We start from the raw sequence: 230,686 nt of genomic DNA, 5'->3' as shown, positions 1-230,686 counted from the left end.
ATTAAAAATGAAGACATTAATTTTTTTATTATTGATTTGTGTTACTTCGTTTTCACAAAGTAAAAATGAAAAAGATACTTTTACTTTTTTGGTAACAAAAGTCATTGGAGATTTAAACAAAGATAATTTAGATGATAAAGTAATAGTTACTCAAGATACTATTAATCAGGAATCCCCATATAAACTTCAAATATTTTTTGCTCAGCCAAACAGACAATTTAAATTAATTGCTGCTTCAACTAAGATAATCTCACCGCAATATCCAAACGGAAGAGATGGATACCGAACAGGAGATGGATTTGTAGATGTTACAATTAATAAAGGAATAGTTAGTGTGAATTTTGGTTTATTACGAGGACACTTTGAACATAAATTCAGGTTTCAGAACGGAAATTTTGAATTAATTGGTTTCTCTTACATATCATCGGATGGGTACGGAACAATTTACACTACTGACTTTAATCTTTCAACAGGAATAAGACTTGAGAAAACAGAAAGTTATGGTTAAGAAGAGGACAGGGTTTTGAGTAATACAAAAAAGAAAATACTCATAAGACCTTTGCCAAAAATCCAGGACGTTGAACCATTTGAAAACGAATTATACTAAAAAAAACAAATGTCTAACAGTTGGAATAATGAATTTGAGTAATGGATTTAATTGAAAGATGATTTATATTTGGATGATTTACTTCGTATGCTCGCTATCGTTTGGGTAGTAAATCCGAAGAATGGGCTTGATTTAGTATAAAACCAGTTGTAGTTCCGGAACTTTTGGAGCAGTATTTCGGCAACTAAAAAAAACACCTAAAAAAATGGCTGAAATAAAATTATATAAATCAAGCTGGAAAGGAGCAAGACTTATAGCATTGTCTTTGCCTTTTGTTATAATTGGTATTTGGATGATTTTGGAAGAACAAATAGGAACATTTGACTATATTATGGGATGGCTTTGTGTTTCGTTTTTTGGTTTAGGAATTCCATTAGGATTTTTTGTTTTATTTGATAAAAGACCACAAATAATAATTAATGAAAATGGAATTTCAGATAGAACTTTAAAACAAGGAGAGATAAAATGGGAGCAAATTATTGAAACCTATCCTATTGATATTCATAATCAAAAAATTATTTCAATAGTTGTTTGCGAAACATTTGAGTTTAAGAAAAAACAATATAAGTGGGCTGAAAAATTAAACGAATTTGTTGGTTCTCAAAAATTAAATTTAAACTTAAGTCAAATAAAAATTGATGAAATTGAACTTACCGAATTATTAAATAAAATTATAAATTCAGAAAAAAACGAAAGACAAAATCATATTAGAGTATTTTCATCAAACCAAAAAACTATTCCAAATTTTGAACTTCAAAATTATTTAGTTTATTTCATCATTTTAATTGTTTTGGTTTTGGCATCATTAAGCAATTTCAAAGCTTTTATGACTATTATAATTTTAATGGGAATAGCGGCAATAATTGCAAGATGGCATCGAGGAACAAATAATAAATCAATTTTATATAAATATGCCCGAATAATGACTTTTTTAGGCTTTATCAATATAGTTGTACTATTACTTGTGTTTAAAATTTATGATTTTACTTCTAACAAAATTGGAATTGAAATACACAACGAAATAGAAACATATAAAAGCAAATTTGGAAATTATCCAAATGACATTAAAAATATTCGTGAAAAACTAAATTTAAATCTAATTCAAAATTATATTGTTGACAAAATAGAATACGAAAAGAACGGAAATGAATATAAATTGAAATTAGAAACTTTAAATCATAATCAAAAAGAATTTGATACTGAATTAAATGAGTGGAATTAATACTGCTACAAACAGCTAATGCAACAGATTTGGGCAATTGCCTTAATGAAAAGTTGGATTTATATATGATTTGGCAAATCCGAAAAAAGGGTTTAATTTAGTCTCAAATCGCTTAAATTGGGCTAAGATTTAGTTCCTAAAGAGGATTGATTTAAGAGTCCATAAATTAATGAATTAGAATAAATAAGTAATATAATGAATATTGATAATTCACAATTAACAAGATATGAAGACAACAATAATGTGTGGTTGTCTAAAAATAACAATCAGGAATTTAATTTTATTGATTACGGGATAGTACCCACAGTTCTTAGCAGTGAAGCTGAGGTTGGCCAGGCAATGTTAAATGAACTTTACAGCACTGCAGCATCAAAAGAAGGGGATATTAATATTGCACTACTGGGTGGGATAGGTGCGCAGGAGTTACACCGTTTGCTTGGTGCGTTAGCAAAATCAACAGAACAGGATCAGCTGCTTGCCAGACTAAATGTTTTTACTCAGGATGCACTTGCTCCTTTGAGCATGAATAATGGTTTTAGCTTTGTTAGGGATTTTGAGCGTATTTTAGGTGATGCCTTTTTCAAAAAAATAAAAAGCTTTACACCAATGCGAACAGATACAGAAGATTTAGAGTTAGCGCTTATAGCATATTTGACTAAATTGGAAGATTTAGGTGGTTTGGATATTTTTTTTATTGGTCATGGTCCGGAAGAGAATCAGGCATCACACCTTGCCTATATAAAACCTTTCTCTGGAGCGCAGCCTCATCATTTCGTAGGTATAATTCCAATATCCGGAAGTATTTTGGAGCATCACATTAGCAAGTTTAAAGCTGGTGGAAGCCTTGTAAATGAAAGCGATGAAAAAGAATGTCGATCTGCTGAATATATTCTCACATTAGGTCCAGCAGTGATATTACAAGCCAAAAAGATTGTTCAGTCTGTAGTAGATGCCGATTCTGCTCCTGCTAAAATTCAAACTTATGCAAACGTGCTTAATACAGACCTGAGTTCAGATAAAGAGGAAGCTTTACTACAATTAAATACAAATCCGGGGTTATGGATAAGGTTACATCCTAATACTAAGTCTTTTGTGTTGCCTAATTTAGGTTTGTAATATAGAATGAACTTAATCTAAAAGTTTGTGAAAAGCCAATTTTAATTTGGACTCTCATTATTTTGATTCTAAAATATACAAAATTGATTATGATTTCAAACAGCTTATAATAAAGCTTTAAAATCCGAAAATAAAGTTAACAGAATTTGTCACTTATAAAATATCAAAAGAATTGACAAAAAGAATAAGGTAAATATTTGTATTACAATAATTTACCTGTCCTTAATTGAAAGTTCGGAGGTGAAATTTTCCTAATTTCATGAAATAGGGAGGTTACAGGAAATATTGATAAAATCTGTTTATGAAGAAAATTGTAAAAATTCTTAACCATAATTCTATTTTTAGCTCAACCAAATTTAACAACAAATAAAATATGAGCGAACTAATATATTTAAATGAAAAGACTTTAACGCAAAGAATTTTTACATTCGCATTATTAACTATTGGGTTTGGCTTAATCGTTGGAAATTATATATTTTATGGTTCTATTTTTATTTTTATTGGATTGTTTGTTTTCTCATCAAGAGGTTTAGAATTTAAAGTTGAAAACAATTCTTATAGAAAATTCTTAAAAATATTTGGAGTTCACATTGGAAAATGGATAAATTATCCAGAAGTAAAATTTATCACAGTTATTAAGACTAGAATATTAGACGATGATTATCCACAAAACAGAACATATTCTGAACTTATAAATGTCCGTTTATTTTTTAATCAACATCAATATTTTACAGTTTATCAGAATGGTAACAAAACTGAATGTTTGCATATAGCAGAAAAATTAAAATCAATATTAAAAATTGAAATTTTTGATGCAGCATGAATTATGATTGTTGTAACAAATTCCTTTTACAGAGATTTATCAAATTATTACGTTCAGGATCGAACTCAAAACAGTAAAGGTGAGACGTAGAAATTATTGCTAATCCTATTCCCGGTTTAAATATAGTTAATGAAAACAAATATACAAACGCTTCTATAGCATTAGAAGGAAAGTCTCTTACAGCTAGTCCAAAAAATGCAGCAAATATCTGGGCGAGTTATACAATTACCGAAGGAAAGAGCAAAGGACTTGGTTTAGGTGTCGGAGGAAATTACGTAAGCGATTCTTGGTTTGAAACATCAAATACATTTGTTCTTCCTTCTTATACGTTGTTAAACGCTGCATTGTTTTATGATCAGCCTAAATACAGAATCTCTTTGAAAGGAAATAATCTCCTAAATGAAAGATATTGGAATGCAACTGGAATGCCTCAAAAACCTGTAAACATATTAGCAGGTATTACATTTAAATTTTAATTCTAAAATAATAATTAGTATAAAAAAAAAACAGTAGCGAAATCAGATTTGCTACTGTTTTTTTATTTGAATAGATTTTAAACCAACTCTTTTTTCAAAAACTTAGCCGTATAGCTTTTTTTGTTCTGAGCGACTTCTTCAGGAGTTCCTTTTGCAACCAATTGTCCGCCGCCTTTTCCGCCTTCAGGACCAATATCGATAATATAATCAGCTAGTTTGATGACATCCATGTTATGTTCGATTACCAGAATTGTATTTCCTTTGTCAACGAGTTTATTAATCACATCCATTAAAACACGAATATCTTCAAAGTGCAATCCAGTTGTAGGTTCGTCTAAGATATAAAACGTGTTTCCGGTATCTTTTTTAGACAATTCTCCGGCTAGTTTAATACGTTGTGCTTCACCACCAGAAAGTGTTGTACTTTGCTGACCAAGTGTAATATAACCTAAACCAACATCCTGAATCGTTTTCACCTTGCGATAAATCTTCGGAATGTTTTCAAAAAACGGAACTGCTTCGTCAACCGTCATATTTAATACATCCGAAATTGATTTTCCTTTGTACCGAATCTCTAAAGTTTCTCTGTTAAAACGTTTTCCCTGACAAGTTTCGCATTCTACATATACATCCGGTAGAAAGTTCATTTCGATGGTTCGTACGCCTGAGCCTTCACAGGTTTCACAGCGCCCACCTTTTACATTGAAACTAAAACGTCCGGCTTTATAACCACGAATCATACTTTCTGAAGTCATTGTAAACAGATTTCTGATTTCGGTAAAAACTTCAGTATAAGTCGCCGGATTTGAACGCGGTGTTCTTCCAATTGGACTTTGGTCAATATCAATTACTTTGTCGATATATTCTAATCCTTCTATTTTTTTATAAGGTTGTGGTTTTTTTACACCGTTAAAGTAATAAGCATTTAGAATCGGGTAGAGGGTTTCGTTAATTAAAGTCGATTTACCACTTCCCGAAACTCCGGTTACACAAATTAATTGACCTAAAGGTATTTCTATAGAAACATTTTTAAGATTATTTCCGGTTGCTCCGGTTAGTTTTAAAAACTTTCCATTTCCTTTTCTTCGTTCTTTAGGAATCTCAAGTTTCATCGTACCGTTCAAATATTGAGCAGTAATAGTATTCGATTTCAAAGTTTCAGCAGGTGTACCAATACTGATAATTTCTCCTCCGTATTTTCCTGCTTTCGGACCAATATCAATTACATAATCGGCGGTTTCGATCATGTCTTTATCGTGTTCTACCACAATTACCGAATTACCGATATCACGTAATTGCTCCAGTGATTTAATCAACTTTTCATTATCTCTTTGGTGTAAACCAATACTTGGCTCATCCAAAATATACAAAACACCAACCAATTGCGAACCAATTTGTGTTGCCAGACGAATGCGTTGTGCTTCTCCGCCAGAAAGTGATTTTGAGCTTCGGCTTAAAGCCAGATAATTCAAACCTACATTCATCAAAAAATTCAAACGGTCTTTGATTTCTTTTACCACTTCAGATGCAATCAAAAGCTGTTTGTCTGATAAATGAATATTTAAATCCTGAAACCAGGCCGTTAAATCAGATATGTCCATATCACACAATTCAGTGATGTTTTTTCCATTTACTCTAAAAAACTGAGCCTCTTTTTTTAATCGTGAACCATCACAAACAGGGCAGTTTACTTCGTCCATGAAATCTTTTGCCCAGCGTTTTATCGTTGTAGAGGCACTTTCGTCATATTGATTTTTGATGAAATGAGAAATTCCTTCAAAATCAATTTTATAATCGCGAGTAACACCCAAATCTTTTGAGTTTACAATGAATTTATCTTTTCCGCCATGCAAAATCATAGTCATGGCTTCTTCCGGAATTTTTTCGATTGGATCAGTTATTTTAAAACCGAACTTCTCACCAATAACTTCTAATTGTTTAAAAATCCAGGACGATTTATATTCACCAAGTGGAGCAAAACCGCCACTTTTAATTGATAATTTCGGATTAGGGATAATCTTTTTAATATTGATTTCATGAACTGTTCCTAATCCGTTACAATGCGGGCAAGCACCTTTAGGCGAGTTAAATGAAAATAAATTCGGTTCAGGATTTTGATAAGATATTCCTGTTGAAGGACACATCAAATTCCTACTGAAATAACGTACTTCATTAGAGTCCTGATCTAAAATCATCAATACATTTTCACCGTGATGCATGGCTGTATTGATACTTTCAGATAAACGCTTTTGATTATCCTCAGTATTTTCAATCAACATTCTGTCAACTACAATTTCAATATCGTGGGTTTTATAACGATCTAGTTTCATTCCGGATACCAAATCCTGAATTTCACCATTTACACGAACTTTTAGAAAGCCTTGTTTAGTGATTTGCTGGAATAACTCGGCATAATGTCCTTTTCTGGCACGAATGATTGGGGCGAGAATATTAATACGTTTTCCGCTAAAATCCTGCATAATCAAATCCTTAATTTGTTCATCAGAATAAGAAACCATTTTTTCGCCTGTGTTGTAACTGTAAGCATCAGCACCTCGCGCATATAAAAGTCTAAGAAAATCATATATTTCAGTAATAGTTCCAACAGTCGAACGCGGACTTTTACTGGTTGTTTTTTGTTCTATAGCAATAACTGGTGAAAGCCCATCAATTTTATCTACATCAGGGCGCTCTAAACCACCAAGGAATTGTCTGGCATACGCCGAAAAAGTTTCTACATAACGACGTTGTCCTTCGGCATAAATAGTATCAAATGCCAAAGATGATTTTCCCGAACCAGAAAGCCCTGTAATTACTACAAGTTTTTCTCTGGGAATTGAAATGTCTATATTTTTTAGATTATGAACTCTTGCACCAAGAACTTCAATAGTATTGTCTTTATCTAGCATAAATTTGAGCAAAACGCAAAGTTACCACTTTGATTTGTTCTTTTGTAGCTAGAGTATAGAAGTTTATGTTAAAAATTGTAACAAAAAAACGCCAGTTTTAGCTAGCGTTTTCTTTTTCTGGTAGACATATATTCTTCAATAGCTTCTTTGGTTGTATACCAATTTCTACCTTCTTTATAAGCATCTATTTTTCCGGTTCGGGCTAATAAACTAACATATTCCTGGCCGTAAGGAGTTTCTGGTTCACTTACAATATCAGAGATTTTTTGATAATCATAATCACTGCCGGGCATTGCACTCAAATAAATATTCAAAGTTCGTTCTAAAGCCTGACACATCAAAAGCGTTAATTTTTGATAATTACCATTATTAGCTTGATTGAGAGCTTCATAATATTTTTTTCTGTCATTTTTAAGAATAATGGCTGGAGGGAAACCACAACGCATTAATAACAAATTCATACTCAAACGAACAGTTCGGCCATTTCCATCAAAGAAAGGATGAATCCAAACTAATTTGTGATGGTAAATTGTAGCCAGTTCAATATCGTTTAAGTTTAATGGATTTGTATTGATAAAATCAATTAATTCATCCAGATAATCTGAAACTTTATTAGCATTTGGAGGCATAAAATTAGCACCTGAAATTCGAACACCTCCATTACGTAATCGTCCTGCGAAATCATCTTCAATAGAGCGCAAAACTAATCCGTGAATGGAAAGAATATCGATGCTTCGAAGTTTGTAACTGTCATCTACAATCGAATATAAATAGTCAATTGCTTTATCATGATTGTGAGTTTCAAAATGTTCCTGAAGCGATTTACCTTTTATAGTGATTCCTTCCTGAATTACCATTTGGGTTTCCCTTAAACTCATTGTATTTCCTTCTATGCTATTCGAATTGTAAGTCCATTCTAAGGATAAGCTTTCACGAATCTTATTTAAGGCAATATTTGGCAGTGGCCTGCTATTTTGCAAATCCAGCCTTTTTTGATACAATCGATCAAATGTTGATTGAAATTCAGTTCTATATGTTAAGTCTATATTCCACATTACACAACAAATGTACTTCTTAATATCGGATAAAAAAAAATATAAGCATATCCGATACTACTTACTCAATTGTCATAGACCGAAGTTTTGTTCTATAGGCCTCAAGTGCTATAGATTTAGAAATAAAGCCGTAGTATTTATTATTTCGTATTACGGGAAGAAATGCGGATTTGGATTTTTCAAATTTGCTCATTACAATTTCCATACTGTCAAACGAATAAATGATAGCAAAAGGTGTTTTCATTACATCTTTTATTTGAGTGTATTTTACCCTGTAAGAGTTAAATATAATCTCTCGGATATCATTAAAATGTACAATACCAAGGAGATCTTTTTCATTATTTACAACAGCAAAAACAACCTGATTGGAATGTGAGATAAGATCAACCAGCTTACTTAAGTTATCATCAGGGTGAACGGTTAAATAATCGCACTGAATTATCGTTTCAATATCTAAAGTTGAAAGGATATTAGAGTCTTTATTACTTGTAAAAGCGTGACCTTTTTTGGCAAGATTTTTTACATCAAGGGAATATCTTTCAAAACGTTTCGAAATCGCGAAACTTATAGATGAGACAATCATTAGTGGAATCATTAAACTGTAACCACCTGTTATTTCTGCAATTAAAAAAATTGCTGTCAGAGGAGCATGAAACAGTCCACTCAAAATACCTGCCATTCCAACCATGGTAAAATTAGTAATAGGCAGTTTTGATAAACCAATAAGAGTAATAAATTTTGAAAAGAAATAACCTAAATATGAACCTAAAAACAAAGACGGTGCAAAATTTCCTCCATTCCCGCCACTTCCAATTGTAAGACCCGAAGCAAATACTTTGATCATCATCGTGCATCCTACAAAAAGAAGCAAAATCCATTGGTTGTTTCTAAAATCTCCAAACAAAGTATTGTCTAATAGTTTACCCGGATCAGTTTCTGATAAAGTCCTGATACTTTCGTAACCTTCTCCAAAAAGGGTAGGGAAAACAAAAATCAGTAATGCCAAAAGCGATGAGCCAAATAAAGCCTTTTTATAAGGATTCATTTTTAATTTTGAAAAATAATGTTCGACTCTTTGAAAATTTCTTGCGTAATAAACCGCCATAAACCCAGTCAATACGCCTAAAAGCACATAAAAAGGAATATTATGATAATTAAAAACTTCTTGTTTTTTAAAAGATAATAAGATGGTTTCATCTAATACAATTGCAGAAACCAAAGCACCTGTAGCCGCAGAAATCATAATAGGAGTGAAGGCAGAAATACTTACATCAACCAGTAAAACTTCAATAGCAAAAAGAACACCGGCAATAGGAGCGTTAAAAGCTGCTGAAATTCCTGCTGCTACGCCACAGCCAATAAGTAAAGTTCTGTCTTTATAAGGTAATTTATAGTTTTGTGCGAAATTCGATCCAAACGCTGCTCCTGTAATTACAATTGGACTTTCAAGACCGGCAGAACCTCCTAAACCAACAGTTAATGAGCTCGTAACGATTTGAGCATACATTTGTTTCTTAGGAATGATACTCGCTTTTTTAGCAACAGCATATAATATTTGAGAAGTTCCTTTTTCAATGCTTCCGTTTAATATTCTATTTACAACGAACACGGTTAGTACAATACCAATAATTGGCAAAATACTGGTTATAAAACTCCATTTTAAAATTCCGGTGATATAATTGGCAAAAGAAAAAACACTATGGGCAAAAGTTTTTAAAACGATTACTGCCAATGAACAAGATATGCCTATTAAAACGCTTGATAAAAAAATAAACTGCTTTGGTGTCATTAAAGATTGCGCCAAAGCAATAATGCTTTCTAGTCTTCTGAAATATTTTTTTAGCATTTGGGTTTGAAAAAAAAAATTAGGGGGATATTGCAAATTTAGCCTTTAACATTCAAATTTGTATAATTTTTACTAAAAATCTATTCAATTTAAAAACCAACCGCTGTATCGTCTCCACGAAAATCTGCTCCTGCTTCCAAACTTTTGTTTGGCAGGACCAAAATAGCGTCAACTTTACCAATTACAGGAGTTGTTTTTTCGCTGATTAAATATCCTTTTGCCTTAAGTGTGTCAATTGTGCTATTATCAAAAGTATTGGGCTCAAAAGTAACGAGATCGGGTAACCATTGATGGTGAAAACGAGGTGCATTTACAGCATCCTGCATACTAAATTTATATTCGTAGACATTTAGAATAGTTTGCAAAACAGATGTTATTATTGTTGAACCGCCGGGAGTTCCTACTACCATAAAAAGTTTTCCGTCTTTTTCTACAATTGTTGGTGTCATCGAACTTAACATACGTTTTTGTGGTGCAATACTATTAGCTTCGTTTCCAATTAATCCAAACATATTTGGAGATCCCGGTTTGGCACTAAAATCATCCATTTCATTGTTTAAAAAGAAACCTAACTCATCACAATAATATTTGGATCCATAACCATCATTTAAGGTTGTGGTCGCCGCAATTGCATTTCCAAATTTATCTACAATAGAATAATGTGTAGTTTCGGTACTTTCATTATACGTTACATTTCCTTCTTTTATTTCTGAGGATAAACTGGCTTTGTCGACATTAAAAGTTGACATTCTATCTTTTAAATAATCTTCAGAAAGTAATGCTTTTACAGGAATTTTTACAAAATCCGGATCACCTAAAAACTGGCTTCTGTCTGCGTAAGCTCTTCTTTCAGCCTCAACAATTACCTGAATAGCTTCTGCCGAATTATGTCCCATTTTTGCTAAATCATAAGGAGTAATCATCTTCATGATTTGTGCCAGACAGATTCCGCCGCTGCTTGGCGGAGACATGGATGTGATTTTTAAATCTTTATAAGTAAATTGAAGTGGTTTTCTCCATTTAGCTTCATATTTTTCTAAATCTTCAAGCGTAATGATTCCGCCATTTTTCTGAAGATAATCAACTAAAATTTTTGCTGTTTCTCCTTTGTAAAATTCATTTCTTCCGTTCTTTGCAATTCGTTTTAAAGTATTGGCGAGAGCAGGATATTTAATAGTGTCTTTTTCTTTAAAATTAGCAGCTAAAAGTGTGGTTTCGCCATTTACTTTTACAATGGCATCGCGATAATCGTTCAGGTTTTTTTCTTGTTTTTGAGTTACTACAACTCCTCTTTCGGCTAAAGCAATAACAGGTTTTAAAATTTCAGACATTCGCATTGAACCGTATTTTTTATGAACAGCAAAAACTCCGGCTACTGTTCCGGGAATACCAATTGACAAAGCAGTTTCGGTACTTTTTCCTTTTATGACATTTCCATCTTTATCTAAAAACATATCTTTTGAAGCTGCCAAAGGGGCTTTTTCGCGATAATCTAACGATCCAACTTCGCCATTCGCTTTTCGGTATACCATGAAACCTCCACCACCAATATTGCCTGCAAACGGAAAAGACACTGCTAGAGCTAATTCAGTTCCAACCATTGCATCAAAAGCATTTCCGCCTTTTTTCATAATTTCAACGCCTATTTTTGAGGCTTCTTCTCTTGCCGAAACCACCATAGCTTTTGAAGCGACTAATCCAGTTTGATTAACGTTTTCTTGTGCAAAACTAATAGAGAAAATGAAATAGCATAAAAATGTAATTTTTTTCATAAAGTAAAAATTTTTGATTTTTATAACGAAAGTAATTTTTGTTTGGCCTGATTTTGAATGTCCTCAAAGAAAGTAGTGAATTCTTTTTCAAATTCAGTGTAAAATTCGTTTAGTTCTTCGCTTGCAAACTGCATTTTTGATAAATTTTTTGATCGCCGGTCCATTTGAGTTAAAATCTGGTGAATTCCTTCGACTGTTCTGTAACTTAAAAGCCAATTTCTTTCAATCATATAGGGCATTAAACCCTTTGTCTTTTCAGTAAGAATAGAATAATTATCATGTAATGAATTATAAAAACGATTGATAAAATCTTCTAGTTTTTCATCGGAATATTTTGACCAGTTTTTAGCTAAAAAATGATCGTAAACAATATCCACAATTACACCAGCATAATGATGGTATTTTTCGTGTAATCGTTTAGTACTTTGCCTGAAAACATGGTGAGAATCAGTGTATGTGTCTATAAAACGATGTAAAATAATTCCTTTTTGTACATCATCGGGAAAATGCTCAAATTGTTTTCCGCGTATACCATCAGCCATAAAATTACCAATTTTGATTAGATCATTTTCACCTGAAAGGTATATATGTGCAAGGAAGTTCATCGTTTGAATATATTAAGATTCTGGTGCTGTAACATGCTAAAAATTGCTATTGTAAATGTATTAAAAACTTTTTAAAACATTTTTGTTAAAAAAGCTAGCTGTTTATCTATAAATATTTAACGATTATTTTAAAATCTTAGTGTTTGAACATCTCAGTAACTCAGCAACTTTTTTATATTTGTAATAAATAACTATAACTCAAAAAAATGACTTTAATAAAATCGATTTCAGGAATAAGAGGAACAATCGGTGGAAAGGTAGGAGATAACCTTACTCCTGTGGATGCTGTGAAATTTGCATCGGCTTACGGAACCTTTCTGAAAAATAATAGTCCAAAAGAAAAATTAACGGTGGTAATTGGTCGTGATGCCAGAATTTCCGGTCCAATGATTCATAATCTGGTGGTAAATACATTGATAGGATTAGGAATTGATGTAATTGATCTTGGACTTTCTACAACGCCAACTGTAGAAATTGCTGTGCCATTAGAAAAGGCTGATGGTGGAATTATCCTAACAGCTTCTCATAACCCAAAACAATGGAACGCATTGAAATTATTAAATGAAAAAGGAGAGTTTTTAAGTGGTGCTGAAGGTGCAAAAATCCTTGAAATTGCAGATGCTGAAGCTTTCGATTTTTCTGATGTGGATAGTTTAGGTGAAATTACAATAAATGATGCTTACATGGATATTCATATTGATGAAGTACTGAATTTGCCATTGGTGGATGTTGAAGTTGTTAAAGCTGCTAAATTTAAAGTTGTTGTTGATGGGGTAAATTCCTCCGGAGGAATCATTATTCCAAAACTATTAGAATTAATGGGGGTTGAAGTCGTAAAATTATATTGCGAACCAAACGGACATTTCCCTCATAATCCGGAACCATTAAAAGAACATTTGACCGATATCTCTGAATTAGTTGTAAAAGAAAATGCTCATTTAGGAATTGTAGTAGACCCCGACGTTGATCGATTAGCTTTTATTAGTGAAGACGGGGAAATGTTTGGAGAAGAATATACTTTAGTAGCTTGTGCAGATTATGTTTTAAGTAAAACTCCTGGAAATACGGTTTCAAATATGTCATCCTCTCGTGCGTTAAGAGATGTAACCGTTGGGCATAATGGAAATTATGAAGCTAGTGCAGTAGGTGAGGTGAATGTTGTAGAATTGATGAAGAAAAATAATGCTATTATTGGCGGAGAAGGAAATGGTGGAATTATTTATCCGGAATCACATTATGGAAGAGACAGTTTGGTTGGAGTAGCTTTATTTTTAACACATTTGGCAAATAAAAATATGTCAGTTTCTGCATTGCGTGCTTCATATCCGGAATATTATATGAGCAAAAATAAAATTGAACTGACACCACAAATTGATGTCGATGCAATTTTAGTAGCTATGACTGATAAATATAAAAACGAAGATATTTCAACGATTGACGGTGTGAAAATTGATTTCGCAACAGAATGGGTTCATTTAAGAAAATCAAATACAGAACCTATTATTCGTATATATACAGAAGCCCCTTCTCAGGAAAAAGCAGATGTTTTAGCACTTCGAATTATAGATGAAATAAAAGCAATTGCTGGTATTTAAAAATTAATATTACTTGTATAAAACAAAAAAGTTTGATGAGATAATCATCAAACTTTTTTTTTATTTTAAAATTGAATTTTTTTAATATTTTTTAACCTTGCTCAGAGCGGTTTTGTAATTTTCGTTTACTTTTTCCCAATTGATTAATTTGTAAAAAGCATCGATATAACTTCCTTTTCTGTTCTGATAATCCAGATAATACGAATGTTCCCATAAGTCTATCCCTAAAATTGGGGTCCCTGGTATCAACGCATTCCTCATTAAAGGATTATCCTGATTTTCTGTAGTTGTAATTTGTAATTTTCCGGCCTTATCAACAACCAGCCAAACCCATCCTGAACCGAATTGTTTAGTAGCCTCATGTTTAAATTGAGTTGTAAGGTTGTTAAAAGATCCAAATTCTTTATTAATTGAACCTGCCAAAGTATCTTTGGGAGTTTGCTCTTTTGGTGTTAAAATATCAAAATAAAGAGTATGATTGTAATAACCGCCTGCATTTTGACGAAGTTTTGCATTGTTCATATCCATTTTTTTCAGAATATCTTCAATGGAAGCATTTTCAAATTCGGTAGAGGCAATTTCTTTATTTAAATTATTGGTATACGTTAAATAATGTTTGGAATAATGAGTTTCTAAAGTTAATGATCGTATAGCAGGGGCCAAGGCATCATAGCCAAAAGGTAATTTTGTCAAAGCAAAAGAACCTTCATCAGCTTTTACATCTGCAGGGGTTCCAATTGTAATTTTTTCTTCCTTTGTTGGTAAAGGAACTTCAACAACTTCGGTTAGCTTATTGTCATTACAGGAAAATAACATCAGTAATGAAGCTGTGAAAGTAAAACAGATTATGTTTTTCTTCATAATTTAATTATTTTGATGTTAGCGAATTGATTATGTCAATATAATTCTCTTTTGCTTCTTCAATTGAAATATGACTAATTTGCATCCATGCATTTGTTTTGAATGCATCTCGCAAATCAAAATTTTCAGTTTGATTGTAAATAGCAGTTCCAAATGTAGCCTGTTTATAAAAGGCATATAGTCTTAACTGCACATCTTGAGGCAGGGAGGCTTGAGTCATTTTCATAGCGATTTCTACAGCCTCAGAAAAACGGGTATCTAAATCTTTTTTAGTCATTTAAGCTTTTGTAGCTATAATAGTTTTACCTCCAATAGCTTTCTGGTTCAATACTACGTTAATTGGTGTGCCTAAAGGTAAAAATAAATCTACTCTTGAACCAAATTTAATAAAGCCTGCATCTGTTCCCTGTATAACCTGAGTTCCTTCCTTAGCATAATTTACAATTCTGCGTGCCAATGCACCGGCAATTTGCCGGTAAAGTATTTGTCCAAATGTGTCGTTTTCAATTACAACAGTGGTTCTTTCGTTCTCTTCGCTTGCTTTTGGATGCCAGGCAACTAAAAACTTTCCAGGATGATACTTACTGAATTTTATGATACCATCCATTGCATAACGTGTAACGTGTACGTTGATAGGTGACATAAAAATAGAAACCTGTAGACGTTTATCTTTAAAAAACTCACCTTCATAAACTTCTTCAATAACCACAACTTTTCCGTCTACCGGAGCAAGAATGTGATCACTATTTCTAATTGCAATTCTTTTAGGATTTCTAAAAAACTGCAAGATAATAATCAAAACTATCACACCAGCAATTTGTACAAGCATTCTTAGCCATGTAATATCAATGAATTTGTCAGCAATTAAAAGTACGGCAACTGCGAAAACAGTACCTAATAAAATGGATGGGCCACCTTCTTTATGAAACATAATATAAAATTTGATAAAATAAAAATATAACTGGTGCTACAAATATAACACTATCTAATCGATCTAGAACACCTCCGTGCCCGGGCATTATTGCTCCACTGTCTTTTACGCCTGCAATTCTTTTAAATTTTGATTCAATCAAATCTCCTGTTGTACCAAAGATACTAACAATTAAGGCAATAATCATCCAGATTAAAATAGATTTATTACTGAATTCTGGATTGGGCTGAATATAAAATTTTGAAATTAAAAAACCTGCAAAAGATGCAAAAAGAGTTCCTCCAAGAAATCCTTCTATGGTCTTTTTAGGAGAAATACGTTCAAAAAGTTTGTGTTTCCCAATAGATTTTCCAACTAAATAGGCAAATGTGTCATTGGTCCAGATTAGAATAAATAAACCTATAATAATTTTGGGGTTATAATCATTAGCACCAAAAGAAATTTTAACGATGAATACAAAAGGAAGCGTAATATATCCCAACAAGTATAAATATTTTGAAGAAATACTTATTTTTTGTACACTATCATAAAATAAAAATAAAATGCATTTAATTGATATAACAATAGTTACAGCAAGAAGTATTAAATCTAATTGCTGAATATTGGTATTTAAATTTAATGTGTCATTAAAAAATGCAGTAGTCTGTTTGTTATAATGACTAACCAATATAATAACTGTGTATAATAAAATTCCAAAAATAATTGAAAACACTTTACCAAGGTTAACTAAATTGCAAAATTCGTAAATAGCAATAATTAAAAAAATGCCAAAAAGAATAATAAAGCTTTCGGTAGAAAACAGAATTGAAGTTAGTAATAAAGCGATATAAACAGCACCAGAAATGGTTCTCTTGAGTGTTTCATTCATCTTAAAGATCTTCTAAGAGCAATAAGTATAAATTTTTGGCAACACTCCCGTATTGTGTAAAATCTTCCTCTTTTGCTTTTTCGAAATATTTTATTGTGGTAATATTAGTAGGATAATCTCTTTCGTATTTTCTTTTAATAGCACTTAAGCCATCGCTTTTCATGGGCAGGATTTGGCTGGTAGTTGCTATAATAACAATATTTGCCGGAAGCTCATTTGGTTTGTTTTGTCTAATTTGTTTTGATGAAAATAAAATCGAACCTTCATCAGCAATAAGGTTTTCACAAGAAGCCAGTAAGAATTTTGGATTTTTAGGTGAAATATAAAGTAGTTTATTTTCTTCCAACAAATGAAAGAGACTTGGTTCATAACATAAAGCTTCACTTTCAAACCAGTCATTTTCTTCTAATATATTTTCAAGTTGCTCTTCAATTTCTTGTTTGTTTTCACAATATAAAAATTTCCCGCCATTTTTTTTAAAATTAAAAATAAATTGTTCATCTATTGATAAATGACTGTTTGGAGTTGGGTTGTTTCCATACTCACTCTCATTTTCTTCATCAGATGCAGCATTGGAAGAGCCAAATATTTTTTTGAAAAAACTCATTTTATATGAAATACTTTACATGTTAATTGAAAACGTTCAAAGATAAAAAAATCTTAATTCAAAAGAGGTTTTTGAATTAAGATTTTGAAAAATATTAAATATTTCGTTGAAATTTATGAAACTACTTCGCCTAAATTTTTATCAAAAGTACGTTTTCCAAAAATAGTTTCTAAGTCATCCTTAAAAATCACTTCTTTTTCAATCAATATATCTGCAAGTTGGTTTAGCTTATCTTTGTTATCCTCTAAAATTTGAATAGCTCTTTGGTATTGCCCTTCAATTAATTCTGAAATTTCAGCATCAATAATTTTTGCAGTTTCATCAGAATATGGTTTAGAGAAGTTGTATTCACTCTGTCCGGTTGAATCGTAATAAGTAACGTTACCAATTTTGTCATTCAAACCATAAATTGTTACCATAGCACGCGCCTGACGTGTAACTTTTTCTAAATCGCTTAATGCTCCGGTAGAAATTCTGTCAAAAGTTACTTTTTCAGCCGCTCTTCCTCCCATGGTAGCACACATTTCGTCTAACATTTGGTCAGTTCTAACGATTTGTCTTTCTTCAGGTAAGTACCATGCAGCTCCTAAACTTTGTCCACGAGGAACGATAGTTACTTTGATTAATGGAGCAGCGTGTTCTAACATCCAGCTAACAGTAGCGTGACCTGCTTCATGAATTGCAATTGCTCTTTTTTCTTCAGGAGTAATAATTTTATTTTTCTTTTCAAGACCGCCTATGATTCTGTCGACAGCATCTAAGAAATCTTGTCTGTCTACTGCTGCTTTGTTATTACGGGCAGCAATTAAGGCTGCTTCGTTACAAACATTTGCAATGTCAGCACCTGAGAATCCTGGAGTTTGTTTGGCTAAGAAATCTAGATCAAGACCTTCAACTTTTTTTATAGGTTTTAAGTGTACCTGAAAAATTTCAGCTCTTTCGCGGATGTCTGGTAAGTCAACAAAAATTTGTCTGTCAAAGCGACCTGCACGCATTAATGCTTTGTCTAATACGTCTGCTCTATTGGTTGCTGCCAAAACGATTACGTTAGAGTTTGTTCCAAAACCATCCATTTCTGTTAGTAATTGGTTCAATGTATTTTCTCTTTCGTCATTTCCTCCAGACATATTACTTTTTCCTCTTGCTCTACCAACAGCATCAATTTCGTCAATAAAAATGATAGCAGGAGATTTTTCCTTTGCTTGTTTGAATAAGTCACGAACACGTGAAGCACCAACTCCAACGAACATTTCCACAAAATCAGAACCTGATAATGAGAAAAATGGTACCTGAGCTTCACCAGCAACAGCTTTTGCAAGCAATGTTTTACCAGTTCCCGGAGGTCCTACAAGTAAAGCTCCTTTTGGAATCTTGCCTCCAAGATTAGTGTATTTTTCAGGGTTTTTAAGAAATTCTACAATTTCCTGAATTTCTTCTTTTGCCCCTTCTAAACCGGCAACATCTTTAAATGTTGTTTTGATGTCTGTTTTTTCGTCAAACAGTTTAGCTTTCGATTTTCCTATGTTGAAAATTTGTCCACCACCACCACTAGCTCCGCCTGACATTTTACGCATAATAAAAATCCAAACACCAATGATGATAATGATAGGAAGTAAGCTAACTAAGATGTCACTCCAGTTGCTTGCCTCTTTAAAATCATAGTCAACTAATTTTTTTTCTGATTTAGCTTTATCAAGTTTCTCCTGAAAAGATTTCAGATCACCAAATTTCGTAGTGTAGTGAGGACCTTTATTAGGTCTGTTAAACATATCTTTGGCTACTTTTTTATTTGCAGGATCTTTTAATGCCGCATCAGAAAGATAAATTTCAGCATCTTTATTATTGAAAATGATAACATTTTTAATTTGCCCTTTAGACAGCATATTATCAATATCAGACGATTTTAATTGAGCTGGTTCGCTTATATTAGAACCTCCTGTTGCAAAACTTATAAATAAAAAAACCAGAAGTATTGCGGTGTATATTAACCAGGGACTTATTTTAAATTTACTCGGATTTGGATTATTATCTTTAGCCATTAGAGAAAGTTTCTTTTAGTATTTATTTTCGATTGTAGTTATTTTGGCGTCACCCCAAAGGCTTTCGATGTTGTAATATTCGCGAATATGCTTCTGGAAAACATGTACTACGATATGTACATAATCCATAAGAACCCATTCGGCATTATCGGTTCCTTCTACATGCCAGGGTTTATCTTTTAAATCTTTAGATACTGTTTTTTGGATTGAGTTTACTATGGCATTAACCTGAGTGTTTGAACTTCCGTTGCAAATTACAAAATAGTCACAAACTGCCGTATCTATTTCCCTTAAGTCAAGAATATCGATATCATTTCCTTTTACTTCTTCAATCCCTTTGATTATGTTCGCCAACAGAACATCATTATTAATAGTCTTTTTCGCCATGAATTATTTATATGAATTTGTAAAGTTACCAAAATTTGTGATTATTTTTGAACCTTAACAAAATATTAAATTAAGTTATTAAATTATTTAGATGAAACTAATCAAACTCGATGCCATAGATTCTACGAATGACTTTCTTAAGGCATTATCAAGCCACGACGAACTGGATAATTTTACAGTGGTAACAGCTGAAAATCAGACAAAAGGAAAGGGGCAGATGGGCTCTAAATGGGAGTCGGAATCAGGTAAAAACTTAATTATGAGTGTTTTGGTAAAGGATTTTTTGTATGACAACGAACAGGTTTTTAATATAAGTATTATAGTTTCATTAGCTGTAATTAAAACGTTAAAAGAACTTGATATTCCTGATTTAAGTATAAAATGGCCTAACGACATTATGTCATACAACAAGAAAATAGGTGGCATACTTATCGAAAATACAATCAAAAGTGATGGCAGAATCGTGTCAGTAGTTGGATTAGGTTTAAATGTTAATCAGGTAAATTTTGAATTTTTACCAAACGCTTCATCCATGGCAGTTATTTCTGGAAAATCATACGATAAAGATGTTTTGCCGGAACTAATTGTTGAAAAAATCCAGCAAAAGATAGAATCCTGGCAAACAAAATCCACTGATTTTTGGAAAAAATATTACAATACGTTATTCAGAAAAGGTGTTCCGATGCCTTTTAAAAACCTTCAAAATCAAAACTTCATGGGAATTATTCAGGGAGTTTCATCTGTTGGTAAGTTACAGGTTTTACTTGAAGATGATTCGGTTTCAGAATTTGATATTAAGGAAATACAGATGCTTTATTAGAGAAAGTAATCATATAAAGCATACCCTTTTTTAGGTAGTTTTTTTATAGCAAAAGCCTGATTTACAATCAGGCTTTTTAATTTTATAATATTACAGAATAGCCTAATAATTCATAATTTAGTCATATTATTTGCTAAAGTTTCAATAAACTTACTTATAGGTCCTTTAATCATCATTGCCATCATAGCATTAAATTCTCCTTCAAAAAATAACTGAACAGCACTTTCTGAATCAGAAATACTATCAATATTTGAAACTAAAGTAAAAGGAAGTTTATCGCTTGCAGCCCCTAAAACAATTTTGTTTGGTGCCACTTTTTCTTTCATTTTAAGTTTTATCTCCGGCATTCCTTTTAGTCCAAAAATAAAAGCGTCTTCGCCAATTACTTCAAATTTAGCAATATTATCCGGCATTAATTTTTCAAAATTCTTTACATCAGACAGCAAATCAAATAATTCCTGAGCTGATTTCTGTACATTAACTTTTGGACTTTCTAAGTTCATATATTTTTATTTAAATAAAATTCTAATTATAAATCTAAATCAATAATCTAAATTTATTGTTGCCCCCAGGTTGACGGAATTTCATTCCACTCCAGCAAAGCAGATTGTTGGTCTTCGGTAATATATTGTTTTTCTACGGCTAAGTTTAGTAAATTTTCATAATTACTTAGCGTATATAAGTCAATGTTTGCATTCTTGAAGTTTTCCTGGGCAACACCAAAGCCGTAGGTGAAAATTGCTGCCATGCCTTTAATATTAGCACCTTCATTGCGTAAAGCCTCTACAGCCATAAGACTGCTGTTTCCTGTGCTGATTAAATCTTCAACAACAACAACATTCTGACCTTTTTGTAAAAATCCTTCAACCTGATTTTGTCTTCCGTGTTTTTTGGGTTCCGGGCGTACATATACAAACGGTAATCCAAGGCTTTCGGCAACAAGAATTCCAATTCCAATAGCTCCGGTTGCAACTCCGGCAATAACATCTGGCTTACCAAATTGTTTCTCTATATTCTTTGCAAATTCATCGCGAACATAATTTCGGATGATAGGAAATGAAAGAATTAACCTATTATCGCAATAAATAGGTGATTTCCATCCTGAAGCCCATGTAAAAGGATTTTCTGGATTCAATTTAATTGCATTTATTTGCAAAAGCAATTCTGCTGTTTTTTCGGCGGTATCTTTATTAAAAATCATAGTACAAATGTATAAAGTTTTTGTGAACGACAAACCACTTTTTTTGACAAATGAAATCTCAAGAGAGACTAATTTTCAATTATTCTTGTTAGAAAGTATTGATATCGAGCAGCTTATTGTGAAAATATTTCAAAATAAAATTCAGAAAGCTTATTTGTATCATCCTGATGAAAAGGAAATAATGAAAACTTTGAAAGCTAAAATACCGGTTAATAAAGCTGGTGGTGGATTAGTCTATAATAAAAAAGGAGAAGTTTTATTTATTTTTAGAAACGGGAAATGGGATTTGCCAAAGGGCGGAACTGAAAAAGGAGAGGAAATTGAAGATACTGCCATGCGCGAAGTTGAAGAAGAGACAGGTGTTGGCAAACTCAGAATTACAAATAAACTCCAAAAAACCTATCATGTTTTTAAACGTAACGGAAAATACAAACTAAAAATAACGCATTGGTTCGAAATGCACACTGATTTTGAGGGGACTCCACAAGGACAGCTTGAAGAAGGTATCGAAAAAGTAGCCTGGCTAAATCCAGAGCAAATCAAAGAAGCACTTGCCAACTCCTACGAAAACATTAAATTGTTGTTTGAAGAGGAGCAAAATCCAATATTTAAAATTCCAAATTCCAATTAATTGGGAGATTTTATTTTTTTTAAGTCGGAATTTAGATTTTAAAAGAAATTTAATTATCAGGGCGTGCCACCATTTAGCAAAAGACCCAATCAACTTTGCGTTCATTGGGTCTTTTGCTAAATGCTGTCGGGCTATCCGCGCTACTTCGGTAGCTTGCTTCTATCCCTCACGCAAAAAACGAAACGCGAACTCATATCGAAAATAACCTTAGTACCTAAGTATCTTAGCATCTTAGAACCTTAAATTTTATTCAGCTCCGCTACATTAATCCATCCTTTTGAAGTCTTTTTTCCAAAATATGTACAAAAAGCTTTTCCGTTTTCAATTTTATCAATGCAGACCGCATCGCCTTTTACAAGATATATTTTTGACGGATTTTGGTCTGATTTATTCTTATAAAAATAAGCTTTTACTTTATCTACATATCGAATCTGAATCCAATTGGATTTCTTTTCTAAATCAAACTTCGGATTCTCTACAAAATGCATTACGTTCCAACAACCGCCATGTTCTTCCGGAAGTTTTATTTTGATGGTTTTGTTGTTTACAATTTCAACTGTTCCTAAAATCAAATCTTCTTTTTTGTCTTCGGGATAATAGGTTTTAACGTTGAATTTATTTCCTGTTACTTTTCCTTCGATATAAAAAATACAAGAGAATTGAGAATTCTGTGTTTGTTCATCCCAGCCTGTATAACTTTCAAAATAACCTGTCAGCAGGTTTTTAGAGGCGTCATACGAAAGTTTCAAACCCATTTCGTATTCGCCAGAAATTACTTTTTGTCCGAAGAATAAGTTTGATGATGTTAATAAGAGAATTAAAAAAAGATTTTTCATGCTGTTTTTTTACTAAGATTTATGATTCTTCAAATGTTTAATATAATTATCGAGTAGACTTTGTATTTGCTGACTTGCCACAGGATTTGCAGAATGTACGTAAAAGTTTAAATCTCTTAAGTCTATCCCGGAATCGTAAACCAGCCATTTCGCACAAGCATAACCATCTTCGGCAATGAGATCGTTTTCATCAAGTCCTAAATCATTATCAAAACTTATATATTTAGGAAGCCCTTTTTCGAGAATTACTTTTTTAAAATCATGAAAATTTCTAACGATTACAAAATCGTCATCTGTGAGGTCTTTGTAAACCATTTTGACATCTCGTAAATCGTCTAGAAAAAGTTTGTAAGACATAGTTTTGCGGTTTAAGAAGACTCAAATATAAAAATACAAATCAATATTTTTCATGCTGATTATTTTATATCTCAAAAATCGTACTTTTGTGAGATAAGCCATAAGTAAAATAGAATAAATGATTCTAATTATTTTGCTTATATTGTATTTATAAAAATTGTTTTTACAGATTGCTTTTTATTACTCTTACACTTATCTTTGAATTATGAGCACACTAACAAAACCAAATCACATAGGACGAAAAATAAGCCGAATTCGTGAACTTAGAGACATGAAGCAAGAAGCTTTGGCGCAAGCTTTAGGAACAAACCAACAAGCTATATCTGCTTTGGAAAATAGTGAAACTATAGATGATGAAAAACTTGCTCCAATTGCAAAAGCTTTGGGAGTAACTGTAGAAGCTATAAAGAATTTTTCAGATGAAGCTGCTATTAATTATTTTAATAGTTTCACAGATAATAGTGCTGGAACTTTTAACAACCACTGTACTTTCAATCCATTAGACAAATTGATTGAATCTTACGAAGAAAATAAAAAGCTTTATGAACGTTTAGTTCAGGCTGAAAAAGAGAAAGTTGAGTTTTTAGAGAAAATATTGAAAGATAAATAATCATTTATACAACACGTTATAGTTTAAAAAAGCCTAATGAATATATTATTAGGCTTTTTTTAATTCCTGTTTGGTTTTATGTTTTTTGTTGATGTGAGTGCCTAACTCTTGATTATCGATAATATTAATTGAGTTGTTTTAAAGATTTTATTGTGGATTGGTAGTCTTTGAAGGCCTTGCCAAACTCTTCTGTAAATTCATAATTACTAAATTCGTATTCTTCATTTAATCCAGTATTTGTTCTAAGCTTAATTTCTCCGTATTTGACAACAGGAATTTGATAATTACCTTTAAATCTTTTATCTGGAGTTCCATTTTTATTCACTTTCGCCCAGGTTCGATCAATTATTTTTGAATCTTTTGGGATAGCTCCAGTTTCAGTAAACCTGACATAACTTTGATTAAAAGTAATTTCATCTATCCCGATTAAAGCAAAATTCGAGTTGTTTGAATACATAACTATAAAACTCGGATAAAAATACAGATCCGCACCATTTGCATTCTCAAAATACAAAGCATTGTAATCTGATTTTATATCAGGAAGTGATTTGATAGAAAATCTCACCTCTCTTTTTTTGACTATTGTACTGGCTGATGATCTGGTCGCAACTCTATCCTGAAAATGAGCACTTGTAACATCCCAAATTTTTTGCGAGGTTGTAAGCTTTTTAAATGCTCCTACAAGAGCTCTGTATTGTTCTCTAATTTCAGGTTCAAATTCTATATCAAGTTTGACAAAGCAGTTTTCTATTTGCTCTTTAGCTTGTTTTATCGCTTCTTTTTTTGCTTTAATATCAATTCTAATATTGTCTGGAATATTTTTTTTAATTAATCCATACACTAAGAAATAACTTAAGCTTAGTTTTAATTTTGAAGAACTCAAAGAAGTTTGAATTTTTAACAAATCCTTTTTTAAATCTTTTCTTTGTCGATTAGCTAAAAGAATTGCTTCTTTAACTCCTTGCATATTCTGACTTGTTATTTCATGAATATCTGAACTAAAAATATTGTCAGAAAGATCTAAAGGTTCTTGAATTTCGGGTCTCATGTTATTGACTGGATTAGATAATCTATGTCGATTACTAATTCCTAAAACAGGAATGTTTGTATTTAAATAATTTCCCGAACTTCCCAAAGTAATGCTGGCTCCTTTAACTCCAATGGAAGTACTGATGCCACTTTTACTTAAATTCAGGTGAACTCCTGGTATAATTTTAATACGTTTACGAAAACTCCAAGCCATAATTTTTTTATTTTTGAATTAATGAATATTCAAAAATAAAGACATATAAAATTTAAAAATTACGGAAATCCATAATAGCTTGAATTTCAATAATTATATCAATTTTACTAGAACTTTACATATAAAAAAAATCGTTCGCGAAACTGGATTTTTTATTCGCATTTCAACCTGAAACCTGAAACAAAAAAACCTGAAACAAATTTTCCCTACTTTTGCAAAATGAATAAAAAACACCATTCCAACAACATACTTTCGAATTTAGGAATTCAGAGCCTAAACGAAATGCAGGAAATGGCACAAGATGCTATTTTAAACGAAAACAATGTTTTATTGCTTTCTCCAACCGGTTCCGGGAAGACACTGGCTTTCTTGCTTCCTGTTTTAGAACTATTACAGCCTGAAATTTTATCAGTACAGTGTCTGATTTTGGTGCCGTCCCGAGAGCTTGGATTACAGATTGAACAAGTTTGGAAAAAGATGGGGACGCAATACAAAGTTAATATTTGCTATGGCGGACATTCAATCGATACTGAAATTAAAAATTTAAGTAATCCGCCGGCGGTTTTGATTGGAACTCCCGGAAGAATTGCAGATCATATTGACAGGCAAACTTTTAGGACAGATAAAATTCAGACTTTAATTTTAGATGAATTTGATAAGTCACTTCAATTGGGATTTCATGAGCAAATGTCATATATAATTGGAAAACTTACGAAACTGAACAAACGTGTTTTAGTTTCCGCTACTTCAGATATTGAGATTCCAAAGTATACAAGAGTAGTTGATCCCACCGTTTTGGATTTCATTCCGGAAGAAGAAGAAAAAGCGAATCTTTCGATAAAGATGGTAGTTTCGCCTATAAAAGATAAACTGGAAAGCTTATTCAAGCTGATTTGCTCCTTAAAATCGGAGTCTGCTATTATATTTTGCAATCATCGTGATGCGGCAGAACGTATCAGTGATACTTTAAACGAAAAAGGAATTTATTCGGTTTATTATCACGGCGGAATGGATCAGGATGAGCGTGAGCGTGCTCTCATTCAGTTTAGAAACGGAAGCATGAGTTACTTAATTACAACTGATCTGGCAGCCCGTGGTTTAGATATTCCGGAGATGAAACATGTAATTCATTATCATTTGCCATTAAAAGAAGATGAGTTTACGCATCGAAATGGTCGTACAGCGCGTATGCAGGCTCCTGGAACAGCATATATTATTGTACATGAAAGTGAAAAACAATTAGATTACATTGACTATGAAATGGAAATTCTAAGAGTTGAAGATGAAATCAATTTGCCAAAACCTCCACAATTTCAAACCATTTACATTAGTGGCGGAAAAAAAACGAAATTGAATAAAATTGACATTGTAGGATTCTTTTCTCAAAAAGGTAAACTCGAGAAAGACGATTTGGGTTTGATTGAAGTGAAAGATTTTATTTCGTTTGCAGCAGTAAAATACAATAAAGTGAAAGACTTGCTTAAAAATGTAAAAGAGGAGAAGATGAAAGGGAAGAAATTTAAGATTGAAGTTGCCAGAAAAGTAGTAAAAAAAGAGGAGGAAAGATGATTTTATGAGAATTTTTTAGACCTTGATTAAAAAAAATGTCGAATAAAAGAATTTTATTTTTTATGTAATTTATTGATTATTAAATATTTGTGATTTTTTTGTTTTTGATTTAAATAGTTTTGCATAAAATTCACAATTTAATGTTAACCAATGCTTAGATTTAGAAGTAATTTTTCATAATTTCGGCGATTATTAATAGTAGTAAAAATTAACCCCAAATTCATTATGAAAAAGATTATTACCCTTGCCATTTTATTCTTTAGTTTTGTTTCAGTTGCACAGATCAAAGTTCTTGAAACTGTACCGGTTGAAAAATTAGGAAAAGTAAATAACAATTATATTCAAAAAATTGGAGATGAATACACTGTTTACTATACTAGTATTGTGAGTGATGATGATGATTCTTCAAGCTTAAGAAAATTCTCTTTCAAAAACGTTAATAACGATTATACAAGTCTTTACAATATTATTATGAATGGTTTTAATGCTACTCCATTATATGATATTAAATTAGAGTTGCCTAATAATTACATTTGGTTGCATTATACAGGAAGTACTCTTCCGGAAAAATCTACTGTTCAGTTTATGGTTTCAAGCAAAGATGCTTCTTCAGGTTCAAGCAATGTTTCTGAGCCTTTAGTGAAAGATCAGATCAATAAATTATTTCAAAAATAATTTATTAAAAATATAGAACAAAAACGGCTATTCAGACTTTGAATAGCCGTTTTTGTATTTAGAGCTTATTTTCTAAAATTCTTATGATTATGTTTTCGCTTGTAATGAGTTTGTTTTAAGAGCTTTTTGTCTTCAGAAATAACACTTATCGTACCATCCATTTCTAACATACAAAGTTTTACATCTGTAAAATGCTCCAAACCATGTTCTCGCATAGCTTCTTTCAACTCGTTGTTAGAAATATCTAATTTGCTTAAAGTTTTAAAATCTAACTTTCCATCATGAATTAAGACTTCTGGTTTGTCTAAAAGTAAATCATTAAGAATTTTGTATTTGTGTGTCAGTTTTTTGATTATAAAATTAATTACAAATAAAACCAAAGCAGCAACCAAACCTCCCCAGAGACTTGTATCCGGACCAACCATTGCATTTTGAACCGAATTGCTAATTAGTAAAATCAGGATAATGTCAGCGGTATTTAGCTGAGAAAGTTCTTTTTTGCCGAATATTCGCAAAGCAATTGTCATAAAAAAATAGACGGCTGCACTTCTTAAAATGATATCTAAATAAGGGAAAAGCATATTTTTTATTTTAAAGTTTAAAAAAAGCTCCATCAATATTTTGATGAAGCTTTAAATATAAGATATTAATTAAAATTAGTAATTTGGAAAAACTGATTTAACGCTATAACTTAAAATTCTTTTCAATCGCCTTTATCATTTCTCCGGCAACATCCTTGTTTGTAGCGCCTTCGATTCCTTCGAGGCCAGGAGATGAATTTACTTCAAGTAATAAAGGACCTTTAGACGAACGAATAATGTCAACACCTGCTACTTTCAAATCCATTGCTTTTGCTGCTTTAATGGCGATCTTTTTTTCTTCTGATGTTACTTTTATTACAGAGGCAGTTCCTCCAAGGTGAATATTGGCTCTGAATTCGCCTGGCATGGCTTCTCGCTGAATGGCAGCAACCACTTTACCATCGATGACAAAACAACGAATATCTTTTCCGTTTGCTTCTTTAATGAATTCCTGGACTAAAATATTTGCATTTAGGCTTTTGAAGGCATTGATAACGCTTTCTGCTGCTTTTTTTGTTTCGGCCAATACAACGCCTTTTCCTTGTGTTCCTTCAAGTAATTTTACAATTAAAGGCGAACCTCCAACCATTTTAATTAAGTTGTCAGTATCTAAAGGCGAATTTGCAAAACCGGTTGTTGGAATATCAATACCACTGTTTAAAAGTAGTTGCAAAGAGTATAATTTATCTCGTGACTGCGTTATGGCGGTAGCCGAATTTAAAACAAAAACTTTCAGTGCTTCAAACTGACGTGTTAACGCACAGCCATAAAAAGTAATACTTGGTCTAATCCTGGGAATTATAGCATCAAATTGATTTAATATTTTTCCGCCTCTGTAATGAATCTCCGGAGTCTTTGCATCCAGTTTCATGTAACATTCTTTGATGTTCAAAAAATGCATTTCATGACCGCGCATTTCGCCTGCCTCCATAATTCTTTTATTGCTGTATAATTCAGGATTACTGGCAAGAAGTCCAATTCGTAAGCCTGAAGTTGCTTTTTCAGAGTTCTGGTATAGTTCTTTTAATGTTTCAGTAGAAGGCTGCCCCAACATATATTTTTCTTCAGGATCTACCAAGACACGCCCGCTCATAGCTTCTCTGCCTAAAAGCATACGGAAACCCATTGAATCGCGATTGGTCAATGTCATTTCGATTGGCCATTTTATTTCACCAAGTTTAATGCTGGTCTGAATTACATAACGATGTTCTCTGAAGCCGCTTGAACTTTTTACAATTCTTTTGTCGACCAAAGGAGCTTCACAATGAATTACGGTTTTAATATTATTCTGAATTGGATTAATGTCGAATTTTACCCAATTGGCATCATTTTTTATAAAAGGGGCTATGTTTATAGCGTGCATTGCAGAAGTTTTTGCACCGGAATCCACACGGGCCTTGATTGTAGGGATTCCCAAATCAGGAAATGCACACCATTCTTCACTACCTAAAATGACTTTGTTTTGAAGCATATATTGTTTTTTATTGTAGAAATTTAATATTCAAAAATAGCTATTTGCATTTATTAAAGATAGTGATTTACCTAAAAAAAACACCCGTTATGTTATGAAAACGTAACGGGTGTGTTATTTCTGTTATAAATTTAAACTACTTTATTGATTAGTCGGCTCTTCTGCTTTGTGAATTTCTACTGAAAGTTCCTGAGAGTCATCTTTTAAATCCATTACGATTTCATCACCTGAATGTATTTTTGAAGTGATAATTTCTTCAGCTAATAAATCTTCAACATATTTTTGAATTGCTCTTTTTAGAGGTCTTGCGCCAAATTGTCTGTCAAAACCTTTTTCAGCAATAAATGCTTTAGCTTTGTCAGTTAAGTTTAAATTGTAGCCAAGTTCTGAAATACGAGCGTATAATTTTTTAAGCTCAATTTCAATAATAAGATCAATGTCAGCTTTTTCTAATGCGTTAAATACGATTACGTCATCAATTCTGTTTAAAAATTCCGGAGCAAAAGTTTTCTTCAAAGCATTTTCGATAATGCTTTTCGAATTTTCATCAGCCTGAGCTACTTTTGCAGCAGTTCCAAATCCGACACCCTGTCCAAAATCTTTTAACTGGCGTGCACCAACGTTAGATGTCATGATGATAATCGTATTTTTAAAATCGATTTTTCGACCTAAACTATCAGTCAAATAACCGTCATCCAAAACCTGAAGCATCATATTGAATACATCCGGATGTGCTTTTTCGATTTCGTCTAAAAGTACAACACAGTATGGTTTTCTACGAACTTTTTCAGTCAATTGACCTCCTTCTTCGTAACCAACATATCCCGGAGGCGCTCCAACTAAACGTGAGATCGCAAATTTTTCCATGTATTCGCTCATGTCGATACGAACTAACGCATCCTCAGAATCGAATAATTCCTTAGCTAAAACTTTTGCCAATTGTGTTTTACCAACTCCTGTCTGACCTAAGAAAATAAACGAACCAATTGGTTTGTTAGGATCTTTAAGTCCGGCTCTGTTACGTTGTATGGAACGTGCAATTTTTAAAACAGCATCATTTTGACCAATTACTTTGTTTTGAATCAATTCAGGTAATTTGGCTAGTTTGTTGCTTTCTGTTTGTGCAATTCGGTTTACTGGAATTCCGGTCATCATAGAAACAACATCAGCTACATTATCTTCTGTAACTTCAATTCTGTTGCTTTTAGAATCTTCTTCCCATTGTTCCTGTGCAAGAGCTAAATCTTTTTCAATACGTTTTTCATCATCACGAAGTTTGGCAGCTTCTTCATATTTTTGTTTTTTAACTACCATATTTTTGTTTTCACGAACTTCTTCCAGTTGACGTTCCAAATCAAGAATTTGTTTTGGAACATCAATGTTAGTAATGTGTACGCGAGAACCTGCTTCGTCAAGTGCATCAATAGCTTTGTCTGGTAAAAAACGTTCAGACATATATCTGTTTGTTAATTTAACACAGGCTTCAATGGCTTCTTGTGTGTAAGTTACATTATGATGATCTTCGTATTTGTCTTTTACGTTATTCAAAATTGCAATTGTTTCTTCAACAGAAGTTGGTTCTACAATTACTTTTTGGAAACGTCTTTCTAAAGCACCGTCTTTTTCAATATATTGTCTGTACTCATCAAGAGTTGTAGCGCCAATACATTGAATTTCTCCTCTTGCTAAAGCGGGTTTGAACATGTTTGAAGCATCAAGAGAACCAGTTGCTCCACCTGCGCCTACAATTGTGTGAATTTCATCAATAAAAAGAATGATATCATCATTTTTCTCAAGTTCATTCATTACAGCCTTCATTCTTTCTTCAAATTGACCGCGGTACTTTGTTCCGGCGACTAAGCTTGCAAGATCTAAAGTAACCACGCGTTTGTTGAAAAGTATACGAGATACTTTTTTCTGGATAATGCGCAAGGCTAATCCTTCTGCAATAGCAGATTTACCAACGCCAGGTTCTCCAATAAGGAGTGGGTTGTTCTTTTTTCTGCGGCTTAAAATTTGAGAAACACGTTCAATTTCTTTTTCGCGACCTACAACAGGATCAAGTTTTCCTTCCTCGGCCATTTCTGTTAAATCTCTCCCAAAATTATCTAATACAGGAGTTTTAGATTTTTTGTTTGACTTATTGGCTGGATTGTTGAAACTACTTTCTTTTAGACTGTCATCTTGTCCTGAATCATCATTATATGATTCGTTTTTTGGCAAGTTTTCTAAGAATTCTTCTTCGTTTGGAGTCATATTTAAATATTGTTCTTTAGCTATATCATAATCTATTTTCAGCTTATTCAATAACTTGGTTGTTGGATCATTTTCGTTTCGTAAGATACATAAAAGCAGGTGCGCCGTGCTTATTGATGAACTTTGAAATACTTTAGCTTCTAAGAAAGTTGTCTTCAGGGCTCTTTCGGCCTGTCGGGTAAGATGAAGATTCTTCTTTTCTGTATTTACTTCAACGCTCTGGTTGGCTGGACTCAGTATTTCTACCTTCCTGCGTAAATGATCTAAATCGACTGCCAGGTTATTAAGAATATGAATAGCTTTTCCGTTACCATCTCTTAAAATGCCCAGCATTAGATGTTCAGTACCAATAAAGTCATGTCCTAGACGTAGGGCTTCTTCTTTACTGTATGTAATAACATCTTTTACTCTTGGTGAAAAATTATCATCCATAATATATAATTGGTATTGTAAATTTAATGATTTAGTTTTTGAAAAACAAAAACCATACCCTTTGAAATCTCGTGTCAGCTAATAGACAAAAAAAATAACAATAAAAACGTTAAAAAACGCTTAATTTATTAACTAAAGCATAAAATAAAGTTGTTAATAAATCATTGAAATAAGTGTGTGAAAATAGTTATAAAAATTTCAAAAAAACGTATCTTGGCACGCTTTGAAACTAAAATAATTATTTAATATAACAACTTATGTCTGAAGGAGAAAAGTTAATTCCTATTAACATCGAAGATGAAATGAAATCAGCTTACATCGATTATTCGATGTCAGTAATCGTATCAAGAGCACTTCCAGATGTTAGAGATGGCTTGAAACCAGTGCATCGAAGAGTTCTTTACGGAATGTATGACTTAGGAGTAACATCAAGATCAGCCCACAAAAAATCTGCGAGAATCGTAGGAGAGGTTTTGGGTAAGTATCACCCACACGGAGATACATCTGTTTATGATGCCATGGTACGTATGGCTCAGGAATGGAGTTTGCGTTATCTTTTGGTAGATGGTCAGGGTAACTTTGGTTCTGTAGATGGAGACAGTCCGGCTGCAATGCGTTATACCGAGGCCAGAATGAAAAAGATTTCGGAAGAAATTATGGCAGATATCGAAAAAGAAACAGTTGATTTTCAATTGAACTTTGACGATACATTATATGAGCCAAAAGTTATGCCTACCAGGGTTCCTACTTTATTAGTGAACGGGGCAACGGGTATTGCTGTTGGTATGGCGACAAATATGCCTCCACATAATTTAACTGAAGTTATTAATGGTACTTTAGCATACCTAGACAATAACGATATTGAGGTAGACGAATTAATGACACATATTAAAGCTCCGGATTTTCCAACAGGAGGTATAATATATGGTTATGAAGGCGTTCGTGAAGCATTTAAAACCGGTAGAGGTCGTATCGTAATGCGTGCTAAAGTTGGTTTTGAAGAAGTTGATGGAAGAGAATCGATTATTGTTACTGAAATTCCGTATCAGGTTAATAAAGCTGATATGATCAAACGTACAGCAGACCTCGTTAACGAAAAGAAAATCGATGGTATAGCTAATATTCGTGACGAATCAGACAGAAACGGTATGCGTATCGTTTATATCCTAAAGCGTGATGCAACTCCAAATGTAGTTTTAAACACCTTATATAAGTTTACACAATTGCAGTCTTCTTTCAGTGTAAACAATATTGCATTAGTAAAAGGCCGCCCACAAATGCTGAATCTGAAAGATATGATTCATTATTTTATTGAGCACCGTCATGATGTTGTAGTTAGAAGAACTCAGTTTGAATTACGTAAAGCTGAAGAAAGAGCACATATTTTAGAAGGATTAATTATTGCTTCAGACAATATTGATGAAGTAATTGCGTTAATCAGAGGTTCGAAAAATACAGAAGAAGCCCGTGAAAAATTAATTGAAAGATTTAAATTATCAGATATTCAGGCTCGTGCAATTGTTGAAATGCGTCTACGCCAATTAACTGGACTGGAGCAGGATAAATTAAGAGCTGAATATGAAGAATTGATGAAATTAATCGATCATTTGAAAGCTTTATTAGCAGATGTAAATTTAAGAACCAATTTAATTAAGGAAGAACTTGTTGAAATCCGTGATAAGTATGGTGACGAACGTCGTTCCCAAATTGAATATTCGGGTGGTGATGTAAGTATTGAAGATTTGATTGCCGATGAAAATGTTGTTATTACAATTTCTCATGCAGGTTACATAAAACGTACAAATCTTACAGAATACAAAACTCAAAATAGAGGAGGAGTTGGTCAAAAAAGTGCAGGAACAAGAGATCAGGATTTCCTTGAACACATGTTTGTTGCTACCAATCACCAATATATGATGTTCTTTACGCAAAAAGGAAAATGTTTTTGGATGCGTGTTTACGAAATTCCGGAAGGAAGTAAAACGGCAAAAGGTAGAGCAATTCAAAACTTAGTGAACATTGAAAGTGATGATAAGGTAAAAGCTTTCATTTGTACACAAGATTTGAAGGACAAAGATTATATCAACAGTCATAACCTTGTAATGGTTACTAAGCAAGGTCAGGTTAAGAAAACATCTTTAGAGAAATATTCTAAACCTAGGGTAAATGGTGTTGCTGCTATTACTATTAAAGAAGGTGATGAGTTAATGGGAGCACAATTAACTAATGGTGAAAGCCAGATTATCTTAGCAGTAAAATCAGGTAAACTGGTTCGTTTTGAAGAAACAAAAACGCGTCCAATGGGAAGAACAGCTTCCGGAGTTCGCGGGATTACTTTAAAAGATGATACTGATGAAGTAATTGGTATGGTTACTGTCGATAAAAACGATATTCATGATTCACAAATTTTAGTTGTTACAGAAAACGGTTATGGAAAACGTACAAAATTAGTTGATGACGATGGAGAAGATGTGTACAGAATTACAAACCGAGGTGGTAAAGGAGTTAAAACTCTTAATATTACTGAGAAAACTGGTAAATTAATATCGATTAATGCTGTGACCGACTCTGATGATTTAATGATTATCAATAAATCAGGATTAACTATCAGAATGGCTATTGAAGACTTACGTGTCATGGGACGTGCAACTCAGGGTGTAAGATTGATTAACCTAAAAGGTAAAGATTCAATTGCAGCGGTTACGAAAGTAATGAAAGATGATGCGGAAGAAGTTGTAGTAGATGAAGATGGAAATGTAATAGAATCAGTAATCGAAAGAGTTAAACCAGATTTAGAAGTTCTTGAAGATGATGGTGTTGTAGAAGATGATGAAGATGATGATTCTGAGGAAGAAATTGAAGACGAGGATGATTCTGAAGAAGAAGAATCTGAAGAATAGAAAATTTATCCACACAAATTAAAATTAAATACACAAATTGAATATTATGAAAAGTAAATATGTAATACTTGCATCAGCATTATTGATTTCAGTAGCTACTTTTGCTCAAAAAGATCAAATAAAAAGTGCTGAAAAAGCATTAAAAGGTGGTGATGCTCAAGGAGCAATTTCAATATTGAAAGATGCTGAAAATATGGTAGTAAATGCAAAAGATGTTGAGCAGGCTCAATACTATTTTGTACAAGGTAATGCTTATTTAGAGCTTGCAAACAAAAGTGTAGAAACTGGTAAAAACCTGTCTTTATCAGCAGAAAGTTATAAAAAACTAATTGATTTGGAAAAAGCATCAGGTAAGCAAAAGTATTCAACTCAGGCAGCTACATCAATTACGCAAATTAAGGGTAAATTGATTAATGCTGCTATTGCCGATACTCAGTCAAATAAAGCAGCAGAGGGTGCAAAAAAATTGTATGATGCTTATTTATTAGATCAAAAAGACACAATCAATTTATATTATGCAGCATCAACATATGTAAACGCTCAGGATTATGATGCAGCTTTGCCATTGTATGAACAATTGAAAAAACTAAATTATTCAGGAAAAGGAACTAGCTATACTGCCCTAAATAAAATTTCCGGTAATGAGGATGGCTTCAATACGGCAAATGAAAGAGATATGGCAGTGAAATTAGGTACCCACGAGAAACCTAAAACTGAAACAATTCCTTCTAAAAGAGGTGAAGTTTATAAAAATTATGCTTTAATTTTGCTTCAAAAAGGACGTACTGAAGATGCAAAAAAAGCAATTTCAGATGCAAGAAAAGCAAATCCAGACGATAGTTCTTTAATTCTGTCTGAGGCTAACTTGTATTTAGAAACTAAAGATTTTGATACATATAAAAAATTAGTTGGAGAAGCTTTACAAAAAGATCCAAATAATAAAGAATTAATTTTCAATCTTGGCGTACTTAGTGCAAATGCAAAAAACGCTGTAGATGCTGAGAAGTACTATTTAAAGGTTATTGAAATCGATCCTAACTATGCAAATGCTTATCTTAATCTTGCAGCATTGAAATTAGAGGCAGAGAAACCAATTATTGATGAAATGAATAAATTAGGTACTTCTGCAAAGGATATGAAACGTTACGATGTACTTAAAGGACAGAGAGAAGCTGTATTTAAGAGTGTTATTCCTTATCTTAAAAAAGCAAATGAGCTAGATCCTAAAAACCAAGATGTTTCTAAAACATTGTTAGGTGTATATAAAGCACTTGAAATGACTGCTGAAGCTAAAGCATTAAAAGCTACAATGTAGTATTTGAAATGAGTTAACAATAAAGTAAAACCGTCTAAATATTTAGACGGTTTTTTTTTATACCGTAATTTAAATATTAAAGATAATTATTTTAATTTATTGAAACGACTGTATATCTTATGAATTTGTTTACTAGATATTTAATTTGTTTCGTTATTATTTTCAAATTTAATATCAAAAGTGATTTAATTACTTTTGATAATTAGCTAATGAAAATAAGATGTTATAAGTGTAGTTATCATTCATCTCTAGAATGATCGCTTTTTTTCATTACTGTCGGATAAATTTATTTCGATATCTATAAAAAAAAGAGTATCAATTTTTTTGATACTCTTTTGTGTTGTAAATTAATACTTATCTTCTTCCGTGACCATGATGATCATCGTGTCTGTCATTTCTATCGTCTTGGTCATGTCTATCATGTTTCTCGTGTCTATCATGTTTGTCATAATGTTTGTAATTTTTACGATTATCATGACGACGGTCATTGTAACTGTAAGCAGCTCTCGGTTTGTAACATCTTTGAGGAGCGCCATGGTATCCTTTATAGTATTTTACTTTATGGCGATCAAAGTATTTATAGGGAGTTCTTCCGTGGTAATCTGTTAGTACCACCTTGTAGCCTCCATATAAATCATAATTTCTGTATGCTCTTGGTAAATATGTTGTTCTAACCCATCTTCCTCCTCCGAAATAAATAAATTGTGAAGCACGTACATCATAATAAGCTTCGATATCAGGAAGATAATAATATTCCATTTCTGAATATCCTGCAGGTCCCCATGCAGGCGGAGTTCCTATATTAACGTTTATTGATACCTGAGCTTGTGTCGTATTTGCAACTATTAGAAATAATCCAGCGATTGCTAATTTTATAGTTTTCATTTTTAATAAAATTTAATTGTTAATCTGTGTATGGATATCCATATACTGTGCCAAAAATAATATTCTAGAATGAATTATGTCTGTAAAAATATTTTTTTTGAAAAGTAAAATATGCTGTAATGCTTGATTTTGCTGATTTTTAGAATCTTATGAAATTAAAACAACAGAATCAAAAATTAGATAATTTTTGATTAGATTATTTATATTCTACAATTTTCGGTTTTCCTAATTCAAATGAGTGAAGGCCTATATCTGAAGTTTGAAAAGTATTTGTTTTGAAAATATTTTCGCCCTGAAAAGGTATAGTTGGATAATATGAAACAGAAAGCTGAAATGAACTGAAGACGAGATAATCATTACTTATTAAAACACCCATACTAACTTTTGAATAATATTTGTTTTGAAGTAAACCTGACGTACTGTTTCCCAGAACGGCAATTGAATAATTTAGGTAGGGATTTAATCTAAAACCTAAAATTTCTTTCGGAGCATATGTTTGCGTTTGCAATGTTAATACCATTTTGCTTTTGCCGTAATGAGCTGCATTAAATCCCTGAATTCCGTAATTTTCGTTTATGGTGAGCTGATCACCTATAGAATTAGCCCTGTTAATTCCGATCATTACTTCGGGTTTAATAAATTGCCTTAATTTCCAGTCCCCAAATGTCAATAAATTTGTAAAATAATTGGCTTGAAAGGAAATAGAAGTCTGATAGGTTTTTGCTTGATGAAAAAAAGTGCCAATCTCGAAATTAGTACTCAAAAATCCCCATTTATAATAGTCGCCAAAAGAGGCTTGTGCTCCTATATATGGTCTCCATATTTTATTTTTATACTGATAACCGGCCGTTATTCCGTAAATTCTTCCAATAGGAATGTCTTCAGTATTTCCATTTCTAAAAATATAATTGTCTTTGACGAATTCCCGTGTATTTATTCCAAGACCCAGTAAAACCATTTTTTCGTCTGAAAAAAAATTGATTGTATCAAATGCCAGGCTAGGTTTTTCAGTGTAATCGATATTTAAAAAACGGCCCGAAACAATAAGGTTAGTTGTTCTTTCTTTTTTTGGACTTACACCTGTAATATTAAAAGCTTTACCAACCCAAAAATCATGAGTGTTGTATTTGAAGGGCTGAAATTCATATTTTAAATTTGCATCTTGTAAAGTGTCCCGTTTAAATTGCTGTCCTAAAATAAAACCGCCCGCCCATTTAGTTAAAGGTGAATAAAAAGGACGCTCCATAGAGATACTTTTTATATAGTTATCATCTAAATCATTGTAATATCTTAATTTAGTAGTGATAAAAGTATTTTTGATATTCGGAATAGTGTATAAGGCATCATGTGCATTATGTCCATCGTCAAATCTATTGGTAAATTTATATTCGAGTTGTTGTCCTGAACCTAAAATATTGCGGTCGTTAAATCCAACACCAACTCTTGAACTCGATATTGAGAATTTTGGAAGTAAGCTCCACGAATCTAAAACCCGGACAGTAATATCAATAGAATCATTGCTTGTTGAAACTAGTTCTCCTGAAATTGTAACTTTGCTGACATATCTTTGAGATCTGATAATACGTTCTGTTTCTTTTATTTTATAGGTATCATACGGTGAATTACGTCTAAAGAGTAATAAATTTTGTATAGCGAATTTTTTAGTTTTAAGGTGTAATTTATTTCCTGTTCTCTCTCCCCAATTCTTTGGTGCCATTGTAGAGTCAGTATCTGATCGACCAAAAGGATCTAAGGTAATAATTCTGATTTTTCGAATAATTTTTCCATCAACATTCGGAAGAGATTCTTTTTTGACCAAAGTTTCATTTTTCTTTTTTATTTTGGAAGGTTTGAAAATGATTCTCTTTAAAAAAGTTGTGAATTTTCTTTTTTCTGAAAGTTTTTTTATTTTATCATATTTCTCAATACTATCTTTTTTAGTCTGTTTTTCTTGTGAAGAAGCGCTTTGGGAAAAATTCCAAAGGAAAAGAAAAAGCAAAAAGATTTTGATAAAGTTTCGAGACATGCAAATAAAGTTAGCGTAAATTATTGGTGATTATATAATTTAAAATAATATGCAGAAGATAAAAAAAACAATTTTAATTTTCAGTTTTTAATTTTCTGATTCGCCATGTAAATTTTTTCGGCATATGATTACCCATAACGTAGCCCCAAGGTTCTAAGGGTTCGATTCTGTCAAAAATAATTTTTAAAATAGCCAAAAGCGGAATTGCCAAAAACATTCCTGAAATTCCTGCAATACCCCCGCCTATGATAATTCCAATTATTGAAACTAAAGCATTAATTTCAACTTTTGAATTTATAATTAGGGGAACAAGTATATTGTTATCTATGAGTTGTACAATAATATTTACAATAAGAATACTTATAATTATAGACAAATCAGGAGTTCCGGTAAGTGAAGATAGAATAGTTAGAATGCCCGCAATCATAATTCCGATGTATGGGATTAAATTTAAAATTCCTGTCATAAGTCCAAGCAGAATAAAATATTTGGCTCCTATAATCCATAGGCCCAGACCTGTTAAAATAGAAACTACAAACATTTCGAAAATAAGTCCCAGGATATAATTGTTTATAGAAATTTTTATTTGAGTAATGATCTCTTTCAATTTTGCATGATCTTCCTTGTTAAATAATTTAGCCAAAAAGAGAATAAAGTGAGTTTTGTATAAAAGAAACAAAAATGTAAAAACGACCACAAGCATGGCATTAAATAATATATCGCTTAGTGAACCAATTGCAGTTCCTATAGTTCCAGAGCCATTTTGTACAGAATCGTTCGTTACTTTTTCAATATATTTTTTTTGCTCCCAAATACTTATTTGAAACTTTTCATGAATATAGGATTGCGCATTATTAAAAAAAGCTATTGCATTTTTTTTAATAATATCAAAATCATTAGCAATATCTGTTACCTGATAAGATATGAAAGCTAAAATTGCTGCTATACAAAGAACAAAAATCACTACAGTGATAAATGAAGCAAAATATATAGGAATATGTATTTTGTGATGTAATAAAGTGTGCAGAGGCAATAACAAAACTGTAAATAAAAAGGCTAACATTACAGGAGTGATTATATTACTCCCAATGTAAGTTATGATACCAATACAAATTACAGATAATAATATAAAGGTTAATTTGGCATAAAAAGGCAGTGTGACAGGTTGATTCATTTTATTGGAATTTAAAACTAAAATTAGGCTAATCAAATATTAAACTTTATTTACTTTATATTGTTTTAGCTTTTAAAAAATAGTTTATAAAATTTCCATTAATTGCTAATCAAAAAATTCTTTCTCTTCATACGTGCTGGTCATTATAGAGATTCCTTTCTGTAGTAAGAGATTATTAGGGAAGATGATTTTTTCGCCTTCTTTTGTTCTTAAATTCACATGAAAAGCACTTATGTCTTCAATTTCTGCTTCAATCGGGAAATCTTTGTCATGAATTTTTATAGTGTCTCCAATTCGGAAAGGAAATGAAAAAAACAAAATCATTCCGGAAGTGATATTGCTTAAAATTGACCATTGTGCAAACATAGCAACGCCAATTACAGTTGTAATTGATGAAACGGTTATAAATATATCCTTAGTATCGACTCCCCAAATGATGATTAAACTAATAATCACCAGTGTATTCATTAGTAAATGAATGTATTTAATAATAAGGTTTGTTCTGTGTTCAAGTCTTTCACTGGTTTTTGCAAATTTTCGAATTAGTTTAGCTACTATTATTCTAAGCAACATTAATACTATAAAGAGGACTATTGTTGCTAATATTTCTTTTGAATATTCCTTGAAAGAAAACATAATTAAATTTTTACTCTAATATACTTAAATAATTATAAACTTTTGATGTTGGTAATCCCATAACATTGGTATATGAACCTTCGACTTTAGCAACAGCCATAAAACCAAACCATTCCTGTATGCCATAAGCGCCGGCTTTATCATAAGGTTTATAGTTTTCTATATAGTATAAAATAGCTTCATCAGATAAATTATTGAAAGTAACTTTTGTAATATCATTTAAAATTGTAGAAGAAGAGCTGGTTTTAAAACAAACCGATGTTATAACTTCATGAGTAGTACCGGACATAGATTTTATCATTTCAAAAGCTTCTTTAGCATCTTTAGGTTTGCCTAATGCTTTATTTTGGTGCCATACAATAGTATCGCTGGTAACTAAAATTTCGTTTTCTTTCAATTCTCCTTCAAATGCATTTGCTTTCAAAAGTGCTAAAAAGTCTGTAATTTCTATAGCCTTTAATTCTGGAGGATATATTTCTTCAATATCTTTTAAACGAATTTCAAACTCCAAATCCAAATCCTTAAAAAATTGCTGTCTTCTAGGCGAACCCGAAGCCAGAATTAAGGTATATTTTTTTAGTTTTTCTTTAAGCATTATAATGAATGTTTAAGGTAATTACCACAATTGATAAAATTCCGAAAAGTAAAATTAATTTTAAAACAATACTCAAATGATGAAACTCTTTTTGTGATTTAGCAGTAAATGCTTTAATTATAAAATAAAGGAGCGGCGCCAAAACGAATATAAATGAATATAAGGTAGCTATCAAAAGACCATTTTCAACAAAATAGTTTTTAATGTAAAAAAGCAATAGAACAAAAGGAATAATGGAAATAATTGAAGCAATTTTTGTCGTCCGGCTAACACCAATAGCAATAGGAAGCGTATTCATCCCCTGGTTGTAATCTCCATTAACATCTTCTATGTCTTTGATTATTTCCCGGATAAAATTAATCATGAAAGCAAATAGAGCATAATCGGTTAAAATGGAAAACAAACTGGTCATTTGTGCTTTGTTTTCGGGTATTATTGCAGGAAAAATATCGAAAATCCCAATAATAATTACACTCAGTGCCAATACCAAAGCCACAATAATGTTTCCTAAAATCATAATTTGTTTCAGGGTTGTGGAATAAAAATAAAGCATTGAAGCAATTAATATAAAAATAGTAGAAAAACCCGGTCTCTGAATAACATTTGATAAATAAAATCCAATTGCAACACCCGTAATATTCAGGGCAATATAAATGTTATAACCCCTGGCTTCAGAAATTCCTTTACCAATTATAACATCGTTTGGTTTATTGATTCTATCAGTTTCAGTATCAAAAATATTATTAATTACATAACCTGCAGCAGCAATTAAAACGGTACTTAAAACCAATAAACCATATTGCCAGTCTGATAAGGCCAAAGGAATATTCTGTCCTTTTAAAAAGGCATAACGGAATAAAAACTGCATAAATGCAAGCATTAATAGGTTTTGATAGCGAATGAGTTTAAGATATTTCATTTTATAATATTCTAAGTAGGTAATTGTTAGGGATTTTGTTAAATTAAACTAATCGTGTTGACCATTAAAATATTCCATCCATTTTCCCTGTACTTTCATGACTTGTTCGATTACATCACGAACAGCACCTCTTCCGCCTTTAACATGTGAAACATAACGGCAAATATTTTTAATTTCAGGACTTGCATCCTGAGGGCAGGTTGGTAAACCAACAAGTTTCATAACATGAAAATCAGGAATATCATCCCCCATATATAATACATTTTCAGGTTTAATGCTATTATTTTCAGTATATTCCTTAAAAGTTTGTACTTTATCAGGAGTTCCTAAATATATATCCGTTACTCCTAAATTACGCAATCTGATGCGAACGCCTTCATTGCTTCCGCCGGAAATAATACATACTTTAAAACCACTTTCTACAGCTGCTTTCATAGCATATCCGTCACGGATGTTCATTGTACGAAGCATTTCGCCTTCGTTGGTTACAAAAACAGAACTGTCTGTAAGTACGCCATCGACATCAAAAACAAACGTTGTGATGTCATTCATTATTTCTTTAAAGTGTTTTGCCATTATTTTGTATAGATTGTGTTAGGATTTTATAGATGTTTCTCTGATTTTCATTAGTTAAATAATTCAGATGCGCCTCAATTGTGACAGAATCATTGCGTTTTGCCGGACCTGTTTGGGCGTCAACGGGTGTAAGGGTTTTTATTTTTTCTGCAGTTTCGAGAATGAGGGGTTTTAAAATTTCGAAAGGAACCTGGTGTTCTTCACAAATTTCTTGTCCAATTTGATACAAATGATTTGTGAAATTGTTGACAAAAACAGCTGAAACATGTAATGCTTTTCTTTGTTCTGAACTGATTGAAAAAACAGTATTCGAAATGCTTTTAGCAACCGTTTCCAAAATACTGTAATCCGCTTCATTTTCTGCTTCCAGACAAATCGGAATAATTGAAAAATCAACAGGCTTGGTTTTGGAAAAAGTTTGTAACGGATAAAAAACGCTTCTTCGGTTTTTCAAATTTAAAAGATTAATTGAAGAAGTTCCTGATGTATGAGCTACTAATTTATTTTGAAAAGGTAATTGTTCTGATACTTCAGAAATGGCATCATCTGTAATCGAAATAATATACAAATCGGCTTCTTTTAAATCTGAAAAATCAGTTACAATTTTTTCAGAATCAACCAGATGTAATAAGGCTTCTTTTTTTCTGCAAAATACTTGTCCAATTTTGACTGATTCACTTTTAGTGAAAGCTTTTATCAAATGCTGAGCGACATTTCCTGAACCGATTATTGTTGTTTCAATCATGTCGCAAAATTAGCATTTTTTTAAAGATATAGAAATGTTAGAGTTTTGAATTCATTATGTGAAATTTGTACTTGAATGGTATAAGGAGTCATTAAAATTGAATTGTAATAGAAAACCTGTTTAATTAAGATTTAACTAAGTTTAAATGAACTCTTTTTGGTTTTTATTAACAAAAGACAAATACTGCAACTCAACATTTTTAAGTACTTTTGTGCCACTTTTATACACAGTAATTCCTTCAAAAATGGATAAAAAAATATTCTCTTTTTTGTTTTCTACACGATTAATGGCCGTTCTTTTTTTAACATTTGCAGTCGCAATGGGTATTGGGACTTTTATCGAAAGTAAATACAATACGGATACCGCCCGAATTTTGATTTATAACACATGGTGGTTCGAGGCTATAATGGTCTTTTTTATGATAAATTTCTTTGGAAATATTAAACGTTATCAATTATTGAAAAAAGAAAAATGGGCAACTTTATTACTTCACGTTGCTTTTATTTTTATTCTTTTAGGAGCTTTTATTACTCGTTATATCAGTTATGAAGGTGTAATGCCAATCCGTGAAGGTGCTGCAGAAAACCAAATTCTTTCAGAAAAAACATTTTTAACCGTTTTTGCAGACGGAGAATATAAAGGAGAAATGAAACGCAGAACTTTTGAGGAAAGCTATTTGTTTTCGCCTGTTACCAATAATGATTTTACACTTTCGGGTAAATTTGACCAAACTCCTTTCGAAGTAAGTTACGTTAAATACATCATGGGAGCAAAAGAAACTATAAAGCCGGATACAAAAGGAGTCTTATACATTAAATTAGTTGAAGCAGGAGCCGGTGGACGTGAGGAACATTTTCTGAAAGAAGGTGAAGTTCAAAATATTCACAACGTTTTATTCGCCTTGAATAAACCAACCGATGGTGCAATTAATATAAATACAACTGGAGATAAATATACTATTCAGACTCCTTTTGAAGGGGACTTTATGCGAATGGCTGACAAATTTCAGGGAAAAGTAACCAAAGATAATGTACAGCCTTTAATGATGCGTTCTTTGTACAGTATTGGTGATATACGAATTGTATTTCCGGATCCTGCAGTAAGAGGAACTGTTGATTATGAATCAAATAATGATTTTAAAGCTAAAAATCATAATGATGCCTTAATTGTGAAATTGAGGGCAGAGGGGCAGGAAAAAGAAGTTACACTTTTAGGATCAAAAGGTAAACAAGGAGAGCCAAAATCAATAAAAATTGGAAACATTGATTATACCTTATTCTACGGAAGTAAAGCTTATACAACACCTTTCAAAATCAAACTAAATGATTTTATAGCTACTAAATATCCTGGGACAGAGAAGAGTTATTCCTCTTTTGAAAGTAAAGTAACTGTTCAGGATTCATCTGAAACTTTTGATGCCCGAATTTATATGAACCACGTTTTAGATCATAAAGGATATCGTTTTTTTCAAGCAGGATTTGATCCGGATGAAAAAGGAACAATTTTATCTGTAAATCATGATTTTTGGGGAACTTCAATTACTTATTTAGGATATTTTATGTTGTATTTTGGTTTAATGGCTATTATGTTTACCAAAGGTTCCCGTTTTGCAGATCTAAAACGCAAACTTGAAAAAGTAAAAAATAAGAAGGCAAAATTAATTACGATTTTGATTTTAATGCTAAGTTTTAATGGTTTTGCCCAGGAACCTCATGTTCATACTCCTGGTCATAATCACGATCACAATCATACCGAAGACCCTAACGATCATGCAAATCATGTTACACGTCCGCCAAGTCAAAAACAAATGGATTCATTGCTGAATATTTACAAAGCACCAAAAGAACATGCCGCTAAATTTGGACGTTTGATTATTCAGGATGCAGGAGGAAGAATGAAGCCTATCAATACTTTCTCTTCTGAATTATTACGAAAAGTAAGCCATAAAGATACTTACAACGGAATGAATTCTGATCAGGTATTTTTATCAATGACACAATATGCACAGGTTTGGATTCAGGTTCCGCTAATTTATATTAAGAGTGGAAACGACAGTATCCGTAAAATCATAGGAGTTGACAAAGACGCAGAATTTGCTCCATTTGTGAAGTTTTTTGATGAAAACGGAAATTACAAATTATCTCCTTATTTAGATGATGCTTATAAAGCTGCAAATCCGAATAATTTTGAGAAAGATTTTGTAGAAACAGATAAGAAAGTAAACCTGATGGAATCTGCTTTAAGCGGCAGTATATTAAGGATTTTTCCAATTCCGAATGATCCAAATAATAAATGGATTTCTTATTTAGAAATTGGCAACGCTGGTTTAAAAGGAATGGATGAAACTTATGTAAAGCAAATAATCCCATTGTATTTTAATGCTTTAAATAACGGTTCAATTTCTAAAGATTTTAAAACTGCAGATGATTTGGTAGAAAGTATCAATGGTTTTCAAAAGAAATTTGGAGCAAAAGTTCGTCCAAGCGAGCAAAAAATTGATGCCGAAATCGCCTATAATAAATATGATGTTTTCAAAGTACTGCCATATTGGTATATAACGGCTTCAATTTTGATGTTGTTTTTTACCATCTTAAATATCTTTTTTGAGAAAAAATGGATTCGCATAACGGTAAATGGTTTCCATATAATTGTAGCATTATTATTTTTGCTTCACACATTGGGATTGATTGCACGCTGGTATATTTCAGGTCACGCTCCGTGGAGTAATGCTTACGAATCTATAGTTTATGTGGCTTGGGCAGCGATGTTCTTCGGATTAGCTTTTGATTTCGGAATTATTTTTCCTAATATGTCTATATTATGGCTTTTATTCCATTTGTCTGCTATTAAAACGGAAAGTAAATCAAAACTGACCGTTGCATCATGTGCCTTTGTAAGTGCAATGATTTTAATGGCGGCCTACATGAACTGGATTGATCCGGAAATTGCCAATTTACAGCCTGTTCTTAATTCCTATTGGTTAATGATTCACGTTGCGGTAATCGTAGCGAGTTACGGCCCATTTGCATTAGGATTTATACTTGGTTTTGTGTCTTTGGTGCTGATTTTCTTTACCAACAAAAACAACAAAGCCAAAATGGATTTGAACATCAAAGAGATCACATACATCAACGAAATGGCATTGACAATTGGTTTAATCATGTTGTCGATAGGAAACTTCCTTGGAGGCCAATGGGCCAACGAAAGCTGGGGACGTTACTGGGGATGGGATCCAAAAGAAACTTGGGCTTTAATCTCGATTATGGTCTACGCATTTGTAATTCACGCTCGTTTTGTACCAGCTTTACGCGGAAAATGGTTTTTTAATTTAATGAGTATGTTTGCTTTTTTATCTATTTTGTTTACTTATTATGGTGTAAATTTCCACTTGGTAGGTCTTCACTCATACGCAAGCGGAGAGGCACATTCGTTAAACTGGATCTGGTATTCATTAGGGACGATTTCAATAATTGGAGCCATAACATATCCTAAATATCGAAAATATTATAAAAAATAATAGTTATTAATTCACATAGAAGGTTCAGCTTTACGGTTGAACCTTTTTTTCTTTAGAAGAATTGGTTTGTAATTTAGTAAGTTTAAATTTAGAAGCTGTTCCTGCTGTCCACTATATCTTTTGTGGCGAACCCCGCCACAAAAGGATGCCGTTTCCATCAGGGCTAGGGCTTTTAGTTTTCATTATAAAATTTAAGGCATAAAAAAAGGATAGCTTTTACTATCCTTTTTTTATAAATATATTTTATTAGATTATTTTTTAATGATTTCCTCTAGAACAGCTTTGTTTTCGTAGTTGGTCACTTTAAGAATAATCTCTTGGTTTTTAATCGTTTTTCCTTCTATAATATATAATTTTCCTTTTTTGTACGGAACATTACTCTGATCAAAATCGACATCACCAAACTGCAATGTATTTTTAATATCACTGGTGTCTACCCATTTTTGATTAAGCGTTTGAATTGCTTTTTCTGAATACTGAAAAGGTTTGGTTCTCAAACTATTTAAAACCCGGGCATTCGGAAAGTAATTGCAGCGAGTATCTTTTCCACTAAAAACGAGCGCTACAAAAAAGCATCCCATAACTAAACCAACCAAATAATAAGCAAAACGATGTACGAACTTCATGAATTAATTTTTTTTGCAAAGGTAAGTTAAAGTTGTTTTAGAAAACAAGTAAATTAATATCGTTGTCAGGTAAATCAAACCATTCTCCAATAGCTTTGTTAGTCAGGATTCCGTGGTATAAATAAATTCCGTTTTTTAAGCCTTTATTACATCTGATAGCACTTTCTAAACCACCATCTTCAGCTATCTGAAGCAGATAAGGAGTAATGATATTACTTATTGAAAGAGAAGCTGTTTTAGAATATCTGGAAGGAATATTGGGTACGCAATAATGTAAGACATTGCTTTTTATAAATGTTGGTTTTTCGTGGGTTGTTACCTCAGAAGTCTCAAAACAACCTCCGGTATCAATACTTACATCAACAATTACAGCACCTTTTTTCATATGTTCTACCATAGTTTCAGTAACAACAATCGGACAGCGTTCTTTTCCTCGCATAGCACCTATGGCAACATCACAACGTCTTAAGGCTTTAAGTAGTGCTTTCTGTTGAATTGTTGAAGTAAAAACACGTTGATTAAGATTATTTTGTAAACGACGCAATTTAGTAATAGAATTGTCAAAAACTTTTACATTTGCGCCTAACCCAATAGCGGTTTTTGCAGCAAATTCACCTACGGTTCCAGCACCTAAAATAACGACATCAGTAGGAGGGACACCAGTAATGTTTCCAAATAAAAGTCCTTTTCCAAATTCATTTGTAATCATGAGCTCTGCAGCAACCAGAATAGAAGCTGTTCCGGCAATTTCGCTTAATGATTTTACGGCAGGATAGGAGCCGTCTTCGTCTTTAATATATTCAAAAGCAAGTGCAGTGATTTTTTTTTGAGCTAAAGCTTCGAAATAAGCTTTCTTTTTTGTTTTCAACTGAATCGCAGATATGATTGTCGTTTCAGGATTAATCATTTTGATTTCTGCCAAAGTAGGCGGCTCAACTTTTAGCAATAACGGACAACCAAAAACTTTTTTAGTGTCTTTTGTGACTTCTGCTCCGGCATCACTGTATTCCTTGTCAGAGTAACTGGAACTTTCTCCTGCCCCGGATTCAATCATAACACGATGTCCCGCATATGTTAAGGAATTTACTGCATCGGGAGTTAAACAAATACGGCGTTCCTGATAACTTGTCTCTTTGGGGATACCGATAAAAAGTTCTCTTTTTTTGCGGCCAATTTCAAGTTTTTCTTCTTGTGGCAACAATTGTTGTTTCGTAAATGGAGTTAAGGTTATTGACATGGGGTATGCAAAATAATTAAGAGTACAAATTACGTAAAAAGTTTTAAAATCATATAAAAATTCTGCTAATACTGCTGTAATAATTAAGGTATTATTTTTTCCATTTTTATGTCTGCTCTTTCATAAAGTCCTTCTTCCAGAACAATTTCAGTAAAGCCGAATTTTTTATATAAATGAATTGCTGGAAGTAAAATTCGATTTGAATAAAGAATAAGTCTTTTAATATTATTTTCCTGAGCAACAGCCAAACAATGATCCAGTAATTTATTTCCAATTCCAGATCCTTGAGCTTTATCTGAAACTGCCATTTTACTCAATTCATAGGTGAGATCATCAATTTTCATTAAAGAAGCAGTTCCTAAAATTTCATTATTATTTTTAGCATAAAAAATAAATCCGCCCTTATTAATTATTTCTTCCTGCGGATTTGAAAGCACGAGATCATCTTTTTCTTCTACTTTGAAATATTTTGTAAGCCATGCAAGATTTAAAATTTTAATGTGATCTTTCAAATCTGATGAAAAAGGGATAATTTCTACGTTATTTTGGGTTTTCATAGTAAATAAAAAAATATAAGTTCACAGAGATTCAGGAAGATTTTAGAAATGTTCCAATCGTTTTTTTTTGCTTCTATGTTTGGTTTTTGTGACATCTTTTATATTTTTTTTAAACCAGCTCTAAATTTCTTTTTCCATCAGCCTGTAATTCAATTGTAACTGCAGAATGTTCTTCAGGAATCAGATTGGCAATTTTCTCAGACCATTCGATAAAACACCAATTTCCCGAATATAGATAATCGTCAACGCCCATATCGAGTGCTTCGGTTTCTTTATTTAATCGGTAAAAATCAAAATGATAAACGGTTTGATTGTTAGAAGTATAATATTCGTTTACTAAAGAAAAAGTAGGGCTGCTTGTAGCATCTTCAACTCCTAAAGTTTTGCATAATTGTTTAATAAGAGTAGTTTTTCCAACACCCATTTCTCCGTTAAAAAGGATTATTTTTTTTGGATTTTGAGCAATAATTTTTTCTGCTACTTCCTGAATCTGATCTAATGAAAAAACGATATTCATTGGTTTGTTTCTTTAATTTAAATCAGTCCCGGAATGTAATTATAAAACCGGGACTAAAATTGTTTATTTTGGGTTGAATACCAAAAGCGGAATAATCATTTCTTCGAGCGAAATTCCGCCATGCTGGTAGGTGTTTTTATAATAACTTACATAATGATTGTAGTTGTTTACATAAGCTAAAAACAAATCATTTTTCGCAAAAATAAATGAACTGCTCATGTTTATGGCTGGCAGACCAATAGTTTTTGGTTCTTTTACTACATATACATCTTTTTGTTCGTACGTTAAGCTGCGACCGGTTTTGTATCGTAAATTCAGACTTGTGTTTTTGTCTCCAACCACTTTCGATGGGTTTTTTACGTTTATGGTTCCGTGATCTGTTGTCAGGATTAATTTGAAGCCTAAAAGTTGTGCCTGCTGAATGATTTCCAGCAAAGGCGAATTTTTAAACCAGCTCAAAGTTAGTGAACGATAGGCTTTATCGTCTGAAGCTAATTCTTTTACAACCTCCATTTCGGTTTTGGCATGAGACAACATGTCAACAAAATTATAGACTACTGTTACCAGATCGTTACCTTTTAAAGCTTTGAAATTTTCTGCCAGCTTTTTCCCCCCGGAATAATTAGTGATTTTAAAATAATCTTCCTTAATATTTAACCCCAGGCGTTTCAATTGAGCACTTAAAAATTCAGCTTCATAAAGGTTTTTTCCACCGTCTTCGACATCATTTTTCCAATATTCAGGAAACTGTTTTTCCATTTCCACGGGCAGTAAACCTGAGAAAATTGCATTTCTGGCATATTGTGTAGCGGTTGGAAGTATTGAAAAATAAGGAACTTCTTTTTCTAATTTATAATAATTTGAGACTACGGTTTCAAAAGATTTCCATTGGTCATAACGCAGATTGTCAATAACAACAAACAAAATAGGTTTGTCTTTCTTTTTAATTTCCGGAACAACCAATTCCTTGAATAAATTATGTGACTGAATAGGTTTGTCTGCTTTTGGAGCAAACCAGTCTTCGTAATTCCGTTCGATATATTTTCCAAACTGTGAGTTGGCTTCGACTTTTTGTGATTCTAAAATTTCGATCATGGCCTGATCGTTGATATTTTCTAATTCTAATTCCCAGAAAATTAACTTTTTGTATAATTCAATCCAGTCTTCAAAAGAATTGACCATGGCTAATTCCATTGAAATTTTTCTAAATTCCTTTTGGTAATCTAAAGTAGTTTTTTCAGAAATTAATCTGGAATGATCCAGATTTTTCTTTAAGCTCAACAGAATTTGATTAGGATTTACGGGTTTTATCAGATAATCGGCAATTTTAGAACCAATCGCTTCTTCCATTATATATTCCTCTTCACTTTTGGTAATCATAATCATAGGGATGGCTGATTTTTTTTCTTTCATTTCAGAAAGAGTTTCTAAACCACTCATTCCAGGCATATTTTCATCTAAAAAAACAATGTCGAAATTTTCTTCTTCAAAAAGACCAATGGCATCCAGACCGTTGTTGCAGGTTGTAACTGAATAGTTTTTTTTCTCCAGAAATAATATATGAGGTTTTAAAAGATCGATTTCATCATCGACCCAGAGTATTTTTATCTTATCCATAATCATAATTGACTTTAATTTTACTGCAATTTAAAAGTCTAGAACTTAAAAACTATTAAAAATAGTATAAAATTAAAGGTTCAGTTGTAATTATCGCGTTTGAAAACAGGAGAGGGGAAAACTATCCGTGAATTGTTTCACCTTTGCCATAATTCGTAATAATAGATTCTTCAAAAGCCAACCATTCTCTCCAGCGTTTTTCAACATCAATTCCTACGCCGTATTTTCTTGCGTATGTGATGAAAGTAGTATAATGTCCTGCTTCGCTTTCCATTAATTCTCTGTAAAAAACAGCTAATTCTTCATCCTGAATGTTTTCAGATAAAACTTTGAAACGCTCACAGCTTCTGGCTTCAATCATTGCTGAAAATAATAATCTTTCAACCAGACCAGAGACACGGCTTCCATCACCGCTTTTTTTCATGTATAAGTAAAGTTCGTTTACATAATCATCTTTGCGCTCACGGCCAAGTTTTAATCCTCTCTTGATAATAATATTATGAACTTGCTCGAAATGATCAATTTCTTCTTTGGCTAAAGCCAATAAATCTTTCACTAAATCCTGATGCTCAGAATTATTGGTTATAATTGTAATTGCATTTGTAGCGGCTTTTTGTTCGCACCACGCATGGTCAGTCAGGATTTCTTCGATATTTTTTTCAACAATATTTACCCATCTTGGGTCAGTTGGCAATTGTAATCTTAATACGCCCATGGTCTTTTTGTTTATTTTGTTTCAGGTTTCAACTTTCAGGTTCTTAGGAACGAAAAAAGTTTAAAGTTCTGTTCTGCGTTTTTCTCCGCATTACAAAACTTTAAACTTGAAACTTTAGACTTGAAACTATATTAATATACGAAAATCGGTTTTTCGCTCATCATTTCGTCCACTTCATTAGCAACTTCTTCGATAACAGCTTCATTTGTGTGATCTGTCAATACTTTATCAATTAATGCTACAATAGTTTCCATGTCAGCCTCAACCAAACCACGAGTAGTGATAGCAGCTGTACCAACACGAATTCCAGAAGTTACAAACGGTGATTTATCATCGAAAGGAACCATGTTTTTATTTACAGTAATTTCGGCTTTTACTAATGCATTTTCAGCATCTTTTCCTGAGATATTTTTATTTCTTAAGTCAATCAGCATCATGTGGTTATCAGTCCCGCCGGAGATAATGTTGTATCCTCTTTTTACGAAAGCATCTGCCATTGCATTTGCATTTTTTTGCAATTGCATCGCATATGTAAAGAATTCATCTTTTAACGCTTCACCAAAAGCAACCGCTTTAGCAGCGATAATGTGCATTAAAGGTCCGCCTTGATTTCCAGGGAAAACAGCTAAATCTAATAATGACGACATCATTCTGATTTCTCCTTTTGGAGTAGTTAAACCCATAGGATTTGGGAAATCTTTCCCCATCAAAATCAAACCTCCACGTGGTCCGCGTAGTGTTTTATGAGTTGTTGTTGAAACAATATGGCAATGTGGAATTGGGTCGTTCAATAATCCTTTGGCAATAAGACCTGCTGGGTGTGAAATATCAGCAAATAAAATTGCTCCAACGCTATCAGCAATTTGTCTGAAACGTGCAAAATCCATATCGCGAGAGTAAGCAGAAGCTCCTGCGATGATTAATTTTGGCTGTTCTTTAGTTGCAATTTCCTGAATTTTATCATAATCCAATCTTCCAGTTTCCTTATCTACACCATAAAAAACCGGATTGTAAACACGTCCTGAAAAGTTTACAGGAGAACCGTGAGTAAGGTGACCACCATGTGATAAATCGAAGCCTAATATTTTGTCACCTGGCTGTAAACAAGCATGAAAAACAGAAGCATTTGCCTGAGAACCTGAGTGAGGCTGTACGTTAGCATATTCAGCTCCAAATAATTCCTTTGCTCTGTCAATAGCAATCTGCTCAATAACGTCAACTACTTCACAACCGCCGTAGTATCTTTTGCCAGGATATCCCTCTGCATATTTATTAGTTAAAACAGAACCAGCTGCTTCCATTACTTCATCACTTACGAAGTTTTCTGAAGCAATAAGTTCTAATCCGTGAATTTGTCTGTCTTGTTCCTCTAGTATAAGGTCAAAAATTTGTTCGTCGCGTTGCATTTTTTCGTTTTTCGTTAATTTCCTGCAAAAATACAAAAAAACGTTTGTGATACTGTTAGATTATGATATATTTGACATAGAATTTTTCAACAAATAATTAACATTCACATGCCAATAACCGCCAACGATACCAAAAGAAAATCATGGTTAGAAGTACCAGAGAATAGTGATTTTCCTATTCAGAATATCCCTTTCGGTGTATTTCTTACCAAAGAAAATGTCGTTACAGTAGGAACCAGAATTGGCGATTTCGCTATAGATTTAGGAGCTTTACAACAATTGAACTATTTTTCAGGGATAGAATTGACTGATGATATGTTTATGCAGGACACGCTTAATGATTTTATTTCTGATGGAAAAAAAACATGGCGGTTAGTTCGCAATCGTATCGCTGATATTTTCGATGCAGAAAACCCACAACTTCGGGATTCAACAAAAGACAGAGATATTGTTATTTTCAAGATTGATGATGTAGAGATGCAATTACCCGTATTGATAGGGGATTATACCGATTTTTATTCCAGTAAAGAACATGCTACCAATGTTGGTAAAATGTTTCGTGATCCAGAAAATGCATTATTACCAAACTGGCTTCACATTCCGGTAGGATATCATGGTAGAAGTTCTACGATCGTTCCCTCAGGGATTCCTGTACACAGGCCAATGGGGCAAACTCTGCCGGCTGGTGAGAAATACCCGGTTTTTGGTCCTTCACGATTAGTGGATTTTGAATTAGAAACCGCTTTTATTACTACTGATGTGAATGTTATGGGCGAAAATATTTCGACTTATGAAGCAGAAGATTATATTTTCGGAATGGTTTTGCTGAATGACTGGAGTGCACGTGATATTCAAAAATGGGAATATGTACCGCTTGGGCCTTTTTTAGCTAAAAACTTTGCCACATCAATTTCTCCGTGGATTGTAACTATGGATGCTTTAGAACCTTTTAGAACAAAGGGACCAAAGCAGGATCCAACTCCACTTCCATATTTACAGACAAAAGGAAAAAAAGCATTTGATATTCATCTGGAAGTTGCCATTAAACCAGAAGAGCAAGAAGAAACTATTGTTTCCAGATCTAATTTTAAATATTTATACTGGTCAATGACTCAGCAATTGGCACATCATACTTCAAACGGATGTCGTGTAAATTCTGGTGATATGATGGGTTCCGGCACTATTTCAGGACCAACTCCTGATAGTTTTGGATCGATGTTAGAATTGACATGGGGAGGGAAAAATCCTTTAAAATTAAAAGACGGAAGCGAACGTAAATTCATTGAAGATAATGACACGGTTATTATGAGAGGATTCTGTGAAAATGCTGAAGTTCGAATTGGTTTTGGAGAAGTTGCTAATCAGCTTCTGCCACCATTCATCAGACAATGAAGAACAGATAGATTATCTGAAAGAATATAAAAAAGAAAAACCTTGGTGATAGCGAGGGCACTGAAAAAGTCTTTTCATAAATAAATTGTTAATTAAAAGGAGCAGAGGCTAAAAGTTTTCTGCTCCTTTTTTTTTGTATCTTTTCAGTGCAATAATAAGTTTTTTTAGATGTTAATTCAACAGCAACAAATTCAGTTTAGTCCCTACTCTTCATTATATGATTTAATTGTTGCTCAGGATAATCTCCTTAGAAAAATCAACGAACTTATAGATTTTTCATTCATCTATGATGAGTTGCTAAATAAATATTGTACAAATAATGGTCGCACAGCAGAAAGTCCGGTGGGTATGTTTAAGTATTTGCTTCTAAAGACAATTTATGACGTATCGGATGTTGATGTAGTAGAACGTTCACTTTTTGATATGTCTTTTAAGTATTTCTTAGAAATGACGCCAGAAGAGGACGTTATTAATCCAAGTTCTTTAACTAAATTTCGTAAACTTCGTCTTAAAGATACAGACTTATTAAATCTACTCATTGGTAAAACAGTGAATATTGCTGTTGAAAAGGGAATCATTAAATCCAGGTGTATTATAGTGGATGCGACACATACTTTATCGAGATCTAATCCATTTTCAGCAATTGAAGTATTAAGAGAGCATTCTAAACTACTTCGAAAATCGGTATATCTATTTGATGATCAATTCAAAGAACATATGCCAAAGAAGAGTCACACCAATGAAGTAGAAAAAGAACTAGTCTATTGTAGAGAACTTGAGCAGCGTATAGAAAAAGAAGAATCTTTGAGTTCTATACCTGCTGTAAAAGAAAAGCTTAACCTGCTTAAAGAAACTATAGAAGACATCCAAGAAAACTTTAACTTCTCAAAGGATACAGATGCTAAAATAGATCATAAATCTGCTGAGAGTTCTTTCTTTGGATATAAGACTCATTTAGCGATGACAGAAGAGCGTATTATTACCGCAGCTGTAATAACCTCCGCAGAGAAAGGAGATGGGCCGGAATTACCTAAACTTTTGGAGATTAGTCAGGAAAACGGAATTAATGTAACTGCCATTATTGGCGATGCGGCTTATGCAGGAAAAGAAAATCTAAAGCTCACAAATGAACAAAACATTAAAATAGTAGCCAAACTAAATACTACAATAACACAAGGTATTAGAAAAGAAGAAGATAAATTTGATTACAATAAATATGCCGACAGGTTTGTTTGTCCTGCAGGCCACATGGCTATAAGAAAAGCTCATCAAGGCAAAAAGAATGTTGGAAATAATCAAGTAGATACATACTATTTTGATGTTGAAAAATGCAAGTCTTGTCCTTTAAAAGAAGGATGTTACAAAGAAGGATCAAAGACAAAAACATATTCGGTATCGATAAAATCAGAATTACACCAAGAACAAATTGCTTTCCAAGAAACCGACTATTATAAAGAAAAGGCCAAACACCGGTACAAAATAGAAGCCAAAAACAGTGAATTAAAAAACGTACATGGTTATGATAGAGCACTATCGTATGGCATCACCAATATGCAAATGCAAGGAGCAATGGCTATTTTTACAGTCAACTTAAAAAGAATACTGAAATTAATGTAAGAAATTATAAAAATAAGTATGCTTATACAAAATACCCTTCTATAAATCAAAAATCGACTCATATAACCGCAAAAAAAAACAGTTATAAAAAGAAAAACGCTTATAACGGATATTTTTAAATCCTGTTATAAGCGTTTTTTATTGTCTAAAAAATATGCCTGATCAAAATAAGGGATGTTTTTCAGTGCCCTCGTGATAGCCAAGGTTTTTTTGTACTATTATTTCATGCTTGAATTTCGCAAAAAAACGTTGCGATTTGTGCCTTTTTAAAGAGAAAAATCATTCAGTAATCTGCTGACTCAAACAATGTAGTGTACCGAATCCCCAGATGAAATCGATACAGCTTATTCCGATTACTTCTCTGTCTGGGAAACATTCTGATAATATATTTAAAGCAACACGATCGTTACTGTCGTTAAATGTTGGTACTAAAACACAATTATTCAGAATTAAGAAATTGGCATAACTTGCCGGTAATCTTAAATCTTCAAAATCAACTCGTTTTGGCATTGGAAGCGCAACAATAGTTGGCGATTTTCCATCTTCTAATTTTGCGTTTTGCAAACGTTTAAAATTATCCTGTAAAGGCTTGTAGTTTGAATCGTTTTTATCTGTTTCAACTATCGTTACAATAGTATCTTCATTTACAAATCGGCATAAATCGTCAATGTGTCCGTGTGTGTCATCACCTTCGATTCCGTCTCCAAGCCAGATAACATTTGTAACCCCAAGATATTCTTTAAAAACGGCTTCATAATCTTCTTTGGTAAAACCTTGATTTCTAACCTGAATTGTTGGATGCATCAGGCATTCTTCAGAAGTTAGTAAAGTGCCTTTTCCGTTAACATCAATTGCGCCTCCTTCAACAATTACAGGTTTTCCTTTATATAGTACCTGGGTCAAAGGAACATCAATAAAATTAGCTATTTTGCCAGGAACAAACTTATCTAACTGATAGTTTTTATATTTTGCCCAGCCATTAAAATTGAAGTTTAGAGCCTCTCTTTTTGAACCATTTTTCACAATAATTGGCCCGGAATCACGCATCCAGCTTCTGTTTGTTTTGTGAATGATAAAAGAAATATTAGCAATGTTAACACGTGCTCTTTCTAACATTTCGGCAACTTTTTCTTTTAATTTTTCATCGGCTACGACCAAGAATACAGTTTCATAGGTTGCTACCTTTTTAATGAATTCAATAAATGCCCACTGAACTGCTTCATATTTTCCCGGCCAATCATTTCCATTATGAGGAAAACATAATACGATTCCTTGTTGTTTCTCCCATTCTGCAGGAAATCTTCTATTATTTGCTGTCATAAAAAGTTTCTAATTAAAGACTGCAAAGATAAGCATTCATTAGGATTTATAAACATAAAGAGTAGTCCTGTTATAAAAATAAATAAGAGTTGCGGAGATAATTTTATTGAATGAAAGAGAGATTAAATGTGAGATATTTCTAATTATTTTTTTAAAAAAAGTAAAATTTTATTAAATAATTCTTACAAAAAAACATAATATATGGAAATTATATAAAATTCAAATGTATGTATAGAACAGCTTTTTATTACTCTTAGTATAAGTTTGTTGTGAGTTTACAATAAAAACAACCTAATAAAACATAAATTTTAAAACACGTAGATATTATGAAAAAGAAATTAACTTCCTTAACATTTTTTGTGCTGTCATTTGTAGCAAGCGCACAAAATGTAACTACTCCTTCAAACGAACCGTCTATTGATGAGTCCGCTTATAATAAATGGTCTATAGAATTAAATGGTGGTTTAAATAAGCCAGCAAGAACAATGACAGCGGGCTATTATACCCAAGTTTTTAATTCTCTTCATGCTGATTTGGGTGTAAGGTATATGTTTAATCCAAAATTTGGTCTAAAATTAGATTTTGGGTATGATAAATTTTATGAAGGAGACAACTCTCTTAAATTCGATAGCAAGTATTTGAGAACTAGTTTACAAGGTGTTGTAAATCTTAGTAGAGCCCTGAACTTTGAGACCTGGACAAATACCATTGGGATATTGGTTCATGGTGGATTTGGTGCTTCTCAAATTACAAGTAAAACTGGTTTTGACGATGAAGATTATATGGTTAATGGAATTTTGGGTTTAACAGGTCAGGTGAAATTAAGTAATAGAGTTGTATTGACAGGTGATTTAACAGGAATTGTTAATGCTCAACAGAATTGGAATTTTGATGGAATGGAGAAAGTTCAAACTGGTGCTTTTGACGGTGTTTTGATAAATGCTTCCGTAGGTTTGACAGTGTACTTAGGTAAAAATCAAAAACATGCTGACTGGGTTGGAGAAGTGGATAAATATGATAAATTAGAACGAAGAGTTGAATTGATTGAAAGTGGTCTTCTAGATACTGATAAGGATGGTGTAGCTGATTTGTATGATTTAGAGCCAAATTCTATTACTGGTGTTGCTGTAAATACAAAAGGACAATCAATTGATAATAACCAAAATGGAGTTCCGGATGAATTAGAAAGTTACTTAGAAAAAACGTATGGTCAAAAAAGCGATAAAATTGCTACAAATAGTACGGTTGAGCAACTAATTAACGATGGATATGTAAATGTATACTTTGAGTTTAATTCTTCTAAACCAACAAATGCATCTTTATCTGGTATTGACTTCCTGGTTAAATATTTGAAAAATAATCCGGATAAAACTGCAGATGTAGTAGGGTATGCTGACGAAATTGGAAGTTCAAGTTATAATATTGAATTGTCAAGAAAAAGAGCTGAAGCTGTTAAGCAAGTGGCAATAAATGCAGGAATTGATGCTTCAAGATTAAATGTAATTGCCAACGGAGAAGATACTTCAGTAAATAAAAACTCAAAAGAAGCACGTCAAATTGTGCGAAGAGTTTCTTTTCAGGTGAAATAAATATTTTAAAAAATTATACTAAAAAGGCCGTTTCAAATATTTGAAACGGCCTTTTTTTATAACAAACTAAATTAATCAATTGCTCTTTTTGTAATATCCCCAAATGCATCAATTCTTCTGTCTCTAAAAAATGGCCAATTCTGACGTACATTTTCCTGTAAATCCAAATCTACTTCGGCAATTAAAATTTCTTCCTGATCATGTGAAGCCTGCGCTAAAATTTCGCCCTGAGGACCTGCAATAAATGATGCTCCCCAAAACTGAATTCCTTCAGTTCCTTCAATATATTGTTCTAGACCAATTCGGTTTGCTGCAGCAACGAAAACACCATTTGCAACAGCATGTCCTTTCATAACATTCATCCAGGCGCCATATTGATTTTCTCCGTATTGTTCTTTTTCTTTTGGATGCCATCCGATTGCTGTAGGGTAGAATAATACTTCTGCACCTTTTAAAGCTGTAATACGGGCTGCTTCAGGATACCATTGATCCCAGCAGATAAGCGTTCCGATAGTTCCTTTTTTAGTTTCGATTGCCTGAAAACCTAAATCACCCGGAGTGAAATAGAATTTTTCATAAAAGTGCGGATCATCAGGAATATGCATTTTGCGGTATAAACCGGCTTCAGTTCCATCAGTATCAATAATGTAGGCACTATTATGGTAAATTCCTGCCATTCTTTTTTCGAAGAAAGGAACAATTATAACAACTCCTAATTCTTTTGCTAATTCACTAAAAGCAATAAATGATGTACTGTAAAGTGGTTCTGCTAATGCAAAATTATCTACATCTTCGCTTTGACAAAAATAGTGACTGCTATATAATTCAGGAAGCAGGATAACTTCTGCACCTTTACCTGCAGCATCTTTCACCCAGCTAATGCATTTTTTAAGATTATTTTCGGCAACGTCATTAAGGTTTAACTGAATAACGGCTATTTTATATTTTCTTTTCGGCATGACATAAAATTTAGAGTGCAAAAATAGTAATTTTTTAAGCGAAAGGCAAAGGCTGTTCATTGTTCCTGTTAAAACTTCATTTCATGATTATATATAAAAAAAACACCTGTACTGATATAATGGTGTTTTAGTGATTGAAAACTGTTCTTAAAGTATTTATTGTTTTTTGATTAAGCTTACATTTCCGTAATTCGAGTTTACGGTGACTTTATTTTGGCCTTTTCTTTTGTTATAACCACTTATTTTTTTTGAAGCAGATTTGTTTTCGGTTAAGGAAATATCTAATGAATTGTCTTTTTTAATATTTCCGTATTTGGTGTTTATATTAAAATCAAATGTATAATTGGTGTCATACCCCAGATATATATCAGAGTAACCGGAATTAATATTAATGTTATTGGCTTGTTCTGTTATGTTTCCAATATTTATTTTGCTGTAATTGGCATCAATATTTATATTGTTTGAAATTTCGGCAACATTGATTGTTAGATAATTACCGGACCCTGAAAGTGAATTTATTTTCTGAAATTTAAAATTTCCGTAATTACAGTCATATTTAACGTTTTGGCCATCAGAAATAACTAAATCTGTGTAATTTGTATCTAAAATCAGATTTCCGGAGTCATTTATTTTTAAACCTGAATAGCGTGCTTCAATTATTCCGTTTTTAATATAATCAATAGCTGAGTTTTGGCAATATTCTATCTGAATGCGATTGCTTTGTCCGTTTAATTTCCCAAGCATAACTTTTCCATATTTACAGGAAATATCAGTAGTTGACTCTAAAGCAAGAGCAGTGATATTGCCATATTTATTATTTAATTTTACTGTTCCGCTTTTTGGGATTTTAATTACATAATTGATTTCGAAACTGTTGCTGCTTCCTTTGCCTTTTAAGGACGAGCTCCCAATTTTGGTATTTGCTGTAACCATTGATTTAAGAGCTGTAATATCAACATCAATACTATTCAGTTTTTCGTTGACCCAATTTTCGTTTCCTCCGGTAACTTTTATAGTAATGTCGAGGTCGATTTTATCTTCATCCCAAGTCGATACTGTGATGTTTCCGTATTTGTTGTCGATATCTATTCCTGCATTCGAATTAACGATATAGGTTTTTTTGATGCTTTTTTGTTTTGAAATAAAAGTATCATCATTTGAAAAACCTAAAAAAGGAATTAAAATAAATAAAATCAGTATGTTATAGTGTTTCTTCATTTGTGGTATTTTTTAAGTTTTCATTTTCTTCAATACGCTGCAAAACCGTTTGTAAAAAGGATATTCGGGTCTGCAGGTTGCTGATCATTGCGTAAATAATTTGTTTGTTTTCACCGTTTTTCTGAACCTCTTTTATAATTTTTTCATAATCGGCATCAAAAACTTTCATTTGTTTTAAAGCATCGTTTATGATTTGCTCATTTTCCGGAGAACTTTTTTCTTTCAGTTTAACCAGTTCATTTTCAATTAAAATACTGAAAATAGAATCCGTTCGTTTGGTTTCTTTTGATGCAAATTTAAGTTCCTGAGGTTTTGCATTACTATTGTAGAAAACGGATATGCCTAATAATAGGACTATTGAAGCAGCAATGGCCCAAAAAGAATAATTCTTTTTCTTTGGCTGTTTTTTGTTCAGTTTATTTAAGAAATCTAATTGATGGTTTGTATTCATTTCCTCAACATCCCATTGTTTTTCAAATTTTTTAAATAACTCGTCTAATTTGTCATTTTCCTTTTTCATAAATCTTCTTCTAATTTTTTTCGTAAACTTTCTTTAGCTCTGCTTAATGTTGTCCTGCAATTGGCATAACTGATATTTAAGATTTCGCTAATTTCTTCCTGATCATAACCTTCAATGTAAAAGAGCGTCAACACCATTCGGTAATTATCTTTTAAGCCTGATATGGCATCGATTACCTGTTTTACCTTAAGTGAATTCAGATCGATATTGTCAGAAAGAATAGTGTCGTTTTCTTCAATTTTATAAAGTGTTTTGTTTAGGTCTTCCATCTGAAAAGCATTATTCTTTTTATAAAAATCAATGCTGTAATTCACAATAATTTTCTTTAGCCACGCACCAAAAGCAACTTCTTGCCTGTAGTCGTTTATTTTTGTAAAAGCTCTCAAAAAACCTTCCTGCATGACGTCTTGTGCAAAATGTTCATCTTTTACAATTCTGTAAGCCACATTATACATAGCTTTGCAGTAACGATTGTAAACTTCAAATTGTGCTTTTTGATTATTTTCTTTACAAAGTTTGATTAACTCTTCGATATTTTGATTGGTTGTATTCAAGTAATGATTGCTTGTTTCTTATAAGGACTTCGCTTTTTTCGGTTTGTTACACTTTTGATAAAAATAATTGTATTTTTTTTGAAATGCCTGTCATACTTATATAAAATAGTTTTGGACATTAAAATTTCAATTGCAATGTCTTTGTTTTTGGCATAATGATTGTCTATTTTTATGGCCTAACTTTCAAAGATAATTTTTAGCCTGATTTTATTAAAACACAGCTTTCGTAGTTAGTATTTGAGATTAGAACAAACCTTTTAATGACAAAACGACTTATATATTATTATGGCAAACCATAAAATACTTACTATTGACAATCTGTCACTTCAGGAATTTGACTCGGAGGCAGAATTAATTCCATTATTAACTCCCGAAGATGAAGAGGAAATGAACAATGAAGAGCTTCCACTTTCGTTACCCATTTTACCTTTACGTAATACTGTTTTATTTCCCGGAGTTGTGATTCCAATTTCGGCAGGAAGGGATAAATCAATAAAATTAATCAACGATGCCAATGCCGGTGAAAAAATCATTGGTGTAGTTTCGCAAATTAATGAAGAAGATGAAGATCCTTCTAAAGATGATATTCATAAAATAGGAACAGTAGCCAGGATTCTGCGTGTTTTGAAAATGCCGGACGGAAATGTTACTGTAATTCTGCAAGGAAAAAAACGTTTTGAAATAGAGGACGTAGTTTCTGAAGAGCCTTATATTACAGCAACTATTAAAGAAGTTAACGAAGAGCGTCCTGCAGAAAACGATAGTGAATTTACTGCCATTTTAGATTCTGTAAAAGAATTGGCGATTCAGATTATTAAGGAAAGTCCAAACATTCCATCAGAAGCAACTTTCGCAATCAAAAATATTGAAAGCCAATCGTTTCTAATCAATTTTGTTTCTTCTAATATGAATTTGTCTGTAAAAGAAAAACAAGATCTTTTATCGATAAATGGATTGAAAGAGCGTGCTTTAGAAACGCTGCGTTATATGAATATTGAGCTTCAGAAATTAGAACTGAAAAATGACATTCAGTCAAAAGTTCGTTTTGATTTAGATCAGCAACAACGTGAGTATTTCCTTCATCAGCAAATGAAAACCATTCAGGAAGAATTGGGAGGTGTTTCGCAGGAAGAAGAAATGGACGAAATGGGACAGAAAGCGAAAACCAAAAAATGGGACGAAAAAACGCAGAAACATTTCGAAAAAGAGTTGTCAAAAATGCGCAGAATGAATCCACAATCGCCTGATTTTGGAATTCAGCGTAACTATTTAGAGTTGTTTTTGGAATTGCCTTGGGGGGAATATTCTAAAGATAAATTTGATTTAAAATTTGCTCAGAAAGTTTTAGATAAAGATCATTTTGGACTTGAAGAAGTTAAGAAAAGAATGATTGAACATTTGGCGGTACTGAAACTTCGTAACGATATGAAATCTCCAATTATTTGTTTAACAGGGCCTCCGGGTGTTGGTAAAACTTCTATTGGACGTTCTGTTGCCGAAGCTCTTGGACGTGAATATGTACGTATTTCTTTAGGAGGCTTGCGTGATGAAGCAGAAATTCGAGGACACAGAAAAACGTATATTGGAGCCATGCCGGGACGAATTATTCAGAGTTTGAAAAAAGCCGGAACTTCAAATCCTGTTTTTATTTTAGATGAAATTGATAAATTATCAAACGGAAATAGTGGTGATCCTTCTTCAGCTTTATTAGAAGTTTTAGACCCAGAGCAAAACAGTGCTTTTTATGATAATTTCCTTGAAATGGGGTATGATTTATCTAAAGTAATGTTCATTGCAACATCAAATAATATGGCTGCTATTCAGCCAGCTTTGCGTGACAGGATGGAAGTAATCAAAATGTCAGGTTATACAATTGAAGAAAAGGTAGAAATTGCAAAACGACACCTTTTTCCAAAACAATTAGAAGCTCACGGATTAACGGCTAAAGATTTGATAATTGGCAAAAAACAATTAGAAAAAATTGTTGAAGGTTATACACGGGAATCCGGTGTCCGTAATTTAGAAACTAAAATTGCTCAGGTAATTCGTAACGCTGCAAAAGCAGTTGCGATGGAAGAGGAGTACAACAAAAAAGTTACTGACGAGGATATTGTAAAAGTTTTAGGTGTTCCAAGATTGGAGCGTGATAAATATGAAAATAATGATGTTGCCGGAGTAGTTACAGGTCTTGCCTGGACGAGTGTAGGTGGAGATATTTTGTTTATAGAATCGTTGATTTCTGAAGGAAAAGGAGCCTTGAGTATTACAGGAAATCTTGGTACTGTAATGAAAGAATCGGCTACGATTGCTTTAGAATATATTAAAGCAAATGCTAAAAAGCTTGGACTTGATTCAACTTTGTTTCAAAAATACAATATTCACCTGCATGTTCCTGAGGGGGCTACACCAAAAGACGGACCAAGTGCCGGTATTGCAATGCTGACTTCTTTGGTTTCTTTATTGACTCAAAAGAAAGTGAAGAAAAGTTTAGCCATGACAGGCGAAATTACCCTTCGTGGAAAAGTTTTACCAGTTGGTGGCATTAAAGAAAAAATCTTAGCGGCAAAGAGAGCTGGTATTAAAGAAATCATCTTATGTCACGAAAATAAATCTGATATTGATGAAATCAAAGCAGAATATTTAGAAGGTCTGAGTTTTCATTATGTGAAAGAAATGAGTGAAGTTCTGGCTCTTGCATTGACAGATCAAAATGCAAAGAATGCAAAACAATTGAAGTAAAATATTTTTTATTATTTAAAAAAAGCATTTTTGCATGCTGAAATATAAATTCCAAATTTCAATCTGAATTCTCAGTTTTGGAGTTTGGAATTTTAAATTATAAGAAAATGAAAGTAGTTCCTTAGCTTTTATACCACCATAAAGATGTTAGAAAAATTATGGTTAACGGTTTGTCTTGTATCGTCCATAAAACCATGGATACAATAGATGTTAATACAGACCATTATGTTTCTTAACATGTTTTGTCTGTAGTTTTAAAAGGAACGTTTAATATTGAAACTTATTACGAGGAAGAAAGGTTTTGTGTTAATCAGAATCAATTGGTTTTTATACCAAAATGGAGGTATATGATTTCGGATGTTCTGTCTGAAAATGGAGAATTCGAGGCTTTTTTTTATTTTTTTGAAGAAAATATTATCAATGAATTTTTGACAAAAATTAATCCGGTCAAAACTTTAGGACCAACCCCTTCCTTGCTTTTGGAATATGCCGAAAATATTAGAATTTTTACAGAATCAATATTGAAAGTATATACAGAGAAAGCAAATAAGGAAGTTGTAAAACTTAAACTTTTAGAATTATTATATTTAATTTATCATTCACCACAACAGAATCATTTAATTCAAATTTTACTTTCCTTAAATACCAGAAAAAAAAGAAATCTCGAAGGTTTAATGCTCGAAAACTTTGATAAACCTCTATCTGTTGAGGATTATGCATTTTTAGCAGGAAGAAGTATTTCTTTATTTAACAGAGATTTTCAAAGAAAATTTGAAATACCTCCTAAAAAGTGGATTATTCAGAAACGGCTTGAAAAGGCTGTTGAACTTTTGACCGATACAAATTTAAACATTGCGCAAATTTCGTTAGAAGTGGGTTACGAAAATGTCTCTTGTTTTATCAATTTGTTTGGGAAACAGTTTGGTGTTTCTCCGAAACAGTTTCTTTTAAAAAAAAGAGCTGATAAACTTTTGAATCAATGTTGATACTTTTGAGAAAAATCTAAATTTTACTTTTTCCTGTCGTTTTATTTTTGAAGAGAATTTAAAAATATTAAAATGAGTAAAGTAAAAGTTAGTCAGACATCAGAAGCGATTGTAAGTCTTGATGCCGATAAAGTTTGGGAAAAATTAGTTGATTTTGGAGGAACAGAAAAATTTGTACCCGATCTTATTGAAAAAGTAATTTTAGAAGGAAATGGGGTAGGTGCTGTCAGGACAATTTATATAAAAGGCGGAGGTGAGATTTTAGAAAAGTTAACATCAATTAATCGAAACAAATTAGAAATGAAATTTATTATTTTATCGCCGCCAATGCCTGTGTATAATTATGAAGGTATCTTTCAAATGGATCCTAAAGAAGGTGATAAATGTAGTGTGAAGTTCGAATCAATATATGACATTGCAATTCAGGATAGAGAAGAAATTAATACAATAATTAAAAATTTTCAGGAAACCTTGTTGTAAAATTTAGATAAATAGTTATGGTGAAAAATCTAAATTCCGATCTGTAAATCACAGTATCGGAATTTGTTTTTTTATTGCTTCTTTTTTTCTAAAACAGCAAGACCAAACCTAATTTTATCATATCCCATTTTTTCTTCAAAATGGTCAAAATAAGGTTTTAAAGCATTTGGATTTTCAAGTTCAGTCCTGGCTTTTTCTAATTGTAAGACTTCTTCATCCGAAATAAATTGGCTGACATCAATATCAACTCCGTCTAAATATAATTTAGCCAGATGAGAAATAACTGTCGATAGCCCTAATTTTCTTGTTTTCGCAATTTCTTCTACAGAATTTCCGTTTTCAAACATTTCTAAGGTTGTTTTATAAGTAGCGCTTTCCTTTTTTATTTTAGTATTTGAAACTTTACTCTTTTGAAATTCAATAATCGCATTTATAAATTCAGAACCATATTTTTCGAGTTTCGTTTTTCCAACACCATCAATTGCCAGAAATTCTTCATCACTCATTGGTCGTAAAGTTTCCATTTGCCTTAATGCTGCATCACTGAAAATGACATACGCAGGAACTTCATCTTGCTTGGCAATTTCATAACGCAATTTTCTGAGGGTTTCAAAAAGTGAGTTTGTGGCAGGTTTCGGTTTAGTTTTTGCTTCCTTAATTTCGTTTTTATCGATTACTTTTTTAACAACCGTAGTTAATTTTACTTTTTCGCCTTCAAACAATACTTTTTTGGCAAAAGGAGTCAGTAAAATTTTGTTGTGCTGATGAAAAGCAATTTCGCAATATCCTAAATTAATTAACTGAATTAGATATTGATTCCAGTCGTACCAGGAAATGTCAGCACCAATTCCGTAGGTTTTTAAGTCCTGATAATTTTTTTCGTAGATATATGCATTTTTTGAACCTCTTAAAAAATCGACAATTACTGCTAAAGGCTCAGATTCTTTTAAACGGGTAATTGCAGATAATGCCTTTTGTGCTAAAATTGTTCCATCGAAAAATGTTGGCGGATTTTTGCATATATCACAATTGCCGCAATTTTCAGTAACCAACTCCCCAAAATAAGAAAGTAGAATTTTCCTTCTGCAGCTCAATGCATCGGCATATTGTTTCATTCGGTCTAATTTTGCCAGCTGTACATCAGAGTTCAAACCTTCTGAAGCAAATTTCTGTAGTTGAATCACATCGGCATAACTTTCAAACAAAACAGTTTCTGCCGGTAATCCATCACGACCTGCCCTGCCAATTTCCTGATAATAACCTTCAATGTTTTTTGGTAAATTATAATGAATGACCCAACGCACATTCGATTTGTCAATCCCCATTCCAAAAGCAATCGTAGCACAAACTACCTGACAGTCATCATTTATAAATTCATCCTGTGTTTTAGCGCGAATAGTATTATCCAGTCCGGCATGATATGCTTTTGCAGTGATTCCGCTTTTTTGAAGTTTTTGAGCAAGTTCTTCAGTGGTTTTCCTGCTTAGACAATAAATGATACCTGATTCATTCGGTTTGTTTTCTACAAAATCAATAATTTGTTTGACACGGTCAAGTGCCGGACGAACTTCGAGGCTCAAATTTATTCTATCGAAAGAAGCAATGAAAGTCTTTGAGTTTTTTAAATTTAATTGCTGTGTAATATCGGTACGTGTTGCTTTGTCTGCTGTTGCGGTCAAAGCAAGAATAGGAGTAGAGGGGAAGCGGTTTTTTAAATATCCCAGATTAGTATAAGCTGGTCGAAAATCATGTCCCCATGACGAAATACAATGTGCTTCATCAATTGCAATTAGACTGATTGTTAGATCATTAAATACAATGTCCAGGTAAGACAAACTTTCAGGAGCGATGTAGACAAGTTTAAAATTATTCGATTTTAAATTCTCAATATAAAATTGCTGTTCATCACTTGATTGACTGCTATTGATATAACAAGCAGAAATTCCGTTGGTTTTTAAGCTATCAACCTGATCCTTCATCAAAGCTATTAATGGAGAAATAACAACAGTAATTCCCGGCAGAATTAAAGCAGGTAACTGAAAGCATATAGATTTTCCTCCTCCTGTTGGCATTATAGCCAGCGTATCCTGGCCTGAAAGAATCGTATTTATTATATTCTCCTGATTAGGTCTGAATTTTTCAAAACCAAAATTTTCTTTTAGTTTGGCGTGTAGAATTTCTGAGTTCATGGCTTATATTTTTTTCAAATATAATAAAAAATAATATTTTTCTTATAAAATAAAAATAATTTCATATTTGAATATTTTGTTTTAGCTAATAAAAAAAGGAACCCGAATAGAGTTCCTTAAATTTATTTTTGAAATGAATTAATCTTCATCATCTTCATCGTCATCTTCGTCAGCAATATCATTTTTATCTTCGTCATCATCGTCATCATCTCCACCGTCAACATCTGGTTTGTCCAGATTCTCGTCTTCATCATCATCATCACTATCATCATCAATATCAAGACCTTTTACTGGTTCGATTGTATCAACATCAAGATCGATATCATCATCTTCATCGTAATTTTCAATTCTGTCAGCAAGTTTGGTACTAATTTTTACTAAATAAATAGTGTCTTCAGTACGAACTTCTACAGCTTCGATCAATTCGTTTTTAGCATTTCTAAAACGGATAACATCCGAATCATCATAACCATCAGGAAATTTTTCTACCAAAAGGTTTAAAATTTCGTTGGTAAGTTTGGCGTAGTCTACTATAACTCTTTTCATAAATATCCTATAAATCTAATAAGTAAGCAAAAATTAATGGAGCAACAATTGTGGCATCCGACTCAATAATAAATTTAGGGGTTTTAATGTCTAATTTACCCCAAGTGATTTTCTCGTTTGGAACAGCTCCGGAATACGAACCATAACTGGTTGTAGAATCCGAAATCTGGCAGAAATAACTCCAAAACGGAATATCATGCATTTCCATATCCTGATACAGCATTGGTACCACACAAATAGGGAAATCTCCTGCAATACCACCACCAATTTGGAAAAATCCAATTCCGTTAGTGCTATTTTTTGGATACCAATCAGCAAGAAATGTCATATATTCAATTCCTGATTTCATGGTAGAGGCTTTCAATTCACCTTTGATTACGTATGATGCAAAAATATTACCCATCGTACTATCTTCCCATCCCGGAACAATAATAGGTAAGTTTTTCTCAGCAGCAGCATACATCCAGCTGTCTTTTAAATCAATTTCGTAATATTCTTCTAAAACACCGGATAACAACATTTTATACATGAATTCATGTGGAAAATAACGTTCTCCTTTATCATCTGCATCTTTCCAGATTTTATAGATGTGTTTTTGTAAACGACGGAAGGCTTCATGTTCAGGAATACAAGTGTCTGTAACACGATTTAATCCTCTTTCAAGCAAAGCCCATTCGTCTTCCGGGGTTAAATCACGATAGTTTGGCACTCTTTCATAATGAGAGTGTGCAACTAAATTCATGATGTCTTCTTCTAAATTTGCTCCGGTACATGAAATAATCTGTACTTTATCCTGTCTGATTATTTCGGCAAAAATTTTACCAATTTCTGCTGTACTCATTGCGCCAGCCATACTTACCATCATTTTAGCTCCATTTGCCAATTGCTGTTCGTATGCTTTTGCAGCATCAACAAGAGAGGCAGAATTAAAGTGTAAATAATGCTTTTCAATAAACTGACTGATTGGTCCTTTCATTACGTTGTTTTTTTGTTTTTTTGTTTTTTTTTGAATTAAAAAGATTTTACCTTTTTAGATGTTACTGCAAATTAAGAATTTTATAAATATTAATTTGCCTTATTTGAAGCTTTTTTTATATTTTTTTTGTGTACCCTAAAATCTTTAATACATCGTCTGAAGTTTGTTGTTCTGAGAAAACCTCAGTAGCCAAAATCCCGTTTTCGTCACGATCAATCAAAATATGTTTAGGCTGTGGAATCAAACAGTGGTGTAAACCTCCGTAGCCTCCTATAGTTTCCTGATACGCACCTGTGTTAAAAAAACCAATGTATAACGGCTTCTCCTTGTTGTATTTAGGTAAATAAATGGCGTTCATATTTTGTTCTGAATTGTAATAGTCGTCACTATCGCATGTCAGTCCTCCTAATAAAACCCGCTCATATGTATCATTCCAGCGGTTCACCGCGAGCATAATAAAACGTTTATTTATAGCCCATGTATCCGGCAAAGTGGTAATGAAAGAGGAGTCAATCATATTCCATTTTTCTCTGTCGTTTTGTTGTTTTTGATATAAAATCTGATAGATAGCACCGCCACTTTCTCCAACTGTAAAGGATCCAAATTCTGTAAAAATGTTTGGGACATCCACTTCTGCTTCATCACATGCAATTTTAATCTGATTGATAATTTCATCAATCATATATTGGTAATCATATTCAAATGCAAGTGAGTTTTTAATAGGGAAACCACCTCCAATGTTTAATCCATCAAGACTAGGGCATTCCTTTTTAAGTGCAATGTATACTTTAATACATTTTACCAATTCATTCCAGTAATAAGCGGTATCATTAATTCCGGTATTGATGAAAAAGTGAAGCATTTTTAGCTCTAACTTATCATTTTCCTGAATTTGTTTTTTATAAAAAGAAACTATGTTTTTGTATCCAATACCTAATCTTGAGGTATAAAACTCAAATTTAGGTTCTTCCTCAGCAGCAATACGGATTCCGATTTTGAATTTTCCTTTAATTTCTGCCTGAAGCAAATCCAACTCCTCATAATTGTCAATAATCGGAATAGTATTTTTATGTCCGTTATTGATTAATCTTGCGATATTTGTAATGTATTCGTCTCTTTTGAAACCATTACAAATAACATAAGTACTCTTGTTGATTTTACCGTTTTCCAGTAAATTTTCAACAATATTAATGTCAAAAGCAGATGAAGTTTCAACGTGAATGTTATTTTTGAAAGCTTCATTCATTATGTATTCAAAATGAGAGCTTTTTGTGCAATAACAATAATAGTATTTTGCTTCGTATTTGTTTTTTTCCATTGATTTTCTGAACCAGGCCTTTGCCTTATTAATATTTTCAGAAATCTGTGGTAAATAAGTGAATTTTAATGGAGTACCATATTGTTCAACCAATTTCATTAAATCGATATTATGAAATTGTAAGTTGTCTTTGTTCAGTTTGAACTCTTCCTGAGGAAAATAATAGGTTTGATTGATTAGGTCAGAATATTTTGTATTCATTTAGCAATATTTTAGCATGTATTTTTAAATTTAGTAAACGTTTCTAAATCTTAAATTCAAACCCTGATATTGGCAAATACAATTTCCAGTTTTTCGTGTTCTGCCTTTGAACATAAAAAAACGTCTAAACAAAACGGACTTTTACTATTGTAAAAACGATTCAATATCCTTAATAAAGAACTATTGAGACGGTTTCTATAAGAGCTAAAGTGTTTTTGTTTATTGTTTGTTTTCATTGTGGCAAATGTAAAAAATAATATATACCTAATGCAACGCTTTTTATTAAAAAAAGTTTAAGATTTATAATCCTCAAACGCATTTAGAATGAGTTTATTTTCAACAGATTGGTTAATTTTTATTTTCCCGATGCCTTCAATCAGTGCAAACTGAATTGAACCATACTCATTTTTTTTGTCGTGAATAAGCAATTCTAATATCGGATCTATGTCGTTTTCTTCAATTTGTACATCGTCATAAATGCTTTTAAGAGCCGTTTTAATTTCAGTATATTCTTCTGCAGAAATTAAGTTTTTATGCAATGAGATATAACTTTCCAGAATCATTCCAATGGCAATTGCCTCGCCGTGTAATAAAGTTGTTTTAGTCTCGCTTTCTAAAAAGTAACTTTCGATAGCATGACCTAAAGTATGTCCAAAATTTAAAGCTTTACGGATGTTTTTCTCAGTTGGATCCTGAATTACAATATCATTTTTAATCTCAACTGAACGGTAAATCAATTCATCAAAATCCGCATAATCAATAGATTGTAAATTTAAAAACTGTCTCCAATATGAAGCATCATAAATTAATCCGTGTTTCAGCATTTCTGCAAGACCGGAACGCATTTCGCTTTGTGGCAAAGTTTCTAAATATTGCGTATCGATCAAAACCATTTGCGGTACATTAATCACACCAATTTGGTTTTTAAGATTTCCTAAATCGACACCAGTTTTTCCTCCCACAGAAGCATCCACCATAGACAATAAAGTAGTTGGTATATTAATGAAATCTACTCCACGTTTGAATGTAGAAGCCACAAAACCTCCTAAATCCGTAACAACGCCACCGCCTAAATTGATTATAAGCGATTTTCTGTCAGCACCTAATTCCGTAAGGACATTCCATATTTGAATACAGGTTTCTATGTTTTTATTGGCTTCACCAGATTCGAATTCTATAATTTCAATAGTTAAATCGGTTTCTAATAAAGGTAAAAATTTAGGCAAACAATGCTCATTTGTTTTATCATCCACTATAATGAACACATTAGAGTATTTATTTTCTTTTAAATGATTGTTTAAGGCTTCGTATGCATTTTGGTTAAAATGTACTAAATAATTATTTGCTTGAATAGATTCCATAATTCTTCGGTTAATTGAATCGGCAAAATAAGGCATTTTTAACTAAATAATATTCAAATACCAATTCTAATTTGTTTTAAAAATGAGTTTTTATAATCATTAAAAATAAATTTCTATCCTTAACTTTTGAGGAATTTAGAGTTTTTTTAAGTTGTGAATCTTCTTTATAATAATTTTCAGACTGAGAATTAGTTTGATTAATTTGAATTGGCACTGTAATGTTATGAATTTCTAAAAATATCTTCGTTTTGTTAAATAATATTCTAAACACTCTTTATCTTTGCCCAAAAAACTAAACTTAATGGAAAAAATATTCGATAACACTAAGGTCGCATTTTCGTTAAAAAGCGATACGGAACTCGACAGAGCTTATTTTCTTTTTAAAATGATTGACAGCGAACCCTTGGTAAGGATTGGTACAGCTGTTACCAATTTTGCCATAAAGGCACATCTTCCTGTTGAAGGGCTTATTCGTGCCACTGTATTTGACCATTTTTGTGGTGGTATTAATGAAGACGATTGTATTACAGTTGTTGACAAAATGTTTACCAAAGGAGTTTCGTCTGTTTTGGATTATTCTGTTGAAGGAAAAGAAGAGGAAGAGCAGTTTAATGCTGCACTGGAAATGACTTTAAAAACTATTGAATTCGCCAAAGAGCGTCTGGCAATTCCGTTTGCAGTTTTTAAACCAACTGGTTTGGGACGTTTTGAATTGTATGAAAAATTAGGAGAAAAACAAGTTTTAACCCCATCAGAACAAGAAGAATGGAGTAGAGTTGTAGCTCGTTTTGATCATGTTTGCAGTGAAGCACATAAGAAAGATGTGGCATTACTAATTGATGGAGAAGAAAGCTGGATGCAGGATGCCGCCGATGATCTGGTAACTGAGATGATGCGCAAATATAATAAAGAAAAAGCCATAGTTTTTAATACTTTACAAATGTATCGTTGGGATCGTTTGGATTATCTGAAAAGGCTTCATGAAATTGCTAAAAAAGAAGGTTTCTTTATTGGAATAAAATTAGTTCGCGGCGCTTATATGGAGAAAGAGAATAAAAGAGCAGAAGAAAAAGGATATATTTCTCCAATATGTGTTTCTAAAGAAGCGACTGATGAGAATTATGATGCTGCTGTACTTTATATGCTGGATCATTTAGACACGATGTCAATTTTTGCAGGAACCCACAATGAATTGAGCTCTTATAAACTCATGGAGCTGATGGAACAAAAAGCAATCGCCAAAAATGACAACAGAATCTGGTTTGGGCAATTATACGGAATGAGCGATAACATCAGTTATAATCTTGCAGAGAATGGATATAATGTTGCAAAATATTTGCCTTTCGGACCTGTAAAAGACGTGATGCCGTACCTGATTCGACGTGCAGAAGAAAATACCTCTGTGGCTGGGCAAACGAGCCGTGAATTGTCAATGATTAAAGCAGAACGTAAAAGAAGAAAAGGGAAATAAAATTTTTCAATATACTACTATCTTAAACAAAACCGTCTCATAACCTGAGGCGGTTTTTTTTTGAGTTTATTTTTTCTCATAACATTCACTAAACAATAAAAACAAAGAGTTAATCATAAAGTAACTATTACATTAATTACAAAATTTTGCTGTTAAATAGATTTGTACCAAATTAAAATTTACCAATATGATAAAATCTTTACTATTAAATCCACACAACGCTACAATCAATTTTAAGTCAGAATTATTTAATCTAAGAACAGGATTATTATCAATTATGGCAATACTAGGTTTTAGTCAAAATAATGTGGCTCAGACTGTAGATCTTTCGACTTATGTCAGATTAGGACGATACGATTTGCCGGAGCCAACAAGAACCGCACATCCTTTGAATAATTTACTGGCTCAGGAAGCTTCGGGAGTAACTTACAACTGGGATACCAATACGCTTTTTATTGTGGGTGACGGAACTACTTCAGTCACTCAGGTATCACTGACAGGACAGTTTATCGATACGATGACATTAGCTCAGGGAAGCAGCCCACAAGGAACTGATTTTTATGACTCCGAGGGGATTACTTACATTGGTAATGGTCAGTTTGTAATGACTGAAGAGCGTGACAGACAAGTCGTTTTGTTTACGTATGCTGCGGGAACAACACTTACGAGAAGTAATACAAAAACGGTAAAACTAGGAGCATTCGTTAATAATACAGGAACAGAAGGACTTTCTTATGATCCGCTTACGAATGGTTATATTGTTTTAAAAGAGATATCTCCAATGGGAATTTTCCAGACAGGAATTGATTTTGATGCAGGAACAGCAACTAATGGTTCGCCTACAACAGATAACTCTGTTAATCTTTTCGATCCTGCATTGCTAGGTTTTTCAGATGTTGCTGATGTTTTTGCTTTATCTAATTTGCCGGCACTAAATGGTCAGCCTTTGTATAACAATTTATTGATATTGAGCCAAGAAAATGCCAAAGTAGTAAATATAGACCGAAATGGAGTAATTTCAAGTACTTTAACTATCGTGTCAGATCCAGGAAATCCTTTAGATGCTGCTAATCAGCAACACGAAGGAATGACTATGGATCGTAATGGTAATTTATATATCGTCAACGAAAATGGAGGTGGTGATATCGATCACCCGCAGCTTTGGGTGTATGCTCCTTCAGCTTTACCAAATCAGGCTCCAACAGCTGTTGCTTTGGCAAATACAATAAATTCCGTTTTAGAAAATACAACGACTACACCTGCAGTTAAAATTTCAGATATTTTGGTTACAGATGATGGATTAGGTACAAACACCTTATCATTATCAGGTGCAGATGCAGGTTCTTTTCAAATCATTGGTTCAACTTTATATATCAAAGCAGGAAAGGTATTGGATTATGAAACTAAAACGAGTTACAGTGTGACTATAAATGTAGATGACACAACTGTTGGTTCTACTCCTGATGCTTCTGTTAACTTTACCTTGTCAATTACAGATGTAACTAATGAAGTAGCACCAATTGCAACAGTAAGCATTACAGAAGTAGCACCCTGGTCCAGCAGTGTTGATCCAATTAAAGCTGATTGGTTTGAAGTAACAAACAACGGAACTACTGATCTTGATATTACAGGCTGGAAAGTAGATGATGATTCTAAGACATTTTCTTCAGCTTTAACTTTGAATGGAATCACCACTATTAAGGCTGGAGAATCTGTAATTTTCTTAGAAACAACGGCTGCAAATAATGCAACTGTTATCGCTAACTTTAAGTCTACCTGGTTTGGAAATACTATACCGGCAGGTTTACAAGTTGGAAGTTATAGTGGCGGTTCAATAGGTCTAAGTTCAGGAGGTGATCAGGTAAACTTATTTGATGCGAGTGGAAATCTAAAAGCAAATGTCATTTTTGGAACATCAACTACTAATGTAACATTTAATAACGCAGCCAGTCTTAACAATGCGACTATTTCAACATTAAGTCAGGTTGGTGTTAACGATGCCTTTGCAGCTAAAAATGATGCGAATCAAATAGGCTCTCCTGGAACTACAGGAAAATTATTTATCTCTGAAGTGGCTCCATGGTCAAGCGGTGACAGTCCTTTAGCAGCTGACTGGTTTGAAATTACGAATACTAAAGGAGTAGCGGTTGATATTACAGGCTGGAAAGTTGATGATAATTCACAATCACCTGCAGCAGCCGTAGCTTTAAACGGAATTACAAGCATTAATCCGGGAGAATCTGTAATCTTTATTGAAACTAATGATTTAGCTGGAAAAACTACGACATTTTTAAATAACTGGTTTGGAGCAAATCCTCAGGCAGGTTTGAGAATTGGGAATTATACTGGTTCCGGAATTGGTTTAGGGACAAGTGGTGATCAGGTGAATCTATATAATGCTACAAGCAGCACACCAGTAACTTCTGTATTGTTCGGGGCTTCATCTACAGGAACTTTCAAAACATTTGATAATACTGAAGGGGTAACTACTATAACTACACCAATTACGCAATTGAGTGCAGTAGGTACTAATGGTGCATTTTTTGCCGCTAACAGCAGTACTGAAATTGGTTCTCCGGGTGTTTTTGTTAAAACAAGCCCTAATTTAGGTATTGAGAATCCTTCAGAAATAAATACTTTTAAAGTAGTAGCTTATCCGGTTCCTTACAGTTCAGTTTTTCAGTTAGATTTAGGAACACTTAGTAATGATAGCGTTGTAATAAATGTATATGACATGAACGGAAAACAGGTAGATGCTTTTGAGTTCAGTAATGCTGATGAAGCGCAAAGCCAAAGAATAGGAAATGATTACGCAACTGGTGTTTACAATGTTGTTGTAATTCAGGGAGGAAACAGAAAAACAATCCGTGTGATTAAGAAATAATATTAGAATATTTTCTAAAAGAAGAAGCCGTTTCAAAATAACTTGAAACGGCTTCTTTAATTTTATAATTCTTGATCTTTTAAGAAAAAACAACTGTTTTATTGCTGTAAACCATTGTCTTACGCTCAGCATGTAATTTTATGGCTCTTGCCAGAACAATACGTTCCAAATCACGACCTTTCATTATAAAATCTTCTACCGAATGTATATGTGAAACACGTGCAATGTCCTGTTCAATAATTGGGCCTTCATCTAACTCTTCTGTTACGTAATGGCTCGTTGCACCAATAATTTTCACTCCTCTTTTAAATGCTGAATGATACGGTTTTGCACCAGGAAAAGCAGGTAAAAAAGAGTGATGGATGTTTATAATCTTATTTTCGTAAAACGAAATCAATCCAGGCGTAATAATTTGCATATAACGCGCCAGAACAATAAAATTAATTTGATATCTTTTTAATAATTCGATTTGCTTAGCTTCACCTTCTTCCTTATTGTCTTTTGTAAAAGGAACACAATGAAACGGAATATCAAAGCGCTCTGCTATAGAACGCAGATCATTGTGATTACTAATGATTAACGGAATTTCAACATTCAACTCACCCGCACTGTATCTTCCTAAAATATCAAATAAACAATGATCATATTTAGATACAAACAAAGCCATTTTAGGCTTTTGCTCCTGATTATACAAGTCCCAGGACATATCAAAATCAGCGGCAATGGTCTGGTTAAAATCATCTTTTAGATTTTCAATTGTAATGTGATGGTTGGTTAATTCACATTCTAATCGCATAAAAAATACATTTTGTTCTGTATCAACATGCTGATCGATATAAATAATGTTTCCTTCAACTTTAGCGATAAAAGTAGTCACTGCTGCAATAATTCCTTTTTGGTCTTTACAGTGAATCAGAATGGTGATTTTTTGCATTATAATTTTTTGGTTAATCGGTTATTTGCTTATTTGTTATCCTGCATGGCAAAAACACTTTTTAACAACGGAGTTGTTCTTGCACTGATATTATTTCGGATTTCTTTTTCTTCTACAGCAATCATTTTAAAAACGCCTGCCAAAGCCTGATTCGTAGTGTAATCAGTTAAATCAGGATTTACTTTTTTTACCAGCGGAATAGTGTTGTATTTGTTAATAATTTTTGTCCAGATAACATCAGCACCCACTTTTTCAAACGAACTTTTAATTACAGGATTAAATTTTGCGTACAAAGGAGTTGTGGTGCTTCCTTGTAAATAACTTGTTGCAGCACTGTCATTTCCTAACAAAATGTTTTTAGCATCAGTAAAAGACATGTTTTTAACAGCTGAGACAAATATTGGCGTTGCCTCCTTTACGGCATCTTCAGCCGCACGGTTCAATACTTTTATTCCTTCATCTGCAAGAGAACCAAGTCCCACTTTTCTCAAAGTTGCATCTACTTTTTGAAGCTCTGCAGGCATAAGTATTTTTACCGCTTCATTTTTATAGAAACCATCGACAGCAGTCAATTTGCTTACCTGTTGCGTTATTCCTTTATTTAAAGCTTCTTTTAGACCAGCAGAGATATCAACACCCAGATTTGGAATTTGTGAAGATAATTGTGGTAACTGATTTAGTGTTTGTTGTACCTGCGCACAGGAGTTAAGAGAAAATGCCAATGACAGAAGTATAATCTTTTTCATTAAAATGGGGTTTTTATAAGTTTCAAAAATACTACTTATTCAAAAACAAAGCCACAATTTTATTTCAGGAGCACAAACATTTTGTTTCATAATTAACTTTTGTCCTGCTGTCCGCTAAATTCCGCACAGAAAAAGTGCGGGATACCGCTTCCATCAGGGCTATTTTAGAAATTTAGACTTTATAAGACCTAAAAACAAAAGAGCTACCCAAAACCGGATAGCTCTTCTGTAAAAACAATTTTTTAAATTTAGAATGACCCGCATGTATTACCTGCAAATGTAGCACCGGCACCGGCAGAGATGTCTGCTTTAACTGCAGATGCTGCAAGAGTCGGGATAGTATAAGGAGGAGTAAATGAAGTGTTTTTTCCTGCAATATTACCAGTTGTATTAGTGAAAACATTTCCTGATGTAACAGTTACTGCTGTAAGACCTGTCATTAAGTCAATTGGTGTTTTTACATTTTCAAAAAGGTTGTTTTCTACTTTTATATCAGCTTCAAAACCGGCAGCAATACATTTGTTGCTGGCAGAACTATTGAAATAACTGTTTATGATGTGGATTTTTCCAAATCTAACTCTTGGCATTCTTTCTTTACATCCGCTTGCCCACCAGCAACGTGCAAATGTAATTCTAAATGTTCCGCGGTCTCCTGTAGCGCTATCGCTTGAACCAATTAAATTTGAGTATCTGTGATCGTCAGAACCTCCTGATCCTCCTGCTTTAGGGGCTTTTAAATAAGTGAATTTTGTATAAGAAACAGTTACATAATCAGATTTGTTTTTGATATCAAAGTTTCCATCAACTCCATCTCTGAATTCGCAGTGGTCAACCCATACATTCTGGCAGTTGTCTAAAGTTGCATTGTCCCAGCCATCTGTATCATAAGCTCCCGGACCTTCAAAAATCAGGTTTCTGATAATGATGTTTTTACAACCTTTAAAGTAAATGATACCAGAACCATCTTTAGTCTGATCTGTTGAAACAATTTTTGCACCGCTGGTACCGTAAATTGTTTTTCCGGTTTGGTTTTGAAATGATAATCTTGCAGAAACAGTAATAGTTCCGGACACTTTTATCACTTTTACAGAAGTATTCTCAATCGCCGACTTTAATTGGGCATAAGTAGTTACAGGAGTTTCGGCAGATGTACCTCCTCCGGTTGTGCCTCCGTTTTGAGATGCCCATCCGGGAACTTCTGAGCAAACTCCAACTTTTGAGGTTGAAACATTTTGACTCGCAGCGGCACTTGCATTTTCAGTACTGTCTGAAGCGTCTTCTGTATTACAGCTTGTAAAAGCCAAAGCAATTGTAAATAATGAAATAGTTAGTTTGGTTTTAAATTTCATAATGGTTTTTGTTTGGTTAAAAACTAATTTTTATAGCGATGCAAATATGTTTATTAAATCCTGCAGTAATATTGAACTTGTTCAATAAATTTGTAATTAATTTGAATATTTAATTTTTTTTAGATATTTAATTTGAATATAATATAATTTTAGTATTTTTGCGTAATCGATTACATTATTTAAATTCACTCCCCAATGTTATGAAATTTAGAAATTTTAATTAAGAAATAATTAAAAATTATGTACGAAGCACTAAGACAAAATATAGAAAGAAAAATCACTCTTACAGATCAGGAGTGGGCTTTCATACTAGATAAAACAGAGTTTATTAAATTGAAAAAAAATGAATTTTTACAGATTCAGGATTCTAACAATTCTTATGAAGGTTTTATACTCAAAGGTGCTTTTAAAACCTATATTTTGAATGAAAATGGCACAGAAACTGTTATTTTCTTTTCATTTGAAAATGAATGGATGTGTGATCTGGAGAGTTTTTATTACCAAAAACTGACAAAATACAATATAAAAGCCATTGAAGACAGTGAGATATTAGTAATTAATAAATTAAACAAAGCATTGTTATTCAAACAGGTGCCTAAACTTATACAGTTTCATATCTTAATGGTAGAAAGAGCCAATATTGCTATACAGGAAAGGCTTTTGGATGTTTTGAACAAGACTTCAAAACAGCGATATATTGAGTTTGTAGAAAAGTATCCTCATAAAACAAAAAAAATAAATAATAAAAATTTGTCTTCTTATTTAGGTGTTACTCACGAATTTTTATCAAAAATCAAAAAGAGCTTTTAACTCAAATTAAATCTCTTTTTTAGGTTATTAAATTCCCTTAAAGCATTGCATCATTTTATTATCTGAATATATAATTTAAGATGATAGAAGTTTGTATGTCTGCGAACTAATTATTTTTTGTTAACATAAAGCTATCTGTTCATTGAATTGTTGAAATATTTTGTAAATTGCGCTATAAAATTATCATATTCGCAAAATGGAACAACAAAAAATATATATTCCTAAAAATAAAGTGAGAATTGTCACAGCCGCTTCGCTTTTTGACGGACACGATGCAGCCATTAATATTATGCGCCGTATTATTCAGTCAACCGGTGTTGAAGTGATTCATTTAGGACATGACCGAAGTGTTGAAGAGGTGGTAAATACTGCTATTCAGGAAGATGCAAATGCTATTGCAATGACTTCTTATCAGGGCGGACACAATGAATACTTTAAATATATGTATGATTTGCTTCATGAAAAAGGAGCGGGGCATATTAAAATTTTTGGTGGCGGAGGCGGAGTAATTCTGCCTAGCGAAATTTCAGAATTGCATGAATATGGAATTACCAGAATTTATTCTCCTGATGATGGACGTTCTTTAGGACTTCAGGGAATGATTAATGATTTGGTGGAACGTGCCGATTTTCCTGTTGGAGACCAATTAAACGGAGAAATCGATCATATCGAAAACAAAACGCCAACTGCAATTGCACGTTTAATTTCCGCTGCAGAGAATTTCCCTGAAATTGCAAAATCGGCTTTTGATACAATTCACAAAATAAATTCCAATTCTAAAATTCCGGTTTTGGGGATTACAGGAACTGGCGGAGCAGGAAAATCGTCTTTGGTGGATGAATTGGTTCGTCGTTTTTTAATTGATTTTCCAGAAAAAACAATCGGATTAATTTCTGTCGATCCTTCGAAAAGAAAAACCGGAGGAGCGCTTTTAGGCGACAGAATCCGTATGAATGCGATTAATAATCCTCGTGTATATATGCGTTCGCTGGCAACGCGTCAGTCGAATTTGGCTTTGTCTAAATATGTAGCCGAAGCCATTCAGGTTTTAAAAGCCGCGAAATACGATTTGATTATTCTGGAAACTTCGGGAATTGGGCAGTCGGATACCGAAATTATGGATCATTCTGATGTTTCTTTATATGTAATGACACCTGAGTTTGGAGCTGCAACGCAATTGGAGAAAATCGACATGCTTGATTTTGCCGATTTAGTGGCTTTAAACAAATTTGACAAACGTGGTGCGCTTGATGCGTTGCGCGATGTAAAAAAACAATATCAAAGAAATCATAATCTTTGGGATAAAAATCCGGACGAAATGCCGGTCTTCGGAACCATTGCTTCGCAGTTTAACGATCCGGGAATGAACACGCTGTACAAAGCGATTATGGATAAAGTGGCAGAAAAAACAGACTCGGACTTGAAATCGACTTTTGAAATCACAAAAGAAATGAGCGAAAAAATCTTCGTGATTCCGCCACACAGAACACGTTATTTATCTGAAATTGCCGAGAATAACAGATCTTATGATGAAACGGCAATTTCGCAGCAAAAAGTAGCGCAGAAATTATACGGAATTTATAAAACCATAGAATCGGTTTCGGGAAAAGTGCCTCAAATTATAAAAGGAGGAATTGACGACTCTACTGTTTTGCCAATTGGCATCACAGAACATGACGAAAACCGAATCTTTTTAAACCTTTTACTAAATCAGTTTGATAAAGTAAAAATGGATTTAGATCCCTACAATTGGGAAATTATCCTGAATTGGGCTGATAAGGTTGCGAAATATAAAAATCCGGTTTACTCGTTTAAAGTTCGTGATAAAGAAATTAAAATTGCGACACATTCTGAAAGTTTATCGCATTTACAAATCCCAAAAATTGCTTTGCCTAAATACGAAGGCTGGGGTGATATCCTGCGATGGAATTTACAGGAAAATGTTCCCGGCGAATTTCCTTTTGCTTCAGGATTATATCCGTTCAAACGTGAAGGCGAAGATCCGTCGAGAATGTTTGCGGGCGAGGGTGGACCGGAAAGAACCAACAAACGTTTTCATTACGTAAGTGCAGGACTGCCGGCAAAACGACTTTCGACCGCTTTTGACAGTGTAACTTTGTATGGAAACGATCCCGATATTCGCCCTGATATTTACGGTAAAATCGGTAATGCAGGCGTTTCAATCTGCTGTTTAGACGATGCCAAAAAATTGTATTCAGGTTTCGATTTGGTTCATGCATTAACTTCGGTAAGTATGACGATTAATGGGCCTGCGCCAATGTTGTTAGGTTTCTTTATGAACGCTGCAATCGATCAGCAATGCGAATTGTACATTAAAGCCAATGAATTAGAAAAAGAAGTTGAAGCCAAAATCAACAAAATTTACAAAGAAAAAGGAGTAAAGCGCCCGCATTATCAAGGCGATTTGCCTGAAGGAAACAATGGTTTAGGATTAATGCTTTTGGGTGTTACCGGCGATCAGGTTTTACCTTTGCATATTTATAACGAAATCAAAAGCAGAACTTTATCTCAGGTTCGTGGAACAGTTCAGGCAGATATTTTAAAAGAAGACCAGGCGCAGAATACCTGTATTTTCTCAACTGAATTTGCTTTGCGATTAATGGGCGACGTTCAGGAATATTTTATTACTAAAAACGTTCGTAATTTCTATTCGGTTTCGATTTCAGGATACCATATTGCAGAGGCGGGAGCGAATCCAATTACGCAATTGGCGTTTACGCTTTCAAATGGTTTCACTTACGTAGAATATTATTTGAGCCGCGGCATGAACATCAACGATTTTGGACCTAACTTATCGTTCTTCTTCTCCAACGGAGTAGATCCGGAATATTCGGTTATTGGTCGTGTAGCACGTAAAATTTGGGCGAAAGCCATGAAAAACAAATACGGCGCCAACGAAAGAGCACAAATGCTGAAATATCATATTCAAACTTCCGGACGTTCGTTACACGCACAGGAAATTGATTTTAACGATATCAGAACAACGTTGCAGGCTTTGTATGCTATTTATGATAACTGTAATTCGTTGCATACCAATGCGTATGACGAAGCGATTACAACACCAACAGAAGAATCTGTACGTCGTGCCATGGCGATTCAGCTGATTATCAATAAAGAATTAGGTCTGGCTAAAAACGAAAACCCAATTCAGGGATCCTTCATCATCGAAGAATTAACCGATTTAGTTGAAGCTGCCGTTTTACAAGAATTCGACAGAATCACAGAAAGAGGCGGAGTTCTGGGTGCAATGGAAACAATGTACCAACGTTCTAAAATTCAGGAAGAAAGTTTGTATTACGAAACCTTAAAACACAACGGCGATTTTCCAATTGTGGGTGTAAATACGTTCCTGAGTTCAAAAGGTTCGCCAACGGTAATTCCGGCAGAAGTAATTCGCGCCACCGAAGAAGAAAAACAATATCAGATTACGATGCTGGATAATTTGCATCAATTTCACGAAGCAAAGGTTAATGAGCATTTAAATAATCTGCAGCAGGCTGCTATTAAAAATGAAAATTTATTCGATCATTTAATGGAAGTTACAAAGGTTTGTTCTTTGGGTCAGATTACTTCGGCGTTGTTTGAGGTTGGTGGGCAGTATAGAAGGAATATGTAGAGAATCTTTATTGGTGAAATATAAGACGCATTTAATTACTTCTAAAGTTAATTAAGTGCGTTTTTCTTTATTAATTATTTATAATTAATTAATGTATATTTATATTTTTTAGAATATAGCTTTAACAAAATTTTCTGTTTAAATATTAACATACAATAATGGACCTATCAAAAATTAAAATTGAAAATATTTCTCAAATTATTGAACCTATCTTAATCAGTAAATTTTATTTATATGATATTCAAAATCTAGATCAAGTCTCAAAAATTGTTCCTGATGAATTTAGTAAGTTGAATAAAATTGGAAAAAGAGTAGTCGAAGAATTAATTAAATTTCAAAAAAGAATTATTGAAAATCCTGAAGATATTTATGATCTTTATGATAAAAATACTAAAGTATATGAACTTCCTGTGGATTTTAGTGTTTTACAAGCTAGCTCTTTGATTGAATTGTTAAATGAAGTCATAATTGATTATCTAAATTTTCGAAAAGAAATAGATAAAGGTATCATTACTCATTATTATGGGTTGAATAAAAGTGATATATTTACTTTAGAAGATTTAAGTAGTTTTTATAATAAAACAAGAGAGAGAATTAGACAACTTAAAGAAGAAATTCTTAATGATTTACGTTTGTTTTTGCAAGGTAAAGAATCTGAAATAAAACGTATCTTTTGTAATTCTTCTGTAATAGAAAAATATGAGTATTTAAGAAAATTTGTTGTTGATAAAAGAGTTTTAACAGTAGAGTTGTTAGAAGATTTATTAATTAATAATTTCTCATATGATAAGAGATTTCCTGAAACTATAAATTTATTAATTGACCTATTTTCATTACACGTTTGTGGTAAAGTAAAAACTAGATTTACTAATGCAGAAATAATAATTTGTAATCCGGAAGAAGAGGAAAATTTTATTAAATCCTCTGAGATACTTGTTAAAGTTCTAAAAAAGGAAATTTATCCGTTAAACGAGATGCAGCTTATCGTATTTTGTAAAAAAAAGAATAAAAATTTAATAAATATTGATATACTAAAAGCTGCTGAAATTCTTCCCGAAGTTGAAATTATAGTGTCAAATGAGTCAACATTTTATCAGGCAAAATTTGAATTTCTTTCTCGAGCTAGTGACAGAGCTTTTAGAGTTTTGCTAGAAAATGGTGAGCCAATGTATATTGATAATATTGTGTCTGAAATAAATAAGCGATTATTTCATTCTAGTACTGAAAAAATATATGATCGTTATAGTTTATCCCTAGCAACTGATAAGAAATTTATTTCTTTAGGAAAAACAGGAAATTGGAGTTTGAAAGCATGGAATTCAAATTCTGGAAAAATTGATATGTTGATAAAAAAAGCATTACTAAGTTTAGATAAACCTAGTTCGTATAATGAAATTTTTGAAGAAATTTCTAAAGATAGAAAAGGACTTAAATTTAAATCTGTCTGTGCTTTAATTGGAAGGGATTGTTTAAAGGTTGAAAATGATAATTGGATTTTGCCAGAATGGAAACAACGCTACTCTGAATTAGCATTTACAACACGTAAACGCAGAGAATCAAATGGTGAACCAGAATATAAAATTGAACAAAGAAGTAAAATTTTTGAATATTTACAAAGGAAAGATGGTCATTCAGCCTTGGCATCAGATATAATTAAAGCTCTTAGAGATTATGATAAAAGATTTACTAAAATTTCATTTTATAAAATATTTGACCAAGAAGAATTTTTTAAGAAAAGTACTTTAGGAAATAAAAACATTATAACATTAAAAAAACATGAATTGAATGTCACTTTGGCAATTGATAAATACAATTGGTCAGGCATAAAAGAAAAACTTTATCGTGATTTGTACTCTTATTTTTCTGATGAATTGTCACCTCTATATTCATTTACACTTGAAGAAGGGATTAATTTATTTAAATTAATACTTGATAAAACATGTCCATTAATTGAATTTTCTGGAATAAACGATCGAATTTTGGGGAATCTTAATAAATACTATTTTGAAGCTTCGGATAGAACAGATAAGTTAAATTTTTTAAAGCAGTTTTTAACTTGTTTGGATCCTTTTTGTAAGAAAATTTTATACTACGTAGATAATACCTCATATAACTTTATTGCAACAAATAAAAAAGGATTGGGCGAAATTTTTAATAAATTATCTAGAGTTGACCCAACAAAAGAACGTAATAAGGCAAATAATAGATTAGCGAGAAGCATAAACTTTGGGAAACAGATTCAAACAACATACTTTTATAGAAATAATGATGTCCATTCAGCTAATGATTGGACAGAATTAGAAGTTGCCAATGCAATTACTAGTTGCTTAGTTGTTTATATATTTGTTGGTAATCAGTATTATTCAGAAATAAAATTTCATATAGAAAATAATTAATGTATAATTAGGTGTCTCGCTCGTGAATGCCCTGCTCGTGCAAGCACAGTTAATTTATACCAATTTCTAAAACTTTTTTCAGGACCAGACAATTTGTCATTTCGACGTAAGGAGAAATCTCCGCAAGTAGATTCGTACAGAATGTCGCCCATCTTTGTAGAGTTTCTCGTGAAGATTTCTCCTCCGTCGAAATGACAATATTGGGGTTATCTTTAAAGAACTCAATCTTACCAACAAGCTTTCAAACATTACTGAAAAACTCTATTTTCCTTGCTGCGGGAGCGTTACATTCGTGAACCCAAAGTTTCTCCTCTCCAATTTGTCATTTCGACGTAGGAGAAATCTCCGTAAGTAGCTCCGTACAGAATTTCGCCAATCTTTGTAGAGTTTCTCGTGTAGATTTCTCCTCCGTCGAAATGACAATATTGGGGTTATTTTAAAAGAACTCAATCTTTACCAATAATCTTTCCAACATTACTCAAAAACTCCATTTTTTTTGCTGCGGGATCGTTCCACCCATGAACCCAAAGTTTCCCCTCTCCAATTTGTCATTTCGACGTAAGGAGAAATCTCCGCAAGTAGCTCCGTAAAGAATGTCGCCAATCTTTGTAGAGTTTCTCGTGTAGATTTCTCCTCCGTCGAAATGACAATATTGTGGTTATTTTAAAAGAACTCAATCTTTACCAATAATCTTTCCAACATTACTCAAAAACTCCATTTTTTTTGCTGCGGGATCGTTCCACCCATGAACCCAAAGTTTCCCCTCTCCAATTTGTCATTTCGACGTAAGGAGAAATCTCCGCAAGTAGCTCCGTACAGAATGTTGCCCATCTTTGTAGAGTTTCTCGTGTAGATTTCTCCTCCGTCGAAATGACAATATTGGGGTTATTTTTAAAGAACTCAATCTTTACCAACAAGCTTTTAACATTACTCAAAAACTCCATTTTCCTTGCTGCGGGAGCGTTACATTCGTGAACCCAAAGTTTTTCCACTGCAATTTGTCATTTCGACGTAAGGAAAAATCTCCGTAAGTAGCTCCGTACAGAATGTCGCCCATCTTTGTAGAGTTTCTCGTGAAGATTTCTCCTCCGTCGAAATGACAATATTGGGGTTATCTTTAAAGAACTCAATCTTTACCAACAACCTTTTAACATTACTCAAAAACTCCATTTTCCTTGCTGCGGGAGCGTTACATTCGTGAACCCAAAGTTTCTCCTCTCCAATTTGTCATTTCGACGTAGGAGAAATCTCCGTAAGTAGCTCCGTACAGAATTTCGCCAATCTTTGTAGAGTTTCTCGTGTAGATTTCTCCTCCGTCGAAATGACAATATTGGGGTTATTTTAAAAGAACTCAATCTTTACCAATAATCTTTCCAACATTACTCAAAAACTCCATTTTTTTTGCTGCGGGATCGTTCCACCCATGAACCCAAAGTTTCCCCTCTCCAATTTGTCATTTCGACGTAAGGAGAAATCTCCGCAAGTAGCTCCGTAAAGAATGTCGCCAATCTTTGTAGAGTTTCTCGTGTAGATTTCTCCTCCGTCGAAATGACAATATTGGGGTTATTTTAAAAGAACTCAATCTTTACCAATAATCTTTCCAACATTACTCAAAAACTCCATTTTTTTTGCTGCGGGATCGTTCCACCCATGAACCCAAAGTTTCCCCTCTCCAATTTGTCATTTCGACGTAAGGAGAAATCTCCGCAAGTAGCTCCGTACAGAATGTTGCCCATCTTTGTAGAGTTTCTCGTGTAGATTTCTCCTCCGTCGAAATGACAATATTGGGGTTATTTTTAAAGAACTCAATCTTTACCAACAAGCTTTTAACATTACTCAAAAACTCCATTTTCCTTGCTGCGGGAGCGTTACATTCGTGAACCCAAAGTTTTTCCACTGCAATTTGTCATTTCGACGTAAGGAAAAATCTCCGTAAGTAGCTCCGTACAGAATGTCGCCCATCTTTGTAGAGTTTCTCGTGAAGATTTCTCCTACGTCGAAATGACAATATTGGGGTTATCTTTAAAGAACTCAATCTTTACCAACAAGCTTTCAAACATTACTGAAAAACTCTATTTTCCTTGCTGCGGGAGCGTTTTACCCATGAACCCAAAGTTTCCCCTCTCCAATTTGTCATTTCGACGTAAGGAAAAATCTCCGTAAGTAGCTCCGTACAGAATGTCGCCCATCTTTGTAGAGTTTCTCGTGAAGATTTCTCCTACGTCGAAATGACAATATTGGGGTTATCTTTAAAGAACTCAATCTTTACCAACAAGCTTTCAAACATTACTGAAAAACTCTATTTTCCTTGCTGCGGGAGCGTTTTACCCATGAACCCAAAGTTTCCCCTCTCCAATTTGTCATTTCGACGTAAGGAAAAATCTCCGTAAGTAGCTCCGTACAGAATGTCGCCCATCTTTGTAGAGTTTCTCGTGAAGATTTCTCCTCCGTCGAAATGACAATATTGGGGTTATCTTTAAAGAACTCAATCTTTACCAACAACCTTTTAACATTACTCAAAAACTCCATTTTCCTTGCTGCGGGAGCGTTAAATTCGTGAACCTAAAGTTTCCACTCCCCAATTTGTCATTTCGACGTAAGGAGAAATCTCCGCAAGTAGCTCCGTACAGAATGTCGCCAATCTTTGTAGAGTTTCTCGTGAAGATTTCTTCTCCGTCGAAATGACAATATTGTGGTTATTTTAAAAGAACTCAATCTTTACCAATAATCTTTCCAACATTACTCAAAAACTCCATTTCCTCCAAAGGAAACAGCTGAAGCACAGTTTCTAAAATAAGTCCCACATTAATAGGTTCATTGTTTTTCTCAGCAATTTTAGGTGTTTCCGGATCCAGCCCCAATATGCACAATTTAAGCAGGTCGGTAATTAAGCCGCCGAGTTCGACATAATTAGAAACCTTAATTTGAGCGATGTAGGCTTTTGAATTGTCAGGAGCCGGTTTTAGTGTTTGAAAAGACCGGGTGGCTAATTTTTTGAGAACTTCTAAATTTCTAATTTCAGTAGTTTCCATTTCGTTGGTTTTTGAGTGTGAATTGTTTTAGAATTTGACTTTTAGAATTTGTTATTATCAGAAAAAATGTATTTTTGTTTAACACTGCAAGAAAGAAATAGATTACACGGTATCAAATCATTTTTTGCAGTATGGTACGGCACTAAATATGTTTTTTACATATTTCTTGTTAATGAACTTAATTGTTATCTTTGAATTATGAGCACACTTACAAAACCAAATCATATAGGGCGAAAAATAAGCCGCATTCGTGAACTTCGTGATATGAAACAGGAAGCTTTGGCGCAGGCTTTAGGAACAAACCAGCAAGCTGTTTCGGCTTTAGAAAACAGTGAAACCATAGATGAGCAAAAGCTTATTGAAGTTGCAAAAGCGCTTGGTGTAACGGTTGAAGCCATTAAGAATTTTTCTGAAGAAAGTGTAATCAATTATTTTAATAGTTTTAATGAAGTTGTAAATAATAGCCATTTTGGAAATAATAATAATTGCACTTTCAATCCATTAGATAAATTAATGGAAACTGTAGAAGAAAATAAAAACCTTTACGAACGTTTGCTTCAGGCAGAAAAAGATAAGATCGAATATTTAGAAAAATTACTTAAAGGGAAATAATATTCCTAAAAAGGTATTGATAAACAACAAAAGACAGCTCCAAAAAGCTGTCTTTTTAATTTCAAAATAAAAATGACGCATCAGCAAATACTGGATAAATTAGCATCAAAAGCATTAGTACAAAATATCGATGATGATTTTGCAAGGCTCACTGCAAAAGCGATGGCGTATGCCAAACATGACACAAAAATTGCTGAAAATCTTACAGGTTATATTCTTCCTAAAATCTTATTGCGCTGGAATTGTGTTCTAAATGCGGATCATACAGAAGTTACAGATAATTATAAACGTACAACATTTGTGGCGTTAGCGGTAATTCTTCATAAATACGGACTCAAAGATTCTGAAATTACAGAAAAAGCAATAGACGCAATTGATGCTTTAAACCGCGATGTTGTTTTAAGCGATGACTTTTTTAGAAAATCAGATCAGATAAAAAAACTAATTTGTTCAGAACCCGTTCCGCTCAGGCGCAAACCATCATTGCCTGATAATATTACTTTCTACAGACCAAAGGATGTAATTGCTATTCAGCTCGATAAACATTTTTATTGTGCTTATGTACACAAGCTTTCACGCCCCAACGAAAGTCCGATTATAGAGTTTTACGATACAATATTTGATATAGTTCCTGAAATTCAGGAATTAGAAAAATGGCCGGCAAAAGGAAAATTGTACAATGATGGCATTAAACGTGTTTCTAAATATGCCGTTTCAGGAATCAAGTTTTTGCCCGATTTGGCAAATCAAATCAAACTTATACATTCAAATGTTGAAACTTCGCCTTCTAATGCTCATCTGGAAGAATCTGTAGGGCTGTATGCCGTTATGGATATATTTGAGATACAAAATGAAATTGAGCGACTTTTTTAGCTAATAGTTTTTATTAAAAAAGATGTTTCTTTATACTTATTTTTGCCTATCTAAAATTAGAAATTAAGTTATGACTGAAAAATTTACGCTTACCGGCGGAGCAAGAATCGGAATGGCAAATGCCAGTTTTCCATTTGCCGATTTATATGTTGACAAAGACGTTTTAAAAATTAATGCATCAATTGTTGGTAATTTGGTATTTCAGCCAAAAGACATTATTTCTATAGAAGCGTACAGTTCGATTCCGATAATTGGAAACGGAATTAAAATAAACCACAGAATAGAAAAATACAATTCAAAAGTTATATTCTGGACTTTTAAGAATCCGACCACAGTTATAAATGAAATTAAAAAGACGGGATTTTTAGAAAATACAAATTCAGAAATAAGTACAGAAGATTTGAAAATTCTGGAAAGGCAAAATCAAGGAGGATTTCCAATTAAAAAACCGGTTGCTGTGTTTTTTACAATAGCATGGAACTTGCTTTTTTTGTCTGATATAATTCCCTTTATGCTGCAGGATAAAAAAGAAGGACTTCCGATTGGAATTGGTGTGAAACTCGCTCTTGGCCTGGTTTTTATAAGCTCAATTTTAGCATTAGTTTCAGAGAAATTCAGAGGCCTGATTCTAAAAGAAGGAAGAGAATTTGATGATATTAAGAAATTGATATATTTAACTGCTTTTATAACCGGAATGTTATTTATTCAGTTTACAGTTATGAATATTTAATTGCAATAAATAGATTACGCAATTTGTGGTAAAGCGATTGCCAAAAAATAATATAGTTTTATCAATCATTAATCTATGCGAAAAATAATTCTTTTTCTTTTATTATTTACAATAGTGCTTTTGGGTACGATAATCCTATTAGAAAATTCTAAAGAAAACGTTTTTAAAGCTTCTGAATTCAATAAAAAAACACCACACAAACTGACCAAAAGAGTAGATGCAGTAAAACAGCTTATAGGCAATAACTCCAAATACAATAATAAGATAGCCTTTTTTATAGACATGAAAATCAAGTCTGGGAAAAACAGATTTTTTATATACGATTTAAAAAAGAATAAAATAATTGATCAGGGATTGGTTGCACATGGCTCCGGATCTGAAACCGGAATAAAGGATAAACTGCGATTCAGCAATGTCAATAATTCACTTTGTACAGCATTAGGGAAATATTATATCGGATACAGTTATAATGGAGATTTTGGAAAAGCATATAAACTTTATGGCTTAGACAAAACCAATGATAATGCTTTTTTAAGGAATATTGTTTTGCATAAATACAGCAAAGTTCCGTACGAAGAACAAGACAATCCAATTTGCAACAGCTATGGCTGTCCGATGGTAAATGAAAAATACTATGCGAGGATAGAGAAACTGATTGACAGTTCTGATAAAAAAATTGTTTTGGATATTTATTATTGAATGTTACCGGTTGCAGTATCGAAGAAATTTGTTAAAAAATCAAACCTTCTTTTTTACCGTTCCTTTTGTTTTCAGCTTTTCAAGAATAGCATCGGCTTTTTCGTTTTCGCAGATGAATCGTAGGGATTCTGCATAACGGTAATAATATACAGGTTCTAAATCGGCAGTCATGGCAAATAGTTTATCGTACCATTCGGCTGCTTTTTCGAGTTTAAAATGTGAATAAGACGAATCTCCTAATTTTTGAAATAAATCTACAGACTTAGCCTTTTGCAGCAACTCTTTCATAGGTTTTCATTACATCAACATAAGCATAAGTGTCGCTTACTTTGTCAGTGATAAAGACTTTTACATTTTGGGCAGCAGCACTGAATGAAAAAATAGTCCCTAATATTAAAATAACAAGTCTGTTTTGCATACACATTGGTTTAAGAGAATATCTGGATTTTTTGTTTTTTTTGTTTCGCAAATATATCTAAGTCAGTGATATAAGGTGTGTTTGGGTGGTTTTTTATGAATTTTAACTATTTCAAGCGTGTTATCTAAAAGTTTTCAGACATTTTTAATGGAGAAAAATGTTCAATGAAAACTATATGGTCTAATTTTATGGATTCAACCAGTATCATTATGACTATCCAGGAGTATTGTAATTTAAAAGCAGATGAAAATATTTCTCCGCTATTTGATGGTATAGATTTAGAAAACAGTGTTTTAAAAATTTTACAAAATACTACGCAAACTTATTTTACTACTGAAGCCATTTGTAATCAATCTGTTCCTGAAACTGTTATTCTAAATAACGAAATTGTAAAACTATTTGCAGATCATTTGGGCTTGCTGTTTCTGAGTGAAAAAGAAGCCGGAAATGTTTGTTTTGCCAATAGCAGCGAATTACGTCCTGAATTCAGGCAAAGTTTCATGGCCATAGAGTTGTTAGATTATATTTATGCATTTGTACATTCTTCTTTTTATAAAGAATTTCAAAAAATAGCTATTACATCAGAAGCTGATATTTTTTGGGAACTGGTAAAAATTGGAGCCGGTTTAAGGAAAGAAATTAAATAAAAAACAGCTCATATGGAGCTGTTCTTAAATAGGGGGCAATATGATTAACGACGAAAAGCCGGGCTTTCGTTTACTGATTGGTCTAACGCAATTGTTTTTGATTTTTTATTAGAAACAGTAATTTTATGATTTACTATTTTGTTGTTTTCCAAAACTTTTAGATAATAAGTTCCGGCAGGATAACTTTCAAGGTTTAGGGTTTTTGAAACTTCTAATTCGTTTGTAGAAAATTCTCCTGTGTAAAGTAAGTTTTGTTTTTCGTCAAGAATTGAAAAATTTGATTTTTCGTCAGCGTTTAATGTAAAGCTTACTACTTTTCCATTTCCGGTTTTGATATACGTACATAATCACTTTTTTCATTACTTGCATACGTACTTAATGCTGTTAATAATACAGCTACAACAAAGCTCAGTCTTAAAATTTGTTTCATCTCTTTTTCTAATTTTAATTTTAATTTCTAATTCGTGGTATTGGCGAAACTACAAATAGTTCTCTTATTTCAAAATTTTTACTGTTTTATTTTTTCAATAGTAAGTTGTTGAATTCAAAGGTTTTCCATTATTTTACTAAGATACTTACGTGTTTATTGATGTTTTGAATTTTTTTTTTTTAAATTATTTTTAAAGTTTTAACATTCAGTTACTTGTGTTTTTTAAGTAATATTTTGTTGAATTTTTTTTGCTTTTTGCATTTATTTCTGAGATGTGAGAAATATATAACAAAAAAAACAGCTCAAGAACCACCAAGAGCTGTTTTAAAAACCGTAAGGTTTTAAACTTTACTAACTATCTAACCTCATTTTTATACTTATGAAAAGCATAAACTTTTTTAGCGTACTGCTACGCTTGTATTGTTTGCAGAAGAACCTGCTTTATATATTGATGTAACTGCTTGTCTTGATATCACAGCAACATTGTCTTTTATAGTAATTTGGTGTCTTGTAGTTTTTACACTGTCTTCTACCTCTAAGAAATAAGTTCCTGTTGGAAATTCTTCGAAGCTGAATGTTCTTAGGATTCCGCTTTTGCCAGAAGCACTTTCAGAATAGATAAGATTACCATCTATATCGTATATTGATAAGTGTGCTTTTTTTACATTGTTTAATGCAAAAGTTACTTCACTACCGTTTCCTTTAATTACATGAAGAGCAAAATCTCCATTTCCGTCGATTGCATAAGTACTTGTTCCAAAAAGTACTGCACATACTAAACTTAATTTTAATGTCTTTTTCATGATATATTTTTTTAAATTATTTCGTCTATTTCTATACTGCTAAATTACTGCAGATGTAAGGTAAAGTACACAACCCTATTTGCTGATATATATGCTATATTCTCATTTACGAAACCGTTATATGTTAAATTTTAAATTATTGTTGGAGTTTTGATCGATTTGATTATAATTTTTTAAAATTTCACCTCAAATTACGAATATAAAAATCATTGCATTGTTTTTGTTAGGATGTGGTAATTTTAAGTAGGAAAAAATTAGGTTATAATAATTTTTGCCTACTTTGAAATTGCAGAAAGTATAATTTAGGAGTAAGATTTGTTGCTTTCTGTTGTTAAAAAGTATGTAAAAAGACGAAAATAGGATATAAATCGGTAGAAATGAATTTTGCCAGAAATTACAAATTTGTGGAAATTTATCAATGCTGTCATTTAATTTATTTTCAAAAAGTATTTAGAGATCTGATAGATTTTCTAAAAAAAAGAAATAAAAAAAACAGCTCCATAACCACAAAGAGCTGTTTCTGAAAACAATTAAGTTTTAATCTTTTACTATCTAACCATTTTTATACAATTATTAAAATTGTAAACAGTTTTAACGAGCGGCTACAGTTGCATTTTTAGCATTATTTGTTTTGTAAACTGATGAAATTGCTTTTGCAGACAAAACTGTTTTGTTATCTGTAATTGTAATTTCATGTCTTACTATTTTTATGCTGTCTTCTGCTTCAAGGAAATAAGTTCCTTCAGGAAATTCTTCCAGGCTAAATGTTCTCAAAATTCCATCTTTACCTGAAGCACTTTCAGAATAAATCAGAGTACCGTCCTGGTCGTAGATTGTTAATTTTGCTTTTTTTACATTGTTTAAAGCAAAAGTGATCAGTTTTCCGTTCGCTTTTAATACATGAAGATTGAAGTCTTCATTACCATCGATTGCATAAGTACTTGTTCCAAAAAGTACTGCTAATACTAAACTTAATTTTGAAATCTTTTTCATGACAATAGTTTTTAAATTGTTAGTTCTAATTATCTGATGCTAAATTACTTACGAAATATGTTATTTTGCATAACCCTATTTGCCGATATATGTGCTGTATTCTCATTTACGAAACCGTTATAGGTTAAAATTTAAATTATTATCACTGTTGACGTTAATTTGATTGTGATTTGATAATTTATTTAAATAATTGACAGGTATAAAAAAAGGGGTTTATCTCGCTATTGATCAAAATTATGGAATAAAAAAAACAGCTCAAGAACCACCAGGAGCTGTTTTGAAAACCGTTAAGTTTTAAACTTTACTAACTATCTAACCTCATTTTATACTTATGAAAGTATAAACTTTTTTAGCGTACTGCTACACTTGTATTGTTGGCAGAATAACCTGCTTTGTAAACTGATGAAATTGCTTTTGATGATAATGTTGCAACACCGGCTGTAATCGTAATTTCATGTTTTGTAGTTTTTACACTATCTTCTACTTCTAAGAAATAAGTTCCTTCCGGGAATTCTTCAAAGCTGAATGTTCTTAGGATTCCGCTTTTGCCTGAAGCACTTTCAGAATAGATAAGGTTGCCATCTGTATCGTAGATTGATAAGTGTGCTTTTTTTACATTGTTTAATGCAAAAGTTACCTGGTTCCCGTTTCCTTTAATTACATGAAGAGCAAAATCTCCATTTCCATCAATTGCATAAGTACTTGTTCCAAAAAGTACTGCACATACTAAACTTAATTTTAATGTCTTTTTCATGATGTATATTTTTAAATTATTTCTTCTTATTTGATACTGCTAAATTACTTCAACTATACGGTAATGTGTACAACTCTGTTTGCTGATATATATGCTGTATTCTCATTTACGAAACCGTTATAGGTTAAAATTTGAATTATAATTATTGTTAACGTTAATTTGATTGTTATTTGATAATTTGTTTAAATGAATGACAGTATTGAAAAAGATGCTGATTTATGCTATTTATAAAAAATATTGAACTGAAAAAAAGCAAAAAAAAACAGCTCAAGAACCACCAAGAGCTGTTTTGAAAACCGTAAGGTTTTAAACTTTACTAACTATCTAACCTCATTTTTATACTTATGAAAGCATAAACTTTTTAGCGTACTGCTACGCCTGTATTATTACCAGAAATTTCTGTTTTATAAACTGATGATATTGCTTTAGATGATAAAACTATCTTGTTATAAGTAACAGTGATTTGATGTTTTGTTGTTTTTTCTTTATCTTCTATCTTTAATATGTAAGTTCCTTCCGGAAAATCTTCAAAAGTGATTTTTTTTAGGATTCCATCTTTTCCTGAAGCTTTTTCAGAATAAAGTACAGTACCATCCTGATCGTATATCATTAATTTTGCTTCAGTTACATTTAATCCAAAAGTAACTTCATTACCTTTTTCTTTAATTACATGAAGAGAAGAATCTTCATTTCCGTCGATTGCATAAGTACTTGTTCCAAAAAGTACTGCACATACTAAACTTAATTTTAATGTCTTTTTCATGATATATTTTATTAAATTATTTCTTCTAATTCTATACTGCTAAATTACTTCAACTGTAGGGCAAAGAGCACAACTCTATTTGCTATTATATATGCTGTATTCTCATTTACGAAACCGTTATATGTTAAAATTTGAATTATTCTTGGAGTTTTGGCGAATTTGGTTATTATTTTTCAAAATATATCTTTCAATTATGAATATGATGCTCTTTGGTTTGTTTTTGTTTTAATTGTGTAATTTTTGTAGGAAAAAAATAGGATTATTATAATTTTCGGGTAGTTGATAATTCCTAAAAGTTTAATTTTGGACCTTCTAAAACATGTTTTATTGAAAATAAATAGTAAAAACAAGGAAAACGAGGGTAAAATGACCAAAAATGGATTCTTCCGGATTTACTGTATCGATGCTGAATTAACAACTCTATCGGTTTAAAAATGGAATTTTATTTGTGGCTTCAAATTTGCATGATTCCAATTCCGAAAGAAGACATAAAAATAGATCAGGAATCGGTGAGAGGTTGTTGTGAAACGATTTGATAATTTTATAAAGTATTTAGTTTCTTTTTTTGAAATAATATTCAATGGTTTACATATAAAACACGAATATTATATCTCTCTTATTTAATAGTGAAAGATTTTTTTAGTAATTTTTTAAACTCCTTTTTCAAATATTCCTTTTCACTTTTATTGTTTAAGAGAGTCAAATTCATTACTTTAATTTTACCTTTTTAATAACATTGATTTTTAAAATTAATGTCTAATTTTATTCTGTTAAAAACAATTCGGTTTTTTATTGAATACTATGTGTTATTCTTAGTTACGAAAGCGTTGTAGGTTAAAATTTAAATTTTTTTAGGTATTTTTGTTAAATTTGCTCTTATTATTTAATCATTACGAAATGAAACCAATTGCCCCAGCTCTTGAAATAATATCAAACTCATACGGAAGCTCGTTTACTTACACTAAGCATGCTCAAAAGACTAATAGTAAATCCCATTTATTACATTACCATCCTGAAATTGAAATTGTTTTTGTTAATGGAGGAGCGGGAAAGAGACAAATAGGGAGTCATATTTCGTATTATACGAACGGTTCCCTGATTTTGATAGGTTCTAATTTGCCGCATTGCGGATTCACAAACGAAAAAACGGGTAATACAGATGAAACCGTAATTCATTTTAAACCTGATTTTCTGGGAGGAGATTTTTTTGGAATTCCTGAAATGAAAAAAATTCAACAACTTCTTGATCAGGCAAAAGCGGGTATAGCATTTGGAGGTGAAACTAAAAAAAGAATTGGAACTAAAATGGAATTGATGGAGAACAAATCTCCGTTTGAGCGTTTCCTGACTCTTTTGAGTATTTTAAAGGATTTAGCGACTTCAGAAGAGTATACTGTTTTAAATGCAGATGGGTTTATACTCGAAATGCAGGTACCGGATAATGACAGGATTAATGTTGTGTTTAGTTATGTAAAAGATCATTTTCAGGAGCCAATTTCAATAGACGAAGTCTCTAAATTGGTCAGTATGACCACGCCGTCTTTCTGTCGTTATTTTAAAAAAATATCAAATAAAACATTCACTGAATTCGTCAATGAGTACCGTTTGGTACATGCTTCCAAACTTCTGGCAGAGAAACCTATTAGTATAAATGAAGTATGTTATGAAAGCGGATTTAATAATTTCAGTCATTTCAGCAAGTCATTTAAACAATATACCGGCAAAAGTGCTTCAGAATACAGACAAGAGCATCGGGCGATGATCATGTAAACAGATTGTACTTATTTTTAATAGAAAACCATCAATTTGTTGATGGTTTTTTTATGCTGTTTTGGGATTATCTGATTCTTAAAAAGTATATTTATGTTCTTTTAAAAAAATAAAATCATGAAGTATTTTAAAATTTTACTATTTCTATGTGTACTGTCTTCCGGAATTTCGCATGCTGCAAAAGTAGATACGCTGCAAATTGCCAGTACAGCAATGAGTAAAACATACAAGGCTGCTATTGTGTTGCCTAATTCATACGCCAAAAGCAAATCGGCATTTCCGGTAATGTATTTATTGCATGGCGCTTACGGACATTTTGATGACTGGTTAAAAAAGACGCCGGACAGTGAACTTGTAAAGAACTTAGCGGATCAGTATAATTTGATTATCGTAATGCCCGAAGGTGAAACATTTAGTTTTTATATCGACAGTCCGGTAAATACAGGAAGCCAGTTTGAAACCTTTGTGACTAAGGAAGTAATTCAGAAAGTAGATAAAACATACAGAACTATCGCGAATAAAAACGGTCGTGTCATTACCGGACTTTCTATGGGAGGTCATGGAGCATTGTACTTGTCTGCCAGAAATCCTGATTTATTTTGTGCAGCTGGAAGCATGAGTGGCGCAGTTGATATGAGTGTGATGTTGAATCGTGATTCTTCTGCTCAGGTTATTAAATTAATTGAACCTATTTTTGGCGACAAGAGTAATGATATAAAAATGTATGAGCAGCATGCGGTATTAAATATGATAGACAAAATAAAAGCCAATAAGCTGCCACTGATTATCGACTGTGGCATAGATGATTTTTTAATTGAGCCAAATAAGGAATTGCACAGAAGACTGGTTTATAATAAGGTAGAACACGATTATACTGAAAGACCGGGAGCGCACACCTGGGAATATTGGGAAAATGCGTTACCATTTCATGTATTATTTTTCAATAAAATAGTGCTTAAAAATCAGGCAGTTGTAGGGAAATAATAAAAAAATAATACCAAAAGGCATTCAATTATTTTTTTTGGTTTGATTTTTGGAATACCTTTAAGTATAAACTTTAAAATTTTAAAAATATGAAAAAGATATTGACACTTTTCGCAGTTGTTGGATTATTTGCATTCTCTGGTTGTTCAGATGATGACAATCAGCCTGAATATGATACAATTAGTAAAGTTTTTGACCTTAAAAATGTTAATTTTACTTTTAATGCTACAGATGGGTATAATATTTATCAAAAATTTGGAAACTTGCTTTTTCCTGAGGATGTTGTTTTAATTTACAGACAATCAGCTACCCTTACTGGGAATGTGCCTGTTTGGCAACTAATACCAAGAACACTTTATCTGAATGAAGGAGAATTATATTACGATTTTGATTTTAGTGATGAAGATTTTACAATCTATGCAGCTGGTAACTACAACTTAAATTTAACTCCGCAATTTTTAAATAATCAAACTTTTAGAATTGTAATTGTACCTGGTTCTAAATCAGGTTCTGCAAAATCAGTTAATAAAGAAGATTATTCAGATTATAATGCTGTTATTAAAAAGTATAATATTGATGATAATAATGTTAAGCAATTAAACTAACAATTCAATAATAATAAAAAAAGGAAATCGTTACGATTTCCTTTTTTTTTATTTATCATTGATTTTTGATGAAAGTAAATTGTTTTTTATAACCTCTTCTTCGGTCTTGGTTTTTACTTGAAATATTTATAAAATAAGTTCCATTAATTAAATTTGAAATATCAATGCTAATGAGATATGGTGTTATTTTTGTAAAATTATTTGAATTCACAACATTCCCCATGATGTTTACAATATCTATACTTGGATCCTTTAGGTAATCTTCGATTAACATTTCAGTATTTTCTATATTTATTATCGAAGTTGCTGGATTGGGATATATTATTAAAGGTATACTTGTATTAACGTTATTTACTGGAGTTAAGCTTATTTCATTACTATAATATTCTTCTCCTTTATAATGAGTGTCTGTTGCTATGCGTCTGTAATTATAAGTTGGTACTGTCGCTGGGTTTCTTCCGATTCCAGGAATGACTTCTAATGCTGGTGGAATATAATCTTTCGAATTTGAATTTGGTATATTAACCCAGCTACTAAATTTTGAATCGCGTTCAGAAAAGGTTCTACTTTGCCACTGATAAGATAGGGGCTTGTTTTTATTAGAAATTGCAGTTGTTCCAGTAATAATAGATGGTATTTCGATTTCGTTAGAGGATGAAATTTGTAAAGTTTGGTCGCAACAGATAGTATTATTTTCACGAATTGCACGAAGTGATATTGTTAATGAATTGCTAGTTAATTTTAAATTTTGATAAATTGCAATTCTTCTAATTATATAAAAATTGTCTTTAGAACTATTTGAGCGTGGTAAGTATGATGAATTTATTGAAGCTGAAAATTGGTTTGGAATGCTTGTCCAAATGTTCTCTTCAGTGGTTCCATTTGTTATTCGATATTCCCATTCATATTTCTCAATCATAATGCTTGTTTCACCTCTTTTTGGAATATAATATGGATCTTGTAACATATTTAAGTTTATGAATGATTGATATCCAAAAATATTTACAGGATTATTATAACTAATTTCTATAGACCCATCAAGATTTACAGAACCATTTGAAAAAATTTCATTATTCGATATAGGAGAAGGTAATACTTTTATTTTTACAGTATTGCTTTTATTTACAGGTTCAAAATTGTGATAATAGCCTAAACTTCTTTTAATCGTAATATCTCCTGGCTCAGTTATGTAATCAATACTTAAAGTCTTATTAATGTTATCAAAGCTTATAGGTGAGCGAGCAGTGGTTTCCCAAACACTTGCGATTCCATATGGCAAAGTTCCATAAGGATTTAAATATTGAGAGCCAGTTATTGGTTCAGGTTTTTCTCCTAATCTAATCGTTTGATCGCAGCATATTGTATTGGCAATGTTTTTTGGGTTAGGAGCGTCTTTTGGAGGATTTAAATTTGTTCCTGTATTTACAGTAGAATTTTTAATAACCGTAATATTTGAGCTCTTATATGCGGTACCATTATTATATTCTGCATATATAAAACCTCCTGAAGTTAAAAAATCAGACCAGTTCAATTCTATAACAAAGCTTCTCGTGGCAACATTTCCTCCACCAAAATATAACGCTCCGCCGTCGCCACCATTAGTAACATTTGATGCTAATGCAGTGCCTCTTGAAAAGTAAATTTTTATTGTGCCTTGATTACCCGCGGCAGCTGACGATGGAACATCAACTTTTACAGATAATGAAACAGTAGTAGTAGGTACGGATCCTAAATTAATAGAGCCACCACTGTACCCCATTCCGTTAATAAGTGTTGGGCTGATTGTAACTTTTTGCCCAAACATTGAAACATTTAATAAGAGCAATAAAACGAGATGAATGTAATTTTTTCTCATGATAAAATTTATAATTTATAATGAGGCAAAAATAGTTTTTTAAAGACGTATATTCCTATATTTATATATTTATTTGAAAGTTTTTATTTTCAATAATTCTTAATCCAAATCCGTAAGTTCTTTTTCTTTTCCAAATTTTAAAGAAACCAAAATTCCAACTAAAAGTGAAAGGGCGATAAATCCTAAAGAAGCCCATTCCGGAACTTGTATATAATCGTGAAGCAGCATTTTTAATCCTACGAAAGCTAAAATAGCGACTAAACTATATTCCAGATAACTGAATTTTGCCAGCATATTGGCTAAAAAGAAATACATAGAACGCAATCCTAAAATGGCAAAAATATTAGAGCTAAATACCAAAAACGGGTCTGATGTAATGGCGAGAATTGCCGGAACACTGTCAACGGCAAATAAAACATCCATAACCTCAATTACTATTAAGGCAACAAATAGGGGAGTTGCTGCTTTTTTTGCAGTTTTAGTTGTAACGAAAAAATTTTCTCCCTCCATTTCGGATGTAATTGGAATAATTTTTCCTAATGTTTTGTATACAAAAGAATCTTTTGGATGAAAATCTTCATCTTCTCCTGAAAACAGCATTTTTATAGCGGTAAAAATCAGGAAAATTCCAAATATATAAGTTGTCCAGCTAAATTTATTGATTAGTAAGACACCAAAGAAAATCATAAGGCCACGAAAAACAATTGCTCCCAGAATTCCCCAGAATAAAACACGATGCTGGTATTTTTGAGGTATTTTGAAAGAAGCAAAAATGATGGCGATTACAAAAATGTTATCAACGCTTAACGAAAGTTCTATTAAATATCCTGTAATGAACTTCATTGAAGCAACTGCAGGTTTTAGATTATCCGGGTTTGCAATGTAATCTGTTGTGTATAGCCAGTAAATAACTCCTGAAAAAAGAAATGACAATGTTACCCAAATCAATGTCCATTTGCTGGCTTCTTTGGTGCTAATGATATGTGGTGTTTTGTTTAACACACCTAAATCCAAGGCAAGAATAAAAATAACAGATAATAAAAATAAAGTCCAGACTATCATAATGCTCTGTATTTAAAGTGTATATACAAAGATAGGTCTTGAAATTTAACTTAAAAAGTTAATTTTATAAGAATGTTTCTTTTGAAGTTCGTGATTTGTTATGTCAGAAAATAGAAATGTTAAGGTTTTTAATCGTTATGGCGATAAAGCAGCAGAAGTTAAAAGTTTGTCGGAGTGGTGAATAAAAAAAAGTGCCATCTAATGATGGCACTTTTTAGTATATAACCTAAGCTTTGAATTATAGCGCTGATTTTACAGTTTTGATAATTCTTGCAGCAATTTTGTATGGATCACCGTTTGAAGCTGGTCTTCTGTCTTCCAACCATCCTTTCCATCCTTTTTGAACAGTTATTAAAGGAATTCTGATTGAAGCTCCTCTATCTGAAATTCCGTAAGAGAAATCATGGATAGAAGCAGTTTCGTGTTTACCAGTTAAACGTTGGTCATTGTAAGCTCCGTAAACTGCAATGTGCTCAGCAGTAACAGGACGGAAAGCTTCACAGATTCTTTCGTAAGTAGCCTGGTCTCCACATGTTCTTAAGATGTTATTTGAGAAGTTAGCATGCATACCTGAACCATTCCAGTCTGTATCTCCTAGTGGTTTTGGGTGGTATTCAATATAGTAACCATATTTTTCAGTCAAACGATCTAAAAGGTAACGAGCAACCCAGATTTCGTCTCCGGCTTTTTTAGCACCTTTAGCGAATAATTGGAATTCCCATTGTCCACAAGCAACCTCCTGGTTAATACCTTCAAAGTTGATTCCTGCAGCGATACATAAATCAGCATGCTCTTCTACTAATTTTCTTCCGTGAGTGTTTTTTCCACCTACAGAACAGTAGTACATACCTTGTGGAGCAGGATAACCTCCAACAGGGAAACCTAATGGCAATAAAGTTTTAGTATCCATGATGAAATACTCTTGTTCAAAACCAAACCAGAAATCATCATTATCATCATCAATTGTAGCTCTTCCGTTAGATGGGTGTGGAGTTCCGTCAGCGTACATAACTTCAGACATTACTAAGTATCCATTAATACGAGTTGGATCCGGATAGATTGCAACTGGAACTAATAAACAGTCAGAAGAACCGCCTTCAGCTTGTTTTGTTGATGAACCATCAAATGACCAGTTCCCAAGTTCTTCTAATGTTCCTTTGAAATTTTCGTGCTCTTCAACTTTAGTTTTACTTCTAAGATTTTGAGTTGGTTCGTATCCATCTAACCAAATGTACTCTAACTTAATTTTAGCCATAATAATATAAATTAATTTTTTTTGTTTTTTCGCTGGGTCAAATATAGATTTATTTTTTAAGTCGTAAAAATTAGGGGGTATATTTTGTTTCAATAGATATAATTTTTTACATAAGCGCAATTTAGGTAGGGGTATATTTAAAAAATAGCAATTTTTTAATGTTTTAAATATAAATTCGTAATAAACACCTTTGTTTTTTAAATTTATTTCTATCCAAATTATGAAAAATTGTTGATTTCCTTAGTAATATTCGTATGTTTTGTTATATTTTTTAAAAAGCATTTCAGAATTCTTTACAAAATGAACCTTTTATTGCTAAAATGCTTTTCAAAAATCTAAAACTTATGATTAAAAAAGGCTTTTTTATTGTTTATATTTGTTCTTCTTTATTTAATCAAAATTAGTACGAATTTTTAAACTTATATACATGTCAACACTACGTTTTCAAGCCTTAAAGGAAGCTTCTTCAAGAAAGCCGGTACATTTTGAAGAAATTGACAGAAAGTCAACTATTTTTGGGGCGAATGTTTTTAATGAAAAAGCGATGAAGCAATATTTAACTTCAGATGCTTTTAAAGGAGTGAGGGATGCCATTCAGCACGGAACTAAAATAGACAGAAAGCTGGCAGATTATATTGCCATGGGAATGAAAGAATGGGCTCTTGCAAAAGGAGTTACACATTATACGCATTGGTTTCAGCCGCTTACCGGAACTACAGCAGAAAAACACGATGCATTTTTTGATATATCATATGACGGAAGCGACCCTGTAGAGAAATTTGGAGGAGCACAATTGGTTCAGCAGGAGCCTGATGCATCAAGTTTTCCGAATGGCGGAATCAGAAATACCTTCGAAGCCAGAGGATATACAGCATGGGACCCAACTTCTCCGGCATTTATATATGGTACAACTTTATGTATTCCTACCGTATTTATTGCTTACACAGGAGAAGCTTTAGATAATAAGATTCCGTTGTTAAGAGCTTTATCAGCAATGGATGAAGCAGCAACAGAGGTTTGTAAATATTTTGACAAAAACGTAAAAAAAGTAACAGCTACTTTAGGTTGGGAGCAAGAATACTTTTTGATTGACAAAGCCTTGGCAAATTCCCGTCCTGATTTAATGATGACCGGGAGAACTTTATTGGGGCATACTTCTGCAAAAGGACAACAGTTAGACGATCATTATTTCGGATCCATTCCAACACGTGCCTTAACTTATATGAGAGATTTAGAGCAGGAATGTATGTTATTAGGAATTCCGGTAAAAACGCGTCATAATGAAGTAGCACCAAATCAATTTGAATTGGCTCCAATATTTGAAGAAACCAATCTTGCTGTCGATCATAATTCTTTGTTGATGGATGTTATGCAAAAAGTAGCAGAGCGTCATGATTTTAAAGTTCTATTTCACGAAAAACCTTTTAAAGGCGTAAACGGTTCAGGAAAGCATAATAACTGGTCACTGGCAACAGATACAGGAGTTAATTTATTGAGTCCGAGTAAAACACCAATGAGTAATTTACAGTTTTTAACGTTCTTTATTAATACCATAAAAGCAGTTAACGATTACGAAACCTTGTTAAGAGCTTCTATTGCAACAGCCAGTAATGACCACAGGTTAGGAGCAAATGAAGCACCTCCGGCAATTATTTCGGTTTTTATTGGCGAGCAGTTGACAAAAGTTTTAACGGAACTGGAAAGTGTAACTACTGGTAAATTATCTCCAGAAGAAAAAACAGATTTAAAACTAAACGTGGTTGGTAAAATTCCGGATGTTCTTTTGGATAATACCGACAGAAACAGAACGTCACCGTTTGCTTTTACAGGAAATAAATTCGAATTCAGGGCTGTTGGTTCAAATTCGAACTGCTCGAATGCAATGACTACTTTAAATGCTATTGTAGCCAAGCAATTAAAGGATTTTAAAATTGAAGTAGATACTTTGATTGATACCAAAGGTTTGAAAAAAGATGAAGCAATTTTCAATGTTTTAAGGGAGTACATCAAACAATCGAAAAAAATACTTTTTGAAGGAGACGGCTATAGTGATGCCTGGGAAAAAGAAGCAGCCAAAAGAGGTTTAAGCAACTTTAAAACTACTCCGGAAGCCATTAAAGCCAAAGTTTCTAAACAAGCTTTAGATTTATTTGCCGAATTAGGAATTTTGAATCATGTTGAAGCAGAAGCTCGTTATGAAATAGAATTGGAGGAGTATACTAAAAAGATTCAGATTGAAGGAAGAGTTTTGGGAGATATTTCAAAAAATCATGTTATTCCAACCGCAATACGTTACCAAAATACCTTAATTGAAAATGTAAAAGGCCTAAAAGAAATTTTTGGCGCAGCATTTGAAACTATTGCTAAAGAACAAATTATTCTGATCAAGGAAATTTCAGGTCATATAGAAGGTATCAGTTCAAAAGTGGAGGCTATGACAAACGAAAGAAGAACAGCAAACCATTTAACAGATGCTCAAAAAATGGCTGAGGCCTATTGTAATAAAGTAATACCTTATTTTGAGGATATTCGTAATCATTGTGATAAATTGGAATTATTGGTTGATGATGAAAGCTGGACTTTAACTAAATACAGAGAGCTTTTACTTACGAAATAGAATAAGTTTTTGTAATATATATAAATGCCTTTCCATTTTATGGAGAGGCATTTTTTTATGTTTAGAGGTAACAATTGTAAATAGAATCTGATATAAGTGTGTATATACAACTTTATTAACCTCAAAATATTTTATTATGAAAACAATTGTACATCTAATTACGGGATTGTTCCTTTTAATGTGTGGCTCTGTTTCTGCACAAAAATATCAGGACACATTAATAACGGTCAAAAATGTCAGACTGCATTACGAATATGATATGAGCTGGACTAAAGAAGTTAAAGCTAGAAACATTGAACAATTTATTAAAAATCAATCAGAACCCTCGATTAAATCTTCTACAAAAATTCAGTCTATTTTACAGAATATAGAGTTATCAAAAGAACCATGTGTTAATTCCGGATTTGAAAGTGGTTACAGCGGATGGACCGGTTTGAGCCTGAAACACGGAGTTACGACACTTCCTATTGAAAATGGCTTAACACTAAATCCGGGTGTTTTATCCTTACCTTTTACTGGTACGGCATCTGGACAAAATTTCACTTCTATCGAAACAACAGGAACAGATGCTCTTTTATTGGCTTCCAGTCCTTCTTTTTCAATGTCTAAAACTGCTCCGGGATCCTCAGGCACACAATCAATTCGTTTAGGAAATGATCAGCCGGGTTATGGTGCAGAAGGGATTGCAAAGCGTTTTGTGGTAACGGCAGCGAATGCAAAATACTATTTTCAATATGCCTTGGTAATGGACAGAAGTCACTCAAATGCCGATGGGAGCGTAAATGGTTCTGAAGTTTTTTTTGTTGCAGAAGCTGTAGATATGGCCGGAGTAACTGTTGATAAAATGGTAGATATAGCTGCTCCGTCTAACCCATTTATCAGTGCAACTAATGCTCCAGGTGAAGGAATAAAGTATTACAGAGACTGGCGTTGCGCCTATCTGGACTTATCAAGCCATATTGGAAGAGAAGTAGTAATTATGCTTATAAACTCAGATTGTTCTGCTGGCGGTCATAATGGATATACCTATATTGATGATACCTGTACGAGTTGTAAAAATACTTCAGAGGGCGTTATTGATTTAGATTTAAAAGGACATGATTGTATAAAACCGAAACAAACTTTTAATGGAACATTTACTGTTCCTGCAGCGGCAACCAATGTTCAGATCAGTTTTGAAATTTATCAAAACGGAACATTATTGAATACCTTAGCGGCAGCCACAGTTTCAGGTTCTAATTATACAGTTGATGTAGCCGCAACTGATTTTCCAAATCAGACACCGGGGACTTGTTATGACGTAGTAGCAAAACTGACCTTTAATTTAGTGGACTTAAACGGAAACGTACAAACAGTTGTTCAGTATTCTGCAAATCCGGTTTTAGGAGTGCAATACGGACAAACGGCGGGTTTTGATAATGACATCTGTTTCTGTATTAATAATTTAGGCGCCTATTGTTGTGATTCTGAGAATTTGGTTGTGAACGGTAATTTTGAAGCTGGAAATACAGGTTTTACCAGCGCCTATACTCTGGATGCATCTACTTATCCGGGACAATATAATGTAACGAATTCTGCAGCAGCTTTTGGAGCAACAGTAACCGATCATTCGTTTTGTGTTGATCCTGTAACGTATGCTTCAAATGATAATTATTTGACGGTAAACGGAAAAACACAGCAATCCGGCTCTTCTGTAGTTTGGGAGCAAACAATAACAGGATTAAGAAGAGGAGAAAAGTATCGTTTCTGTGCCAATTTCAAAAACATGAAGCAATGTACTTTTGATATTCTTCCGAAAGTCAGAATAGAAGCAGGGGCTACAACTTCAGCGGTATTTACAGTAAATGTGGCGACAGCTAATGCTTGTGACTGGCAAAATGCAGATGTAGTTTTCACGGCAACAGGAACCAGCGAAACCGTTCGGATTTATTTAGACGAAACTGGTAATGGTGACGGAAATGACTTAGCAATAGATGATATTTATGTTGGTGCTTTGGGAGATCCGGGACTTGCGATTACCGTACAGCACAATGGCACAAACAATGCAATTATTGCATCGGTTAATAGTATTGCAACGTCAGATGACAGTATTAAAGGAAATTGCAGAAAATACCACTGGTATGTAGCCGAGGTAACTTCATATCCTTCTGTCGTGATTAACTGGAGTACTTTTGCACACGGAAATAATGCGGGAAGCAATCTGCCTCCATTTGCGGGAACCTCATCGGCTACAACATGGGATTTGACCACTACTTTCCCTGGTTATACTTTTGTAAATAATAAATTGTATATAATTGGAATGTACACACCTGAATGTGATTGTTATGATAGTGGTTTTACGTACCAATTGACCTTTAACACTACAGCTAAATCCGCAAATGCTGCCGGTATTACAGAAGAGCAAAAAGCAGAAATTATTGATGCTATCCTAAATGGATTAAAGCCAGGAAAAACAGATTCTTCGGGTACAGATAATTTGGGTACAGAAACCAAAGATAATGTTCAGCTTTATCCTAATCCTGTAATGAATGAATTGACCGTTTCAGCTTTAAACGAGGTAATTTCAGAAGTGATTATTTCAGATTTAATGGGTAAAATAGTTAAAAAACAATCTTTCAGATCTCAGAATAGTATTGAAAAAATCAATGTTTCAGGTTTAGCTCAAGGACTTTATTTTGTTAAAGTAATGAGTGATAAAAACACCTATTTATCGAAACTGATTAAAGATTAAAACATTTAGTTTTATTATAAAATGGGCTATCTATAATTCTTTAGATAGCCCATTTTTCTTATGAGATGTAAAATCATTATTTATAGTGATTCTCTTCGTTTTGGTAAAAATTACATTTGCTCATATTAATATTATTCTACTATGTAATCACACGTAGGTACAGTTTAGAAATGTAGTGTCAAAAAAGCATTTTAACATAAATAAATCAGGTACATACTAACAGAAAGTAAAATAAATAGTTGTGACATTACCCCAAATACTACCCATTAACTAATAAAATTAATTTATGAATTACAGTAAACCGATTTTCTTTTCCTTTCTTTTTTTTTTCATTGGAATCTCCGTATTTTCACAAGTAACTACTGAAGGAAATAATGATTCTAAAACCTTTGCAACTGCAAATATTTACAGTTGGAACATTGACCCTGACCACAGAACGGGTCAAAAATTACCCATGCGGCTCATATATCCCAGGCCAGATGCAGAAACTCCTCTTTATGCATTGCACAGAAAAGCAAGTTCTAAATGGACATATAAAACAAGAATTTGTATTCAGGGTGGCGAAGCACCTTTTAAATATGAACTAATTTCGGGACCGGCTTCAGCTACTATTGTAGGTGAAACGGATCGTACTCAGGATCCTGTTACCGGACTTATTTCTCACAAAATACCAACAGATTACGCTACAGTTTTCTGGACAAATCCAAGTAATGCTGGTACTTTTTATGTAAAAGTAACTGATCAGTCAGGAGCAGTTACAGATGTTAAATGGACAGTACAAACTGATGAATCAGCCTTTGTGATTCTCGATCAGGAGAACGGAAATGATGCAAACGCAGGAACATGGAATAGTCCGTTAGCAAGTATACCGGAAGGATTATGGAAAAATAGTGACACTGATGCTACTTATGCAAATAAAATAGCTGTTTTTAAAAAAGGGACTTATCCTGTATATAGTACAGCATACAATACAGATTGTTCTATTAATGCAGGCGTAAAACCAAGATCTTTTCTGGCAGTTGAAAACGGTGTTGTTTTCGATACAAACGGAGGGCATTTTTATGTAAATACGGGTAATGTAGCTTTTGTTGGTATTGAATTTAGAGGATCCAAAACGAATGTCGAAAATAACAGAATTATACAAGTATCTGAAAAAGATTCAAATTACTTGTTCTGGAACCTGAAGTTTAGTAATCAAACCGATGGAACAGTAGCTAATGATAATCCATCCTGTATTGTATTTATGGACGACAATGTATATAGTCATAATATAGCAGTTGTAGATTGTGAATTACTGCCTACATCTGCTATACAGCTCATCTGTACTTTTGCTTGTGATGGAATACTTGTAGAAAACAATAAGGTTACTAATGTAAATCAGTCATTATCAAACGGCTCAACTTTTATTCATATTAAGGATGACTCAAAAAATGTAACCGTTCGGTTTAATCAGCTTTCTGGTAAAGCCCCATCCGGCATGATCAGAATGAGCAACCAACAACACGCAGGGATGCTTGCCTTTAATCAGGAAGTTTGCTATAATTTTTTGAAATCAGATATAATAGAGTGGGAAGCAGGTTTGATTATTTGGAATCAAAATGCTACAGAAACCAATAATGCCAGTAATACACATTGTTACAGAAACACAATTGTTTGCCCGAATTTTGCAATTTCTACAAGATCATGGAACGGAGGTGATAAAGTAAAACTTTCAGGGAATGCTTATGTTTCTGCAAATTTTTTATTTGGAGGCGTAGGATATGAAGAGACAGCTCCGGTAAATGTTAAACTTCTGGCCACAGATCTTAATTCTGATGGAACAATCAATAATTCTGCAGGTAAACGGGCTTTGTATGCCGGGAAAAATGGATTCGAAATTCTATCGATTCAGGATCCGGTTTTATCTGTAACCACAAATACTTTAAAAAAGTTCAACGTGTATCCAAATCCATGGAAGGATAAAAATTTGACAATTGAAGGACTGGATGATTCTTCAAATACTATTATTAAAATTTTAAACCTGCAAGGACAATTATTATATCAGACACAAACTAAAAGTGATGATTTTAAAATAGATAGATCAATTTTGAAATCAAGTGGAACTTATATACTGTGTGTAAGTCAGAATTCAAGAACAGAAACTTTTAAGATTATGGTTCCATAATTTAGTTAAGATGATAATCTTCCTGCGATACTTTAATTTTTTTAAATATCGCAGGTTTATAAATCAAGTGTTTCAATCTAATTTCAATTTTTATTTAATGAAAAATATTTTACTAGCTTTATTTCTGTCTTTTAGTATTTCAAATTACGGTCAATACACAAAGATTCCTGATGTAAATTTTGAAAAAAAACTCATATCGTTAGGAATCGATAGCGGAAATCCTGATTCCAGAGTTTTAACCACAGCTGTTACAGCTGTAAACTCACTGTCTGTAGATAATAGCAGCATAGCTGATTTAACAGGGATTGAAGCTTTTACGGCACTAAAGGAGCTTTATTGTTATTATAATTCATTAGAGAGTCTGGATCTTTCAAAAAACACCAACTTAATTATTTTGCAGTGTTATAACAACAGTTTGAATAATTTGAATGTTACAAAAAATGTAAGTTTGAATTATTTAGATTGTTCAGGGAATAATTTAACAAGTCTGGATGTTTCTGCTAATAATGAATTGAAGACACTGCAATGTGTTTTAAATCAAATTACAAATATAACATTACCTCAAAATGGTATTCTGGAAGAACTGCTATGTCACAGAAACCTATTAAATACGTTAGATTTGTCAAAATCGGCAAAACTGCTCAATCTATCTTGTTACACTAATAATTTGTCAAGTTTAGATGTTTCAACTGCTACTTTGCTAAAAAGACTGGACTGTTCTAAAAACCAATTAACCGCTATAAATATTTCTAATAATACCCAATTAGATTACGTAGTGCTGGGAAATAATACATTAAAAAGTATAGATGTCAGCGGCTGTAAAATGTTAACCTATCTGAGCTGTCCCACAAATGAATTGGTAAGTCTGGATGTTTCGCAAAATTTGATGCTTAAAAATTTATCTTTTTCATCAAATCTGCTTACTTCAATCAATATTTCTAAGAATGACAAGCTCGAAACATTACAATGTAATTTAAATAAACTGAGTGTTTTAGATATTCAGAATAATAAAGCTTTAATCAATTTAATCATTTCTAGTAATCAAATTGCAGCTCTTGATGTTTCTAAACAATTAAATTTAAACCGATTAGAGTGTGGGGATAATCTATTGACAAGTCTTGATCTTTCTAAAAATAAGATTTTGGAATTTTTAAAATGTGAAAACAACAAATTAACCACCTTGAATTTGAAGAATACAAATAATGCAAAAATTTCCTATTCGTTTAGTAACTATCCCAATTTTAGAAACAATCCTGATCTAAGCTGTATTTTAGTCGATAACCAAAGCTATTCTGATACCAATTGGAATGCTAAAAAAGACCAAACATCTAACTATTCACAAAATTGTAGTCTTGGAACGGATAATTCGGTTTTTCAGGAAACGGTTCTTTACCCTAATCCAACCCATGGTTTGCTTACAATTAAAAATGGAGTTTTAGACAAAGTCATAGTATATAATGTTTTAGGACAATTACAAAAGACATTTGTGTTTTTAAACAATACTGAAGACCATACCATCGATTTATCTGAACTGACAAAAGGTGCTTATATAGTTGTCTTGGAAAAGGACAATAAAACAGCAAGCCGAAAAATTATCATCCATTAGAATTAGCAGGAAAATAGGGATTTTGAAAATGACGGTCATCGTCGGGATCAAAAACAAACTATATTATTAATACCGGATCCAGATGAAAAAAATCATTTTACTCTTTTTACTTTTTAACGCTGTAATCTCTCACTCCCAAAACAAAAATATGAAATACGAATACGATCAGGAAAAATTAAATGGTGCCGGGCAGCGTGAAGGAGAATTAATTCATACTTCTTACAATGAAATGACAGAATACAAGCATTTGTATAAAGAAGGAAAATTAATTCAAGCAGAAAATTATCGTTATAATCTTGAGGGAATCAAACCTTTGATTGGCAAATACAAGAACGAAAAACCTTTTGAAGGATACTTTGTTTACAGCAATGAATTAGAAATTCCACTTATTGATTATTATGAAAACGGAATATTTAAAGCCCAATATACTTGTTCTTTGCTTGATTTAATGCAATATGAAGGACAGGAATTTAATTTAAAATTCACTAAAACAACTTATAAAAACAACAAACCTGATAATGGATTAGTTCATAAGGATGAATTTCGTTTGGGAGAAGCTCATCTTTTAGTATCTGAATATTATACGGATGGCAAAATTACAAACGCAGATTTCTGGATTATGGCGATGCATTATGCCGAATTGATTAAACTTAAGTTTTTGCCAAAAGGTTATACAATTTATAAAGAAAGTTTACCAAACGTAGAGGATGAAGCAATTGATAATAAATTTAGAAGTATTACGGTTGAATTTGAAGACTCAAAAAATGGAAATGTACTTTTTGAGGTAGAGAATAAATTAATAGCAAAATCTCAATTCAGTTATTCTGATATATCTCAAAAAATAAAACCTTCAAAAGGATTTATATCTTACTTTTTCTTCAATGATGACCAAATTCTTATGGCTCAAAATGTTACTCTGGAAAACAATAAAGAGTTGTATAAGGAAGCTTACGGGCCAAATTCTAATCTAATTTCGCAGGTTTTTTTAATGATGAACAATCAGCCAATTCCTTATTTTTCGAATGAAGGCAAAAATGATTATTCGCTCGTTTTAGAATTAGATGAAAGCATCAATACCCATGTAGCACTATATGTTGACGAAAAAGGAAATCCAGTCAGAGGATTTTTAATCGAACAGCAGTCAGATAAATATAAATACATCCAGTATGAAGATTCTAAAATAGTTTCCAAAAAGGATTCATTGACTTTAGAATCCCTGAAAAAATTAATTCTAAACGCAAAGCAACAATAACATGAAAAATTTTGAAAAAATAATCGATCAGGAAGTACTGGATTTTGCAAAAGATAATACAGGTAACTATAATTTAATTGCCGATAAAATAAGATCATACTTTGGGAGTAGTTACTCAAAGGGAGTTGACTTCTATTATTTTAAATCGTTTATAGAAGGCTTAATAAAAAAATACATAGATCAGGCCATTGAGGAATACAAAATTTCAAAAAGCAAAAATCTTAGGATGCAAATCATCGAGATTGCAGATTATATGCTTGACAGGCGTTATGATGTAATGATTTCTTTGGATGAGGATGAAGCTTTTCAAAAGGTTTTGGGATATGCAACTGATTTTTTGAAAGGTGGAGACTTTTTATTTTTTCAAAAATTATATGTAAACAGTCAATCACTTTATGCATTGGTAAAAGCGTATTACAATCCAAAATTTAAGAGTGATGTGGTTTTGTTTTTTAAAACAGCGTTTGATTATGCTAAAAATTACGCCAGAGACAATGATAAATTAGGTACAAGCACAAGTGCAGATCCAGATGGGGAAACCTTATTAGAACTGGTTCAGGCTATTTCGTCTTTTAATGATGAAGACAAAGAACAATTTGCCGGTATTGTATTTGAAATTTATACCTACAGCTCCCATAAAAAAAGAAGGTACGAAATGAACCAGGCATCGGGCTTTATGGCAATTCAGTTAACTTATTTTCAAACCACTTTTGATATTAATGTTATAATAGATGCTATTGAAATAACAGGTAAACATTCTGCTGATGATACCTTCGTAAAACAGACTTGGTATGCAAAATGGTTTTTTGAAGAAAACACAAAAGAAGCATTCCTTTATTTTCAAAAAAACAGCAATCCAATATTCGCCGTTTTTGCTTTAACAGATTTAGGTTTTAAAGAGGCACTTCCATTATTTATCGAAAAGAAAAAAGAAGAAGAAAATCCTGTAATGTGGGAAATTTATAATGAAGCTATTCAAAGGCTTCAGTCCGGTTATATTCCCAAAAAGAAGGAAGACAGAATGATTTGGCTAAACGGAAACCTGACTCCTGCACAAAGGGCTCTGGGTGCAGAAAATGATAATGTTTTTGTAGAACGTGCAAAACAAAAAATAGCTATTGATGATACGGTATATGAAACTGATGAAGACTAATTTGTGAAAAAAAAAGAAGAAATATAATTCTCCTCTTGAAACTTATTTTAATTCTGAATATGATTACTTCTTTCTCCCAGCAAGCAAAAATGAAATATACTTTAGAAGAATTAAAATCTAAGCCAAAACAAGAACTGATTGATATTTCACTTGATATTCTAAAGGAAAAACAGCCTTCTTTAGTACTTAATTCTGATGATTTTGAAACTACTGCATGGAAAAACGGTACAGAAATACTAATCAAATTTAGAAGATACATTCGGTTTATCCCATTAAATGCTGAGCCGAATCAATATTATGACATCACCATAAACCTGATCACAAAGCAAATTTTGCCGTTTGAATCCGGTTATAATTTTAGTTTTTATATTCCATCAGAAGAAGATAAAAAGAAACTGAATTTTATCAAACAAAAAACAGATTTTCAAAAAGATCCGTATTCTGAAATAACCATTACCGAAAACATGGATTATTATTGGATAAGTAATTTTAGTAAGACTTCCTTAAATAAGTTTTTTATAAAAAAGGGTAACCGCTTTAAATCGGCTATAATGCAAAATACATTTTCAGAATTTCGTCCTAAAGCTGTTTTGGAATCTATTTATGAACAGGAAGAAAAGATTCAATTTTTTGACGAAGAAGAAACGACTCAAAAAACAAAAAAAGCTATTATTGAGATGGGAATTACGTTACTGAAGGAAAAACATCCTTCATTGATATTTAATTTGGATGATTATGAAAGTAACATTTTAGGGGACAGTAAAAATACTCTGGTTGAATTTAAAAGGATTATACGCTATGTCCCTTTTAGAACGGATCCTGAAAAACGTTTTTCGTACGATATAACAGTTAATTTAAATACGAACGAAATTGCTCCTTTTGATGATTATTTTAAGTCGGAGTTTTATATTGAAACCGAAGAAGATAAAAAGGCAATTGAATTTATAAAGAAAAATTTTGGAGGGTTTTCTGCCAGTTTTGAAAATACAATTCACGAAGGCGAAAAAGACTATTCTATAACCAGTACAAATAAATATTCATACGGGAAATATGTTCTAAATAAAGAAACAGGTGAAAAAAAGGCAATGTTGCAAGGATCTTATGTGCCAATGCCAGCACCAAACGGATTTGAAGATTTGAATATATTTACAGAAATAAATAATTAAAAAATGACTAAAAATTACAGTTCTTATAAAAAAACAAAAGAGGTTTATTTTGGTGGAGACCTTGCTTTTCCTGTTGCAGTAGTATTACTGGCTGCTCTTATCACGTATGGATTATTCTATTTTTTTGGTATTACAGTTGGAATTATTTTTAATGTGGTTATTTCCTGGTGCCTCTATTTTTTCATATATTATTTTGGAAAATCAAATACAGGAATAACTTTTGATTTTTTATTAGGTGTAGCCTGTATATCCGGAGTGCTGCTATTTGTTGATTATGGAGTTTATACATTGGTTGTTTATCAAAAAACAGGGATGTTTAATAAATTTTACTTTCAGTTATGGCTCTGTGTTTTATTTAGTATTCCAATAGCCTATTATGCTTTTCTTCATGGAAGTTATTATTTGGCAGAAAGATCCATGGCAACAGAATATTTAAGAGTACCACTCAAAATACGTCATGACAGGGAATTGCTTATGTATATTGACAATATTCAGTTTGTTAATACTTCAAGGCGAGCCATGTCAGATATTAAATTAGAGAAGCCTAATTGTTTTTATTCGGAATCTGAATTAAATAAAATGGATAGCAGCAATAGAAACTATTATCTCGTAGAAATTATTTATAGCGAGATGATACATATGCCTTTTGGTGCAGATTCTCTTTTGATGTCCTGGTATTCTGTTATTGAAGATAAATATTATGATATTGAATTACCTTTTCCATTTGAGAAACTCACAATCGAACAGGAAAAATATCCCACAAATGTCTCCAAAGTTTTGCGTGGCAAGAAAACCAAAAGGTTAAATCTGCATATACATGCCAATGGCGGAATCCGTCTTTTTAACGATGATATGGTTTTAATAGATCTTGAGGAAAACATTCCAACTGTTATTTCAGAGGAGGTACGAAATGAAAAAATAGACCTTCACCGCCAGTCACATGATCATTACAGCAATCCCAAAGCTTTTTTGAATTTGATAGAAAAAATTAAAACTTCAGGAGGAATTGAAGAGCGATTTTTGATACAAAACAAATTGATTCCCTGGCGAATGAATATCTCTGGACTTAGAGGGAATAATTATCTGGATGTTGATGATGTTTCATTTAGTGAATACAAAAGTGAAATCGCTGAAATGGAAATAGATAAATTGCGATTTCTGCCCAAACAAATCGGAATTGTGTACAGAGGAAATTATCTGTACGATTGGCTCACTCTAATCATCAATAGCCAGAAACTCTTTCAAAGTATACAAAAACTGACAGACGGAAATGATGAGGTTGCTGTTAGGTTCGATCTTAATTTTGAAAACGGAGACGAGAAAGATTTACAATTTAGAATCATTGCAAATGATAAATCCATATTATTTGGTGATTGGGAGATTCAGGTTAAAAAAGACCGCAAACAAGATATGGTGGATCATTTGCTTGATAGTGATGAAGACCAGCAAAAGCGATCGCTATATAAAGAAGCCTGGGATTTGGTGTTTGATAAACAATACGATCAGGCTCAGGAAAAATGTGACATGATTAAGGCAATAGATCCAAGGTATGGTTTTGCTTATTTTCTGGAAGTCAGATTATTGTGGTATAAAGAAGGATCGAAAGCCTGTTATGCCAAAAAAGATTATTTTATTGCAAAAACGCAGCATGAACCGGCTGCTCTGGCACATATGCACAATAATTACGGATGTTTATATGATCAGGAATCCCGATATGAAGAATCCCTGGCTGAGTTTGAAAAAGCAATTGCAAACAATCCTAAAGAAGGAATTTATACCTGCAATCTTGCAGAGATTTATTGCAAATTGAATAATCCCAAAAAAGCTCTTGAAGCTGCAGAAAAATCTAAAAAAGCAGGTCACCAGTCTACTACATTAAATGCAATTTTAGAAAGCAAAGGCACACGTTATGTATAGCAAAATCACTACAAATAGTGACAGTTGAGAAAATCAATAGATCTAAATTTGATTTCAAATTGTAAAATATGGAGAAGTCAAAAATGCTGTCTAATATTGAAGCCCGTAATAAAAATATCTGGAAACAAGTAAATAAAGCCGATTCAGAAATAATTGACAGTTTACTGGTTTCGCCTGCCGATGTCCAAAAGAAACTGAATGAGATTGATGATGAGACGATATTAAATCAGCTTACAAATGAACTTCAGGAATCATTTGACCAGATAAACAGCCAGTCCAAAACATATGAAGCCGTAAATTATGAATGGAGGTATGACAGTTATGATTTAGAAAATCGTGCTATTGGAAATGCATATGAAAAATGTACGCATAATTTTTTGTCAAATTCTGATACCGGACCAGATAATAACTGGATTGTTCTTGATTCTGATAAACCTCTACTAACTGGCGAACCGTTGTGTCTAAAAAGTTTATCAGCTTATCTTGTAATGAAATCCTGGTATGGTGAATTGTTAGTAGAGAATCAGAAACCGGAATATGAAGCTGATGATTACGATAATCCCTATATACTAATGTTTGATGAATTATTTAAATTAAAATTCTTTAGCTTAATTAGATACTGCTTACTCAAATATAACAGGAGTGAAGCCCGGTTATTTTTGTGTTGCTCTATTTGGATACTGCTATTCCGGAATTCAGGAATATATAAGTCAATCTTGATTAGTCATGCTAAATTATGAAAAGATATAAATTATATAAAAAAGCAGAACCTGTCTGTTGCAATTTTGAAGAATTACTGAGCCATATTATTTTGCCATTAGTTATAGCTTCTTATGTTTCTTATCCGTTTTTATACTTTCTAGGTTTTGAGTATGCTCTTGTTTATAATGGTATTCTTGCTGTTATTGCGACTTATTTCTTTGATGGGCTGAAGAAATTCATACCAATATTAAATGACAGGGATACAACAGGTTTTAAATCGGTTTTTTACTCTTTTGTTTCTTTTTTAATCATATTAAGCAGTTTATTAATTACCGGTTTCGGATTTTATTTATTGGTTTTGTATCAAAAAAATAATGAATTCAACATCTTTCATTTTTATTTCTGGCTGCTAATTTTATTTGGTTTTCCGCTGTTTTATTATGGCTTTAGATCAGGTCGGTATTATTACATAAAAAAACAGCAGGACGAACACTTTGTAAATATAGTGTTAGTTATTAATCATGATCTGGATCTTTTTCTAGCTATAGATAATATTCAGTTTGTAAATACGGCAAACAGAAATTCTTCTGATATAAAAATTACGAATAACATACAATCATATTCTCAAAAAGAATTTATTGCAATGAAGACAAAAACCAGACATTATTATGTTAATAAAGAAGGTTTTAGAGAAACAGTCCAGATTCCTTTTAATGCAAATATCATTTTATTATCATGGTTTTCATACGCTGAAAATAAATATTATGCTGTAGAATTTCCTTTTCCTTTTGAGAAGCTTATTGCACAGCAGGAAAAATCTTCGACAGATAAATTTAAAATATTTAGAGTCAGGGAAACAGAACCTTTATATCTCCATCTTTATTTGAATGGAGGAATCAGATTTTTTTATAAGAATGTAATATTAGTAGACATTCCGGTGAATAATGAAAGTGCAGTTAATGGTAAAGATAAAAAGTTTTTTTTTGATTTGAATGCAACGATTAAAGAGTCCTAAATAAAATACAATAGAAATTTGAGATAGAATCATAAGAACAGACTAAACTAAAACCGTTGGATGAAATTAAAAAATAAGTGTCAGGCTGAGTCCATTCGTCTTCGCTCAGGATAAACTTAGTCGAAGCCCTTTGGTGTTCAAAAGCCTTCGACTCCGCTCAGGATGACATCAATTCCTTAAGTTATAAATGATGTTTTACTCCCGATTTTATACTTTATTATAATCAAATCAATTTTTTTAATCAATTTCACCCAACGGGTTAGACTAAATATTTTTTAATGCAAAACTTTTATATTTTCATTACCGTTTTATTATTGACAGTATTTCTTTTTGGACGAATTCATAATTCATCAAAGTACAAATACCTTTTTCGGAATAATATATTAGGCAGTTCCAAAAAGTATGAGTTATCTCCTGTACTTCGGGGACGAGTTTATTATCCTAAGTATTTTTATATTCCGTCGTTAAAACAATACATGGTGTATTCAGATTTGGACGAAAGCGGTTCTTTTAGAATTTACCAAATGACAAGTAAGCCTTACGGAAAGGCTTATTCGTTACTGGACGAAAATGGAAACAATATTATTACCTTCGAAACACCTCTAAGTTTTTCTTACCGAAGCGGTTATTTTTACGGACCGGCTTCCTATATTCCGTTTTTAGAGACCGGAAAAAAAGAAGAACATCCTTATCATCAAATACATAATTCAGCTCTGGATTTAGGACGAAGGGATTTTGAAAAGCTTTTTATAAAATTATACGCAGCTGCTGAATATACAGAGTTTGTAAATCTTCGGGTTTTGGGAGATCAAATTCATGAAGCAGGGATTGTTTTTAAAATAGGAGGTAAGGTTGAAATTTTATTATCGGGTGTCAATGATAGTCGCATGATCCGTAAGTTTCAGGAAGACAAGACAATTAATAATTTCGGTGATTATTATCTTCCCGATATTCCAGCTGTAGAAACTTTTCCACAATCGAATCCGTCCATTGAAATGATTTGGATGCGGACAAATGACACAAATCCTTTTGTGCATTGGCGTACAGGTTTACATTATGAGTTTCGTATAAAAAAATACATTAATACTTATAATTCCGGCTGGCAGGGTATTATGAAGATTGCAGGTATCCCTATTTACGTACCCGGTGAAACTTCGGGTACGGTATATGTACGTTTTAGAACGAAAGGGGAATCTTTTCGAATAAAAATTTTAAATGTTGAAAAATTCGGACCAGCCTATAATTTAGGTCTCCGAACCTTTAAGGTACCCAAAAATCTCCGTACAAAGAATTCTCTGGTGTTTATGGAATCTGTACAAAATTGTGGAGATAACCGTTTAGGAGGAGGTGTATTTGTGGTTCGTCCCACTACAAATATGAATGCATCTGGCGATATTCCGCCAGGCATGACAGAAGACCATTTTAATACATTACCCTTTACTTTGCAGGAAGCACTGTTGTATCCCGAAACAACATCATTAAAAATAGTTGATCATAAACACATGGGATGGATTCCTGAAATTGAAAGATTGAAAAACCTTACTCATTTAGAAATAAGCATTAAAATGGATGAAATTCCTGATGCCATTTCCAAACTTCCCAAATTGCAGCATTTGAAGTTTTTGAACTGCAAAATTCAAAAAATCTCGCCTCAGCTGGTCCAACTTACAGAACTAAAAGAGTTGGATTTATCTTCAAATAAACTGACTCAGTTTCCGGAAATAGTTTTAGAACTCAAAAAACTAAAAAGACTGGATATTGGAGACAACGAAATTTCAAAGATCCCCGATAATATTATTATTTTAGAACAATTAGAGCATCTCAATATAACCTCAACCCATGTTGCAGCACTTCCCGAATCAATGATTGGGATGAAAAAATTATATGTTGCCAGCGATACTAAAATACAAGATAAATTACCGAAATCGTACAATCATTTATTTGATTATAAGAAAACATTGCCTGATTATTTAAAAAATACTCATTAAATCTTAAACAGTTTCTAAGATAAAATAAAAATCATTGGTAAAAATTTAGCTGATATTTTTTGGTTAGAATAATTTCGACGAATACTTTCTTAAAATGTAAAATCATCATTTATAGTGATTACTGATAAAAAACGCAGCATTAGATTTGCACAATAAGTTTTAAAAAGTAATTAATAATAAAAAATTAAATCATGGGTTTAGCAGAAAAACGTTTAGCAGAATCAATTAAAGTAGAAAAAATTCCGGCTTTTGAAGCAAAATTAAAAGACAAAGCCGGATATGATATCAAAGTAGATGTGGATTGGAATACATTTACAGCATATGATGAATATCCGCTTTCTAGATTAGACATCGTTTTTGATGATTTGGAATCATTCGTGAAAAGAATATGTTCTGATGACATGGGAAAAGAGGCTTTACAGGAAAAAATGTCAACTATTCATTTAACAAATTCAGATAACAATGATGATGTAAAAATGGAACTTAAAGACAATACATTATCTTTAACAGTTCAGTTGGTTCAGGGATCTTTTAGCTCTCAAACCGATTCTCAAATTGCAGATTACGTAGAAAAGTTATTATAAATGATTCAATCTTATAAAAAGAATCTGTTTATAGAATTTTCAGGCTGGTTTATAAAACTTGCCGATTTTGCTGATAAGGCAGAGGACGTTTACAGTTTGCCTAAACTAGAATTGTTATTGCATACCGGAAATGTTATTCGGGGTTGTATTATAGGATATGACAGAACCAGACAGGAAAAACTATTGATGGTTATAGGAATTCCAGATGCTAATCCAAAACCTGAAGTTACATTGGTTCCGGGTTCTCAGGTTGCAGCGATAACTTTTATGGATGCCGATACTACGCTAAGGGTTCTTGAGCCTAATTCTGTAGTCAGCACTTTAGAATTAAAGCGTACCGCCAAAAAAGCCGAAGAAGATTTAGAAAAAAGTACAACAGAAAAAATCAATTTGGTTTTAGATACTGATAATTACCCTGAAAATAATAGAAATATTGTTCTGGAAACCATAAAATTGTTACCCTCAATTTTTGAATCTTTACTTGAAGATGAATTAGGAAAAAAAGCAGTTATTGAAAACATAAAGAATATTAAAATTTCAATAGCAGAGGGTAATTCAATTGTTTTAGAAAATAAGGAACTTCATATCAAAATAAGTTCTGTATACAAGTTTCCACACAAAGAAAAAGAAAGAATCAAAAAACAAATTGAGAACGCTTTGTAATGATTTTTTTCAATTTAAAATAAAGGGTTATTCTGAAATATTTTGGAATAACCCTTTTTAATTCTAATGGTTATCACAATAATACAATATGTTTTATTTCCTAAGACAAAATCTTTTTGAACAACAGAATATGGTACAGCTTGTTGGCCATACTTCAGAAACAGGAGTGCTGAGCTGGATAGCCGGTCATAAGTTTGCGGCACCGTTGAAACCTCAAAGCTTAATGATTGATTCTAAGCATGGCAATAATTTTCCAGATTTTTTTGATACCACTGTACCGATAATGTCTAATCGATTAATAGCTTCTTTGGTTACTCTCGGTGTTGATAATATGGATACTTATCCTGTTGTACTGCATAACAATGTTTCTGGCCAAGATGTGTTTGGGTATTCCGCAGTAAATGTTATTGGTTGTATTGATGCAGAAAAACTTGAAGGTTCAGAATATCGCCTTAGATTTGGAGAACCATATTTTACTGGTGCGATTGTTATAGATGAGCTGAAAGTACGTGATTTAACTTTTTTTCGCACATTATATGGTCCAGGATTTATAGTTATTTCTAAAAATATTGCCGATGCACTTAAAACTGAGTCCTGGTCAGGAATTTTATTGCAAAAAACCGAGGATTATGAAGGAGTGTAAAAGCATATAATAAAGGTTTTATTACTAGCTATAATCAATCAACTAATCCGTTTTCGACTGCATATTTTACAAGTCCAGCCGTATTTTTTGCATTCAGCTTGGATAATAAATTACGTCGATGCGTATTAACTGTGTTAAAACTGATAAAGGTTTTTTCGGCAATTTCGGCTGTATTATATTCTTGCGCAATCAAAACTAAAATCTCTTTCTCTCTAGAACTTAGTTCAGTAATAGTAGAGATTTGTTTTTCTATTTTTTGGCTGTTATTCAAATATTGCTCTTCTACTTCTTTAGAAAAATAATTTTTGCCATCAGCAACACTGTAAATTGCTTCTAATAATTCTGCCTTTTCAGCATTTTTCAATAAATAACCATTTACACCAATTCTGATTAATCTTGAAATTATTTTAGCGTTACTGTGTGTACTCACAATTATAATTTTTATAAAAGGATATTCTTTTTTTAATATTTTGCTTAATTCAATTCCGTCCATTTCTGGCATACTGATATCCAGAATTACCATATCTGCATTTTGAATTTTTAAAATATCCAAAACTTCAATGCCATTTACCGCTTTGCCAATTATTTTTATCCCCGATTCATGTTCAATTAGTGATACAATTCCTTGCAGGAACATCGTATGGTCATCAGCAATAATAAGTTTTAATTTTTCCATTAATTCAATAATTTGGGGTTATAATTTGGTTAGATTATCAAGTTGTTTTTTTACGTTAATTCCTTTTGTGATATCATTCTCCGTGTTTGATATTAATAAAACAGGAATTTCAATATTGGCAATCGTACCTCTTTTAGGTTTAGAGTCTAATACAAAAGAGCCATTTAATTTAGCTATTCGGTTTTCTAAATTTATAAATCCAATGCCGGGCTTGTAATTTTCCGGATTAAATCCAATACCGTTATCTTCAAATAAAATATTCAGGACATTTTCAATAAGGTTGAGCTGTAAGTCAATTTTTGAAGCTTTTGCATGTTTTATGGTATTGGTCAGAAGTTCCTGAATTATCTTAAAAATCTCGATCTGTATTTCTTCATTTAAAGCATCAATTTCTTTTTTCGGGTATACTGTAAAATCCGTTTTGATATTACTGGCTTCACCAATATTATTAAAATAGGATTCTAAAACTTCACAAAATTTGTGATGTGTAAATTTCTTGGGAATCAATGTATGCGATAAATTTCTGACCTGCTGGTAAGTTTCATCTAATAAGGCAGTAAGATTTTTAATTTTTGGAGAATTTGAAATTACTAAATGATTCAATTGAAGTTTTATGGCAGCAAGATTACCGCCAATGCTGTCGTGTAATTCCTGTGAAATACGTTGTCTTTCTTTATCCTGCCCGCTAATAGCTGCCTTTATCAATTTTAATTCCTGATCTTTCAGGAGATTATTGATATTTTGACTACTTATCTCAGCCTGCTGAATATTTAATAATCGTTGCGTTTTAAGTCGTTTATAATATTGCAGCAATAAGCCAATAATAGGAATCAAGACAATAAGAAATCCAAAAACAGTTAACAATTTGGTTTCTTTTTCCTGTTTAATTTGAAGTGATTTTAGCTGTTGGTCTTTTTTTAACAGAGATATTTCGCTTAGTTTTTTTTGAGATGAATTTTGAAAAAAAAGTATAGTATTTTCAGTTATCTTTTGAGAAATTTCTTCCTGAAGATTCATGTTCTCAATAGCTTCTTCCTGTTTTTCGAGTTTTAATTTCTTGGTTGTATTATCAAGTTGTAAAAAACGTATTTCTTTTTCCCTTTGAGCTGTTTTGTATTTAATCTCGAGCTCTTTGATCTCCTTTGCTTGCTCAATTTTACTTATCGAATCCTTTACTTTGGTTGATTTAGTCAGATAATCGAAAGCACTTTTATAATCTTCCTGTAAAACAGCAATTTTTTTAAGCTCATCATAACAATAGGCCTGATTATCTAAATAACCAAAATGGATGGCTTTTTGAAGAGCATGCGAAAAAACGTCTTTTGCTTCCTTGTATTTTTTTAAATCAATGTAGGTGTCTCCAATATTTTCACGGGCAATTAAACCGAATCGGTTTAATTCATTTTTATCAGTAATAGATATAACTTCATTATAAGCTTTGATGGCATCATCTGTTTTTTGCTGTAATTGATAATTTACACCAATACTAAGGGTAATTGAGGCTTCGGCTTGCTTATTATTTGTTTTTTCGCTGAGTTGTTTTCCTTTATTATAATAATAATTGGCTTTTTCATATTCTTCTAAGTCAGAATAGATATCACCAATATTTATATAACTTCCTAGGGTTATTTCTTCATCTTTTTTATAGTCTAAACATTCTTTATATAATTTTAGAGCATTTTTGTTATCTCTTAATGCTTTATAACAAGTGGCTAGACCATGTAAGTTGGTATAGTATAAATTGGTTTCTTTGTATTTTTGAGAAACGTCAAGCCCTTTTAAATGCCATTTTTTGCTTAGATCAAACAATCCTTGCTTTTTATAATTTAATCCCAACAAATTGTATCCTAAACAAAGAAGTCTGTTTTTTAAAGAATCATTGGTTATTTTGTTACTGTATTTTAGTGCCTGATTGGTATAGTAGTTTGCTGAATCTAAAAGATCTCTTTTGTTATAATAATAAGCTTGTAATAAAATAGCACTGGATATATTTGTGGGATACGTTGCATTTTTTAAAAAAGTTTTGGTGTTTTTGAGCGCTTTTTTTTCATCTCCGCTATTGTATAATTTATAGAGGGCTGTAACGGTTTTTTCCTCGGCTTCGGGAGATTTTTTTACAACAGAAAATTGTTTTTTATTATGACCATCGATTTGTGCAGACAAACAGACTGACATCACTGAAAAGAGTAATAAAAAGAAATATTTAAAGTTAATAACCATTAAAATTAATTGAAAAAATAAAATTAAAGTACTGAATATCTGTTGTTTATTTGTTCTTTGAAAATTTTCATAAAGCATATAAAAATAAGGTAAAAAGTGTTGATAATCTTTATTTTATGTAAAAAAAACGCCTAAATTAGTTAAATAATTTAGGCAGTATAATTCAGTCAAAAAAAACTTTAAACTGTATTTAAAATTAAAATTATAGTACTTTTTAAATAAATTCTATAAGGAAAAAAGTTAGTATTACAATAAATTTACAGTAATCAAAAATTAATGAAATCATGAAAAAAAAACTATTCATCTTAGCTGCATTGTTTATAGTTTTTTCCTGTGCAACAAATCCAATTACAGGAAAAAAGGATCTTAATTTTGTTTCCAATAGCGAACTATTCCCTTCATCTTTTCAACAATATAATACCTTTTTAAAAGAAAATAAAGTAATTACGGGAACTGCAGATGCCCAAAAAGTGAGTGCTGTTGGAGCAAGAATAAAAGCTGCAGCAGAAAAGTACCTAACTTATTTAGGACAAACACAATACCTGAAAGATTATCAATGGGAATATAAGTTAGTAGAAAACAAAGAAGTTAATGCCTGGTGTTTACCCGGCGGTAAAATTGTAGTTTATTCGGGTATTTTGCCTATTACACAAAATGAGTCAGGTTTAGCTACTGTTATGGGACATGAAGTTTCACATGCATTGGCAAATCACGGTGCTCAAAGAATGAGTGCTGCTCAATTACAGCAATTAGGAGCAGTAGGAGTTGCAGTGGCTACTGGAAATCAAAGTGCTGAAAATCAGGAAATGTGGCAAAAATATTATGGATTAGGATCAGAAGTAGGAGTGATGCTGCCTTTTAGCAGAAGTAACGAAAGTGAGGCCGACAAAATTGGTCTAACACTTATGGCGATTGCCGGGTATAATCCTGATGATTCAATTGCGTTTTGGACAAGAATGTCTGCTAAATCGGGAGGCTCCGGAACTCCTGAGTTTTTAAGCACTCACCCGTCTGATGCAACCAGAATTGCTAATTTAAAATCACTAATTCCGCAGGCAAGAGAAACAGCTGCAAAAGTTGGAATTATTAGAATATAAATTCCTCAGGAACCTCATTCAGGTCATAAGTAAACTTTTGGATCAGGATTTTATTTTGAATATATTCATCAAAACTCATGTTTTTATCAAAAAACAAGATTATTTGAGGTGGTACGTTGTAATCCATCCTGTGAATAAAATTCAAAATTTCTGACTTTTGAATAGCTGAATTGTCAATTGAAACGATATTGCTCTGTTTTTTAAATCGAAGAACAACTTTATTATTTTCAGTTGGCTTTCCTTTTTTATAATATACTTTCGTGAAAGGTAAAAAGGCTAAGTTCTTTCCGATAAAATCAGCATAAGAATAATAATTCTCGGCTTTTTCGTTTTTGTGTGCACTATCTTTGCGTTTCTTTTCCTGTAATTTTATAATTTCAGGAATTACTAATTTTAAAGGCAGACGTTTGTCAATATTGAAAATCCAGTTAGTTGAAATTATGCTGTTTTTTCGGTTTACTTCTGCTAAAGTATCTTTCCCTTCAATTTTAAAGAAAATATAAATTGGCGAATGGTCCTGAACATCTTTTACAATTGAAACATTTGATTGTGGTAATAAAACATCCTTTTTTTCTTCACATGAAAAAAGGACACAGATAAAAATTAAACAGAAGTATTTCATAATAATTTAACTCATTTTAGTAAACAAAGTAACACATTCCATTGCTTCTTTAACATCATGAACCCGAAGAATTTTTGCTCCTTTTGTCAAAGCAATTGTATTTAGAAAAGTTGTTCCGTTTAAGGCTTCCTGTGGTGTAATATCAAGTGTTTTATAAATCATTGATTTTCTTGAAACTCCTGCTAATACAGGTAATTCGAGCAAATTGAAAAGTTCCATTTTCTGCAAAACTTCATAATTTTGATCTGTTGTCTTAGCAAAACCAAAACCAGGATCCAAAATTAAATCGTTAATCCCTAAACTTCGGGCCTTTTTTACTTTTTCAGAAAAATAGAAAAGTATTTCTTTTACAATGTCATCATATTGTGTAAAAGTTTGCATGGTTTGTGGATTTCCACGCATGTGCATCATAATGTACGGAACGTTATAATGCGAAATAACCTCAAACATTTTATCGTCTAATTCTCCAGCTGCAATGTCATTTATAATTGCCGCACCACTTTCTATACTGGCTTTAGCGACTTCAGATCTAAATGTATCTATTGATAATAAAGTATCAGGAAAATGTTTTAAAATTAGTCTAATTGCAGGTACAATCCTTTCTATTTCTTCTTGTTCCGAAACAAATTCTGCACTTGGTTTGCTGGAGTAAGCGCCAATATCTATAAATGTTGCGCCTTCAGAAAGCATCTTATCTGTTTGCGATATAATGTCGTCTTCATTTTTATATTTTCCTCCATCAAAAAATGAATTAGGAGTTATATTTAAAATCCCCATTACTTTAGGAATTGTTAAATCAATCAAACGGCTTTTGCAGTTAATAAACATTTTCTTTTTATTTTTATTTGTTTCAGTTTTTAAGCTTCAGGTTGCACGATTAACAATTTGTTTAGAAAAAACTTGAAACAAAGAAAACCTGAAACTTGAAACTATTTAATTTAATCCTTATTTTTGAACAAATTTTAGCAAATATACAGCAATAAATGAAGAATACTTCCTTAGAATTTGATAATGTAATTACGGTTTGCCGTACCTTATTTATTAATAAAATGAAAGATTATGGTAGTGCATGGAGAATTTTAAGACTGCCATCACTGACGGATCAAATTTTTATAAAAGCACAAAGAATCAGAAGTTTACAGGAAAACGAAATCCGTAAAGTTGATGAAGACGAAAAAGGAGAATTCATCGGAATTATTAATTATTCGATAATGGCCTTAATTCAGTTAGAATTGGGAGTTGTAGAACAACCAGATCTGGATATTGAGAAGGCAACGGAATTATATGATGCTAAAATTAAATTGACAAAAGAATTAATGGAAGCCAAAAATCATGATTATGGTGAGGCTTGGCGTGAAATGCGTGTAAGCTCACTGACTGATTTGATTCTTCAAAAACTACTTCGCGTAAAACAAATTGAAGATAATAAAGGTAAAACTTTGGTTTCTGAAGGAATTGATGCTAATTATCAGGATATGATCAATTATGCTGTTTTTGCATTGATTTTAAACCCAATTAAAAAATAAAAACCTCAAATAAATCCAATCCAGATTCATTTGGATATAGATATACCTACTTTAAATTATGAAAAATTTCATTACTCAATTCTCAAGAATATTTGTCGGCGTACTTTTTATCATCTCTGGATTAATTAAACTGAATGATCCGGTTGGTTTCTCTTATAAATTAGCCGAGTATTTTAGCGAGCCGGTTTTTAACATGCCCTTTTTAACGCCTCTTGCTTTAGGGTTAGCAATCTTTTTGGTGATTTTTGAAGTTGTTTTGGGTGTAATGTTATTAGTTGGTTATAAAACAAAAACTACAATCTGGAGTTTACTACTTTTAATAATTTTCTTTACTTTCTTAACTTTTTATTCTGCTTACTTTGATGTAGTTAAAGATTGTGGTTGTTTTGGTGATGCCTTGCATTTAACTCCTTGGGAATCATTTACCAAAGATGTTGTTTTGTTATTCTTTATTCTGATTTTATTCTTCAATCAGAAATTAATAAAACCACTATTTGCAACTCCAAAAACCAATTTTGCAGTTTATTTAAGTGTCGTTTTATGTGCATTTATGGCTGTATGGGTTTTAAATCATAATCCAATAAAAGATTTCCGACCTTATAAAGTAGGAACAAACATCGAAAAAGGAATGGAAATTCCGGAGGGTGCCCCAAAATCTGTAGTTGAAATGATTTTTATCTATAAAGTAAACGGTGTTGATAAGGAGTTTACCGAAAAAGATTTAATGAACATCCCTGAAGGGGCAACATTTGTTGATCGAAAAGATAAAGTAATAACAGAAGGCTACGTACCACCTATTCATGATTTTACAATGACCAAAGGGGGTTCTGATTATAAAGAAGAATTACTGAAAGAACCAAAATTACTGGTTTTTGTAACATATGATTTGGCATTGTCTAATCCTGATGGTATGAAAAACTTAGAAAAATTAAATATCGAAGCCAAATCTAAAGGATATAAAGTAATTGCAATGACTGCGTCAACTAATGAAATAATTGCAAAAACTAAAAAACAATATGGTTTAAACGTTGATTTTTACTTTTGTGATGCAATCGCTTTAAAAACAATTGAAAGGTCTAATCCAAGTATTGTTGTTATTCAAAATGGCACTATTATTCAAAAAGTCCATTATAATGATATTGAGAAATTGACATTGTAACCCTGCTGTTTAAAAAGAATTTAAAGCCATAAATGTTTCATAATTAAGTTGTTATTGCAATTTGTTTTTTTGTACTTTTGCTGCAGTTTACAAAATATATGTAGATTTTGAGTTATATTTTAAAATATAAATGTTTCAGAATTATAATTTTATCTTCATATTTACGTTCTAATGCAGATTAAGCCCTTAACATACATGTTGAAAAAAATTACTCTGTTTTTTTTGTTTTTAAATGTTTCCTTCTCTTATGGACAAATAGGAGGGCGGTATACATATCAATTTTTAAATTTAACAACTTCGCCAAGACAGGCGGCTTTGGGAGGAAAATCAATTACCATTTATGATGAAGATGTTAATCAGGTTATGTTTAATCCGGCAACATTAAATGCAGAAATGGACAATAACTTGGCAATGAATTACGGTAATTATTATGGTGAGGCTTCTTATGGAACTGCTTCTTATGCTTATACTTACGACAGACATTTGCAGACATTTTATATAGGAATGAGTTATATAAATTACGGTATTTTTGAAGGATATGATGAGGATGCTAACGCCACTTCAGATTTTACCGGAAGTGAGGGAGCTCTTGCAGTAGGTTATGCATATAATATTCCATATACAGACATACATATTGGAGCAAATGCAAAATTGATCACATCAACTTTAGAAAGTTATAATTCTGTTGGCGGTGCTTTAGATTTAGGTTTTTTGTTCATTGACGAAAGAAATGATGTAAACTGGGCATTGGCAATACGAAATATAGGAACTCAGTTTACCACTTACTCAGGCATAAAAGAAAAATTGCCTATGGAGATTATTGCAGGTGTCTCACAAGAGTTAGATCACGTGCCTATTAGATGGCATTTGTCTTTAGAAAATTTGCAGCAATGGAATATTTCTTTTTCGAACCCAGTACGTGGAGAAGGTAATAGTGATGGTTCGTCTCAGGAGGAAAAAGTTTCTTTTGTAAATAATGCTTTGAGACATGTTATTTTTGGAATAGAGCTTTTTCCTAAAAAAGCATTCAATATTCGGTTAGGTTATAATTTCAGAAGAGGACAAGAATTAAAAATTGAGGAACAACGTAATTTTTCAGGGGTTTCACTAGGTTTTGGATTAAAAATGAATCGATTAAAATTTAATTATTCGTATTCTAAATATACGTTAGCAGCAAATACAAGTCTTTTTGGTTTAAATATTAATCTTCAATAATAATTTTATATGAAAATATTTAATTTAATTTTAATTGTAATTATTTCTGGTTTATTTATCAGCGCTAAACCTTTTTTTAAAGATGAACCTAATAGTCTGGAAATTGAAAGAATTAATTTTAGAATTGATGAAATGAAATCAATGTTGAATGCCAGTTCTAAATACAACTCTAAAATTGCATTTTTTATTGATATGAGAATTCCATCCGGGAAAAATCGTTTTTTTGTTTATGATTTACAGAACAATAAAATTTTAGATCAGGGGCTTGTTGCCCATGGATGTGGTTCTGAAACCGGAATTATAGGCAACTTAAAATTTAGCAATGTGCCAAATTCAAATTGCACTTCGCTGGGAAGATATTCTATTGGAAATAATTATAATGGAATTTTCGGAAAAGCATATCGACTCTCTGGTCTGGATGAAACCAATAGTAATGCATTCAAGAGAGCTATTGTTCTGCATTATTATTCGGCGGTGCCATACGAAGAACAAGATCGTTACATCAGCCGCAGCCATGGTTGCCCAATGGTGAATGAGCAATTTTTTAAAAGAATTGAAAAAATTATTGATTCTTCAAAATCAAACATACTTTTAGATATTTATTATTAAAATTAATAAAACTCCATAATTTAAAACCACCACTTTGAGAAATATTACCATTGCTATTGATGGCTTTTCATCAACCGGGAAAAGCACTTTAGCAAAACAATTAGCTAAGGAACTTGCTTATGTTTATGTAGATACTGGAGCAATGTACCGGGCGGTTGCTTTTTTTGCAATGAATAATAATTTTATTAAAGCCGATTTTTTTGATAAAAAAGCTTTAATTGATTCACTTCCTAAAATTCAATTGGAGTTTAAATACAATTCTGATTTAGGTTTTGCAGAAATGTATCTGAATGGTGAAAATGTTGAAAAACAAATCCGTACTATAGAAGTTTCCAGTTTTGTGAGTAAAGTTGCAGAAGTTTCTGAAGTTCGTTCTAAATTAGTAGAACAACAAAAGGAAATGGGAACTAATAAAGCTATCGTCATGGACGGAAGGGATATTGGAACTGTAGTTTTCCCTGCTGCAGAACTCAAAATTTTCATGACAGCTAGTGCAGAAACCCGTGCGCAAAGACGTTTTGATGAACTACAACAAAAAGGTGATAAAGTATCTTATGACGAGGTTTTAAAAAACGTTGTCGAAAGAGATTATATAGATACACACCGTGAAGATTCTCCATTGGTAATTGCTGAAGATGCAATAGAAATTGATAATTCTTACCTAAATAAGGAAGAACAATTTGCCGCAGTTTTAGAATTAGTAAATGAAGTTGTTAAAAAAGTTTAATTCTTTGTAGATTTCATTTTTAATAGTAGTTTTACCGCTTAATCATTTAAAGACAAATACTATTATGAGTATAAAACTAAGGCTTACAATCATGAATTTTTTGCAGTTTTTTGTATGGGGAATATGGTTGATTTCATTAGGGGGATATATGGGGCAGGTTTTTGGTCCTTTAGAAGGAAGTAGTATTGGTTTGTCTATTGGCAGAACATATGGTTCAATGGGCTGGGCAAGTTTATTTATGCCGGCTTTACTTGGTATTATTGCAGATAAATATCTCAGTGCACAAAAAGTATTGGGAATTTCACATATTATTGCCGGAGTTGCCATATATTTTGCAACCAGAGCAACCAATTCAACAGAAATGTACTGGATTATTTTTGCAACAAGTTGTTTTTATATGCCAACTATAGCGTTAAACAATTCTGTAAGTTATGCCGTTTTAAATAAATTCAGTTTTGATGTTCAAAAAACTTTTACCCCAATTCGTGTATGGGGAACTGTAGGTTTTGTAATAGCCATGTGGATAACTGATTTAACGGATTGGAAATCGAATACGCTTCAATTTGTTTTTGCCTCGGTATCTATGATTATTACAGGTCTTTTTTGTTTTACGTTACCCGATGTTCCTGCAGAAAACAAAAATAGTAATCAGTCGCTGACAAGTAAATTTGGCTTAGATAGTTTTGTACTTTTTAAACAAAAGAAAATGGCAATATTCTTTGTCTTTGCTATGTTACTGGGTGCTGCATTACAAATTACGAATATGTTTGGTGATACCTTCATAAGGGATTTTGGTTCTAATCCGGAATATCAGGGGACTTTTGGAGTAGAACATTCTGTTTTTATTATTTCGCTATCGCAAATTTCAGAAACGCTGTTTATTTTAACGATTCCATTTTTCTTAAAGCGCTTCGGAATTAAACAAGTGATGATTTTTAGTATGATTGCATGGGTTTTACGTTTTGCATTATTTGGAATAGGGAATCCAGGTTCAGGAGTTATTTTTCTCATATTATCAATGATAGTATACGGAATGGCATTTGACTTTTTTAATATTTCAGGATCACTATTTGTTGAAAAACAAACAGACAGCAAAATCAGATCCAGTGCTCAGGGGCTTTTTATGTTAATGACTAATGGTATAGGAGCTATAATTGGTGGTGAGCTGGCAGGACGAACAGTAAGTTATTTTACAGTTGGAAATAAAATACAATGGCCAAATGTATGGTTTTCATTTGCGGCTTATGCGTTTGTTATTGCAATAGCTTTTGCAATTTTGTTTAAATATAAACACGATCCAAAGGAGTTAGAAAGTTTAGAGCATTAATATAGAGACAAAAAAATCCCACCATAACAGGTGGGATTTTTTTATAAAAATATATTCTCTAGGTGTTAGTCTGTTGGAACTTTTTAAGCGATAGCAATGCTTGTTCTTTTATTTTATTTTGAAAAAAGCCGGTCCATCCTAATAAATAACCGGTAATTCCGAAAGCTTGCTTTGCCCATTTCCAAACATCAAAATTATCTGTATGTTTTATGATTAGCCCATCCTGAAAAAGAAATTCAGCAGAAATTCGATTGATTACTTTTCTATTCGTTTTACTAAAATTATAAGTAGCAACCCAACGGGCAGATCCTGAAAATTCATCTGCTTTTATATTTGAAAATTCAATTTTGATATCTCCTTTGCTTTTTGAAATTAGCATTTCCCACATTTTAGAAACCTGTTTTTCCTTTAAAAGGCTAAAAGCAGGGTCTACAAAGTGAACTTTAGGATGATAACATTCGCACATTGTTTTAGCATCTGCATTTGCAAATGCAGTATAAAATTTAGAAATTAAATTTTCGTTTGAATTCATTTTAACAAAATTAGACTATAAAAGTAAGATTATTTTTGGTTAAATAAACTTTATAGAATACTAATTGCTGCAGCAGTATCAAAAGTTTTTTTGGATTTGTCAAAAGCAGTCGAAAAATAATTTTTTCTGCTTATAGCTGTGAAATAACCTGTCTGATTTCCAAAAGTGTTTGAATTCCCTGTAAGTATAAATCTAATTGCTTTTATATCTGTTTTCTTTAGTTTTAAAAATTCAGCTGGGGTAAAATAATAATAAGAAGTTGTTTTTCCTTCTTCAGTTTCCTTAATATTTTTGTCTACACATGCAATTACATCAGCATTGGCTAAATCAACATATACACCTCCTGAAATTCTCGTTTTATCATTTGCAGTAGCAATTGTAAGTTTTAAAATCCCTCCTTTGTCAGTTTTTGCAATCTGCACATCTATTTCTCCGGTGAGAATATATTTTTCACAAATAAAAGTATAATTTTCAGTTGCAGGAAATGGTTTTGAGCCTTTTATACTTATAGTTTGCTGGGCGCTTGCAAAAAATGAAATCAAAAGAAACGAAAAGAAGGATAATTTTAAAGTCATAAGTGTATCAAGTTATTTGTTTAATTATTTTTAGCATCAAATTTCTCATCCCAATCCATTGATTTTATGGCAGAAATCAAATTTTCTTCATTTACAAAAATCCTAAGTTCCTTATTGGCTACCTTTTTTGTATACAAAGCACGATAGCGGTAAATAGTCTCCTCTTTGGTTTTGTAAACTCCGTCTAGTTTTAAATCTACAAAACTTCCATAATATTGGCGAAATCTCAAACAGGTTTTGGTCAGGCGTTCTTCAGTCGTGTTCTCCATAACTGATTTAGTTACTTCAGTTTCATTAAAAGGCTTAAACTTTGATGTATTGCATGTTTCAAGAACTCTTTTTCCTAATGAATAGGCCTTATTTTGCTGATTTGAATTTATTTCGGCTTCTAAAACTTTTTTAATTTTTAGATCTTCAGTACTTCTGCTGACTGTTTTAGATTTACAGCCTATTAACAGTAACAAACATATAATCAATCCTGCTTTCTTCATAATTATTTATGTTATTTTTAATAATAAATTGGGATCCGGGCAGTTTTCTATATAGAAATTTAAGTCTTTTGTGTTACATACACCAGGGTAATCACCCCAATAGTTTTCTATATTTTTAATAATTTGGAAATGTAAGTGTGGGGCATAATCGCCATTTACTTCTGAATTCCCGATGCTAGCCAGATATTCTCCTTTTTTAAAAAAATCACCAATGCTAATCCCTTCTATACTTTCTAACGATAAATGCCCGTATAAAGTATAAAATTTTTGATTTTCAATTTCATGTTCCAAAATTATGGTTGGACCATAGTCGCCTAAACCAACATTGTTTTTGAAACTATGGATTTTCCCATCAAGAGCGGCTAAAACAGAAGTCCCTGCTTTTATCCATAAATCAAGACCAATATGGATATTACGTTCAGAAATTAAATCATTTTTAAAAATAGAACTTCGTTGATACAAAGTCCGTCCTTCAATATAACCGCCAAAAGCTACTTCGGCATTATTTTTTTTTAAATAATGAGTGATATATTCTTCAAAATCAGCAGAATTTCCGGTTTTGTTTCCCGCTAAATCCTGGTTGTTTATAGATAAATCTAAAGTTATATATTTTGAATGATCAATATCTGAATCAATAACTTTTGATGGTGGAATACTTTTTAATATAGAAGAAAGAGGTTTCATAATAGATTAAGCAACTTTTTCAATAATAATCAATTCATTATGATGCTCTACCCGAGGTAGCATTTTAGTAATGTATAATTTAGTATTAATTTCTGAAATGTATTTACGATTTCTAACATTATCTTTTTCATTAAGGATCATGGTATTAAAAAGAACAAATCCCTGATCTTTTAATATGGAACAGATTCTTTCGCTAAAAAAACGTTCAAATAAAAAATTTGGCATATTAGTGTCTTCAAAAATATCAATGATAATTAGATCGTATTGGTTTTTGGTTTTCAAAACAAATTCAAAAGCATCATCAATAATAATTTCTAATTGTTTAATTTCAGAAAGGTTAAAATATTCATTTGCAATCTGAATCATATCAGAATCGATTTCTACTCCTGTTATTTTGCCTTTAAATTCAATTTCATCAACAAGAGTTTTTATGACACTTCCTCCCGCAACTCCTAAAACCAAAATATGATTCATTTTCTGAATAGTTTTAAAACCAATATTTCTTAATCCATATCTTAATATACGTTGTAAACTGCCATATGAGTAATTTGTGTTTTCTGAATCTAAAACTAACTCTCCATTATTCCAGGTTACTTCAATCGTCTTACTGCGACTCGATTTTTTTTTGAATACTTTAATTGGTATTAAATAACTAAATATTTTTTGAATCATTTTTTATGCTTTTACCCAAATTTAGCATTATATTTTTTTATTTTGTGCGAAATATGGAATTTAATGAAAAAACAGTTGTATAAATTTCTATTTTTTAAGCTAATGGGCTGGAAGATAGTTGGGATTGAGAATGCTGAAGTGAAAAAATGCGTAATGATGGTAATGCCGCATACAAGTAATCATGATTTTTATTTAGGGATTTTTACAAGAGGGATATCAGGTTTAGAAATGAACTGGGTAGGAAAGAAAGAATTATTTAAATTTCCGTTTGGTTATTATTTTAGAAGTGTAGGAGGTGAGCCATTAGACAGATCCGGTGGCTTGAATAAAGTTGATGCAATTGCGTCTATTTTTGAGAGGAAAGAAATTTTTCGTTTAGCGGTTGCTCCTGAAGGAACACGTAAAAAAGTTTCGGAAATCAGAAGTGGTTTTTATTATATTGCTCTTAAAGCAAAAGTACCAATTATTCCTGTAGCTTTTGATTGGGGTAAAAAAGAAGTTAATTTGGGCAAACCATTTTTTCCAACCGGCAATTACGAGGAAGATTTAAAAATTTTGAAAAGACATTACGAAGGAGTTTTGGGTAAGATTCCTAAAAATGGATTTCGATTATAATAGAATTTTTTTTCAAGTAGAAGAGAATTACGTAAATGAAAATTATTTGATTTAAGTAGAATAGGCTTTAAATGTTCCATTTTTATAAAAAAGCACAATTTTTTCAATTTCACTATCATCCAGATTAAAACCTGAATATTTTGCTCCTGATGAACTTTGTACTGTGTTTTTTTTATTTGATTCGTTTGTAGAAAAAGAAGTTTCATCTGATAAAATAGGAGGTGAAGATCTTGAAATTTCTGAAGAATCTTCATCATGATTTTTTGGAAAATTCCCTCTTCCTGTCAAAATCCAATATAAGTCTACATCAGGAAAAACTTCTAAAACTTTCATTACAAAATCCAGACTGGGTTTGTTTCGTCCTGATAAAAGATGAGACATACTTGAACGCTGAACCCCAATTTTATCTGCAAAAGCCGAAGCGTTTAAACTATAATAATCCATAACAATTTCAAGTCTTTTTACAAATTCCTCTATGTTTACCATTGTAAATTTTTGTTTTAAAATTGCATAGTCACAAATGTAAACAAAAGATTATATAATGCAATTTTACATTTGTAAATTTAATAAACGACTCCTTTTTTGTTAAATTAAAATAATAAATAAAGTGTATTAAATTACTGAAAATTAAATATTTGATTTGGTTTTTATTAATAATTTGTATTAGTGCGCCTGAGCTATAGAGATAATTGATAAGGGCTTAAAGAAGTTGTTTACAATATTAAATTATTAAAATTTTAAACGATTTACAATTGTAAAAATAAAGATATTTACTTTTGTGAACTAATTAGAAAGACAATGAATTTAGAAGAATTATTTAACCAATACAAAGAGCAGTCTATTGAAGGTCGTTACCTCACAGTAGAACATATTCGACCGATATTAGAAAGAATAAATACAAACAATCAGGTTAAGGTTGTTGGGGAATCAGTTTTAGGTAAATCTATATATAGTTATGAAATTGGTTCAGGAGAAACGCGAATTTATTTGTGGTCTCAAATGCATGGAAATGAAAGTACAACCACTAAAGCATTGTTTGATTTTATTAATGTTTTGAATAGTGGTTCTGAGTTTGCTGAAAATATGCTTTCATCTTTTACTTTTTTGTGCTTACCGATACTGAATCCTGACGGAGCAGAATTGTATACTCGTGCCAATGCAAATGAAATTGACTTGAATAGAGATTCGCAAAATCTGACACAACCGGAAAGCAGAGTTTTAAGAGAGGTTTTCGAAGGATTTAACCCTCATTTTTGTTTTAATCTACATGATCAGCGCACTATTTTTGGAGCTGGCGAAACAGGAAAACCAGCTACTGTTTCATTTTTAGCTCCTTCTTATAATGAAGAACGGGAAATTAATGAGAATAGATTAAAGGCAATTAATTTAATTGCTGCGATTAATGATGAACTGCAGAAATACATACCCGGACAAGTAGGACGTTTCGATGATTCGTTTAATATTAATTGTATAGGAGATACTTTTCAGTATTTAGGTGTACCGACAATTTTGTTCGAAGCTGGTCATTTTCAAAATGATTACCAGAGAGAAGTTACCAGAAAGGTTATCTTCTTTTCGCTAATTGCAGGTTTTAAAGTGCTTTTCGAAAACGATATAGTTAATAATAGGATTGTTGATTATTTGAATATTTCACAAAATAAAGTGGTTTTTTATGATTTTATGTATAAAAATATCAAAATAAATTATGATGGTATCGAAATTATTACGAATTTTGTCGCTCAATACAAAGAGGAATTAATTGACGGCAAGATTCAATTTAATGCTTATATAGTTGAAGTAGGGGAGTTAGAAAATTATTTTGGACATTATGTCTACGATGCAAAAGGCGCTGCGTACTCAGATGATTTTACCAATTTTCCGAAGACTGATCAAAAAGCAAATTTTTATTTAAATAAAAACGTTAAATTTGTTAACGGATTGATAAAAAGTTAAATTTTATGTGAATTTCTTGTTTTTTATATATATTTTTATACTTTGTAATACAAATTAGTAATATTAATTAAAGAATTATGAGTAAATTTCGTTTAGATGAAGTAGATCACCAGATTTTAGATATGTTAATAGATAACACGAGAGTTCCGTTTACTGACATTGCAAAAAAATTGTTGATTTCTGCCGGAACTGTACATGTTAGAGTAAAAAAAATGGAAGATGCCGGGATAATCATGGGATCTTCATTAGCCTTAGATTATGATAAATTAGGGTATTCATTTATTGCGTATGTAGGGGTGTTTCTTAATAATACATCTCAAACAAAATTTGTATTAGAGCGAATTAATCAAATTCCTTTCGTAACTGTAGCTTCAGTAACTACAGGAAAATTTAATATTTTTTGCAAAATTAGAGCGAAAGACACTAAACATGCAAAAGAAGTTATCTTTATGATTGATGATATCGAAGGAGTTTACAGAACTGAAACAATGATTTCATTAGAAGAAAGTATTAACGATAAGAAGCGTTTGATGCATACTATTTTTAAAAATATGTAATATTTTCTTGAATGCTATATTAAAAAATATAACCTCAAGTTTTCTTGGGGTTTTTTTATGACTAAATAACCAATCAACTATAAAAGGATTATGTACACGTTACCTAAAATAGAGCGTTTTAATCAGGATGTTCTCTCTAAATACCATATTTATAATAGTGTTTTTATAACATTACCTTTTGATTCTATTGATAATACAGGGGTTTTGCTTCCTTTGTTTACAGAAACCTGCGAAACAGGCTTTAAAAAACAGGAAACTCCTAAGGAGATTTTTGACTTTTTTTCAAATAAATTTTTGAATAATGCTTCAGAGACAGAAAAGATAGATTTAATGTTTCGATTTATACAGTATATCGAACGTCAGATTGTATTGTTTGATGCAATTGAAGATGCTGCTTTTCCAGTGGTGAATAACATGGAAGGGCGAGGTTCGCTTCGTGATATTAAGGAAAAATCAGATGCAAAAGAAAAAGACGATGAATTGATTGAGTTTCTTGAAAATTTCAACGTTAGAACTGTTTTAACTGCTCATCCTACACAATTTTATCCTGGGCCTGTTCTTGGTATTATAAATGATTTAACTGAGGCAATCAGGCAAAACGATTTATTGAAAATAAAACAGTTGTTGGCGCAGTTGGGAAAAACTCCATTTATACAAAATGAAAAGCCAAATCCATATGATGAAGCAGTTAGTTTGATTTGGTATTTGGAAAATGTATTTTATGAAACTGCAGGAGAAATAGTTCATTATTTACAGAAAAATATTCTTCAGGGAGAAGCGATTCAAAATCAGTTGATAAAACTTGGTTTCTGGCCGGGAGGTGATCGTGATGGAAATCCTTTTGTAACTACAGATATTACATTAAAAGTTGCAGAACGTCTACGTACTTCAATTTTGAAATGTTATTATGTTGAAATGCGAAACCTGAAAAGAAAGTTAACTTTCTCAGGTGTAGATACTTTGGTGGCTGAACTTGAATATAAACTTTATAGGTCTGTTTTTTATTCTAAAGGTGAAATTTATATTACTTTAGATGAATTGCTAACTCAGCTAAATAAAATCAGAAATATAATTATAGAAAAGCATCAATCTTTATATCTGGATGAATTAGAAGCATTATTGGTTAAAATTAATTTGTTTGGGTTTCATTTTGCTACTTTAGATATTCGTCAGAACAGTAAAATTCACAATGCAGTTTTTCATGATGTTGTAAGTTATTATTTAAATTCAGATTCAAAAATATTCCCTGAAAATTATTTTGATTTATCCGAGGATGAAAAGTTAGTTGTTCTGTCAAAAGTTAAAGGTGATTTAAATCCTGCAGATTTTGACAATGAAATTACCAAACTGACTTTAGAGTCTGTTCAGGCAATCAAAACGATTCAGGAAAATAATGGTGAATTTGGTGCAAATCGTTACATCATTAGTAACAATGAAAGTGCATTGAATGTAATGGAGACTTTTGCCATGATTCGCTTAAATAATTGGGAAAACCCTACGGTTGATATTATTCCACTTTTCGAATCAGTTGATGATTTGCAAAATGCGCATTCAATAATGGAGCAGTTATATACGAATCCTGAATATGCAGCACATTTGAAATCCCGTGATAATAAACAAACTATTATGCTTGGTTTCTCTGACGGAACAAAAGATGGTGGTTATTTAATGGCAAACTGGAGCATCTATCAGGCAAAAATTGAGCTTACCGAAATTTCAAGAAAGTATGGTATAAAAGCTATTTTCTTTGATGGACGTGGAGGTCCGCCTGCTCGTGGTGGTGGAAAAACGCATAAATTTTACGCATCCTTAGGGCCTAAAATCGAGAACAACGAAATTCAAATTACAGTACAGGGACAAACTATTAGCTCTAATTTTGGAACTTTAGATTCTTGCCGTTACAATATAGAAAATTTATTAAGTGCCGGAGTGACAAATCAGGTTTTTAGTAAAGAGAAAAATGAACTGACTGTTGAGGAAACAGCAATTTTGACTCAATTGGCAGGTTTGGGATATGATAAATATTTAAGCTTTAAAAATCATCCTAAGTTTATACCATATTTGGAGAAGATGAGTACGTTAAAATACTATTCTAAAACCAATATTGGAAGCCGTCCATCTAAAAGAAGCAAATCTGAACAATTGGATTTTGCCGATTTAAGAGCAATTCCTTTTGTGGGTTCATGGAGTCAATTAAAGCAAAATGTACCAGGATTTTTTGGTGTAGGATCAGCTCTAAAATATTTTGAAGAGACTAATCAATGGGAGAAAGTGAGCGATTTATATCATAATTCTTTATTTTTTAAGACCCTTTTGGAAAATAGTATGATGTCATTGGCAAAATCATTTTTACCATTAACAGCTTACATGAGAAAAGATCCTGAGTTTGGTGAATTCTGGCAGATTATTTACGATGAATTCTCAGAAACAAAACGTCTTTTATTAAAAATTGCAGGTCATAAAACCTTAATGGAAAATTACCCTGATGGTATAGCATCAATTCAAGTTAGAGAACGTATCGTATTGCCATTGTTGACTATACAACAATATGCATTATTAAGAATTAATGAACTGAACAAAGAAAAAATAATTGATCAGGATTTGATTAAAGTGTATGAAAAAATTGTAACCCGTTCATTGTTCGGAAATACAAATGCTAGTAGAAACTCTGCTTAAATCTAAAATTATGATAGCTTCAGATTTACAAACAAATGAGTATTCTATTTTTAATGCGACTTATATTAAAGCTGCTGGTGATAAAACATTAGTGCAAGGCTTAATAGAGGGCTTGTCTCAGCTGGTTAATTTTGTAAAAAATATTCCAGCTGAAAAATTAGAATATCGTTATGCAGAAGGAAAATGGACAATCAAAGATATTGTACTGCATATGATAGACACGGAGCGTATTTTTGCATATCGCGCCTTAAGAATCAGTAGAGGAGATCAAACGCCTTTACCCGGATTTGAAGAAAATGATTATGTGCCATTTGCATTTGCTAATTCTCGTTCAATAGAAAGTTTATTGGCTGAATATGAAAATACCAGAAAAGCAACAATCAGTTTTTTTGAGGGTCTAAATGAAGAACAGTTTTTATTTATGGGCAGAGCTTCAAATACAGCTATTTCAGTAAGAGCAATTGGGTTTATTATTACAGGTCATCAAAATCATCATTTAAGAGTAATTTCAGAGCGGTATTTGTAATTTAATCTAAAGCACGAATAGTGATAAAATAGCGATAACCAATAATTGCCATTTGCCATTTTTTTGCTTTCGAAATATCGAGACCTTGTTTGGTAAAACTTGGTAAAATAATTTTATTTATTTTGGCTAGTATTTTATACATAAGTGAATTATTTTTTTCAAAGATATAAAAAAAGACTTTGCTGTAATGGCAAAGTCTTTTTTACGTTTTAGATAATCGATTTAAGATTTTTGGCTTTCTTTCTCCATTTCTTTCATTTCTTTTTCATGAAGTTTCATGTTTTTTTCGAATTGCTTCATGTCTTTCTCGAATTGTTTCATGTTTACTTCATACTCTTTCGAATCTTTACCATATTTTATTTCAATTTCTTCAGTATATTTCTCCATGTCAGCATTGAATTTATCCATTGCTACTTCATATTTTTCCATTTCTTTTTCAAAAAGGGCTTCGCGTTTAGACATGATTTCTTCAACTTGTTTTTCGTACGCAGACATATCCGGTTCAAAAGACTCCATTTTTTTTTCAAATTCAGCCATTTCTTTTTCAAATTTACTCATGGCTGCTTTATCCTTTGGATTTGATGGAGGAACTGGTGGTTTTGGCATTTTTGACATATCTGGAGCAGGAGCTTGCGGCATTGGACCTGTTGGAAATGTAGGCGGAGTAGGAGGAACAGGAGGTGTAATTGTTGAAATTGTATTTATCTTAGTTGAATTGCTTTTACCATTTATGATAAGATTATCACCAACAACTATTGGTTTATCCATTCCGCCGTCGGTAACCACATTGATTTTTTTAGATCCGTTTTCTGTTGTAATAACAATTCCACAGCTTTTAATAGGTTTGTCTCCTTCAATTTGTATGGTTTGATCTTCACCGGTTCCTTTTTGGATTTCTACTTTAATTGCTGTTAATTCGTTTTTGGTATTCCTTTTAATATCAGATATAACAACATCTACATTATGATTTTGTTTTAATTTTTCAGTAAATTCTTTTAACTCCTGATCGGTCGTGCTTTTTTTAATTTTATAAACGTCAACAGAAGTTGGGTTTTTAGAAATTTGCTGAGCTTCTTTTTTCTCTTGTGCAATAGTTTTAATTTGAAATAAAAATACAAATGCTACAAGTGCCGGAAGTATGGCATAATACTTCCAATAATTTCTCTTTTTTGATTGATTTTTGTTTAACATGACAATTCGTTTTTTGATTAATGATTGATAAAAATGATTGGTAATGGCTACACAGCTTTCATATGTAGTTATTTTTAAAAGTGTGTATTGATACGCTTTTTTGTCTGATATTTTTTTAGAGGCTTCGTTATCGGCAATAAATTCAAGATTTTGTAAAATGGCTTTTTTATACAGCCAAATAATTGGATTGAACCAAAACAGGAGGCAAAACACTCTGGAAATTAATACGTCTATAGTATGATTCTGATCGCTATGTACCTTTTCGTGCTCAATAATGTTTTCTAATTCTGCACTTGTATACATTGATGAGTTGTATACGATATAATCAAAATAAGAAAATGGAGCAATGTTTTCGGATACATCAATGAATTTAAAGTCAGCTTGCTGTTGTATTTTTTTTCCTTTCAGGACTGAATTTAAACTATAAAAATCAGCAGCAAATTTCATTATAAGTATAAAGAATCCAATACAATAAGTAGAAATTATCACGTAATTCCAATTGATTTCAAATGATTCCTGTTGAATAGTTTGGGATATAAAACTTTGTGAATAATTAGCACTTGAGACTGGAACAGGATCTATCCAGACAATTTTTGTGTAAAACAAAAAAGGTAGAATTAGTGACGTTACTAAACCTGTCAGTAAAAACCATCTGTTACTGTTGAAAAATGTTTCTTTGCGTAATAAAAAATAATAGGCACAATAAAACAATATAACTAATCCGGATGATTTTGCAATATAAATAAAAAGTGCTTCCATGGTAATTATTTTTCTTCTTCTCTTGGAGTTTCAATCATAGCTAAGATTTCACGTAATTCAGCTGCAGATATTTTTTCTTCTTTTGCAAAAAAGGAAACCATATTTTTATAAGAACTGTTGAAATAATTATCAATTGCAGTTTTCATATACTTTTTACTATATGCTTCCAAAGTTATTATCGGATAATATTGATGTGTGTTCCCAAAAGCGTTGTGTGCAACAAATCCTTTTTCTTCCAGATTGCGAATAATTGTCGAAAGCGTGTTATAATGTGGTTGGTCTTCTTTTATTTCAGCCTGAACTTCTTTTACAAAAGCTTTTTTTAGCTTCCATAAAATGTGCATTATTTCTTCTTCCTTGTTGGTTAATTTTTGCATGTTGTTTTATTTTAATCAAATCTACAACTATTTTTTTAGTTACACAACTAAAAAAATAGTTTTGTAACGTATTTTATAGTTTTAAAGTGGTTTGTTTAGGTTATTTATTTTATAATGAGTATTTTAAATAAAAAAAAGGCTATCTAAGTTTTAGACAGCCTTTGAGAATTTTTTGTTTTGTAAATTAATACAATCGGGTAAATAATCCTTTTTTATTACCGGAACCTCCGCTGCCAGTAATAGTAATGTGCCCCGTGTTTCCATTACCATCATAACCCCAGGCAAGATTGTTTGTAGCAGTGTTATTAGTTACAGTGTGAGCAACGTTTTGTCCGGCACTTCCTAATTTAAACCCGTTTCCATCTCCATTTGTTCCAAAACCGTTATTACTGGCTGTACAACCTTTTATTGTTACAGTATAAGGTTGTCCATAAAGATCCCACCCGTCATCAGAATTATGGTTTGCTGTACAGTTTTCAAATACATTGTTTTTTCCGGCTGATAATTTGCAGGCAAAACCATCTGCATTTTCTCCTGCATTTGCAGCATCATAATTGTCGTTTGACTTGCAGGAAAGAATGTAGTTATCGTGTCCTCCATTATAAATTTGTAAACCTGAATCCCCGTTTGCTAAAGTACTTACATTATTAACATAGTTGTATCCTCCAGATTGAAATACCAAACCGCAATCAGGTGCATTTTTGATTGTCATACTTGTAATGTTCCAATAACTTCCGTTTACTTTTACCCCCCAGCTTCCAGATGGCAGACCTGAGCAATTTAATGTACCTCCTGTAAAACTTATTTTCGAACTTGAAGTACCGCTTTTTGCAAGCTCAAGAGTTTGTGTAAGGTTTATTGTACCGCTAATTTTAATAACGTCACCGGCAACTGCAGATGATACAGCTGATCTTAAAGCTGCCTCCGTTGTAACTGTAGTGGTTTTGGCAGTAAGAGAAGTGCTTGTTGGTGTAGTTTCCTGTTTATCAATCGCAGTTTCATTTTCTGTTACTGGTGTGTCGCTGGTTTCGCAAGCGGTAAAAGAAAGGATCGAACATAAAAAAAGCAATCTAAAATTTGTTTTCATAATAATAAAGTTTGATTAGTGGTTAATAATGAGGTTAAAAAATGTTATTATCTAATTCTAAGCGCTTAAAATTAAAATACTGATTACCAGTGTGTAATCGATTACGCAAACTTATGTAAAAAAAATAATATAAATTGATTATTATTTAAAAAAAATATAAAAAAAATGATTATTAGTAAAAAATATTAATTAAAAAATTGAATTAGTTCAATAAATTAACTAAAATATAAATTTATTTTATAATGTTGTTTTTTTATGAAGTGAATAAAGCTTTTAAAAAATCCGTATAAGATTTATCCGCAACTTTAAACATATCAGACAATAAATCAGGAGTACAACAATTAATTTGTTGTTTTTGGTTAATTTTGCCAAAAATTTTTATGATGAAAAAAATCTTAGTTTTTATTTCGTTTTTATTTTTAACTACAGGCTTTTGCCAAAAAAAAATTAATCCTTCAGATGTTGAAAAATTTCAGAAAAAGATTAATTCTGAATATGCTGATGCTAAGACGAGTCCATTAATGGAAGAGGATTTAAAAACTTTTAAAACGCTAGAGTTTTATCCTGTAAAAAGTAAATATTTTGTGAATGCAAAATTTGTAAAAGCAAAAAACGAAAAAGCTTTTGAAATGAAAACCTCTACAAGCAGAAGACCTAAATATATTAAATACGGTACTGTTTCGTTTGTAGTTGATGGAATATTACTAAAATTAAATGTTTATCAGGATGTTGCACTCTCTAATACAAATGAATATAAAGATTATCTGTTTTTGCCTTTTTCAGATTTAACCTGTGGAAAGGAAAGTTATATTGGTGGAAGATATATTGATTTAAGAATTCCGACAGGAAATACGATTTCAATAGATTTTAACCAAGCCTATAATCCATATTGTGCTTATAATCATAAATATTCATGCCCAATAGTCCCATTAGAAAATGATTTAAATGTTGCAATCAGAGCAGGTGTCAAAACTTTTCATTAATGGAGTTCTTTAATTTTCATACACATCAGTTTACAAATGATCCTGATATTTTAGAATTAGTTAATCAATATCCTCCAGATTTTGATGCTTCAATTCCGTTTTATTCTATTGGAATTCATCCGTGGTATATTGTTGAAAACAGAATTGATGCCGATTTAAAAATTATTGAAGAAAAATTAAAAGAAAATAAATGTCTGGCTATTGGTGAATGCGGTTTGGATAAAAGAATAGAAATTCCGTTTGATCAGCAAATAATTGTTTTTGAAAAACAATTATATTTAGCCGAAAAAAATAAAAAACCGGTTGTAATACATTGTGTAGCGGCTTTTCAGGAAATAATTGCAATTAAGAAAAAAATGAAAATCTCTGTTCCTATGATTGTACATGGATTTTCAAAAAATATCCAGATTTCTAATCAGCTTATTAAAGAAGGATTTTATCTTTCATTTGGAAAAAATTTACTTAGAAATTCTGATTTAAAAACAATTTTTCAGAATGTTCCAAATGATAGATTTTTTTTGGAAACAGATACAATTGAAGAAAATATTGATAAAGTTTATGATTTAGCTTCTGAATATAAGAAATTGACAATAAGTGAATTAAAAGAAATTATCTCAAGCAATTTTGAGGTGGTTTTTAACGTGAGTAAATTTTAATTGAATAAAAATAAATACTAAATATATGGCAGAATGGACAGAAAGAGCTGAACTTTTATTTAAAAAAGAAGGTTTAAATAATTTACAAAACTCAAATGTTTTGGTGGTAGGTTTAGGCGGGGTTGGCTCGTTTGCAGCAGAATTTTTAGCAAGAGCAGGAGTTGGAAAAATGACAATTGTTGATGGTGATGTGGTTGATATTACCAACATAAACAGACAATTGCCAGCTTTACATTCGACTGTTGGGCAACCAAAAATTACTATTGTGGGTGACCGTTTACAGGATATTAATCCGGAACTAAAACTTACCCGTATACAGGAGTTTTTGTCTCCTGAACGTGCTTTCGAAATTGTTTCTGATGAGTTTGATTATGTTTTAGACTGTATTGACAGTGTTACTCCAAAGCTAAATTTAATTATTGCAGCTAAGCGTAAAAGAGTTAAAATTATTAGCAGTATGGGCGCTGGAGGTAAAATGGAGGCTTCAAAAGTCAAAGTAACAGATATTACAAATACTGTAAATTGTTTCTTTGCAAAAACCATTCGCAGACGTTTGAAGGAATCTAAAATTGACAAATTAAAAGTGGTTTTTTCTTCGGAAATTCAGGACGAATCAAGTTTAAGAATGACTGACGGATCCAATTATAAAAAATCTTTTTACGGAACCAATAGTTACATGCCAGGTCTATTTGGATTATACGCAGCTGAAACAGTAATTCGTTATTTGATAAAGAAAAATAAATAATAATTTAAGAGCTTACAAAGTAATGATAAAAACTGTAATTTTTGATATGGACGGTGTAATAGTAGACACAGAACCTGTTCACCGCTATGCCTATTACAAACAATTTTCGGAGTTAAATATTAATGTATCAGAAGAAATGTATACTTCTTTTACAGGATTTTCAACCCGAAATACATTTCAGACATTAAAAGGATTTTTTCCAGCTATAGAACATGGTGTAGAGGATTTGATCCAAAGGAAAAGAAGTATTTTTAATGATGCTTTCGATACTAAAGAAGATTTGTATTTATTGGAAGGGGTTGAAGATTTAATAAAAGATTTGCATGCTAATGGAATTCAGTTAATTTTAGCTTCATCTGCTTCAAAAGTAACTATTGATCGCGTTTTTACCCGATTTAATCTGCATCAGTATTTTTCTGGAATTGTGAGCGGCGAAGATTTTCCACAGTCCAAACCTAATCCGGCAATTTTCGTACATGCAGCTTCTTTATCACTTGCGCCTAAAGAAAATTGTATCATAATAGAAGATAGCACAAACGGTGTAAAAGCTGCTAAAAGTGCTGGGATTTTTTGTATAGGTTACAGAAGTGAAAATTCAGAAGGACAGGATTTATCAGAAGCAAATTTGATTATTAATCATTTTAATGAGCTAAGTGCTTTGAAAATATCACAATTAAGTACTTGAATTAAGTAAAATTTAACTTTTGTCCTTTTTTGAATTTGTAAATTTGAAAAAAAAACAAACAGACATATAAAAAATGAAAAAACTACTTATTGCATTAGCCATTATCTTGGCCCCTTTAGTTGCAGAAGCACAAATAAAAACACCGCAGGCTAGTCCAAAAGGGTATATTAAACAAACCGTTGGATTAACTGATGTTGAAGTTACGTATTCAAGACCAGGTGCAAGGGGCAGGGCGGTTTTTGGAAATCTGGTTCCGTTTGGAAAATTATGGAGAACGGGAGCCAATGAAAATACAATAATCAATTTTGGAGATGATGTTGTTATTGATGGTAAAACATTAAAAAAAGGAAAATATTCCATTTATACGATTCCTAGAATAGAAAGCTGGGAGGTGATTTTTTATCTTTCTACAGACAATTGGGGATTGCCTGAAAATTGGAACGAGACTTATGTAGTTTTAAAAACTACTGTTAAAGAAGATGCTTTGCCGACTCCTGTTGAAACCTTTACAATTGGTATCAATACTTTGGATCAAAATTCCGGTTATTTAGAAATGGCCTGGGAAAACTCTCATATAGCTTTGAAATTCGAAGTTCCTACTGCAAAAATAGCAACTGCAAGTATTAAAAAGACGTTGGCAGGAGCAACATGGAATGATTATTACGCTGCATCTCAATATCTATTTCAATCAAATGGCGATATGATCAGTGCAAGAGAATATGTTGATAAAGCTTTGGAATTAAGTACAGATAAGCCTTATTATTTATCAAGATTGAAATCATTAATTCAGGCAAAACAAGGAGATAAAGCAGGTGCTATTGAAACGGCTAAAATTTCTTTGGCTGCTTCAGAAGCTGCAAATAATCAGGATTATGTAAAAATGAATAAGGATAGTATTTCAGAATGGAGTAGATAATCCTTGTCTTTTTTTGTAAAATAAAACCCATTTTGAATGTTTATCAAAATGGGTTTTATTGTTTTAATTAAAGATTTCTATTTCAAATGAGGTATTGAAAGTTTGATTTGCTTCCAGAATTAAGATTCCCTCTTTTTTAAACAAATCACCAAATTTTTCAACAGTATCAGAATAACCAAACCAAGGTTCAATGCAAATAAAAGGAGCATTTTCCTTAGTCCAGATTCCTAAATTTGGAAAGCCTTCAAAATCTACTTTAATATATGGCTTTGAATTTTGAAAAATAGTTAATGAATTTGATTTGAGGCTTTTAAAAACCAAAGCATCGTTTTCAAATAATTTATAATTTAATGACAATTCATTATTTACAGTTTCTAAAATTTTAGTTGTATTAGAAATTAATCCATCTTCAAGAAGTGAATATTTTAATTTTTCTTCTTTTTCGAACTCAATACTGTAATTTGAAAATTTTTCAGGTAAAGAAAAGGCAGGATGAGCACCTATAGAAAAAGGAAGTTTTGTTTCTCCTTTATTGATTACTTTGTATTCAATATTTAGTTTGTGTTCTTTAAGTTTGTAAATAATCTGCAATTCAAATTTAAAGGGATATTTTTGAAGCGTTTCTTCATTATAAGATAAAGAAAAAGTAGCTGAAGATTCCGTTTTTTTAATCAGTTGAAATTTCATATCGCGGGCAAAGCCATGTCTCCCTAAATGGTATTCCTGTTCATTAAAAGTATAACTTTCATTTTTTAAACTTCCTACAATTGGAAAGAGAATTGGAGAATGTTTTGGCCAAACATTTAGATCGCCATTCCACATATATTCTTTGTTTCCATTGTCAACAAGGGAGAATAATTCAGCTCCGTGAAGTTTAATAGAAGCTTTAAGTTTTGAATTTGATATTGTTGTGTTCAAAATAGAATTTTTAAAAGATTAATTTTTGTGTTCATTATAAATATAATTTTATAAATTTTATTTTCTTAAGAAAATCGCTTAAATTATTTTTTTGATAATATTTTGCTAAAATTAAATATATGCTTTGGCTTTTCTCTGCAAATAGCTTTTTTTTTCATTAATTTGCTATATAAACAGATATAAATATGAAAAAACAGTTCTCTAAAGCCTTACTGACAATAGCTTTGTTTGGAGGAATTTCTTCTGTTTGGGCGCAACAAGCACCATCAACAGCAGTAACTCCCGTTAATAATTACAATTATCATGATGCTTTTGCACCGCACTTTTACACAAAAAATGGTACTCCAACCCGTACAGCAAGCGGCCAGCCGGGAATTGAATACTGGCAAAACCGGGCTGATTATCAAATTACGGCAAAGTTAAATGCAAATACAAATGAAATTATTGGTACAGATGAAATTACATACACTAATAATAGTCCTGATAAATTGTCATTTCTATGGCTTAATTTAGATCAGAATTTATTTAAAAATGATTCAAGAGGAAATGCTGTCGTGCCTTTAACAGGTAGCCGAAATGGTGCTCAGGGACAGGTTTTTGATGGTGGAAATAAAATAAAATCAGTAAAAGTGATTTCTGGCAGTAAGGAAAAAACTGAAGTTGAAGCTAAATATATAGTTACAGATACCAGAATGCAAATTTTCCTTCCAAAGGAATTAGCTTCCAAAGGGGCTTCTGTAAAAATTAAAATTGAGTTTTCATTCATTGCCCCATTCGAAGGTTCGGACAGAATGGGAGTTTTGGAAACTAAAAACGGAAAGATATTTACAATTGCACAATGGTATCCTCGCATGTGTGTTTATGATGATGTAAGAGGATGGAATACGGCTCCGTATCTTGGAGCTTCAGAATTTTATTTGGAATATGGTAATTTTGATGTAAAACTTACAGTACCTTCAAATCATTATGTTGTTGGTTCAGGTGAATTGGTAAATGGATCAGAGGTTTTGCCTGCTGAGCAATTTAAACGTTACAAAGATGCTTCTCAAAGTGATAAAACAGTTGTAATTCGCTCTGCAGAAGAGGTTGCAGCTACTGCAAATGCAAATGCGTCAGCAGAAAAAACATGGCACTACCAAATTAAAAATGCACGTGATTTTTCATGGGCATCATCTCCGGCTTTTATTTTAGATGGAGCAAAAATAAACCTGCCAAGCGGTAAAAAGGCTTTGGCTTTATCTGCCTATCCTGTTGAAAGTGCAGGAAAAGATGCTTATGGACGTTCTACAGAATATGTAAAAGCATCTATTGAACATTATTCTAAGCAATGGTTTGAATATCCTTATCCGGTTGCTACCAATGTGGCAGGAAACGAAGGAGGGATGGAATATCCCGGAATTGTTTTTTGTGGATGGAAATCAAAAGGCCAGGATTTATGGGGAGTTACAGATCACGAATTTGGGCACATTTGGTTTCCTATGATTGTAGGCTCTAATGAACGATTATTTGCATGGATGGATGAAGGTTTTAATACTTTTATTAATTCATTGAGTACTACAGCTTTTAATAATGGTGAGTATAAAGAAAAAGCAACTGATTTGCATGAAGAAGCAGAATCTTTTACAAGACCTGATTTAGAAACCATTATGAGTTCTCCGGATAATATGAAAGAAGCTAATATTGGTATGTTGTGTTATTTTAAACCAAGTGCAGGTCTGATACTTTTAAGAGAGCAGGTTTTAGGAAAAGAACGTTTTGATACTGCATTTAGAACTTATATAGAACGTTGGGCTTACAAGCACCCAACGCCGGATGATTTCTTTAGATCTATGGAAAATGTTGCAGGTGAAGATTTAAGCTGGTTCTGGAGAAGCTGGTATGTAAACAACTGGCGTTTTGATCAGGGAATTAATTCTATAAAATATGTAAAAAATGATCCTTCAAAAGGTGTCATCATCAATATTGAAAATTTTGATAAAATGCCAATGCCAATTGTTTTAGATGTTAAGGCAAAAAGCGGAAAGGTTACAAGAGTTAAATTACCTGTAGAAATTTGGCAGCGTAATAACGACTGGTCTTTCAAACATAATTCTACTGAAGAAATAGAAAGTATTACTTTAGATCCTGATCACGTGTTTCCGGATAATAATGAAAGTAACAATGTTTGGACTGCAGGTAAAGGAAAAATTGAAAAAGACATTATTCTGGACAGTTATTTAGGGGTTTATTCTACAAAGAGTGCACCTTTGAAAATTGAATTAACTGAGAAAAGTAGTGTTTTGAATGTAGAAATTACAGATTTTCCAAAGTTTACAGTTGATCCTGTTGCAGGAGAAAAAGACACTTTTATATCTAACAGAGCAGGTTTGAAATTCAAATTTAATGAAGCAAAAACAGCTTTTGATATGACTGTTTTAGGGAACGGACAAGTAATACCGTTTACTAAAAACTAAAATAAATTTTGTAAATAACTCTGTCCGATAGGTTTGTGGAAATCTATCGGACTTTTTTGTTTAAAAAACAACATACAATTAAAAAAATGTTAGAATTTTAAAAATTAGTTTTCTAAATAAAAAAATAGTGTACTTTTGCACCAATGAATAAAATAAGTTTACATATAACTTCTTTGTCACGGACAATCTCTCCTGGTACTTCTCCCGAAGTACGGATGCTATCTATATAGTATTCAAAGAGTTTTTCGTCGCGTATTTATTTATATTCATTTTTCATTTTGAAATCACATAAGTTGTCCATCGGACAAACATATACCAAAAGCATTTATTTATTTAGAAAGTTCCTTAATCAAATTTTTGATTTTGAGAATACTGCTTCAACAGCTTTTAATTTTATTAGCTGGTATTTTAGATTTCAAACCAAACAATATTTTTTAATGTTAACGCTAAACTTCAATTATTGAAATGAAGATCTCTATTGTTGTTACTCAGGAAGAACACTTCAAATTCGCACAGGAAATTTGCGATACGATAGAATCATCGGCCTTATTAAGAGGTACGGGGATTGCTAAAAGAACGCCTGAGTACATTCAGAAAAAAATGGCTAATGGCGATGCGATGATTGCTCTGGCAGACGGAAAATTTGCAGGTTTTTGTTATATAGAAAGCTGGCAGCACGGACAATTTGTGGCACATTCAGGGCTAATTGTACACCCGGATTATAGAAATTTAGGTTTAGCGAAAAAGATAAAATCTAAGGTTTTTGAATATTCATTACAAAAGTATCCAGATGCAAAAATATTTGGTATTACAACTGGTTTAGCTGTAATGAAAATCAATTCTGATTTGGGTTATAAACCTGTTCCTTTTTCCGAATTAACTACTGATCCAAGTTTTTGGGCAGGATGTAAAACCTGTACTAACTTTCAAATTCTGCAAAGTAAAGAAAATAAAATGTGTCTTTGTACAGGAATGTTATATGACCCAAAAGACAAGCCCAAAGATCCACCAAGACATCCTTTTAATGAGGCTGTTTTAAGCAGACTTAAAAAAATTAAGCAAGCTTTATTTTTAAATAAATTATTGTCATTTATTTTTTTATTCAAAATTTAATTAAAAGAAATCTCAAACTGCTACATACGAAAGTATTAGCCTAAATTATAAAAAATGAAAAAAGTAGTATTAGCTTATAGCGGAGGATTAGATACCTCGTATTGTTTGAAATATTTAAAAAATGAAAAAGGATACGAAGTTCATACCGTACTTGTGGATACAGGAGGATTTGATGAAGAAGAATTATCTGCCATTGAAAAAAGAGCTTACGAGTTAGGAAGTGCACAACATGCCAACCTTACAATCGTAGACAAATATTATGATAAAGCTATAAAATATTTGATTTTCGGAAACGTATTAAAAAACAATACATATCCATTATCAGTAAGTGCAGAGCGTGTTTTCCAGGCAATTGAAGCAATCAAATATGCTAAAAAAGTAGGAGCAAGCGCAATCGCACACGGAAGTACAGGTGCAGGAAACGATCAGATTCGTTTTGATTTAATTTTCCAGACTATCGCACCTGAAATTGAAATCATTACCCCAATTAGAGATTTAAAACTTTCAAGACAGGAAGAAGTAGATTATTTGGCTAAAAATGGAGTACATTATTCTTGGGAAAAAGCACAATATTCTATCAATAAAGGACTTTGGGGAACAAGTGTTGGAGGTAAGGAAACACTAACTTCAAGCCAGCCGTTGCCAAGTGAAGCTTATCCTTCACAATTGCAAAAAGATGGGGAAGAAAAAGTAACTCTTCATTTTGAGCAAGGAGAATTAGTTGCATTAAACGGCAAAAAAGATGTTCCTGAAAAAAATATTGTAAAACTTGAAAAACTGGCAAATGCTTATGCAATTGGTAGAGATATTCACGTTGGAGACACTATTATCGGAATTAAAGGAAGAGTTGGTTTTGAAGCAGCTGCACCATTAATTATCATCAAAGCGCACCACTTATTAGAGAAACATACTCTAGGAAAATGGCAGCAATACTGGAAAGAGCAGTTAGGAAACTGGTACGGAATGTTATTTCACGAAGGTCAGTTTTTAGATCCTGTTATGAGAAACATCGAGACTTTTCTTCAAGATACTCAAAAGACAGTAAATGGAACTGTAACCGTTTCTTTAAAACCATATCATTTTTCACTTGACGGGATCGAATCTAAAAATGATTTGATGAATACTGGTTTTGGTCAGTATGGCGAAATGAATAATGCCTGGACATCTGACGATGCAAAAGGATTTATTAAAATTCTTGGAAATGCACAAAACATATTTTCATCTGTAAATCATTTAGATCATGATTAATATCGGAATTATTGGTGGTTCGGGTTACACGGCCGGAGAACTCATCAGAATTTTAATGTATCATCCAAATGTAAGCATCGATTTTGTTTACAGTACAACAAATGCAGGAAAACCACTTTCTGTAGCGCACCACGATTTGATGGGCGATATCGAAATGAATTTTACAGCGGAAATCAATCCAAATGTGAATGCTGTTTTCTTGTGTTTAGGCCACGGAAAATCGATTTCATTTTTGAGAGAAAATCAGTTTGCAAGTCACACTAAAATCATCGATTTAGGAAATGATTTCAGATTGAATAAAGATGCACATTTTGAAGGAAAGGATTTCGTTTACGGTCTGCCTGAAATCAATAAATCGGAAATTAAAAAAGCAGATTATATAGCAAATCCAGGCTGTTTTGCTACAGCTATTCAGTTGGCTTTATTGCCTTTAGCAAAACATAATTTGTTAAATAATGATGTACATATTAATGCTACAACTGGAAGTACAGGTGCAGGTGTAAGCCTTTCTGAAACTTCTCATTTCAGCTGGAGAAATAATAATTTTTCTCATTATAAAGCTTTTGAACATCAGCATTTAGGTGAAATTTCAGAAAGCTTGGTTCAGTTGCAGGATGACTTCGACAGCGAATTGTTTTTTATTCCAAATAGAGGAGATTTTCCAAGAGGAATTTTTGCAACACTTTACACATTGTGCGATGACAGTTTAGAACAATTAGTTGAAAAATATCAAGAGTTCTATAAAAATGAACCGTTTGTAACCGTTACAACAACTAACATCAACATGAAACAAGTGGTTCAGACGAATAAATGTATCATTAGTTTATTGAAAAAAGGAAACCGGGTTCTCATAACATCAATTATCGATAACTTAACCAAAGGTGCTTCAGGACAGGCAATTCAAAACATGAATTTAATGTTCGGATTAGAAGAAACCACAGGTTTAAATTTGAAACCAAGCGGATTTTAGTAATAGTAAAATGTTAGAAGTTAGATGTTAAACGTCTAGACTTAAGCTTCTAACATTTTACAAATAACATTTAACTTTTTAAAAAATGAACTTATTCAACGTATACCCATTATACGATATCACTCCGGTAAAAGCAATTGATTGTACAATTATTGATGACAAAGGAGTAGAATATTTAGACCTATATAGCGGACATGGTGTAATTTCCATCGGACATACACAGCCGGATTATGTAGCAAAACTTAAAAATCAATTAGATCATTTAGGCTTTTATTCGAATGCAATTCAGAATCCTCTGCAGGTTGAATTGGCACAGAAATTAGGAAAACTTTCAGGATTAGAAGATTATGAATTGTTTTTGTGCAGTTCCGGAGCTGAAGCAAACGAAAATGCTTTAAAATTAGCTTCTTTCCATAACGGAAAATCAAGAGTTGTGGCTTTTCATAATTCTTTCCACGGAAGAACTTCTGCAGCAGTTGCCGTTACAGATAATAAAAAGATCGTTGCACCAATAAATGCACAGCAGGAAGTTACATTTTTACCTTTAAACCAAATCGAATTGGTTGAAGCTGAATTAGTAAAAGGTGATGTTACAGCAGTAATTATCGAAGGAATTCAGGGAGTTGGAGGTTTAGACCAGGGAACAACTGATTTTTTTCAGTCTTTAGAAAAAGCATGTAAAAAACATGATGTTGTTTTAATTTTAGACGAAGTGCAATCCGGATACGGAAGAAGCGGGAAATTCTTCGCTTTCCAACACCACGGAATTAACGCTGATATTATTTCAGTTGCAAAAGGAATGGGGAACGGTTTCCCGGTTGGAGCAATTTTAATTTCTCCAAAATTCGAAGCAAGTTTCGGATTACTAGGAACTACTTTCGGTGGAAGCCACTTGTCTTGTGCAGCAGGAATCGCAGTTCTGGATGTAATCGAAAAATTAGATTTACAAAAGAACGTAAATGAAGTTTATGAATATTTCTTAGAAAAAATCAAAGAAGTAGACGGAATTAAACAAGTAAAAGGAAAAGGCTTAATGCTTGGTGTTGAGTTTGATTTTGACGTAGCAGCATTGAGAAAAAAATTAATTATAGAAAAACACATTTTTACAGGAAGCGCAAACAACAAAAATTTATTGAGAATATTACCGCCTTTAACAGTGAAAAAAGGGGATATCGATACGTTTGTGAAAGCTTTAAAAGAAAGTTTAGAAGAGCTTAAAAATTAATTGTCATTGGCTAAATATTAATAACAATGAATACAATACTTCCAATCGAAAAAAGGAATGCTGTTTTAACTACAATGGCGAGTTTATTAGAGCAGGAAAGAGAAGCACTTAAAAGCATCAACCAACAGGATTTAGCCAATTATTCGGGCGAAGATCTGGCAATGGAAAAGCGTTTGCTGGTAGATGATGCTAAAGTAAATGCTATGATTCTTTCCCTGCAGCAATTAGCGAGTCAGGAAGATCCGGTAGGGCAGGTTCGTTTTACTTTCACCCATGAAAACGGAATGAAAATCAGCAATAAAACAGCTGCTTTTGGAACTATTTTAATTATATATGAATCTCGTCCGGATGTAACTGTAGAAGCGGGAGGGATTGCATTTAAATCGGGAAATAAAATTCTTTTGAAAGGCGGTAAAGAATCCTTGCTTTCGAATCAGAAAATTGTAAGTCTTTGGCATCAGGCATTGGAAAATAATGGCGTTTCAACTGATTGGGTTGAATACTTGAATTATGATAGGGCTCAGACACAGGAATTTCTTGAAAAACCAACACAAAAAGTAGATTTAATTGTACCTCGAGGTGGTGAAAAACTGATTGAATTTACCAAAAAACATGCTACTTGTCCTGTAATTGTAAGTGGACGCGGAAATAATTTTGTGTATGTAAACTCAGATGCCGATTTAGAAAAAGCAATGGCGATTATCATTAACGGAAAAACATCAAATATATCAGTTTGCAATGCTTTGGATAAAGTATTGATTGATACGAATTTGCCAAATTGGGAAGTATTTGCTAAACAATTAGTGACTGAACTGGAAAAATTCAAAGTTACTGTTTTAGGAGATGAGGCTTTTGCAAAAGCAACAGGAGTTCCTGCTATTGAAAATGAATTGATTTGGTATGAAGAGTTTTTAGATTATAAAATTGTAATCGGAACGATAAATTCAAATCACGAAGCAATTGCCAAAATCAATAAATATTGCGGAGGTCATTCGGCTTCCATCATTACTGAAAGTGAAGCTTTGGCACAGGAATTTATGGATAATGTTGATGCTTCATCTGTGTACCATAATGCTTCGACCCGTTTTACGGATGGTGGACAGTTCGGTCTTGGTGGCGAATTAGCAATCAGTACCGATAAATTGCATCAGAGAGGACCAATTGGTTTACAGCATCTGGTTACCAATAAATGGTATGTGTACGGAGAAGGACAGATTAGATAGTTAGACTTTCTTAGATTGTTAGACTTCTTAGAATTTTAGATTGATGATTAACGATTTTTTGATTTTAGATTATTGGAATTTATTTAAAGATTTAGCTTGCGAACTTAGCGTTTTGTAAACGCAAACAACATTAAAAACCTTGCGCCCTTTGCGGTTAAAAAACAAGACATGGCTAAAAAACGGATTTTATTAAAAATAGGAAGTAATACCTTAACCAAAGAAACCAATCATATTTCGAGAGGAAAGATTGAAGATCTTGGAATACAGATTGCTGCTTTAAACGACGAATATGAATTCATCATAGTGAGCTCCGGGGCAATTGCGGCGGCAAAGCAATTTGTAAAGCTGGATAACCAGGATAAAGATGTTTTCGTAAAACAGGCATTGGCATCTATTGGACAGCCACATTTAATGCGGATTTACAATGAAAATTTTAAGGATTTAGGATTAAATACCTCGCAGTGTTTGCTTTCTTATTCTGATTTCGAAAAAGAGCAGACCAAAAAGAACATTGTAAACACAATTAATGTATTGGTTAGAAACAATTACATTCCGATTATCAATGAAAATGATACTGTAGCAACAGATGAGATTCGGTTTGGAGATAACGACAAATTAGCAGCTTTAACGGCTGTTCTTTTAGATGTTGACATTCTGATAATTGCAACCAATACAAACGGGATTTATACGAAAGATTCAATTTGCAATGAAAATCCGGAAACAATTTCTTTAGTAAATGACCTGAAATCGCTCGAAAAAGAAATCGGAGATTCAAAATCATCACACGGAACAGGAGGGATGCAGTCTAAAATAGAAGCTGCAGGAATTGCAAAAGCGGCCAATATTGAAACCTGGATAGTCAACGGACTAAATGATAATTTTATTTTAAAAGCACTAAAGGATGAAATTCCATTTACTAAAATAATCTAATGAGTCAATTAGAAAATTAGTTAATTAGATAATGCACAATTATCCAATTTTCTAATTATCACATTATCTAAATTAATTTTAAAAAAAATGAACTACATTTCAATAAAAGATATCGACTCATTATCAAAATGGGTTAAAAGCGCGATCAAAATTAAAAAGAATCCGCTTAAGAACAAGAAATTAGGAAAGAATAAAACTTTAATAATGTTGTTTTTCAACTCTAGTCTGAGAACTCGTTTAAGTACACAAAAAGCGGCCATAAATTTAGGAATGAATGTTATGGTGATGAACTTTGGCAGTGAAGGCTGGACGTTGGAGTTTGAAGATGGAGCCGTAATGAATTCAGGTGCTTCAGAACACATTAAAGAAGCTGCTGAAGTAGTTTCTCAATATGGTGATATCATCGCCATCCGTGCTTTTGCAGGTCTGGTTGACAAAGAAAAAGATTATGCAGAAACTGTGATTTCAGGATTTTTAAAACATGCTACGGTACCAATCGTAAATATGGAAAGTGCTGTGCGTCATCCATTACAGTCATTGGCAGATGCGATTACGATGGAAGAATACAAAACGAAACACAAACCAAAAGTAGTACTTTCGTGGGCTCCGCATCCAAGAGCTTTGCCTCAGGCTGTTGCTAATTCATTTGTAGAAATGATGCAAATGCAAAAAGATATGGATTTTGTCATTACACATCCTGAAGGTTATGAATTAAGTCCGGAAATTACAAAAGATAGTAAAATCGAATACGATCAAAACAAAGCTTTCGAAAATGCTGATTTTGTTTACGTAAAAAACTGGAGTAATTTCAATGACTACGGAAAAGTAACCAACAGTGACCCAAACTGGACAGTTACAGCTGAAAAAATGGCTTTGACCAACAACGGAAAATTCATGCACTGTCTTCCGGTTCGTCGTAACGTAATTGTTAGCGATGAAGTAATCGATAGTGAAAATTCTATTGTAATTGAACAGGCAAACAATAGAACGTATTCTGCGCAATTAGTGTTACAGAAAATTTTGAAGAAATTGTAAAAAAAAAGCTTCTAAGATTCTGAGGTGCTAAGCTGCTAAGTATTTCAGAATCTAAAAAAAACTTAGCAGCTTAGAATCTTATGCAAGTATCAGTAATCAAAATAGGTGGAAACATCATTGACAATCCAACGGAATTAGAACAATTTTTAACTGATTTTTCTAAAATTGAAGGATATAAAGTTCTAGTGCACGGCGGTGGAAAATCGGCTACAAAAATGGCACAGAGTATTGGTCTGGTTCCGCAAATGATTGACGGACGCCGAATTACAGATGCTCCAATGCTGGATGTTGTGGTCATGATTTACGCGGGTCAGATCAACAAGCACATTGTGGCACAACTACAGGCAAAAGACAATAATGCTATCGGTTTTTCAGGAGCTGACGGAAATTTAATTCAATCTGTAAAAAGAAATCACCCAACTATCGATTACGGGTTTGTTGGTGATGTAAAACAAGTAAATACAAAATTACTGGCAACTCTGTTAGAAGCTGGAGTTGTACCGGTTTTCTGTGCGATTACACACGATAAAAAAGGTCAGTTATTAAACACAAATGCTGATACCATTGCAAGTGAATTATCAATCGCATTATCTGAAGTTTTTGATGTAACACTAATATATTGTTTTGAAAAACAAGGAGTTTTACAAGATTCAGAAGACGATTCGTCTGTAATTACAGAAATCAACGAAACATTATACAACAAACTAAAAGAAGAAAAAGTAATCCATTCTGGAATGATTCCGAAACTGGATAACTGTTTCAATAGTTTATCACGAGGTGTTCAGAAAATTAAAATTGGGCATCACAGAATGCTTCAAAATTCAGATCTTCTGCATACAACCATTACTTTATAAAAGAAAAAGTTGCTAAGTTTCAAAGAAACCAAGACTTTTGCAGTCTTAGAATTTCAGAATTTTAGCATCTCATTACCTAATTAAAATGAAAAATAAAGAAACGCTTACTCAGGAAGCAATTGATTTATTAAGAAGTCTGATTGAAACCCCTTCATTTTCAAGTGAAGAAGATCAAACGGCTCTTTTAATAGAAAATTGGTTCAGTCAAAATGAGATTCCTTTTAAAAGAGAAAATAACAATGTGTGGGCTTTCAATAAATATTTTGACGAAAACAAACCAACACTTTTATTAAATTCTCATCATGATACTGTAAGGCCAAATCAGGCTTACACCAACGATCCGTTCAAAGCAATCGAAAAAGACGGTAAACTATTCGGATTAGGAAGTAATGATGCCGGAGGCTGTCTGGTTTCGTTATTGGCAACGTTTGTACATTTTTACGAAAACCAAAATTTATCACATAATATCGTTATTGTTGCTTCGGCAGAAGAGGAAAGCAGTGGGAAAAATGGTTTAAACAGTGTTTTAAAACATTTACCGGAACTGGATTGCGCAATTGTTGGTGAACCAACTTTAATGCAATTAGCTGTTGCAGAGAAAGGCCTTTTAGTTTTAGATGTAAAAGTAAAAGGAACCGCAAGCCACGCTGCACATCAAAACGATGATAACGCTTTATACAAATCAATTCCGGTAATGGAATGGTTTAAAAACTATAAATTCGACAAAATCTCAGACGTTTTAGGTCCGGTAAAAATGACGGTAACCCAGATCAACGCAGGGAAACAGCATAATGTAGTGCCTTCAGAATGTGATTTGGTAGTTGATATACGTGTGAACGACTGTTACACCAATTCTGAAATTTTAGAGGTTGTTACTGATAATGTAAATGCCGAAGTGAAACCAAGATCCATGCATTTGAACGCATCGTCTATTCCAATTGATCACGGCTTAGTTCAGGCCGGAATCGCTTTAGGAAGAACAACTTATGGATCTCCAACGCTTTCTGATCAGTCAGTTTTAAGCTGTCAGTCCTTGAAATTAGGACCAGGAGAAACGTTACGTTCACATTCAGCAGACGAATTTATTTTTGTAAATGAAATTGAAGAAGGAGTCGATTTGTATATCAAAATACTAACCGATTTCTTTAAATTATAAAATTATTCAGGAGCTATTCCCGCTATCCGTTACAATCTTTTTCTGTCTAAAGAAGCCAGAAAAAGGATTTCCACTACTATCGGGGCTAGGAATATTATCAATATAAACAATGACATTAGAAATAAGTTAGAAAATAACTTCAAAGATTCGACAAAGAGAATAATCTAAGAAGTCTAATAATCTAACTATCTAAGAAGTCTAAAAAATCTAAGTTATGAAACTTTGGGAAAAAGGAATACCAACAGATAAGCAAATCGAGCAATTTACAGTAGGAAACGATCGTGAATTAGATCTGGTTTTAGCAAAATACGATGCTTTAGGTTCAATTGCACACGCCAAAATGTTAGGTCAGATTGGTTTACTGACTCAGGAAGAAACTACTTCTTTAGTTGATGCATTAAATGAAATCATCGCTGATGTCGTTGTTGGAAATTTCGAAATCGAAGACAGTTTTGAAGATGTACACTCTAAAATCGAGTATTTATTAACGGTAAAACTAGGTGATGCAGGAAAAAAAATCCACACCGCGCGTTCCCGTAACGATCAGGTTTTAGTAGATGTTCATTTATATTTGAAAGATGAATTAAAAGCGATAAAAGAGCAGGTAAAAACACTTTTTGATTTGCTAATGGAATCAGCAGAAAAGCATCAAAATGTATTATTACCGGGATATACGCATTTGCAAATCGCAATGCCATCGTCATTCGGAATGTGGTTTTCGGCTTACGCAGAAAGCTTAATCGATGATGTAACCATGCTAAATGCAGCTTCAAAAATTGTAGATCAGAATCCGTTAGGATCTGCTGCAGGTTACGGAAGTTCATTCCCAATCAACAGAACCTTTACAACCCACGAATTAGGTTTTGAAACCTTAAAATACAATGCCGTTGCAGCTCAGATGAGCCGTGGAAAAGCAGAAAAAACAGTTGCTTTTGCCATGACAAGTGTTGCAGGAACGTTATCAAAATTCGCCATGGACGTTTGTTTGTATATGAGCCAGAACTTTGATTTTATTGGTCTTCCGGCGCATCTTACAACGGGTTCGAGTATCATGCCTCACAAGAAAAATCCGGATGTTTTCGAATTAATCAGAGGAAAATGCAATAAGATTCAGGCACTTCCATACGAAATCACTTTAATTACCAATAATCTGCCAAGTGGTTATCACAGGGATTTACAGCTTTTAAAAGAAGGTTTGTTTCCTGCGATTCAAAACCTGAAAGCATGTCTGGATATTGCTATCTTTTCAATAAAAGACATTACCGTAAAAGATCATATTTTAGAAGATAAAAAATATGATTATTTGTTTACAGTAGACACTTTAAACGAAATGGTAGTTGCTGGAATGCCTTTTAGAGATGCCTACAAAGCAGTTGCTGAACAGTTAGAAGCAGGAACTTACAAATCTCCAAGAGAAACAAAGCATACTCATGAGGGAAGTATTAATAATTTGTGTTTAGCGAATATAAAAGACAAAATGAGTGCAGCATTTTAAATCTTATCTTGAAAAAATTGCAAAACCGATTTGGCATCCATACAAATCGGTTTTTTTGATCATAGAGATTATTTTTTAAGAAATTTCGACCTAAAATATATTAAATTTGAAGTGTAGTTAATAGTATTAAATATGAGAAAATTTGAAGAAGAACAAACTCAAAATCTTTTTGAGAAAAAGTTCATCACGGAAGAACAATTGAACCAAATAAAAAATTATCGAAGTTTAGATGTTTTTTCATTAAATGCAGAGTTGAAAATGTTTCTGTATATATCTGTTTTACTTTTTACCTCTGGTGTCGGAATTTTAATTTATAAAAATATTGATACAATTGGGCATGTTGCAATTTTATCTTTATTGTTAATCGTTGCCATTGTCAGTTTTTATTTTTGTTTTAAAAATTCAAAAGGTTTTCAAAAGTCAGAAACTATTTTTGATAATCCGGTTTTAGATTATTTAGTACTTGTTGCCAATATTCTAACCTGCATTTTTATTGGTTATTTGCAATTTCAATATGATTTTTTTGGAACAAATTATGGTCTGGCAACTTTGATTCCTACCATTATCAGTTTCTTTTGTGCTTATTATTTTGATAATAAAAGTGTTCTAACTATTGCTATTACTGGTTTAGCGGCTTATGTCGGTTTTTCTGTGACACCACAGGATTTACTTGATAATGACTTTTATTCTAATGAAAATTTAAGTTATTCGGCAATCATGTTAGGGTTGTTGTTAATTTTTTGGACAATCTACAGTACCAGAACTGCTCTTAAAATTCACTTTAATTTAATTTTTCAAACATTTGCACTGCATATAATTAGTATTGCATTAATTAATAATTTATTAAAATGGTATTCGGATATTTGGTTGCTTGTTATGATTCCAATAGCGTTTTCATCTTTCTATTTTTACAAAGTCAGTTTATCATTAAAGGCAATTTTAATATATGTTTTTATGATTATTTATGCTTTTATCGGAGTATCAATTTTTCTTTTCAGAATTATAGATATTATGGAAGCGAACAGGATGGATGATTTTATTTTGTTTACATCTCCCATTTATATAACAGTTTCGATACTATTATTTATCAAATTAATTAAGGATTTTAATAAGAGAATAGCACAATGATAGTATATGATAAAGCATTATTAGAGAATCTGCAATTACATGAACAGGCTGATTCTTTACTTAAAGGAGGTTTTATAAATAAAGCTCAAAAAAGTTTAATAGAAAAAGAGCTGCCATCTTTTAAAATTCATAATAATATTTTAATCCGCATAGGATTTTTGCTTTTAGGGATATTGCTGTATTTTTCTATCGGGGGTGCTATTTCAATTGTTGGATATAATAATTCACCCAGCGATTATCTTGATATGTGTTGTTATATTTTTGCTATCGTAGGATTGGCAGGCTGTGAATTTTTGGCAAGAAATAATTATTACAGAAACGGTTTAGACGAGGCTTTTGTTTTTGGAACAATATTAAATGCAGGTATAGCGGTTGGAGTTTCTACAGATGGAAATAATTTTTTAGCTGTTTCAATAACTGTAGCAATAGTTTCGCTTATTTTGTTTTTGCGTTATTTGCATTTGTTATCTGTTCTGGTTTTCTATTTGGCATTAACACTAACGATAGGCTATGCAATAATTGATTTTAGAGAATCAGCAAAAATGATTTTACCATTTCTTATGATGCTTTTTAGTATTGGAACTTATTATTTTTGTCAAAATCTTATAAATAATCTAAGAATTACTTTCTATAATAATGGGATTCTTTTGGTAAAAAGTACAAGTTTAGTACTGTTATATTTTTCAGGAAATTATTATGTTGTACGTGAATTTTCGGCTCTTTTAATAGAAAATTATTATGGTGAAAGTCTTGAAATTCCACTTGCTTGGTTCTTTTGGATTTTTACATTTATAGTTCCTGCTTTATATTTGTTTTTTGCACTCAAAAGCAAAGAAAGAATTTTATTGTGGATTGGTCTATTTTGCCTTTGTTTTTCATTTTTCACATTTCGAACTTATCACCATGTTTTGCCTCCTGAAGTTACTTTAACATTAGGCGGGCTAATTTTATTTGCTATTGCTTACTTCTCAATACGAAAACTTAAAAATAAAGAAGCTGGTATTACCTTTAGACCAGACAGAATATCAAATCCAAATACTTTTTTGAATGCAGAAGCATTAATAATCGCCTCAACATTCGGAATGAAACCTGAAGTAAAACCATCTGAATCCCCAATGGAATTTGGTGGTGGAGATTTTAGTGGAGGTGGATCAGGAGGAAGTTTTTAATACTTTCGATAGGTAAAAGAAATAAAAAAAAACAGCGGTAAATTTAAGTTTACCGCTGTTTTTAAATTGTAATTTAGTAACTATAATTGTTCCTTATGACTTATAAAATTAACTTTTTAAAATTTTAAAAGTTTTTACTTTATTTCCAATTTGCACTTTGCAGATATAAATTCCTCTGGTAATATTTGCAATGTTTAATTCTAATTTTTCGCTACCTGTAACGTTTTTAGAAGTCGTATAAACTTTAGACCCATTAGGAGAGAAAATTTCTACAGTGGCTTTACCATTATCAATACTTGAAAATTCAATATTTAAAACATTATCAATTACTGTTGGATAATATTTAATGTCTAAATTAACTACATTATCATTAACACCTAAATTTGTATCACAACTTGAAGAAATTACACCTGTTGCCGTAACCTGAAGTGTAGCTCCTGCGCCACAATTTGCATTTGGTACATAAGTGGCTACATCTGCTACAGGAAGTACCGTATAGTTATAAGAAGGTTTTGTAGGTGCCGTTCCGTAGTTCAGACCAGTAACAGCTGTAGAAGTTGTTCCTTTGATACAATTATCGAATATTAACGCTGCAGTTCCTGAACCTTCGGTGACTGGGCTCGAAATAGTCGCTATTTGTTCAAAATTAGAATTCTCTACATAACAAGTAGATCCGCTGTTACCAGCACCTAGACCAATAGCCTTTGCACTTCCCACACTAGTTTTGTAATAACAATTCAGTATATGTAATTCGGCATTTCTTGCTCTAGGCATTCTTTCTTTACAACCTTCTGCCCAATAACAGTTTTTTAACGTAACACTAAATCTCCCGTCAGCAGGGAAATCTGTTATACTAGATCCTATCAAATCTGTAAAACGGTGATCAGCAGAACCTCCAGAACCTCCAGCTGTTGGAGCTTTCAGGTAAGTAAATTTACACCATGACACAGTCGTATTGTCAGCACTACCTTTGATATCAAAATTACCGTCCATTCCGTCTTGAAATTCACAGTGATCAACCCATACATTAGTACCTTCGTTAGTAAGATTATCACGTCCATCAACATCATATGCTCCAGGTCCTTCAAAAATTAAATTTCTGATTATGACATTATTTGAAGCAGGTTTTATATATAGTATTCCAGAATTTGCTGCTGATGTAGTAGAATTACCAACTGTAATTTGGAGATTTCTAAGTTTTGCTCCTGGCAATCCAATAATAGTTTTATTATTTAATAATACGCTGGTATAAGTACAGTCAATTACTCCATTTACTAAAATAACCGAACTGGTAGTTGCAGTTGAATTAAGAGCATTTTTTAAATCTGTATAATTTGAAACTGTTACAGTATTAGAAGCAGTTGGAGTTCCACCTCCTGTAGCTGCAGCACCAAAACCTTCAGGAGCAGACATATAATAGTTTTGTCCAAACATAGTGGATAAACCTAGCAGGAAAAAGAGAAGGGGTAATGTTTTTTTCATTTTAAAAATTAATTTAGTTGTTTTAAAATTTTACTACAAAGTGGTTAATGTAATCGATTGCACAAATTTAATTTATTAAAATTTAAAACAAATAATTTTATATAATAATTATAATTTTTTAATTGAGTTTTAAGTGAATGCATGCTTTAATTGTGTATTTATAAGAATAAATTAATTTTTATTACATTTTTTTTTAAAACCTGAAAATTCAACAAGAGTTTTTACTTATATAATAGGTTTTGATGTAGTAGAATTCAAAGTTTTTGTCTGAAAAATCTATATGCATTAAAAAAAATCCTCAAATTTAAATTTGAGGATCATAAGTTGAAATTTATTTTTTTAGACTTTTCCTAAAGTATATAATTGTTCCATAGTAGGCGATAAGCTTCCTCCTTCAGGCTCCAGAGTAATACCAAATGCTTCTGCATAAACAGTTTGATTTACTGCAAATATCTTTTGAGAATTACTCTCAAAATTACTTAACAAACCAATACTTGTTGGGGTTAAAGTAGGACTTAATTTAAGTGCCCAGACCTGATACACTTTTCCTTTGGGAGGTTTTGGAAGACCGGCGGCATCAATGTAGGTTGTTTTGGTTTCTTTGTTCCAATACACTTTTGCAAATGATGTTGGAGAAACAGCCTGGCCTCCAAGCGTAACATTGGTATTTTTAATGTCCCTGACAATCGTTAAGCTTTTTTCTGTTTTCTTATTTTCCTGGTCTAAGTAAGCAAATTCTCTTTCAATTTTGTTTTTTTCATTTCCAATGGTAGTAATAGCACCTTTTGTTTTGGTTAGTTCTAAAGTTTGATAACCTAATCCCAATAGCAATAATACTGCAGCAGCCCAGCCTATGTACTGAGTTCTGTTTGATGCGGGTTTGAAATCGACAATTTTGCCGTGTTTCAGTTCTAAACGGGCTTTTATATTCTCAAAATTTGCAACCGAATGAAAGGGAGAAAAACTCGATGATAATGCCAAGATAGCTTTTTCTATCGAAAGAATCTCCTGTTCAATTTCGGGATTGTTTTTTGCCATTTCGGCTACTTCCAGGTTTTCAGATTCGGTTACTAAACCATAAACATATAGTTCTAAAATTCCTGATTCTATATATTCTTTTGCTTCCATTATATTTTTAAATAATTACGTAAATCGTTAATACAGTTTCTGTTTTGTGTTTTGATAGTTCCTAAAGGCATTGTGAGTTCATCTGAAGCTTCTTGCTGGGTATATCCCTTAAAGAATAACAAATCGATAATCTCGATACATTTTGGCTTTAATTTTTTTACAAATTCCTGAATTCCAATAGTGTCAATTTTGTTAGTCAGTTTATTACTGTCGTCTAACAGATGTACGAAATTATCTGAGGAAAGGTTTTTTTGACTGTTATTAAAATTCTTAGATCGCAATTTATCAATAGAAGTATTTCGGGCAATATTAAGTATCCAGGTATAAAAACGTCCTTTGCCTTCATTATATGAATCAATATTTTTCCAGATTTTTACAAAAACTTCCTGTAAAACATCTTCAGCTTCCTCTCTGTTTTTTATTAAAACATTGATGACCGAAAACAAACTTTTGGAATACATATCATACAAGTGGGTAAAAGCCCTTTCATCTTTCTTGTAGATTAAAACTAATAATTCTTCCTGACTCATAAATTTAGATTTAAGTTTTAACAAAATTTAATTTACTTTTTTTGTATCTAAAGATAAAGATAATTTATTTTTTACTTTATTTTTTATTTTTTTATCCTTTCAACCATCAGTGAAATAAGATATTGTGAAAAAAAAATGATTTTTTCAGTCTTTTTTAAAACCATAGATAATCATCTTACGTATATGCTATTATAACATAAAAGTTAATATTTATTTATAATAGCAAAAATGAAATGTTTTTTCGAAATCACGTTTTAAGGGGGAGAAAATAAATTCTACATTTTTATGAAATAAAATAAATTTCTTGTAAAATGTAATGGTTGATGACTTCGGTCTTCAAGTTCAAAATTTATAATAATATAAAACACTTTTAACAATCAGGATTTATTATTTAAAATACCACAATATTATAAGTCTTTTAAAAAATGTTTTAGTTATAATAACTTTTTGCTCCCGAAGCGTCAACCATGATTAATCATAATACATTTGATTTAGTAAATTATAAATAAAATATTGTGGACAGAGTAGAAGTTCTGTCTTTCCGTAATATTAAGACATGGGTTTGATTTGTTTGTATGGTAGAAGCCTAACGCCTTATTAACGTTAGGCTTCACTATTTATTTAACTTTTGTTTAGCAAAATTAGGCATTGTATATTCTTGGTTTCATTTATAATTTAATTAATTTTATAAAAAATATAAACGATGAAAAAATTATTATTTATAACATGGGCTGTCGTATTGTTTAGTTGCCAAAATCAGGCACAAACGAATAAAACAAAATCGCCTAAAACAGATAATGTTATGACCAAAGAAACAATATACCAGTATAAAGTAGAAGATTTATCGGGTAAAACTTTTGATTTTTCTTCTCTAAAAGGGAAAAAAATTATGATTGTAAACACCGCTTCAAAATGCGGATTAACTCCTCAATATAAAGATCTTGAAGCTATTTACAAACAATACAAAGATAAAGGCTTCGTAATTGTTGGATTTCCGGCTAATAATTTTGCCTCCCAGGAACCTGGAACAAATGAAGAAATTGGTGCTTTTTGTCAGCAAAATTATGGTGTAACTTTTCCAATGATGGATAAAGTTTCTGTAAAAGGAGATGATATGTGTGAGATTTATAAATTTCTTACACAGAAATCTAAAAATGGTTTACAGGATTCAGAAGTAGAATGGAATTTTCAGAAATATCTAATTAATGAAAAAGGAGAATTGGTTAAAGTAATTAAGCCACGAACATTGCCTACAGATTCAGAAATTGTGAATTGGATTAAAGGATAATGTATTAAAAAATAATTCGAAATGAGATTTTTAGATTACTAAAAATCTCATTTTTCGTTTTTGAAAATGGATGCAACTGCTGCTTCGTAATTTCGAATGCTTTTTGCCTTTTTTATTTGTTTTAATATTTTATGAGGATTTGAAAAAGTTGCCGAGAAATATTCCCATAAATGATACATCTTTAGTAAAATATGGGTTTGCCCGGATAACGATTCACTATAAATTGCATAAAGGGTATCGTGAAATGCACTGAATAGCTCTATTTTATTTTTAGGATATTCTGATGTATTATTTTTTATCATTGTAGGCAAAAATGGATCCGAGATTAAGCCTCGTCCAATCATCCAGTGGTCGATTGTTGGGAAACGCTGCTGCATTTCGTGAAATTTAGCTACCGAAGTAATGTCTCCATTGTAATACAATTTATGTTTCGTATTGTCAATACACTGCTGAAACGCATCCAGATGAACGCCGCCTTTGTATAATTGCTTGCCAATACGGGCGTGAATAGCAATGTTTTTAAGTGGATAAGTGTCTAAAATTGGTAAAACGTCGAGAATTTCTTCAGTAGTATCATATCCAAGACGCATTTTCATGGATACAATAATATCGGTTTCAGAATGTGCTCTGTCTAAAATATGATTGATTTTTTCAGTATTACTTATTAAACCTGAACCCATTCCGGACTTGGTAACCATAGGATAGGGACAGCCTAAATTCCAGTTTAATTCTTTGTATCCTAATTCCCGAACATATTTAGCAACAAATAAAAATTCATCTGCATCGTTTGTAATTACTTGTGGAATTACCTCTAAATCTAAATTGTTTTCAGGAAGTAAATCTCTTTCGTAAGATGATTTTATAACCAATTTTCCGTTTAAGCGAATATAGGGAGAGTAAAAAGTGTCTATTCCTCCAAAAAGTTTGTTTTGAGCATTTCTAAAACGAAAATCGGTAAATCCTTGTAAGGGCGAAGAGAGTAATGTAAAGTCCATAGTATTTGAAATGCGGCAAAGATACTATTTGTAAACGGTTATGAATTTATATTATTCTTTTCTTTAATAATTATTCTAAAATCAATTGCATAAAAACCAAATCAAGCCAATGATCAAATTTATAGCCTACCTCACGAATTGTCCCTGCAGTAATAAATCCAAATTTTTCATGGAAGGCAATACTTCCTGCATTATCAGCATCAATAGCACCAATCATAACATGATAACCTTGCGTTTTTGCCAATCGAATCAATTCGGTTAATAATTTTGACCCAATACCTTTTCCAATACTATTATCTACAACATATACTGAGTGTTCTACCGTATATTGATAACCAATTTTTTCTCTGAATTGTCCGTAACTTCCAAAACCAACAACTTCACCACCCAAATCAGCCACAATTACTGGCAGATTCTTGTTTTTCTTGTCTTCGAACCACTTTGTCTGGACTTCTAAATTTTGAACTTCATAACTATAATTTGCTGTCGTATACAAAATAGAGTGATTAACGATTTCCAAGATTTTTTCCAAATCGTTTGATGTTGCAGGTCTCAGTGTTAAGTTCATAAGGATACAAATACATATTTTTGTTGGAGTAATGAGCTTTGCAAAGATATTGTCTTTTTCTAAACTCGGCTTAATATCTTTTATATTTATAAGCTAAATCAGGAGTGAAGTTTGTAACTTTGTAAAGCCAAAAGAAATTCTGAACTTTTGATTTCTTTAAAATAATAGACATTAGAATGATTTACCCTAAAATACCGCTTGCACAAAGCATTATCGAAATTTGTTCAGTAAAAGGAATTCATAATATTATAATTTCACCAGGATCCAGAAATGCTCCTTTAACAATTGGTTTCGCCCAAAATTCTAATTTTAAATGTTATAGTATCGCAGATGAGCGTTGTGCTGCATTTTTTGCTTTGGGAATTGCCCAGCAAACAAAAAAACCAACGGCAATCGTTTGTACATCAGGATCAGCGCTATTGAACTATTATCCGGCTATTGCAGAAGCATATTACAGTCAGATTCCGTTAATTATTATTTCTGCAGATCGTCCGCAAAACAAAGTAGATATTGGTGATGGACAAACCATTCGTCAGCAAAATGTTTTTCAAAATCATTCGGTTTTCAATGCCAATTTAACAGAAAATGCTTCTGAAGAAAATGATTTAAAAATAAATAAAGCTATAGAAACAGCGATTCTTCAAAAGGGACCTGCTCATATTAATGCTCCTTTTGAAGAGCCTTTATATGAAACTGTAGAGAGTCTTTCAGTTCAACCAAAAATAACTCATTCCGAAGAAACTCCGAAAACTAAAATCATTGAAAATATAGAAGATTTTGTTTCAATTTGGAATTCAGCTAAGCGCAAGCTAGTTTTGGTTGGTGTAAACGAAGCAAATTCAATCGACAAAAAAACAGTAGAAAATCTGGCGAATGACCCATCAATTGTGGTTCTCACAGAAACGACTTCTAATTTACATCATCCATGTTTTATTAATAGTATTGATACTTTAATTACCCCTTTTGATGATATTGATTTTAAAGAGTTTGAACCAGAAATTTTAATAACTTTTGGAGGAATGGTCGTGTCGAAACGTATTAAAGGTTTTTTGAGAAAGTACAAACCATTACATCATTGGCATATTGATACTTTACGTGCTTACAATACATTCAATGCTTTAACAAAACATTTTGTGATGCAGCCAAATGATTTTTTCAATGCTTTATTATCTAAAACAGTTTTTGTAAAGAGCGACTATTTTCAACAAATTAATCAGGTTTATGAGTTGCGAAAAATTAAAAAGGAAAAATATTTAGAAAAAATACCATTTTCTGATTTTAAAGTATTTGAAAAAGTAATAGGATCTTTACCTAAAAATAGCCAGTTACAAGTAAGCAACAGTTCAGCTATTCGATATGCACAATTGATTGATATCGAACAGTCAATTGAAGTTTTTTGCAACAGAGGTACAAGTGGAATCGATGGAAGTACATCAACAGCAATAGGCGCTTCTGTAGGAACTCTAAAACCAACCGTTTTTATTACCGGTGATATTGGCTTTTTATATGACAGCAATGCTTTGTGGAATTCTTATATTCCTAAAAATTTCAAAATTATCTTGATTAATAATGGAGGAGGGGGTATTTTTAGGATTTTACCAGGATATGAGGAAAAACCCGTTTTTAATACTTTTTTTGAAACTTCGCATCATTTAACAGCAGAACATTTAGCTAAAATGTATCAACTCAATTATTTTACTGCAACAGATTTGGATTCATTAGAAAAAAGCATAACATCATTTTATGAAATAAATGATGCACCGGGTATTTTAGAAATATTTACTCCAACTACTGAAAATGATGTTGTTTTAAAACAGTTTTTTAAAGAATTGGTTTAAATAAAATTTCGAGTTTTTGATTAAACACTTTCAAACTTCGTACCTTTGCCGCTTAGAAACTTAGCAGCTTAGCACTTAAAATATGATTGAAATAGGAAAATACAATGCACTTAGCATATTACGTGACACCAAAGTTGGTTTGTTTTTAGGAAATCCTGAAAAAGACCCGGAAGGAATTCATGATATATTATTACCAAATAAATACGTTCCTAATGAATTTGAAATAGGCGAAGAACTTATTGTTTTTGTTTATTTAGATCACGAACAGCGCCCTGTTGCAACAACACTTGAGCCTTATATATTATTGAATGAATTTGCGCTATTAAGAGTGAATTATATCAATCAGGTGGGAGCTTTTATGGATTGGGGAATGGAAAAAGATATCCTTGTTCCGTTTAAAGAACAGGCGCGTCCTATGGAAAAAGGAAAACGTTATCTCGTATATCTTTATATGGATGAAAAGACTAAGCGTTTGGTGGCTTCCAGTAAACTAAACCAGTTTTTGAATAACGATCACCTTACAGTTGAAAAAGGAGAAGAAGTTGATTTGATCGTTTCACATATTACCGAATTAGGAATCAACGTTATTATCAACGAACAGCATAAAGGATTGCTTTATAAAGATGAAGTATATGATGATGCGATAAGAACCGGAGACAGGATGAGAGGTTATATTAAAAACATTCGTCCTGATAATAAAATAGATGTAGCTTTACAAATTCAGGGATATCAAAGTATTGAGCCTAATGCAGAGAAAATTTTAGATGAATTAAGAGCGAATCGAGGTTTTTTACGTTTAAACGATAACTCTCATCCAGAAGATATTAAAACAGTATTAAAGATGAGTAAAAAGACCTTCAAGAAAGCAATTGGAGCTTTGTATAAAGACAAACTAATTGAAATTAAGGAAGACGGAATTTATATAATAAAAGAATAAAGTAAAATTTGGTTTCACAAAAAAAGCTCAAAAGTTATTATACTTTTGAGCTTTTTTTATTTTTGTGTTTCCATCTTTTATGAGTCCATAAATAATATTCCGGTTTTTCAAGAATTTGTTTTTCGACTTCTTTTAAATATAATTCTGTAATTTTAAAATCTCCAAAATCTTTAGGATTGTCGGCAAGGGAAACAAAAGTAGCTTCATAATATCCCCTTTTGACTTTTTCGACTTTTACAAAAACTACACTTAAATTGTATTTTTTTGCCAGCATTTCAGCACCGGTATGCACGGGAACTTCAATTCCCATAAATTTACTGGAATGAAAAATGCGGTCTAATTTTGGCGATTGATCGCTTGCTAATCCATATAAACTTAATATTCCTTCACGCTGGTTTTGCGCCATCAGTGGAATTGCTTTTTTGGTTTCGATTAATTCAGTATTGTACTTTGAACGAATTTTTCGAATCAATTTATCAAAATACGGATTAGCAAGTTTTTTATAAACAGCTACACCCTGAAAGCCAATTTTTGGATTAATGGTCAAAAGCCATTCATAGCTTGCATAATGTGAGGCTACAAGAATTACACTTTTCCCTTTTTTTGCATAATCCAATATCAAATCCAAGTTGGTTACATGAAATCTTTTTTCCATTTCTTCAGCAGAAATACTCATCGTTTTGATCATTTCTAAAAACATATCGCACATATGCTGATAAAATTTCTTTTGTATTTTTTTTCGTTCAGCATCACTTAAATAAGGTAAAGCGAGTGCCAGATTCGCACTGACAACTTTTTTGCGGTATCCAATAATATAATATACGAGTAAATAAACGCAATCTGAAAACCAATAAAATATTCTAAAAGGAAGTATTGAAATAAGCCAAAGTAATGGATAGGCCAGGATATAAACGAAAAACTGCATCTAATTTTTTTTGGCAAAGATAAAGTAAAAATGAATAGCGCCATATATTTTACACAGTTTGAAAGTTGTCTGTAAGATTAACTATATTTACAATTCAAATAAAATAAAGTTTATGAATCTCATTTTGATAGGAATTATCATTGCCAATGTTTTGATTAGTTATAAAGGTTTTAGCGATCTTATGTTTTTTAGAAAATACGAATTTCATGTTGGAAGCATTCGTTCGGGAGAACAAGTAAGGATGGTTTCATCTGGCTTTTTGCATGTTGATATGATGCATTTGATATTTAATATGCTTACACTCTATTTCTTTGCGCCAACTGTTATTGAATATCTAGGAAACTTTTCATTCATTTTAGTTTATTTTGGGAGTTTGATTTTCGGAAGTTTACTCACAATGGTATTTCATAAAAATGACTATAGTTATCGTGCTGTAGGTGCTTCAGGAGCTGTTACGGGAATTTTGTATTCTGCAATTTTGCTTCACCCTGACAAAGATATCTATTTATATTTTTTCATAGGCATTCCGGGTTATGTCTTTGGAATTTTGTATCTATTATATTCTATTTATGGAATGAAAGCCAAAAATGACAATATTGGACATACAGCCCATTTTGGAGGTGCAGTAGGAGGTTATTTGATTACTCTGTTAAGAGAGCCGTCATTAATTACAGATCATAGTTTGATGACTATTTTACTGGCAATTCCTATTGTAATACTTTTTGTAATGGCTAAAATGGATAAATTATAATGCTGGCATAACTTTTGAAATGCCCTTATCAATAATTTAAAATATAACAAAAATGAAAAAACTAGTATTATTTTTAACAATCATGTTTATAACGATGTCTTATAGCCAGGAAACCAAACAAATTCCTCTAATTAATGTTAATGGGGAAGGAAAAGTTAAAGTAGCGCCTGATCGGGTTTGTATTTCAGCTACAGTTGAAACAAAAGGGAATAATGCTAAAGAGGTTAAAAAGCAAAACGATGAAAAAATTGACGCTGTTTTAAAATTCATTAAAAAAATGAATGTTCCTGCAGCAGATTTCAAAACAAAACAAGTTGCGCTTAATCCGCAATATGATTATGAAAAAAAGAAAACAAATTATAATGCAACACAAACTATAGAGATTGTAGTAAAAGATTTGTCTAAATATGACGTACTAATGGAAGGTTTAGTACAACAGGGCATTAATCGTATTGATCTTGTTACTTTTGAATCTTCTAAAGAATTACAATTACAGTCTGAGGCCAGAAAATTAGCGATGAAAGATGCTAAAGCTAAAGCAGATGATTATGTTTCGGTATTGGGACAAAAAGTAGGTAAAGCTTTTGTTATCTCTGATAATTCACAGATTTATCATCCTCAGCCTATGTATGCAGCTATGCGAATGAAGGAATCTGCAGACAATGCGCCTTCAAACGAGACATTAGCAATAGGAGAAATCGAAATAACGGCAAACGTAAGCGTAAGTTTTGTTTTAGATTAGAAATAAATTAAAATAATAAGTTTTGAAAGTCCTGAAATATTTTTCAGGACTTTTTTGTTTTGATAGGGAAGAATGATTGAATAAATCTTATTTCTTGATATAGATGAAACGGGATGAAATAAAATGGAAAACCCGTCAAATACTTGCGCATAAGACGAGCGTCCATATAAACATAATCTTCCATTTTATGTTTACAATTTATTTTAAGTATTAGAATAAAACAATATCCCTGATAATTCGTATGCGCTAAGATCATTCTAAAAATAGAATGATCTTTATATCTTTATTACTGATATTTGTATAATTTAAAAGTAGTATTTTAAATTATGATAGAATATTAATTTTTCGGTATTTTATATTGTAATAATAAAAAGATGTAATTCTTGTATATACTCATTAATAATTTTAAAACAATATTAATTTAACATTAAAAAGGTTAATTATTTAACGAATGCAAAAAAGCCCCCTTATTTTATCCAATTTACACCCTTATTTGTAAGTAAAAGAGGTATAATTTTGAGTCTTATTTTAACCTCAAAAACCTTATTTATGAAAAAATTAAATTCTTTATTACTAGTAGGATTGATTCTTATTGGAATGCTAAATTCATGTAACTCTGATGAATCTGACACTACCAATGAACAAAATGAAAATCTTCTGGCAAAAGTAAGCGCTTCTACAGCTAAGTCAACAGCACCCAGTGGTATAGCAGGAGTCAACTGGGCTGATGGCAGGGATAATTTTGTTGATGGATGGGTCATTCCTTCTGGTTTGACAGCTGCTGATAGTTATGCTACAGTTGAAGCAAAGACAAATTCTATCCTTGATTCATTTACTGCGAATATAAACGGTGTGAATACCGTTCGTATTCCAATCAATCCTTCGTCTGTTTCTGAAAGCTGGTGGAATAGTTATTCTGCTGTTATTGATAAGGCAACAAGCAAAGGCTGGAATGTTATTATCTGTTGTTGGGAATCTTCTTCAGCCAGAGATGGAAAAATAGATGATACGGCCAAATTTTGGGCAATGTGGACAACCGTTGTAAATAAATACAGTGCAAATAGCAAAGTATACTTTGAAGTTTTCAATGAGCCTTATGGATATACTTTAAGCCAATTGACGACAATTTACAACACCTTTATAGTAAATTACTCTGGTGTTCCTAAAGGCAGGATATTATTATCAGGCACAGGATACAGTGAAAATGTGACAGGTGTTGGTGCAGATAGTCGTTTTACTGGCTGTTTGTTATCATTGCATAATTATGCTTTTTGGGCAACACGTACTGCAGCTCAATGGCAGGCAGACTGGCGAAGCAGAATAGGAAGCTATGGCTCCCGTACTGTTATTACTGAATTTGGAGCTACGATGAATAGCGGTAAGGACTATCAAAACGGACCACAATCAGATAACGAAATAGCATATATAGTGGCTACAAGTGATGTTTGTAGAAATGATAAAATTGCCAGTGTTTATTGGCCAGGATTAAGAGATGGTGATAGTTATAGTATTCAAACCCGTGGCGGCATCGGAAATAATATTACCTTATCTACTGTTAGTACTACAGGAGTATTTCGTCTGAGATACGGATGGGGATTAAATTAGTAATAATCAGGATCTCATTATGGAAAGTTTTTTGCTTCTGTAATGAGATCTTTATATTTTAAAATACCTACCTATTTATTATGAAATTATTATTATTTGTTGATATAAATATGGTATTATAAAAAATAATTAGCTCTTTATTTTGTGAAATAAAACTAGTTATTATTAATTTTTTTAAATTAATTTACTAATTTTCTTTTGTATTTTGGTTAAATAGCTGTTTAATTTCTGATTTGACCATTCTTTTTTGCGAATTTGCCCCCCTTTAAATCTTCTATTTTACATTTATTTTACAATAGACAAAAAATTTTGCTTAATTTTAAAAATGTATAAAACACACTTATGTTAATTGGTAATAACTAATTTAAAGAGAGTGTTATAAAAAATACCAAATTCCATTTACTGTTTTTAAGATTTAGTTTTTATTAAAAAAAAATCATTTCGGAACTATCTTATTAGGTTTAAGATTTCTTTTCAGTAGTGTAATGAAGTAAAAAAAAATTTGCTCAATTTTAAAAATGTATAAAACACACTTATAATAATCATAAAAAATAATTAAGTATGAAGAAACCTTGACAGCTAAATGTTGTCAGCAATTTTACTAACCTTTAACCACAACCAAAATGAAAAAAAACTATTTAATTCAGTCTCTTACGATCAGGATTGAATTTTTAATGGCTATAATGATAGTCTTCAGCACAAATGCAAGTTATGCAAAGAAAAATTTAACCTTTTCGACTTCAGTTGAAAGTATATTTCAACAGCAGCGATTAATAACAGGAAAAGTAGTTTCGTCAGATGAAGGGATGGGTGTCCCTGGTGCCAATGTAATAATAAAAGGAACTAAAAAGTCAGTCGTTACAGACATGGACGGAAATTATTCAATTGAAGTCAATTCAAATGAAGATGTATTAATGTTTTCATTTGTAGGGTACAATACTCAGGAAATCAAAGTGGGTAGTGAGAGTGTTATAAATGTAAAATTAATTGCTACAGATAATAGTCTTAAAGAGGTAGTTATTGTTGGTTTTGGAACTCAGAAAAAAGCCAGTATGGTGAGTTCTATTACAACAATTAAACCCAAAGAGCTAAAAGGGCCAACCAGTAACTTAACCACTATGTTAGCAGGAAGGATTTCAGGTTTGATCGCTTATCAGCGAAGTGGTGAACCGGGAAAAGATAATGCGAATTTTTTTATTCGTGGTTTAGGTTCTTTTGGTTCAGGTGCCTCTAATCCCTTGATATTAGTTGACGGAATAGAATCTACCACAAATGATTTAGCACGTTTGCAACCGGATGATATAGACAGCTTTTCGGTATTGAAGGATGCCGCCGCCGCCGCTGTTTATGGAGCCCGAGGAGCTAATGGTGTTGTATTGGTTACTACAAAAATGGGTAAAAATGGTGTTACGAAATTTAATTTTAGAGTAGAATCCAGAGTATCCTCTAATACTAAAAATTTCGATTTTGCAGACAATATCACCTATATGAATTTAGCTAACGAAGCTGTCAGGACCCGTAATCCGGAACGAGGGGACATTTACAATCAAAATAAAATTGCAAGAACTGCCGCCGGTGATGACCCATATTTGTATCCAAGTAATAACTGGATTGATGAATTAATCAAGCCATATACCATTAATCAGGGATATAATCTGAATGTTAGTGGAGGTGGAGAAAAAGCAAGATACTATGTTGCTGGTACATACAATGTAGACAATGGAGTTTTGAAAGTTGACGGTATGAATGATTTTAATAGTAATATTAAATTAAGAAATTATTCTATGAGGTCAAATGTCGATATGTCTTTAACCCCGACAACAAAAGCAATTGTTCGTTTTTATGGTCAGTTTGACGATTATAACGGCCCTATAGACGGAGGTGCGAATATTTTTAACCTTACCATGTGGTCTAATCCCGTTGCTTTTGCTAAAGTATATCCGTCCAGCTATTTACCTTTTGTTGAACATCCTTTATTTGGCGGGGCCTTATCTGGAGGAACAACGGGGTATTTGTTGGTTAATCCTTATGCTCAAATGGTAAAAGGTTATCAGGTTTCTAAAGCCTCAACAATCCAGACTCAGCTTGAATTGCAGCAGGATTTAAAAGCTCTGACACCCGGACTTAGTGCTAATGCAATGGCTTATATAAGAAGATATTCTTATTTTGACGTTGCCAGGAAATATAATCCGTTTTATTATAAGTCTTACATAAGTCCAGAAACGGGAGAGCTGGCATTGGAGGCATTGAATGATGGTGATCAGGGTACTGCAAGGCCTACAGGAACAGAATATTTAGATTATGCTCAGGGAACCAAACTGTTAGATTCTCGTATTTATGCTCAGGCAACCATTAATTATAATAGAACTTTTAATGATAAGCATGCTGTAACGGGTATGGTGACCAGTTTGATGTCAAGTTATGAGCAAGGAAATGCCGGCTCTCTGGAGAGTTCTTTGCCATCGAGAAATCTGGGAATTTCAGGAAGGTTTACATACGGGTATGATAATAGATATCTTGCCGAATTTAATTTTGGATATAATGGTTCTGAACGATTTGCTGATGGACACCGTTATGGATTTTTCCCTTCAGTTGGTTTAGCTTATAATATTTCTAATGAAAAGTTTTGGGAACCTATTAAAGATGTAGTAACTAATTTTAAAATACGCTCTACTTATGGTTTAGTAGGTAATGATCAGATTGGAAATATTGATCAGCGTTTCTTTTACTTATCTGATGTAAGGATTGGAGATAACAATTACGGTGCAGCTTTTGGAGAACAATACAGTTATTATCAGCCAGGAGTTTATATTGCCCGTTATGCTAATGAAAATATTGGATGGGAAGAATCTACGCAGATCAATTTAGGATTAGATATGCAATTTTTTAACTCCCTAAATTTTGTTGTAGATATTTACAAACAGCATCGTACAAATATTCTTCAGACAAGAAGTAATATAGGTTCAACAATGGGACTTACCGCAGTGCCGTCAACTAATTTTGGAGAAATTGAAAGTAAAGGACTGGACTTAGCCATTACTTATAACAAACAACTCAATCAGGATTGGTATACAGAATTACGAGGAAATTTTACGTTTTCAACCAATAAGGTATTAGTATTCGATGAGATTAACTTTCCTGAGAATATGAAATATCGTTCAAGAGTGGGACAGAATTTTAATCAGGCATACGGTTATATAGCAGAGCGATTATTTGTAGATCAAAATGAAGTTGATAATTCACCAACTCAATTTGGAGATTACACAGGAGGAGATATTAAATATCGCGATGTTAATGGAGATGGTATTATTTCTCCAAGTGATATGGTTCCTTTGGGATACCCTACAGCGCCTGAAATTGTTTATGGTTTTGGAGGTACAATTGGGTATAAAAAATTTGATTTCAGCATATTTTTTCAAGGAGCAGCCCGAACTTCTTTTTTTATTAATCCAGAAAATATCGCCCCATTTGTTTTAAATGATGATAATAACAGACAGTTAACCTATCAGAATAATTTACTAAATGTTATTGCACAAGATCACTGGTCTGAGGATAATAGAGACTCCTATGCTTTCTGGCCAAGACTGAGTGACAAATTTGTTGAAAATAATAATCAGGTATCAACCTGGTGGATGAGGGATGGTTCTTTTTTAAGATTAAAATCTATCGAAATTGGGTACAATGCTCCTAAAAGTTTTAATACTAAAATTGGATTACAAGACCTTCGAATTTATATTAATGGAAGCAATATTGCTGTTTGGAGCGCTTTCAAAATGTGGGATCCGGAAATGGGTGGAAGTGGTTTAGGATACCCAATTCAGTCGGTTTACAATGTAGGTCTTAAGGTTAATTTTTAAAAAGATAAAATCATGAAAATTAAAAATATAATTTCAGTAAAAATAAGCCTCCAGAAAGGAAGAAAGTTTTTCGGGATAGTAATGACGATAATTTGTCTGGTAGGTTTGCAATCATGTGAAAAAGATTTCCTGGATGTAGTTCCGGACAATGTAACGACATTAGAAAATGCCTTTAAACTGAGAAATGAAGCTCAAAAATATTTGTTTACCTGCTATTCTTATATTCCTAAAAACGGAGATGGAGTGTATAATATAGGAATGCTGGCCGGAGATGAAACATGGGTTGCACCAAATCGTGCTGCTATAACAAGTTATGCTTTTAATATTGCAACCGGTACGCAAAGAAAAGCAAGTCCTTATATGAATGCCTGGGAAGGAAACTATCAGGCAGCCGGACCATCAGATCGTTATCCGCTTTTTGATGGAATCAGACATTGCAATGTTTTTCTTGAAAATGTAGAAGACAGAACTAAAGTTGCAGATTTAACAGAAGCAGAGCGTTTAAGATGGATAGGTGAGGCTAAATTTTTAAAAGCATATTATCATTATTATTTAATGCGAATGTATGGACCAATTCCAGTGATTCGAGTTAGTCTGCCTATTGATGCTCCTGTAGAACAAATTCAGGTAGCAAGAGAGCCTATTGATGCTACTGTTGATTATTTGGTAAGTTTATTAGATGAAGCCTCGGTTGCAGTACCACCACAAATTACAGATACTCAAAATGAATTAGGAAGAATTACAAAACCTATAGTTTTAGGAATCAAGGCCGAATTGTTACTTATGGCTGCCAGTCCATTATTTAATGGAAATTCGGATATGGCAGGATTTAATACAAAAAACGGAACCCCATTGTTTAATACGACTTACGATGTAACCAAATGGAAAAAAGCAGCAAATGCAGCCAAAGAAGCTATAATAGCTGCTGAAAGTGGCGGGCATAAAATTTTCTATAAGAACGATGTTGCCTTTACTATTTCTCAGACTGCAAAAACTAAACTGAATATCACACAAGCAATAACTGAACCCTGGAACGATGAAGTTATCTGGGCAAATCCTAACAGTCGTACCTACGAATTACAGCGACTTTGTATGATGCCTTTAGACAATACTATTGCGCATACTCAGGCCAGAAAAGTATTTTCGCCTACCATCGAGTCAGCCTCTAATTTCTACACTAAAAATGGAGTGCCTATTGAGGAGGATAAAACCTTAACCTTTGGTGATATTACAGAAATAAGAGAAGCAACTGCCGCAGATAAATTCGATATTAAAGAAGGCTATCGTACTTCAGTTTTAAATTTTAACAGAGAACCTCGTTTTTATGCTGATTTAGGTTTTGATGGAGCTATTTTTTATAAATATGACAGCGGTTCTGATGAGACGAAATATTATATCAAAGCTAAATATCAGGACTATGCAGGAAGCGCAGATGCTTTTGATTTTAATATTACAGGTTACTACATTAAAAAACTGGTGAATTGGGAACAACATTTTGGAAACGGAAGTTTATACAAAGAATATGCCTGGCCAGAATTACGTTTGGCTGATTTATATCTAATGTACGCCGAAGCACTTAATGAAGCTGATGGAATTGCGGCTTCTGGTGAAGTATTGCAATACTTGGATGTTATTCGTCAGCGTGCAGGATTAAAAGGAGTGGTGGAGTCCTGGACAAATTTTTCCAGTAATCCAGGTAAATATACTACTCAGGAAGGTTTGCGTGAAATTATTCATAGAGAACGCAGTATTGAAATGGCTTATGAAGGCAAGAATTATTGGGATATCAGACGATGGAAAAAAGCAAACCAGGAATTCAATGAGCCAGTAAAAGGGTGGAATGTTTTTGGAGTTACCGAAGGAGCCTATTATCAGGTACGCACTCTAAACCAGCAACGTTTTGTTGCACCAAGGGATTATTTTTGGCCACTTGACGAAACAACACTTATCCAAAATCCAAATCTGATTCAGAATCCAGGTTGGTAGTAATCATAAAAAAATAAAATTATGAAACGAATTATAAAATCATCCGTAAGGGTACTTGTAGTGTCTTTAATTCTGGCTATTGTATCTTGTAATGATAATCAGGAACCTGAACCTTTAGAGAACAATTCAAAAGCACCAGCCGAAGTAACCAATGTTATAGTACAAAATTTGCAGGGAAAAGCGAAACTAACTTATACATTACCTTCAGATGAGGACCTTTTGTATGTTGTTGCCCGTTATACTTTAGAAAATGGTAAACCTATGGAAGTTAAATCTTCCTACTATTCTAATTCAATGCTTTTAGAAGGTTTTGCCGGTCAGTCTGCTACTGAGGTTAAAATTTATGCAGTTAATAAAAGCGAAACAGAATCTAAACCTGTTACCGTTACAGTAACACCAACCAAGGCCCCAATTTATGATGTTTTTGACTCATTAGAAGTTCAGCCTGATTTTGGAGGTATTCGCATTACCGCAGATAATATTACAAAAGAAGAAATAGGAATTTTAGTAATGCAAAAAGATGTCAAGGGAGACTGGGTGCCGTTACCTACAAGCATCTATACTTCTGTAGATCATATCGGACAAAGTTTGAGAGGGATGGAACCTGTAAAACAAGATTTTGCTGTAGTTGTGAGAGATCGCTGGCTCAACTATACAGATACTTTATTTACTAATATTGAACCGTTTTTTGAAGTTATGATGCCAAAATCTGGTTTTGTAACCGTGCATCTTAATAATGACACCAAAACAATTAATAATGCTTACCCGGTTACAAATTTGTGGGATGGTCAGTTTTTAGAATATTGGGGCTCTTATTTTACAGACAGAACTGTAGATGTAGGCAATCATTTGGTGACTTTTGATATCGGAAAGACCACTAAATTAAGCCGTATGAGAATGTGGAATTTTTCGGAACCTATTGGAGGCCAGAGAATGTATTACTATCTGGGAGCTGTAAAAAAGTTTAGAATCTGGGGTAGTAATACCCTGAATGATGGTACTTTAAATAGCAATTGGACTTTGATGGGAGAATATGAAATCAAAAAACCTTCAGGGTTACCTTATGGACAGGAAAATAACGATGATCTTTTAGCAGCCAGAGATGGTGCAGATTATGAAATTGCTTTAGAAAAACCTGCTGTTCGATATCTTAGAATTGAATGTTTAGAAAACTGGGTAGGAGGTAAGTTTATGGCTGTTTCTGAAGTGCAGGTATATGGTAATCCTAATTTTTAATACTAAAACTAAAACAATGAAAAATTTAAGGAATATTTTAGTCGCAATTTTTGTGGTTTTGTCAGTTCTCATTATAAATTCTTGTACAAGTGGTGATGAGTATCTGAAGTTTACCAAAGGCGGAGCGATTTCATATACAGGAAAAATAGATTCATTAAAATTATTTCCTGGAAGAAATCGTCTGGAAGTTCAGGGACTTATAATATCAGACCCTAAGGTTACGGAACTCCGAATTTATTGGAATAATAAAAAAGATTCTGTTGTGGTACCCATTACCAGAACTTCCGGAATAGATGCCGTTTCAAAAATTATAGATAATTTAGAAGAGAATATTTATAATTTTGAGTTTAGAACCTTCGATGCAAAAGGCAATTCATCAATAGCTGTAACAGCTTCTGCGGAGGTTTATGGAGATCGATATATAAGCTCATTGATCAACAGACCAATTCTTAATAACGTGCTTATTGGTAGTGAGCTGACAGTAAATTTCATAAATTTAAATGCAGATTCCGGAGCTTTGGGGACAGAAATAGAATATACCAATTCTTCTAATCAGCTAAAAACTGTATTTACTGACATTAGCAAAGGCAGTGTTGTTATCAATGATTTTAAAAGTGGTTCTACTTACAGGTATACAACCCTTTATAAACCTGTGGTAAAATCAATTGATACTTTTTATGCGGTTTATAAAGACGTGAGACCAGTTCCTACACCGGTTTTAGTGAATGCAAAACAGCCTTTTAACTATTCATCATACGATGGTGGCAGATGGGGCGTAATTGCAAATTGGACAACGAATGCTGCAGCCAAAAATCATAATGGTTATGGTGGATATGATGGTGGATGCTGTGGTAAAGCAAATAATGCAACTGTAAATTTTGAATCAGGCTGGGGAGCGCCTGCCATCACTAATGGTAAGCTTTATCAGAGCGTTACGGCTGAACCGGCAACCTATCAATTAAAGGTCGTTGTATTTGAATCTAATCATCTAGAAAGTGATCCGGGCGGATTTTACATTATCGTTTCTAAAGGTGATGTAGAATTGCCTAATGTAGAATCTGTTGGTACTGCGACAGAAGTTTTAAAGTATAAAAGAGTCCTTAGCAATGGAATAGGTAAAGCAGAATATATTTTAGAATTTACTATTGATCAGACTACTCCAATTACTGTTGGAATATCAACTTCGCAACCTGATTGGGGAAGATTTTGTACAATAAGTTCTTTTGAAATTGTAGTAAAATAGACTTTTATATAAAGTATAAGTTGATTTCTCAAAACATTGAAATAGAAAATCAAACTGAATGATATTCTATTTATAATATGAATCATCAGAATGTATAACCTCCAAAGTCATTGATTTTGGAGGTTTTTTTATGCCTTAATAATCTCCAAATAGATATGTATCTGAGTCACTTTCTAATTGGTAAAACATTTCAATATAAACTGAATCGTTTTTAAAATTAGGTATCACATTAATAGGAATAATCAATTTCTGATTTTTATTATATTCCTGCCCCAAATTCTCCCATACTAAAGACAATGGAAGTTTTTTAGATATGCATTTTTATTAACTATAGCAGTATCTCTTTCCTGAATTAGCAATGTATTAAATTTATTAATTTGGCATTTAAATTATGTATAACATACTTTTATATGTATAACTATGTCAAATGTTTGTGCAAATTGTTGCTTAATAAGAAAAAACAATAAAAACAGGATAATATAGTATTATCATGTGGTAATATAAGCATTTTCCTTAACTCGGTTTTAACATAATTTTACAAGTGTTAATAATACACAAACCAAACTGTTTAAATTATGAAACCAACCACACAAGCTTTTAAAAGTACAGAGATATCTTATTCCAGAAATAAGATGTTCTTTACTATTTTGTTTTTGTTTGTTGTTTTTTGCTCTTTTTCTCAACAGAAAATTAGTGGTAAAATTACAGATTCAAATAATCTTCCTCTGCCAGGGGTATCAGTTTTAGAGAAAAACACAACCAATGCAGTTACAAGTGATTTCGACGGTAAATTTGAAATTACTACTAAAGGAAACAACGTAATATTAGTTTTTTCTTATGTAGGATTAAAAACTAAAGAGCTAAAACCAGATGTTAATACTCTCAATGTAATTTTAGAATCGGACTTAAATGAATTAAATGAAGTAGTGGTCGTAGGATACGGAACCCAGAAAAAATCAAGGGTTACCACCGCTATTGCCAGTATAAAAGAAGAGAATTTTACAAGAGGTGCTATTAGAGATGCTTCGGATCTTATTAGAGGTAAAGCAGCAGGTCTAACAATTAGTAATGGTTCCGGTGATCCGAGTTCATCATCTAATATTTCATTGCGTGGAGTTTCTACTTTACAAGGAAACGCTGCTCCTTTGGTCTTAATTAATGGTGTGCCAGGAGGTATGAATACCGTTGCACCAAATGACATTGCTTCTATCGATATATTGAAAGATGCTTCTGCAGCTGCAATTTATGGAACAAGAGGTGCAAATGGGGTTATTCTTATTACCACAAAAACGGTAAACAAAGACATTGCACCAACTATTACCTATTCAACATTTGCTACAATAAGTAATTTTTATAATAAGGCTGATTTTTTAGATGCCACACAACAAAGAAATTTTCGCTCTCAAGGATTAAGAATACCTTATCAAGAGGGTGGGGCTGATACCAATTGGTTGGATCAAATTTCAGGAAGTGGATTTGCTAAAAATCATAATTTAGCTTTAAAAGGAGGAAATGTTAAAACAAACTATACTGTGAATCTTAATTATATAGATGAAACAGGTGTTTTTACTAATACATTTAATAAAGAGTATCGATTCTCATTTGATGTTAATCATAGTATGTTCAATGATAAGTTAAAAGTTAATTTGAACTTACTAAATGGAACCCAAAATATGGGACTTTCAGAAGGAACAGTAGCTTACGCCTACAGACAAGCTATGATAAGAAACCCTACAGCTTCTGTTTATGAGCCTGATGGAGTGACTTATGATGAGAATTATACGGATAAAGGTAAGTTTCAATATTATAATCCTGTAGGTATTATAAATGAAACAATAGAAGATAGAAATAGAACATGGCAAAGATTTACAGCTAATCTGACACTTGATTTATTACCAGGATGGGATGTAGGGGCGCAACTTTCAAAAAATAAAGACACATTTTTAAACGGATATGCAGAAACCAAAAAACATTATTCAAATACGATAAATTTGCGAAATGGTGTTGCTTCAAGGAATACAGGTACGACGGATAGTGATTTAGTTGAGATAACATCCAAATACCATAAAATTTTAGATAAGCACGAGTTTACAGTATTAGGGGGCTATAGTTATCAATATATCGTAAATGAAGGATTTTCGGCCAGTAATTCTGATTTTCCTACCGATGCTTTTTCCTATAATAATTTAGGTTCAGGAAATGCTTTGTCTGATGGATTAGCAGGGATGGGAAGTTATAAAAATGATAATACATTAATTGGATTCTTTGGTAGAGTTAACTATAACTTTAATAGTAAATACGATTTATTAGTTAGTATCAGGAGAGAAGGTTCTTCTAAATTTGGTGCAAATTACCAATGGGGAAATTTCCCTGCGGTTTCTGCAGGATGGAGTATTAATAAGGAGTCTTTCTTAAAAGATGTTGAAACTGTAAATATTTTAAAATTAAGAGCAGGTTATGGAGAAACAGGAGTAATTCCTAATGATCCTTATATGTCACTGACATTGTACAATTATGGGGGCTATTTTTATAATGATGGAAAATGGGTGAGAGGATTAGAACCAGTAAGTAATCCTAATCCTGATTTGCGTTGGGAGAAAACGACAGAAGTAAATATAGGTCTTGATTTTGGATTTTTTAATAATAGAATTAGCGGAAGCGTTGATGTGTATAGTAAAAAAACAATTGATATGTTATGGACATACGCTGTGCCAAGTCCTCCTAATATATATGATTCGACTATTGCTAATGTTGGGAAAATGGAAAATAAAGGTATCGAAATTCTTCTTAATACAATTCCTGTCAAAACGGATAATTTTCTTTGGAGTTCCTCAATGACTTTTTCACACAATAAAAATAAGTTAACAAGTCTTTCTAATGATTTATATCAAATTGAAGGAGATTATATAAATAGAGGGAACACTGGAGATCCTATTTCATTCGAAACTCATAGATTAGAAGTTGGACAATCATTAGGTAATTTTTGGGGGTTAAAATCGGTAGATATTACTAATGATGGACAATGGATTGTTGAATTGCCAGACGGTACAAGGAAAACACTTGATCCTTCTATGTACAATGATACGAATAAGCAATATTTAGGAAATGGTATTCCGCAATATTATGCAGGTTGGGCCAATACTTTTAGCTACAAAAAATTTGATTTAAGTATGGTGCTGACAGGAGCTTTCGATTTTCAAATACTAAATAGTCAACGTATGTTTTATGGAAATTCTAAAACCGAATATAATATGCTATCTAGTACATATGACAAAGTGTATGGTAAGGCGGTATTAAATTATAATCCAACTTATGTAAGTTATTATATTGAACAAGGAGATTATGTAAAGATTGACAACATAACTTTATCCTATAATTTTGATGTTAAGCCGTTTAAATTCATCAATGCAATGCGATTGTATGTATCCGGGAATAACTTAGCCACGTTTACAAAGTACAAAGGTTTGGATCCAGAGATAATAAGAGGAGACCCTACATCTCAAGGAATGGATAATAGGGATAAATATCCAAGTACAACAGGTATGACTTTGGGATTAAATGTAACTTTTTAAATTAATTCAAAATGAAAAATAAAAATATAATATACAAAATCCTTGCTTCGGGCTTACTGCTTTTAGGAACAGGATGCACTAATTTAGATGAGAATGTTTATGATAAAGTAATTGGTGAGGAAACTAAATTTAAGGCAGAAGATTTAGCAAGCCTTATGGCACCAGCTTATACGTCATTAAGAGAGGTTTATTGGGGCTGGGATGCGGCGTTTTGTTTATACGAAGAATCATCAGATTTAATAGTAACGCCATTAAGAAACGGTATTGGCTGGGGAGATTATTACATTACAATGCACCAACACACGTATGAGGCTCCGCTACCTCATGCAGAAGGGAATTGGGCTTATTTGTTTGGTGGTGTAAATAATGTTAATAAAGCTATTTTTCAGATAGAACAAATACCAGATCTTGAAAATAAAGATGCTGTTTTTCAGGAACTAAGAGCTTTAAGAGCTATTTATTATTATTTATTATTAGATAATTTTAGAAATGTTCCTATTGTAACCAAATATGATTTACCTAAAGGATATTTGCCAGAACAAAATACAGGTAAAGAAGTGTATGATTTTGTAGAAAGTGAACTAAAAGGTGCTTTGCCTTATTTGAGTGATAAGAAAGAATCTAAAAATTATGGGAAAGTTACAAAATGGGCTGCTAAAATGACTTTGGCAAAACTGTATTTAAATGCTGAGGTTTATATAGGAACGCCAAAATGGAACGAAGCTTTAGCTGAAGTTAATGATGTTATAAATAATGGAGGTTTTACATTATGCACAAATTATTTAGATAATTTCATAATAGAAAATCAATTTTCTTCAGAACAGATATTTTCTATTCCTTTTGATCAAAAAAAAGCAGGGGGAAGTTACTGGCCATTTAAAACATTAGCAGCTGAAAGTCAGGTAACTTATGAATTAGCTGGAGGACCCTGGAATGGTTCTGGCGGAATACCTCAATTTATAGATACTTATGATCCTGATGATCAAAGATTAAAAGATTCCTGGTTAGGAGGAAAACAGTTTGATAGTAAAGGAGAACCTATTATGCTAAAAAATGGTGCACAATTTGAGTATCTTAACTACTTGACAGATGTTAATGGCTGCGAACCTAACGAAGGGTATAGAATGGTTAAATATGAAATTGGTAAAGGTCAAATTGCACAATTAAGTAATGATGTTCCTTTTTACAGATTAGCCGATGCTATGATGATTAAAGCAGAGTGTTTATTAAGAACAGGAGATGCTACAGGTGCTGCACAAATTGTAACAAGAGTAAGAGAAAGAAATTTTAGAAAGACTAATCCGGCCAAAGCCACTGTTACAGGAGCCAAACTGTTAGGAGGAAGTGTTTATCAATACGGTACTTATAAAGCAGGAGTAATTACAAATTACGAAGGAGGAGCGGATATTCCTTACGGAGGTTTTCTTGATGAATTAGCTTGGGAATTCGTTGGTGAAGCCCATAGAAAACAAGATTTAATACGATTTGGAGTATATTCAAAAAAATCATGGTTTTCAAAAGTAGCTAATCCTGCCGGTGCTTTTAGAGCTATTCTTCCAATACCGAAAGTTCAATTGGAAAGAAATAGCAATTTAAAACAAAATCCGGGGTACCTGCCATAAAATATTAAACTTTTACAAGTTGGTTACTTGTAATTATAAGTGTGTGAAAAGCTGTTCCTGTTCAGGGATGGCTTTTCATTTTAAAGTAAGATCAATATGAAATATACAATTGAAATCATAAAAATTTGTTTTTGTCTGCTTGTTTTTCAAATCGCAATTTCTTGTAAAACAGCGGAAAAAGCAGTCAATGCAGAGATAAAACAAAATTATTCAGTTTCCTTTAAAGATCCGGAATCGCATTATCTCGAAGTGGTTTTAGATTTTGAAAACCTTTCATCGGCACAAACTAATTTAGTACTTCCGGTCTGGACGCCTGGTTATTATTTGATTTTAGATACACCGCGCTATATTGTAGATTTTGACGTAACAGATGCCAATGGTAACAAAATAAACTGGCATAAAAAAACTAAAAACTGCTGGGTGGCAGAAAACGGAAAAGCCTCTAAAATACAGGTAAAGTACAGGGTTTTTGCCAATAAAAAATCGGTAGCAGAATCATTAGTAGATGCAGATAAAGCTTTTTTAATGCCTAATACTATTTTTATGCACGTAGAAAATGCTCTTCAAAATCCGATAAAACTGACTGTGAATCCATACAAAAACTGGAAAAAAGTTTCAACCGGATTAAAGCCAACTGATGAAAGCGGTTTCACTTTTGCTGCAAAAAATGTGGATATTTTTTACGACAGTCCAATTTATCTGGGCAATCAAAAAGTAATTAATTTTAAGCATGAAGAAAAATCATATTCTTTAGGAATTGCAACTCCGCAAGGGTTAAACGAAGAAAAATTCACTTCAGATCTTAAAAAAATAATGACAGCAACAACTGCTATCATGAAAAAAGTGCCTTATGATGATTACAGCTACATTATGATGGAAGCAGGAGGCGGAGGATTGGAGCACTGGAATTCGCAGGCTATTTTTACCAACGGAACTTTCGATTTTAAAAATAATGAAGCATACATTGATTTTCTGAATTTTGTAACACATGAATATTTCCATCTTTATAATGTAAAAGCAATTCGCCCAATAGAATTAGGGCCTTTCGATTATAACAAAGAAAATTATACCTCAATGTTATGGGTTTCTGAAGGTTTTACGGTTTATTACGAGTACATTATTATGATGAAAGCCGGTTTGCTTGATGGTAATGAAGCTTTAAAATACATTTCGGAATCTATAAAACGATACGAAAATATTGAAGGCAATAAACACATGTCCTTATCCAGATCGAGTTTTGATATTTGGCTGAATTTCTTCAACAACGAAAGTAATGCTCAACAAACTACGATTTCCTATTACAATAAAGGACCGGTTATTGGTTTTTTATTAGATCTTGAAATCAGAAACAATACACATAATCAAAAATCATTAGACGATGTAATGCGTTTTCTATACAATGAATATTATGAAAAAAAAGGAAGAGGATTTACCGAAGCCGAGTTTTGGCAGACTTCTGAACAAATCGCAGGAAAATCTCTAGCTGAAATAAAAAACTATGTAGACACTACGGCTGAAATAGATTACCCAAAATATTTAAAATACGCAGGACTTCAAATCGATTTGAGTCCGATAAAATCTTCAGTTAAAAAAGATTATTTTTTCGAAAGAAGTTTTGAAATCAAAAAAATTTCGGAAGCGTCAGAACTGCAATTAGAAATCAGAAAATCTATTTTTAAAATTTAAAGCCACAGATTAGAAAGATTAGAAAAAAAATGCTGAGTTTGTAAGCAAAAATTAAAATTGGGCGCGATAATGGGAAGGGGAAATTCCCTTCAGTTCCTTAAACTTCCTGTTGAAGTTGGCAATATCCTGAAAACCGCAGAGTTCAGATATGGAGGCAATCGAAAGGTCTTTTTTATGGTACAGTAATTTGCACGCATTTTCAATTCTGATTTCAATCAAAAACTGAAAGAAGGTTTTATTAGTACGTTTTTTAAAGTATCTGCAAAAGGCATTTTTGCTCATATTGGCTTTCTCCGCCACTTCTTCCAATGTAATATTCTGATGGTAAAACTCAATAGCATATTCAAAAACAGCACTCATTCTTCTTCCTTCATCATCAGTATATTTTTTTTTGTAAACAAAAGAAGAAAGCGGTGTTTTTTCAGAAGAAATAATAATGTTTATAATTTTTAAAAACGAGGCGATTCGCTGTAATTTATTCTGCTTTTTCAGCTTCTCAAAATGATGGATGATTTTTTTGTGGTTCGACAGTATTTTCATTCCATATTCAGATTCCTTAAAAAAATCATCTACACTGCTCATATCATTCAGACTGAAAAAATCTTTCCCGAAAGAGGTTTTGGTAAAAAATAAAGTTAGCATTACAGACTCCGGGCTGGCTTCTACATTACTCCTGAAAACATGCGGTACGTTTTCACCAATTATTAAAACATCGTCTTCTTTATAATCATTAATAGAATCTCCAACAATCAGTGTTCCGGCACCTTTCACGATATAACTGATCTGAATTTCTTCATGCTGGTGCAGCTGATCATAGAAAACACGTTCAATATCCTCTTGATATATGAGTGCTTCTCTCTCGGTTTTTGGGATTTTAAAAGGTAAGATTTTCAAAGGATTGTTTTTTAGTTATGTAAATATTATCAAAAAAATCAGATTATACAATAGATGGGGTAATATAGTCCTGATAACGGCTAATAATGACAAAGACGTCTCTTTTTATAAGTTTTATTTTTGATAAAAATTATAATATGAATATAAATTGGGAAGGCGTAATGCCGGCTGTAACGACTAAGTTTACAGAAGAAGGTCAATTAGACCTCGTAATGTTCGAAAAAAATATTAAAGCACAAATTGAAGCTGGAGTTAACGGAATCATACTTGGCGGAACCCTTGGAGAAGCTAGTACATTGACTAAAGAAGAAAAAGAGGTTTTAATTAACAACACGTTAAGAATCACAGCAGGAAAAATTCCGGTTATTGTAAACATTGCAGAACAGACCACCAGCGAAGCCATTACTTTGGTCAAACGTGCCGAAGAATTAGGTGTAAACGGTTTGATGTTACTGCCTCCAATGCGCTATAAAGCTACAGACTACGAAACGGTTGTTTATTTTAAGGAAATCGCAAAAAGTACATCGCTACCGATTATGATTTACAATAATCCTGTAGATTATAAAATTGAGGTAACGCTGGACATGTTTGAAGAACTTTTAAAATTAGACAATATCCAGGCAGTAAAAGAGTCTACGCGCGATATTAGCAATGTAGTAAGAATTAGAAACCGTTTTGGAAACCGTTTAAAAGTACTTTGTGGTGTTGATACTCTGGCATTAGAAAGTTTGGTGACAGGAGCAGATGGCTGGGTTGCCGGTTTAGTAGTAGCATATCCGGCAGAAACTGTGGCCATTTATAAACTTGTAAAAGCTGGAAGAATTGAGGAAGCGGTAGCCATTTACAGATGGTTTATGCCACTATTAGAACTGGATATTTCTCCGCAATTGGTACAAAACATCAAATTGGCTGAGGTTGCCACTGGACTTGGTACAGAAAACGTAAGAGCTCCAAGACTTCCATTGCAGGGAGTTGAAAGAGAACGCGTTTTGACTATTATCGATGTTGCAATGAAAAACAGACCCATTTTGCCTGATTACAAAAACATTTAACTAAAGGTAAAAAGTAAGCTATGACTACTGGACAAAATTATATTGGAGAAACGCTTTCTGCAAAAGGTAAAACGACTTATAAGACGATCAATCCGGAACTAAATACAGAGAATAAAACTGTTTTTTATGAAGCTACCCAAGACGAAATTGCTCAGGCTGTAGCTTTAGCTGAAGAAGCTTTTAAAACATACGGAACAATTGTGGACGTAAAAAAAGCAGATTTTCTGGAAGCTATTGCTGATGAAATTGAAGTTTTAGGGGATGATTTATTAACGACTTATATTCAGGAATCTGGACTTCCTGTTGGCAGAGCCAATGGGGAACGCGGAAGAACAACCGGACAGTTGAGGGCCTTTGCTACGATGTTGAGAGAAGGCTCATGGGTAGAAGCCATCATCAACAAAACAGAAGACAAACCTGATATTCGAAGAATGCAGATTCCACTTGGGCCTGTAGTTGTTTTTGGAGCCAGTAATTTTCCGCTGGCTTTCTCGACCGCTGGTGGTGATACGTCGAGTGCTTTGGCTGCAGGTTGTCCGGTCATTGTAAAATCACATCCACTTCATGCGGGAACGGGCGAGTTGGTATCTTCGGCAATTATCAAAGCAGCTCAAAGAACCGGAATGCCAAATGGTGTCTTTTCGAACCTAAACAGTAGCGGTATCGAGGTAGGAAAAGCTTTGGTTGAACATCCCTCTGTAAAAGCGGTTGGTTTTACAGGAAGTATTACAGGAGGAACTGCTCTTTGTAAAATTGCAGCCAACAGACCGGTTCCAATACCGGTTTATGCAGAGATGGGAAGCATTAATCCAGTGGTAATTTTGCCATCGGCCTTAAAACAGGAGAGCGAAAAATGGGCCAAAAACTACGCTGCATCTATTGTAGCAGGAACAGGTCAGTTTTGCACCAATCCCGGACTTATTTTAGGAATAAATAGTAATGAATTAGAGAATTTTATTACTATTTTAGCTTTAGAGACAGACAAATTAGAGCCAGCCTGTATGCTGCATCCCGATATTAAAACTAAATATGAAAGTTTGAAGTCAGAAGTTCTTGAACAGGAAGGATATACGCAGCAGACTAATTTAAAGAAAGAGGTAAAGCCAAATTATGCCCTGCAAAATGTAATATCGGTAGATGGAAACACCTTCTTAAAGAACAAAATATTTCATAAGGAGGTTTTTGGGCCTTTTTCTGTGGTTGTTAAATGCGATGATATTCAGCAATTGAATACAATTATTGAAAATCTGGAAGGACAGCTCACAGGTACTATTTTAAATTCGGATGAAAGTGAACTAGAAGATTTCAAAGAAGTAATACAAAACCTTAAAAATAAAGTAGGAAGATTAATCTTTAACAATGTACCCACAGGAGTTGAGGTTTGCTCGGGAATGACACATGGTGGCCCTTTTCCTGCCAGTTCTGACAGTAAATTTACTTCGGTAGGATTAGCGGCAGTAAAAAGATGGGTTCGTCCGGTTACGTTTCAGGACTGGCCAAATAAATTATTGCCCGTTGCTTTGCAGGATGAAAACCTATTAGGAATTAACAGAACAGTAAATGATATAGTAACCCAGAATCCTATTTAATATATGCCCAGAAAAACCTTTTTTTGCGTTGATGCACATACTTGTGGTAATCCAGTAAGAGTAGTTGCCGGCGGAGGCCCAAACCTTGTTGGAAACAACATGAGTGAAAAACGGCAACACTTTCTAAAAGAATACGATTGGATTCGCAAAGGACTTATGTTTGAACCTAGAGGACATGATATGATGAGTGGCAGCATTTTGTATCCTCCAAGCAATCCTGAAAATGACTTCGGAATCTTATTTATCGAAACTTCAGGATGCCTTCCTATGTGTGGTCACGGAACCATCGGAACCATAACCATTGCCATTGAAGAGGGTTTGGTAATTCCTAAAATTCCGGGAAAAATTAAAATGGAAGCACCAGCAGGATTGGTTCAGATCGAATACCAGCAAACGGGAAAGAAAGTAGACTGGGTACGTTTGACAAACGTAAAATCGTATCTGGCAGCCGAGGGGTTGACAGTTGATTGTCCGGAACTAGGCGAAATTGTTTTTGATGTGGCTTACGGAGGAAATTATTACGCCATTGTAGACCCGCAGCCACATTTTTCAGGAATTCAGGATTTTACAGCCGGAAAAATAGTGCAGTACAGCCAGGTAGTCCGCAAACGTATTAACGAGAAATACCCAAATCTTTTCATTCATCCTGAAAATGATACGATTCGGGATGTGAGTCATATGCTCTGGACAGGAGATCCTATTGACCCTTCTTCTTCAGGGCGAAATGCTGTTTTCTATGGCGATAAAGCAATAGATCGCTCACCTTGCGGAACCGGAACTTCAGCCAGGATTGCACAGCTTCATGCCAAAGGAAAACTTAAAAAAGAGGAAGATTATATTCACGAAAGTTTTATCGGAAGCAAGTTTATTGGACGAGTGGAAGAAGAAACCGCCATTGGAGATATAAAAGCCATCGTACCAAGTATTCAGGGTTGGGCAAAAGTGTACGGTTATAATAACATTATAATTGATGAAGATGATGATCCGTACGCGTTTGGTTTTCAGGTCATTTAAAAAGAAACTATAATTTAATGGTTAACAAAAAATCTTGTCGCCAAATTTTTAATTGAGAATAATAATGAAAAAAGTAAGTATAATTGGTGGAGGTATAATAGGTTTGTGTTCTGCTTATTATTTGGCTAAAGAAGGTTATGAAGTAGTTGTTTTTGATAAATCAGACATGAATGACGGTTGTTCTTACGGAAATGCAGGAATGATAGTTCCTTCACATATTATTCCGCTGGCACAACCAGGAATGATTGCACAGGGAATAAAATGGATGTTTGATAGCCAAAGTCCGTTTTATGTTAAGCCCAGATTAAATATAGATTTAATGAATTGGGGTTTACAGTTTTATAAACATGCCAATTTGAAACATGTCGAAAAAGCGATGCCTGCCCTTTGCGATTTATCACTTTTAAGTAAAGAACTCTATCAGGATCTAGCAAAAGAAAATAACTCTTTTTTTTACGAAGAAAAAGGGCTTTTGATGCTTTATAAAACGGATAAAACCGCAGAAGAAATTCATCACGAAGGAAAGTTGGCTGAAGATTTAGGCCTAGAAGTTGATTTTCTTTCGAAAGAAGAGGTTTCGCATTTAGAGAAAGGAACTGCTACAAATGTTATTGGTGGTGTTCATTACAAAAGTGATGCACACATCTATCCGCAAAAGTTCATGCAGTTCATAAAAGATGAACTGGGCAGATTGAATGTGAAAATTCATACCCAGACAACTGTAGTAGATTTTTTCTTAAAGAATAATACCGTTTCAGAAATTATAACAGATAAAGGAAATTTTTCAACCGATGAAGTTGTTTTGGCAACAGGATCGTGGAGTCCGCATATTGCTAAAAAACTAAACATCAATATTTCAATTTTACCGGGAAAAGGATATAGTTTTACGTTAAAAGATCAAAGCCATAAACCATCAATTCCGAGTATTTTATGTGAAGGAAAAGTGGCTGTCACACCTATGAACCATGATATTCGTTTTGGAGGAACTATGGAAATCACACATACGAATGATATCAAAATCAATCAAAACAGAGTTCGGGGAATTTTAAATTCAATTAATGATTTTTATCCTGATTTGAAAATAGAAATGCCAAAAGAGCAAGACATCTGGTTCGGATTCAGACCTTGTACACCTTCAGGAATGCCCATAATTGCCAAAGATAAAAGACTAAAAAATCTAACGGTAGTTACAGGACACGCCATGATGGGCTTAAGTCTGGCACCGGCAACAGGCAAATTAGTTTCGGAGATTATTTCTGAAAAGCCAACTTCTGTCGATACTCAAATGTTTCAACTCTAAAAAATCAGCTTCATGTTTAATTAAAAATGAAGCTGATTTTTTTTTACATAGAATTTTAAATTAATCATATTATATTTTCAAAATACCTAAACAAAAAACAAACAACCAAACAAACCAAACAAACCAAAAATGACAACAAATAATCAGGAAGAATTTAAAAAAGAACTCGGCCTCTTCGATGGAACCATGCTTGTCGTGGGTTCGATGATTGGTTCAGGAATATTCATCGTTAGTGCCGATATTGCCAGACAGGTCGGTTCTACAGCATGGCTTGTTTTAATCTGGCTGATTTCGGGAATTATCACCATGATTGCCGCAGTAAGTTATGGAGAATTAAGCGCCATGTTTCCTAATGCAGGCGGTCAGTATGTGTATTTAAAAGAATCTTACAATAAATTAATAGCGTTTTTATACGGTTGGAGCTTTTTTGCCGTGATCCAGACAGGAACAATTGCAGCGGTTGGAGTTGCTTTCTCTAAATTTGCAGCATATTTGATTCCTGCATTCAGCGATGAAAATATAGTATATCAATTAGGAAGTTTTAAGCTTAATGTTGCTCAAATTGTTTCTATAATAACGATTATTTTTCTGACTTACCTGAACACCCTAGGTGTGAAAAACAGCAAAATTCTACAAACGATTTTAACGATTATAAAAATTCTGTCTATTTCAGGATTAATTATTTTCGGATTTACCTTAGCTGCCAAAGCTTCTGTTTGGGATGCTAATTGGACAGATGCTTGGACTCCGCATTTTTTTAATGCAACTAGCGGTTCCTGGATGCCAATTGGTACTACAGCCTTGATTTCAGGAATTTCTGCTGCAATGGTGGGTGCTTTATTTTCTAGTGATTCCTGGACCGGTGTTACTTTTATCGCTGGAGAAATTAAAAATCCAAAACGTAATGTAGGTTTAAGCATGCTTTTAGGAACATTTATAGTGACAGTAATTTATGTATTGACCAATTTGATGTACGTCGCTGTTATTCCGCTTAACGAAATTGCGGGTGCAAAATCAGACAGGGTAGCAGTAGTCGCAGCACAATATATTTTTGGAGATATAGGAACACTCATTATCGCATTGATGATTATGATTTCGACCTTTGCCTGTAACAATGGATTGATTATGGCTGGAGCCAGAGTTTATTATACAATGGCAAAGGATGGTTTGTTTTTTAAAAAAGCAGCAAGACTAAACCAAGCGAGCGTTCCTTCGTGGGCACTTTGGGCACAATGTTTATGGGCTTCTGTATTATGTCTTACCGGTAAATACGGTGATTTATTAGACTTTGTAATTATCATCGTACTTATCTTTTATATCCTGACCATTTACGGAATTATCATTCTCCGCAAAAAAATGCCAGATGCAGTTCGTCCTTATAAAGCTTTAGGTTATCCCTTTTTACCTTTATCGTACATTATAATAGCCTCAGCAGTGTGTGTTTCATTATTGTTTACAAAATTTTCTACTTGTGGATGGGGTGTTTTGATTATGCTAATTGGGATTCCGATTTACTATTTGATAAAAGAAAAAAAATATTAATTAATTTGACGTTTAGTGGAGACCTAACAGGTTTTTAAAACCTGTTAGGTCTATCGTTTCAATACAAATTAGTATTTAATAACTGTTTTTTATCACATTCTTATTTCGATGGTTAATATAATCTTACTATGTGATAATATTGACCCATTCATGTCAATAAATACTATATATTTTTATGAATATTAAAATTATGAGAACAACTGTAATAAAAATAAGTGTGTTTTTAACACTTTCGTGGTGTTTTATCGCTCAGGCTCAGGGCACACTAAAAGAGTACAAGAGAGCGAATTCCATCGATTCGTTATTTAAGAATAAAGTAGTTTATGCTCCTAAGGATTTTCATTGGATTGGAAATGATTACGTATGGTATACCAATAATCTATTGAAAGGGAAAGAGTTTATTTTGGCAGATGCGAAAAATCAAAAGCAATCACTAGCTTTTGATCACAATAAATTAGGACAGTCATTATCAAAAATTTTAGCTAAAGAAGTAAATCCTAAAGATCTTCCGATAGAAAATTTAGAGTTTGATAAAAACCTGTCAATATTAGTTTTTACAATCGAAGCATTGAAATTTTCATATAATCTAAATACGAGTGAATTAACCAAAACCGGCGACTATAAAAAGCCGTTAAATAAAGAGGAGTATTGGGGAGATAACTTTGATGAATTGGGCAATAAACCTGTTGGTTCTCCGGATTCTTTGTATGTTGGGTTTATAAAAAACTATAATTTATTTATTAAAGACAAAAAAACAAAAGTTGAAACACAATTGAGTTACGACGGCTCAAAAGGATTTTACTATTCGTCTTATTTGCAATGGTCGCCAAATAGTAAAACCATTATGGCGTATAAGGTACGTCCTGGCGAAGAGCATAAAATTTATTTTGTAGAGTCGAGTCCAAAAGATCAGTTTCAGCCAAAATTACAAACCCGTGATTATTTAAAACCGGGTGATCAGCTGCCTTTTAAAAGTCCGCAATTGTTTGTAGTGGCTTCAAAAAAGCAAATTCCGGTGGCAACCGATTTATTTCAGGAGCAATACGACATTTCCGGAATTGAATGGAAAGACGACAGCAGCGCTTTCACTTTTGAATACAATCAAAGAGGGCATCAGGTGTATCGTGTTTTGGAGGTTAATGCAACAACCGGAAAAGTTAAAGTTATTATAGAAGAAACAAGTCCAACATTTGTAGAATACAGCGGCAAAAGATACCGTTACGACATCAAAAAAAACAATGAAATCATTTGGGCATCAGAACGTGATGGATGGAATCATTTGTATTTGTACGATGCCCTTACCGGAAAAGTCAAAAATCAAATTACAAAAGGAAGCTGGCCCATTCGGGAAGTACTAAAAGTCGATGAAGAGAAAAAACAAATCTATTTTACGGCCAGCGGTTTAGACAGCAATCAGGACCCATATTTGTTACAATTTTGCCGAATCGATTTTAATGGCAAAAACTTTACCCGGTTAACGACTGAAAACGGCAATCATAAAGTTACTTTTTCACCTGATTATAAATATTATGTCGATCAGTATTCGAGAGTAGATTTACCACCGATTACCGTTTTGAAAAGCATCGATACACAAAAAACGATTGTAGAAATGCAAAAGGCAGATATTTCGGCATTACAAAAAACAGGATGGATAGCTCCGGAAGTTTTTACAGCCAAAGGAAGAGACGGTAAAACCGATATTTGGGGCGTAATTGTACTTCCAACGACTTTTGACCCAAATCGTAAATATCCAGTCATTGAATACATTTATGCAGGTCCTCAGGATTCATTTGTTCCAAAGAATTTTCAATCCTACTATTGGGCCATGTCATCTTTGGCTGAATTAGGATTTATTGTAGTTCAGATTGACGGAATGGGAACTTCAAACCGTTCAAAAGCTTTTCATGATGTTTGTTATAAAAACCTCAAAGATGCCGGTTTTCCCGATAGAAAGCTCTGGATGAAAGCGGCTGCTGCCAAATATCCTTATATGAATATTGATAAAGTAGGCATTCACGGAACATCAGCCGGAGGACAAAATGCCGGTGCTGCTTTGGTCTTTAATTCTGATTTTTATGATGTTGCCGTAGCGTCTTGTGGCTGTCACGATAATCGAATGGATAAAATGTGGTGGAACGAACAATGGATGGGATACCCGGTTGGGCCAGAATATGAAGCTTGCTCGAATACTGCTAATGCGGCACAATTGAACGGAAATTTAATGTTGATTCTTGGAGAATTAGACGATAATGTAGATCCTGCTTCAACCATGCAGTTTGCAAATGCTTTAATCAAAGCCAATAAAAATTTTGAATTGGTAACCGTTCCGGGAATGGGGCATTCTGCCGGAGGCGATTTTGGTGAACGCAAACGCAGGGATTATTTTGTACAGCATTTATTAGGAGTTATACCGCCAGCCTGGGAAGAAATTTATAAGTAGAAAATTTCTGAAAAGAAAAAAAAAGAGATTTTGTAAATCAACAGAAAAAGAATTCACGATGAAAAAACATCAGTTATTTATTTGTTTCGTATTCAGTTTTTGGGCATCATGTACAACAACGATACGTGCACAAAACGGCGATCAGATTTTAGACGGAATTGGAGAAACGGGACTAATTGCCCGCTATGTTTTTGCTGGCGATGCTAAAGACTGGTCCCGGAATAATTTACACGGTAAAATTCAGGATGTAAAAGCAAAGTTTGTAAATGACGATCAATTTGGTACCGTACTTTCTTTGCCTGCAGACAGTAAAGCATTTGTTTCAATTCCGGCTGACGGATTAATAGGTGAAGAATCTTTAAGTATATCAGGATGGATTTATTTACGTTCTGCACAAAAAGGGCAGCGATTTTTTGACTTTGGAAAAAATAACAATTCACATTTGTTTTTTGCACCGGCAGGAACAGAAAAAGAAGATGGAATCCAGACTGAAGTCATAACTGAATCGGGAGCTAAATTTAAATCAACAGCAAAAGCTTTAGAAACAGGGAAATGGAATCATGTTACAGTTGTAATCAATTTTCCGTCAAAATCAATCAGTACTTACGTGAATGGCGTACTTGCATGTGAAACCAAGAATGCAGCATTAGATTTGGCAAAATTATTCGATTACAATTCAGCCGAAAAAAACAGGCTTTATATAGGAAAATATTTAGCAGAGGATAACATTTATCTGAATGCAAAATTACACGATTTCAGAATTTACAGAGTTCCTTTGACAGACAAACAAATTACCAGAATTTACAACAATGCATTAAAAGAAGGCCAGGAAGAAGAGGAGTCCGGGGAAGAACAAACAGCAGATTTGCCAAAGTTTGCCAGTACAACTCCTCAACTTTACAATCAATTTTTAACAAGTGTTTCGGATGTCAAAGCACAAACCGTTGTAGGATCACTTCCAAGATTACCGGGTTATATAAAAGGAGTTTATAAAAATGGTATTCAAGGTCCTGAAGTTCGCGTTATTTGGCCATCGCCAAAAGATAACACTCAGGTACTGAAAAGTGGACAATATATCATAACCGGAACTATTCCTGGGACTGATTTAAAACCAAAAGCGATTGTAAGCGTAAAAGAGGGCAAGGAAACAAAAACACCGGATCGCAATCTGGAAACTTTCAAATTAGATCAGGTGGTTTTAAATAAAGATTCTAAAGGTAGCCAGAACAAATTCATTGAAAATCGCGATAAGTTCCTGACAACACTGGCCACAACAGATCCGGATTCATTTTTGTATATGTTTCGTAATGCTTTTGGACAAGAACAGCCCAAAGAAGCCGAACCACTTGGTGTTTGGGATACACAGGAAACCAAATTGCGCGGACACGCAACAGGACATTACCTGACTGCAATTGCTCAGGCGTATGCAAGTACCGGTTATGATAAAACACTACAGGCCAATTTTGCCGGAAAAATGGAATATATGGTCAACACATTGTATCAATTAGAACAACTTTCCGGAAATCCAAGAGAAGCCGGAGGGAAATTTATAGCAGATCCAACAGAAGTATCGCCTGGCCCGGGCAAAACAACTTATGATTCAGATTTGAGTCCGGAAGCAATTCGTACAGATTACCAAAATTGGGGCAAAGGATATATCAGTGCCTATCCGCCAGATCAATTCATCATGCTGGAAAAAGGAGCAACTTATGGAGGGCAGAAAACTCAAATTTGGGCACCTTATTACACGCTTCATAAAATTCTTGCGGGTTTAATGGATGTTTACGAAGTAAACGGCAACGAAAAAGCACTTGCAACAGCCAAAGGAATGGGAGACTGGGTTTATGCGAGAATGAAAAAATTGCCAACCGAAACCCTGATTAGTATGTGGAACCGATATATTGCAGGCGAATTTGGCGGAATGAACGAAGCGATGGCAAGATTGTACAGAATCACAAAAGATCCTCATTATTTAGAAGTAGCCCAATTATTCGACAATATAAAAGTGTTTTATGGCGATGTAAACCATTCGCATGGACTGGTAAAAAATGTAGATACTTTTAGAGGATTACACGCCAATCAGCATATTCCGCAAATTATGGGTGCACTCGAAATGTACCGCGATTCAGGAACGTCTGAATATTATCAGGTTGCCGATAATTTCTGGAATAAAACCACAAATAATTATACGTACAGCATTGGTGGAGTGGCCGGAGCACGTAATCCCGCTAATGCAGAATGTTTTATCAGTGAGCCGTCAACCATTTACGAAAACGGATTTTCATCTGGAGGTCAAAACGAAACCTGTGCCACTTACAATATGCTTAAATTAACAAGCGACTTGTTTCTTTATGACCAGCGCGGTGAATTAATGGATTATTACGAACGCGGACTGTACAATCACATTCTTTCTTCCGTAGCAGAAAATAGTCCGGCAAATACGTATCATGTTCCCTTAAGACCAGGTGCTGTAAAACAGTTTGGAAATCCACATATGACTGGTTTTACCTGTTGCAACGGAACTGCAATTGAAAGTAATACTAAGTTTCAAAATTCGATTTATTTCAAAAGTGCTGCGAATGATGCGATTTATGTAAATCTTTACATTCCGTCAACTTTAAAATGGACAGAAAGGAATGTCATTATAGAGCAAAAAACTTCTTTCCCAAATGAAGATCATACACAATTAACCATAAAAGGAAATGGAAGTTTTGCAATCAATGTTCGTGTGCCACATTGGGCGGTTAAAGGATTTTTTGTGAAGATAAATGGTAAACCCGAAAAAGTAAAAGTAACACCGGGTAGCTATCTCAGGCTAAATAAAAAATGGAAAGACGGCGATACAATCGAATTGCAAATGCCATTTGATTTTCACTTAGAACCCGTAATAGATCAACAAAATATCGCTAGTTTGTTTTATGGACCAATATTGCTGGCCGCCCAAGAAACAGAACCACGAAAGGACTGGCGCAAAGTGACATTAGACGCAAAAAATATTGGAAAGACAATAGAAGGAGATCCGAAGAAATTAGAGTTTAAAATCGATGGAACCCTTTACAAGCCATTTTACGAAACCTACGGACGTCATTCGGTTTATTTGGATGTCACTTTGAAAGAATAATGAAATAGCATTAAAACATTAAAACAAAAGCATGAAAAAATTAATTCTAAGCCTTATTTTATTTTTATTTATGGTAACACCTTCCTTTTCCAGCGAACTTATCGATGTCGTGAATACTTTTCAGGCAGACAAAACAGCGCTGCAAAATTTTTATTCCAACAACGAATCCGAAGAATATTATGTGAGGTTTTCTAAATTTTATGAAGAGTGGAGAAAAAAGGTAAAAAGTATTGATTTTAAAAATTTATCAAAAGACGGAAAAGTAGATTATCTGTTACTAAAAAATCTAATTAGCAGGGAAGATTATTTTTTGCAGATCGAATACAAATCATATAAAGAAATAGTTTTGGTTTTAGATTTTTCAGCGGATATCAATCTTTTTATTCAGGAAAGAAGAAGAGGAAAACGCCCGGTGGCCAGTCAATTAGCAAAAGTATTTGATATTGCCGGAATTACTATTGACAAAAAAACAGAGCTGCTCAAAAACAAACCTTTTAAAGACTGGTTTGCAGCAGACAAGGCCGCAAAAACGATAGTTTCTTTTGAAAAATCATTAAAAGAAGCTTATGATTTCTATTACAGCTATGACCCCGATTTTACCTGGTGGATGGAAAAACCGTATAAAAAACTATCTGAAAAACTAAAAGGCTACGAGGATTTTTTAAGAGCCAATTATTCTAAAACAAGTCTAAAAGATGATGGTAGCGGGATTATTGGAAAACCAATTGGAAGAGAAGCTATTATAAAAAGTCTTGCGTTCGAATATATTCCCTATTCTCCAGAGGAATTAATTTTGGCAGCTCAAACTCAGTTTGAATGGTGCAAAAAAGAAATGATCAAGGCATCTACAGAATTAGGTTATGGAAATGACTGGAAAAAGGCATTGGAGCACGTTAAAGATACTTATGTTCCGGCAGGCGAACAGCCACAGGCGATTACGAATCTATACAATCAATCGATAAAATTTATTGAAGACCGCGATTTAATCACCTTACCTGATTTGACAAAAGAAACTTGGCAGATGATTATGATGACTCCGGAACGTCAGAAAGTGAATCCCTTTTTTACGGGAGGCTGGGAAATAAGTATTTCGTATCCAACAGAGGATATGGATCAGAAAGATAAATTGATGAGCATGCGTGGTAACAATCCAAATTTTTCTTTTGCAACGGTGCAACACGAACTACTTCCTGGACATAACCTACAGTTTTTTATGAACAGTCGTTACAAGTCCTATCGCCAGCTTTTTGATACTCCTTTCTGGATGGAAGGTTGGGCTTTGTATTGGGAAATCAATCTTTGGAATAAACAATTTCCGCAAACTCCAGAACAAAAATTAGGAATGTTATTTTGGAGAATACACCGTTGTGCCCGAATCATTTTTTCATTAAAATATCATTTGGGCGAAATGACTCCACAGCAATGTATTGATTTATTAGTGAATGAAGTGGGACATGAATACGCAAATGCAGAAGCAGAAGTAAGACGTTCCTTTGCCAGCGGAGATGCACCATTATACCAAGTTGCTTATATGACGGGCGGTTTACAGTTTTACGCTTTAAGAAATGAATTGTTAGCCAAAGGATGGACAGAAAAACAATTTCATGACAGGGTTTTAAAAGAAAATATTATGCCTGTAGAAATGCTCCGGATTTTATTGGAGGATTTGCCTGTCGAGGAAGATTATAAAACAAAATGGAAGTTTTCGACTGATTTTAAATAATAAAAAGTATCACTGAATAGCTTTTATTCAGGTTTTAAAAACATCAAATTATGAAAAAAATAAAAGTATTGGCTTTGACAATTTGCTGCTTAATTGCTTCGGATAACTTACAGGCACAGGAATATTGGGATAAGATTAAGGCGAAAAAATCAACACTCGAAACAGACCAAGGATTCCTTAATCTGAATACAAAATCTTTTGAACTAAAATTGTTAAAATCATCTCAAACCGTAGCGGCTTTATCTCCTGTTAGCGATAAAACGTTTGATTTCACCCCGGGAGAAAGACTTTCTGTTCGCGACAAAGACGGTTTATATCAATTAGGAGATATTAATCTTCGTATAAAGGCAGCAGACGGAAGCTGGAAAAGTTACTCGACGGCTGCAAAACGTGCTTCGGTAACGGCTTTAAGTGCTTCGGGAAATGTTCTCGCAGCAGCGGATCTTTCGAATACATTCCCAACTGATATTCCTGTAACAATAAAACGTTTTTACGAACAGAAAGACGGGAATTTAATATTGCGCTTTGAAATTACCAACAAATCAGATAAGGCTCAGGAACTAGGAGCTTTGGGAGTTCCAATGGTTTTTAATAACATTTTGGAGGGAAAAACATTAGATCAAACTCACATCGATAATGTATTTTTTGATCCTTATATTGGTAAAGACGCCGGTTATCTGGAAGTGAAAAGATTAAGCGGTCACGGGCCGGTCTTGTTGTTGCTTCCCGAAGAAAATATGTCTTTTGAAGCCTACCGTCCATTATTGGATGATGAAACGCCCAGAAGCATTGTTTTTGAAGGCTTCCACGAATGGATGTCATTGAGCAAAGCCTATGCAGACCAGGAATGGAAAAGTGCCGATCAATGGAATACACCAACTTCATTAATCCTAAAAGCAGGAGAGTCTAAAAGTTTTTCTTTGAGATTTGTATTGGTTGATGAGATAGAAAATATTCAAAAATCTTTAATTCAGAACGAACGTCCGGTAGCGGTTGGCGTTCCGGGTTATGTTTTGCCTAAGGATGTTGATGGACAGCTTTTTATGAAATATAAAAGGGCAGTAAAATCTATTAAAATTGAACCAGAAGGAGCTTTAGTTGTAGAAGAAAAATCAAAAAATAAAAATGGCTATTTTCAATACACAGTTCACGGCAAAAAATGGGGAAGAGCAAGATTAACTGTGGTTTATGAAGATGGATTAGAACAATCAATCAATTATAAAGTCATAAAATCGGAAACAAGTGTGATTAATGATTTTGGACATTTCCTGACAACAGCCCAATGGTTTGATGAAAAAAATGATCCTTTTCATAGAAATCCTTCGGTAATCTCTTATGATTATGAAACCAAAAAGCAAGTAAGTCAGGATAGTCGTGTCTGGATCGCTGGTTTAAGTGACGAAGGCGGGGCAGGTGGCTGGCTGGGTGCTATGATGAAAGAATTAATAGCTCCAAATAAAGAAGAAATTCAAAAACTGGAACAGTTTGTCGATAAAACATTATGGGGCGGCATTCAGTATAATACAGCTGATACGTTAAAGTACGGTGTTAAAAAAAGTGTTTTTTATTACGAGCCAAAGTTAATGCCTGAAGGTACATACAGTAAAGATATAAATTATAAAACTTGGGCTGCATGGGATAAAAAAGGTTCTGACGATCCTGGAAGATCTTTTAATTATCCGCACGTTGCAGCTGCGCACTGGACGATGTATCGCTTGGCAAGATACCATGATGGTCTGGTTACCAATCATGCGTGGGACTGGTATCTGAAAAATGCTTATGAAACTACTATTGCTATGACCATATTGGCACCTTATTATGCACAGTTCGGACAAATGGAAGGAACAGTATTTTTATTGATTTTGAAAGATTTAAAAGCGGAAGGATATACTGAAATGGCCAATAATCTGGAGTCCAAAATGAAAGAAAGAGCAGATCATTGGAGAACACTGAATTATCCGTTCGGAAGTGAAATGCCCTGGGATTCTACAGGTCAGGAAGAAGTGTATACGTGGTCAGTTTATTTTGGATATAACGACAAAGCAAAAGTTACTATGGATGCTATTTTGGCTTACATGCCAACAATGCCACACTGGGCGTACAATGGAAACGCCCGTAGATATTGGGACTTTTTATATGGAGGAAAATTATCAAGAGTAGAGCGTCAGATACATCATTATGGTTCGGCTATAAATGCGATTCCGGTATTAGAGCAGTTCAGAAAAACACCTGATAATTTTCATCTCTTAAAAGTTGGATACGGAGGTTTATTGGGCGGAATTTCAAATATTACCGAAGATGGTTTCGGCCCTGCTGCTTTCCACTCTTATCCTGAAACCTTGCAAATTGATTATTTATCAGGAGATTATGGATCCGGTTTCTTTGGTTATGCAGTTAATACGGCTACTTTTATTACCAATGAAAAAGAATACGGCTGGCTGGCTTTTGGAGGGAATCTAAAAGAAAAAGAGAACGAGGTTGAAGTTGAAATTACAACAGCAGCCAAATCTAAAATATTCATTGCACCAAAAAAACTTTGGCTTACTTTAGATGCTGGAACTTTTAGAAAAGTAAATTATAATACTAAAACTGGTGTTATCAGCATTACTTTAAATCCTAAAACAGTGCACACGCCAGATGCGTATTTAAGAATTGATCAGGAGATGAAACTACCTTACGAAAAAGTAAGGGGCGCTTACAAGATAGCGTTAAAAAGCAAAGCTATTCAAATTAAACTGTAATATTCAATGCTGAAAAACAAACTATTTTACAGCCTAATTATCTTTGCATTTGCAGGAACCATTTTTGCACAAAAAGATGTTGATGTAAATGCTCCCGGAGTAAAAAATCCAATTTTACCGGGTTGGTTTGCCGATCCTACAATCAAAAAGTTTGGAGACATTTATTATATCTATGCAACAACAGATAATGAAATGCTGGCATCTGGAGTTCCAACAGTCTGGTACAGCAAAGACTTTAAAAACTGGTATAATTATATCATGGAAATCCCATCCTTTTCTGCCCAGTCAATTACAAACTTTTGGGCTCCTGATATTGTAGAAGGTGAGGACGGAAAGTATTATTTGTATTTTGGAAATTGCGAAATTGGCTGTAATATTTATGGTTATGTTTCAGATTCTCCTGTTGGTCCCTGGGAAAAATTAAGCAAAAAAGATGTTCCGGTAATTTCAAACGGTTATCCGAGAGAAAATTTCCCTTCACTCGACGCTCAGTTTTTTAAAGATACAGATGGTAAAATCTATAGTTATTGGGGTACTTGGGTGCATTATAATGGAGGTTATGCAGTGGGCGAATTAGATAAAGATTCGATGAACAAAATGAAAAACTCAACCAATATTCCACTTGAGCAAACTCCGGCACCTTTTGAAGCAGCTTACATGATGAAAAAAGGATCAAAATACATTTTAATGTATTCTGGTGCATCCTGCCATGATGAAACTTACAATGTTCGCTATTCCTATTCTGATTCACCATATGGACCTTTTAAACCAGGAAAAAACAATCCAATTTTGAGTACCAATAATGATCAAACGGTACATGGTCCGGGGCATCATTCTGTTTTAAAAGAAAAGGATGATTATTATATTGTCTATCATAAACACGATTACCCAATGACAAGAGGAGGACTTGCCAGACAGGTTTGTATTGATAAAATGATTTTTGAAAACGATTCAACAATAAGAACAATTGTTCCATCAATAAAAGGAATTACAGATTTGGTGAAATCAGAAGTTCCAGCTGATATAGCTTTCAAGGCAAAAACAACAGCTTCGTCTTTTTATCATCTAAAATCGACTCAATATGATTATGAATACAAGCCTTCTTATGCGACAGATGATAATAATGCCACAATGTGGAAAGCTTCTGATAATACAACGCCACAACATTTAATTATCGATTTAGGTTCAGAGAAGAAAATAAAAAGAATAATGACCCAATTTGAGTTTGCGAGTTATTATTACCAGTATACATTAGAATATTCTGTTAATGGAACCAAGTGGAATCTATATGCTGACAGATCTAAAAATCGGACAGCTGGAAGTCCAATGATTGATGATAGTGAGGTTAGGGCACGTTATGTAAAACTGACCATTTCGGCCTCAGAAAAAACCGGATTATATGCAGCAGTTTGGAATATTAAGGTCTATGATTCCTTATTTGATATTCCGTTGCCATTGAAAAATAAAGAATCTAAAACGTTTCCTGCTGTAAAAAGCACTAAGAAATTATTGGTAGATTTTGATGCAGCCACAATTCAAAGTAATTCAACAATAAGTACTGTTTTTAATAAAGGATTTATTGGAGGGATTTTTACTAAAAATGGCGACGTTTCTTTGGAAAAAGTAGACGGAATAAAAGCTTTTCATTTTAAAAATGGTGCCTTTGTACTAGATAATCCAGTACCTGAAAGTCTTGCATGGAATGGCTCTTACACCCTAGCAACATGGGTTAAAAACCCAGAAATAGCAAAAGAAGGAGAAATTTTAGCCTCTTGGTGCGATAGGACTAGGTTTGGTCTTGCAAATTCATATAACGCCCTAGCTTACAACAGTGGACCTTATGGCGCAGGAGTACATTTAGACGGGCATTTTGACATGAAATTTAACAAACTTCCTGAGGCAGATAAATGGCATTATCTGGTTTTAACTTTTGATGGTGTTGTCGAGAAAATTTATGTAGACGGAGTTTTGGATAATTCGCAAAATATGCTTTTGTCTTCGGCCATCGATAAAGCTAAACTTATAATTGGTGCTTCAGATATTGGAGAGAATTTCTCGGGATTTATCGCTTCATTACGTATGTATGATTATGCTTTAAATCAGGATGAAGTAGTAAAACTGATGAACCAGACAAAACCTAAAAAAGAATAAAATAAGATTGATTAATTTAGCGGGTTAACGTAAAATTAGAAAAAAATGACAATAGGTGTAAGCGGTTCAAGTGCTGCAATTGAATTAGAAAAAATAGAAAACAGAACACTCGATGTTCAACCTATTCAATTAGAAGAATATCAGGAACGTATCAAAAAGGCGGTAAACCTAATGAAACAACTTTCTGTTAAAGCAATGTATCTTAACGCGGGAACCAATCTGTATTATTTTACAGGAACACTTTGGAGTGCTTCTGAACGAATGGTCGGAGCGATACTTTTTGAAGATGGTTCTTTAGAATATATAGTTCCAAAATTTGAGGAAGGGACTTTTAACAAATATTTGAAAGTTCAGTCCAATATTAATTGCTGGGAGGAGCATGAATCTCCCTATGTTTTAGTTGGAAAATTATTGAATAAAAAGAATTTGACTAACGGAACTATTGCTATAGATGAATCGGCAGCTTATTTTTTAGTTGACGGAATTTCAAAGACCAATAATGTTTATGATTTTGTAACGGCACAAAACATTACATCATCATGCCGAATGCAAAAGTCTAAAAATGAAATTGCCATTATTCAAAAAGCAAAAGATATTACGATGGAGGTTCAACGAGCCGCTGCCAGAATCTTAAGGCTCGGAATCAGCGTAAGCGAAGTGACAGATTTTGTAAATAAAGCACATATAAAAGCAGGAATAACTTCAGGGTCTTACTTCTGTATTATTTTGTTCGGTGATGATACTCAATATCCTCATGGAGTAGCAGTTCCCCAGCTTTTAAAAGAAAATCAGGCTGTAATTGTTGATACAGGCTGCAGGTTAGAAGGCTATCTTTCTGATATTACAAGATCTTATGCTTTTGGAACTCCTTCAGAAGAATATAAAACGATTTGGAATCTAGAAAAAAAGGTACAGCAAACTGCTTTTGAAGCTGCAAAAATTGGTACTGAATGCGGTTTTGTAGATGATGCTGCCCGTAAAACATTGGACAAAGCCGGATTAAGCCCTGATTATGATTTACCCGGATTGCCACACAGAGTAGGGCATGGCACCGGACTTGATATTCATGAATACCCGTATTTAGTCCGCGGAAGTGAAATAAAGCTACTCGAAGGAATGGTGGTCAGTAACGAACCGATGATCTGCGTACCGGGTAAATTCGGAATTAGACATGAAGATCATTTTTACATGACCGAAAAGGGACCAAAATGGTTTACAACTCCAATGCATAGTGTTGACAATCCGTTTGGGTATTAATTTTATTATCTAAAATAAATGATGAAACGTTTATTACTTTTAATTCTGAGTATTGTGTACTGCATAGGCCACGCACAAGAAAACCCTTTGATTTGTGTTGAAACTAAAAGTGCTGCTTTGGTTTTTAAAGTAGGTAAAAACAAAAAAGTGTATCAAACATATTTTGGTTCAAAGCTGAATAATAATCAGGAGTATGAATTTATTTCAAAAGAAAACACAAAAAAGTTTGCCATAAATGATGGAAATCCTCTAATTGATTTACGGCATTTAGCATATCCGACTTTTGGAACTGATAATTTGTTTGGACCCGCTATTCGAATGACGCATAATGATGGAAATCCTTCTTTAGAATTAGAATATCAAAATCATACAACAGATAAAATTGATTCAAATACAGCAGAAACCATTATTAAGTTAAAAGATCCTCAGTATCCTGTTTATGTTTCGCTTCATTATAAAACATTTGCTAAAGAAAATGTAATTGAGTCCTGGACAGAAATTCAGCATCATGAAAAAAAGGCGCTGACACTTTATAACTATGCATCATCGGCATTGCATCTCGATGCTAATAGATATTGGCTGACCCAATTTTACAGTGATGTTGTCGAAGAAATGCGAATGGAAGAAAGTCAGCTTACAAGAGGCTCAAAAGTTATCGATTCAAAACTGGGAGTCAGAACGAATATGTTTGCCTCGCCAAGTTTTTTTCTTTCATTAAATTCAAAATCAACAGAAAAAACGGGAGAAGTTATTGCAGGTTCGATAGCATGGTCAGGAAATTTTAAGTATACTTTTGAGATTGATAATAATAACGAATTGCGAATCATTTCTGGGATAAATGAATTTGCTTCAGAATACAATCTAAAACCGCAGGAAGTATTTAAAACACCAGTCTTTATTTATACATTTTCTAATAATGGAAAGGGGCAAGCCAGTAGAAATTTACACGCCTGGGCTAGAAAATATGGATTGAAAGACGGAGAAAAGCCACGCTTGACATTATTAAATAATTGGGAAACTACTTTTTTTGATTTTGACCAGGCTAAATTAGCAAACATGTTTGTAGATGCCAAAATATTGGGCGTTGATATGTTTTTACTCGATGACGGCTGGTTTGGGAATAAATATCCGAGAAGTGGTTCTGTTTCTGGTTTGGGAGATTGGGAAGCCACAAAATCAAAATTGCCGGATGGAATTGGTTTTCTGATGGAAAAGGCAAAAGAAACCAATGTCAAATTTGGTATTTGGATTGAACCCGAAATGATTAATGAAAAAAGCGAACTGTATGAAAAACATTCGGATTGGGTTTTAAGTTTGCCCAATCGTGAAAAAAGTATCTACAGGACACAGTTGGTTCTGGATTTATGCAATCCAAAAGTGCAGGATTTTGTCTTTAAGGTAGTTGATGATATTATGCAGACCAAATCGGGGGTTGCTTTTTTTAAATGGGACTGCAACCGAATGATGACAAGCGCTTATTCTAATTATTTAAAAAACCAGCAATCGCATTTATTTATTGACTATACCAAAGGATTGTATAAAGTTTTGGATCGAATAAAAAATAAATATCCAAATCTTCCAATGATGCTTTGTGCGGGCGGAGGTGGAAGGGTCGATTACGGACTACTGAACTATTTTACTGAATTTTGGGCAAGCGACAATACGGATCCTTTCGACCGCGTATTTATTCAATGGGGATATTCAAATTTTTATCCTGCATTGGCAACTTGCAACCACGTAACCTCAATGGGAGCCCAATCTGTTAAATTTAAAACTGATGTCGCTATGATGGGTAAATTGGGTTTTGATATAAATGTTGGAGACTTAAAGGAAAACGAATTAAAATTTTGTCAGGAAGCGGTAGCAAATTATAAACGACTAAGCCCTGTAATTTGGGAGGGTGATGCGTATCGACTGGTGTCACCTTATGAAGACAGCAGAGCAGTTATAATGTATGTAAATGAGGACAAAACACAATCGGTGTTTTTTTCATATACTTTGCATCCGCTTGCAGATCCTAATTATAGTTTAGTAAGGCTAGAAGGACTAGATTCTTCAAAGAAATATATTGTAAAAGAGATTAATATAATGCCTCAAAGTAAAAATACATTTGAAGAATCTGCAGCTATTTACTCTGGTGATTTCCTGATGAAAATTGGACTGAAAGTTTCTTCTTCCAAACCAGAAAATAGTGTTATTTTGGAAATCACTGATATTGAATTGAAGAATTAATTCTCAGGAATCTTTCGTTTTTTTAGCTTTAAAGTATTATTTTTTTTGTTAAGTTCTTGTTTAGTAGATAGATATGTGAATATTAATTAGGTAAAATAGTATTAAATATGGTTAATATTGTATTACAAAACTTATAATTTAATATTACATTTGCAGAGAACATAAGTTCTTAACCTACAAAATTAGTTAACATGAAAAAACTTTTCTTTCTAGTTACCCTTTTTCTGTGCAGTTATTTTGCAATAGCCCAGAAAACCCTATTTACTCCAACAGAATGGAGCGACCCCAATAATGAGTTTTACAATAAAGTATCAAACTCAAGAAAATATGAATCGACCAATTTTGTTCTCTATTGGGGAGATAAAGTAGGTACCAATCCTGCTACTTATTCTAATACTGCATTAAGGTTTACCCCAAAATCTGTGGCAGATACGCTTGAAACCAGTTTTAAACGTTTTATAACCGATTTGCATTTTGTCAATAATGCCCCAACGACAAACTTAGGCAAGTACAAAATCATTATCATGATGATGAATACCTGGAATTCTACAGATCCGCGATTAGAGGCATTTGCACAGGCAAGTTCATTTAGTAATACTATTGGTGCTATGTTTGTACATCCGGAAGCCACCAGAGATGGAGGGGCATTATCGCATGAATTTGCGCATACGCTGCAAATGATGATGCGTATTCAGGAAAATCCGGGCAACGGAACTGCATTTGCAGGATATGACTGGGGCGGTCCATTTTTTGAAGGACATGCCAATTTTATGAGAGCTCAGGCCTATCCCCAATGGGCAGAGATTGATGGTACTTTAACCAGGTGGATACAGACCAAACATTTTATGTGGTCATCGAATAGACATCACTACACAAACTTTCACTTGATGTATTATGTTCAGGAAAAGGAAGGATTTGATTTTACAAGAAGAATGTGGGCAGAATCTATCAATGAAGAACACCCGCTTCAGACAATTAAGCGCCTAAAAGGCTTTACACAGGACCAACTCGATGATTATCTCTGGGGATATGCCCAAAGACAGCCTGCATTCGACTATCCTATTCAATGGAATTCACAAATAAATGCAACCAGTAATTTTGGAAAGACAATTAGAAACGTGTACAATAGTATAAAGACCAATATGCCACGTTATACCAGCAGACAATATACGCTTCTTACTAAAGTTACAGGGACCACAGATCAATTTTATACTAATAATGACTGGGCTCCACAGGATTATGGTATGAATGTTATTCCTCTATACCCAACTTGCAGTGGAACCCAAAAGAAAGTCACCATTAAATTCAAAGGGCATACAGAGGTTAATACTACCCAGGCCGGATGGAGATATGGTTTTGTTACCACAAAGACAGATGGGACAATATCTCGTTATAGTCCAATGTACAAAACAGATGGTGAAGCTTCTTTTACACTTAATACGTCTACAGAAGCAAATATTTTTCTTGTAGTTTTTGCAGCACCTAAAGTTCATGTCAATTACAATATGGATGTAGGTTATCCTAAACAAAGAAGATATCCTTATGAGCTTAAAATTGCAAATGCAACTCCCGAAGGATTTCAGCCTTCTGCTAATTTTAGAAGTTTTCTTAAAACAAATGGGCACATACACACTAACGGGGGAGGATGGGTGTCCAATAATGCGAATGTTGCATCGACAGTTTATGTTGGTCCTTATGCAGTGGTCAGAGCCGGTACTGTTTCAGGAAATGCCCGTATAGAAGATTATGCTATGGTAGATGGAGGAACAATAAATGGAAATGCTATTGTAAGAGGAAATGCCTGTGTTTACAATGCAACTATATCAAATAGTGCAATAGTAGAAGGAAACGCCTGGATGGAAGGAGGATCAGTTTCAAATACAGCTAATATTAAAGGAAATGCAATGCTTTTTGCCGGAAATTTTGGAAGTTCAGTTGTAGTTGGCGGAGATGCAGAGATTGGCAGCTGCTCAACTTCGGGTGTTTATCTGCAATTTCCTTACTGGAGAAATGGCAGAACAGATTGTGATGGTAAAGGTGCCAGTGATACTTCTAACGTTGACATCAATGCTTCATTCACCAATTTTTCGGCAGCGACGATGGCATTTAGCACAACTCCAAATTGTACAGTTACTACAGTTACCGCTAAAAAAGCAACTCAGGATGAAGATCCTTCTTCTGATGTGAGTTTAAATATTTATCCAAATCCAACAGGAGATAATCTTATTATTTCTTTTATGCAAACAGAGCATGAAAAAGTTACTGTTTCATTATTTGATATCAATGGACGTAAATTAGACGTAATCACAGATAAAATATATGATATTGGTAGAATTGATCTTTCTTATAATTGTAGTCATTTAATTTCAGGCGTTTACTTGCTAAGTATTCAAACCGGAAATTCGATTATAAACAAGTCAATTATTAAAAACTAACAAGAATAGTATACTCTGTTAATTTTAACTTATTTGTTATCTTGTAAATTAAGGCATCTTATCAGTAGATGCCTTTTTTGTTTTTTATTTAAGTTTTATTATTACAAGTTCTTAGTTATTTTAAGTTTTTACAATTAGCATTTATGTAATGGCATTTGAATAATAGAAAATACAGGAAAGCATGTCCCTTAAAATTCCACTTTAAAAATTGTATTTTATTTAAAAAAAATAATTAAAATAAGAAAAAACCTATTATTTATTAAATTTTTAAAAAATGTAAAATTTATGTTATCAGTAGTTTAAGAAAAAAAATGAAAAATATTGAAAAAAAACCGGTAATAATTATTGGATATCTCAATAAAGTGCCTACTTTTGCACCCGCTTTGAGAGACAAACGATAGGCGAAAAGAATAAAAAATATTACGTTCGTAGACATATTGAATTGACAGCCGCTTTAACAGAGATGTTAAGGCAAAAGAATAAGAGTAATAGAATCGGAAGATTCGATAAGAACCGATAGATACTGATTCGAATAACAATACGATTTGATGTAAATTAAATCAACAATATACGATGAAGAGTTTGATCCTGGCTCAGGATGAACGCTAGCGGCAGGCTTAACACATGCAAGTCGAGGGGTATTTATCTTCGGATAGAGAGACCGGCGCACGGGTGCGTAACGCGTATGCAATCTACCTTTTACAGAGGGATAGCCCAGAGAAATTTGGATTAATACCTCATAGTATAATGAGTTGGCATCAACACATTATTAAAGTCACAACGGTAAAAGATGAGCATGCGTCCCATTAGCTAGTTGGTAAGGTAACGGCTTACCAAGGCTACGATGGGTAGGGGTCCTGAGAGGGAGATCCCCCACACTGGTACTGAGACACGGACCAGACTCCTACGGGAGGCAGCAGTGAGGAATATTGGACAATGGGCGCAAGCCTGATCCAGCCATGCCGCGTGCAGGATGACGGTCCTATGGATTGTAAACTGCTTTTGTACGAGAAGAAACACTCCTATGTATAGGAGCTTGACGGTATCGTAAGAATAAGGATCGGCTAACTCCGTGCCAGCAGCCGCGGTAATACGGAGGATCCAAGCGTTATCCGGAATCATTGGGTTTAAAGGGTCCGTAGGCGGTTTAGTAAGTCAGTGGTGAAAGCCCATCGCTCAACGGTGGAACGGCCATTGATACTGCTGAACTTGAATTATTAGGAAGTAACTAGAATATGTAGTGTAGCGGTGAAATGCTTAGAGATTACATGGAATACCAATTGCGAAGGCAGGTTACTACTAATTGATTGACGCTGATGGACGAAAGCGTGGGTAGCGAACAGGATTAGATACCCTGGTAGTCCACGCCGTAAACGATGGATACTAGCTGTTGGGGGCAACTTCAGTGGCTAAGCGAAAGTGATAAGTATCCCACCTGGGGAGTACGTTCGCAAGAATGAAACTCAAAGGAATTGACGGGGGCCCGCACAAGCGGTGGAGCATGTGGTTTAATTCGATGATACGCGAGGAACCTTACCAAGGCTTAAATGTAGATTGACCGGTTTGGAAACAGACTTTTCGCAAGACAATTTACAAGGTGCTGCATGGTTGTCGTCAGCTCGTGCCGTGAGGTGTCAGGTTAAGTCCTATAACGAGCGCAACCCCTGTTGTTAGTTGCCAGCGAGTCATGTCGGGAACTCTAACAAGACTGCCAGTGCAAACTGTGAGGAAGGTGGGGATGACGTCAAATCATCACGGCCCTTACGCCTTGGGCTACACACGTGCTACAATGGCCGGTACAGAGAGCAGCCACTTCGTGAGGAGGAGCGAATCTATAAAGCCGGTCACAGTTCGGATCGGAGTCTGCAACTCGACTCCGTGAAGCTGGAATCGCTAGTAATCGGATATCAGCCATGATCCGGTGAATACGTTCCCGGGCCTTGTACACACCGCCCGTCAAGCCATGGAAGCTGGGGTGCCTGAAGTCGGTGACCGCAAGGAGCTGCCTAGGGTAAAACTGGTAACTAGGGCTAAGTCGTAACAAGGTAGCCGTACCGGAAGGTGCGGCTGGAACACCTCCTTTCTAGAGCCTTAGTGTTAGCATTTGTGCACGCTGAGGAAAAAAGATGAAGATCTTTAAAGTTCTGAATTGAAAGATTGTATTACTCTTGCTGTTAATTTAAAAAAAAATGAAAATTAAGTAAAACAGAGTCTCGTAGCTCAGCTGGTTAGAGTACTACACTGATAATGTAGGGGTCGGCAGTTCGAGTCTGCCCGGGACTACTTTTTAAAATCAAATTGACAATTATTAATTGACAATTGATAATTAAAAAGACTGATTAGCTTAATTAAAAGGAAATTTTAGAGGTTGAGTAACCGTTTTAAGTACTGTTAACTGAAAACTGTTAACTGACAACTAAAAAATGGGGGATTAGCTCAGCTGGCTAGAGCGCCTGCCTTGCACGCAGGAGGTCAACGGTTCGACTCCGTTATTCTCCACGAAATAATTGACAATTATCAATTGATAATTATTAATTGTTAAAGTTCATTGACATATTGAGATAAGAAATAATAAAAAGTAGAAAGCGTTTTTTGTTATAGTAGAGATACAAACAACAAGAAACAAAAAAAAACGGTCATATTAATTTATGATTGGTACAATAAGCAAAATAAGGGCGTATGGGGGATGCCTAGGCTCTCAGAGGCGATGAAGGGCGTGATAAGCTGCGAAAAGCTACGGGGATCGGCACACACGAATTGATCCGTAGATACCCGAATGGGGCAACCCACTATGTTGAAGACATAGTACACCGATAGGTGGGCAAACCCGCTGAACTGAAACATCTAAGTAGGCGGAGGAGAAGAAAACAAAAGTGATTCCGTAAGTAGTGGCGAGCGAACGCGGATTAGCCCAAACCAATGTTGTTACGGCAATGTTGGGGTTGTAGGACCACGACATTTCTTGCATAAAGAATTAGAATCTACTGGAAAGTAGGACCAAAGAGGGTGATAGTCCCGTATAAGTAATGAATGTAAAGGATAGTGGTATCCTGAGTAGGGCGGGGCACGTGAAACCCTGTCTGAATTTGGCGGGACCATCCGCTAAGGCTAAATACTCCTGAGAGACCGATAGTGAACCAGTACCGTGAGGGAAAGGTGAAAAGAACCGTGAATAACGGAGTGAAATAGATCCTGAAACCATACGCTTACAAGCGGTCGGAGCCCTTTCGTGGGGTGACGGCGTGCCTTTTGCATAATGAGCCTACGAGTTAACGTTGCTGGCAAGGATAAGTGATTAAGTCATGGATCCGTAGCGAAAGCGAGTCTGAATAGGGCGCTTTAGTCAGTAGTGTTAGACGCGAAACCGTGTGATCTACCCATGGGCAGGATGAAGCGCTGGTAACACAGTGTGGAGGTCCGAACCGGTTGACGTTGAAAAGTCTTCGGATGACCTGTGGGTAGGGGTGAAAGGCCAATCAAACTCGGAAATAGCTCGTACTCCCGAAATGCATTTAGGTGCAGCGTTATTTTAGTTATATAGAGGTAGAGCTACTGATTGGATGCGGGGCTTCACCGCCTACCAATTCCTGACAAACTCCGAATGCTGTATAATGATTGATAACAGTGAGGGCTTGGGTGCTAAGGTCCAAGTCCGAGAGGGAAAGAACCCAGACCATCAGCTAAGGTCCCCAAATATATGTTAAGTTGAAAGAACGAGGTTTGTCTGCCCAGACAGCTAGGATGTTGGCTTGGAAGCAGCCATTCATTTAAAGAGTGCGTAACAGCTCACTAGTCGAGCGGACGAGCATGGATAATAATCGGGCATAAACATATTACCGAAGCTATGGATTTACAAGCAATTGTAAGTGGTAGGGGAGCATTCTAACAGGGTTGAAGGTGTGTCGTAAGGCATGCTGGACTGGTTAGAAAAGAAAATGTAGGCATAAGTAACGATAATGCGGGCGAGAAACCCGCACACCGAAAGACTAAGGTTTCCACAGCTATGCTAATCAGCTGTGGGTTAGTCGGGACCTAAGGCGAACCCGAAAGGGACAGTCGATGGCCAACGGGTTAATATTCCCGTACTACTGATTACTGTGATGGGGTGACGGAGTGATGAAAGCGCCGCGAACTGACGGAATAGTTCGTTGAAGTACCTACCTATAAGCTGCGCAGGCAAATCCACGCGGCTTGGGGAAATACGATAGTACTCGGAGTCTTCGGACAAAGAGATAGTGCGCCTAAGGGCTTCCAAGAAAAACCTCTAAACTTCAGGTAATTAGTACCGTACCGTAAACCGACACAGGTAGTCGAGGAGAGAATCCTAAGGTGCTCGAGAGATTCATGGCTAAGGAATTAGGCAAAATAGACCCGTAACTTCGGGAGAAGGGTCGCCCCGAGTAATCGGGCCGCAGTGAAGAGGTCCAGGCGACTGTTTATCAAAAACACAGGGCTCTGCAAAATCGTAAGATGAAGTATAGGGCCTGACACCTGCCCGGTGCTGGAAGGTTAAGAGGAGATGTTATCTTCGGAGAAGCATTGAATTGAAGCCCCAGTAAACGGCGGCCGTAACTATAACGGTCCTAAGGTAGCGAAATTCCTTGTCGGGTAAGTTCCGACCTGCACGAATGGTGTAACGATCTGGACACTGTCTCAGCCATGAGCTCGGTGAAATTGTAGTAACGGTGAAGATGCCGTTTACCCGCAGTGGGACGAAAAGACCCTGTGCACCTTTACTATAGCTTAGTATTGACCTTGGATAAATGATGTGTAGGATAGGTTGGAGACTGTGAAGTGGCGTCGCTAGGCGTTGTGGAGTCATTGTTGAAATACAACCCTTTGTTTATCTGAGGCCTAACCCGCGTTGCGGGGGACATTGCTTGGTGGGTAGTTTGACTGGGGTGGTCGCCTCCAAAAGAGTAACGGAGGCTTCTAAAGTTCCCTCAGTACGCTTGGTAACCGTGCGTAGAGTGCAATGGCATAAGGGAGCTTGACTGAGAGACATACAGGTCGATCAGGTACGAAAGTAGAGCATAGTGATCCGGTGGTTCCGCATGGAAGGCCATCGCTCAAAGGATAAAAGGTACGCCGGGATAACAGGCTGATCTCCCCCAAGAGCTCATATCGACGGGGGTTTGGCACCTCGATGTCGGCTCGTCACATCCTGGGGCTGGAGAAGGTCCCAAGGGTTGGGCTGTTCGCCCATTAAAGTGGCACGCGAGCTGGGTTCAGAACGTCGTGAGACAGTTCGGTCTCTATCTACTGTGGGCGTTAGAAATTTGAGTGGATCTGATTCTAGTACGAGAGGACCGAATTGGACTAACCTCTAGTGTATCTGTTGTCCCGCCAGGGGCACCGCAGAGTAGCTACGTTGGGAAGGGATAAGC

The 230,686-nt window shown here is 33.1% G+C and carries 185 protein-coding genes, 2 tRNA genes and 2 rRNA genes (1 of these 189 cut by a window edge); 108 read left to right on the top strand and 81 right to left on the bottom strand.

The window, feature by feature from the left end:
• From BXU10_RS20885 to BXU10_RS25815, 6 genes are all read left to right on the top strand, one after another.
• A protein-coding gene (locus BXU10_RS20885; RefSeq protein ID WP_078229429.1) for a WG repeat-containing protein crosses the window boundary here: on the top strand, positions 1 to 5 show its final stretch. The gene continues 856 nt to the left of window position 1, outside the view; the window shows 5 of its 861 coding nt (coding positions 857-861); its start codon lies off the left edge, out of view; its stop codon occupies positions 3 to 5.
• Positions 6 to 7: 2 nt separating this feature from the next.
• Positions 8 to 508, top strand: coding sequence for a hypothetical protein (locus BXU10_RS20880; protein ID WP_078229428.1), 501 nt, complete (start codon positions 8 to 10; stop codon positions 506 to 508).
• Between the two features lie 304 nt (positions 509 to 812).
• Positions 813 to 1,829: an STM3941 family protein gene (locus BXU10_RS20875; RefSeq protein WP_078229427.1), complete on the top strand. Its 1,017-nt coding sequence runs from the start codon at positions 813 to 815 to the stop codon at positions 1,827 to 1,829.
• Positions 1,830 to 2,024: 195 nt separating this feature from the next.
• The gene (locus BXU10_RS20870) at positions 2,025 to 2,945 is read left to right on the top strand and encodes a hypothetical protein (RefSeq protein ID WP_078229426.1); all 921 of its coding nucleotides are present in this window, start codon (positions 2,025 to 2,027) and stop codon (positions 2,943 to 2,945) included.
• 373 nt (positions 2,946 to 3,318) lie between these two features.
• Positions 3,319 to 3,768: a hypothetical protein gene (locus BXU10_RS20865; RefSeq protein WP_078229425.1), complete on the top strand. Its 450-nt coding sequence runs from the start codon at positions 3,319 to 3,321 to the stop codon at positions 3,766 to 3,768.
• A gap of 92 nt (positions 3,769 to 3,860) precedes the next feature.
• Entirely contained in the window at positions 3,861 to 4,244 is a 384-nt protein-coding gene (locus BXU10_RS25815; RefSeq protein WP_078229424.1) for a TonB-dependent receptor domain-containing protein, read from the top strand.
• 77 nt (positions 4,245 to 4,321) lie between these two features.
• Here BXU10_RS25815 and uvrA read toward each other — a convergent pair whose 3' ends face one another.
• The 5 genes from uvrA to BXU10_RS20835 all read right to left on the bottom strand — a co-directional run bounded on the left by uvrA (position 4,322) and on the right by BXU10_RS20835 (position 12,431).
• Complete coding sequence (gene uvrA / locus BXU10_RS20855; protein WP_078229423.1) at positions 4,322 to 7,153, bottom strand: excinuclease ABC subunit UvrA; 2,832 nt, start codon at positions 7,151 to 7,153, stop codon at positions 4,322 to 4,324.
• Positions 7,154 to 7,254: 101 nt separating this feature from the next.
• Positions 7,255 to 8,208: a Fic family protein gene (locus BXU10_RS20850; RefSeq protein ID WP_078229422.1), complete on the bottom strand. Its 954-nt coding sequence runs from the start codon at positions 8,206 to 8,208 to the stop codon at positions 7,255 to 7,257.
• A 61-nt stretch (positions 8,209 to 8,269) separates the two neighbouring features.
• The gene (locus BXU10_RS20845; protein WP_078229421.1) at positions 8,270 to 10,054 is read right to left on the bottom strand and encodes a chloride channel protein; all 1,785 of its coding nucleotides are present in this window, start codon (positions 10,052 to 10,054) and stop codon (positions 8,270 to 8,272) included.
• An 89-nt stretch (positions 10,055 to 10,143) separates the two neighbouring features.
• The gene (gene ggt / locus BXU10_RS20840) at positions 10,144 to 11,826 is read right to left on the bottom strand and encodes a gamma-glutamyltransferase (RefSeq protein ID WP_078229420.1); all 1,683 of its coding nucleotides are present in this window, start codon (positions 11,824 to 11,826) and stop codon (positions 10,144 to 10,146) included.
• A 20-nt stretch (positions 11,827 to 11,846) separates the two neighbouring features.
• Positions 11,847 to 12,431, bottom strand: a complete 585-nt coding sequence (locus tag BXU10_RS20835; RefSeq protein WP_078229419.1) for an ACP phosphodiesterase — start codon at positions 12,429 to 12,431, stop codon at positions 11,847 to 11,849.
• A gap of 206 nt (positions 12,432 to 12,637) precedes the next feature.
• Between BXU10_RS20835 and glmM the strand changes: the two genes are divergently transcribed.
• On the top strand, positions 12,638 to 14,026 hold the full coding sequence (gene glmM / locus BXU10_RS20830; RefSeq protein ID WP_078229418.1) for a phosphoglucosamine mutase: 1,389 nt from the start codon (positions 12,638 to 12,640) through the stop codon (positions 14,024 to 14,026).
• Between the two features lie 81 nt (positions 14,027 to 14,107).
• Here glmM and BXU10_RS20825 read toward each other — a convergent pair whose 3' ends face one another.
• The 7 genes from BXU10_RS20825 to rsfS form a co-directional block, all read right to left on the bottom strand.
• Positions 14,108 to 14,887 carry a superoxide dismutase gene (locus tag BXU10_RS20825; RefSeq protein WP_078229417.1) on the bottom strand — a complete coding sequence of 260 codons (780 nt, stop codon included), beginning with the start codon at positions 14,885 to 14,887 and terminating at the stop codon, positions 14,108 to 14,110.
• Between the two features lie 7 nt (positions 14,888 to 14,894).
• Positions 14,895 to 15,164: an acyl-CoA-binding protein gene (locus BXU10_RS20820; RefSeq protein WP_031457264.1), complete on the bottom strand. Its 270-nt coding sequence runs from the start codon at positions 15,162 to 15,164 to the stop codon at positions 14,895 to 14,897.
• Positions 15,165 to 15,818, bottom strand: a complete 654-nt coding sequence (locus BXU10_RS20815; RefSeq protein WP_078229416.1) for a phosphatidylserine decarboxylase family protein — start codon at positions 15,816 to 15,818, stop codon at positions 15,165 to 15,167. It lies immediately after the preceding gene.
• Positions 15,808 to 16,686 carry a phosphatidate cytidylyltransferase gene (locus BXU10_RS20810; RefSeq protein ID WP_078229415.1) on the bottom strand — a complete coding sequence of 293 codons (879 nt, stop codon included), beginning with the start codon at positions 16,684 to 16,686 and terminating at the stop codon, positions 15,808 to 15,810. The genes BXU10_RS20815 and BXU10_RS20810 overlap by 11 nt, the downstream gene beginning before the upstream one ends.
• 1 nt (position 16,687) lies before the next feature.
• A complete protein-coding gene (locus tag BXU10_RS20805) occupies positions 16,688 to 17,293 on the bottom strand; it encodes a lactate utilization protein B/C (protein ID WP_078229414.1) in 606 nt (201 codons plus the stop codon).
• A gap of 113 nt (positions 17,294 to 17,406) precedes the next feature.
• Entirely contained in the window at positions 17,407 to 19,332 is a 1,926-nt protein-coding gene (gene ftsH, locus BXU10_RS20800) for an ATP-dependent zinc metalloprotease FtsH (RefSeq protein WP_078229413.1), read from the bottom strand.
• A 15-nt stretch (positions 19,333 to 19,347) separates the two neighbouring features.
• On the bottom strand, positions 19,348 to 19,719 hold the full coding sequence (gene rsfS / locus BXU10_RS20795; protein WP_007809313.1) for a ribosome silencing factor: 372 nt from the start codon (positions 19,717 to 19,719) through the stop codon (positions 19,348 to 19,350).
• Positions 19,720 to 19,810: 91 nt separating this feature from the next.
• On the opposite strand from rsfS, the gene BXU10_RS20790 reads away from it, so the two are divergent.
• Positions 19,811 to 20,539, top strand: a complete 729-nt coding sequence (locus BXU10_RS20790; RefSeq protein ID WP_078229412.1) for a biotin--[acetyl-CoA-carboxylase] ligase — start codon at positions 19,811 to 19,813, stop codon at positions 20,537 to 20,539.
• A gap of 110 nt (positions 20,540 to 20,649) precedes the next feature.
• Here BXU10_RS20790 and BXU10_RS20785 read toward each other — a convergent pair whose 3' ends face one another.
• Positions 20,650 to 21,042, bottom strand: coding sequence for a hypothetical protein (locus BXU10_RS20785; protein ID WP_031457271.1), 393 nt, complete (start codon positions 21,040 to 21,042; stop codon positions 20,650 to 20,652).
• Positions 21,043 to 21,095: 53 nt separating this feature from the next.
• Entirely contained in the window at positions 21,096 to 21,740 is a 645-nt protein-coding gene (gene pyrE, locus BXU10_RS20780) for an orotate phosphoribosyltransferase (RefSeq protein ID WP_078229411.1), read from the bottom strand.
• A 7-nt stretch (positions 21,741 to 21,747) separates the two neighbouring features.
• Here pyrE and BXU10_RS20775 point away from each other — a divergent pair, with 7 nt between their 5' ends.
• Positions 21,748 to 22,371, top strand: coding sequence for an NUDIX hydrolase (locus tag BXU10_RS20775; RefSeq protein ID WP_078229410.1), 624 nt, complete (start codon positions 21,748 to 21,750; stop codon positions 22,369 to 22,371).
• 239 nt (positions 22,372 to 22,610) lie between these two features.
• On the opposite strand, the gene BXU10_RS20770 is transcribed toward BXU10_RS20775, so the two are convergent.
• The gene (locus BXU10_RS20770; RefSeq protein WP_078229409.1) at positions 22,611 to 23,207 is read right to left on the bottom strand and encodes a hypothetical protein; all 597 of its coding nucleotides are present in this window, start codon (positions 23,205 to 23,207) and stop codon (positions 22,611 to 22,613) included.
• A 12-nt stretch (positions 23,208 to 23,219) separates the two neighbouring features.
• Positions 23,220 to 23,564, bottom strand: coding sequence for a cyclic-phosphate processing receiver domain-containing protein (locus BXU10_RS20765; RefSeq protein ID WP_078229408.1), 345 nt, complete (start codon positions 23,562 to 23,564; stop codon positions 23,220 to 23,222).
• A gap of 205 nt (positions 23,565 to 23,769) precedes the next feature.
• Here BXU10_RS20765 and BXU10_RS20760 point away from each other — a divergent pair, with 205 nt between their 5' ends.
• A complete protein-coding gene (locus BXU10_RS20760; protein ID WP_078229407.1) occupies positions 23,770 to 24,174 on the top strand; it encodes a helix-turn-helix domain-containing protein in 405 nt (134 codons plus the stop codon).
• A 124-nt stretch (positions 24,175 to 24,298) separates the two neighbouring features.
• Here BXU10_RS20760 and BXU10_RS20755 read toward each other — a convergent pair whose 3' ends face one another.
• A complete protein-coding gene (locus BXU10_RS20755) occupies positions 24,299 to 25,417 on the bottom strand; it encodes a DUF4236 domain-containing protein (RefSeq protein ID WP_078229406.1) in 1,119 nt (372 codons plus the stop codon).
• 219 nt (positions 25,418 to 25,636) lie between these two features.
• Between BXU10_RS20755 and BXU10_RS20750 the strand changes: the two genes are divergently transcribed.
• Together BXU10_RS20750 and BXU10_RS20745 are read left to right on the top strand one after the other, a co-directional pair.
• Positions 25,637 to 26,986 (top strand): DEAD/DEAH box helicase, encoded by a 1,350-nt coding sequence (locus BXU10_RS20750; protein WP_078229405.1) that lies wholly within the window; start codon positions 25,637 to 25,639, stop codon positions 26,984 to 26,986.
• A gap of 225 nt (positions 26,987 to 27,211) precedes the next feature.
• Positions 27,212 to 27,661 carry a hypothetical protein gene (locus BXU10_RS20745; RefSeq protein WP_031457282.1) on the top strand — a complete coding sequence of 150 codons (450 nt, stop codon included), beginning with the start codon at positions 27,212 to 27,214 and terminating at the stop codon, positions 27,659 to 27,661.
• A 65-nt stretch (positions 27,662 to 27,726) separates the two neighbouring features.
• Here BXU10_RS20745 and BXU10_RS20740 read toward each other — a convergent pair whose 3' ends face one another.
• The 3 genes from BXU10_RS20740 to BXU10_RS20730 all read right to left on the bottom strand — a co-directional run bounded on the left by BXU10_RS20740 (position 27,727) and on the right by BXU10_RS20730 (position 32,401).
• Complete coding sequence (locus BXU10_RS20740; protein WP_078229501.1) at positions 27,727 to 28,242, bottom strand: DUF421 domain-containing protein; 516 nt, start codon at positions 28,240 to 28,242, stop codon at positions 27,727 to 27,729.
• A 103-nt stretch (positions 28,243 to 28,345) separates the two neighbouring features.
• Positions 28,346 to 29,713 (bottom strand): 30S ribosomal protein S6--L-glutamate ligase, encoded by a 1,368-nt coding sequence (gene rimK, locus BXU10_RS20735; protein ID WP_078229404.1) that lies wholly within the window; start codon positions 29,711 to 29,713, stop codon positions 28,346 to 28,348.
• Positions 29,714 to 29,854: 141 nt separating this feature from the next.
• Positions 29,855 to 32,401, bottom strand: a complete 2,547-nt coding sequence (locus tag BXU10_RS20730) for an ATP-dependent Clp protease ATP-binding subunit (protein ID WP_078229403.1) — start codon at positions 32,399 to 32,401, stop codon at positions 29,855 to 29,857.
• A 257-nt stretch (positions 32,402 to 32,658) separates the two neighbouring features.
• On the opposite strand from BXU10_RS20730, the gene gyrA reads away from it, so the two are divergent.
• Together gyrA and BXU10_RS20720 are read left to right on the top strand one after the other, a co-directional pair.
• Complete coding sequence (gyrA, locus tag BXU10_RS20725) at positions 32,659 to 35,301, top strand: DNA gyrase subunit A (RefSeq protein WP_078229402.1); 2,643 nt, start codon at positions 32,659 to 32,661, stop codon at positions 35,299 to 35,301.
• A gap of 46 nt (positions 35,302 to 35,347) precedes the next feature.
• The gene (locus BXU10_RS20720; RefSeq protein WP_078229401.1) at positions 35,348 to 36,616 is read left to right on the top strand and encodes a lipopolysaccharide assembly protein LapB; all 1,269 of its coding nucleotides are present in this window, start codon (positions 35,348 to 35,350) and stop codon (positions 36,614 to 36,616) included.
• Positions 36,617 to 36,970: 354 nt separating this feature from the next.
• Here the strand turns inward: BXU10_RS20720 and BXU10_RS20715 are convergent, their stop codons facing one another.
• The 8 genes from BXU10_RS20715 to BXU10_RS20680 all read right to left on the bottom strand — a co-directional run bounded on the left by BXU10_RS20715 (position 36,971) and on the right by BXU10_RS20680 (position 44,172).
• Entirely contained in the window at positions 36,971 to 37,501 is a 531-nt protein-coding gene (locus tag BXU10_RS20715; protein ID WP_078229400.1) for a hypothetical protein, read from the bottom strand.
• Between the two features lie 196 nt (positions 37,502 to 37,697).
• Positions 37,698 to 39,500, bottom strand: a complete 1,803-nt coding sequence (locus BXU10_RS20710; RefSeq protein WP_369803422.1) for a hypothetical protein — start codon at positions 39,498 to 39,500, stop codon at positions 37,698 to 37,700.
• A gap of 100 nt (positions 39,501 to 39,600) precedes the next feature.
• Complete coding sequence (locus BXU10_RS20705; protein ID WP_078229398.1) at positions 39,601 to 40,701, bottom strand: AI-2E family transporter; 1,101 nt, start codon at positions 40,699 to 40,701, stop codon at positions 39,601 to 39,603.
• A gap of 105 nt (positions 40,702 to 40,806) precedes the next feature.
• The gene (locus BXU10_RS20700) at positions 40,807 to 41,337 is read right to left on the bottom strand and encodes a mechanosensitive ion channel domain-containing protein (protein ID WP_078229397.1); all 531 of its coding nucleotides are present in this window, start codon (positions 41,335 to 41,337) and stop codon (positions 40,807 to 40,809) included.
• A gap of 10 nt (positions 41,338 to 41,347) precedes the next feature.
• A complete protein-coding gene (locus tag BXU10_RS20695; protein ID WP_078229396.1) occupies positions 41,348 to 41,932 on the bottom strand; it encodes a Maf-like protein in 585 nt (194 codons plus the stop codon).
• Positions 41,925 to 42,851 carry a geranylgeranylglycerol-phosphate geranylgeranyltransferase gene (locus BXU10_RS20690; RefSeq protein WP_078229395.1) on the bottom strand — a complete coding sequence of 309 codons (927 nt, stop codon included), beginning with the start codon at positions 42,849 to 42,851 and terminating at the stop codon, positions 41,925 to 41,927. The genes BXU10_RS20695 and BXU10_RS20690 overlap by 8 nt, the downstream gene beginning before the upstream one ends.
• Positions 42,852 to 42,899: 48 nt before the next feature.
• The gene (locus BXU10_RS20685; protein ID WP_078229394.1) at positions 42,900 to 43,427 is read right to left on the bottom strand and encodes an HAD family hydrolase; all 528 of its coding nucleotides are present in this window, start codon (positions 43,425 to 43,427) and stop codon (positions 42,900 to 42,902) included.
• The gene (locus tag BXU10_RS20680) at positions 43,411 to 44,172 is read right to left on the bottom strand and encodes a Rossmann-like and DUF2520 domain-containing protein (RefSeq protein ID WP_078229393.1); all 762 of its coding nucleotides are present in this window, start codon (positions 44,170 to 44,172) and stop codon (positions 43,411 to 43,413) included. Before BXU10_RS20680 ends, BXU10_RS20685 begins: the two co-directional genes overlap by 17 nt.
• A gap of 244 nt (positions 44,173 to 44,416) precedes the next feature.
• Here BXU10_RS20680 and ccsA point away from each other — a divergent pair, with 244 nt between their 5' ends.
• Positions 44,417 to 47,689: a cytochrome c biogenesis protein CcsA gene (ccsA, locus tag BXU10_RS20675; RefSeq protein WP_078229500.1), complete on the top strand. Its 3,273-nt coding sequence runs from the start codon at positions 44,417 to 44,419 to the stop codon at positions 47,687 to 47,689.
• A 251-nt stretch (positions 47,690 to 47,940) separates the two neighbouring features.
• Here the strand turns inward: ccsA and BXU10_RS20670 are convergent, their stop codons facing one another.
• The 7 genes from BXU10_RS20670 to glyA all read right to left on the bottom strand — a co-directional run bounded on the left by BXU10_RS20670 (position 47,941) and on the right by glyA (position 54,364).
• A complete protein-coding gene (locus tag BXU10_RS20670) occupies positions 47,941 to 48,315 on the bottom strand; it encodes a DUF4258 domain-containing protein (protein WP_078229392.1) in 375 nt (124 codons plus the stop codon).
• A gap of 37 nt (positions 48,316 to 48,352) precedes the next feature.
• Positions 48,353 to 49,552: an alanine dehydrogenase gene (locus BXU10_RS20665; protein ID WP_078229391.1), complete on the bottom strand. Its 1,200-nt coding sequence runs from the start codon at positions 49,550 to 49,552 to the stop codon at positions 48,353 to 48,355.
• Between the two features lie 83 nt (positions 49,553 to 49,635).
• A complete protein-coding gene (locus tag BXU10_RS20660; protein WP_078229390.1) occupies positions 49,636 to 50,109 on the bottom strand; it encodes a GNAT family N-acetyltransferase in 474 nt (157 codons plus the stop codon).
• Between the two features lie 109 nt (positions 50,110 to 50,218).
• Positions 50,219 to 50,626: a tRNA (adenosine(37)-N6)-threonylcarbamoyltransferase complex ATPase subunit type 1 TsaE gene (gene tsaE / locus BXU10_RS20655; RefSeq protein WP_078229389.1), complete on the bottom strand. Its 408-nt coding sequence runs from the start codon at positions 50,624 to 50,626 to the stop codon at positions 50,219 to 50,221.
• A 63-nt stretch (positions 50,627 to 50,689) separates the two neighbouring features.
• The gene (locus BXU10_RS20650) at positions 50,690 to 52,243 is read right to left on the bottom strand and encodes a bifunctional response regulator/alkaline phosphatase family protein (RefSeq protein ID WP_078229499.1); all 1,554 of its coding nucleotides are present in this window, start codon (positions 52,241 to 52,243) and stop codon (positions 50,690 to 50,692) included.
• 121 nt (positions 52,244 to 52,364) lie between these two features.
• Positions 52,365 to 52,958 carry a tRNA-(ms[2]io[6]A)-hydroxylase gene (locus BXU10_RS20645; RefSeq protein WP_031457660.1) on the bottom strand — a complete coding sequence of 198 codons (594 nt, stop codon included), beginning with the start codon at positions 52,956 to 52,958 and terminating at the stop codon, positions 52,365 to 52,367.
• Between the two features lie 131 nt (positions 52,959 to 53,089).
• Positions 53,090 to 54,364: a serine hydroxymethyltransferase gene (gene glyA / locus BXU10_RS20640; RefSeq protein WP_078229388.1), complete on the bottom strand. Its 1,275-nt coding sequence runs from the start codon at positions 54,362 to 54,364 to the stop codon at positions 53,090 to 53,092.
• A gap of 108 nt (positions 54,365 to 54,472) precedes the next feature.
• On the opposite strand from glyA, the gene fahA reads away from it, so the two are divergent.
• Positions 54,473 to 55,756: a fumarylacetoacetase gene (gene fahA / locus BXU10_RS20635; protein WP_078229387.1), complete on the top strand. Its 1,284-nt coding sequence runs from the start codon at positions 54,473 to 54,475 to the stop codon at positions 55,754 to 55,756.
• Between the two features lie 168 nt (positions 55,757 to 55,924).
• A complete protein-coding gene (locus BXU10_RS20630; RefSeq protein WP_078229386.1) occupies positions 55,925 to 57,373 on the top strand; it encodes an IS1182 family transposase in 1,449 nt (482 codons plus the stop codon).
• Positions 57,374 to 57,652: 279 nt separating this feature from the next.
• On the opposite strand, the gene BXU10_RS20625 is transcribed toward BXU10_RS20630, so the two are convergent.
• On the bottom strand, positions 57,653 to 58,693 hold the full coding sequence (locus BXU10_RS20625) for an agmatine/peptidylarginine deiminase (RefSeq protein WP_078229385.1): 1,041 nt from the start codon (positions 58,691 to 58,693) through the stop codon (positions 57,653 to 57,655).
• Positions 58,694 to 59,019: 326 nt separating this feature from the next.
• Between BXU10_RS20625 and BXU10_RS20620 the strand changes: the two genes are divergently transcribed.
• Entirely contained in the window at positions 59,020 to 60,282 is a 1,263-nt protein-coding gene (locus BXU10_RS20620; protein ID WP_078229384.1) for an OmpA family protein, read from the top strand.
• A 71-nt stretch (positions 60,283 to 60,353) separates the two neighbouring features.
• Here the strand turns inward: BXU10_RS20620 and BXU10_RS20615 are convergent, their stop codons facing one another.
• The 4 genes from BXU10_RS20615 to BXU10_RS20600 all read right to left on the bottom strand — a co-directional run bounded on the left by BXU10_RS20615 (position 60,354) and on the right by BXU10_RS20600 (position 63,533).
• Positions 60,354 to 61,241 carry a carbon-nitrogen hydrolase gene (locus tag BXU10_RS20615; RefSeq protein ID WP_031457665.1) on the bottom strand — a complete coding sequence of 296 codons (888 nt, stop codon included), beginning with the start codon at positions 61,239 to 61,241 and terminating at the stop codon, positions 60,354 to 60,356.
• 156 nt (positions 61,242 to 61,397) lie between these two features.
• Positions 61,398 to 62,459: a hypothetical protein gene (locus tag BXU10_RS20610; protein ID WP_078229383.1), complete on the bottom strand. Its 1,062-nt coding sequence runs from the start codon at positions 62,457 to 62,459 to the stop codon at positions 61,398 to 61,400.
• The gene (locus tag BXU10_RS20605; protein WP_078229382.1) at positions 62,443 to 62,979 is read right to left on the bottom strand and encodes an anti-sigma factor; all 537 of its coding nucleotides are present in this window, start codon (positions 62,977 to 62,979) and stop codon (positions 62,443 to 62,445) included. The genes BXU10_RS20610 and BXU10_RS20605 overlap by 17 nt, the downstream gene beginning before the upstream one ends.
• Complete coding sequence (locus BXU10_RS20600) at positions 62,976 to 63,533, bottom strand: RNA polymerase sigma factor (RefSeq protein ID WP_078229381.1); 558 nt, start codon at positions 63,531 to 63,533, stop codon at positions 62,976 to 62,978. The genes BXU10_RS20605 and BXU10_RS20600 overlap by 4 nt, the downstream gene beginning before the upstream one ends.
• A 285-nt stretch (positions 63,534 to 63,818) precedes the next feature.
• Here BXU10_RS20600 and lon point away from each other — a divergent pair, with 285 nt between their 5' ends.
• The 3 genes from lon (at position 63,819) to BXU10_RS20585 (ending at position 67,738) form a co-directional block, all read left to right on the top strand.
• On the top strand, positions 63,819 to 66,272 hold the full coding sequence (gene lon / locus BXU10_RS20595; protein ID WP_078229380.1) for an endopeptidase La: 2,454 nt from the start codon (positions 63,819 to 63,821) through the stop codon (positions 66,270 to 66,272).
• A 242-nt stretch (positions 66,273 to 66,514) separates the two neighbouring features.
• Positions 66,515 to 67,258 (top strand): AraC family transcriptional regulator, encoded by a 744-nt coding sequence (locus BXU10_RS20590; protein ID WP_123922069.1) that lies wholly within the window; start codon positions 66,515 to 66,517, stop codon positions 67,256 to 67,258.
• A 72-nt stretch (positions 67,259 to 67,330) separates the two neighbouring features.
• Positions 67,331 to 67,738, top strand: a complete 408-nt coding sequence (locus tag BXU10_RS20585; RefSeq protein ID WP_078229378.1) for an SRPBCC family protein — start codon at positions 67,331 to 67,333, stop codon at positions 67,736 to 67,738.
• A 71-nt stretch (positions 67,739 to 67,809) separates the two neighbouring features.
• Here BXU10_RS20585 and recQ read toward each other — a convergent pair whose 3' ends face one another.
• The 5 genes from recQ to aroB all read right to left on the bottom strand — a co-directional run bounded on the left by recQ (position 67,810) and on the right by aroB (position 74,329).
• Positions 67,810 to 69,927: a DNA helicase RecQ gene (gene recQ, locus BXU10_RS20580; protein ID WP_078229377.1), complete on the bottom strand. Its 2,118-nt coding sequence runs from the start codon at positions 69,925 to 69,927 to the stop codon at positions 67,810 to 67,812.
• A gap of 138 nt (positions 69,928 to 70,065) precedes the next feature.
• Positions 70,066 to 70,473 carry a DNA primase gene (locus BXU10_RS25075; protein WP_078229376.1) on the bottom strand — a complete coding sequence of 136 codons (408 nt, stop codon included), beginning with the start codon at positions 70,471 to 70,473 and terminating at the stop codon, positions 70,066 to 70,068.
• 7 nt (positions 70,474 to 70,480) lie between these two features.
• The gene (locus BXU10_RS20570) at positions 70,481 to 71,449 is read right to left on the bottom strand and encodes a deoxyhypusine synthase family protein (RefSeq protein WP_035681188.1); all 969 of its coding nucleotides are present in this window, start codon (positions 71,447 to 71,449) and stop codon (positions 70,481 to 70,483) included.
• A gap of 115 nt (positions 71,450 to 71,564) precedes the next feature.
• Positions 71,565 to 72,968: an arginine decarboxylase gene (locus BXU10_RS20565; RefSeq protein ID WP_078229375.1), complete on the bottom strand. Its 1,404-nt coding sequence runs from the start codon at positions 72,966 to 72,968 to the stop codon at positions 71,565 to 71,567.
• Positions 72,969 to 73,261: 293 nt separating this feature from the next.
• Positions 73,262 to 74,329: a 3-dehydroquinate synthase gene (aroB, locus tag BXU10_RS20560; protein WP_078229498.1), complete on the bottom strand. Its 1,068-nt coding sequence runs from the start codon at positions 74,327 to 74,329 to the stop codon at positions 73,262 to 73,264.
• A gap of 301 nt (positions 74,330 to 74,630) precedes the next feature.
• Here aroB and BXU10_RS20555 point away from each other — a divergent pair, with 301 nt between their 5' ends.
• Positions 74,631 to 75,800: a proline dehydrogenase family protein gene (locus BXU10_RS20555; protein ID WP_078229374.1), complete on the top strand. Its 1,170-nt coding sequence runs from the start codon at positions 74,631 to 74,633 to the stop codon at positions 75,798 to 75,800.
• A 187-nt stretch (positions 75,801 to 75,987) separates the two neighbouring features.
• Positions 75,988 to 78,684: an SdiA-regulated domain-containing protein gene (locus tag BXU10_RS20550; RefSeq protein WP_078229373.1), complete on the top strand. Its 2,697-nt coding sequence runs from the start codon at positions 75,988 to 75,990 to the stop codon at positions 78,682 to 78,684.
• Between the two features lie 79 nt (positions 78,685 to 78,763).
• Here the strand turns inward: BXU10_RS20550 and purU are convergent, their stop codons facing one another.
• The 3 genes from purU to BXU10_RS20535 form a co-directional block, all read right to left on the bottom strand.
• On the bottom strand, positions 78,764 to 79,618 hold the full coding sequence (gene purU, locus BXU10_RS20545; RefSeq protein WP_078229372.1) for a formyltetrahydrofolate deformylase: 855 nt from the start codon (positions 79,616 to 79,618) through the stop codon (positions 78,764 to 78,766).
• Positions 79,619 to 79,647: 29 nt separating this feature from the next.
• Positions 79,648 to 80,364 (bottom strand): DUF4197 domain-containing protein, encoded by a 717-nt coding sequence (locus BXU10_RS20540; protein ID WP_078229371.1) that lies wholly within the window; start codon positions 80,362 to 80,364, stop codon positions 79,648 to 79,650.
• A 248-nt stretch (positions 80,365 to 80,612) separates the two neighbouring features.
• Positions 80,613 to 81,713: a polysaccharide lyase family 1 protein gene (locus BXU10_RS20535; protein ID WP_078229370.1), complete on the bottom strand. Its 1,101-nt coding sequence runs from the start codon at positions 81,711 to 81,713 to the stop codon at positions 80,613 to 80,615.
• A gap of 240 nt (positions 81,714 to 81,953) precedes the next feature.
• On the opposite strand from BXU10_RS20535, the gene BXU10_RS20530 reads away from it, so the two are divergent.
• The 3 genes from BXU10_RS20530 to BXU10_RS20520 all read left to right on the top strand — a co-directional run bounded on the left by BXU10_RS20530 (position 81,954) and on the right by BXU10_RS20520 (position 88,556).
• On the top strand, positions 81,954 to 82,523 hold the full coding sequence (locus BXU10_RS20530) for a Crp/Fnr family transcriptional regulator (protein ID WP_031456609.1): 570 nt from the start codon (positions 81,954 to 81,956) through the stop codon (positions 82,521 to 82,523).
• A gap of 196 nt (positions 82,524 to 82,719) precedes the next feature.
• Positions 82,720 to 86,160: a methylmalonyl-CoA mutase family protein gene (locus tag BXU10_RS20525; protein WP_078229369.1), complete on the top strand. Its 3,441-nt coding sequence runs from the start codon at positions 82,720 to 82,722 to the stop codon at positions 86,158 to 86,160.
• Between the two features lie 158 nt (positions 86,161 to 86,318).
• Complete coding sequence (locus BXU10_RS20520) at positions 86,319 to 88,556, top strand: hypothetical protein (protein WP_078229368.1); 2,238 nt, start codon at positions 86,319 to 86,321, stop codon at positions 88,554 to 88,556.
• A gap of 2,711 nt (positions 88,557 to 91,267) precedes the next feature.
• Here BXU10_RS20520 and BXU10_RS20500 read toward each other — a convergent pair.
• Positions 91,268 to 91,588 (bottom strand): hypothetical protein, encoded by a 321-nt coding sequence (locus tag BXU10_RS20500; protein WP_078229365.1) that lies wholly within the window; start codon positions 91,586 to 91,588, stop codon positions 91,268 to 91,270.
• Positions 91,589 to 91,786: 198 nt separating this feature from the next.
• On the opposite strand from BXU10_RS20500, the gene BXU10_RS20495 reads away from it, so the two are divergent.
• From BXU10_RS20495 to BXU10_RS20480, 4 genes are all read left to right on the top strand, one after another.
• Entirely contained in the window at positions 91,787 to 92,200 is a 414-nt protein-coding gene (locus tag BXU10_RS20495) for a helix-turn-helix domain-containing protein (protein WP_078229364.1), read from the top strand.
• 72 nt (positions 92,201 to 92,272) lie between these two features.
• The gene (locus BXU10_RS20490; protein WP_078229363.1) at positions 92,273 to 93,073 is read left to right on the top strand and encodes a hypothetical protein; all 801 of its coding nucleotides are present in this window, start codon (positions 92,273 to 92,275) and stop codon (positions 93,071 to 93,073) included.
• A 70-nt stretch (positions 93,074 to 93,143) separates the two neighbouring features.
• Positions 93,144 to 93,803: a hypothetical protein gene (locus BXU10_RS20485; RefSeq protein ID WP_078229362.1), complete on the top strand. Its 660-nt coding sequence runs from the start codon at positions 93,144 to 93,146 to the stop codon at positions 93,801 to 93,803.
• A 75-nt stretch (positions 93,804 to 93,878) separates the two neighbouring features.
• Positions 93,879 to 94,502, top strand: a complete 624-nt coding sequence (locus BXU10_RS20480; RefSeq protein WP_078229361.1) for a murein L,D-transpeptidase catalytic domain-containing protein — start codon at positions 93,879 to 93,881, stop codon at positions 94,500 to 94,502.
• A 39-nt stretch (positions 94,503 to 94,541) separates the two neighbouring features.
• Here the strand turns inward: BXU10_RS20480 and BXU10_RS20475 are convergent, their stop codons facing one another.
• Together BXU10_RS20475 and BXU10_RS25355 are read right to left on the bottom strand one after the other, a co-directional pair.
• Positions 94,542 to 94,790 (bottom strand): hypothetical protein, encoded by a 249-nt coding sequence (locus tag BXU10_RS20475; RefSeq protein WP_223255515.1) that lies wholly within the window; start codon positions 94,788 to 94,790, stop codon positions 94,542 to 94,544.
• Positions 94,765 to 94,920, bottom strand: a complete 156-nt coding sequence (locus BXU10_RS25355; protein WP_223255514.1) for a hypothetical protein — start codon at positions 94,918 to 94,920, stop codon at positions 94,765 to 94,767. Before BXU10_RS25355 ends, BXU10_RS20475 begins: the two co-directional genes overlap by 26 nt.
• A 164-nt stretch (positions 94,921 to 95,084) precedes the next feature.
• Here BXU10_RS25355 and BXU10_RS20470 point away from each other — a divergent pair, with 164 nt between their 5' ends.
• A complete protein-coding gene (locus BXU10_RS20470; protein ID WP_078229360.1) occupies positions 95,085 to 95,567 on the top strand; it encodes a hypothetical protein in 483 nt (160 codons plus the stop codon).
• Positions 95,568 to 96,395: 828 nt separating this feature from the next.
• Here BXU10_RS20470 and BXU10_RS20460 read toward each other — a convergent pair.
• The 4 genes from BXU10_RS20460 to BXU10_RS20445 form a co-directional block, all read right to left on the bottom strand.
• Positions 96,396 to 96,800 carry a T9SS type A sorting domain-containing protein gene (locus BXU10_RS20460; RefSeq protein WP_078229359.1) on the bottom strand — a complete coding sequence of 135 codons (405 nt, stop codon included), beginning with the start codon at positions 96,798 to 96,800 and terminating at the stop codon, positions 96,396 to 96,398.
• A 591-nt stretch (positions 96,801 to 97,391) separates the two neighbouring features.
• Entirely contained in the window at positions 97,392 to 97,793 is a 402-nt protein-coding gene (locus tag BXU10_RS20455; RefSeq protein ID WP_078229358.1) for a secretion protein, read from the bottom strand.
• A gap of 349 nt (positions 97,794 to 98,142) precedes the next feature.
• A complete protein-coding gene (locus tag BXU10_RS20450; protein ID WP_031456596.1) occupies positions 98,143 to 98,547 on the bottom strand; it encodes a T9SS type A sorting domain-containing protein in 405 nt (134 codons plus the stop codon).
• Positions 98,548 to 98,908: 361 nt separating this feature from the next.
• On the bottom strand, positions 98,909 to 99,310 hold the full coding sequence (locus BXU10_RS20445; protein WP_078229357.1) for a T9SS type A sorting domain-containing protein: 402 nt from the start codon (positions 99,308 to 99,310) through the stop codon (positions 98,909 to 98,911).
• Positions 99,311 to 100,207: 897 nt separating this feature from the next.
• Here BXU10_RS20445 and BXU10_RS20440 point away from each other — a divergent pair.
• The 3 genes from BXU10_RS20440 to BXU10_RS20430 all read left to right on the top strand — a co-directional run bounded on the left by BXU10_RS20440 (position 100,208) and on the right by BXU10_RS20430 (position 102,669).
• Positions 100,208 to 101,080: an AraC family transcriptional regulator gene (locus BXU10_RS20440; protein WP_031456594.1), complete on the top strand. Its 873-nt coding sequence runs from the start codon at positions 100,208 to 100,210 to the stop codon at positions 101,078 to 101,080.
• Positions 101,081 to 101,197: 117 nt separating this feature from the next.
• Positions 101,198 to 102,064 (top strand): alpha/beta hydrolase family protein, encoded by an 867-nt coding sequence (locus BXU10_RS20435; RefSeq protein ID WP_078229356.1) that lies wholly within the window; start codon positions 101,198 to 101,200, stop codon positions 102,062 to 102,064.
• 89 nt (positions 102,065 to 102,153) lie between these two features.
• Positions 102,154 to 102,669 carry a hypothetical protein gene (locus tag BXU10_RS20430; RefSeq protein WP_078229355.1) on the top strand — a complete coding sequence of 172 codons (516 nt, stop codon included), beginning with the start codon at positions 102,154 to 102,156 and terminating at the stop codon, positions 102,667 to 102,669.
• Positions 102,670 to 102,724: 55 nt separating this feature from the next.
• Here BXU10_RS20430 and BXU10_RS20425 read toward each other — a convergent pair whose 3' ends face one another.
• From BXU10_RS20425 to BXU10_RS20415, 3 genes are all read right to left on the bottom strand, one after another.
• On the bottom strand, positions 102,725 to 104,524 hold the full coding sequence (locus BXU10_RS20425) for a T9SS type A sorting domain-containing protein (RefSeq protein WP_078229354.1): 1,800 nt from the start codon (positions 104,522 to 104,524) through the stop codon (positions 102,725 to 102,727).
• Between the two features lie 99 nt (positions 104,525 to 104,623).
• Positions 104,624 to 105,586 carry a TerC/Alx family metal homeostasis membrane protein gene (locus BXU10_RS20420; protein ID WP_078229353.1) on the bottom strand — a complete coding sequence of 321 codons (963 nt, stop codon included), beginning with the start codon at positions 105,584 to 105,586 and terminating at the stop codon, positions 104,624 to 104,626.
• A 238-nt stretch (positions 105,587 to 105,824) separates the two neighbouring features.
• Positions 105,825 to 106,841, bottom strand: coding sequence for a glutamine synthetase beta-grasp domain-containing protein (locus tag BXU10_RS20415; protein WP_031456589.1), 1,017 nt, complete (start codon positions 106,839 to 106,841; stop codon positions 105,825 to 105,827).
• Between the two features lie 427 nt (positions 106,842 to 107,268).
• On the opposite strand from BXU10_RS20415, the gene BXU10_RS20410 reads away from it, so the two are divergent.
• The 14 genes from BXU10_RS20410 (at position 107,269) to BXU10_RS20345 (ending at position 127,042) form a co-directional block, all read left to right on the top strand.
• Positions 107,269 to 109,458 (top strand): glutamine synthetase III, encoded by a 2,190-nt coding sequence (locus BXU10_RS20410; protein ID WP_078229352.1) that lies wholly within the window; start codon positions 107,269 to 107,271, stop codon positions 109,456 to 109,458.
• Between the two features lie 136 nt (positions 109,459 to 109,594).
• On the top strand, positions 109,595 to 112,189 hold the full coding sequence (locus BXU10_RS20405) for a T9SS type A sorting domain-containing protein (protein ID WP_078229351.1): 2,595 nt from the start codon (positions 109,595 to 109,597) through the stop codon (positions 112,187 to 112,189).
• Between the two features lie 286 nt (positions 112,190 to 112,475).
• Positions 112,476 to 114,353 (top strand): T9SS type A sorting domain-containing protein, encoded by a 1,878-nt coding sequence (locus BXU10_RS20400; protein WP_078229350.1) that lies wholly within the window; start codon positions 112,476 to 112,478, stop codon positions 114,351 to 114,353.
• Positions 114,354 to 114,450: 97 nt separating this feature from the next.
• Entirely contained in the window at positions 114,451 to 115,959 is a 1,509-nt protein-coding gene (locus BXU10_RS20395) for a leucine-rich repeat domain-containing protein (RefSeq protein ID WP_189328111.1), read from the top strand.
• 82 nt (positions 115,960 to 116,041) lie between these two features.
• Positions 116,042 to 117,211: a hypothetical protein gene (locus BXU10_RS20390; protein ID WP_123922067.1), complete on the top strand. Its 1,170-nt coding sequence runs from the start codon at positions 116,042 to 116,044 to the stop codon at positions 117,209 to 117,211.
• A 1-nt stretch (position 117,212) separates the two neighbouring features.
• Complete coding sequence (locus BXU10_RS20385) at positions 117,213 to 118,364, top strand: hypothetical protein (protein WP_078229347.1); 1,152 nt, start codon at positions 117,213 to 117,215, stop codon at positions 118,362 to 118,364.
• Positions 118,365 to 118,453: 89 nt separating this feature from the next.
• On the top strand, positions 118,454 to 119,530 hold the full coding sequence (locus BXU10_RS20380; protein WP_123922065.1) for a hypothetical protein: 1,077 nt from the start codon (positions 118,454 to 118,456) through the stop codon (positions 119,528 to 119,530).
• A 3-nt stretch (positions 119,531 to 119,533) separates the two neighbouring features.
• Complete coding sequence (locus tag BXU10_RS20375; RefSeq protein WP_078229345.1) at positions 119,534 to 121,447, top strand: M48 family metallopeptidase; 1,914 nt, start codon at positions 119,534 to 119,536, stop codon at positions 121,445 to 121,447.
• Between the two features lie 68 nt (positions 121,448 to 121,515).
• A complete protein-coding gene (locus tag BXU10_RS20370) occupies positions 121,516 to 122,187 on the top strand; it encodes a hypothetical protein (RefSeq protein WP_078229344.1) in 672 nt (223 codons plus the stop codon).
• Positions 122,184 to 123,164, top strand: coding sequence for a hypothetical protein (locus BXU10_RS20365; RefSeq protein ID WP_078229343.1), 981 nt, complete (start codon positions 122,184 to 122,186; stop codon positions 123,162 to 123,164). Before BXU10_RS20370 ends, BXU10_RS20365 begins: the two co-directional genes overlap by 4 nt.
• Before the next feature lie 278 nt (positions 123,165 to 123,442).
• Positions 123,443 to 125,152 (top strand): leucine-rich repeat domain-containing protein, encoded by a 1,710-nt coding sequence (locus tag BXU10_RS20360; protein WP_078229342.1) that lies wholly within the window; start codon positions 123,443 to 123,445, stop codon positions 125,150 to 125,152.
• 191 nt (positions 125,153 to 125,343) lie between these two features.
• Positions 125,344 to 125,736 (top strand): hypothetical protein, encoded by a 393-nt coding sequence (locus tag BXU10_RS20355; protein ID WP_078229341.1) that lies wholly within the window; start codon positions 125,344 to 125,346, stop codon positions 125,734 to 125,736.
• A complete protein-coding gene (locus BXU10_RS20350; RefSeq protein ID WP_078229340.1) occupies positions 125,737 to 126,399 on the top strand; it encodes a hypothetical protein in 663 nt (220 codons plus the stop codon).
• A gap of 88 nt (positions 126,400 to 126,487) precedes the next feature.
• Positions 126,488 to 127,042, top strand: coding sequence for a hypothetical protein (locus BXU10_RS20345; RefSeq protein WP_078229339.1), 555 nt, complete (start codon positions 126,488 to 126,490; stop codon positions 127,040 to 127,042).
• 34 nt (positions 127,043 to 127,076) lie between these two features.
• Here the strand turns inward: BXU10_RS20345 and BXU10_RS20340 are convergent, their stop codons facing one another.
• On the bottom strand, positions 127,077 to 127,718 hold the full coding sequence (locus tag BXU10_RS20340; RefSeq protein WP_078229338.1) for a response regulator transcription factor: 642 nt from the start codon (positions 127,716 to 127,718) through the stop codon (positions 127,077 to 127,079).
• An 18-nt stretch (positions 127,719 to 127,736) separates the two neighbouring features.
• The gene (locus BXU10_RS20335) at positions 127,737 to 129,938 is read right to left on the bottom strand and encodes a histidine kinase (protein ID WP_078229497.1); all 2,202 of its coding nucleotides are present in this window, start codon (positions 129,936 to 129,938) and stop codon (positions 127,737 to 127,739) included.
• Between the two features lie 284 nt (positions 129,939 to 130,222).
• Between BXU10_RS20335 and BXU10_RS20330 the strand changes: the two genes are divergently transcribed.
• Positions 130,223 to 131,035, top strand: a complete 813-nt coding sequence (locus tag BXU10_RS20330; protein ID WP_078229337.1) for a M48 family metallopeptidase — start codon at positions 130,223 to 130,225, stop codon at positions 131,033 to 131,035.
• On the opposite strand, the gene BXU10_RS20325 is transcribed toward BXU10_RS20330, so the two are convergent.
• Together BXU10_RS20325 and folP are read right to left on the bottom strand one after the other, a co-directional pair.
• Positions 131,025 to 131,657 (bottom strand): hypothetical protein, encoded by a 633-nt coding sequence (locus tag BXU10_RS20325; protein WP_078229336.1) that lies wholly within the window; start codon positions 131,655 to 131,657, stop codon positions 131,025 to 131,027. The two genes, BXU10_RS20330 and BXU10_RS20325, sit on opposite strands and share 11 nt — an antisense overlap.
• Before the next feature lie 6 nt (positions 131,658 to 131,663).
• Positions 131,664 to 132,485: a dihydropteroate synthase gene (gene folP / locus BXU10_RS20320; RefSeq protein ID WP_078229335.1), complete on the bottom strand. Its 822-nt coding sequence runs from the start codon at positions 132,483 to 132,485 to the stop codon at positions 131,664 to 131,666.
• Positions 132,486 to 132,640: 155 nt separating this feature from the next.
• Here folP and BXU10_RS20315 point away from each other — a divergent pair, with 155 nt between their 5' ends.
• The 6 genes from BXU10_RS20315 (at position 132,641) to BXU10_RS20290 (ending at position 138,220) form a co-directional block, all read left to right on the top strand.
• Entirely contained in the window at positions 132,641 to 133,183 is a 543-nt protein-coding gene (locus BXU10_RS20315; protein WP_031456569.1) for a DUF1599 domain-containing protein, read from the top strand.
• 58 nt (positions 133,184 to 133,241) lie between these two features.
• Entirely contained in the window at positions 133,242 to 134,342 is a 1,101-nt protein-coding gene (locus tag BXU10_RS20310) for a BT_3928 family protein (RefSeq protein ID WP_078229334.1), read from the top strand.
• Positions 134,343 to 134,537: 195 nt separating this feature from the next.
• Complete coding sequence (gene porQ, locus BXU10_RS20305) at positions 134,538 to 135,557, top strand: type IX secretion system protein PorQ (RefSeq protein WP_078229333.1); 1,020 nt, start codon at positions 134,538 to 134,540, stop codon at positions 135,555 to 135,557.
• Between the two features lie 9 nt (positions 135,558 to 135,566).
• Positions 135,567 to 136,166 (top strand): murein L,D-transpeptidase catalytic domain-containing protein, encoded by a 600-nt coding sequence (locus BXU10_RS20300; protein ID WP_078229332.1) that lies wholly within the window; start codon positions 135,567 to 135,569, stop codon positions 136,164 to 136,166.
• 34 nt (positions 136,167 to 136,200) lie between these two features.
• The gene (gene cmk, locus BXU10_RS20295) at positions 136,201 to 136,893 is read left to right on the top strand and encodes a (d)CMP kinase (protein ID WP_031456565.1); all 693 of its coding nucleotides are present in this window, start codon (positions 136,201 to 136,203) and stop codon (positions 136,891 to 136,893) included.
• 64 nt (positions 136,894 to 136,957) lie between these two features.
• Positions 136,958 to 138,220 (top strand): nucleoside permease, encoded by a 1,263-nt coding sequence (locus BXU10_RS20290; RefSeq protein WP_078229331.1) that lies wholly within the window; start codon positions 136,958 to 136,960, stop codon positions 138,218 to 138,220.
• 58 nt (positions 138,221 to 138,278) lie between these two features.
• Here BXU10_RS20290 and BXU10_RS20285 read toward each other — a convergent pair whose 3' ends face one another.
• From BXU10_RS20285 to BXU10_RS20265, 5 genes are read right to left on the bottom strand one after another with little or no spacing between them, the layout of a single operon-like run.
• Entirely contained in the window at positions 138,279 to 138,752 is a 474-nt protein-coding gene (locus BXU10_RS20285; protein ID WP_078229330.1) for a nuclear transport factor 2 family protein, read from the bottom strand.
• Positions 138,753 to 138,802: 50 nt separating this feature from the next.
• Complete coding sequence (locus BXU10_RS20280; protein ID WP_078229329.1) at positions 138,803 to 139,327, bottom strand: hypothetical protein; 525 nt, start codon at positions 139,325 to 139,327, stop codon at positions 138,803 to 138,805.
• 20 nt (positions 139,328 to 139,347) lie between these two features.
• Entirely contained in the window at positions 139,348 to 139,818 is a 471-nt protein-coding gene (locus BXU10_RS20275; RefSeq protein ID WP_078229328.1) for a hypothetical protein, read from the bottom strand.
• Between the two features lie 6 nt (positions 139,819 to 139,824).
• The gene (locus BXU10_RS20270) at positions 139,825 to 140,502 is read right to left on the bottom strand and encodes a peptidoglycan DD-metalloendopeptidase family protein (RefSeq protein ID WP_078229327.1); all 678 of its coding nucleotides are present in this window, start codon (positions 140,500 to 140,502) and stop codon (positions 139,825 to 139,827) included.
• 6 nt (positions 140,503 to 140,508) lie between these two features.
• A complete protein-coding gene (locus BXU10_RS20265) occupies positions 140,509 to 141,174 on the bottom strand; it encodes a spermidine synthase (protein WP_078229326.1) in 666 nt (221 codons plus the stop codon).
• A 63-nt stretch (positions 141,175 to 141,237) separates the two neighbouring features.
• On the opposite strand from BXU10_RS20265, the gene BXU10_RS20260 reads away from it, so the two are divergent.
• Positions 141,238 to 141,789 carry a 1-acyl-sn-glycerol-3-phosphate acyltransferase gene (locus BXU10_RS20260; RefSeq protein WP_078229496.1) on the top strand — a complete coding sequence of 184 codons (552 nt, stop codon included), beginning with the start codon at positions 141,238 to 141,240 and terminating at the stop codon, positions 141,787 to 141,789.
• Between the two features lie 51 nt (positions 141,790 to 141,840).
• Here the strand turns inward: BXU10_RS20260 and BXU10_RS20255 are convergent, their stop codons facing one another.
• A complete protein-coding gene (locus BXU10_RS20255) occupies positions 141,841 to 142,275 on the bottom strand; it encodes a helix-turn-helix transcriptional regulator (RefSeq protein ID WP_078229325.1) in 435 nt (144 codons plus the stop codon).
• 312 nt (positions 142,276 to 142,587) lie between these two features.
• On the opposite strand from BXU10_RS20255, the gene BXU10_RS20250 reads away from it, so the two are divergent.
• From BXU10_RS20250 to BXU10_RS20235, 4 genes are all read left to right on the top strand, one after another.
• Positions 142,588 to 143,742, top strand: a complete 1,155-nt coding sequence (locus BXU10_RS20250) for a M14 metallopeptidase family protein (protein WP_078229324.1) — start codon at positions 142,588 to 142,590, stop codon at positions 143,740 to 143,742.
• A 77-nt stretch (positions 143,743 to 143,819) separates the two neighbouring features.
• On the top strand, positions 143,820 to 144,299 hold the full coding sequence (locus BXU10_RS20245) for an Lrp/AsnC family transcriptional regulator (RefSeq protein WP_007805990.1): 480 nt from the start codon (positions 143,820 to 143,822) through the stop codon (positions 144,297 to 144,299).
• Positions 144,300 to 144,389: 90 nt separating this feature from the next.
• Positions 144,390 to 146,975 carry a phosphoenolpyruvate carboxylase gene (locus BXU10_RS20240; protein WP_078229323.1) on the top strand — a complete coding sequence of 862 codons (2,586 nt, stop codon included), beginning with the start codon at positions 144,390 to 144,392 and terminating at the stop codon, positions 146,973 to 146,975.
• 10 nt (positions 146,976 to 146,985) lie between these two features.
• Positions 146,986 to 147,501, top strand: coding sequence for a DinB family protein (locus BXU10_RS20235; protein WP_078229495.1), 516 nt, complete (start codon positions 146,986 to 146,988; stop codon positions 147,499 to 147,501).
• 1 nt (position 147,502) lies between these two features.
• On the opposite strand, the gene BXU10_RS20230 is transcribed toward BXU10_RS20235, so the two are convergent.
• From BXU10_RS20230 to BXU10_RS20215, 4 genes are all read right to left on the bottom strand, one after another.
• Entirely contained in the window at positions 147,503 to 147,643 is a 141-nt protein-coding gene (locus BXU10_RS20230) for an SsrA-binding protein (protein WP_078229322.1), read from the bottom strand.
• An 80-nt stretch (positions 147,644 to 147,723) separates the two neighbouring features.
• On the bottom strand, positions 147,724 to 149,451 hold the full coding sequence (locus tag BXU10_RS20225; protein ID WP_078229321.1) for a M56 family metallopeptidase: 1,728 nt from the start codon (positions 149,449 to 149,451) through the stop codon (positions 147,724 to 147,726).
• Positions 149,452 to 149,456: 5 nt separating this feature from the next.
• Complete coding sequence (locus BXU10_RS20220; RefSeq protein WP_078229320.1) at positions 149,457 to 149,828, bottom strand: BlaI/MecI/CopY family transcriptional regulator; 372 nt, start codon at positions 149,826 to 149,828, stop codon at positions 149,457 to 149,459.
• Positions 149,829 to 150,012: 184 nt separating this feature from the next.
• Complete coding sequence (locus BXU10_RS20215) at positions 150,013 to 150,915, bottom strand: right-handed parallel beta-helix repeat-containing protein (RefSeq protein ID WP_078229319.1); 903 nt, start codon at positions 150,913 to 150,915, stop codon at positions 150,013 to 150,015.
• 383 nt (positions 150,916 to 151,298) lie between these two features.
• On the opposite strand from BXU10_RS20215, the gene BXU10_RS20210 reads away from it, so the two are divergent.
• From BXU10_RS20210 to BXU10_RS20190, 5 genes are all read left to right on the top strand, one after another.
• On the top strand, positions 151,299 to 151,898 hold the full coding sequence (locus tag BXU10_RS20210; protein WP_078229318.1) for a DUF1684 domain-containing protein: 600 nt from the start codon (positions 151,299 to 151,301) through the stop codon (positions 151,896 to 151,898).
• Positions 151,898 to 152,554, top strand: coding sequence for a TatD family hydrolase (locus tag BXU10_RS20205; protein ID WP_078229317.1), 657 nt, complete (start codon positions 151,898 to 151,900; stop codon positions 152,552 to 152,554). The genes BXU10_RS20210 and BXU10_RS20205 overlap by 1 nt, the downstream gene beginning before the upstream one ends.
• Positions 152,555 to 152,579: 25 nt before the next feature.
• Positions 152,580 to 153,299 (top strand): ThiF family adenylyltransferase, encoded by a 720-nt coding sequence (locus BXU10_RS20200; RefSeq protein WP_078229316.1) that lies wholly within the window; start codon positions 152,580 to 152,582, stop codon positions 153,297 to 153,299.
• A gap of 22 nt (positions 153,300 to 153,321) precedes the next feature.
• On the top strand, positions 153,322 to 153,984 hold the full coding sequence (locus tag BXU10_RS20195; protein ID WP_078229315.1) for an HAD family phosphatase: 663 nt from the start codon (positions 153,322 to 153,324) through the stop codon (positions 153,982 to 153,984).
• Positions 153,985 to 154,057: 73 nt separating this feature from the next.
• Entirely contained in the window at positions 154,058 to 154,900 is an 843-nt protein-coding gene (locus BXU10_RS20190; protein WP_078229314.1) for a DUF2911 domain-containing protein, read from the top strand.
• 63 nt (positions 154,901 to 154,963) lie between these two features.
• Here BXU10_RS20190 and BXU10_RS20185 read toward each other — a convergent pair whose 3' ends face one another.
• On the bottom strand, positions 154,964 to 155,818 hold the full coding sequence (locus tag BXU10_RS20185; RefSeq protein ID WP_078229313.1) for an aldose 1-epimerase family protein: 855 nt from the start codon (positions 155,816 to 155,818) through the stop codon (positions 154,964 to 154,966).
• Between the two features lie 185 nt (positions 155,819 to 156,003).
• Here BXU10_RS20185 and BXU10_RS20180 point away from each other — a divergent pair, with 185 nt between their 5' ends.
• From BXU10_RS20180 to BXU10_RS20120, 13 genes are all read left to right on the top strand, one after another.
• The gene (locus BXU10_RS20180; protein WP_078229312.1) at positions 156,004 to 158,271 is read left to right on the top strand and encodes a M1 family metallopeptidase; all 2,268 of its coding nucleotides are present in this window, start codon (positions 156,004 to 156,006) and stop codon (positions 158,269 to 158,271) included.
• A gap of 465 nt (positions 158,272 to 158,736) precedes the next feature.
• Positions 158,737 to 159,384 (top strand): GNAT family N-acetyltransferase, encoded by a 648-nt coding sequence (locus BXU10_RS20175; RefSeq protein ID WP_031456541.1) that lies wholly within the window; start codon positions 158,737 to 158,739, stop codon positions 159,382 to 159,384.
• A 54-nt stretch (positions 159,385 to 159,438) separates the two neighbouring features.
• A complete protein-coding gene (locus BXU10_RS20170) occupies positions 159,439 to 160,632 on the top strand; it encodes an argininosuccinate synthase (protein ID WP_031456540.1) in 1,194 nt (397 codons plus the stop codon).
• Positions 160,625 to 161,602, top strand: coding sequence for an N-acetyl-gamma-glutamyl-phosphate reductase (gene argC / locus BXU10_RS20165; protein ID WP_078229311.1), 978 nt, complete (start codon positions 160,625 to 160,627; stop codon positions 161,600 to 161,602). Before BXU10_RS20170 ends, argC begins: the two co-directional genes overlap by 8 nt.
• Before the next feature lie 85 nt (positions 161,603 to 161,687).
• A complete protein-coding gene (locus BXU10_RS20160) occupies positions 161,688 to 162,827 on the top strand; it encodes an aspartate aminotransferase family protein (protein WP_078229310.1) in 1,140 nt (379 codons plus the stop codon).
• A 26-nt stretch (positions 162,828 to 162,853) separates the two neighbouring features.
• The gene (locus BXU10_RS20155) at positions 162,854 to 164,050 is read left to right on the top strand and encodes a glutamate-5-semialdehyde dehydrogenase (protein WP_078229309.1); all 1,197 of its coding nucleotides are present in this window, start codon (positions 162,854 to 162,856) and stop codon (positions 164,048 to 164,050) included.
• Positions 164,051 to 164,218: 168 nt separating this feature from the next.
• Positions 164,219 to 164,980, top strand: coding sequence for a glutamate 5-kinase (proB, locus tag BXU10_RS20150; protein WP_078229308.1), 762 nt, complete (start codon positions 164,219 to 164,221; stop codon positions 164,978 to 164,980).
• Between the two features lie 87 nt (positions 164,981 to 165,067).
• Positions 165,068 to 166,015, top strand: a complete 948-nt coding sequence (locus BXU10_RS20145; RefSeq protein ID WP_078229307.1) for an N-acetylornithine carbamoyltransferase — start codon at positions 165,068 to 165,070, stop codon at positions 166,013 to 166,015.
• An 80-nt stretch (positions 166,016 to 166,095) separates the two neighbouring features.
• Positions 166,096 to 166,869 carry an acetylglutamate kinase gene (argB, locus tag BXU10_RS20140; RefSeq protein ID WP_078229306.1) on the top strand — a complete coding sequence of 258 codons (774 nt, stop codon included), beginning with the start codon at positions 166,096 to 166,098 and terminating at the stop codon, positions 166,867 to 166,869.
• A gap of 85 nt (positions 166,870 to 166,954) precedes the next feature.
• A complete protein-coding gene (locus tag BXU10_RS20135; RefSeq protein WP_078229305.1) occupies positions 166,955 to 168,025 on the top strand; it encodes a M20 family metallo-hydrolase in 1,071 nt (356 codons plus the stop codon).
• A gap of 214 nt (positions 168,026 to 168,239) precedes the next feature.
• Entirely contained in the window at positions 168,240 to 169,520 is a 1,281-nt protein-coding gene (gene argH / locus BXU10_RS20130) for an argininosuccinate lyase (protein ID WP_078229304.1), read from the top strand.
• A gap of 132 nt (positions 169,521 to 169,652) precedes the next feature.
• Complete coding sequence (locus tag BXU10_RS20125) at positions 169,653 to 170,648, top strand: DUF2157 domain-containing protein (RefSeq protein WP_078229303.1); 996 nt, start codon at positions 169,653 to 169,655, stop codon at positions 170,646 to 170,648.
• Positions 170,645 to 171,817, top strand: coding sequence for a hypothetical protein (locus tag BXU10_RS20120; protein WP_078229302.1), 1,173 nt, complete (start codon positions 170,645 to 170,647; stop codon positions 171,815 to 171,817). The genes BXU10_RS20125 and BXU10_RS20120 overlap by 4 nt, the downstream gene beginning before the upstream one ends.
• Before the next feature lie 108 nt (positions 171,818 to 171,925).
• On the opposite strand, the gene BXU10_RS20115 is transcribed toward BXU10_RS20120, so the two are convergent.
• The 3 genes from BXU10_RS20115 to BXU10_RS20105 all read right to left on the bottom strand — a co-directional run bounded on the left by BXU10_RS20115 (position 171,926) and on the right by BXU10_RS20105 (position 174,957).
• Entirely contained in the window at positions 171,926 to 173,299 is a 1,374-nt protein-coding gene (locus BXU10_RS20115; protein ID WP_078229301.1) for a T9SS type A sorting domain-containing protein, read from the bottom strand.
• Between the two features lie 339 nt (positions 173,300 to 173,638).
• The gene (locus BXU10_RS20110) at positions 173,639 to 174,427 is read right to left on the bottom strand and encodes an anti-sigma factor domain-containing protein (RefSeq protein WP_078229300.1); all 789 of its coding nucleotides are present in this window, start codon (positions 174,425 to 174,427) and stop codon (positions 173,639 to 173,641) included.
• Positions 174,427 to 174,957: an RNA polymerase sigma factor gene (locus tag BXU10_RS20105; protein WP_078229299.1), complete on the bottom strand. Its 531-nt coding sequence runs from the start codon at positions 174,955 to 174,957 to the stop codon at positions 174,427 to 174,429. Before BXU10_RS20105 ends, BXU10_RS20110 begins: the two co-directional genes overlap by 1 nt.
• A 703-nt stretch (positions 174,958 to 175,660) precedes the next feature.
• Here BXU10_RS20105 and BXU10_RS20100 point away from each other — a divergent pair.
• Positions 175,661 to 176,245, top strand: a complete 585-nt coding sequence (locus BXU10_RS20100; RefSeq protein ID WP_078229298.1) for a glutathione peroxidase — start codon at positions 175,661 to 175,663, stop codon at positions 176,243 to 176,245.
• Between the two features lie 47 nt (positions 176,246 to 176,292).
• Here the strand turns inward: BXU10_RS20100 and BXU10_RS20095 are convergent, their stop codons facing one another.
• Both BXU10_RS20095 and BXU10_RS20090 read right to left on the bottom strand, forming a co-directional pair.
• Positions 176,293 to 177,240 (bottom strand): tRNA-dihydrouridine synthase, encoded by a 948-nt coding sequence (locus BXU10_RS20095; RefSeq protein ID WP_078229297.1) that lies wholly within the window; start codon positions 177,238 to 177,240, stop codon positions 176,293 to 176,295.
• Between the two features lie 70 nt (positions 177,241 to 177,310).
• Positions 177,311 to 177,808, bottom strand: a complete 498-nt coding sequence (locus tag BXU10_RS20090) for a GNAT family N-acetyltransferase (protein WP_078229296.1) — start codon at positions 177,806 to 177,808, stop codon at positions 177,311 to 177,313.
• A 176-nt stretch (positions 177,809 to 177,984) separates the two neighbouring features.
• Between BXU10_RS20090 and menD the strand changes: the two genes are divergently transcribed.
• Both menD and BXU10_RS20080 read left to right on the top strand, forming a co-directional pair.
• Positions 177,985 to 179,646: a 2-succinyl-5-enolpyruvyl-6-hydroxy-3-cyclohexene-1-carboxylic-acid synthase gene (gene menD, locus BXU10_RS20085; protein ID WP_078229295.1), complete on the top strand. Its 1,662-nt coding sequence runs from the start codon at positions 177,985 to 177,987 to the stop codon at positions 179,644 to 179,646.
• 82 nt (positions 179,647 to 179,728) lie between these two features.
• Positions 179,729 to 180,583, top strand: coding sequence for a S1 RNA-binding domain-containing protein (locus BXU10_RS20080; protein ID WP_031456522.1), 855 nt, complete (start codon positions 179,729 to 179,731; stop codon positions 180,581 to 180,583).
• A 37-nt stretch (positions 180,584 to 180,620) separates the two neighbouring features.
• Here BXU10_RS20080 and BXU10_RS20075 read toward each other — a convergent pair whose 3' ends face one another.
• Positions 180,621 to 181,508 (bottom strand): lysophospholipid acyltransferase family protein, encoded by an 888-nt coding sequence (locus tag BXU10_RS20075; protein WP_078229294.1) that lies wholly within the window; start codon positions 181,506 to 181,508, stop codon positions 180,621 to 180,623.
• 112 nt (positions 181,509 to 181,620) lie between these two features.
• On the opposite strand from BXU10_RS20075, the gene BXU10_RS20070 reads away from it, so the two are divergent.
• The 7 genes from BXU10_RS20070 (at position 181,621) to BXU10_RS20040 (ending at position 192,928) form a co-directional block, all read left to right on the top strand.
• Positions 181,621 to 182,259: a rhomboid family intramembrane serine protease gene (locus tag BXU10_RS20070; RefSeq protein WP_078229293.1), complete on the top strand. Its 639-nt coding sequence runs from the start codon at positions 181,621 to 181,623 to the stop codon at positions 182,257 to 182,259.
• 52 nt (positions 182,260 to 182,311) lie between these two features.
• Entirely contained in the window at positions 182,312 to 183,001 is a 690-nt protein-coding gene (locus BXU10_RS20065) for an SIMPL domain-containing protein (RefSeq protein ID WP_078229292.1), read from the top strand.
• A 549-nt stretch (positions 183,002 to 183,550) separates the two neighbouring features.
• Complete coding sequence (locus BXU10_RS20060) at positions 183,551 to 184,606, top strand: cellulase family glycosylhydrolase (RefSeq protein ID WP_078229291.1); 1,056 nt, start codon at positions 183,551 to 183,553, stop codon at positions 184,604 to 184,606.
• Positions 184,607 to 185,229: 623 nt separating this feature from the next.
• Complete coding sequence (locus BXU10_RS20055; RefSeq protein ID WP_078229290.1) at positions 185,230 to 188,463, top strand: TonB-dependent receptor; 3,234 nt, start codon at positions 185,230 to 185,232, stop codon at positions 188,461 to 188,463.
• A 12-nt stretch (positions 188,464 to 188,475) separates the two neighbouring features.
• The gene (locus BXU10_RS20050; RefSeq protein WP_078229289.1) at positions 188,476 to 190,449 is read left to right on the top strand and encodes a RagB/SusD family nutrient uptake outer membrane protein; all 1,974 of its coding nucleotides are present in this window, start codon (positions 188,476 to 188,478) and stop codon (positions 190,447 to 190,449) included.
• A 21-nt stretch (positions 190,450 to 190,470) separates the two neighbouring features.
• Positions 190,471 to 191,685, top strand: a complete 1,215-nt coding sequence (locus tag BXU10_RS20045) for a DUF5000 domain-containing lipoprotein (protein ID WP_031456515.1) — start codon at positions 190,471 to 190,473, stop codon at positions 191,683 to 191,685.
• A 16-nt stretch (positions 191,686 to 191,701) separates the two neighbouring features.
• Positions 191,702 to 192,928 carry a DUF4998 domain-containing protein gene (locus tag BXU10_RS20040; RefSeq protein ID WP_180910533.1) on the top strand — a complete coding sequence of 409 codons (1,227 nt, stop codon included), beginning with the start codon at positions 191,702 to 191,704 and terminating at the stop codon, positions 192,926 to 192,928.
• Positions 192,929 to 193,063: 135 nt separating this feature from the next.
• Here the strand turns inward: BXU10_RS20040 and BXU10_RS25070 are convergent, their stop codons facing one another.
• Positions 193,064 to 193,225: a hypothetical protein gene (locus tag BXU10_RS25070; RefSeq protein ID WP_180910532.1), complete on the bottom strand. Its 162-nt coding sequence runs from the start codon at positions 193,223 to 193,225 to the stop codon at positions 193,064 to 193,066.
• A gap of 278 nt (positions 193,226 to 193,503) precedes the next feature.
• Here BXU10_RS25070 and BXU10_RS20035 point away from each other — a divergent pair, with 278 nt between their 5' ends.
• The 3 genes from BXU10_RS20035 to BXU10_RS20025 all read left to right on the top strand — a co-directional run bounded on the left by BXU10_RS20035 (position 193,504) and on the right by BXU10_RS20025 (position 199,808).
• Positions 193,504 to 196,500, top strand: coding sequence for a SusC/RagA family TonB-linked outer membrane protein (locus BXU10_RS20035; RefSeq protein WP_078229287.1), 2,997 nt, complete (start codon positions 193,504 to 193,506; stop codon positions 196,498 to 196,500).
• 11 nt (positions 196,501 to 196,511) lie between these two features.
• Positions 196,512 to 198,122, top strand: a complete 1,611-nt coding sequence (locus BXU10_RS20030; protein WP_078229286.1) for a RagB/SusD family nutrient uptake outer membrane protein — start codon at positions 196,512 to 196,514, stop codon at positions 198,120 to 198,122.
• Positions 198,123 to 198,218: 96 nt separating this feature from the next.
• Positions 198,219 to 199,808: a M61 family metallopeptidase gene (locus BXU10_RS20025; RefSeq protein ID WP_078229285.1), complete on the top strand. Its 1,590-nt coding sequence runs from the start codon at positions 198,219 to 198,221 to the stop codon at positions 199,806 to 199,808.
• A 51-nt stretch (positions 199,809 to 199,859) separates the two neighbouring features.
• On the opposite strand, the gene BXU10_RS20020 is transcribed toward BXU10_RS20025, so the two are convergent.
• The gene (locus BXU10_RS20020; RefSeq protein ID WP_078229284.1) at positions 199,860 to 200,702 is read right to left on the bottom strand and encodes an AraC family transcriptional regulator; all 843 of its coding nucleotides are present in this window, start codon (positions 200,700 to 200,702) and stop codon (positions 199,860 to 199,862) included.
• 137 nt (positions 200,703 to 200,839) lie between these two features.
• Here BXU10_RS20020 and BXU10_RS20015 point away from each other — a divergent pair, with 137 nt between their 5' ends.
• From BXU10_RS20015 to BXU10_RS19935, 17 genes are all read left to right on the top strand, one after another.
• Positions 200,840 to 201,754: a dihydrodipicolinate synthase family protein gene (locus BXU10_RS20015; RefSeq protein WP_078229283.1), complete on the top strand. Its 915-nt coding sequence runs from the start codon at positions 200,840 to 200,842 to the stop codon at positions 201,752 to 201,754.
• Positions 201,755 to 201,774: 20 nt separating this feature from the next.
• On the top strand, positions 201,775 to 203,343 hold the full coding sequence (locus tag BXU10_RS20010) for an aldehyde dehydrogenase (NADP(+)) (RefSeq protein ID WP_078229282.1): 1,569 nt from the start codon (positions 201,775 to 201,777) through the stop codon (positions 203,341 to 203,343).
• Positions 203,344 to 203,346: 3 nt separating this feature from the next.
• Positions 203,347 to 204,357 (top strand): 4-hydroxyproline epimerase, encoded by a 1,011-nt coding sequence (locus BXU10_RS20005; protein ID WP_078229281.1) that lies wholly within the window; start codon positions 203,347 to 203,349, stop codon positions 204,355 to 204,357.
• A 64-nt stretch (positions 204,358 to 204,421) separates the two neighbouring features.
• Positions 204,422 to 205,657 carry an FAD-binding oxidoreductase gene (locus BXU10_RS20000; RefSeq protein ID WP_078229280.1) on the top strand — a complete coding sequence of 412 codons (1,236 nt, stop codon included), beginning with the start codon at positions 204,422 to 204,424 and terminating at the stop codon, positions 205,655 to 205,657.
• A 129-nt stretch (positions 205,658 to 205,786) separates the two neighbouring features.
• Complete coding sequence (locus BXU10_RS19995; RefSeq protein WP_078229279.1) at positions 205,787 to 207,199, top strand: APC family permease; 1,413 nt, start codon at positions 205,787 to 205,789, stop codon at positions 207,197 to 207,199.
• A 190-nt stretch (positions 207,200 to 207,389) separates the two neighbouring features.
• Positions 207,390 to 209,639, top strand: coding sequence for a S9 family peptidase (locus BXU10_RS19990; RefSeq protein ID WP_078229278.1), 2,250 nt, complete (start codon positions 207,390 to 207,392; stop codon positions 209,637 to 209,639).
• A 58-nt stretch (positions 209,640 to 209,697) separates the two neighbouring features.
• The gene (locus BXU10_RS19985) at positions 209,698 to 212,760 is read left to right on the top strand and encodes a beta-L-arabinofuranosidase domain-containing protein (RefSeq protein WP_078229277.1); all 3,063 of its coding nucleotides are present in this window, start codon (positions 209,698 to 209,700) and stop codon (positions 212,758 to 212,760) included.
• Positions 212,761 to 212,791: 31 nt separating this feature from the next.
• Positions 212,792 to 214,483, top strand: a complete 1,692-nt coding sequence (locus BXU10_RS19980) for a DUF885 family protein (protein WP_078229276.1) — start codon at positions 212,792 to 212,794, stop codon at positions 214,481 to 214,483.
• Between the two features lie 50 nt (positions 214,484 to 214,533).
• Complete coding sequence (locus BXU10_RS19975) at positions 214,534 to 217,224, top strand: DUF5695 domain-containing protein (RefSeq protein ID WP_078229275.1); 2,691 nt, start codon at positions 214,534 to 214,536, stop codon at positions 217,222 to 217,224.
• Positions 217,225 to 217,230: 6 nt separating this feature from the next.
• Positions 217,231 to 219,375: a family 43 glycosylhydrolase gene (locus BXU10_RS19970; protein ID WP_078229274.1), complete on the top strand. Its 2,145-nt coding sequence runs from the start codon at positions 217,231 to 217,233 to the stop codon at positions 219,373 to 219,375.
• A gap of 45 nt (positions 219,376 to 219,420) precedes the next feature.
• Positions 219,421 to 220,632 (top strand): Xaa-Pro peptidase family protein, encoded by a 1,212-nt coding sequence (locus tag BXU10_RS19965; protein WP_078229273.1) that lies wholly within the window; start codon positions 219,421 to 219,423, stop codon positions 220,630 to 220,632.
• An 18-nt stretch (positions 220,633 to 220,650) separates the two neighbouring features.
• On the top strand, positions 220,651 to 222,864 hold the full coding sequence (locus BXU10_RS19960) for an alpha-galactosidase (protein WP_078229272.1): 2,214 nt from the start codon (positions 220,651 to 220,653) through the stop codon (positions 222,862 to 222,864).
• A gap of 191 nt (positions 222,865 to 223,055) precedes the next feature.
• Entirely contained in the window at positions 223,056 to 225,299 is a 2,244-nt protein-coding gene (locus BXU10_RS19955; protein WP_078229271.1) for a DUF6055 domain-containing protein, read from the top strand.
• Positions 225,300 to 225,869: 570 nt separating this feature from the next.
• Positions 225,870 to 227,382: ribosomal RNA gene (locus tag BXU10_RS19950) — 16S ribosomal RNA — on the top strand.
• Between the two features lie 126 nt (positions 227,383 to 227,508).
• Positions 227,509 to 227,582, top strand: a tRNA-Ile gene (locus BXU10_RS19945).
• A gap of 142 nt (positions 227,583 to 227,724) precedes the next feature.
• A tRNA-Ala gene (locus tag BXU10_RS19940) sits at positions 227,725 to 227,798 on the top strand.
• Positions 227,799 to 227,957: 159 nt separating this feature from the next.
• Positions 227,958 to 230,686: ribosomal RNA gene (locus tag BXU10_RS19935) — 23S ribosomal RNA — on the top strand; the annotation flags it as partial.

It is taken from the genome of Flavobacterium sp. LM4, from assembly GCF_002017935.1.
GTDB lineage: Bacteria > Bacteroidota > Bacteroidia > Flavobacteriales > Flavobacteriaceae > Flavobacterium > Flavobacterium chungangense.
This window is presented reverse-complemented; position numbering and strand designations above follow the sequence as displayed.

Coding starts and splice junctions, on each gene's coding strand:
- BXU10_RS20750 (WP_078229405.1), top strand. CDS start 25,637: ATGAATAAAAAACACCATTCCAACAACATACTTTCGAATTTAGGAATT.
- BXU10_RS20740 (WP_078229501.1), bottom strand. CDS start 28,242: ATGCTTTTCCCTTATTTAGATATCATTTTAAGAAGTGCAGCCGTCTAT.
- BXU10_RS20005 (WP_078229281.1), top strand. CDS start 203,347: ATGCCCAGAAAAACCTTTTTTTGCGTTGATGCACATACTTGTGGTAAT.
- ftsH (WP_078229413.1), bottom strand. CDS start 19,332: ATGGCTAAAGATAATAATCCAAATCCGAGTAAATTTAAAATAAGTCCC.
- ccsA (WP_078229500.1), top strand. CDS start 44,417: ATGGATAAAAAAATATTCTCTTTTTTGTTTTCTACACGATTAATGGCC.
- BXU10_RS20340 (WP_078229338.1), bottom strand. CDS start 127,718: ATGGAAAAATTAAAACTTATTATTGCTGATGACCATACGATGTTCCTG.
- BXU10_RS20315 (WP_031456569.1), top strand. CDS start 132,641: ATGAAGAATACTTCCTTAGAATTTGATAATGTAATTACGGTTTGCCGT.
- BXU10_RS20385 (WP_078229347.1), top strand. CDS start 117,213: ATGAAAAATTTTGAAAAAATAATCGATCAGGAAGTACTGGATTTTGCA.
- BXU10_RS20370 (WP_078229344.1), top strand. CDS start 121,516: ATGGAGAAGTCAAAAATGCTGTCTAATATTGAAGCCCGTAATAAAAAT.
- BXU10_RS20270 (WP_078229327.1), bottom strand. CDS start 140,502: ATGAAACCTCTTTCTTCTATATTAAAAAGTATTCCACCATCAAAAGTT.
- BXU10_RS20810 (WP_078229415.1), bottom strand. CDS start 16,686: ATGAATGAAACACTCAAGAGAACCATTTCTGGTGCTGTTTATATCGCT.
- menD (WP_078229295.1), top strand. CDS start 177,985: ATGATTTACCCTAAAATACCGCTTGCACAAAGCATTATCGAAATTTGT.
- BXU10_RS20245 (WP_007805990.1), top strand. CDS start 143,820: ATGAGTAAATTTCGTTTAGATGAAGTAGATCACCAGATTTTAGATATG.
- BXU10_RS20125 (WP_078229303.1), top strand. CDS start 169,653: ATGAGAAAATTTGAAGAAGAACAAACTCAAAATCTTTTTGAGAAAAAG.
- BXU10_RS19980 (WP_078229276.1), top strand. CDS start 212,792: ATGAAAAAATTAATTCTAAGCCTTATTTTATTTTTATTTATGGTAACA.
- BXU10_RS20570 (WP_035681188.1), bottom strand. CDS start 71,449: ATGAAAGGACCAATCAGTCAGTTTATTGAAAAGCATTATTTACACTTT.
- BXU10_RS20355 (WP_078229341.1), top strand. CDS start 125,344: ATGGGTTTAGCAGAAAAACGTTTAGCAGAATCAATTAAAGTAGAAAAA.
- BXU10_RS20495 (WP_078229364.1), top strand. CDS start 91,787: ATGAGCACACTTACAAAACCAAATCATATAGGGCGAAAAATAAGCCGC.
- BXU10_RS20455 (WP_078229358.1), bottom strand. CDS start 97,793: ATGAAAAAGATTTCAAAATTAAGTTTAGTATTAGCAGTACTTTTTGGA.
- BXU10_RS20390 (WP_123922067.1), top strand. CDS start 116,042: ATGAAAAAAATCATTTTACTCTTTTTACTTTTTAACGCTGTAATCTCT.
- BXU10_RS20280 (WP_078229329.1), bottom strand. CDS start 139,327: ATGACTTTAAAATTATCCTTCTTTTCGTTTCTTTTGATTTCATTTTTT.
- BXU10_RS20055 (WP_078229290.1), top strand. CDS start 185,230: ATGAAAAAAAACTATTTAATTCAGTCTCTTACGATCAGGATTGAATTT.
- BXU10_RS25355 (WP_223255514.1), bottom strand. CDS start 94,920: ATGCAAAACAGACTTGTTATTTTAATATTAGGGACTATTTTTTCATTC.
- argH (WP_078229304.1), top strand. CDS start 168,240: ATGAAACTTTGGGAAAAAGGAATACCAACAGATAAGCAAATCGAGCAA.
- BXU10_RS20500 (WP_078229365.1), bottom strand. CDS start 91,588: ATGGAAACTACTGAAATTAGAAATTTAGAAGTTCTCAAAAAATTAGCC.
- BXU10_RS20685 (WP_078229394.1), bottom strand. CDS start 43,427: ATGGCAAAACACTTTAAAGAAATAATGAATGACATCACAACGTTTGTT.
- BXU10_RS20240 (WP_078229323.1), top strand. CDS start 144,390: ATGTACACGTTACCTAAAATAGAGCGTTTTAATCAGGATGTTCTCTCT.
- BXU10_RS20420 (WP_078229353.1), bottom strand. CDS start 105,586: ATGATAGTCTGGACTTTATTTTTATTATCTGTTATTTTTATTCTTGCC.
- BXU10_RS20645 (WP_031457660.1), bottom strand. CDS start 52,958: ATGGGCGTATTAAGATTACAATTGCCAACTGACCCAAGATGGGTAAAT.
- BXU10_RS19975 (WP_078229275.1), top strand. CDS start 214,534: ATGAAAAAAATAAAAGTATTGGCTTTGACAATTTGCTGCTTAATTGCT.
- BXU10_RS20485 (WP_078229362.1), top strand. CDS start 93,144: ATGACTGAAAAATTTACGCTTACCGGCGGAGCAAGAATCGGAATGGCA.
- porQ (WP_078229333.1), top strand. CDS start 134,538: ATGTTGAAAAAAATTACTCTGTTTTTTTTGTTTTTAAATGTTTCCTTC.
- purU (WP_078229372.1), bottom strand. CDS start 79,618: ATGCAAAAAATCACCATTCTGATTCACTGTAAAGACCAAAAAGGAATT.
- BXU10_RS20700 (WP_078229397.1), bottom strand. CDS start 41,337: ATGTTTTCTTTCAAGGAATATTCAAAAGAAATATTAGCAACAATAGTC.
- BXU10_RS20120 (WP_078229302.1), top strand. CDS start 170,645: ATGATAGTATATGATAAAGCATTATTAGAGAATCTGCAATTACATGAA.
- BXU10_RS20630 (WP_078229386.1), top strand. CDS start 55,925: ATGTTAATTCAACAGCAACAAATTCAGTTTAGTCCCTACTCTTCATTA.
- BXU10_RS20205 (WP_078229317.1), top strand. CDS start 151,898: ATGGAGTTCTTTAATTTTCATACACATCAGTTTACAAATGATCCTGAT.
- BXU10_RS20535 (WP_078229370.1), bottom strand. CDS start 81,713: ATGAAATTTAAAACCAAACTAACTATTTCATTATTTACAATTGCTTTG.
- BXU10_RS20095 (WP_078229297.1), bottom strand. CDS start 177,240: ATGGACTTTACATTACTCTCTTCGCCCTTACAAGGATTTACCGATTTT.
- BXU10_RS20180 (WP_078229312.1), top strand. CDS start 156,004: ATGAAAAAACAGTTCTCTAAAGCCTTACTGACAATAGCTTTGTTTGGA.
- BXU10_RS20330 (WP_078229337.1), top strand. CDS start 130,223: ATGAAAAAAAAACTATTCATCTTAGCTGCATTGTTTATAGTTTTTTCC.
- BXU10_RS20025 (WP_078229285.1), top strand. CDS start 198,219: ATGAAATATACAATTGAAATCATAAAAATTTGTTTTTGTCTGCTTGTT.
- gyrA (WP_078229402.1), top strand. CDS start 32,659: ATGTCTGAAGGAGAAAAGTTAATTCCTATTAACATCGAAGATGAAATG.
- BXU10_RS20235 (WP_078229495.1), top strand. CDS start 146,986: ATGATAGCTTCAGATTTACAAACAAATGAGTATTCTATTTTTAATGCG.
- BXU10_RS20400 (WP_078229350.1), top strand. CDS start 112,476: ATGAATTACAGTAAACCGATTTTCTTTTCCTTTCTTTTTTTTTTCATT.
- BXU10_RS20555 (WP_078229374.1), top strand. CDS start 74,631: ATGGAAAAAATATTCGATAACACTAAGGTCGCATTTTCGTTAAAAAGC.
- BXU10_RS20310 (WP_078229334.1), top strand. CDS start 133,242: ATGAAAAATTTCATTACTCAATTCTCAAGAATATTTGTCGGCGTACTT.
- BXU10_RS20450 (WP_031456596.1), bottom strand. CDS start 98,547: ATGAAAAAGACATTAAAATTAAGTTTAGTATGTGCAGTACTTTTTGGA.
- BXU10_RS20565 (WP_078229375.1), bottom strand. CDS start 72,968: ATGAATACAAAATATTCTGACCTAATCAATCAAACCTATTATTTTCCT.
- BXU10_RS20480 (WP_078229361.1), top strand. CDS start 93,879: ATGCGAAAAATAATTCTTTTTCTTTTATTATTTACAATAGTGCTTTTG.
- BXU10_RS19965 (WP_078229273.1), top strand. CDS start 219,421: ATGACAATAGGTGTAAGCGGTTCAAGTGCTGCAATTGAATTAGAAAAA.
- BXU10_RS20875 (WP_078229427.1), top strand. CDS start 813: ATGGCTGAAATAAAATTATATAAATCAAGCTGGAAAGGAGCAAGACTT.
- proB (WP_078229308.1), top strand. CDS start 164,219: ATGGCTAAAAAACGGATTTTATTAAAAATAGGAAGTAATACCTTAACC.
- BXU10_RS20745 (WP_031457282.1), top strand. CDS start 27,212: ATGAAAAAGATTATTACCCTTGCCATTTTATTCTTTAGTTTTGTTTCA.
- BXU10_RS20520 (WP_078229368.1), top strand. CDS start 86,319: ATGGACCTATCAAAAATTAAAATTGAAAATATTTCTCAAATTATTGAA.
- BXU10_RS20275 (WP_078229328.1), bottom strand. CDS start 139,818: ATGAAGAAAGCAGGATTGATTATATGTTTGTTACTGTTAATAGGCTGT.
- BXU10_RS20425 (WP_078229354.1), bottom strand. CDS start 104,524: ATGAGAAAAAATTACATTCATCTCGTTTTATTGCTCTTATTAAATGTT.
- glmM (WP_078229418.1), top strand. CDS start 12,638: ATGACTTTAATAAAATCGATTTCAGGAATAAGAGGAACAATCGGTGGA.
- BXU10_RS20060 (WP_078229291.1), top strand. CDS start 183,551: ATGAAAAAATTAAATTCTTTATTACTAGTAGGATTGATTCTTATTGGA.
- BXU10_RS20760 (WP_078229407.1), top strand. CDS start 23,770: ATGAGCACACTAACAAAACCAAATCACATAGGACGAAAAATAAGCCGA.
- BXU10_RS20080 (WP_031456522.1), top strand. CDS start 179,729: ATGATTGAAATAGGAAAATACAATGCACTTAGCATATTACGTGACACC.
- BXU10_RS20540 (WP_078229371.1), bottom strand. CDS start 80,364: ATGAAAAAGATTATACTTCTGTCATTGGCATTTTCTCTTAACTCCTGT.
- BXU10_RS20415 (WP_031456589.1), bottom strand. CDS start 106,841: ATGGCTAAAATTAAGTTAGAGTACATTTGGTTAGATGGATACGAACCA.
- BXU10_RS20030 (WP_078229286.1), top strand. CDS start 196,512: ATGAAAAATAAAAATATAATATACAAAATCCTTGCTTCGGGCTTACTG.
- BXU10_RS20100 (WP_078229298.1), top strand. CDS start 175,661: ATGAAAAAATTATTATTTATAACATGGGCTGTCGTATTGTTTAGTTGC.
- BXU10_RS20255 (WP_078229325.1), bottom strand. CDS start 142,275: ATGGTAAACATAGAGGAATTTGTAAAAAGACTTGAAATTGTTATGGAT.
- BXU10_RS20075 (WP_078229294.1), bottom strand. CDS start 181,508: ATGCAGTTTTTCGTTTATATCCTGGCCTATCCATTACTTTGGCTTATT.
- BXU10_RS20825 (WP_078229417.1), bottom strand. CDS start 14,887: ATGAAGAAAAACATAATCTGTTTTACTTTCACAGCTTCATTACTGATG.
- BXU10_RS20190 (WP_078229314.1), top strand. CDS start 154,058: ATGAAAAAACTACTTATTGCATTAGCCATTATCTTGGCCCCTTTAGTT.
- BXU10_RS20850 (WP_078229422.1), bottom strand. CDS start 8,208: ATGTGGAATATAGACTTAACATATAGAACTGAATTTCAATCAACATTT.
- BXU10_RS19985 (WP_078229277.1), top strand. CDS start 209,698: ATGAAAAAACATCAGTTATTTATTTGTTTCGTATTCAGTTTTTGGGCA.
- BXU10_RS20135 (WP_078229305.1), top strand. CDS start 166,955: ATGAAAAATAAAGAAACGCTTACTCAGGAAGCAATTGATTTATTAAGA.
- BXU10_RS20220 (WP_078229320.1), bottom strand. CDS start 149,828: ATGCAAAAATTAACCAACAAGGAAGAAGAAATAATGCACATTTTATGG.
- BXU10_RS20230 (WP_078229322.1), bottom strand. CDS start 147,643: ATGTATAAAATACTAGCCAAAATAAATAAAATTATTTTACCAAGTTTT.
- BXU10_RS20705 (WP_078229398.1), bottom strand. CDS start 40,701: ATGAATCAACCTGTCACACTGCCTTTTTATGCCAAATTAACCTTTATA.
- BXU10_RS20835 (WP_078229419.1), bottom strand. CDS start 12,431: ATGAACTTCCTTGCACATATATACCTTTCAGGTGAAAATGATCTAATC.
- BXU10_RS20265 (WP_078229326.1), bottom strand. CDS start 141,174: ATGATTCAAAAAATATTTAGTTATTTAATACCAATTAAAGTATTCAAA.
- folP (WP_078229335.1), bottom strand. CDS start 132,485: ATGTTTATTAACTGCAAAAGCCGTTTGATTGATTTAACAATTCCTAAA.
- BXU10_RS20730 (WP_078229403.1), bottom strand. CDS start 32,401: ATGGATGATAATTTTTCACCAAGAGTAAAAGATGTTATTACATACAGT.
- BXU10_RS20015 (WP_078229283.1), top strand. CDS start 200,840: ATGAATATAAATTGGGAAGGCGTAATGCCGGCTGTAACGACTAAGTTT.
- BXU10_RS20605 (WP_078229382.1), bottom strand. CDS start 62,979: ATGAAAAAGGAAAATGACAAATTAGACGAGTTATTTAAAAAATTTGAA.
- BXU10_RS20285 (WP_078229330.1), bottom strand. CDS start 138,752: ATGAATTCAAACGAAAATTTAATTTCTAAATTTTATACTGCATTTGCA.
- BXU10_RS20440 (WP_031456594.1), top strand. CDS start 100,208: ATGAAACCAATTGCCCCAGCTCTTGAAATAATATCAAACTCATACGGA.
- BXU10_RS20215 (WP_078229319.1), bottom strand. CDS start 150,915: ATGAAAACAAATTTTAGATTGCTTTTTTTATGTTCGATCCTTTCTTTT.
- BXU10_RS19995 (WP_078229279.1), top strand. CDS start 205,787: ATGACAACAAATAATCAGGAAGAATTTAAAAAAGAACTCGGCCTCTTC.
- BXU10_RS20715 (WP_078229400.1), bottom strand. CDS start 37,501: ATGAAAACTATAAAATTAGCAATCGCTGGATTATTTCTAATAGTTGCA.
- BXU10_RS20820 (WP_031457264.1), bottom strand. CDS start 15,164: ATGACTAAAAAAGATTTAGATACCCGTTTTTCTGAGGCTGTAGAAATC.
- BXU10_RS20250 (WP_078229324.1), top strand. CDS start 142,588: ATGAATTTAGAAGAATTATTTAACCAATACAAAGAGCAGTCTATTGAA.
- BXU10_RS20870 (WP_078229426.1), top strand. CDS start 2,025: ATGAATATTGATAATTCACAATTAACAAGATATGAAGACAACAATAAT.
- BXU10_RS20530 (WP_031456609.1), top strand. CDS start 81,954: ATGTACGAAGCACTAAGACAAAATATAGAAAGAAAAATCACTCTTACA.
- BXU10_RS20200 (WP_078229316.1), top strand. CDS start 152,580: ATGGCAGAATGGACAGAAAGAGCTGAACTTTTATTTAAAAAAGAAGGT.
- BXU10_RS20010 (WP_078229282.1), top strand. CDS start 201,775: ATGACTACTGGACAAAATTATATTGGAGAAACGCTTTCTGCAAAAGGT.
- BXU10_RS20625 (WP_078229385.1), bottom strand. CDS start 58,693: ATGACAGCAAATAATAGAAGATTTCCTGCAGAATGGGAGAAACAACAA.
- BXU10_RS20610 (WP_078229383.1), bottom strand. CDS start 62,459: ATGAAGAAACACTATAACATACTGATTTTATTTATTTTAATTCCTTTT.
- BXU10_RS19955 (WP_078229271.1), top strand. CDS start 223,056: ATGAAAAAACTTTTCTTTCTAGTTACCCTTTTTCTGTGCAGTTATTTT.
- glyA (WP_078229388.1), bottom strand. CDS start 54,364: ATGCAACGCGACGAACAAATTTTTGACCTTATACTAGAGGAACAAGAC.
- BXU10_RS20790 (WP_078229412.1), top strand. CDS start 19,811: ATGAAACTAATCAAACTCGATGCCATAGATTCTACGAATGACTTTCTT.
- recQ (WP_078229377.1), bottom strand. CDS start 69,927: ATGAACTCAGAAATTCTACACGCCAAACTAAAAGAAAATTTTGGTTTT.
- BXU10_RS20880 (WP_078229428.1), top strand. CDS start 8: ATGAAGACATTAATTTTTTTATTATTGATTTGTGTTACTTCGTTTTCA.
- BXU10_RS20755 (WP_078229406.1), bottom strand. CDS start 25,417: ATGGCTTGGAGTTTTCGTAAACGTATTAAAATTATACCAGGAGTTCAC.
- BXU10_RS20460 (WP_078229359.1), bottom strand. CDS start 96,800: ATGAAAAAGACATTAAAATTAAGTTTAGTATGTGCAGTACTTTTTGGA.
- BXU10_RS20145 (WP_078229307.1), top strand. CDS start 165,068: ATGAACTACATTTCAATAAAAGATATCGACTCATTATCAAAATGGGTT.
- BXU10_RS20360 (WP_078229342.1), top strand. CDS start 123,443: ATGCAAAACTTTTATATTTTCATTACCGTTTTATTATTGACAGTATTT.
- BXU10_RS20475 (WP_223255515.1), bottom strand. CDS start 94,790: ATGAAAGAGTTGCTGCAAAAGGCTAAGTCTGTAGATTTATTTCAAAAA.
- BXU10_RS20050 (WP_078229289.1), top strand. CDS start 188,476: ATGAAAATTAAAAATATAATTTCAGTAAAAATAAGCCTCCAGAAAGGA.
- BXU10_RS20720 (WP_078229401.1), top strand. CDS start 35,348: ATGAAAAGTAAATATGTAATACTTGCATCAGCATTATTGATTTCAGTA.
- BXU10_RS20650 (WP_078229499.1), bottom strand. CDS start 52,243: ATGGATAAGATAAAAATACTCTGGGTCGATGATGAAATCGATCTTTTA.
- BXU10_RS20845 (WP_078229421.1), bottom strand. CDS start 10,054: ATGCTAAAAAAATATTTCAGAAGACTAGAAAGCATTATTGCTTTGGCG.
- BXU10_RS20785 (WP_031457271.1), bottom strand. CDS start 21,042: ATGAACTTAGAAAGTCCAAAAGTTAATGTACAGAAATCAGCTCAGGAA.
- BXU10_RS20660 (WP_078229390.1), bottom strand. CDS start 50,109: ATGAAAACCCAAAATAACGTAGAAATTATCCCTTTTTCATCAGATTTG.
- BXU10_RS20105 (WP_078229299.1), bottom strand. CDS start 174,957: ATGAGTCAGGAAGAATTATTAGTTTTAATCTACAAGAAAGATGAAAGG.
- BXU10_RS20065 (WP_078229292.1), top strand. CDS start 182,312: ATGAAAAAACTAGTATTATTTTTAACAATCATGTTTATAACGATGTCT.
- BXU10_RS20070 (WP_078229293.1), top strand. CDS start 181,621: ATGAATCTCATTTTGATAGGAATTATCATTGCCAATGTTTTGATTAGT.
- BXU10_RS20350 (WP_078229340.1), top strand. CDS start 125,737: ATGATTCAATCTTATAAAAAGAATCTGTTTATAGAATTTTCAGGCTGG.
- BXU10_RS20260 (WP_078229496.1), top strand. CDS start 141,238: ATGAAAAAACAGTTGTATAAATTTCTATTTTTTAAGCTAATGGGCTGG.
- BXU10_RS20380 (WP_123922065.1), top strand. CDS start 118,454: ATGAAATATACTTTAGAAGAATTAAAATCTAAGCCAAAACAAGAACTG.
- BXU10_RS20040 (WP_180910533.1), top strand. CDS start 191,702: ATGAAAAATTTAAGGAATATTTTAGTCGCAATTTTTGTGGTTTTGTCA.
- BXU10_RS19970 (WP_078229274.1), top strand. CDS start 217,231: ATGCTGAAAAACAAACTATTTTACAGCCTAATTATCTTTGCATTTGCA.
- argB (WP_078229306.1), top strand. CDS start 166,096: ATGCAAGTATCAGTAATCAAAATAGGTGGAAACATCATTGACAATCCA.
- BXU10_RS20290 (WP_078229331.1), top strand. CDS start 136,958: ATGAGTATAAAACTAAGGCTTACAATCATGAATTTTTTGCAGTTTTTT.
- BXU10_RS20525 (WP_078229369.1), top strand. CDS start 82,720: ATGGAACAACAAAAAATATATATTCCTAAAAATAAAGTGAGAATTGTC.
- BXU10_RS20300 (WP_078229332.1), top strand. CDS start 135,567: ATGAAAATATTTAATTTAATTTTAATTGTAATTATTTCTGGTTTATTT.
- BXU10_RS20805 (WP_078229414.1), bottom strand. CDS start 17,293: ATGAGTTTTTTCAAAAAAATATTTGGCTCTTCCAATGCTGCATCTGAT.
- BXU10_RS20435 (WP_078229356.1), top strand. CDS start 101,198: ATGAAGTATTTTAAAATTTTACTATTTCTATGTGTACTGTCTTCCGGA.
- uvrA (WP_078229423.1), bottom strand. CDS start 7,153: ATGCTAGATAAAGACAATACTATTGAAGTTCTTGGTGCAAGAGTTCAT.
- BXU10_RS20225 (WP_078229321.1), bottom strand. CDS start 149,451: ATGGAAGCACTTTTTATTTATATTGCAAAATCATCCGGATTAGTTATA.
- lon (WP_078229380.1), top strand. CDS start 63,819: ATGGCAAACCATAAAATACTTACTATTGACAATCTGTCACTTCAGGAA.
- BXU10_RS20375 (WP_078229345.1), top strand. CDS start 119,534: ATGACTAAAAATTACAGTTCTTATAAAAAAACAAAAGAGGTTTATTTT.
- BXU10_RS20365 (WP_078229343.1), top strand. CDS start 122,184: ATGAAAAGATATAAATTATATAAAAAAGCAGAACCTGTCTGTTGCAAT.
- rimK (WP_078229404.1), bottom strand. CDS start 29,713: ATGCTTCAAAACAAAGTCATTTTAGGTAGTGAAGAATGGTGTGCATTT.
- BXU10_RS20045 (WP_031456515.1), top strand. CDS start 190,471: ATGAAACGAATTATAAAATCATCCGTAAGGGTACTTGTAGTGTCTTTA.
- BXU10_RS20490 (WP_078229363.1), top strand. CDS start 92,273: ATGACGCATCAGCAAATACTGGATAAATTAGCATCAAAAGCATTAGTA.
- BXU10_RS20765 (WP_078229408.1), bottom strand. CDS start 23,564: ATGTCTTACAAACTTTTTCTAGACGATTTACGAGATGTCAAAATGGTT.
- BXU10_RS20000 (WP_078229280.1), top strand. CDS start 204,422: ATGAAAAAAGTAAGTATAATTGGTGGAGGTATAATAGGTTTGTGTTCT.
- BXU10_RS20550 (WP_078229373.1), top strand. CDS start 75,988: ATGATAAAATCTTTACTATTAAATCCACACAACGCTACAATCAATTTT.
- BXU10_RS20695 (WP_078229396.1), bottom strand. CDS start 41,932: ATGCTTAAAGAAAAACTAAAAAAATATACCTTAATTCTGGCTTCGGGT.
- BXU10_RS20335 (WP_078229497.1), bottom strand. CDS start 129,938: ATGGTTATTAACTTTAAATATTTCTTTTTATTACTCTTTTCAGTGATG.
- BXU10_RS20680 (WP_078229393.1), bottom strand. CDS start 44,172: ATGATTGAAACAACAATAATCGGTTCAGGAAATGTCGCTCAGCATTTG.
- BXU10_RS19960 (WP_078229272.1), top strand. CDS start 220,651: ATGATGAAACGTTTATTACTTTTAATTCTGAGTATTGTGTACTGCATA.
- BXU10_RS20445 (WP_078229357.1), bottom strand. CDS start 99,310: ATGAAAAAGACATTAAAATTAAGTTTAGTATGTGCAGTACTTTTTGGA.
- BXU10_RS20615 (WP_031457665.1), bottom strand. CDS start 61,241: ATGCCGAAAAGAAAATATAAAATAGCCGTTATTCAGTTAAACCTTAAT.
- BXU10_RS20410 (WP_078229352.1), top strand. CDS start 107,269: ATGTCAACACTACGTTTTCAAGCCTTAAAGGAAGCTTCTTCAAGAAAG.
- BXU10_RS20175 (WP_031456541.1), top strand. CDS start 158,737: ATGAAGATCTCTATTGTTGTTACTCAGGAAGAACACTTCAAATTCGCA.
- BXU10_RS20470 (WP_078229360.1), top strand. CDS start 95,085: ATGAAAACTATATGGTCTAATTTTATGGATTCAACCAGTATCATTATG.
- BXU10_RS20620 (WP_078229384.1), top strand. CDS start 59,020: ATGAAAAAGAAATTAACTTCCTTAACATTTTTTGTGCTGTCATTTGTA.
- BXU10_RS20210 (WP_078229318.1), top strand. CDS start 151,299: ATGAAAAAAATCTTAGTTTTTATTTCGTTTTTATTTTTAACTACAGGC.
- tsaE (WP_078229389.1), bottom strand. CDS start 50,626: ATGAATATCGTTTTTTCATTAGATCAGATTCAGGAAGTAGCAGAAAAA.
- BXU10_RS20345 (WP_078229339.1), top strand. CDS start 126,488: ATGTTTTATTTCCTAAGACAAAATCTTTTTGAACAACAGAATATGGTA.
- BXU10_RS20430 (WP_078229355.1), top strand. CDS start 102,154: ATGAAAAAGATATTGACACTTTTCGCAGTTGTTGGATTATTTGCATTC.
- BXU10_RS20325 (WP_078229336.1), bottom strand. CDS start 131,657: ATGAAATACTTCTGTTTAATTTTTATCTGTGTCCTTTTTTCATGTGAA.
- BXU10_RS20155 (WP_078229309.1), top strand. CDS start 162,854: ATGAATACAATACTTCCAATCGAAAAAAGGAATGCTGTTTTAACTACA.
- BXU10_RS20110 (WP_078229300.1), bottom strand. CDS start 174,427: ATGGAAGCAAAAGAATATATAGAATCAGGAATTTTAGAACTATATGTT.
- BXU10_RS20585 (WP_078229378.1), top strand. CDS start 67,331: ATGAGTAAAGTAAAAGTTAGTCAGACATCAGAAGCGATTGTAAGTCTT.
- BXU10_RS20090 (WP_078229296.1), bottom strand. CDS start 177,808: ATGAACTTAACACTGAGACCTGCAACATCAAACGATTTGGAAAAAATC.
- aroB (WP_078229498.1), bottom strand. CDS start 74,329: ATGGAATCTATTCAAGCAAATAATTATTTAGTACATTTTAACCAAAAT.
- BXU10_RS20815 (WP_078229416.1), bottom strand. CDS start 15,818: ATGTTTCATAAAGAAGGTGGCCCATCCATTTTATTAGGTACTGTTTTC.
- BXU10_RS19990 (WP_078229278.1), top strand. CDS start 207,390: ATGAGAACAACTGTAATAAAAATAAGTGTGTTTTTAACACTTTCGTGG.
- argC (WP_078229311.1), top strand. CDS start 160,625: ATGATTAATATCGGAATTATTGGTGGTTCGGGTTACACGGCCGGAGAA.
- fahA (WP_078229387.1), top strand. CDS start 54,473: ATGCCAATAACCGCCAACGATACCAAAAGAAAATCATGGTTAGAAGTA.
- BXU10_RS20775 (WP_078229410.1), top strand. CDS start 21,748: ATGTATAAAGTTTTTGTGAACGACAAACCACTTTTTTTGACAAATGAA.
- pyrE (WP_078229411.1), bottom strand. CDS start 21,740: ATGATTTTTAATAAAGATACCGCCGAAAAAACAGCAGAATTGCTTTTG.
- BXU10_RS20770 (WP_078229409.1), bottom strand. CDS start 23,207: ATGAAAAATCTTTTTTTAATTCTCTTATTAACATCATCAAACTTATTC.
- BXU10_RS20395 (WP_189328111.1), top strand. CDS start 114,451: ATGAAAAATATTTTACTAGCTTTATTTCTGTCTTTTAGTATTTCAAAT.
- BXU10_RS20405 (WP_078229351.1), top strand. CDS start 109,595: ATGAAAACAATTGTACATCTAATTACGGGATTGTTCCTTTTAATGTGT.
- BXU10_RS25075 (WP_078229376.1), bottom strand. CDS start 70,473: ATGAAAAGAGTTATAGTAGACTACGCCAAACTTACCAACGAAATTTTA.
- rsfS (WP_007809313.1), bottom strand. CDS start 19,719: ATGGCGAAAAAGACTATTAATAATGATGTTCTGTTGGCGAACATAATC.
- BXU10_RS20115 (WP_078229301.1), bottom strand. CDS start 173,299: ATGAAAAAAACATTACCCCTTCTCTTTTTCCTGCTAGGTTTATCCACT.
- BXU10_RS20865 (WP_078229425.1), top strand. CDS start 3,319: ATGAGCGAACTAATATATTTAAATGAAAAGACTTTAACGCAAAGAATT.
- BXU10_RS20670 (WP_078229392.1), bottom strand. CDS start 48,315: ATGAAGTTCGTACATCGTTTTGCTTATTATTTGGTTGGTTTAGTTATG.
- BXU10_RS20665 (WP_078229391.1), bottom strand. CDS start 49,552: ATGTCAATAACCTTAACTCCATTTACGAAACAACAATTGTTGCCACAA.
- BXU10_RS20170 (WP_031456540.1), top strand. CDS start 159,439: ATGAAAAAAGTAGTATTAGCTTATAGCGGAGGATTAGATACCTCGTAT.
- BXU10_RS20035 (WP_078229287.1), top strand. CDS start 193,504: ATGAAACCAACCACACAAGCTTTTAAAAGTACAGAGATATCTTATTCC.
- BXU10_RS20690 (WP_078229395.1), bottom strand. CDS start 42,851: ATGAAATATCTTAAACTCATTCGCTATCAAAACCTATTAATGCTTGCA.
- ggt (WP_078229420.1), bottom strand. CDS start 11,826: ATGAAAAAAATTACATTTTTATGCTATTTCATTTTCTCTATTAGTTTT.
- BXU10_RS20160 (WP_078229310.1), top strand. CDS start 161,688: ATGAACTTATTCAACGTATACCCATTATACGATATCACTCCGGTAAAA.
- BXU10_RS20195 (WP_078229315.1), top strand. CDS start 153,322: ATGATAAAAACTGTAATTTTTGATATGGACGGTGTAATAGTAGACACA.